Origin of the sequence: Dickeya oryzae, from assembly GCF_020406815.2 — a bacterium.
GTDB classification, from domain to species: Bacteria; Pseudomonadota; Gammaproteobacteria; order Enterobacterales; family Enterobacteriaceae; genus Dickeya; species Dickeya oryzae.
Map to the genome: position 1 here is coordinate 1,499,458 of NZ_CP162670.1, position 230,686 is coordinate 1,730,143.

The 230,686-nt window shown below is 53.9% G+C and carries 192 protein-coding genes, 2 tRNA genes and 2 pseudogenes (2 of these 196 running past the window's edge); 112 read left to right on the top strand and 84 right to left on the bottom strand.

The features are described 5' to 3' along the window. Positions 1-616 carry the 5' portion of a tyrosine-type recombinase/integrase gene (locus LF929_RS06510; RefSeq protein ID WP_226093332.1) on the bottom strand. Its footprint begins 566 nt before the window's first position, so only the first 616 of its 1,182 coding nucleotides appear in the window; the start codon lies at positions 614-616; the stop codon falls past the left edge of the window. A 162-nt stretch (positions 617-778) separates the two neighbouring features. Then, positions 779-853, bottom strand: a tRNA-Arg gene (locus tag LF929_RS06515). 503 nt (positions 854-1,356) lie between these two features. On the opposite strand from LF929_RS06515, the gene mlaA reads away from it, so the two are divergent. Then, complete coding sequence (mlaA, locus tag LF929_RS06520) at positions 1,357-2,118, top strand: phospholipid-binding lipoprotein MlaA (RefSeq protein ID WP_038908571.1); 762 nt, start codon at positions 1,357-1,359, stop codon at positions 2,116-2,118. Between the two features lie 413 nt (positions 2,119-2,531). Further along, positions 2,532-4,103 carry a malate dehydrogenase (quinone) gene (gene mqo / locus LF929_RS06525; RefSeq protein WP_210174173.1) on the top strand — a complete coding sequence of 524 codons (1,572 nt, stop codon included), beginning with the start codon at positions 2,532-2,534 and terminating at the stop codon, positions 4,101-4,103. 79 nt (positions 4,104-4,182) lie between these two features. Here mqo and fadL read toward each other — a convergent pair whose 3' ends face one another. Continuing rightward, positions 4,183-5,448, bottom strand: coding sequence for a long-chain fatty acid transporter FadL (fadL, locus tag LF929_RS06530; RefSeq protein WP_038908570.1), 1,266 nt, complete (start codon positions 5,446-5,448; stop codon positions 4,183-4,185). A gap of 381 nt (positions 5,449-5,829) precedes the next feature. Here fadL and LF929_RS06535 point away from each other — a divergent pair, with 381 nt between their 5' ends. The 4 genes from LF929_RS06535 (at position 5,830) to sixA (ending at position 11,487) form a co-directional block, all read left to right on the top strand. Then, positions 5,830-6,126, top strand: a complete 297-nt coding sequence (locus tag LF929_RS06535) for a YfcZ/YiiS family protein (RefSeq protein ID WP_080646365.1) — start codon at positions 5,830-5,832, stop codon at positions 6,124-6,126. A gap of 405 nt (positions 6,127-6,531) precedes the next feature. Continuing rightward, positions 6,532-7,845: an acetyl-CoA C-acyltransferase FadI gene (gene fadI / locus LF929_RS06540; RefSeq protein WP_210174325.1), complete on the top strand. Its 1,314-nt coding sequence runs from the start codon at positions 6,532-6,534 to the stop codon at positions 7,843-7,845. Then, positions 7,842-10,034 (top strand): fatty acid oxidation complex subunit alpha FadJ, encoded by a 2,193-nt coding sequence (fadJ, locus tag LF929_RS06545; protein WP_210174174.1) that lies wholly within the window; start codon positions 7,842-7,844, stop codon positions 10,032-10,034. The genes fadI and fadJ overlap by 4 nt, the downstream gene beginning before the upstream one ends. A 952-nt stretch (positions 10,035-10,986) precedes the next feature. Further along, on the top strand, positions 10,987-11,487 hold the full coding sequence (gene sixA, locus LF929_RS06550) for a phosphohistidine phosphatase SixA (protein WP_038905053.1): 501 nt from the start codon (positions 10,987-10,989) through the stop codon (positions 11,485-11,487). An 84-nt stretch (positions 11,488-11,571) separates the two neighbouring features. Here the strand turns inward: sixA and smrB are convergent, their stop codons facing one another. Further along, the gene (smrB, locus tag LF929_RS06555) at positions 11,572-12,114 is read right to left on the bottom strand and encodes an endonuclease SmrB (RefSeq protein ID WP_038908566.1); all 543 of its coding nucleotides are present in this window, start codon (positions 12,112-12,114) and stop codon (positions 11,572-11,574) included. Between the two features lie 329 nt (positions 12,115-12,443). On the opposite strand from smrB, the gene prmB reads away from it, so the two are divergent. From prmB to LF929_RS06585, 6 genes are all read left to right on the top strand, one after another. Next, a complete protein-coding gene (prmB, locus tag LF929_RS06560) occupies positions 12,444-13,376 on the top strand; it encodes a 50S ribosomal protein L3 N(5)-glutamine methyltransferase (protein ID WP_016941130.1) in 933 nt (310 codons plus the stop codon). 72 nt (positions 13,377-13,448) lie between these two features. Then, on the top strand, positions 13,449-14,534 hold the full coding sequence (aroC, locus tag LF929_RS06565; protein WP_012885445.1) for a chorismate synthase: 1,086 nt from the start codon (positions 13,449-13,451) through the stop codon (positions 14,532-14,534). Between the two features lie 84 nt (positions 14,535-14,618). Continuing rightward, positions 14,619-15,449: a penicillin-insensitive murein endopeptidase gene (gene mepA, locus LF929_RS06570; protein ID WP_023640260.1), complete on the top strand. Its 831-nt coding sequence runs from the start codon at positions 14,619-14,621 to the stop codon at positions 15,447-15,449. Between the two features lie 3 nt (positions 15,450-15,452). Continuing rightward, positions 15,453-16,253, top strand: a complete 801-nt coding sequence (locus tag LF929_RS06575; RefSeq protein ID WP_016941128.1) for a sulfite exporter TauE/SafE family protein — start codon at positions 15,453-15,455, stop codon at positions 16,251-16,253. Next, complete coding sequence (locus LF929_RS06580; protein WP_012885442.1) at positions 16,253-16,816, top strand: elongation factor P hydroxylase; 564 nt, start codon at positions 16,253-16,255, stop codon at positions 16,814-16,816. Before LF929_RS06575 ends, LF929_RS06580 begins: the two co-directional genes overlap by 1 nt. Before the next feature lie 35 nt (positions 16,817-16,851). After that, entirely contained in the window at positions 16,852-17,130 is a 279-nt protein-coding gene (locus LF929_RS06585; protein ID WP_012885441.1) for a YfcL family protein, read from the top strand. A gap of 63 nt (positions 17,131-17,193) precedes the next feature. On the opposite strand, the gene LF929_RS06590 is transcribed toward LF929_RS06585, so the two are convergent. Next, the gene (locus tag LF929_RS06590; protein ID WP_016941126.1) at positions 17,194-18,087 is read right to left on the bottom strand and encodes a LysR family transcriptional regulator; all 894 of its coding nucleotides are present in this window, start codon (positions 18,085-18,087) and stop codon (positions 17,194-17,196) included. 188 nt (positions 18,088-18,275) lie between these two features. On the opposite strand from LF929_RS06590, the gene LF929_RS06595 reads away from it, so the two are divergent. The 3 genes from LF929_RS06595 to LF929_RS06605 all read left to right on the top strand — a co-directional run bounded on the left by LF929_RS06595 (position 18,276) and on the right by LF929_RS06605 (position 21,119). Next, positions 18,276-19,694 carry a coniferyl aldehyde dehydrogenase gene (locus LF929_RS06595; protein ID WP_226093331.1) on the top strand — a complete coding sequence of 473 codons (1,419 nt, stop codon included), beginning with the start codon at positions 18,276-18,278 and terminating at the stop codon, positions 19,692-19,694. A 93-nt stretch (positions 19,695-19,787) separates the two neighbouring features. Then, on the top strand, positions 19,788-20,465 hold the full coding sequence (locus tag LF929_RS06600; RefSeq protein ID WP_038908564.1) for a type 1 glutamine amidotransferase domain-containing protein: 678 nt from the start codon (positions 19,788-19,790) through the stop codon (positions 20,463-20,465). Positions 20,466-20,489: 24 nt separating this feature from the next. Beyond that, the gene (locus LF929_RS06605; RefSeq protein ID WP_210176491.1) at positions 20,490-21,119 is read left to right on the top strand and encodes a glutathione S-transferase family protein; all 630 of its coding nucleotides are present in this window, start codon (positions 20,490-20,492) and stop codon (positions 21,117-21,119) included. 164 nt (positions 21,120-21,283) lie between these two features. Here the strand turns inward: LF929_RS06605 and LF929_RS06610 are convergent, their stop codons facing one another. From LF929_RS06610 to mnmC, 3 genes are all read right to left on the bottom strand, one after another. Continuing rightward, positions 21,284-21,628 (bottom strand): hypothetical protein, encoded by a 345-nt coding sequence (locus LF929_RS06610; protein WP_226093330.1) that lies wholly within the window; start codon positions 21,626-21,628, stop codon positions 21,284-21,286. A gap of 273 nt (positions 21,629-21,901) precedes the next feature. Further along, positions 21,902-23,560 carry a methyl-accepting chemotaxis protein gene (locus LF929_RS06615; RefSeq protein ID WP_210176490.1) on the bottom strand — a complete coding sequence of 553 codons (1,659 nt, stop codon included), beginning with the start codon at positions 23,558-23,560 and terminating at the stop codon, positions 21,902-21,904. A gap of 784 nt (positions 23,561-24,344) precedes the next feature. Continuing rightward, on the bottom strand, positions 24,345-26,381 hold the full coding sequence (gene mnmC, locus LF929_RS06620; RefSeq protein ID WP_226093329.1) for a bifunctional tRNA (5-methylaminomethyl-2-thiouridine)(34)-methyltransferase MnmD/FAD-dependent 5-carboxymethylaminomethyl-2-thiouridine(34) oxidoreductase MnmC: 2,037 nt from the start codon (positions 26,379-26,381) through the stop codon (positions 24,345-24,347). Between the two features lie 158 nt (positions 26,382-26,539). Between mnmC and fabB the strand changes: the two genes are divergently transcribed. Beyond that, the gene (gene fabB / locus LF929_RS06625; RefSeq protein ID WP_038908559.1) at positions 26,540-27,757 is read left to right on the top strand and encodes a beta-ketoacyl-ACP synthase I; all 1,218 of its coding nucleotides are present in this window, start codon (positions 26,540-26,542) and stop codon (positions 27,755-27,757) included. A gap of 129 nt (positions 27,758-27,886) precedes the next feature. Here fabB and flk read toward each other — a convergent pair whose 3' ends face one another. From flk to LF929_RS06645, 4 genes are all read right to left on the bottom strand, one after another. Then, positions 27,887-29,098, bottom strand: coding sequence for a flagella biosynthesis regulator Flk (gene flk, locus LF929_RS06630; RefSeq protein WP_226093328.1), 1,212 nt, complete (start codon positions 29,096-29,098; stop codon positions 27,887-27,889). A gap of 296 nt (positions 29,099-29,394) precedes the next feature. After that, positions 29,395-30,912 carry a tripartite tricarboxylate transporter permease gene (locus tag LF929_RS06635; protein ID WP_016941117.1) on the bottom strand — a complete coding sequence of 506 codons (1,518 nt, stop codon included), beginning with the start codon at positions 30,910-30,912 and terminating at the stop codon, positions 29,395-29,397. A 15-nt stretch (positions 30,913-30,927) separates the two neighbouring features. Further along, positions 30,928-31,356: a tripartite tricarboxylate transporter TctB family protein gene (locus LF929_RS06640; protein ID WP_038906413.1), complete on the bottom strand. Its 429-nt coding sequence runs from the start codon at positions 31,354-31,356 to the stop codon at positions 30,928-30,930. A gap of 42 nt (positions 31,357-31,398) precedes the next feature. After that, the gene (locus LF929_RS06645; RefSeq protein WP_016941115.1) at positions 31,399-32,382 is read right to left on the bottom strand and encodes a tripartite tricarboxylate transporter substrate binding protein; all 984 of its coding nucleotides are present in this window, start codon (positions 32,380-32,382) and stop codon (positions 31,399-31,401) included. Positions 32,383-32,578: 196 nt separating this feature from the next. On the opposite strand from LF929_RS06645, the gene tctD reads away from it, so the two are divergent. From tctD to hisP, 16 genes are all read left to right on the top strand, one after another. Continuing rightward, complete coding sequence (gene tctD / locus LF929_RS06650; protein ID WP_168366063.1) at positions 32,579-33,253, top strand: transcriptional regulator TctD; 675 nt, start codon at positions 32,579-32,581, stop codon at positions 33,251-33,253. Continuing rightward, the gene (locus LF929_RS06655; RefSeq protein WP_226093327.1) at positions 33,240-34,631 is read left to right on the top strand and encodes a sensor histidine kinase; all 1,392 of its coding nucleotides are present in this window, start codon (positions 33,240-33,242) and stop codon (positions 34,629-34,631) included. The genes tctD and LF929_RS06655 overlap by 14 nt, the downstream gene beginning before the upstream one ends. 134 nt (positions 34,632-34,765) lie before the next feature. Continuing rightward, positions 34,766-35,899 (top strand): 4-phosphoerythronate dehydrogenase PdxB, encoded by a 1,134-nt coding sequence (pdxB, locus tag LF929_RS06660; protein ID WP_226093326.1) that lies wholly within the window; start codon positions 34,766-34,768, stop codon positions 35,897-35,899. Positions 35,900-35,984: 85 nt separating this feature from the next. Next, positions 35,985-36,995 (top strand): aspartate-semialdehyde dehydrogenase, encoded by a 1,011-nt coding sequence (locus tag LF929_RS06665; RefSeq protein WP_226093325.1) that lies wholly within the window; start codon positions 35,985-35,987, stop codon positions 36,993-36,995. Continuing rightward, positions 36,995-37,873, top strand: a complete 879-nt coding sequence (truA, locus tag LF929_RS06670; RefSeq protein ID WP_226093324.1) for a tRNA pseudouridine(38-40) synthase TruA — start codon at positions 36,995-36,997, stop codon at positions 37,871-37,873. The genes LF929_RS06665 and truA overlap by 1 nt, the downstream gene beginning before the upstream one ends. 30 nt (positions 37,874-37,903) lie before the next feature. Then, the gene (locus LF929_RS06675) at positions 37,904-38,569 is read left to right on the top strand and encodes a DedA family protein (RefSeq protein WP_038905030.1); all 666 of its coding nucleotides are present in this window, start codon (positions 37,904-37,906) and stop codon (positions 38,567-38,569) included. 229 nt (positions 38,570-38,798) lie between these two features. After that, the gene (gene accD / locus LF929_RS06680; protein ID WP_038908551.1) at positions 38,799-39,710 is read left to right on the top strand and encodes an acetyl-CoA carboxylase, carboxyltransferase subunit beta; all 912 of its coding nucleotides are present in this window, start codon (positions 38,799-38,801) and stop codon (positions 39,708-39,710) included. 79 nt (positions 39,711-39,789) lie between these two features. Beyond that, positions 39,790-41,058 (top strand): bifunctional tetrahydrofolate synthase/dihydrofolate synthase, encoded by a 1,269-nt coding sequence (gene folC, locus LF929_RS06685; protein WP_226093323.1) that lies wholly within the window; start codon positions 39,790-39,792, stop codon positions 41,056-41,058. Continuing rightward, positions 41,048-41,917: a cell division protein DedD gene (gene dedD / locus LF929_RS06690; protein WP_168366057.1), complete on the top strand. Its 870-nt coding sequence runs from the start codon at positions 41,048-41,050 to the stop codon at positions 41,915-41,917. The genes folC and dedD overlap by 11 nt, the downstream gene beginning before the upstream one ends. A gap of 261 nt (positions 41,918-42,178) precedes the next feature. Beyond that, positions 42,179-42,670, top strand: a complete 492-nt coding sequence (cvpA, locus tag LF929_RS06695) for a colicin V production protein (protein ID WP_012885419.1) — start codon at positions 42,179-42,181, stop codon at positions 42,668-42,670. 30 nt (positions 42,671-42,700) lie between these two features. Next, positions 42,701-44,218: an amidophosphoribosyltransferase gene (gene purF, locus LF929_RS06700; protein WP_038905025.1), complete on the top strand. Its 1,518-nt coding sequence runs from the start codon at positions 42,701-42,703 to the stop codon at positions 44,216-44,218. Positions 44,219-44,359: 141 nt separating this feature from the next. Next, positions 44,360-44,929, top strand: coding sequence for a UbiX family flavin prenyltransferase (locus LF929_RS06705; RefSeq protein WP_038925836.1), 570 nt, complete (start codon positions 44,360-44,362; stop codon positions 44,927-44,929). A 385-nt stretch (positions 44,930-45,314) separates the two neighbouring features. Beyond that, complete coding sequence (argT, locus tag LF929_RS06710; RefSeq protein ID WP_210174189.1) at positions 45,315-46,094, top strand: lysine/arginine/ornithine ABC transporter substrate-binding protein ArgT; 780 nt, start codon at positions 45,315-45,317, stop codon at positions 46,092-46,094. Positions 46,095-46,162: 68 nt separating this feature from the next. Continuing rightward, positions 46,163-46,852, top strand: coding sequence for a histidine ABC transporter permease HisQ (locus tag LF929_RS06715; protein ID WP_038905020.1), 690 nt, complete (start codon positions 46,163-46,165; stop codon positions 46,850-46,852). Continuing rightward, a complete protein-coding gene (locus tag LF929_RS06720; RefSeq protein ID WP_019844005.1) occupies positions 46,845-47,561 on the top strand; it encodes an ABC transporter permease in 717 nt (238 codons plus the stop codon). The genes LF929_RS06715 and LF929_RS06720 overlap by 8 nt, the downstream gene beginning before the upstream one ends. Positions 47,562-47,599: 38 nt before the next feature. Continuing rightward, positions 47,600-48,373 (top strand): histidine ABC transporter ATP-binding protein HisP, encoded by a 774-nt coding sequence (hisP, locus tag LF929_RS06725; protein WP_016941095.1) that lies wholly within the window; start codon positions 47,600-47,602, stop codon positions 48,371-48,373. 41 nt (positions 48,374-48,414) lie between these two features. Here the strand turns inward: hisP and LF929_RS06730 are convergent, their stop codons facing one another. Together LF929_RS06730 and yfcG are read right to left on the bottom strand one after the other, a co-directional pair. After that, positions 48,415-49,323: a TIGR01777 family oxidoreductase gene (locus LF929_RS06730; protein WP_210174190.1), complete on the bottom strand. Its 909-nt coding sequence runs from the start codon at positions 49,321-49,323 to the stop codon at positions 48,415-48,417. Positions 49,324-49,642: 319 nt separating this feature from the next. Then, positions 49,643-50,272, bottom strand: a complete 630-nt coding sequence (yfcG, locus tag LF929_RS06735) for a GSH-dependent disulfide bond oxidoreductase (RefSeq protein ID WP_226093322.1) — start codon at positions 50,270-50,272, stop codon at positions 49,643-49,645. A gap of 252 nt (positions 50,273-50,524) precedes the next feature. Here yfcG and yfcE point away from each other — a divergent pair, with 252 nt between their 5' ends. Together yfcE and yfcD are read left to right on the top strand one after the other, a co-directional pair. Continuing rightward, positions 50,525-51,076, top strand: a complete 552-nt coding sequence (gene yfcE, locus LF929_RS06740; RefSeq protein ID WP_012885410.1) for a phosphodiesterase — start codon at positions 50,525-50,527, stop codon at positions 51,074-51,076. Between the two features lie 93 nt (positions 51,077-51,169). After that, positions 51,170-51,784, top strand: a complete 615-nt coding sequence (gene yfcD / locus LF929_RS06745; protein ID WP_016941091.1) for an NUDIX hydrolase YfcD — start codon at positions 51,170-51,172, stop codon at positions 51,782-51,784. 103 nt (positions 51,785-51,887) lie between these two features. Here the strand turns inward: yfcD and pta are convergent, their stop codons facing one another. Together pta and ackA are read right to left on the bottom strand one after the other, a co-directional pair. After that, positions 51,888-54,029 (bottom strand): phosphate acetyltransferase, encoded by a 2,142-nt coding sequence (pta, locus tag LF929_RS06750; protein ID WP_038908543.1) that lies wholly within the window; start codon positions 54,027-54,029, stop codon positions 51,888-51,890. 89 nt (positions 54,030-54,118) lie between these two features. Beyond that, positions 54,119-55,321: an acetate kinase gene (gene ackA / locus LF929_RS06755; RefSeq protein ID WP_038905015.1), complete on the bottom strand. Its 1,203-nt coding sequence runs from the start codon at positions 55,319-55,321 to the stop codon at positions 54,119-54,121. 467 nt (positions 55,322-55,788) lie between these two features. Between ackA and yfbV the strand changes: the two genes are divergently transcribed. The 4 genes from yfbV (at position 55,789) to LF929_RS06775 (ending at position 59,552) form a co-directional block, all read left to right on the top strand. Next, complete coding sequence (gene yfbV / locus LF929_RS06760) at positions 55,789-56,244, top strand: terminus macrodomain insulation protein YfbV (protein WP_038905014.1); 456 nt, start codon at positions 55,789-55,791, stop codon at positions 56,242-56,244. A 136-nt stretch (positions 56,245-56,380) separates the two neighbouring features. After that, positions 56,381-56,875 (top strand): YfbU family protein, encoded by a 495-nt coding sequence (locus tag LF929_RS06765; RefSeq protein WP_012885405.1) that lies wholly within the window; start codon positions 56,381-56,383, stop codon positions 56,873-56,875. A 38-nt stretch (positions 56,876-56,913) separates the two neighbouring features. Continuing rightward, positions 56,914-57,570, top strand: a complete 657-nt coding sequence (locus LF929_RS06770; protein ID WP_038908542.1) for a sugar phosphatase — start codon at positions 56,914-56,916, stop codon at positions 57,568-57,570. Between the two features lie 146 nt (positions 57,571-57,716). Then, on the top strand, positions 57,717-59,552 hold the full coding sequence (locus LF929_RS06775; RefSeq protein ID WP_152494868.1) for an SLC13 family permease: 1,836 nt from the start codon (positions 57,717-57,719) through the stop codon (positions 59,550-59,552). Positions 59,553-59,615: 63 nt separating this feature from the next. Here the strand turns inward: LF929_RS06775 and yfbR are convergent, their stop codons facing one another. Next, entirely contained in the window at positions 59,616-60,215 is a 600-nt protein-coding gene (gene yfbR / locus LF929_RS06780; RefSeq protein ID WP_038908541.1) for a 5'-deoxynucleotidase, read from the bottom strand. Between the two features lie 204 nt (positions 60,216-60,419). Next, positions 60,420-61,634 carry a pyridoxal phosphate-dependent aminotransferase gene (locus LF929_RS06785; RefSeq protein WP_012885401.1) on the bottom strand — a complete coding sequence of 405 codons (1,215 nt, stop codon included), beginning with the start codon at positions 61,632-61,634 and terminating at the stop codon, positions 60,420-60,422. Positions 61,635-62,008: 374 nt separating this feature from the next. Between LF929_RS06785 and LF929_RS06790 the strand changes: the two genes are divergently transcribed. The 15 genes from LF929_RS06790 to nuoN all read left to right on the top strand — a co-directional run bounded on the left by LF929_RS06790 (position 62,009) and on the right by nuoN (position 79,680). Then, positions 62,009-62,176 (top strand): hypothetical protein, encoded by a 168-nt coding sequence (locus LF929_RS06790; RefSeq protein WP_210176478.1) that lies wholly within the window; start codon positions 62,009-62,011, stop codon positions 62,174-62,176. A gap of 795 nt (positions 62,177-62,971) precedes the next feature. Next, a complete protein-coding gene (gene lrhA, locus LF929_RS06795; RefSeq protein WP_038905011.1) occupies positions 62,972-63,901 on the top strand; it encodes a transcriptional regulator LrhA in 930 nt (309 codons plus the stop codon). Positions 63,902-64,572: 671 nt separating this feature from the next. After that, positions 64,573-65,016 (top strand): NADH-quinone oxidoreductase subunit A, encoded by a 444-nt coding sequence (locus LF929_RS06800; protein WP_012885399.1) that lies wholly within the window; start codon positions 64,573-64,575, stop codon positions 65,014-65,016. Between the two features lie 18 nt (positions 65,017-65,034). Then, positions 65,035-65,709, top strand: a complete 675-nt coding sequence (locus LF929_RS06805) for an NADH-quinone oxidoreductase subunit B family protein (RefSeq protein WP_012885398.1) — start codon at positions 65,035-65,037, stop codon at positions 65,707-65,709. 117 nt (positions 65,710-65,826) lie between these two features. Next, positions 65,827-67,626, top strand: a complete 1,800-nt coding sequence (gene nuoC, locus LF929_RS06810; RefSeq protein WP_038905010.1) for an NADH-quinone oxidoreductase subunit C/D — start codon at positions 65,827-65,829, stop codon at positions 67,624-67,626. Positions 67,627-67,628: 2 nt separating this feature from the next. Beyond that, complete coding sequence (gene nuoE / locus LF929_RS06815; RefSeq protein ID WP_016941080.1) at positions 67,629-68,159, top strand: NADH-quinone oxidoreductase subunit NuoE; 531 nt, start codon at positions 67,629-67,631, stop codon at positions 68,157-68,159. Next, entirely contained in the window at positions 68,156-69,505 is a 1,350-nt protein-coding gene (nuoF, locus tag LF929_RS06820) for an NADH-quinone oxidoreductase subunit NuoF (protein WP_226093321.1), read from the top strand. The genes nuoE and nuoF overlap by 4 nt, the downstream gene beginning before the upstream one ends. Before the next feature lie 114 nt (positions 69,506-69,619). Next, positions 69,620-72,346: an NADH-quinone oxidoreductase subunit NuoG gene (gene nuoG / locus LF929_RS06825; protein ID WP_226093320.1), complete on the top strand. Its 2,727-nt coding sequence runs from the start codon at positions 69,620-69,622 to the stop codon at positions 72,344-72,346. Beyond that, entirely contained in the window at positions 72,343-73,317 is a 975-nt protein-coding gene (gene nuoH / locus LF929_RS06830) for an NADH-quinone oxidoreductase subunit NuoH (RefSeq protein ID WP_019843993.1), read from the top strand. Before nuoG ends, nuoH begins: the two co-directional genes overlap by 4 nt. A 16-nt stretch (positions 73,318-73,333) precedes the next feature. Beyond that, positions 73,334-73,876 (top strand): NADH-quinone oxidoreductase subunit NuoI, encoded by a 543-nt coding sequence (gene nuoI, locus LF929_RS06835; protein WP_012769140.1) that lies wholly within the window; start codon positions 73,334-73,336, stop codon positions 73,874-73,876. 10 nt (positions 73,877-73,886) lie between these two features. Further along, entirely contained in the window at positions 73,887-74,438 is a 552-nt protein-coding gene (nuoJ, locus tag LF929_RS06840; protein WP_038905009.1) for an NADH-quinone oxidoreductase subunit J, read from the top strand. Then, complete coding sequence (nuoK, locus tag LF929_RS06845) at positions 74,435-74,737, top strand: NADH-quinone oxidoreductase subunit NuoK (protein ID WP_012885391.1); 303 nt, start codon at positions 74,435-74,437, stop codon at positions 74,735-74,737. Before nuoJ ends, nuoK begins: the two co-directional genes overlap by 4 nt. After that, complete coding sequence (gene nuoL, locus LF929_RS06850; protein WP_226093319.1) at positions 74,734-76,584, top strand: NADH-quinone oxidoreductase subunit L; 1,851 nt, start codon at positions 74,734-74,736, stop codon at positions 76,582-76,584. Before nuoK ends, nuoL begins: the two co-directional genes overlap by 4 nt. Before the next feature lie 96 nt (positions 76,585-76,680). Further along, complete coding sequence (gene nuoM, locus LF929_RS06855; protein ID WP_038905006.1) at positions 76,681-78,216, top strand: NADH-quinone oxidoreductase subunit M; 1,536 nt, start codon at positions 76,681-76,683, stop codon at positions 78,214-78,216. Between the two features lie 6 nt (positions 78,217-78,222). Then, positions 78,223-79,680, top strand: coding sequence for an NADH-quinone oxidoreductase subunit NuoN (nuoN, locus tag LF929_RS06860; protein ID WP_012885388.1), 1,458 nt, complete (start codon positions 78,223-78,225; stop codon positions 79,678-79,680). 564 nt (positions 79,681-80,244) lie between these two features. Here the strand turns inward: nuoN and LF929_RS06865 are convergent. Next, a complete protein-coding gene (locus tag LF929_RS06865; protein ID WP_226093318.1) occupies positions 80,245-81,126 on the bottom strand; it encodes a PhzF family phenazine biosynthesis protein in 882 nt (293 codons plus the stop codon). 213 nt (positions 81,127-81,339) lie between these two features. Between LF929_RS06865 and LF929_RS06870 the strand changes: the two genes are divergently transcribed. The 19 genes from LF929_RS06870 (at position 81,340) to fdoI (ending at position 104,362) form a co-directional block, all read left to right on the top strand. After that, positions 81,340-82,932, top strand: a complete 1,593-nt coding sequence (locus LF929_RS06870; RefSeq protein WP_038905004.1) for an ABC-F family ATPase — start codon at positions 81,340-81,342, stop codon at positions 82,930-82,932. A 588-nt stretch (positions 82,933-83,520) separates the two neighbouring features. Next, entirely contained in the window at positions 83,521-84,648 is a 1,128-nt protein-coding gene (gene hybO / locus LF929_RS06875; RefSeq protein ID WP_071603293.1) for a hydrogenase 2 small subunit, read from the top strand. Positions 84,649-84,651: 3 nt separating this feature from the next. Beyond that, the gene (gene hybA / locus LF929_RS06880) at positions 84,652-85,671 is read left to right on the top strand and encodes a hydrogenase 2 operon protein HybA (protein ID WP_012885384.1); all 1,020 of its coding nucleotides are present in this window, start codon (positions 84,652-84,654) and stop codon (positions 85,669-85,671) included. Further along, on the top strand, positions 85,658-86,857 hold the full coding sequence (gene hybB, locus LF929_RS06885) for a Ni/Fe-hydrogenase cytochrome b subunit (RefSeq protein WP_038908533.1): 1,200 nt from the start codon (positions 85,658-85,660) through the stop codon (positions 86,855-86,857). The genes hybA and hybB overlap by 14 nt, the downstream gene beginning before the upstream one ends. Then, the gene (hybC, locus tag LF929_RS06890) at positions 86,835-88,541 is read left to right on the top strand and encodes a hydrogenase 2 large subunit (RefSeq protein WP_226093317.1); all 1,707 of its coding nucleotides are present in this window, start codon (positions 86,835-86,837) and stop codon (positions 88,539-88,541) included. The genes hybB and hybC overlap by 23 nt, the downstream gene beginning before the upstream one ends. Then, the gene (locus LF929_RS06895) at positions 88,541-89,041 is read left to right on the top strand and encodes a HyaD/HybD family hydrogenase maturation endopeptidase (RefSeq protein WP_016941063.1); all 501 of its coding nucleotides are present in this window, start codon (positions 88,541-88,543) and stop codon (positions 89,039-89,041) included. Before hybC ends, LF929_RS06895 begins: the two co-directional genes overlap by 1 nt. A 46-nt stretch (positions 89,042-89,087) precedes the next feature. After that, positions 89,088-89,597, top strand: coding sequence for a hydrogenase-2 assembly chaperone (gene hybE, locus LF929_RS06900; protein ID WP_226093336.1), 510 nt, complete (start codon positions 89,088-89,090; stop codon positions 89,595-89,597). Further along, complete coding sequence (hypA, locus tag LF929_RS06905; RefSeq protein WP_012885379.1) at positions 89,590-89,934, top strand: hydrogenase maturation nickel metallochaperone HypA; 345 nt, start codon at positions 89,590-89,592, stop codon at positions 89,932-89,934. Before hybE ends, hypA begins: the two co-directional genes overlap by 8 nt. Before the next feature lie 70 nt (positions 89,935-90,004). Further along, positions 90,005-91,189: a hydrogenase nickel incorporation protein HypB gene (gene hypB, locus LF929_RS06910; RefSeq protein WP_226093316.1), complete on the top strand. Its 1,185-nt coding sequence runs from the start codon at positions 90,005-90,007 to the stop codon at positions 91,187-91,189. Between the two features lie 2 nt (positions 91,190-91,191). Next, a complete protein-coding gene (hybG, locus tag LF929_RS06915) occupies positions 91,192-91,479 on the top strand; it encodes a hydrogenase maturation factor HybG (RefSeq protein WP_013318684.1) in 288 nt (95 codons plus the stop codon). Further along, positions 91,466-92,581, top strand: coding sequence for a hydrogenase formation protein HypD (gene hypD / locus LF929_RS06920; protein ID WP_210176470.1), 1,116 nt, complete (start codon positions 91,466-91,468; stop codon positions 92,579-92,581). Before hybG ends, hypD begins: the two co-directional genes overlap by 14 nt. Then, a complete protein-coding gene (gene hypE, locus LF929_RS06925) occupies positions 92,581-93,609 on the top strand; it encodes a hydrogenase expression/formation protein HypE (protein WP_038908530.1) in 1,029 nt (342 codons plus the stop codon). Before hypD ends, hypE begins: the two co-directional genes overlap by 1 nt. 368 nt (positions 93,610-93,977) lie before the next feature. Continuing rightward, entirely contained in the window at positions 93,978-96,287 is a 2,310-nt protein-coding gene (gene hypF, locus LF929_RS06930; RefSeq protein WP_226093315.1) for a carbamoyltransferase HypF, read from the top strand. 84 nt (positions 96,288-96,371) lie between these two features. Further along, positions 96,372-96,848 carry a YlaC family protein gene (locus LF929_RS06935; protein ID WP_038904999.1) on the top strand — a complete coding sequence of 159 codons (477 nt, stop codon included), beginning with the start codon at positions 96,372-96,374 and terminating at the stop codon, positions 96,846-96,848. A gap of 135 nt (positions 96,849-96,983) precedes the next feature. Continuing rightward, entirely contained in the window at positions 96,984-97,709 is a 726-nt protein-coding gene (locus tag LF929_RS06940) for a glutamine amidotransferase (protein ID WP_318841901.1), read from the top strand. Between the two features lie 11 nt (positions 97,710-97,720). Next, the gene (locus LF929_RS06945) at positions 97,721-99,142 is read left to right on the top strand and encodes a PLP-dependent aminotransferase family protein (protein ID WP_226093334.1); all 1,422 of its coding nucleotides are present in this window, start codon (positions 97,721-97,723) and stop codon (positions 99,140-99,142) included. 632 nt (positions 99,143-99,774) lie between these two features. Further along, entirely contained in the window at positions 99,775-102,825 is a 3,051-nt protein-coding gene (gene fdnG, locus LF929_RS06950; protein WP_226093314.1) for a formate dehydrogenase-N subunit alpha, read from the top strand. Positions 102,826-102,840: 15 nt separating this feature from the next. Further along, complete coding sequence (gene fdxH / locus LF929_RS06955; RefSeq protein ID WP_038908525.1) at positions 102,841-103,743, top strand: formate dehydrogenase subunit beta; 903 nt, start codon at positions 102,841-102,843, stop codon at positions 103,741-103,743. Continuing rightward, positions 103,730-104,362: a formate dehydrogenase cytochrome b556 subunit gene (fdoI, locus tag LF929_RS06960; RefSeq protein WP_012885368.1), complete on the top strand. Its 633-nt coding sequence runs from the start codon at positions 103,730-103,732 to the stop codon at positions 104,360-104,362. Before fdxH ends, fdoI begins: the two co-directional genes overlap by 14 nt. Before the next feature lie 166 nt (positions 104,363-104,528). Here fdoI and LF929_RS06965 read toward each other — a convergent pair whose 3' ends face one another. Then, the gene (locus tag LF929_RS06965) at positions 104,529-105,830 is read right to left on the bottom strand and encodes an MFS transporter (protein ID WP_038908524.1); all 1,302 of its coding nucleotides are present in this window, start codon (positions 105,828-105,830) and stop codon (positions 104,529-104,531) included. 307 nt (positions 105,831-106,137) lie between these two features. On the opposite strand from LF929_RS06965, the gene fdhE reads away from it, so the two are divergent. Both fdhE and LF929_RS06975 read left to right on the top strand, forming a co-directional pair. After that, positions 106,138-107,094: a formate dehydrogenase accessory protein FdhE gene (fdhE, locus tag LF929_RS06970; RefSeq protein WP_226093313.1), complete on the top strand. Its 957-nt coding sequence runs from the start codon at positions 106,138-106,140 to the stop codon at positions 107,092-107,094. Between the two features lie 661 nt (positions 107,095-107,755). Further along, positions 107,756-108,736, top strand: coding sequence for an alpha/beta hydrolase (locus tag LF929_RS06975; protein ID WP_038908522.1), 981 nt, complete (start codon positions 107,756-107,758; stop codon positions 108,734-108,736). Positions 108,737-108,855: 119 nt separating this feature from the next. Here the strand turns inward: LF929_RS06975 and LF929_RS06980 are convergent, their stop codons facing one another. Both LF929_RS06980 and LF929_RS06985 read right to left on the bottom strand, forming a co-directional pair. After that, a complete protein-coding gene (locus tag LF929_RS06980; RefSeq protein ID WP_038908520.1) occupies positions 108,856-110,058 on the bottom strand; it encodes a multidrug effflux MFS transporter in 1,203 nt (400 codons plus the stop codon). Next, complete coding sequence (locus LF929_RS06985) at positions 110,055-110,663, bottom strand: TetR/AcrR family transcriptional regulator (RefSeq protein WP_210174202.1); 609 nt, start codon at positions 110,661-110,663, stop codon at positions 110,055-110,057. The genes LF929_RS06980 and LF929_RS06985 overlap by 4 nt, the downstream gene beginning before the upstream one ends. A 122-nt stretch (positions 110,664-110,785) precedes the next feature. Here LF929_RS06985 and LF929_RS06990 point away from each other — a divergent pair, with 122 nt between their 5' ends. The 10 genes from LF929_RS06990 (at position 110,786) to cobA (ending at position 129,337) form a co-directional block, all read left to right on the top strand. Then, entirely contained in the window at positions 110,786-111,931 is a 1,146-nt protein-coding gene (locus tag LF929_RS06990; RefSeq protein WP_226093312.1) for an efflux RND transporter periplasmic adaptor subunit, read from the top strand. 2 nt (positions 111,932-111,933) lie between these two features. Further along, positions 111,934-115,101, top strand: a complete 3,168-nt coding sequence (locus LF929_RS06995; RefSeq protein ID WP_226093311.1) for an efflux RND transporter permease subunit — start codon at positions 111,934-111,936, stop codon at positions 115,099-115,101. After that, positions 115,101-116,498, top strand: coding sequence for an efflux transporter outer membrane subunit (locus tag LF929_RS07000; protein WP_226093310.1), 1,398 nt, complete (start codon positions 115,101-115,103; stop codon positions 116,496-116,498). The genes LF929_RS06995 and LF929_RS07000 overlap by 1 nt, the downstream gene beginning before the upstream one ends. Positions 116,499-116,867: 369 nt before the next feature. After that, positions 116,868-118,157: a nitrate regulatory protein gene (locus LF929_RS07005; protein WP_226093309.1), complete on the top strand. Its 1,290-nt coding sequence runs from the start codon at positions 116,868-116,870 to the stop codon at positions 118,155-118,157. A 455-nt stretch (positions 118,158-118,612) separates the two neighbouring features. Further along, complete coding sequence (locus tag LF929_RS07010) at positions 118,613-119,911, top strand: ABC transporter substrate-binding protein (RefSeq protein WP_226093308.1); 1,299 nt, start codon at positions 118,613-118,615, stop codon at positions 119,909-119,911. A gap of 12 nt (positions 119,912-119,923) precedes the next feature. Further along, complete coding sequence (gene ntrB / locus LF929_RS07015) at positions 119,924-120,853, top strand: nitrate ABC transporter permease (protein ID WP_038908515.1); 930 nt, start codon at positions 119,924-119,926, stop codon at positions 120,851-120,853. A gap of 10 nt (positions 120,854-120,863) precedes the next feature. Then, positions 120,864-121,658 (top strand): ABC transporter ATP-binding protein, encoded by a 795-nt coding sequence (locus LF929_RS07020; protein ID WP_226093307.1) that lies wholly within the window; start codon positions 120,864-120,866, stop codon positions 121,656-121,658. 12 nt (positions 121,659-121,670) lie between these two features. Beyond that, positions 121,671-125,834 (top strand): nitrite reductase large subunit NirB, encoded by a 4,164-nt coding sequence (gene nirB, locus LF929_RS07025; RefSeq protein WP_226093306.1) that lies wholly within the window; start codon positions 121,671-121,673, stop codon positions 125,832-125,834. After that, positions 125,831-128,479 carry a nitrate reductase gene (locus LF929_RS07030; RefSeq protein ID WP_226093305.1) on the top strand — a complete coding sequence of 883 codons (2,649 nt, stop codon included), beginning with the start codon at positions 125,831-125,833 and terminating at the stop codon, positions 128,477-128,479. Before nirB ends, LF929_RS07030 begins: the two co-directional genes overlap by 4 nt. Positions 128,480-128,506: 27 nt before the next feature. Beyond that, positions 128,507-129,337: a uroporphyrinogen-III C-methyltransferase gene (cobA, locus tag LF929_RS07035; protein ID WP_226093304.1), complete on the top strand. Its 831-nt coding sequence runs from the start codon at positions 128,507-128,509 to the stop codon at positions 129,335-129,337. A gap of 45 nt (positions 129,338-129,382) precedes the next feature. Here cobA and LF929_RS07040 read toward each other — a convergent pair whose 3' ends face one another. From LF929_RS07040 to LF929_RS07050, 3 genes are all read right to left on the bottom strand, one after another. Beyond that, positions 129,383-129,928, bottom strand: coding sequence for an NADPH-dependent FMN reductase (locus LF929_RS07040; RefSeq protein ID WP_016941038.1), 546 nt, complete (start codon positions 129,926-129,928; stop codon positions 129,383-129,385). A 168-nt stretch (positions 129,929-130,096) separates the two neighbouring features. Further along, entirely contained in the window at positions 130,097-130,717 is a 621-nt protein-coding gene (locus LF929_RS07045; protein WP_226093303.1) for a DUF3885 domain-containing protein, read from the bottom strand. After that, positions 130,714-131,067: a hypothetical protein gene (locus tag LF929_RS07050; RefSeq protein WP_226093302.1), complete on the bottom strand. Its 354-nt coding sequence runs from the start codon at positions 131,065-131,067 to the stop codon at positions 130,714-130,716. Before LF929_RS07050 ends, LF929_RS07045 begins: the two co-directional genes overlap by 4 nt. A gap of 186 nt (positions 131,068-131,253) precedes the next feature. Here LF929_RS07050 and LF929_RS07055 point away from each other — a divergent pair, with 186 nt between their 5' ends. The 6 genes from LF929_RS07055 to LF929_RS07080 all read left to right on the top strand — a co-directional run bounded on the left by LF929_RS07055 (position 131,254) and on the right by LF929_RS07080 (position 139,771). Further along, positions 131,254-132,399: a hypothetical protein gene (locus LF929_RS07055; protein ID WP_226093301.1), complete on the top strand. Its 1,146-nt coding sequence runs from the start codon at positions 131,254-131,256 to the stop codon at positions 132,397-132,399. Between the two features lie 222 nt (positions 132,400-132,621). Continuing rightward, positions 132,622-133,761: a hypothetical protein gene (locus LF929_RS07060; protein WP_226093300.1), complete on the top strand. Its 1,140-nt coding sequence runs from the start codon at positions 132,622-132,624 to the stop codon at positions 133,759-133,761. 255 nt (positions 133,762-134,016) lie between these two features. Further along, positions 134,017-135,171, top strand: a complete 1,155-nt coding sequence (locus LF929_RS07065; RefSeq protein ID WP_226093299.1) for a hypothetical protein — start codon at positions 134,017-134,019, stop codon at positions 135,169-135,171. A 180-nt stretch (positions 135,172-135,351) separates the two neighbouring features. After that, entirely contained in the window at positions 135,352-136,212 is an 861-nt protein-coding gene (locus LF929_RS07070; RefSeq protein WP_226093298.1) for a hypothetical protein, read from the top strand. Between the two features lie 36 nt (positions 136,213-136,248). Further along, positions 136,249-137,460, top strand: coding sequence for a hypothetical protein (locus LF929_RS07075; protein WP_226093297.1), 1,212 nt, complete (start codon positions 136,249-136,251; stop codon positions 137,458-137,460). A 58-nt stretch (positions 137,461-137,518) separates the two neighbouring features. Further along, positions 137,519-139,771, top strand: a complete 2,253-nt coding sequence (locus tag LF929_RS07080; RefSeq protein WP_226093296.1) for a hypothetical protein — start codon at positions 137,519-137,521, stop codon at positions 139,769-139,771. A 111-nt stretch (positions 139,772-139,882) separates the two neighbouring features. Here the strand turns inward: LF929_RS07080 and LF929_RS07085 are convergent, their stop codons facing one another. Together LF929_RS07085 and LF929_RS07090 are read right to left on the bottom strand one after the other, a co-directional pair. Next, a complete protein-coding gene (locus LF929_RS07085; protein WP_038904979.1) occupies positions 139,883-140,659 on the bottom strand; it encodes a transporter substrate-binding domain-containing protein in 777 nt (258 codons plus the stop codon). A 188-nt stretch (positions 140,660-140,847) separates the two neighbouring features. Beyond that, positions 140,848-142,023: a pyridoxal phosphate-dependent aminotransferase gene (locus tag LF929_RS07090; RefSeq protein WP_226093295.1), complete on the bottom strand. Its 1,176-nt coding sequence runs from the start codon at positions 142,021-142,023 to the stop codon at positions 140,848-140,850. Positions 142,024-142,383: 360 nt separating this feature from the next. Between LF929_RS07090 and LF929_RS07095 the strand changes: the two genes are divergently transcribed. Then, positions 142,384-143,268 (top strand): LysR family transcriptional regulator, encoded by an 885-nt coding sequence (locus tag LF929_RS07095; protein WP_226093294.1) that lies wholly within the window; start codon positions 142,384-142,386, stop codon positions 143,266-143,268. On the opposite strand, the gene LF929_RS07100 is transcribed toward LF929_RS07095, so the two are convergent. Then, positions 143,259-144,275, bottom strand: coding sequence for a S66 peptidase family protein (locus LF929_RS07100; RefSeq protein WP_210174214.1), 1,017 nt, complete (start codon positions 144,273-144,275; stop codon positions 143,259-143,261). The genes LF929_RS07095 and LF929_RS07100 overlap by 10 nt on opposite strands. Positions 144,276-144,654: 379 nt before the next feature. On the opposite strand from LF929_RS07100, the gene LF929_RS07105 reads away from it, so the two are divergent. Then, positions 144,655-146,265, top strand: coding sequence for a methyl-accepting chemotaxis protein (locus LF929_RS07105; protein ID WP_210176449.1), 1,611 nt, complete (start codon positions 144,655-144,657; stop codon positions 146,263-146,265). On the opposite strand, the gene ggt is transcribed toward LF929_RS07105, so the two are convergent. The 5 genes from ggt to LF929_RS07130 form a co-directional block, all read right to left on the bottom strand. Then, on the bottom strand, positions 146,259-148,022 hold the full coding sequence (ggt, locus tag LF929_RS07110) for a gamma-glutamyltransferase (protein WP_038908508.1): 1,764 nt from the start codon (positions 148,020-148,022) through the stop codon (positions 146,259-146,261). The two genes, LF929_RS07105 and ggt, sit on opposite strands and share 7 nt — an antisense overlap. Positions 148,023-148,252: 230 nt before the next feature. Then, on the bottom strand, positions 148,253-149,515 hold the full coding sequence (locus LF929_RS07115; protein WP_038908507.1) for a glycosyltransferase: 1,263 nt from the start codon (positions 149,513-149,515) through the stop codon (positions 148,253-148,255). A gap of 991 nt (positions 149,516-150,506) precedes the next feature. Then, positions 150,507-154,526, bottom strand: a complete 4,020-nt coding sequence (locus tag LF929_RS07120) for a hypothetical protein (protein WP_226093293.1) — start codon at positions 154,524-154,526, stop codon at positions 150,507-150,509. A gap of 11 nt (positions 154,527-154,537) precedes the next feature. Beyond that, positions 154,538-154,951, bottom strand: coding sequence for a DUF6375 family protein (locus tag LF929_RS07125; protein WP_226093292.1), 414 nt, complete (start codon positions 154,949-154,951; stop codon positions 154,538-154,540). Further along, positions 154,948-155,862 carry a radical SAM protein gene (locus tag LF929_RS07130; protein WP_226093291.1) on the bottom strand — a complete coding sequence of 305 codons (915 nt, stop codon included), beginning with the start codon at positions 155,860-155,862 and terminating at the stop codon, positions 154,948-154,950. Before LF929_RS07130 ends, LF929_RS07125 begins: the two co-directional genes overlap by 4 nt. Before the next feature lie 430 nt (positions 155,863-156,292). Between LF929_RS07130 and LF929_RS07135 the strand changes: the two genes are divergently transcribed. Further along, the gene (locus LF929_RS07135; protein ID WP_226093290.1) at positions 156,293-157,441 is read left to right on the top strand and encodes a PIN domain-containing protein; all 1,149 of its coding nucleotides are present in this window, start codon (positions 156,293-156,295) and stop codon (positions 157,439-157,441) included. A gap of 377 nt (positions 157,442-157,818) precedes the next feature. Here the strand turns inward: LF929_RS07135 and LF929_RS07140 are convergent, their stop codons facing one another. The 4 genes from LF929_RS07140 to LF929_RS07155 are packed head-to-tail and all read right to left on the bottom strand — an operon-like array spanning position 157,819 to position 162,131. Then, on the bottom strand, positions 157,819-158,886 hold the full coding sequence (locus tag LF929_RS07140; protein WP_226093333.1) for an SAVED domain-containing protein: 1,068 nt from the start codon (positions 158,884-158,886) through the stop codon (positions 157,819-157,821). 8 nt (positions 158,887-158,894) lie between these two features. After that, complete coding sequence (locus tag LF929_RS07145) at positions 158,895-159,365, bottom strand: Mov34/MPN/PAD-1 family protein (RefSeq protein WP_226093289.1); 471 nt, start codon at positions 159,363-159,365, stop codon at positions 158,895-158,897. Beyond that, positions 159,358-161,091, bottom strand: a complete 1,734-nt coding sequence (locus LF929_RS07150) for a ThiF family adenylyltransferase (protein WP_226093288.1) — start codon at positions 161,089-161,091, stop codon at positions 159,358-159,360. The genes LF929_RS07145 and LF929_RS07150 overlap by 8 nt, the downstream gene beginning before the upstream one ends. After that, positions 161,088-162,131: a nucleotidyltransferase gene (locus LF929_RS07155; RefSeq protein ID WP_226093287.1), complete on the bottom strand. Its 1,044-nt coding sequence runs from the start codon at positions 162,129-162,131 to the stop codon at positions 161,088-161,090. Before LF929_RS07155 ends, LF929_RS07150 begins: the two co-directional genes overlap by 4 nt. Positions 162,132-162,613: 482 nt before the next feature. On the opposite strand from LF929_RS07155, the gene LF929_RS07160 reads away from it, so the two are divergent. The 3 genes from LF929_RS07160 to LF929_RS07170 all read left to right on the top strand — a co-directional run bounded on the left by LF929_RS07160 (position 162,614) and on the right by LF929_RS07170 (position 164,435). After that, positions 162,614-163,561 (top strand): ArdC family protein, encoded by a 948-nt coding sequence (locus LF929_RS07160; protein ID WP_226093286.1) that lies wholly within the window; start codon positions 162,614-162,616, stop codon positions 163,559-163,561. A gap of 320 nt (positions 163,562-163,881) precedes the next feature. After that, on the top strand, positions 163,882-164,118 hold the full coding sequence (locus LF929_RS07165; RefSeq protein WP_226093285.1) for a type II toxin-antitoxin system CcdA family antitoxin: 237 nt from the start codon (positions 163,882-163,884) through the stop codon (positions 164,116-164,118). 2 nt (positions 164,119-164,120) lie between these two features. Continuing rightward, complete coding sequence (locus LF929_RS07170; RefSeq protein ID WP_226093284.1) at positions 164,121-164,435, top strand: CcdB family protein; 315 nt, start codon at positions 164,121-164,123, stop codon at positions 164,433-164,435. Here LF929_RS07170 and LF929_RS07175 read toward each other — a convergent pair. Continuing rightward, positions 164,432-164,566: pseudogene (locus LF929_RS07175) on the bottom strand (mobilization protein mobC); the annotation flags it as partial. The gene LF929_RS07170 and the pseudogene LF929_RS07175 overlap by 4 nt on opposite strands. Further along, a pseudogene (locus tag LF929_RS07180) lies at positions 164,549-164,635 on the bottom strand (mobilization protein mobC); the annotation flags it as partial. The pseudogenes LF929_RS07180 and LF929_RS07175, both read right to left, overlap by 18 nt. Before the next feature lie 126 nt (positions 164,636-164,761). Here LF929_RS07180 and LF929_RS07185 point away from each other — a divergent pair. Next, positions 164,762-166,630 carry a DUF4209 domain-containing protein gene (locus LF929_RS07185; RefSeq protein ID WP_226093283.1) on the top strand — a complete coding sequence of 623 codons (1,869 nt, stop codon included), beginning with the start codon at positions 164,762-164,764 and terminating at the stop codon, positions 166,628-166,630. Between the two features lie 99 nt (positions 166,631-166,729). On the opposite strand, the gene LF929_RS07190 is transcribed toward LF929_RS07185, so the two are convergent. The 3 genes from LF929_RS07190 to LF929_RS07200 all read right to left on the bottom strand — a co-directional run bounded on the left by LF929_RS07190 (position 166,730) and on the right by LF929_RS07200 (position 170,472). Further along, the gene (locus LF929_RS07190; RefSeq protein WP_226093282.1) at positions 166,730-167,683 is read right to left on the bottom strand and encodes a transposase; all 954 of its coding nucleotides are present in this window, start codon (positions 167,681-167,683) and stop codon (positions 166,730-166,732) included. A gap of 270 nt (positions 167,684-167,953) precedes the next feature. Then, entirely contained in the window at positions 167,954-168,700 is a 747-nt protein-coding gene (gene mobC, locus LF929_RS07195; protein WP_226093281.1) for a MobC family replication-relaxation protein, read from the bottom strand. Between the two features lie 8 nt (positions 168,701-168,708). Continuing rightward, on the bottom strand, positions 168,709-170,472 hold the full coding sequence (locus LF929_RS07200) for a type IV secretory system conjugative DNA transfer family protein (protein WP_226093280.1): 1,764 nt from the start codon (positions 170,470-170,472) through the stop codon (positions 168,709-168,711). A 71-nt stretch (positions 170,473-170,543) separates the two neighbouring features. Here LF929_RS07200 and LF929_RS07205 point away from each other — a divergent pair, with 71 nt between their 5' ends. Beyond that, on the top strand, positions 170,544-171,020 hold the full coding sequence (locus LF929_RS07205; protein ID WP_368678959.1) for a hypothetical protein: 477 nt from the start codon (positions 170,544-170,546) through the stop codon (positions 171,018-171,020). 146 nt (positions 171,021-171,166) lie between these two features. On the opposite strand, the gene LF929_RS07210 is transcribed toward LF929_RS07205, so the two are convergent. The 12 genes from LF929_RS07210 to LF929_RS07265 all read right to left on the bottom strand — a co-directional run bounded on the left by LF929_RS07210 (position 171,167) and on the right by LF929_RS07265 (position 181,645). Continuing rightward, positions 171,167-171,469 carry a TrbM/KikA/MpfK family conjugal transfer protein gene (locus tag LF929_RS07210; RefSeq protein WP_016941013.1) on the bottom strand — a complete coding sequence of 101 codons (303 nt, stop codon included), beginning with the start codon at positions 171,467-171,469 and terminating at the stop codon, positions 171,167-171,169. Positions 171,470-171,509: 40 nt separating this feature from the next. Next, positions 171,510-172,526, bottom strand: a complete 1,017-nt coding sequence (gene virB11 / locus LF929_RS07215) for a P-type DNA transfer ATPase VirB11 (RefSeq protein ID WP_226093278.1) — start codon at positions 172,524-172,526, stop codon at positions 171,510-171,512. Beyond that, positions 172,516-173,718 (bottom strand): VirB10/TraB/TrbI family type IV secretion system protein, encoded by a 1,203-nt coding sequence (virB10, locus tag LF929_RS07220; RefSeq protein ID WP_226093277.1) that lies wholly within the window; start codon positions 173,716-173,718, stop codon positions 172,516-172,518. The genes virB11 and virB10 overlap by 11 nt, the downstream gene beginning before the upstream one ends. Further along, the gene (gene virB9 / locus LF929_RS07225; protein ID WP_226093276.1) at positions 173,715-174,605 is read right to left on the bottom strand and encodes a P-type conjugative transfer protein VirB9; all 891 of its coding nucleotides are present in this window, start codon (positions 174,603-174,605) and stop codon (positions 173,715-173,717) included. The genes virB10 and virB9 overlap by 4 nt, the downstream gene beginning before the upstream one ends. Then, positions 174,605-175,288, bottom strand: a complete 684-nt coding sequence (locus LF929_RS07230) for a virB8 family protein (protein ID WP_038925981.1) — start codon at positions 175,286-175,288, stop codon at positions 174,605-174,607. Before LF929_RS07230 ends, virB9 begins: the two co-directional genes overlap by 1 nt. Positions 175,289-175,508: 220 nt before the next feature. After that, on the bottom strand, positions 175,509-176,537 hold the full coding sequence (locus LF929_RS07235; RefSeq protein WP_226093275.1) for a type IV secretion system protein: 1,029 nt from the start codon (positions 176,535-176,537) through the stop codon (positions 175,509-175,511). A 75-nt stretch (positions 176,538-176,612) separates the two neighbouring features. After that, positions 176,613-176,888, bottom strand: coding sequence for an EexN family lipoprotein (locus tag LF929_RS07240; RefSeq protein WP_019844810.1), 276 nt, complete (start codon positions 176,886-176,888; stop codon positions 176,613-176,615). A gap of 10 nt (positions 176,889-176,898) precedes the next feature. After that, positions 176,899-177,618, bottom strand: coding sequence for a type IV secretion system protein (locus LF929_RS07245; RefSeq protein WP_226093274.1), 720 nt, complete (start codon positions 177,616-177,618; stop codon positions 176,899-176,901). Between the two features lie 24 nt (positions 177,619-177,642). Then, positions 177,643-180,390, bottom strand: coding sequence for a VirB3 family type IV secretion system protein (locus LF929_RS07250; protein WP_226093273.1), 2,748 nt, complete (start codon positions 180,388-180,390; stop codon positions 177,643-177,645). A gap of 9 nt (positions 180,391-180,399) precedes the next feature. After that, positions 180,400-180,675 (bottom strand): TrbC/VirB2 family protein, encoded by a 276-nt coding sequence (locus tag LF929_RS07255; RefSeq protein WP_033581363.1) that lies wholly within the window; start codon positions 180,673-180,675, stop codon positions 180,400-180,402. 19 nt (positions 180,676-180,694) lie between these two features. Further along, positions 180,695-181,342 (bottom strand): lytic transglycosylase domain-containing protein, encoded by a 648-nt coding sequence (locus LF929_RS07260; RefSeq protein ID WP_226093272.1) that lies wholly within the window; start codon positions 181,340-181,342, stop codon positions 180,695-180,697. A 69-nt stretch (positions 181,343-181,411) separates the two neighbouring features. Next, complete coding sequence (locus tag LF929_RS07265) at positions 181,412-181,645, bottom strand: hypothetical protein (protein ID WP_226093271.1); 234 nt, start codon at positions 181,643-181,645, stop codon at positions 181,412-181,414. Positions 181,646-182,327: 682 nt separating this feature from the next. On the opposite strand from LF929_RS07265, the gene LF929_RS07270 reads away from it, so the two are divergent. Further along, complete coding sequence (locus LF929_RS07270; RefSeq protein ID WP_226093270.1) at positions 182,328-183,398, top strand: hypothetical protein; 1,071 nt, start codon at positions 182,328-182,330, stop codon at positions 183,396-183,398. Between the two features lie 41 nt (positions 183,399-183,439). Here the strand turns inward: LF929_RS07270 and LF929_RS07275 are convergent, their stop codons facing one another. Genes LF929_RS07275 through LF929_RS07285 form a run of 3 tightly spaced genes read right to left on the bottom strand, consistent with a single transcriptional unit; the run spans position 183,440 to position 184,443 of the window. Next, positions 183,440-183,658 carry a TraR/DksA family transcriptional regulator gene (locus tag LF929_RS07275; RefSeq protein ID WP_226093269.1) on the bottom strand — a complete coding sequence of 73 codons (219 nt, stop codon included), beginning with the start codon at positions 183,656-183,658 and terminating at the stop codon, positions 183,440-183,442. Then, positions 183,648-184,232 carry a DUF2857 domain-containing protein gene (locus LF929_RS07280; RefSeq protein ID WP_226093268.1) on the bottom strand — a complete coding sequence of 195 codons (585 nt, stop codon included), beginning with the start codon at positions 184,230-184,232 and terminating at the stop codon, positions 183,648-183,650. Before LF929_RS07280 ends, LF929_RS07275 begins: the two co-directional genes overlap by 11 nt. A gap of 16 nt (positions 184,233-184,248) precedes the next feature. Then, on the bottom strand, positions 184,249-184,443 hold the full coding sequence (locus LF929_RS07285; RefSeq protein ID WP_012769228.1) for an AlpA family transcriptional regulator: 195 nt from the start codon (positions 184,441-184,443) through the stop codon (positions 184,249-184,251). 308 nt (positions 184,444-184,751) lie between these two features. On the opposite strand from LF929_RS07285, the gene LF929_RS07290 reads away from it, so the two are divergent. Beyond that, a complete protein-coding gene (locus LF929_RS07290) occupies positions 184,752-184,922 on the top strand; it encodes a hypothetical protein (protein WP_226093267.1) in 171 nt (56 codons plus the stop codon). Positions 184,923-184,938: 16 nt separating this feature from the next. Here LF929_RS07290 and LF929_RS07295 read toward each other — a convergent pair whose 3' ends face one another. Both LF929_RS07295 and LF929_RS07300 read right to left on the bottom strand, forming a co-directional pair. Next, entirely contained in the window at positions 184,939-185,196 is a 258-nt protein-coding gene (locus tag LF929_RS07295; RefSeq protein WP_226093266.1) for a helix-turn-helix transcriptional regulator, read from the bottom strand. A gap of 113 nt (positions 185,197-185,309) precedes the next feature. After that, on the bottom strand, positions 185,310-185,588 hold the full coding sequence (locus tag LF929_RS07300; RefSeq protein ID WP_038904895.1) for a helix-turn-helix domain-containing protein: 279 nt from the start codon (positions 185,586-185,588) through the stop codon (positions 185,310-185,312). A 135-nt stretch (positions 185,589-185,723) separates the two neighbouring features. Here LF929_RS07300 and LF929_RS07305 point away from each other — a divergent pair, with 135 nt between their 5' ends. After that, positions 185,724-185,993, top strand: coding sequence for a helix-turn-helix transcriptional regulator (locus tag LF929_RS07305; RefSeq protein WP_038904893.1), 270 nt, complete (start codon positions 185,724-185,726; stop codon positions 185,991-185,993). A 349-nt stretch (positions 185,994-186,342) separates the two neighbouring features. Here the strand turns inward: LF929_RS07305 and LF929_RS07310 are convergent, their stop codons facing one another. Beyond that, positions 186,343-186,588, bottom strand: coding sequence for a helix-turn-helix domain-containing protein (locus tag LF929_RS07310; protein WP_012769232.1), 246 nt, complete (start codon positions 186,586-186,588; stop codon positions 186,343-186,345). Positions 186,589-187,545: 957 nt separating this feature from the next. On the opposite strand from LF929_RS07310, the gene LF929_RS07315 reads away from it, so the two are divergent. The 5 genes from LF929_RS07315 to LF929_RS07335 all read left to right on the top strand — a co-directional run bounded on the left by LF929_RS07315 (position 187,546) and on the right by LF929_RS07335 (position 195,156). Then, positions 187,546-188,064: an Hcp family type VI secretion system effector gene (locus tag LF929_RS07315; protein WP_038904890.1), complete on the top strand. Its 519-nt coding sequence runs from the start codon at positions 187,546-187,548 to the stop codon at positions 188,062-188,064. A 112-nt stretch (positions 188,065-188,176) separates the two neighbouring features. After that, on the top strand, positions 188,177-190,030 hold the full coding sequence (gene tssI, locus LF929_RS07320) for a type VI secretion system tip protein TssI/VgrG (protein ID WP_368678960.1): 1,854 nt from the start codon (positions 188,177-188,179) through the stop codon (positions 190,028-190,030). Between the two features lie 13 nt (positions 190,031-190,043). Next, a complete protein-coding gene (locus LF929_RS07325) occupies positions 190,044-190,451 on the top strand; it encodes a DUF1795 domain-containing protein (RefSeq protein ID WP_038908354.1) in 408 nt (135 codons plus the stop codon). A gap of 11 nt (positions 190,452-190,462) precedes the next feature. Further along, complete coding sequence (locus tag LF929_RS07330; protein WP_368678961.1) at positions 190,463-194,788, top strand: RHS repeat-associated core domain-containing protein; 4,326 nt, start codon at positions 190,463-190,465, stop codon at positions 194,786-194,788. After that, complete coding sequence (locus LF929_RS07335; RefSeq protein ID WP_226093231.1) at positions 194,788-195,156, top strand: hypothetical protein; 369 nt, start codon at positions 194,788-194,790, stop codon at positions 195,154-195,156. The genes LF929_RS07330 and LF929_RS07335 overlap by 1 nt, the downstream gene beginning before the upstream one ends. A gap of 249 nt (positions 195,157-195,405) precedes the next feature. Here the strand turns inward: LF929_RS07335 and LF929_RS07340 are convergent, their stop codons facing one another. Then, the gene (locus tag LF929_RS07340; protein ID WP_226093232.1) at positions 195,406-196,332 is read right to left on the bottom strand and encodes a hypothetical protein; all 927 of its coding nucleotides are present in this window, start codon (positions 196,330-196,332) and stop codon (positions 195,406-195,408) included. A gap of 1,023 nt (positions 196,333-197,355) precedes the next feature. Between LF929_RS07340 and LF929_RS07345 the strand changes: the two genes are divergently transcribed. Continuing rightward, entirely contained in the window at positions 197,356-197,667 is a 312-nt protein-coding gene (locus tag LF929_RS07345; protein ID WP_027712536.1) for a DUF736 domain-containing protein, read from the top strand. A 69-nt stretch (positions 197,668-197,736) separates the two neighbouring features. Here the strand turns inward: LF929_RS07345 and LF929_RS07350 are convergent, their stop codons facing one another. The 5 genes from LF929_RS07350 to LF929_RS07370 all read right to left on the bottom strand — a co-directional run bounded on the left by LF929_RS07350 (position 197,737) and on the right by LF929_RS07370 (position 204,651). Further along, positions 197,737-199,020, bottom strand: a complete 1,284-nt coding sequence (locus tag LF929_RS07350; protein ID WP_368678962.1) for a tyrosine-type recombinase/integrase — start codon at positions 199,018-199,020, stop codon at positions 197,737-197,739. Positions 199,021-199,181: 161 nt separating this feature from the next. Next, positions 199,182-199,257 (bottom strand) — tRNA-Asn (locus LF929_RS07355). 216 nt (positions 199,258-199,473) lie between these two features. Then, a complete protein-coding gene (locus tag LF929_RS07360; protein ID WP_226093422.1) occupies positions 199,474-202,584 on the bottom strand; it encodes a beta-galactosidase in 3,111 nt (1,036 codons plus the stop codon). 189 nt (positions 202,585-202,773) lie between these two features. Beyond that, a complete protein-coding gene (locus tag LF929_RS07365) occupies positions 202,774-203,847 on the bottom strand; it encodes a LacI family DNA-binding transcriptional regulator (protein ID WP_038904877.1) in 1,074 nt (357 codons plus the stop codon). Between the two features lie 87 nt (positions 203,848-203,934). Then, entirely contained in the window at positions 203,935-204,651 is a 717-nt protein-coding gene (locus LF929_RS07370) for an aspartate/glutamate racemase family protein (protein WP_226093421.1), read from the bottom strand. Between the two features lie 150 nt (positions 204,652-204,801). Here LF929_RS07370 and hypT point away from each other — a divergent pair, with 150 nt between their 5' ends. Then, positions 204,802-205,695 (top strand): hypochlorite stress DNA-binding transcriptional regulator HypT, encoded by an 894-nt coding sequence (gene hypT / locus LF929_RS07375; RefSeq protein WP_038904876.1) that lies wholly within the window; start codon positions 204,802-204,804, stop codon positions 205,693-205,695. A gap of 56 nt (positions 205,696-205,751) precedes the next feature. Here hypT and LF929_RS07380 read toward each other — a convergent pair whose 3' ends face one another. Continuing rightward, positions 205,752-207,041, bottom strand: a complete 1,290-nt coding sequence (locus LF929_RS07380; RefSeq protein WP_016943621.1) for a dicarboxylate/amino acid:cation symporter — start codon at positions 207,039-207,041, stop codon at positions 205,752-205,754. Between the two features lie 913 nt (positions 207,042-207,954). Between LF929_RS07380 and flhA the strand changes: the two genes are divergently transcribed. Then, entirely contained in the window at positions 207,955-210,123 is a 2,169-nt protein-coding gene (gene flhA / locus LF929_RS07385; RefSeq protein WP_226093420.1) for a formate hydrogenlyase transcriptional activator FlhA, read from the top strand. Between the two features lie 82 nt (positions 210,124-210,205). Here flhA and fdhF read toward each other — a convergent pair whose 3' ends face one another. Further along, positions 210,206-212,356 carry a formate dehydrogenase subunit alpha gene (gene fdhF, locus LF929_RS07390; protein ID WP_038904874.1) on the bottom strand — a complete coding sequence of 717 codons (2,151 nt, stop codon included), beginning with the start codon at positions 212,354-212,356 and terminating at the stop codon, positions 210,206-210,208. 34 nt (positions 212,357-212,390) lie between these two features. After that, the gene (locus LF929_RS07395) at positions 212,391-212,933 is read right to left on the bottom strand and encodes a 4Fe-4S dicluster domain-containing protein (protein ID WP_016943624.1); all 543 of its coding nucleotides are present in this window, start codon (positions 212,931-212,933) and stop codon (positions 212,391-212,393) included. Between the two features lie 272 nt (positions 212,934-213,205). Between LF929_RS07395 and LF929_RS07400 the strand changes: the two genes are divergently transcribed. Beyond that, positions 213,206-213,898 (top strand): GntR family transcriptional regulator, encoded by a 693-nt coding sequence (locus tag LF929_RS07400; protein ID WP_226093419.1) that lies wholly within the window; start codon positions 213,206-213,208, stop codon positions 213,896-213,898. Here the strand turns inward: LF929_RS07400 and LF929_RS07405 are convergent. The 4 genes from LF929_RS07405 to LF929_RS07420 all read right to left on the bottom strand — a co-directional run bounded on the left by LF929_RS07405 (position 213,895) and on the right by LF929_RS07420 (position 218,162). Further along, positions 213,895-215,205, bottom strand: a complete 1,311-nt coding sequence (locus LF929_RS07405; RefSeq protein WP_226093418.1) for an aspartate aminotransferase family protein — start codon at positions 215,203-215,205, stop codon at positions 213,895-213,897. The two genes, LF929_RS07400 and LF929_RS07405, sit on opposite strands and share 4 nt — an antisense overlap. 37 nt (positions 215,206-215,242) lie before the next feature. Continuing rightward, positions 215,243-216,280 (bottom strand): phosphotransferase, encoded by a 1,038-nt coding sequence (locus LF929_RS07410; RefSeq protein ID WP_226093417.1) that lies wholly within the window; start codon positions 216,278-216,280, stop codon positions 215,243-215,245. Further along, positions 216,273-217,007 carry an SDR family NAD(P)-dependent oxidoreductase gene (locus LF929_RS07415; RefSeq protein WP_226093416.1) on the bottom strand — a complete coding sequence of 245 codons (735 nt, stop codon included), beginning with the start codon at positions 217,005-217,007 and terminating at the stop codon, positions 216,273-216,275. The genes LF929_RS07410 and LF929_RS07415 overlap by 8 nt, the downstream gene beginning before the upstream one ends. Before the next feature lie 126 nt (positions 217,008-217,133). After that, entirely contained in the window at positions 217,134-218,162 is a 1,029-nt protein-coding gene (locus LF929_RS07420) for an ABC transporter substrate-binding protein (RefSeq protein ID WP_226093415.1), read from the bottom strand. Positions 218,163-218,706: 544 nt separating this feature from the next. Between LF929_RS07420 and LF929_RS07425 the strand changes: the two genes are divergently transcribed. After that, positions 218,707-218,964, top strand: a complete 258-nt coding sequence (locus tag LF929_RS07425) for a DUF4160 domain-containing protein (RefSeq protein WP_016943626.1) — start codon at positions 218,707-218,709, stop codon at positions 218,962-218,964. A 7-nt stretch (positions 218,965-218,971) separates the two neighbouring features. Then, positions 218,972-219,457 carry an addiction module antitoxin gene (locus LF929_RS07430; protein WP_226093414.1) on the top strand — a complete coding sequence of 162 codons (486 nt, stop codon included), beginning with the start codon at positions 218,972-218,974 and terminating at the stop codon, positions 219,455-219,457. Positions 219,458-219,546: 89 nt separating this feature from the next. Here LF929_RS07430 and hycI read toward each other — a convergent pair whose 3' ends face one another. The 11 genes in view from hycI to LF929_RS07485 are tightly spaced (at most 16 nt apart) and all read right to left on the bottom strand, a layout consistent with a single transcriptional unit that may run on beyond the window. Then, positions 219,547-220,056, bottom strand: coding sequence for a hydrogenase maturation peptidase HycI (hycI, locus tag LF929_RS07435; protein ID WP_219952938.1), 510 nt, complete (start codon positions 220,054-220,056; stop codon positions 219,547-219,549). After that, positions 220,049-220,447 carry a formate hydrogenlyase maturation HycH family protein gene (locus LF929_RS07440; RefSeq protein WP_016943629.1) on the bottom strand — a complete coding sequence of 133 codons (399 nt, stop codon included), beginning with the start codon at positions 220,445-220,447 and terminating at the stop codon, positions 220,049-220,051. Before LF929_RS07440 ends, hycI begins: the two co-directional genes overlap by 8 nt. Beyond that, the gene (locus LF929_RS07445) at positions 220,447-221,235 is read right to left on the bottom strand and encodes an NADH-quinone oxidoreductase subunit B family protein (protein ID WP_038908496.1); all 789 of its coding nucleotides are present in this window, start codon (positions 221,233-221,235) and stop codon (positions 220,447-220,449) included. Before LF929_RS07445 ends, LF929_RS07440 begins: the two co-directional genes overlap by 1 nt. Next, positions 221,232-221,801, bottom strand: a complete 570-nt coding sequence (gene hyfH, locus LF929_RS07450; protein ID WP_210175309.1) for a hydrogenase 4 subunit H — start codon at positions 221,799-221,801, stop codon at positions 221,232-221,234. Before hyfH ends, LF929_RS07445 begins: the two co-directional genes overlap by 4 nt. A gap of 10 nt (positions 221,802-221,811) precedes the next feature. Next, positions 221,812-223,539 carry an NADH-quinone oxidoreductase subunit C gene (locus tag LF929_RS07455; RefSeq protein WP_012885277.1) on the bottom strand — a complete coding sequence of 576 codons (1,728 nt, stop codon included), beginning with the start codon at positions 223,537-223,539 and terminating at the stop codon, positions 221,812-221,814. Further along, positions 223,532-225,178: a hydrogenase 4 subunit F gene (locus LF929_RS07460; protein ID WP_038908494.1), complete on the bottom strand. Its 1,647-nt coding sequence runs from the start codon at positions 225,176-225,178 to the stop codon at positions 223,532-223,534. Before LF929_RS07460 ends, LF929_RS07455 begins: the two co-directional genes overlap by 8 nt. Positions 225,179-225,182: 4 nt before the next feature. Continuing rightward, a complete protein-coding gene (hyfE, locus tag LF929_RS07465; RefSeq protein WP_012885275.1) occupies positions 225,183-225,833 on the bottom strand; it encodes a hydrogenase 4 membrane subunit in 651 nt (216 codons plus the stop codon). Between the two features lie 9 nt (positions 225,834-225,842). Continuing rightward, positions 225,843-227,282 carry a hydrogenase 4 subunit D gene (locus LF929_RS07470; protein ID WP_210175308.1) on the bottom strand — a complete coding sequence of 480 codons (1,440 nt, stop codon included), beginning with the start codon at positions 227,280-227,282 and terminating at the stop codon, positions 225,843-225,845. 16 nt (positions 227,283-227,298) lie between these two features. Beyond that, positions 227,299-228,246 (bottom strand): respiratory chain complex I subunit 1 family protein, encoded by a 948-nt coding sequence (locus LF929_RS07475; RefSeq protein ID WP_038908492.1) that lies wholly within the window; start codon positions 228,244-228,246, stop codon positions 227,299-227,301. A gap of 11 nt (positions 228,247-228,257) precedes the next feature. Beyond that, positions 228,258-230,297 carry a hydrogenase 4 subunit B gene (gene hyfB / locus LF929_RS07480; protein ID WP_210175307.1) on the bottom strand — a complete coding sequence of 680 codons (2,040 nt, stop codon included), beginning with the start codon at positions 230,295-230,297 and terminating at the stop codon, positions 228,258-228,260. Further along, on the bottom strand, positions 230,294-230,686 hold the 3' portion of the coding sequence (locus LF929_RS07485; RefSeq protein ID WP_016943637.1) for a 4Fe-4S dicluster domain-containing protein. The gene runs 234 nt beyond the window's last position; the window shows 393 of its 627 coding nt (coding positions 235-627); the start codon falls outside the window, past its right edge — the gene reads right to left on this strand; it ends in the stop codon at positions 230,294-230,296. The genes hyfB and LF929_RS07485 overlap by 4 nt, the downstream gene beginning before the upstream one ends.

Sequence of the window (230,686 nt, forward strand, 5' to 3'; positions counted from 1 at the left end):
ACGGGAAATGCTGGCTCTGGGGCTTATTCATGGCGCTGGCCAGGTCAGGGGCCGGGTTGTACCTGGCACGTCCGGTCACCACCGCATAGCGGAAGACTTCACCACACCGGCGGCGGATCTTGCTGGCTTGTTCCAATGCCCCGCGTTTTTCGATCTTTTGCAGAACGGCCAAGAGTTCAAGTGGCGTGATTTGGTCTATCGGGCGTTTACCCAGGAACGGAAAAATTTCCTTTTCCAAATAGCGTATCACTTCTTTGGCATACCCTTCTGACCAGGTTGATAGTTTCGAAGCGTGCCATTCTCTTGCTACGGCCTCGAAGGTGTTTTCTGTAGAGAACTGAAGCGACAATTTTTCCGCCCTGCGGGCATCGCTGGGGTTGATGCCGTTGGCTAACATCGCTTTAGCTTCATCTCGCTTCTTCCGCGCTTCAGCAAGGGATACGTTGTCATAGGTGCCAAAGGAAATGAGCTTTGGCTTTCCGGCAAACCGATAGCGGAAACGCCAGCCTTTCGTACCGGTGCTGTCGATCAGCAAAGACAGCCCATTGCCGTCATTGAGGGTATAGGGTTTATCCTGGGCTTTGGCCTTTTTGATTTTGATGTCGGTCAGCAGCATAGGTGTATAGAAAAAAGATCGAACCTGTCATATACACAATTTTATACACATAGTTGCCGGGCTTCTATAGGCTTTCGTTGGATGGGGTAAGACTGGTCTTTCTTCTTTTTATTTGTTTTTAAAGGTTTTTTAGACTTGCTGAGAAGGTGTGAGACGAGGTGATGGCGTCCCCAGCAGGAATCGAACCTGCAACTAGCCCTTAGGAGGGGCTCGTTATATCCATTTAACTATGGGGACCGCGTTGGCGATGCATTATACCCGATTTGGCTGTCTTCATAAGCACTTGCCGGTGCGTTTGCTCAATCCGCCACCAGTTTTGAGCGGTATACCGGCCTTAATCATGCTATCTTCCGTTATCCGAATCGCCCTGATAGGGGGATGACTGCATAGCAAGTCACTGAATTCGGTTGCGATCGCACAATGGGTGCTGGAATTTTGCGAGAGGCTAACGCAGGATCTGCACTCTGCCACGGTTGAGCATCATGTTGGCGACGGTGGTGAACCGGTGGACGTCTTTGTTCATCGAACCGGGTAAGAACCGGACAATTCCGAAGCATTGATGAGAGCTGCGTCACGTCTGGTGTTGCGATCAGGCGATTGCCATTTTCCGATATGCCGCGACAGGGCGGCACGGGCAAACCAAAGCCCGGTGTATTAAAATGATAACATGTGGCCTTGTGCGCTGACGGCCCAGTGGCAGGTCGTGCGGACCGCATGAAAGTTCAGCAGGGAGATACGTTATGAATTTTCGTCTGGGTGGTGTGGTACTGGCGAGTGTGGTGCTTGTCGGCTGTGCCAGCTCTAAAACCTCAGCGCCGGAGCAACGTTCGGATCCGCTGGAAGGATTCAACCGTACCATGTTCGGGTTCAACTACAATGTGTTGGATCCCTATGTCGTTCGTCCGGCAGCCGTAGTCTGGCGTGACTACATGCCACAGCCTGCACGTAACGGGCTAACCAATTTCTTCGTCAACCTGTCTGAACCTGCCGCGATGGTGAACTATTTCGCTGAGGGGAAACCCTATCAGGCAATGATTCACCTTAACCGTTTCTTCCTCAATACATTATTAGGTATGGGTGGCCTGATTGACGTGGCCTCGATGGCGAATCCTAAACTGGCGAAAGAAGAACCACACCGTTTCGGCAGTACCCTGGGTTATTACCATGTGGGCTACGGGCCTTATCTGGTGTTACCGGGGTATGGCAGCGCGACATTACGTGAAGACGGTGGTGGTGTCGTGGATACGCTCTATCCACCATTGAGTTACCTCACGTTCTGGATGTCGGCGGGTAAATGGGTGGTGCAAGGGCTGGAAACCCGTGCCAGCCTGCTGGATTCCGACGGGTTGCTGCGTAATTCGTCTGATCCATACCTGATGGTGCGTGATGCTTACTTCCAGCGCCATGATTTCCTGGCGAACGGCGGTAAATCCGTTCCGGTGGTCAACCCGAATGCTAAGGCGATTGAAGGCAGTCTGGACGAAATTGATTCAAATAAATAAGTCTGGTTGTCGTGTTATACAGGCACCTGCGGGTGCCTTTTGTAACTAATTTTCCCGTCAAACCCCTTCTGTTACAGCCAATTGATTGTTTGTGAAGCGTTATTTTATTGTTAACCGTTTATTTAATTACATAAATTCATTTTTATCGTTTATGTAACAATAATAACAGACGGTTAGGAAAGGTAACGATTCAGCTGCCCTGGGCAGGCAATCCGCATGTTGCGTAACCTGTTTTTATCTCCGCCTGTCGTCATCCGGCTCTATGTCGTATCGACATCATAAAGGCAGGTTTGACTACCACGGTTTGTCACTGTTTCCCGCATGGTTTATCGCTTTTGTATCGTTATCTCGCTAATCGGGAATCACCCTTGTTCACCTGCAGGGATGACACACTGACATAATGGGACATAAATATGAAAAAGTTACTGGTTACCACCTTGTGTCTGGGCACAATAGGGCTGGCACAGCCTGCCATGGCAGAGGAACAGCACGCTGTGGATGTGGTGCTGATTGGCGGCGGAGTCATGAGTGCCACACTGGGGACATATCTACAGGCGCTGGAGCCGAACTGGACCATTAGTATGGTTGAGCGGCTGGACAACGTCGCGCAAGAGAGTTCCAACGGCTGGAATAATGCTGGCACCGGCCACTCGGCATTTATGGAGCTGAACTATACGCCGGAAAAAGCCGATGGCTCGATTGATATCAGCAAAGCAGTTGAAATCAGCGAAGCGTTCGAGGTTTCCCGCCAGTTCTGGTCTTATCAAATTTCCCATGATGTGATGAAAGACCCGTCGTCGTTCATCAACAGCGTACCGCACATGAGCTTCGTGTGGGGGGACGAGAACGTCAATTATCTGCACAAACGCTATCAGGCGTTGCAGCACAGCACCTTATTCCGCGGCATGGCGTTCTCGGATAATCCGGAACAGATAAAACAGTGGATTCCACTGGTGATGGAAGGGCGAGACTCACAGCAGAAAGTTGCCGCTACCCGCATGCCGATTGGTACCGATGTCAACTACGGCGAAGTAACCCGCCAGTTGGTGAATGGATTGCAACAGCATTCGACTTTCAACCTGAAACTGAACAATGAAGTGCGTGATATCAAACGTAACCCGGATAAAACCTGGCGCGTTGTGGTCGCTGACCTGAAAAACGGTGGTAAAGAAAGCGCGATTAACGCGAAGTTTGTGTTTATCGGCGCGGGCGGTGCAGCACTGCAATTGTTGCAGAAATCCGGTATTCCGGAAGCGAATAACTACGGCGGCTTTCCGGTCGGTGGTGAGTTTCTGGTGACGGATAATCCGGATATCGTAAAACGCCATCTTGCCAAGGTGTATGGCAAGGCGTCGGTTGGCGCGCCACCAATGTCAGTCCCGCATCTGGATACCCGTATCTTTGATGGTAAACCGGTGCTGCTGTTTGGCCCGTTTGCGACTTTTTCCAGTAAATTCCTGAAAAACGGCTCATTGTGGGATCTTATCTCGTCAATGAACACCTCCAATGTAATACCGATGATGGATGTGGGGATCGACAATTTCGACCTGGTGAAATACCTGATCGGGCAGCTGATGATGAATGATGATGACCGTTTTGCCGCGCTGAAAGAGTACTTTCCGCAAGCCAAACCATCTGACTGGCGTTTGGCGGTAGCGGGGCAGCGTGTCCAGGTCATCAAAAAAGACAAAGAGCTGGGCGGCGTACTAAAACTGGGTACCGAGATTGTCAGCGACAAAGATGGAACCATTGCCGCACTGCTGGGGGCTTCGCCGGGGGCATCCACCGCCGCGCCTATCATGCTTAGCCTGTTGCAAACGGTGTTTAAAGATAAAGTCGCCACGCCACAATGGCAGGCGAAGCTAAAAGAAATCATCCCGTCTTACGGCCAGAAACTGGAAGGCAACATCGAGCTGACGAATAAGATTCGCAGTTACACCAGCAGTACGCTGAAACTGGATTACATGGAAGTGAAACCGGAGTAATCACCGCATCAGCCATCGCTATGCAGGAAAGCAAAAGGCCGCAATCGCGGCCTTTTTCTCGTAGACAGAAGGTGTTGTGTCAGAAGCTGTAGTTAAAGTTCACACCGTACAACCACGCCTGCCCTTTAGAGGTAAAGGTGTAGGAAGGCACGCTCTGGGAAATGCCCGGCTCGTGGATAGTCACTTTCTGTCCGTGCATGTAAGACACACCCACATCGACCGACGCGTCTTTATTGAAGGCGTAAGTGGTACCGGCGCTCAGCCACAGACGATCCTGATCCGGAATGGAGATAGTGCGTTTGTCTGCCGGAACCGGGCTATCGTCAAACGCGATACCCGCACGGAAAGTCCAGTTGTTGTCGTAGTAGTAGGTGGTTCCTAACGCGATACGGTAGGCGTCGTGGAAGCTCTCGTCTTTTTGGAACAACTGCTGGCCGCTGCTGCCAGTAGCGCGCAGTTCCTGGAATGCGCTCCAACTGGTGTAGGCCAGGCTGTAGTGGACGGCCCATTGCGGTGCAACACGATGGTACGCGGAGAACTCCCACATTTCCGGCAGGTTGAGCGTCAGCTTACCGGGGATGGTGGTACCACTGGTGCCGCGTGGTGCTGCCAGGTCACTTCGGAAAGAACCGTTAAAGTCGATATCGACTTTAGAACGGTAGCTCAGGCCAAAACGGTTATTTTTATCCAGCTCGTACAAGAGACCGGCGTTCCAGCCATAACCCCATTCTTTACCGTCCAGATGCGTTATCTCAGCGGTTGGGTTCACGCGCAGCGCCGGGCCGATTTCACCGGCATTACGCACAATTTTGGCATCGGCGTATACGGCGTTAACACCCAGACCAAAGCTGAAATGCTGGTTGAGGCGATAGGCGGCGCTCAGGTTCAGGTTGGTCGTTTTCAGGTCGGTTTTGCCCGCAATGGAACCGGCACTGAAATTATCACTGAATTCGGTCGCCAGACCGAAGTTGGTGGTGGCAAAAGCACCTACCGCCCACTGATCGTTCAGCGGCATGATGAAATGCAGGTTAGGCACCCAGGCGTTTGGCGCGATGTTATTGGCGCTGGCGTCACGGCCGCTGCTGCTACTGCCGTGCAGATTGATGTCCGGGTCAATATAGGTGACACCGCCGGAAAACGATGGGCGATCAAACATCGTCATCGTGGCTGGGTTACGGCTGCCGGAACTGGCGTTATCTGCAATGGCACTTTCACCGGAGAAGGCACGCCCGAGGCCCGATGAAGAGAATTCATTCAACTGGAAACCCGCTGCAGTTGCATTGGATGCCATGAGCGCCAGCGCCACAGCAAGTGATGTTTTCTTTAACAGGACTTTCTGGCTCATGACCGAAACCTCACTGATATTGGCTATTTTTGTTAGCGTGTAACAAGGGACGCGCATTGTAGGGGGGCTTACTGGGCTGACAAATCAGACCAGTTACGAAAAATATAGAATTAACACTATGAAATGTTTTCTTAAAGTTCCATGTATGTTGCAAAAATGATTCAAGAATTTGGATCTAGTTAACAAATGTTATGGTTGTGTTTAGGGTTTTTAGCTTATTTCATTGAAAAATAACGCCAATGCGTGATCTGTGTCACGCAATGCCCCTTTAGTTGGTAAGTGCTAGTGATAGGCCATCCGTGTGAGTAAAATGAGAGCCAGATTACATTGATGGCCCGCTTCCGCTTGAGGAAGCGCCTGTCACCGCAGAGGAGTTTTGTCATGACAAACGCGATTAACAAATGTAGCGCAGAAGAAACCGCCGCCTGTTGCTGTGTGGATGTGGGAACCGTAATGGATAATACCGACTGCACGGCGTCTTACAGCCACGTATTCACCAGTCGTAGCGATGCGGAGCAGATGCAGAAGCAATTAACGGAAAAAGCCCGTTCAGTTGAATCCGAACCTTGCGTGATTGATGCCCGCCTGTCTGAGGTGGATGCCGGGGTCAAACTGGATATGGATTTCACCTTCAGTTGCCAGGCCGAAACGCTGATTTTCCAGTTGGGTCTGCGTTAATCCTCGGCTGTGCCAGTACAGCCCTGAGCCAATGAACAGCCCTGAGCCAATAAACAGCCTGAAAACTAACTGAGCGAATAAACGGCCCTGAGCGGGCCGGAAAATCGCCCCGGTGTACTCTGCCTCGCTTTGTGTCTGACACTAAACGGGGCGGTATTTGCTCGGGGTCACCTCGTCATTATTCCTGTCATTTCTGCTATTTCCGTTTCTGCGTTTTTACGACCTTGTACCATGGTGTTTTCGTCTGGTTATGCCCTGTCGTATCGCTATATCTACTTGCCCCAGCGTACCGGGAAGCGTGGCCGGGTTCGCTGTTTGGTATCGGCTTGTTTGCATAATGTAATCTTCAGGTTAACAATGAGTTCAAACCTCCTCGACCTCTGAAAAGGGATGAACCTCATGGTTATGCGCGAAGTCACGCCGTTGCTCACCCGACGCGGCGATCGGATTGCGATTGTCAGTGGATTGAGAACCCCGTTTGCCCGGCAGGCGACGGTATATCATGGCGTTCCGGCGCTGGAGCTGGGGAAGCTGGTGGTGAATGAGTTACTGCTGCGTAGCGGTGTTGAACCAGAGCAGGTGGATCAACTGGTCTTCGGTCAAGTGATTCAGATGCCTGAAGCCCCCAATATTGCGCGTGAAATTGTGCTGGGTAGCGGCATGAGTGTTCACACCGATGCTTACAGTGTTTCCCGTGCCTGCGCGACCAGTTTTCAGGCGGTAGCTAACGTCGCCGAAAGTATTTTGGCTGGCTCTATTGATATCGGTATTGCTGGCGGAGCAGACTCGGCGTCGGTGCTGCCGATTGGCGTTAGCAAGGCGCTGGCGCACACGCTGGTTTCTCTGTCGCGGGCCAAAACACTCAGCCAGCGGCTGGCGTTGCTGGCCCGGTTGCGCCCCCGGGATTTACTTCCGGTAGCGCCTGCCGTCGCGGAGTATTCCACCGGGTTGCGGATGGGGGACACCGCGGAGCAGATGGCGAAAGACTACCGTATCAGTCGCGACGCGCAGGACGCATTCGCCCACCGTTCCCATCAACGGGCGGCTCAGGCCTGGGCTGATGGCGTGTTACGCGATGAAGTGATGACGGCCTGGGTGCCGCCGTATAAGCAGGCCATCAGCGAAGACAACACCATTCGTCGTGACAGCGCGCCAGAACAGTATTCCCGCCTTACCCCCGCCTTTGACCGTCGCTACGGTAGTGTGACTGCGGCTAACAGTTCGCCGTTGACTGATGGCGCTGCGGCGGTGTTGCTGATGAGCGAATCCCGGGCCAGCGAACTGCGCTTGACCCCGCTCGGTTACCTGCGCAGTTATGCCTTTAGCGCGATCCCGGTACAGCAAGACATGTTAGCCGGGCCTGCGTATGCCACGCCACTGGCTCTTGGCAGGGCAGGCATCCGGCTTGATGACCTGACGCTGATTGACATGCATGAAGCTTTTGCTGCTCAAACGTTAGCTAACCTTCACCTGTTCGCCAGTGCAGAATTCGCCCGCGACAAACTGGGCCGTAGTGCACCGATAGGTGAGGTGGATGAGGCGCGTTTTAATGTCCGCGGTGGTTCGATTGCTTATGGGCATCCGTTTGCGGCAACCGGCGCGCGGATGATTACCCAAACGTTGCATGAATTGCGTCGACGGGGCGGTGGGTTAGGCTTGGTGACCGCCTGTGCGGCGGGTGGTCTGGGTGCAGCGATGGTGGTGGAGGTGGCGCAATGACGGAGCAGTTAGGGATGGGCCAAACGGATGAGCGCGGCACCCAAGCCGCTTTCCAACTGACATTTCGCCCTGACCACATCGGGGTGATTACCGTGGATGTCCCCGGTGAAAAAGTGAATACCCTGAAAGCGGAATTTGCTGAGCAGATGCAAAGCGTGTTGTCACAAGCCCGGCAGTACAACGGCCTGCAGGGGCTGATTATTCTGTCAGGAAAACCGGCGTCGTTTATTGCGGGGGCGGATATCGGCATGTTGGATGCCTGTGCCAATGTGGCCAGTGCACAGAAGCTGGCCGAAACTGGCCAGCACACGCTGGATGCGATCGCCCATCTGCCGTTCCCGGTGGTGGCGGCTATTCACGGTACCTGTCTGGGTGGTGGTCTGGAACTGGCGCTGGCGTGCGACTATCGGCTCTGTACCGCCGATGACAGCACCCGCCTCGGATTACCGGAGGTGCAACTGGGGCTATTACCGGGAGCGGGGGGGACCCAACGTCTTCCACGTCTGATAGGCGTGGATCGTGCGCTGGAGTTAATACTCACCGGGCGACAACTGCGCGCTGCGCAGGCACGGCGTATCGGGCTGGTTGATGAGGTGGTAGCCTCCGCCGTCTTGCTGGAGGCAGCGCTGGGTTTTATTCGCCGGGGTAAACGGCCGGTGACCTCACCCGGCTGGCGACACCGGTTACTGATGCTGCCGTATGTTCGCCGTTGGCTGTTTGAGCGGGTGCGGCGACAGACGCTGGCAAAAACACAGGGCAACTATCCGGCGGCGACGCGCATCATTGAGGTGGTGCGCCGTGGTCTGGAGCAAGGGAGTCAGGCGGGGTATCAGGCCGAGGCCCGCGCGTTCGGGCAACTGGTGATGTCGCCGGAATCCGTGGCATTGCGGCGGTTGTTTTTTACCACCACGGCATTGAAAAAAGATTTTGGTGCGCCGGTGGCTCCTGGTCCATTACGTCGTGTCGGCGTGCTGGGCGGTGGGTTAATGGGGGGCGGTATCGCCAGTGTGACGGTACTGAACGGCCAGTTACCGGTAAGGATTAAGGATATTCAAGAGCAGGGGATCACCCAGGCATTACACAGTAGCTGGCAACGGCTAAACAAGCAGGTGGCCCGTCGGCGTATAACACCGGCAGAACAGCGGCGACAGATGAGCCTGCTCTCCGGTGGCACCGATTATCGAGGGTTTGAGCATGTTGATGTGGTGGTGGAAGCGGTATTTGAGGATATCGCGCTCAAACAGCAGATGGTGCGGGACATCGAGGCGGTCACGCCACCCCATACCGTGTTTGCTACCAATACGTCATCGTTACCCATCCATCAGATTGCCGCGGGGGCCAGCCGTCCAGAGCAGGTGATCGGCCTGCACTACTTTAGCCCGGTGGATAAGATGCCGCTGGTTGAGGTCATCCCCCATGCAGGAACCGATAACTCGACGCTAGCTACCACGGTGGCATTGGCGAGAAAGCAGGGCAAAACGGCGATTGTTGTGGCGGATAAAGCCGGGTTTTACGTCAATCGCATTCTGGCACCTTACCTGAATGAAGCAGCCCGCTGCCTGCTGGAAGGGGAACCGGTAGAGTCGATTGACCGGGCGCTGGTACGTTTTGGTTTTCCTGTCGGCCCGTTTACCTTGCTGGATGAAGTGGGGATTGATGTGGCGATGAAGATTGTACCCGTGCTGGTCGCCGAACTGGGAGAGCGATTCTGCGCGCCTGCGGCACTGGAGGCGATAGCCAGAGATAACCGCAAAGGGCGTAAGAACGGACGGGGTTTTTATCGCTACGATCTGTCTCGTTATGAGCGGTTGTGCAACTGGTGGCGTCGGCAGCATAAAGTCTCTGATAGCCGTATCTATCGCTTGCTGGATGTTACGCCAACCGCGCATCTGGACCCGGCGTTGATGACGCAGCGCTGCGTCATGATGATGCTCAATGAAGCGGTACGCTGTCTGGATGAAGGCGTGATTCGTCGCCCAGGGGAGGGGGACATCGGCGCAGTAATGGGCATTGGGTTCCCACCGTTCCTGGGGGGACCGTTTCATTATATGAATCAATTGAGTATCACGACAGTGGTCGGTACGCTGCGGTCATTGCAAAAGCAGTACGGCGATCGGTTTGCCCCTGCTGAAGGGCTGCTCCGTCGGCAGTCTGAACAGACCGGTTTTATCGATGACACGATGAGTTAATCACTTAAGAACCTGTTCCGTCAGGGCTAATTTACTTGCCGTTTTGGTATAGGTACCACAGGGTCAAGGCAGGGGCATCCTCACGTTGCGTTATCTTGTTTATTCTTCCCCCGAGAGGGGGAATAAAGACGGCAATGTATTAAAAACAAGTTTTTTGAATGAATCAACCCGATCTTGTTTAAAAAATATCATTATTTTATGACGAGAAGGGCCTTCGCTGAATTTAATTTTTGGTTAAGGCCTTTAATTAATAAATGTATTAAATACAAAGACGAATTTTTTGAAGGTGTCTATTTTATCTTTTTGAAAAATAGTGTTTTTAATTGGGTGGCTTATGGTCTTCCTTTACCCGGAATAACAATTCCCTGAGTGCTGAGCATAATACCGCGCTGAACTATTTAAATATGTTGTATTCGTTGCCAGTGTTGTCTGTGTTTACTATGAGTGAGGCAGCGTCTTTTTTCCAGCATTTCCCATGTTAATAAGATGAAAAAGTGTAAAAGTGTCATAAAAATAAAACCGGTGTCGGTTTGTTCTGTATTCTCAGGATTGATAATTTTTTTATCTGAATAAAAATTATATCGCAGTTTAAAATGTTGCTAACCGAGAGGGAATTGATGGTGAGTAGCATATTATGATGCGCTCATACTGATTTCCCCCTGATAAAAGCAAGGTTAATTGCCTGAAAATACGGGGTGTTGGCGGTGCCGACGCGAACGTAATGGTAGGGTGGGATGACAATGGCGGTGCTCCATACAGGGGGTTGGTTGCGATTCCCTGACAATTGGGGTAAAAAAATGCGCTTTGCGTCGGTCAAAACACCATCAGCAAGACGAGGATGGTCTCCGACACCAGGCTGTGACCTGTCGCAAAACGGCATTGTGCCGATTCAGTTAATCTACAGCTATCCCCAGGGATTTATTGCCCTTTTTCATCAATATAGCGGTGTAATATGCAAGTTTTGATCATGCGTCATGGTGATGCCGTACCTGACGCCGCCAGTGATGCACTCCGGCCGTTAAGCCGCCGGGGAGATGAAGAATCTCGTCAGATGGCAGCCTGGCTTAACGATCAGGCGATTGATATTGAGCGGGTACTGGTGAGTCCCTATGTGCGGGCTCAACAGACGTTACAGGTCGTAGCCGATGTCATGCCACTACCGGAAGAAAGTGAATGTCTGCCGGAGTTGACGCCGGGCGGTAATGCCGAATTAGTGTGTGACTACCTGCTGGCGCAGGCGAAAGAAGGCACCAGCGCCGTGCTGGTGGTCTCTCATCTGCCGCTGGTAGGGTATCTGGTCGCCGGGTTGTGCCCGGCTGAGAATGCGCCCATGTTTGCCACCTCGGCCATTGCCTGCGTCGAACTGGATGATGCATCCGGAACCGGCGTTTATCACTGGCAGGTTTCCCCCTCTCAGTTAGCCGCTAAAGCAGCCAAAGCAGCCAAACTCTGAATCGTCGATGCCCCGGGCGGTGAGCCGCCTCGGGGTGAGGGTGGCGATGGACTGTGGCTGACAAGTTGCGTCGACGATCAGTGGTTATTCATCGTCAGTGCTTTCTTGTGCCACCAGTACCAGCAAGGCGGCATCACCGCCGAATTCTTTCGGTGCCTGATGGAATGCCAGCACATCCGGGTGTTGCGCCAGCCACAGCGGTGTTTGTTGTTTGAGAATGTGTTTACCATGACCGTGCATCACGCAGGCACAGTAAACATGTTCGCGCTGACAGGCGGCCAGCAACGCCCCGAGTTCCTGCTTGGCTTCCAGTTGCGTCAGCCCGTGCAAATCCAGAAACAGCTCCGGTGAGTAATCTCCCCGGCGTAATTTCTTCAACTCATAATGGCTGGCACCGGGACGGATATAACGTGTCGGCCCGTCGTTTTCCAGTTGCGGTTGAAACTCATCCGAAAAATAGAAGCTGGCGTCCACCTGCTCCTGAATCATTCGCCGGGGCGGCATTACGCCGGGTTTATGACGAACCGGACGGTGGACATAGGTATCCTGACGCAACCGGGTGGCACCCGCTACCGACGTGCGGAAAAGCGCCTGTTCCTCGTCATCAAGCATGAATTTTTTTTTCATTAGTGCGTTACTCTGTCTCGTCGCCGTTCTGTTTCAGAATAGAAATACGGTATCGGTATAGAAATAGGTATCGATGTAGTCTACCTGTTCCGTGCCGGTGGCTAAACAAAACCTTATCATGCTGAGTCCATTCCCCCACCGGTTTCCCCGGCCCACGCTGTCTGGCGGTGATATCTGCTGATTTGTCGCCGTCTTCATGGCAAACTATTGCGCTTATAGAAAGCAGTACGTTTATAGAACCAGTAAGGTTATAGAAACCAGTACGGTGACAGACACACGCGATCACAAAAATCAGCGATCGCAGCAACAGTTGTTTGCGGAGAACACACTTGGACAAAATTTTCGTCGATGAGGCGGTCAACGATTTGCATACCATTCAGGATATGCTGCGCTGGGCGGTGAGCCGGTTTAATGCCGCCAACGTCTACTATGGCCACGGTACCGATAATCCCTGGGATGAAGCGTTACAGTTGGTGCTGCCTACGTTGTTTCTACCGGTTGATATTCCAGAAGACATGTACCAGGCCCGGCTGACCTCCAGCGAGCGTCATCGTATCGTTGAGCGCGTGATTCGTCGTGTTAACGAACGTATTCCCGTAGCGTATCTGACGAATAAAGCCTGGTTCTGCGGACTGGAGTTTTACGTTGATGAGCGCGTGTTAGTCCCCCGCTCACCGATTGGCGAGCTGATTAACCAGCGCTTTGCCTCGTTGCTGCCAGCTGCCCCGCGTCATATTCTCGATTTGTGTACCGGTAGCGGGTGTATCGCTATCGCCTGTGCGCAGGCTTTCCCTGAAGCAGAAGTGGATGCGGTGGATATTTCCGCCGATGCACTGGCCGTCACCGAACAGAATATTCAGCAGCACGGTATGGAATATAACGTGACGCCGATTCGCTCTGATCTGTTCCGCGAACTGCCTGCGATTCAGTATGATCTGATTGTGACTAATCCGCCGTATGTCGATGAAGAAGACATGGCCGACCTGCCACAGGAATACCGCTTCGAGCCGGAATTAGGGCTGGCGGCAGGCAGCGACGGCCTGGCATTGGTGCGTCGGATTATGGCGTGCGCGCCGGACTACCTGGCGGAAGACGGGGTGCTGATTTGCGAAGTCGGCAATAGCATGGTGCATTTGATGGATCAGTACCCAGACATTCCGTTCACCTGGCTGGAGTTCGACAATGGCGGCGACGGTGTGTTTATGCTGACCCGCTCTCAATTGCTGGATTGTCAGGCGCATTTCAGCGCTTACCGGGATTAATTATTCTGCAGGATGGCAGGCGGTGTGTTCCCGTCTGCCGTACTGATGTTTTTTCAATGCTAAGGAGCCGTGATGGCAGGAAACAGTATTGGTCAGTTTTTCCGTGTCACCACCTTTGGTGAGTCCCACGGTATTGCGTTGGGATGTGTGGTAGATGGCGTACCGCCGGGTATTCCGTTAACCGAAGCCGATTTGCAGCACGACCTGGATCGTCGTCGTCCGGGGACGTCCCGTTATACCACCCAGCGCCGTGAGCCGGATCAGGTTCGCATTCTGTCTGGGGTATTTGAAGGGGTGACGACGGGCACCAGTATCGGTTTGTTGATTGAAAATACCGACCAGCGTTCACAGGATTATAGCGCCATCAAGGACGTATTCCGTCCGGGCCATGCCGATTACACCTATGAGCAGAAATACGGTATCCGCGATTACCGTGGCGGTGGCCGTTCTTCTGCCCGTGAAACGGCGATGCGTGTGGCTGCTGGTGCCATAGCCAAGAAATACCTGCAACAACAGTATGGTGTGGCGATCCGTGGTTATCTGGCACAGATGGGCGATGTGGTGTGCGAACTGAAAGACTGGGAGCAGGTAGAGCAGAACCCGTTTTTCTGTCCGGACCCGGATAAACTGGAGGCGCTGGATGAACTGATGCGTGCTCTGAAAAAAGACGGTGATTCTATCGGTGCGAAGGTGACGGTGGTGGCAGAGTCCGTCCCGCCGGGACTGGGTGAGCCAGTGTTTGACCGTCTTGACGCCGACCTGGCCCATGCACTGATGAGCATCAATGCGGTTAAAGGCGTAGAGATTGGTGACGGCTTTGCCGTGGTCAACCGTCGCGGCAGTGAAAACCGTGATGAAATCACCCCGGATGGTTTTCAGAGCAACCACGCTGGCGGCATTCTGGGCGGCATCAGTAGCGGCCAAACCATTTCCGCCCATCTGGCGTTGAAACCAACATCCAGCATTACCGTGCCGGGCCGCACGATTACCCGCGACGGTGAAGCTACGGAAATGATCACCCGTGGTCGACACGACCCTTGCGTGGGTATCCGTGCTGTACCGATTGCCGAAGCGATGATGGCGATCGTGTTGATGGATCACCTGTTGCGTCAACGGGCGCAGTGTGCCGATGTGATCTGTCAGGTACCGCGCTGGTAAGGCGGTAATACACCGTTCTCGCAGGCCATAACGAACGACATCAACAAATCGAATTACAACAGTAGATCGAATGACGACAATAGAATGAAAACAAACTGGATTGGGATGGCTGCGCTGCTGTTTTGCAGCGCCGTGCTGGCGAAAACACCGTGGCAGGAAATAACGCATCCGGTGGCAGGCCAGCCTCAGGCCATCGGCGCGTTTGCCAATGGCTGCATCGTCGGGGCACAGCCGCTGGCGTTGCAGTCGCCTGATTATCAGGTGATGCGTGTTGATCAACGGCGCTATTTTGGTCATCCGGACCTGCTGGCGTTCATCCATCGGCTTAGCGCCACGGTCCACCGCACCACCGGTGGTACGGTGTTGATCGGTGATATGGGGATGCCAGCTGGCGGGCGTTTTAGCAGCGGCCATGCCAGTCATCAGTCAGGTCTGGATGTGGATATCTGGTTACAGCTGCCCCGCCAGCGCTGGAGCCAGCAACAACTGTTGCAACCACAACCGCTGGATCTGGTCCTGGCGGATGGTAAAAACGTCAACCCGCGCGTCTGGTCGCCAGATGTACTGAAACTGGTGAAAACAGCGGCGCAGGATAACGACGTGACGCGCATCTTTGTGAACCCTGCCATCAAAAAGCAACTGTGTCTGGAAGCGGGTAGCGATCGCAACTGGTTGCACAAGGTGCGACCGTGGTTTGCCCATCGTGCCCATATGCATGTGCGCCTGCGTTGTCCGCCGGAAAGTCTGGAGTGTCAGGAGCAGGACGCACCGCCAGCGGGCGATGGGTGCGGTGCCGAACTGAACAGTTGGTTCCAGCCGCGTCAACCGGGTACACAAGCGCCGGTGAAAACAACGCCGCCGCCGTTACCGCCATCCTGTCAGGCATTACTTGATCGTCATTTGATTGCGGACTAATTCATGGAATGGTTTGTTGTCGGGCCAGATATTCTGGCCTTGTTGTTTTTGGCTAGCGTGATTGCCGGCTTTGTCGATTCAATCGCTGGTGGCGGCGGGTTGTTGTCTATCCCGGTGTTGCTGGCGGCGGGGCTCTCCCCGGCACAGGTACTGGCGACCAATAAATTGCAGGCGGTGGGGGGATCGTTTTCCGCCAGCCTGTATTTCATGCGCCGCAAAGCGGTAGATATGAAAATACTCAGGCTGACCGTGCCGCTGACGTTTCTGGGCGCGGTATTCGGTGCCTGGCTTATCCAGCAGATTCATGCTGACTTTCTGCGCAAATTGCTGCCGGTGCTGGTGATTGGCATCGGCCTCTATTTTTTGCTGATGCCAAAAGTCGGGGATGAAGATCGGCATGCCCGCCTGTCGTTGCTGCCGTTCTCTTTGTTAGGCGGGGCCTGCGTCGGGTTTTACGACGGCTTTTTCGGGCCGGGAGCCGGGTCGTTTTACGCACTGGCGTATGTCACCCTGCTGGGGTTCAATCTGGCCAAAGCTACCGCACATGCCAAAGTACTCAACTTCACCTCCAATTTTGGCAGCCTGCTGTTTTTCATGCTGGGCGGTCAGGTGGTCTGGGGGGTGGGGCTGGTGATGCTGGTAGGACAAATTATCGGTGCCCGGCTGGGTGCCAGAATGGTGCTCACCAAAGGACAAAAACTGATTCGCCCGATGTTGGTTGTTATGTCTGCCCTGATGAGCATTAAATTGATTCACGACAACCACGGCAGCGAGATTGCTCGCTGGCTGGGACAGCTATTTTGATGACGATGTTGACTGACACTGAAAGTACTCACCATTACGAACAGTTGATCACTATTTTCAACCGGTGTTTTAGTGAGCAATACAATACCCGTCTGGTGAAAGGCGATGACGAGCCTATCTACCTGCCGGCTGACGAACAGGCGCCGTATCACCGCATTGTGTTTGCGCATGGGTTTTATGCCAGCGCGATGCACGAAATTTCGCACTGGTGTATTGCCGGTGAAGAACGGCGCAAATTGGTGGATTTTGGTTACTGGTACTGCCCGGATGGGCGTGATGCCGAGACTCAGAGCCAGTTCGAAGTGGTGGAAATCAAACCACAGGCGCTGGAATGGATGTTTTGCGTCGCGGCCGGGTTCCCGTTTAATGTCAGCTGCGACAACCTCAGTGGCGATGTTGATCCGGACCGTATCGCCTTTCAGCGCCGGGTACACGCACAAGTGATGGTCTATCTGCAACAGGGCGTACCCAGTCGGCCTGCGCGTTTTATCGAGGCGTTGCAGGACTATTACCACACCGCGCCGCAAACGGCGGCGGACTTTCCTTATCCAGCCGATCTGTGATGTTCGGCAACGACTCCAATAACTAAGGACTATGAATGATCGCAGAATTCGAGGCGCGCATCCTGACGCTGATTGACAATCTGGTAGAGCACGGCAGTGATGATGAGCTGTTTGCCAGCGGTTACCTGCGCGGTCACCTGACGCTGGCGGTGGCGCAAGTCGAAGCGCATGACGAGCAGACCGCACAGGCGCTGCATGCTCGGGTTCAGGAAAGTCTGGACCAGGCGATTAAAAACGGTGAGTTGTCGCCGCCTGATCAGGCGCTGGTCGCCCAGGTGTGGGAAGCGCTTTACCAGCAGGCGCAACTGCCTTAATACCGCTCAGGCCGACATGGGCGATGCCTGTTCGGCCTGCTAACGTGTTTTTACGCGGGGTCGTTAGCCGTGCTTTTGCCTTAACCGAAACAGCAACGCCTGCCGGGCATGGGCGACGCGTGGCTGACGCAGCGCACTCGGTTGCCAGAGTAAATAGTAACTTCGGCTGGCCCGTGCCACCGGCGCGGGAATTTCAGCCAGCTCTCCTCGCTCGATATACGGTGTGCAGAGATAAGCCGGGAGCGCGCTCCAGCCAAATCCCTGGCACAATAAACTGCACAGTGCCCGTAAGTCCTGCCCGACCATTGCCGGAAGAATGGCGGGTGCCTGTACCCGATTAGCGGCAAACCAGTTATCGATAAGCGGCAGTGTCAGGCTGTAGGCCAGCAGCGGTTCGGTTTGCATGGCTGCCAGCGTATCCGGTGTATTCAGCAGACGTTTGACCACCTGCGGTGCGGCGACCGCCATGATTTCATCGGTCAGCATCAGTTCGCTTTTTAAACGCGCGTCATTCGCCGGGGCCGCTGAGATCCCCAGGTCGCAATACCCTTCGATAAGACTTTGGGTAATCACGTCATAATCCCCGGTTTGCATGCGAATGCGGACCCCCACCTCCAGCAGTGGCAACAGCTGCTTAGCCACGACTTCGGCCAGAAAATCCGCATGACCAATAATTTGTAGCGCCCCGGCCAGTTCCAGCGAACGTGCCTTTGCCGACGCCAGTGCGTTTTCCGCTTCATCCAGTCGGTCACCAATATCTGCCGCCAGTTCATCGGCAACCGAGGTCGGGACGACCCCACGCGTTTGGCGCGCAAACAATGGATGCCCAAGCGATGCTTCCAGACCGGCGATGTGTTGCGATACCGCAGGCTGCGTCAGGTTCAGCGTGCGGGCGGCACCGCTAATGGAACGCTGTCGATACACCTCAATAAAGGTTCTTAGTCGAACGAGAGACATCGTCTACCCATAAATTTTTTTATACCTATACCTAAATATGCTAGTTGGTCACAGTGTATTAACATCAGTAAAGTGCGCTCTATCAAAGCATAACTGTCTTTTGTCAGAAAATCGCCTTGCAAACAGCAAAGAAAATTTATACCCGCAGGGTGGAAAAGACGGCATCCCCTTTTTAAGGAGCGACTACGGTGTCATTAGTACAAACAAGCAACGATTTAAAAGCGATACTGCAGACCATGAAGAATGCCCACCTTGCCAATGGGCCTGCCGATGCGGCGCTGCGTCGTGACCGGTTGGTACGCAGTGCTCAGCTGATTCGGGAAAATTATGAATCGCTCAGCAAGGCGATGAGTGCGGATTTTGGTCATCGCAGCCGCTATCAGTCGCTGGTGGCGGATATGGCGACAACCGTAAAAACGCTGGAGCATTCCGCAGAGCACGTTGAGAAGTGGATGCAGCCGGAGTGTGTCGACAGCCCGATGCCGGGAATGCAAAGTTGGATACAGCGCCAGCCACTGGGCGTTGTTGGGGTGATAAGCCCATGGAATTTTCCCATCAATCTGGCGTTTGGCCCGCTGGCTGGTGTCTTTGCCGCTGGTAACACCGCCATGCTCAAACCTTCCGAGCTGACACCTGCCACCTCCGAATTGCTGGCTGAACTTATCGCACGCTACTTTGACCCACTGGAGCTGGAAGTGGTGCTGGGGGATGCCACCATCGGCGCGGCGTTCAGTAGCCTGCCGTTTGATCATCTGGTCTTTACTGGCAGTTCTGCTGTCGGGCGTCATGTCATGCGTGCTGCCGCAGAAAATCTGGTGCCGGTGACGCTGGAGCTGGGGGGCAAATCACCGGTGGTTATCGACCATGACGCCGATATCAGTCTGGCCGCGCAGCGTACCCTGACGGTGAAAACCTTCAATGCCGGGCAGATTTGCCTGTCTCCGGATTATGTCCTGTTGCAGGACGCGCAGATTGACGCCTTTGTTCATGCCAGCAAAGCGTTTATGACGCAGGCATTTCCGACGCTTCAACACAACCCGGACTATACTGCCATCATTTCGCCGCGGCACTATGAGCGCCTGATCGCGCTGTTAGCTGATGCGGCAAGCAAAGGGGCGACACTGGTGAGCCTTGCGCCATCGGGTGAACCGGACATGGATGCCGCATCGCGCAAAATCGCGCCACATCTGGTACTGAATGCTACCGATAACATGCACATCATGCAGGAAGAAATTTTCGGGCCGCTGCTGCCGATACGCACCTGTGCGTCACAGGAGGAGGCGATAGCGTATATCAATGCCCATCCTCGTCCGTTAGCGGCGTATTACTTTGGTCAGCAGGCTGAGCGGCAAACCACATTCGCAGAACGTACCACGTCTGGGGCGCTGGTGATTAATGACGTGATGACGCATGCCAGTATCGATGCGCTGCCGTTTGGTGGCGTCGGGGCTTCCGGTATGGGGGCGTACCACGGCATTCACGGTTTTCGCCGTTTTAGCCACGACAAACCGATAGTGATCCAGAATGAAGAGGGGACATCCAGTCTGCGCCTGCGAGCACCCTACAGCGATAAATTGTCTCAGCTTGAAGCGTTTCTGAAAGGCTAATTCTGAACGGTTCATGTATTTGAACGAGCAATGTTTTTTAACGGTTAACGTAAAAGCACCCGCGAAATAAAAGGTGATGTGAGGAGAATGACAATGAAAGTATTGATGGTATTAACATCCCACGATCAACTGGGAAATACGGGTAAAAAAACCGGTTTCTGGCTCGAAGAGTTTGCCGCACCTTACTATGTGTTTAAAGATGCGGGTACCGAGATTGTTCTGGCGTCGCCGGCAGGTGGGCAGCCACCACTGGATCCGAAAAGCGATTTGCCGGACTTTCAAACTGAACTGACCCATCGTTTCAAAGCTGACCCTGCCGCTCAGCAGGCACTGGCATCGACGGTAACACTGGACAGCGTCCGCATGGAGGATTTCGACACGGTATTTTATCCCGGTGGGCATGGCCCGTTGTGGGATCTGGCCGAGTCAGCCACCTCGATTGCGCTTATCGAAGCGTTCGAACGGGCGGGGAAACCTATCGGCTTCGTGTGTCATGCACCTGGCGTATTGCGCCATGTCAAAGCCGCTAATGGTGAGCCGCTGATCAAAGGCCGTCGGGTAACCGGGTTTACCAATTCGGAAGAAGCCGCGGTGGAATTAACCGATGTGGTTCCGTTTTTGATTGAAGACGAGTTTCAAAAACTGGGCGGTGAATATAGCAAAGGCCCTGACTGGCACCCCTATCTGGTGGAAGACGGTAAGCTGGTAACCGGTCAGAACCCGGCCAGCTCGGAAGCGGTCGCCCACGCATTGTTAAAGCAACTGGCTTAATTGGCTAAAAAGGAAATCGGCAGCATGGTCATAAAGCTACATCATCTGAATGAATCGCGCTCTACGCGCATCCTCTGGTTGCTTGAAGAGGCACAGCTTCCTTATGAGCTGATCCGCTATCAGCGCAATCCGCAGACACAACTGGCACCGGAAGAACTGAAGGCTATTCACCCGTTGGGTAAATCACCGGTGGTTGAGATTGATGGCAAGGTGATTGCCGAGTCAGGGGCGATTGTGGAGTACATCATTCGTCGATACGCGCCACATCTGGCACCTGACGAACAGGACGAGAGCTATGTCGAGTATCTGCAATGGATCCATTTTGCAGAAAGCTCTGCCATGTTGCCGGTGTTACTGAAAGTATTTAACCAGTTTGAGAAGAAAAGCGGCCAGACACTGCATTTTCTGGATGACTATGCTGACACGGAATTCACAAAGGTATTTTCTTATCTGGACAATTACCTTGCTTCACGCGAGTTCATTGTCGGGCAGTGCCTGACCGGGGCCGATTTTATGCTGGGGTTCGTGGTGCAATTGGTCACAGAGCGGTTTAATTTGGGGCAGCAGTATCCTCATCTTGCCCGTTATGTGGCGCGCCTTGCTGACACACCAAGCTGGCAGCGGACAAAACATCTGGAGTCCACTCCGGCATAAAGGGCCATCGCAGGGGAGGCTGTCAGGGTCTCCCTTCGATATGCGCCCAGAGAAAAAGATCTCTGCGCTGTAAAACCGTCGGCCTGATAGTACGGATGGCTGACGGTTCTTCGTGGTGAAGGGGCTTATTAATGGCGTCCTGCACTATCTATCTGTCTATCTAGCTAGCAAAAGCGCTCCACATCAGACAGCGTTCGAATATTGATGAGCAGGTTTTCAAACAGCCGTAATGCAATACCAATACTGTTGATGTTGTAATAGAGCGCGGCATCATGCTGCTGCAAATAATGTTCGAATGTCGGTTTAGTAAGCATCTTGCTGATCGCAATCTGCCGTAAGCTCACGTGGCGGCAATTGTTGAGATAACTCTCGAACGATCGGTAATCGCTGTTAAGCAACTGCGCCAGCAAGGCCGTGAGCTGTTCAAATTCATCAACCAGTAACGCATGGTTGTCCCTGTTTTCCCTGTCGTGTTCGTCGCAGTGCATATTGTCTTTGTCGCAGTGCATAATGGTTGTTTTCCTTATTGTGTTATAGAACCTTATCCCAATAAGCAATTTTCTCGCCATCTTGCCTCTGGCTGGTGCATCAATTTGCGCGCACTTAACCGTTATGGATGACGTGTGCATGCGGCATCGATTACACCGGTTGGGAGAGGTTCTTAACCGGTTATCTGCGGTGGATACCGGTCCATCGCACCAGAGCAGGCTCTGATGCGATGGATTTCAGGCGGGTGGAAACCCCACGTTAATCAAAACGTTGATAATGGAAAGCGTCGGTTATCAGAAACTTTCCCAACTTGTTTCCCCGGCGGTGGCGACACGCTTTTTGGTGGGTGACAGAAGGCGTGGCGCGGGGGCTGATGGCGTGCCACTGGCAGCCAGTGCCGCCGCCGCATGATGACCGACGGTAAACTGCCCCACCAGTTGGTTTAAGATCAGCGCTTGTTCCTGCAAGGATTGCGATGCCGCCGAGGCTTCTTCCACCAGCGAGGCGTTTTGTTGCGTGACATCATCCATCTGATTGACGGCCTGATGCACCTGGTCAATTCCTTTGCTTTGCTCTTCGGTGGCGGCAGAGATTTCACTCATCAGGTCGGTGACTTGCTGAATGGCCTCTTTCATGGACGACATTTTTTTGCCCACATCGCCTGCCTGCTCGGCACCGGTCAGGATCAGGGCGTTGGAGGTATCAATCAAGTCCTTGATTTCACGCGCTGCGGTAGAGGAGCGTTGTGCCAGCGTACGCACTTCACCGGCAACAACCGCGAATCCACGCCCTTGTTCCCCGGCACGAGCGGCTTCCACGGCAGCGTTCAATGCCAGAATATTGGTTTGAAACGCGATGCCTTCAATCAGGGCGATAATATCGGTGACTTTACTGCCGCTGGTGCGGATCTTATCCATGGTATCAAGCATGGTCGTGACCGCGTCGGCGCTGCTGACGGATATCTGGCTGGCATTGCCTGCCAGCATGCTGGCCTGTTGCGTGTTTTCCGCATTCTGACGCACGGTTTCACTAATTTCCGTCATGCTGGCGGCGGTTTCTTCAAGCGAGGCGGCCTGCTGTTCCGTGCGGGAAGAGAGGTCTTCGTTACCGGCAGCGATTTGCGTTGCGGCGCTGCCAACCGATTGCGCAGAAACACTGACGGAAGCCAGTGTGCTGGCGACACGCTGCATCAGCGCATTGAACGCCCGTGCGGTGATGCCGATTTCATCTTTACGCTGGTCGTCCGCTTTGAGCGTTAAATCCAGTGTTGTACTGGCTGTTTCCATCACCTGGCTCATGTTGCTGAGGCTGTTGCGAATGCTCAAAATCGTTTTGATCGCCAGGAAGCTGGTCAGCAACAGTGTCAACAGCGCACCACTTAATAGGCTTATCCAGCTCTGGTTATAAATGCGGGTGTTCGTCTGGCGCAGTTCATCGCCGATTTTGACATTCAAATCGACCTGTTTACGGTAGGTGGTGAGGATGTTGCGCAGGGCTTCACCGACTCCCCCCTCGCCTTGCAGCATACCCAAAGAGAGATCTTTCTGATTGGATTTTGCCGCTGTCAAAAAGGGCGGTAACGCCGACTGCAATTTTTTGGCATTGTCCATTGCAGCGAGGGCCAGCGCTTTGTCTTCATCATTGGAGATATCATTCTTCATATAGTAGTCATTGAGTGACTTGATATCCTCAAGGGTTTGATTAATGCTTTGTTCTATACCGGGTAATTTACTGCTGTCTGGCGTGGTTTGATAACGGTAGAGAAAAAGCCCCAGAGCGTTGCTTTTATCCACGGCGTTATTCAGGTCCTTAATACTGGCGACAGCATTATCCTGCATATAGTCGGCGCGAGCTTGAAAGCCGGATAACAATGACAGGGTAATCACAACCAGTGCGATAAGTGCCAGAGATAGCAGCGAAAACGTTAGTAACAGGCGTTGCGTAATATTCATAACCTCTCCGTTTTATTCCTGTGATGCGTCAGATTGCAGGTGTACTGGCTTTATTATTTTGCCCCTTCACGGGCGTCGCCCTGTGGGGTCGTGGTACGCGGTGTTCAATATTGGTGCGATAGACCGCGTCGCTTTTTCTCGTCGCTTGATTGACGTTATTGTCAGAAGGGCTACCGTGCCACTACGTCGTAATGATCATCACGTGTCCCAGGCTGAAAGTGCAGTGGGGGAGTCGTGATGAAAATGCCAGATTGGGTTCTGCAACCCGAACTTTTGGAATACAGCTCATGGTGTAAAGCGTGTGCTGAATCGTGGCGTGCCTGCGCCAGATAGGCCACCGACAACACGTGATTCATTAGCTGTTATCGGCATTGAAACCGGTGTCTTGATAATTTTGATCGAAAAAACCATTCAATGTGAAATAATTGATATGCTTTCCATATCGATATAGCGTTATTGATCGTCAAAATCATTCGTAATCCCTATCAACACCCTGCAGGGAAGAAAACGTTTGCGTAGCTAACTAAATGAAAAGAAAAATAAAACACTCATGAGCATCAGTGCGTCATGCCGTATTAATGGTAGGAGATCTTATGAGTGGTGGTTTGTGGTGGCGGCGTGAGAATTTCAACCGGGTATAGAGGCCCATCGAGCTATATATCAGCGATGCTACACAACATCACTGATGCTACATAGCAATGGGCTTATCATCTTTGCACTGTCGCGCACGATAATCGGGCCGTGTTGTCCTTCGAAGTCACAGCAGCCCGCGTCTTGTGGTCGGCTATTCTGCACTCGCGGGTATCGGGCTTTTGCCTTTGAGCAATTTTCTCACCCAAAAACGATTGGGGTGCAGCGCTGCCAGCGTATCACTTGCCAGCGGTAGCGGTTCGCCAAACAATTGCGAGGCCAGGATCTCAGCCGCCAGTGGCGCAGAGCATAAGCCGCGCGACCCGAGCGCGCCAATCAGATAGAGATTCGGCCAGGATGGCGCCGTTTTCACTGCGGAGCCAGCAGCAAGCTGCTCTTGCAGGTGCTGATATTCCGCCAACGTTTGGTGATAATCCGGTACCTGACCAAGCAGTGGTAGATGATCACGGATGGCGCAGCGCACGCCGCATCGAGCCTGTTGCCCGGAGATGTCTATCGACGTCGGCCAGTCACAGTCGGGCAGGCAGTCAATCAGCCGCTGACGGTTTTGCTGTTGATCGGTCTCACGGTAGTCGGTGTCGGTGTCGCCACGGTGATAACTGGCACCGATACAGTGTGTCTGGTGACGCGGGCTCACCGGCGTCAGGTAACCGTCATAGCACAGTACCTGGCGCAACGCAGACAGCGCCGGGGTGTCAGGAATGTGGCTGACCTGACCACGTACCGCATAAACGGGCAGGTGGCGCGTGTGTTCCCAGTCGTTTATCTGATGGCCGTTTGCCAGTACTACCGTGGCATGCTGCACCTGCCGCCCATCTGCCAGTGTCAATTGCCAGCCGTTGTCGGTGTGCGTGAGTGTCGTTACACCGGTCGATAAATGCACCTGAAGACCCTGCCGACACGCGAGCGCGCAGGCGGAGGCGGTCAGCTCGGATGGGCACAGCCAGCCGCCTTGCGGGTAGGTGATACCGTGGGTGTGCAATGCGACACCTGCCTGCTCGGCCAGAGCGTGGGCATCAACCGGTCGCACCAACGTATCGGGCCAGTTGCCCGCCAGAATCTGTGTTATCTTACGCGTGCTTTTTTCATCGTAGGCCAGTTGGCTGACGCCACACCAGTCATGTTCAAACGCCACGCCTTGTGCAGCGAGGTCGTCATAGCAGCGACGGGCGAAGCCAAACGCAGCGGCGAAGAACCCTGACAAGGCATCCTGCTTGTCGTTCAACAGCGGATAGAGTGCCCCCTGGCGATTGCCGGAGGCGCGTTGCCCCACCTGCTCGTCGGCGCAATACAGCGTGACCTGTGCGCCTCGTCGCAGCAGGGCGAGCGCGGTGAGTACGGCGGCAATGCCACCGCCGACGATGGCCACCTCCTGCGGGCTGGTGGCCGCCGGGCGTGCATACCAGGGCGTAGGGTGTAACGGTTCAGTACTGTGTGACACGGTGCCGCACAGCATTTCCCGCTTCTGCCCGAATCCTTTAATTTTACTGACCTGAAACCCGGCCTGTTGCAGACCCCGGCGAACAAAACCGGCGGCGGTGAAAGTAGCGAAGGTGCCCCCGGTTCGGCACAGACGAGCCATCGCGTTAAACAACGCATCGGTCCACATGTCCGGGTTTTTGGCCGGCGCAAACCCATCCAAAAACCAGGCGTCGACATGGCGTGTCAGGCTGTGGTCCAGCGTTGGCAGCAGGGTGTTGACATCGCCGAACCACAAATCCAGCGTGATGCGCCCCTCTGCCAGAATCAGCCGATGGCAGCCGGGTAGCGCCAGTGGCCAGTGCTGGCGTAATTCCTCGGCGAACGGTGCCAGCTCCGGCCAGCTGGCGTGCGCGGCGGCAAGGTCTGACTGGCGCAGCGGGAATTTCTCAAAACTGATGAAGTGCAGGCGTTGTAATGCGGCATCCGGCTGTTGCTGGCGAAATTGTATGAATGCCTGCCACAAGGTCAGGAAATTTAGCCCCGTGCCAAAACCCGTTTCCGCCACGGTACAGACCGGGCCTGCATGATGAAGGAAACGCTGTGGAAACCCATTGCCCTGTAAAAAGACATAGCGAGTTTCCGCCAGACCATCCTGGTTGGAAAAATAGACGTCATCAAATTGTTGCGATACAGGTGTACCCTGAGCGTTCCAGTTAAGGTCCGCATGCTGGATGGAAGGGCTTGTCACGACAACTAACTCATTATTCAGGCGATGGCGCGATTCTAACGAGTGGTTTATTAAGTCGCAAATTTGAGAAAAGTTAGTCTGATCGGACTTGTTCAGCTTACAACTGTACGCTAAAGTGCGGAGCTAAATCCAAACTCTACAAGCGGAAGAGGTATTGCATGAAACGTGCGGTGATTACGGGTCTGGGGATCCTGTCCAGTATCGGTAATAACAAAGAAGAAGTGCTGGCATCCCTGCGTGAAGGCCGTTCTGGCATAACATTCTCTCAAGAGCTGAAAGATTCCGGCATGCGCAGTCACGTCTGGGGTAATGTCAAGTTAGATACAGCAGGCCTGATTGAGCGTAAGATCGTGCGTTTCATGAGCGATGCTTCCATTTACGCTTATCTGAGCATGGAAGAAGCCATCAAGGATTCTGGCCTGTCGGAAGAGCAATATCAGCACAATCCGCGTGTTGGTTTGATCGCCGGTTCCGGCGGTTCTGCGCGTTCTCAGGTGTTTGGCGCTGATGCTATGCGCAGCCCGCGTGCTCTGAAAGCTGTTGGCCCTTACGTCGTGACCAAGGCGATGGGTTCTGCGGTTTCCGCCTGTCTGGCCACGCCGTTCAAAATTCAGGGCGTGAACTACTCCATCAGTTCTGCTTGTGCGACCTCCGCACATTGTATCGGTAACGCCGTTGAGCAGATTCAGATGGGCAAACAGGACATCGTGTTTGCTGGTGGTGGCGAAGAGTTGTGCTGGGAACTGGCGTGCGAGTTTGACGCCATGGGCGCGTTGTCCACCAAGTATAACGAAACGCCGACGCACGCTTCCCGTACTTATGACGCTGATCGCGATGGTTTCGTGATTGCTGGCGGCGGCGGTATGGTGGTAGTGGAAGAGCTGGAACACGCGCTGGCGCGTGGGGCGCACATCTACGCAGAAGTGATTGGCTACGGCGCTACCTCCGATGGTGCCGACATGGTCGCACCGTCAGGCGAAGGCGCGGTACGCTGCATGAAGCTGGCGCTGCAGGATGTCGATACGCCGGTGGATTACATCAATACGCATGGTACGTCAACGCCGGTGGGTGATGTAAAAGAACTGTGGGCTATCCGCCAGGTGTTCGGCGACAACGTACCGCCTATCTCTTCTACCAAAGCGATGACCGGTCACTCACTGGGTGCGGCTGGTGTTCAGGAAGCCATTTATTCACTACTGATGCTGGAGCACGGTTTCATCGCGCCAAGCATTAACGTTGAAACACTCGACGAGCAGGCTGTGGGCATGAACGTGGTGACTGAGCCGACTGAGCGCGAGCTGACAACAGTGATGTCCAACGGCTTCGGCTTCGGCGGTACCAACGCGGTGCTGGTGATGCGTAAATACGCACAGTAAACGCCAGAACCTTGTCATTGCGTAACAATACCGGGCTTGCCCGGTATTTTTTTGCCTGAAACTGGCTGACCGTCTATCCCCAACGCCTGCCTTTCTTTGGTGTTGTGACGCGTTAGAGCACTACCACAGTTAGAGTACTACCCACATCAGCAACGCCACGACCACAGCGGCGACTAACGCCAGACCGATAGGTTTATTGACCAGCGCCCGCCACTCCTGTGGCAAAGCCATGATCAGTGGGTTGATAAACGGCTGCATCGGTGTGGTGGTGGTGTCTTGTATCTGTTGCAACCGCCGCCGGTACAGAAAGGCCACCACATCGCTAACCTGCGAAGGGGTGAGCGGCATTTGCAGCGTGAGGTTCAGGGTATTACGGGTGAAATCCTGCAACAGTTGCTGCTCTTGTTGGTCGAGCGGTTGCTTTAGCGCCGCCTGTAACGTCTGCAACGTGGTCGGAATGTGCTGCTGTAGCAGTGCGCTTTGTGTGTTAATGAACTGACTTAACACGTGAAAATTCTTCGCCGGTATCGGGTCGCCGATTTTTAACCCCTGCATGTCCATCAGCGTATGCCAGACTTTAGCGGGCGATTCACCACTCAGAGCAACCAGTTTGGCAACCAACTGGTTGAGCTGGTTGTGTTCTGCGGGTAATAAGGCGCGGTCCAGCAAGGCGGCTGTTGAGGTATTAGCACCCAACCCGCCTGGTGCCACGCCCGCTTGTAACATCGCCGCCAGTTGCTGGGAGGTTTGCGGCAAGGGGGAGGGGATTGTGGTCGCGGTAGGCGTTTGTGCCAACGGGAGTGTTTGCCCGTTAGCCGTTTGACCAAGCGACAACGTGGCGTTAGCATCCGTAGACAACAGAGTGGCGGCCTGAGGCAACAGGCCGTTTTGTAGCAGCGTCACCACCAGTTTCAGTTGTGAAGGCGTCAGTGAACTTAACACGGTGTGACCAAACTGCTGGCGGATAAAGTCACTGGCCGCCTGACGGTTATTCCCCTGAGATAGCAGGCTGGTCAATTGTTGCAGCAACTGGCGGGTATCCTGTGAACTTTGTACCGTGCTCAGCCGGTTTTGCAAACTTTGTTCGGCGGCCGGAAACTGGCTGGCGAGCAGTTCCGCATTATTCTTGTTACCCAATTCTGCACGCACGGTTGCCCAGACTTCTGCGGGTTTGGCACCGCTCAGGGTGGAAATCTGCGTCACCAGCTTTTCCAGCGTGGTTCGTTGTGCCAGCGTTAACGGAAGGTCATCCGTCTGGGATGTCGCGGTTTTTGACAGCGTGGGGTCCAGCGTTTTTTCTCCCGGCAGGGAAACATTACCGGGATTACTGATCGGTTGCATGCTGCTCTCCTTACCGTAGACGCGTGACGGATTTCACCAGAGCCTGATGACGTTATCACCATGATCGGTGTTATCTGCAGGTTTATTGTCATCACAGCTGTTGTGATCATAACTATTGTCATCATAACAACGGTGCGGTATTCCCGATAGTCGTGGTGTATGAACCGGTTAATATTTCGTTAAGCAGGGCAAAAAGGCGAGAAAACGCAGGATGGGCGTGACGTCAGCACTGAGTGTGGGCAACGCAGCACGCGGGGTGAAGAACCCACGTGCTGCGTTAGAGATTAGCGGTGGTGTTATGTGCGTGGGACGGACTGAAGCTGAGCACGGCGATGTCGCCAGCGTTTCAATACCGGCGGTACCACCAGAATCAACACTGCCATCCCCAGTAACGTCTGGCTGATGTGCCCTTCCCACAGGATGGATAACCCGCCGTTGCTAATGGACAACGCACGGCGCAGGTTCTGCTCCAGCATTTCACCCAACACAAAGCCGAGGATCAGCGGCGACATCGGGAAGTGCATTTTGCGTAGCAGGTAGCCGAATACCCCCAGCCCGACCATCAGTAACAGGTCAAAGGTAGTGCTGTGTACGGCATAGACACCGACGGCGGAAATCGCGGCAATCGTCGGTACCAAAAACCACATCGGAATCGCCAGCATACGGGTAAACAGGCCAATCATCGGCAGGTTGAGCAGTAACAACATCAGGTTACCGATCAGCATGGCCGCGATGAGTCCCCAGACGATATCCGGTTGTTCGGTAAACATGGCCGGCCCCGGCGTAATGTTGTACAGCGTCAGTGCGCCCATCATCACCGCGGTGGTACCCGAACCGGGAACACCCAGCGTCAGCATCGGGATAAACGAACCACAGGCAGAGGCGTTGTTAGCCGCTTCCGGTGCCGCCACGCCACGAATGTCGCCTTTACCAAAACTGTCGCTGTTGCCGCTGATTTTTTTCTCCGTCATCCAGGCCATGGCACTGGCGATCGTGGCCCCCGCACCGGGCAGGATACCGACAAAGAACCCCAGCAATGAGGAACGTAATGTCGCCCCAACGCACTGCATGCCTTCGCGAACGTTAAACAGCATGCGTCCGGTGGCCCTGGTCAGCTTTTGTCCGCTTCCGGTTTGTTCCAGCATCAACAGGATTTCGCTCACGGAAAACAGGCCAATGACCACCACCACAAACTGAATCCCATCTGACAGATGGACACTGTCGAAGGTGAAGCGGTAGACCCCGGTGTTGGCGTCCACGCCGACTGTCGCCATCGATAAGCCGATCAGCGCGGCCAGAAACGATTTCAGCGGATTGTGACTCATCATGCTGCCAAGGCAAGCGATGGCGAACACCATCAGCGCGAAGTATTCCGCCGGGCCGAATGCCAGTGACCAGTTAGCCAATAGCGGCGCAAACAAAATGATACCGAGGATCGCGATACTGGAACCGACAAACGAACTGACAGCGGAAATCGACAGCGCCACCCCCGCTTTCCCTTGTTGCGCCATCGGGTAGCCGTCAAGGGCGGTCATGATTGCCCCCGCATCGCCCGGGACGTTAAGTAGAATGGAAGAAATACGCCCGCCGTACTCACAGCCGAGGTACACCGTCGCGAGCAGAATCAGCGCCGATTCCGCTGGCAGTTTCAACGCGAAAGCCAGCGGCATCAGAATCGCCACACCGTTAATCGGGCCCAAACCGGGCAACAGCCCGACAACGGTACCGATAAAGCAGCCGATCAGCGCAATCATCAGGTTTTGCGGCGTCATCGCCACCGCAAAACCTTGCATCAGAAAAGACCAGATATCCATGAACCTGTCTCCCGGTTAGAGCCACGCGCCAGCGGGCAGCGTGACGTCGAGCAGTTTATCGAAGGCGTAAAATAGTGAGATGCCCATGACCGCGCCGGATAACGCCGCCATCCACCACACCGCGCCAAACAACATGCCGATACCGCAACCCAGCAATGCGGTGGTCAGCGGAAAGCCCAGCGGTTCAAACAGCCAGGCGTACAGTGCCAGCATGATGACCAGCAGCAACAAGCGCTGACGAACCACAGCGGAAGGCCAGACGAGGGCATCAGGTTTACGCAGCAGCATTAACACGGCACACATCGCCATCAACCCCAGAATCGTGACAGGAAACGGGCGTGGGCCAACCGGCTCGTAGCTGTATTCGCTCTGGATTTCCCAGCCGATAACCAGGCCAATCAGGCACAGCAACAACCAGACCCCGGCAAACAGACGATCGCTCATCATGTGTTTCTCCTCTATTTAGTGTTAGCGACTGACATTCAGCTATTTAGCTAACCCAAACAGCTTCGCCTGCTCGCGGTAATCCGCGACCTGCTTTTTGATGTAGGCATCCAGCGCTTGTCCGGTCAGGTTGAACTCGAACAGTCCACGCAGGTCGCGTTGCTTTTTGAATTCGTCGGTGGTGGCGATATGTTTGAACGCTTGTTCCCACCACTGGTAGCTGGCCTCGCTCACTTTGGGGCCGAGATAAAAGCCGCGAATGATTGGCCAGACTAAATCGTAGCCTTGCTCTTTAGCCGTAGGGATGCTGGCCAGCGGCTCCGGCAGGCGTTGCTCGGAAAATACCGCCAGTACTCGAATCTTGCCGCCTTGCAGGTGGGGCACCATTTCGCTGATATCGCCGGAAACCGCCTGCACATGTCCGCCCAACATCGCGGTCAGCGGTTCACCGCCGCCTTCAAACGCCACATAGCGCATGTCGCGCGGACTGATGCCAGCATGGCGCGCCAGCATCGCAGTTTTCATCCAGTCCTGGCTGCCGATAGAAGCCCCGGCACCGACCACCACCTGACTTGGGTTTTTCTGCATGGCACCGAGCAGGTCTTTCAGCGTTTGATAAGGGGAATCGGCCCGCACGGCGATCATGCCGTAATCGGTGCCGACCGCCGCCAGCCATTTCACATCATCGACGCCATAGCGTCCGAATTTACCTTGTGCCAGGTTCAGCAGCGAACCGCCGGAAAAGGCCACCACGGTGCCGGGTTCATCTGGCCGTTGCGCCACAATCGCGTTATACGCCACCGCGCCGACTCCCCCTGGCATGTAGGTGACGCGCATCGGACTAGTGAGCGTGCCGGTCTCTTGCAGCGATATCTGCAGCAATTTACAGGTCAAATCAAATCCACCGCCTGGCTTGGCGGGGGCGATGCACTCGGTTCGTGTCGGTGCGGTTGCCGGGTTGGTCTCGGCGGTGGCAATCGAACCGCACAGCAGCAGGGAAAGGGCGAGGTATTTTTTCATTGTCATTTCTTCCTGTTTTTATTATTCCCGGAACGGGACTGTTGAGGGATTGTTAATGAGGTAACCTTTCAGTTACCTTTCGGTTAGTGAAAATGTATTCAGGATGTGATTACCGTCGCTTAAAAAAACGGCCGATCTTGAGGGAGAATGGTCACCAGCGGCTGATGAAAGGAGAAATCAATGTGGATAAAGGCTGACGGTGATGCGACTTTTACTGGTTGAGGATCATCCTGAGCTGGCGCACTGGCTGAAAAAAGCCCTGAGCGAGGCGGGATTCGCCGTGGATCTGGTCGGCGATGGTGTGGCGGCGGATCATCTGTTGCAGCAGGAAGCCTATACGCTGATGGTGCTGGATGTGTCATTGCCGCGCATGGATGGACTGGCGTTACTGGCGCGGTTACGTAAACGCGGGCAGAACTTGCCGGTGCTGCTGTTGACGGCCCGTGCCAGTGTGGCGGACAGGGTTAAAGGGCTGAATCTGGGCGCGGATGATTATCTGACCAAGCCGTTTGAACTGGCTGAACTGGAAGCACGGTTGCGGGCATTGTTGCGGCGTAGTCAGGGGCAGATACAGGATGTGCAGCGTCTGGGTTCTCTGAGCTGGCACGATGAAGGCTACTTTCTGCTACAGGACAAACCGCTGGCGCTGACGCCGCGTGAGCAGGCGGTACTGCACACGTTGATGCAGCGCCGGGGGCGACCAGTATCACGCCAGTATCTGTATGAACAGGTATTTACACTCGCCGATGAAGCCAGCACGGATAGCCTCGATCTGTACGTGCACCGTATCCGCAAAAAACTGGCGGGCAGCGATGTCATGATTGTCACGTTGCGTGGGTTGGGATATAGCCTGGAATGCCATCATGCTGAAAGTTAATTCGCTGCGTGGCCAGTTGATGCTCTACCTCGGTGTGCCGATGGCGCTGCTGTGGGCATTGTCGGTGTGGAGCCACTACCACAGTGCCAAAGCGGCGGCGACGCAGGCCTATGATCGCACGCTGTTGGCGTCGGCACGTACCGTGGCTGAACGATTGACGGTACGCAACGGTCAACTGGCGGTGGATGTCCCCTGGGTGGTGCTGGATAGCTTTGAGCGCAACATGAACGACCAACTGTATTATCAGGTCCTGACCCCGCAGGGGAATACGCTCTCTGGTTATGACGACCTGCCACCGTTGCCGCGTGGTATCCCGTTATCCCGGCATTATCCGGCGCTGGCCCATTTCTATGATGCGCATTATCACGGCCGGGCTATCCGGGTGGCGGCGTTATGGCAACCGGTCAATGAGTCTGACGTGGAAGGAATGGTGCTGATTCTGGTGGCGGAAACGCTGCGTTCCCGCGAGGCCTTTGTGCACCAGCAATGGCTGATTGCCTTGATTAGCCAAAGCGCATTGGTGTTGCTGGCGCTGCTACTGGTGCTGCTGCTGTTTCGTAAATTGTTGCGGCCATTGCGCCAGCTGTCTGGGGTGATGGCGCGCCGTGAGCCCGGTGATTTGACGCCGTTGCCCCCGTTATTACCCTGGTCTGAAATGCAGCCGTTACTGGTGGCGTTCAACCGGTATATGGCAAGGCTTAGAGGCGTACTTCAACGGCAGGAGCGTTTTGGCGCTGATGCCGCGCATCAACTCAGAACACCGCTGGCAGTGCTGAAAACGCAAGTGGGGGTGGCGCTCAATAGCCCCCAGCCTGCGCAGTGGCGTGACAGCCTGACCGGCATGAGTGCCACGCTGGACGATACCATCCAACTGACCGATCGTCTGTTGCAGCTATCGCGCCTGAGAGCGCAAGACAGCAAAGAACACATCTGGCAAACCGTGGATTTGGCTGATCTGGTGCGGGATGCCTGCTTTTCCCGCCTGCCACAGGCGCGCAGCCGACAGATCGATCTGGGATATGAAGGCGATGAGCATTGCCTGATTCGTGGTGAACCACTACTGCTGGCGGAATTGTGCGCCAACTTGCTGGATAATGCGCTGAAATACACACCGCAAGGCGGCGTGGTGACGGCTCGGGTACAGGCGCAGCAATTGGAGATCGACGACAGTGGCCCGGGGATCCCGACACTGGAACGCGCGCAGGCGATGAGGCCATTCCACCGGCTGGATAACCATCACGGCTTACCAGGCGCCGGGCTGGGGCTGGCGCTGGTCAGGGATATCGCGCTCTGGCATCACGCCCGGCTTCAACTGCTGGATTGCCCGTCATTGGGTGGACTGCGGGTACGCATCGCCTTTGGGGAGCCAGTTGCCTGATGCTGATATCTGATACCCCGTGATGAACCGATGCCGCTCGTCAGTGTTACCGGCAGTTGGTTTATGGCAGAATAACGCCCTTCGTTTTGTCGCGGCGACGCGGGTGTCGTCAGCGGTCTATCAGGAAAGCCAACGTGAAAATCCTTGTTGATGAAAATATGCCTTACGCTCAGACGCTGTTCAGCCGCCTTGGCGAGGTAACGGCGGTACCGGGCCGACCGATTCCGACAGAGGCCCTGAACGGGGCGGATGCGCTGATGGTGCGCTCGGTCACGAAAGTGAATGCTGACCTGCTGAGCGGCAAAGCGGTAAAGTTTGTCGGCACGGCGACCGCGGGCACCGACCATGTGGATGAAGCGTTTCTGCGCCAGCAGGGAATCGCGTTTTCCGCGGCTCCCGGCTGCAATGCGATTGCGGTGGTCGAGTATGTGTTTTCCGCGCTGTTAATGCTGGCAGAACGTGATGGCTTCGCGTTGACAGACCGTACCGTTGGGATCGTCGGGGTAGGGAACGTGGGGTCTCGCCTCAATGACCGGTTGACGGCGCTGGGGGTGCGGACGCTACTGTGCGACCCGCCGCGGGCGGATCGCGGTGACGAAGGGCCGTTTGTGTCGTTGGATGAGGTGGTGGAGCAGGCTGATGTGCTGACGTTCCACACGCCGCTATTGAAAGCGGGGCCTTATGCCACCTTGCATTGTATGGATGCCGCACTGCTGGCGCGCCTGAAAGCAGGCACCATCCTGATTAATGCCTGTCGCGGCCCGGTGGTGGACAACGCTGCCTTGTTGGCTGCCCTTAAACGCGGCCAACACCTTAGCGTGGTGCTGGATGTGTGGGAACCCGAGCCTGAGCTATCTCTCGAACTGCTGGAGCGGGTCGACATTGGCACGGCCCATATCGCTGGTTATACGCTGGAAGGCAAAGCACGCGGCACCACGCAGGTGTTCGAAGCCTGGAGCCGTTTTATCGGTCAACCGCAGCAGGTCGCCTTGTCGTCGTTGCTGCCGACGCCGGAGCTGGCGGAGGTGACTCTGACGGTGCCACTGGATGAGTATCAACTCAAACGACTGGTGCATCTGGTGTATGATGTGCGCCGCGATGATGCTTTATTGCGTCAGGTCGCTCAGATTCCCGGTGAATTCGACCGGTTGCGTAAGTGCTATCAGGAGCGGCGCGAGTGGTCATCGTTGCATGTCATCTGCGCTGATCGCGAAAGCGCTGAGCAACTGAATCGGTTAGGTTTCACCGCGTCGGTGAACGAGCGCTAATTTCCTGTATCAAAATCAGATTAATCCGGGCGATGTCATCATCGTCCGGTGTGTTTTATTCATTATTCTTGGGGAGTACAACCACATGTCCAATGGCTGGAATATCGCGTTGCTGGGAGCGACCGGCGCTGTCGGCACCGCGTTGCTGGAGCTATTGCAGGAGCGTGAGTTTCCCGTGGGTGAGCTCTATGCGCTGGCGAGTGAAAACAGCGTCGGTGAGAGTTTGCGTTTTAACGGCCGTTCGCTGCGGGTAGAAGACGTGGCCGATTTCGACTGGTCACAGGTGCAACTGGCCTTTTTCGTCGCCGGTATCGATGCCAGTGCCCGCTATGCGCAAGCCGCAGGCGATGCCGGGTGTCTGGTGATTGACAGTAGCGGCCTGTTTGCGCTGGAACCGGATGTCCCGCTGGTGGTGCCGGGGGTGAATCCGCATGTGCTGGGGGATTACCGTAATCGCAATATCGTGGCGGTGGCGGATAGCCTGACCAGTCAGTTACTGACTGCGATCAAACCGTTGACGGAACAGGCTGGGTTGTCGCGTTTGCACGTCAGCAACCTGTTGTCGGTGTCGGCGCATGGTAAAGCAGCGGTGGATGATTTGGCGGGGCAAAGCGCTCGTCTTCTCAACGGTATTCCGGCCGAAGCGGGGCTGTTCCCGAAACAACTGGCGTTCAATATGTTACCGCTACTGGCCGACAGTGAAGGCAGTGTCCGTGAGGAGCGTCGGCTGGTCGATCAGGTGCGCAAGGTATTGCAGGATGACGGCCTGCCGATATCGGTCAGCTGCGTGCAGTCGCCCGTGTTTTACGGTCATGCGCAGGTAGTACATTTGGAAGCGTTGCGCCCGCTGTCTGCCGATGAAGCGCGTGATGTGCTGGTGCGGGCGGGGGATATCGCGTTGAGCGAGGAAGACGACTATCCGACGCAGGTGGAAGATGCCTCTGGCAATGTACAACTGAGTATTGGGTGTCTGCGTAACGATTACGGCATACCTGAGCTGTTGCAGTTCTGGTCGGTGGCCGACAACATCCGTTTCGGCGGTGCGTTGATGGCGATAGAAACCGCTGAACGGCTGATTGAGGAGTACCTGGGGTAATGACGTCGTTGCAGCACGCGGATGATGAGGCACCGCTGAAAATCGCCCTGGGGATTGAATATGACGGCAGTCGCTATTACGGCTGGCAGCGTCAGGCCGAGGTAGACAGCGTTCAGGGGTGTCTGGAAGCCGCATTGTCTCAGGTGGCGAACGAACGTATCGATGTGTTTTGCGCTGGCCGTACCGATGCCGGGGTGCATGCAACCGGACAGGTAGTGCACTTCACGACCCACGCGGTGCGCAAAGACGCCGCCTGGACGATGGGGGTGAATGCCAACCTGCCACCGGATATCGCGGTGCGCTGGGTCAAAACGGTGGATGAGGCGTTTCACGCCCGTTTTAGCGCCACGGCACGCCGTTATCGCTACGTGATTTATAACCGGCGTTTTCGGCCAGCCATCCTGTCGCACGGGGTGACGCATTATTACCTGCCACTGGATGCCGAGCGCATGCATCGAGCCGGGCAGTGCCTGCTGGGCGAGAACGATTTTACCTCGTTTCGGGCGGTGCAATGCCAGTCACGCACACCGTGGCGTAACCTGATGCACCTGCGGGTAACGCGTCTGGGTGATTATGTGGTGGTAGACATCAAAGCCAACGCTTTTGTGCATCACATGGTGCGTAATATTGTCGGCAGCCTGATGGAGATCGGCTGCGGCAACCAGCCGGAAAACTGGATGGCTGAGCTGCTGGCGGCGAAAGATCGCACGCTGGCTGCCGCGACGGCAAAGGCTGATGGACTGTATCTGGTTGCCGTGGACTATCCACCGCATTTCGGGATTCCCTGCGCGTCGATGGGACCGCTTTTTTTACCCGATGAGGTAAGAGACACCGGTGTGACGGCGATAAACGGCGAAGCCGACGTTGATGTGAATTGAGTCGGTATTGAACTGAATAAGGACGCGATTATGCTCGATGTTGTACGGTTTATCATAGATTTTATCTTGCACATTGATGTGCATCTGGCTGAGCTGGTAGCGCAGTATGGCATATGGGTTTACGCCATTTTGTTCCTGATTTTGTTTTGTGAAACCGGGTTAGTGGTGACGCCATTCCTGCCTGGTGACTCGTTGCTGTTTGTTGCCGGTGCGCTGGCCTCGCTGCCGACCAACGATCTGAACGTCCACACCATGGTGGCGCTGATGGTGGTCGCGGCGGTGCTGGGGGATGCGGTGAATTACACTATCGGTCGATTGTTCGGTGAGAAATTGTTCCGCAATCCTCACTCACGTATTTTTCGCCGCAGCTACCTAGATCGTACCCATGCGTTTTACGAACATCACGGTGGCAAGACAATAATTCTGGCGCGATTTGTACCGATTGTGAGAACATTCGCGCCCTTTGTCGCCGGGATGGGGCATATGCGCTATCGTGAGTTCGCGCTGTATAACGTGACCGGGGCCGTGTTGTGGGTGTTGTTATTCACCTATGCCGGTTACCTGTTTGGCGACTTGCCAGTGGTGCAGGAGAACCTGAAGTTATTGATCGTGGCGATCATCTTCATTTCCATTTTGCCGGGGTTGATCGAGTTCTGGCGGCATAAGCGCGCCATGACACGGCAAAATATGAAATAAGTGGAAAATTATTTTAACATCCGGTTTGACCAGTTTTTTATCCACACGCCCGGATCGTTATGGTTTAATGAGCAGCATTTACGGCTGTGTTTGTATTAACAAGCCTTAATACCTATGTCTTGCCCCGGCTTGCCGGGATGGGACATCGCTTTATCGGCGGCGTTGCCAGGGATTGGGCAATGTGTAGCAGCGTACTGGCTGGTGCCAGGTTCAAGCAGAAAGGTTATCAATGAGCTGGATTGAACGAATTCTCAATAAAAGTAATGTCACACCTACCCGTAAGGCGAATATTCCTGAGGGGGTCTGGACCAAATGTGACAGTTGCGGTCAGGTGCTTTATCGCGCTGAGCTGGAACGTAATCTGGAAGTGTGTCCGAAATGTGATCATCACATGCGGTTATCTGCCCGGGCTCGTCTCCATGCGTTTCTGGACAAGGAAGGTATGGTCGAACTGGGCAGCGAACTGGAGCCCAAGGACGTCCTGAAGTTCAGAGACTCGAAGAAGTACAAAGACCGTATTGCTTCAGCGCAGAAACAGTCTGATGAAAAAGACGCGCTGGTGGTGATGAAAGGGACGTTGTACGACATGCCGGTGGTTGCGGCATCGTTCGAGTTTTCTTTCATGGGCGGTTCCATGGCGTCGGTGGTAGGTGCGCGCTTCGTTCGTGCCGTGGAGCAGGCGCTGGAAGATAACTGCCCGCTGGTTTGCTTCTCCGCCAGTGGTGGTGCCCGTATGCAGGAAGCGCTGATGTCGCTGATGCAGATGGCGAAAACCAGTGCGGCGCTGGCGAAAATGCGCGAGCGTGGTTTGCCGTATATTTCGGTACTGACTGACCCGACTATGGGCGGTGTATCCGCCAGTCTGGCGATGTTGGGTGATTTGAATATCGCCGAACCGAAAGCGTTGATCGGTTTTGCCGGTCCGCGTGTTATTGAGCAGACTGTTCGTGAAAAACTGCCGCCGGGCTTCCAGCGTAGTGAATTCCTGCTGGAAAAAGGCGCTATCGACATGATCGTTCGTCGTGCGGATATGCGCTACAAACTGGCCAGCATCCTGTCCCGGTTGACTCATCGCCCGGAACCGCAGGAACCTGCGGTGGTGCGGTTGTCCGCCTCGCACGAAGCACAGAGTGATGCCTAATTAATGATGAACCGGGAGCAGGGCGGCGTTGTTGCCGTGTTCCCGGCAGTAATCAACCGTAAGTCAGTGAACGGGACTCATGGACAATCTTCAGACACCTCAAGCCACGTCGCCTTTGGCCACGTGGCTTCACTATCTTGAACATCTGCACAGTCAGGCCATTGATCTGGGCCTCGATCGCATCCGGCATGTCGCGGAACACCTGCAGCTACAACAACCCGCTCCCCGCGTATTTACCGTGGCGGGAACCAACGGCAAAGGCACGACCTGCTGTACGCTGGAATCCATTTTGAGCGCTGCCGGGTTACGTGTTGGGGTGTACAGTTCGCCACATTTGCTGCGTTACACCGAGCGGGTACGCATTCAGGGGCAGGAGTTAGCAGAATCACGGCATGCTGAAGCCTTTGCGGCGATCGAAGCCGGTCGCGATGGTACGTCGCTGACCTATTTTGAATTCGGTACGCTGGCGGCATTGTGGCTGTTTAAGCAGGCACAACTCGATGTGGTGATACTGGAAGTGGGTCTGGGTGGTCGCCTGGATGCCACCAACATTGTGGATGCCGATGTCGCGGTGGTAACCAGCATCGCGCTCGATCATACCGACTGGCTGGGCAACGACCGTGACAGCATCGGTCGGGAAAAAGCAGGGATCTTCCGTGGCAACCGACCGGCAGTGGTGGGTGAGCCGGACATGCCGGTATCCATCGTCGCTGTCGCGCAGGAAAAAGGTGCCCGGCTGTTTCGCCGTGGTGCGGATTGGCAGTTTTCATTGCAGGATGGCGGCTGGCGCTGGCAGAGCGGTGATGTTTGCTATGATGCGCTGCCTATCCCTTCCGTGCCGTTGGCTAATGCGGCCACCGCGCTGGCAGCGCTGCAGGTTTCTGACATTGCACTGAGTGCCGATGTGATTCGCCAGGGATTGCGTCAGGCACAGCTACCGGGCCGTTTCCAGATTGTGAGCAAAAAACCGTTGTTGATTCTGGATGTCGCGCATAATCCTCATGCAGCCGCTTACCTTGCGGCCCGACTGGCTGATTTGCCGCGTACCGGCCAGGTGCGGGCGGTAGTCGGTATGCTGGCCGATAAAGATATTCCCGGTACGTTGGCGCATCTTAAGCCACAGGTGGATGTCTGGTATTGTGCGCCGCTGGAAGGCCCGCGCGGTGCCAGTGCTGATCAATTGGCTGAGCATCTGGCGCGTTGTACCCGGTATTCGGATGTGGCGACAGCCTGGCGTCAGGCGATGCAGGATGCCGGAGAAAATGATGTGGTGATTGTTTGTGGTTCTTTCCATACTGTCGCGCATGTGATGGAAGCGTTGGACGGGAGCGGAATGCATGGCGAGTAAGTTTCAGAATCGCCTGGTGGGAACCGTTGTGCTGGTGGCGCTGGGTGTTATCGTGCTGCCTGGGCTGTTGGATGGCAAAAAAAAGCATTACGAAGACGAGTTTGCTGCCATCCCACTGGTTCCCAAGCCGGGCGATACACTGGAGGCAGAGTCGATGCCGCCGGTCAATCAGTCGTTGCCTGTCCAGCCGCCTGAAGGCGCTGAAGCCGCGATGCAAAACAAAAATAACGCTGATGCCGACACGGTGCCTGAGCCGACCCCGGCACCCGCTGTACCGGAGCGGCGTGGGGCATCGCCGTCGTCTTCTCATCCGGCGATGTCTGTCCCCCCGGTGGTGACTGAGCCGCGTCAGCCAGTGCAGCAGCTTGCTCCACCGGCGATGAAAGCGCAGCCAGCGAAACCGGAACCGAAAAAGCCGGAAACGAAAGCGGACACCCGGCCTAAGCCTGACGTGAAAACGGCTGAAAGCAAAACGCCTGACAACAAGTCGTCTGACAGCAAGCCGAGCGAAAAACCGGTAGCAGAAGCTAAAACCGACACCCGATCGGCAGAAAATCGATCGACGGAAAACAAGCCAGCGGACGCTAAAGCGACATCGCAGGAGCAGGCTCCGGCTGGTCAGGCTTTTGTGGTGCAGTTAGGGGCGCTGAAGAACGCTGACAAGGTCAATGAAATTGTCGCGAAGTTGCGCTTGTCGGGATATCGTGCCTATACCGTGCCATCGGCACCGGTAGCCGGGCAGATTACCCGTATCTACGTCGGGCCGGATGCATCGAAGCAGAAATTGGAGTCAGCATTGGGAGACTTGCAGCAACTGAGTGGGTTGAGCGGGCAGGTTCGGTCGTACAGCGCGCGCTGAGTCGGCCAACCGTCAGTCAGTACATCGAGGGGTAGGGGAGCATAGCGACCTTGCCCCTTGTGTTTTGTGGGGCAGGGCAATACGGCAGGTAGCGAACAGCAGGCGCTATTTGTCTGGCGGCAGGCGGTTTTTTTAATTTCTTCGCCTATCGAAAAAATCGGCAGGAAATACGCTACGCAAACGTTTTCTTTTTCTGTTAGAATGCGCCGCGAACAGGATGAGCGGCGCTATGATTGTCATCGTTCATTATTAGGATAGTTCATGGTTTGGGTTGATTACGTCATTATCGGTATTGTCGGATTCTCGGCTCTGGTCAGTCTCATCCGGGGGTTTGTACGTGAAGCGCTGTCGCTGGTGACCTGGGGGGCGGCGTTCTTTATCGCCAGCCACTACTATGCCTATCTCGCGGTTTATTTCACGCGGTTTACTGATGAGCTGGTGCGCAACGGTATCGCTATTGCCATTCTGTTTATTGCGACGTTGATTGTGGGTGCTATCGTCAATTATGTGATCGGTTCGTTGGTGGAACGCACCGGATTATCAGGCACTGATCGGGTACTGGGGATTTGCTTTGGTGCCTTACGGGGTGTGTTGATAGTCTCTGCGTTACTGTTTTTTCTTGATACCTTCACCGGTTTTTCACAGAGTGCCGACTGGAAGCAGTCCCATTTAATCCCGCAATTCAGTTATATCATCAGGTGGTTTTTTGACTACCTGCAAAGCACGTCGAGTTTCTTGCCGCGGCACATCTAGCCGCGGTAGCGCTGATGAGGAAAAGACCACATGTGCGGTATTGTCGGTATCGCCGGTTTTACACCGGTCAACCAGTCGATTTATGACGCGTTAACGGTGTTACAGCACCGTGGGCAGGATGCCGCAGGCATCGTCACCATTAATGAGACCAATTGCTTTCGCCTGCGTAAAGCCAATGGTCTGGTGAAAGATGTGTTTGAGGCCCGGCACATGCAACGGTTGCAGGGCAATATGGGGATCGGCCACGTGCGCTATCCCACCGCGGGCAGTTCCAGCGCCTCAGAGGCTCAGCCTTTCTATGTCAACTCCCCGTTCGGGATTACGCTGGCTCACAACGGCAACCTGACCAACGCCCATGAGTTGCGTCAAAAGCTGTTTGAAGAAGGCCGCCGTCACGTCAATACCACATCGGATTCCGAAATTCTGCTGAACGTCTTTGCCAAAGAGCTGGACCGTTTTCAGCACTATCCGCTGGAAGCAGATAACATTTTTGCAGCGGTGGCAGCCGTGCATCAGCAAATTCGTGGCGCTTACGCCTGCATTGGCATGATTATCGGCCATGGCATGGTGGCGTTCCGCGATCCAAACGGTATCCGTCCGCTGGTGATCGGCAAGCGTGAGCTGGAAGATGGGCGTAACGAGTATATTGTGGCCTCGGAGAGCGTCGCGCTGGATACGTTGGGCTTTGAATTTCTGCGTGATGTGGCACCGGGCGAGGCGGTATACATTACCGAAAACGGCCAGCTGTTTACCCGTCAGTGTGCGGAAAACCCGAAAAGTCACCCGTGCCTGTTCGAGTATGTCTATTTCGCGCGCCCTGATTCCTTCATCGACAAAATTTCGGTCTACAGCGCGCGTGTGCGTATGGGGCAGAAGCTGGGTGAGAAAATTGCCCGCCAGTGGGAAGAGCTGGATATCGATGTTGTGATTCCGATTCCAGAGACCTCCTGCGACATCGCGCTGGAAATCGCCCGCATTATCAATAAACCGTACCGTCAGGGGTTTGTGAAAAACCGCTACGTCGGCCGTACTTTTATCATGCCGGGTCAGCAAACCCGCATCAAATCGGTGCGCCGTAAGCTGAACGCTAACCGGGCAGAATTCCGCGGTAAAAACGTCCTGCTGGTGGATGATTCTATCGTGCGTGGCACCACGTCCCAGCAGATTGTGGAGATGGCACGTGAAGCGGGTGCCCGCCGGGTCTATCTGGCGTCTGCCGCACCGGAAATTCGCTTCCCGAACGTGTACGGCATTGATATGCCAAGTGTGAACGAGCTGATTGCTCACGGCCGTGAAGTGGAAGAAATCCGTAAGATTATTGGTGCCGATGCCCTGATTTTCCAGGACCTGAACGATTTGATCGAGGCGGTGCGGGAAGATAATCCGGAAATCGTCCAGTTCGAATGTTCAGTGTTCAATGGTGTTTATGTCACCAAAGATGTGAATCAGGATTATCTCGACTACCTGGAAGCGTTGCGCAATGACGATGCTAAAGCGATGCGTAGTCAGAATGAAGTCGAAGATCTGGAGCTGCACAACGAAGGTTGAGCATCATCAGCTATCGACCGATAACGATACAGGGAGCGCAAGCTCCCTTTTTTGTTGCTGTTATTCTTGCCAATCTGTAGGTGATGCGGCAAAGTCAGCGCACAAGTTGTGAGTACCGCTGCGGCGGCCCGTGAGGTGAAAATGAAACGACTGATTGTCGGTATTTCTGGCGCCAGCGGCGTGATATATGGGGTGCGGTTGTTGCAGGTGCTGCAACCGGTAAATGGGGTTGAAACCCATTTGGTGATGAGCCCGGCAGCCCGACAAACACTGGCGTTGGAAAGCGATCTAACCGTGCGTGATGTGCAGTCGCTGGCTGATGTGGTGCATGATTCGCGTGATATTGCCGCCAGCATTTCATCCGGTTCGTTTAAAACCGCAGGAATGGTGATTCTGCCGTGTTCTATCAAAACGCTATCTGGGATTACCCACAGCTATACCGATAGTTTGCTGACTCGTGCGGCTGACGTGGTGCTGAAAGAACGTCGCCCGCTGGTGTTGTGTGTGCGGGAAACGCCGCTTCACATCGGCCATTTACGCTTGATGAATGCCGCTGCAGAAATGGGGGCGGTCATCATGCCGCCGGTGCCTGCGTTTTACCATCGCCCACAAACTGTGCAAGATATCATCGATCAGACGGTCAATCGGGTGCTTGACCAATTTGATATCGAGTTGCCGCAAGATCTCTTTACACGCTGGCAGGGCGCGTAAGCCTTTCATGTGATATCCCTTCGCGGCGCTATTATCGCGTCAGGTTGCCTGACGATAGCGTCATAAATTGCACTATTTTGATGCATATTATTTTCATGGTGCATGTCGATGCACCATGATTGTGCGCATCATGCAGGGCAGTATTGCGCCATCCCCCCTCGCTATTGCTGATACCAGGATAATTTATTGATTATATTGATGTGATTGTCATGATTACGGAATCTGATTTTATGCAGAGTGGCATATTTTTTATGGCATAAAATTTGCTATATTTTGACAAACAGCACATAAATTAATGCACACAGCAAACGTATTCATCACAGCAGTTTTGCGTTCGCCGTCAACATCACTTAGGCATAGACAATCATAAAATAAGGGTAATGCAATGAAAAAAATGTTGAAACTTTTGCCCCTTGCACTGGTATTCGCTGCAGGCAGTACGTTCGCCGAGGTTCCGAAAAATATCAAGATTGGGACTGACCCGACGTACGCGCCGTTCGAATCCAAGGATGCCAGTGGTCAACTGGTCGGTTTTGATATCGATCTGGCAAAAGACTTGTGCAAACGCATTCAGGCCAATTGCACCTTCGTGGAAAGTGATTTCGACGCGTTGATCCCATCGCTGAAAGCGAAAAAGATCGATGCCATCATCTCCTCCCTGTCTATCACTGAAAAACGTCAGCAGGAAATTGCGTTCACCGACAAGCTGTACGCCGCGAATGCGCGTCTGATCGCGAAAAAAGGCTCACCGATTGTGCCGACATTGGACGCACTGAAGGGTAAACGTGTCGGCGTATTGCAGGCATCCACGCAGGAGGCTTACGCCAACCAGTACTGGCAGCCGAAAGGGGTGGATGTTGTGGCCTACCAGAACCAGGATCTGATCTATGCCGACCTGACTTCCGGGCGCATCGATGCCGCCTTCCAGGATGAAGTGGCGGGCAGCGAAGGCTTCCTCAAGCAGGCCGCAGGTAAAGATTATGCGTTTGCTGGCCCGGCGGTGAAAGACGACAAACTGTTTGGCGTTGGTACCGGTATGGGGCTGCGTAAGGACGAAACCGCTCTGAAAGTGGCGCTGGATAAAGCGTTTGCTGATATGCGTAAAGACGGTACCTACGACAAACTGGCGAAGAAGTACTTTGACTTCAACGTGTACGGTGATTAAGCCTTCCTGATTAACCACTGCCTGCCCGGTGCGGGCAGTGGCATGTCTTTTCTGAGCGGATTGATGTAATGCTTTATGGCTATTCCGAGTTAATCATGGATGGCGCGCGCATGACGCTGCAACTGGCGTTGTGCTCACTGGTGCTGTCACTGCTGATTGGTCTGGTGGGCGCGGCGGCGAAGCTCTCATCCAGTCGATTGCTGTCCGGCTTTTTTTCTGGCTATACCACCCTGATTCGCGGCGTACCAGACCTGGTGCTGATGCTGCTGATTTTTTATGGGTTGCAGATGGTGCTTAACAGCATCACCGAAACGCTGGGCGCGGCTCAAATCGATATCGACCCGATGGGGGCCGGGATTATTACAGTGGGATTCATCTACGGCGCGTACTTCACTGAAACCTTCCGTGGTGCCTATCTGGCAGTGCCGCGCGGCCAGATTGAAGCCGCTGTGGCGTTTGGCTTTACGCCGATGAAGGTGTTTCGCCGCATTATGTTTCCGTCGATGATGCGTTTTGCGCTGCCGGGCATCGGCAACAACTGGCAGGTTATCCTGAAAGCGACGGCGCTGGTGTCGCTGCTGGGGTTGAGCGATGTGATCAAAGCAACGCAATTGGCGGGGAAAGGAACGCACCATCCGTTCTTTTTCGCCATTGTTGCCGGTGTGCTGTATCTGATTTTTACCACCCTTTCCAACGGGGTGCTGTGGTGGCTGGAAAAACGCTACTCGCAGGGAGTCCGGAAAGTAAATTATGAGTGAGATTCTACAACAATATTGGCAGGCACTGCTGTGGAGCGACGGCTATCGCCTTACCGGGCTGGCGATGACACTGTGGCTGCTGATTATCTCGGTAACCATCGGTGGTCTGATGGCGGTTCCGTTGGCAGTGGCCCGCGTTTCGCCGCGTCGTCGTTACTGGTTGCCGGTATGGGTTTTTACCTACGTGTTTCGCGGTACACCGCTCTACGTGCAACTGCTGGTGTTTTATTCTGGCGTATACAGCCTGGAGATTGTGCGCGGTACCGATTTGCTGAACGCCTTTTTTCGTAGTGGTCTGAATTGCGCTATTCTGGCGCTGGCGCTCAACACCTGTGCCTATACCACGGAGATTTTTGCCGGTGCTATTCGCTCGGTGCCACATGGTGAAATCGAAGCGGCACGCGCCTATGGCTTTTCGCGTTTCAAACAGTATCGCTGCATCATTTTGCCGGGCGCATTGCGCATCGCCTTACCGGCTTACAGCAACGAAGTGATCCTGATGCTGCATTCTACTGCGCTGGCGTTTACCGTCACGGTGCCGGACTTGCTGAAAGTAGCGCGCGATATCAATGCCGCCACCTATCAACCGTTTTACGCCTTTGGCATTGCAGGTGTGATGTACCTGGCGATATCGTTTGTACTGATTGCGTTGTTCAGGAAGGCAGAACGCCGTTGGTTACGGCATCTTCACACCCGTTCATCCCATTAACCGTTCATTCCATGAAATAGTGCAGGAACAGATAAAGCATGCAGAATAATAAGCTGATGGTGACGGAATTGCGTAAGCGTTATGGTCAGCATGAGGTGCTGAAAGGCATTTCATTAGAGGCTAAAGCCGGGGACGTTATTTCGATTATTGGATCATCGGGGTCGGGGAAGAGCACCTTATTACGGTGTATCAACTTTCTGGAAAAACCGTGCGAAGGTTCTATCCATGTGAATGGACAGGAAATCCACATGGTGCGGGACAAAGACGGTCAGCTCAAGGTCTTTGACAAAAAGCAGTTACAGTTGCTGCGTACCCGGTTGACGATGGTGTTTCAGCATTTCAACTTGTGGAGCTTCATGACGGCGCTGGAAAACGTCATGGAAGCGCCGGTACAAGTGCTGGGGCTGAGTAAGGCGGAAGCCCGTAAACGTGCGGAGTTCTACCTGAATAAGGTTGGGATCACCGGGGCGTCACAGGAGAAGTACCCTTCTGATTTGTCGGGTGGTCAACAGCAGCGTGTTTCCATTGCCCGCGCACTGGCGATGGAGCCGGATGTGTTACTGTTTGATGAGCCGACTTCCGCGCTGGACCCAGAACTGGTGGGTGAAGTGCTGCGCATCATGCAGCAACTGGCCGAAGAGGGTAAAACCATGGTGGTGGTGACCCACGAAATGGAGTTTGCCCGGCATGTGTCGAGCCATGTGATTTTCCTGCATCAAGGGGTAGTAGAAGAAGAGGGCCCGCCAGAGGCCGTATTCGGCAACCCGCAAAGCCCTCGTTTACAGCAGTTCCTGTCTGGTGCGCTGAAGTAACGCGGCGCACGTCACACGCTCCTCGCGCTGGTTGAGACCACTCAGCTGGCGCGAGGGTGCAACAACTCGTTCAAGGCTTCTTCCAGCTCGAAAAAGCGAAAACCGAACCCGGCTTTTTCCAGTTGTTGGGGAATGGCACGTTGTCCACCCAACAACAGTGTCGCAGCTTCGCCCATCACTATCCTGAGTGCCCAACCGGGTGTGCGCATAAAGCCGGGACGATCCAGCACATTCGCCAACATGGCGGAGAATTTCTCGTTACGCACCGGATAAGGCGACACCATGTTGAAGGGGCCGTTCAGCATGGGGGTATCCAGCAGGTATAAAATAGCGTTGGTCATATCATCAATATGAATCCATGGCAGGTATTGCCTGCCAGAGCCGATCGGGCCACCTAACCCGAGGCGGAAAATCGGCAGCATTTTTGCCAGCGCGCCGCCTTCTGCCGATAACACCACCCCGGTACGCATCAGGCATACACGGGTCTTGTCGCTTTCAGCTTCCAGTGCCAGTGCTTCCCAACGGGCGCAGAGTTCATGGGTAAAGTCATCGTGAGGCGGCTCATCTTCGGTTACCAGCGCTTGCCCCTGATCGCCGTAATAACCAACGGCTGAGCCGGACAAAAACACCGCTGGCGGCGTCTGACTGTGGCGGATCAACTGTGCCAGTTGCCGGGTGATGTCCCAGCGGCTATGGCACAGACGCGCTTTCTGGGCTTTGGTCCAGCGCTTATCGGCGATAGGCTCCCCCGCCAGATTGATAACGCCATCAAAGCCATCCAACGAGGTCTTATCTTCCAGTTCATGCCAATACGTAACCTGATCGCCCAGCAGTCGTCGCGCGCGTTCCGGCGAGCGGGAAACGACGGTGACCTGATGTGACAGGGACAACAAACGCGCAATCAGATGACGCCCAATAAGGCCGGTTCCCCCGGTAATCAGTAGCTTCATAAGCTGGCCTCGCTTCGTGTATCAGGTTATTCCCCTGGGAGTGATGGTAGTGTTTTATACGCTGGCATCGCGTTGATTCACTCTGATTTCAGCATAGATGATTCATCTGCACCTGCCGGTGATATTAGCCACATCTCAGGGAATTTTTATCAGTGGAACAAGCACTTTTCAGGTTAGTCGAAACAGCATAGCGTGATGGGATGACAACACAAAGCGCAGTGACAGCCTTCGTGGCGATAGCGAAGGGAGAGGAAGTGCGAGGAAGGGAGGACGAAACCACGCCCGGTACACCGGACGTGGGACTCGTATGCGATTTTTATCAGGCTTTGGTTGCCAGTTGGTAGGCACGCTCTGTGGCCGGACGTTCGCGGATACGCTCAAACCAGCCTTTTACCGCCGGGAAGTCGTCAAGATCAATACGCTGGCGTTCATGTGACACCACCCAGGGGTAGGTGGCGATATCGGCAATACTGTACGCATTGCCAGCAAGCCAGGTGTGCTCAGACAACTGCTTGTTCAACACTCCGTATAGTCGTTCCGTTTCTTTCTGATAGCGCTCGATAGCATAGGGCACCGGCTGCGGCGCATAGTGATTGAAATGATGGTTTTGTCCCAGCATGGGGCCAAAGCCTGCCATCTGCCAGAATAACCATTGCAGGGTGGTAGCGCGCTCCCGCATGTCAGTACTCAATAGCTTGCCGGTTTTTTCCGCCAGATAGAGCAAGATAGCTCCGGATTCGAACAGGCTGAGCGGAGCTCCCTGATCTGCCGGTTGGTTATCCACAATCGCGGGGATTTTGTTATTCGGGGAAATCGCCAGTAACGCGGGCTTGAACTGGTCGCCTGCGCTGATATCTACCCTGTGCAATTGGTAAGGTAATTGTGCTTCTTCCAGGAACAGGGTGATTTTGTGACCGTTAGGCGTCGGGGCGTAATACACATCAATCATGAATCATCTCTCCAGTGGGGGGAGTCATTGGCCTGAGGCGGAAGACTCCGAAAAGCAATGGGCAGACAAAAGCCTAGCACCTTAGCGGATAAGACATAAATAACCGTTATGGCTATTCTTTTCCTTTCATACAGATAGCGCTACGGTATTGGCTCCTCTCGAAAAGCGTCAGGGCTGATAATTTTGCCTGTGATGACATGGGTTTTTGGTACTATAGCGAGACTGAATGTATTCACACATCGGGATAGAACCATGAAACTGATGTTTGCCTCTGACCTGCATGGCTCACTGTCAGCCACTGAAACCCTGTTGGACCGTTTTGAACAAAGCGGCGCTGACTGGCTGATTCTGCTGGGCGATTTTCTTAATCACGGCCCCCGCAACCCGTTACCGGATCGTTATCAACCTGCGGATGTCGCGAGTTTGTTGAACCGTTATGCGTCGCAGATTATGGCGGTGCGGGGAAACTGTGACAGCGAGGTTGATCAGATGCTGCTGCAATTCCCCATTACTGCCCCCTGGCAGCAGGTGCTGTTACCGGGTAACCGCTTATTTTTAACCCACGGGCACCTTTATCATCCGGAAAAACGACCACCGCTGCACGCCGGTGATGTGCTGGTGTTTGGCCACACGCATATCCCGGTAGCCGAGCGACGTGATGATATTTTTTGCTTCAACCCCGGTTCTGTCAGCCTGCCGAAGGGCGGTTACCCTGCCAGTTACGGCTTACTGGAAAACGGCGTGTTGCAGGTTGTGCCATTACAAGGCGGGGAGACTATTGCACAGGTTGCGATTAGCCACTAATTTAGACGCTACTACTCTCAGGTTACATCGATAATTCCAATATTTCTAAAAACAGATGCGCATCAGCGCGTGATGACGAAAGGGTTTCAGAGGATGGTGGAACAAACACAGACGGCAGGTACAGAGTGGGTCGACATCGTTGATGAGAACAACGAGGTGATTGCCCAGTCGAGCCGCCAACAGATGCGTGCTCAGCATCTGCGACACCGCGCTACCTATATTGTCGTACATGATGGCATGGGCAAGATTCTGGTCCAGCGCCGTACCGAAACCAAAGATTTTTACCCCGGCTGGCTGGATGCGACCGCAGGCGGCGTGGTGCAAACGGGTGAGAATCTGCTGGAGTCGGCGCGCCGTGAGGCGGAAGAGGAATTGGGTATCGCGGGTGTTCCGTTTGCCGAACACGGCCTGTTTTATTATGAAAGCGATGATTGCCGGGTGTGGGGCGCGTTGTTCAGCTGTGTCATGCATGGCCCGTTTGCCTTGCAAGCTGAAGAGATTGACGAGGTGAGCTGGCTGACACCGGAGGAGATTACCGCGCGCTGTGATGAGTTCACCCCGGATTCACTCAAAGCATTATCGCTTTGGCTGAGCCGCAACAGTGGCAGTAACAATGATTACATCAAGCCGACACGTGTGACGTCACGCGCTCAAAACGAGGAGCCGAGCGGAACACAAGACCATGATACCGTAGAAGAAGAGCATTAATTGTCGTTACGGTAATAATGGGTTGAATAAAAAACGCCAGCGGATGCTGGCGTTTGTGTTTCTGTCGTAGCGACGTATCAGTTGATGCACCGCCACACCCTCATCAGGCAATCTGGGTAGCTTGAATAGCGGTCAGGGCTACGGTATAGACGATGTCGTCTACCAGTGCGCCACGGGACAGGTCGTTAACCGGTTTACGCATGCCTTGCAGCATTGGCCCGATGGAAATCAGGTCGGCAGAACGCTGTACCGCTTTGTAAGTGGTGTTACCGGTGTTCAGGTCCGGGAACACGAACACGGTGGCTTTACCCGCAACCGGTGAGTTCGGTGCTTTGGACTGTGCAACGTCAGCCATGATAGCCGCGTCGTACTGCAGCGGGCCGTCAATGACCAGATCCGGGCGTTTTTCCTGCGCCAGACGGGTTGCTTCACGAACTTTATCCACATCGCTGCCCGCACCAGAGTTACCGGTGGAGTAGGAGATCATCGCCACACGCGGGTCGATGCCGAAAGCGGCAGCCGAGTCGGCGGACTGGATAGCGATTTCAGCCAGCTGTTCAGCCGTCGGGTCCGGGTTGATGGCGCAGTCGCCATACACCAGTACCTGCTCTGGCAGCAGCATGAAGAACACGGAAGACACCAGTGAGCTGCCCGGTGCGGTTTTGATCAACTGCAACGGCGGACGAATGGTGTTAGCGGTAGTGTGAACGGCACCGGAGACCAGACCGTCAACTTCGCCTTGTTCCAGCATCAGGGTACCCAGAACCACGTTGTCTTCGAGTTGTTCGCGGGCGACCACTTCGGTCATGCCTTTGCTCTTACGCAGTTCAACCAGACGCGGGACATAGCGTTCACGGGCTTCAACCGGGTCGATAATCTCGATACCTTTGCCCAGTTCCACACCCTGTGCAGCGGCGACGCGCTGGATTTCATCCGGGTTGCCCAACAGCACGCACTGTGCGATACCGCGTTCGGCACAGATGGAAGCGGCTTTAACGGTACGCGGTTCGTCGCCTTCCGGCAGTACGATACGTTTGCCAGCCTGACGTGCCAGTTCGGTCAACTGATAGCGGAACGCTGGCGGAGACAGGCGACGTGAACGCTCAGAGGTGGCGGTCAGGGAGTCGATCCACTGGGCATCGATGTGGCGAGCCACGTATTCCTGCACTTTTTCCACACGCTCATGGTCGTCCGGCGGCAGTTCCAGATTGAAGCTCTGCAGGTTCAGTGAGGTCTGCCAGGTATTGGTCTTGACCATGAACACCGGCAGGCCGGTCTGGAAGGCACGGTCGCACAGCTTGCTGATAGCCGGGTCGATTTCGTAACCGCCGGTCAGCAGCAGGGCACCGATTTCAACACCGTTCATGGCAGCCAGACAGGCAGCAACCAGTACATCCGGACGGTCAGCAGAGGTCACCAACAGTGAACCAGGGCGGAAATGCTCCAGCATGTGCGGAATGCTGCGGGCGCAGAATGTTACCGATTTCACGCGACGGGTCTGAATGTCGCCTGTGTTGATAACGCGAGCGTTCAGGTGGTTGGCCATATCGATGGCGCGGGTGGCGATCAGATCGAAACTCCAGGGTACGCAACCCAGAATCGGCAGCGGGCTGTTGGCAAACAGCAGCTTCGGATCGATGTTGGCCACGCTGGCTTTGGTCGAGTCGTCAAAGATCTCAGACAGATCAGGACGGGTGCGACCCTGTTCATCGACCGGTGCATTCAGTTTGTTGATGATAACGCCGGTGATGTTTTTGTTCTTGCTGCCGCCGAAGCTGGAACGGGCGATGTCGATACGCTCTTTCAACTGTGCCGGGGAGTCATTACCCAGCGCCAGTACGAAGACGATTTCCGCATTCAGCGTTTTGGCGATTTCATAGTTCAGCGCGTTGGCGAACTGGTGTTTACGGGTCGGAACCAGACCTTCAACCAACACGACTTCTGCGTCTTTGGTATTTTCGTGGTAGCGAGCGATGATCTCTTCCAGCAGAACGTCCTGCTGGTTGCTGCTCAGCATGGATTCCACGTAGCTCATTGCCAGCGGTTCAGCGGCTGGAATGGCGGATGTGGCACGAACGATAGTGGTGGTCTGATCCAGTGTGCTATCACCGGAACGTGGCTGGGCGATAGGCTTGAATACGCTCAGACGCACGCCTTTTTGTTCCATGGAACGAATGACACCCAGGCTGACGCTGGTCAGGCCCACGCTGGTGCCAGTAGGAATCAACATGATTGTACGGGACACGGCTTAACCTCTGTTTGCGGTTGCTCGTTGTTCAAAAACGATGCTGCTAAAACAACTCCGTCAGCCTGGGCTGACGGAGTGGGGGAGACTTAGGCGGTCAGGCTCAGTGCATCCTGAGCGATGACCAGTTCTTCGTTGGTCGGGATAACCAATGCCGGACGGGTACCGTCTTTAGCGATGTTGCCGCCTTTGCCAAAGCGGGCAGCCAGGTTACGCTCGTGGTCAACTTCGAAGCCCAGCAGACCCAGTTGCTTCAGCGTCAGCTCACGCACCATGGCGGCGTTTTCACCGATACCACCGGTGAAGATAACCGCGTCCAGACGGCCTTCCATCAGCGCGGAGTAAGAACCGATGTACTTCGCCAGACGATGGCAGTACACGTTCATCGCACGCTTGGCGTCTTCTTTGGTCTCGTAGTTATCTTCCACGTAACGGCAGTCGCTGGTCACTTCAGTCAGGCCCAGCAGACCGGATTCTTTGGTCAGCATTTTGTTGATGCTGTCTACGCTCATACCCAGGGAATCGTGCAGGTGGAAAACCACCGCCGGGTCGATATCACCACTGCGGGTACCCATCACCAGACCTTCCAGCGGTGTCAGACCCATAGAGGTATCAACGCATTTGCCGTTGCGAATCGCGCTAACAGAACCGCCGTTGCCCAGATGGCAGGTAATGACGTTCAGTTCGTCTACCGGCTTGTTCAGGACTTTTGCCGCTTCACGGGAAACAAAGTAGTGGCTGGTACCGTGAGCGCCGTAACGACGGATGTGATGTTCTTTGTATAATTTGTACGGCAGGGCGTACAGGTAGGCTTCTTCCGGCATAGTCTGATGGAACGCGGTGTCAAAAACAGCGACGTTCTTGTCTTTCAGGTGCGGGAATTCTTTCAGTGCTTCTTCGATGCCGATCAGGTGAGCCGGGTTATGCAGCGGTGCGAATGGAACCGCATCTTTGATACCCTGCAACACTTCGTCGTTGATCACAGCGGACTGGGTGAACTTTTCGCCGCCATGTACGATACGATGACCAATCGCTACCAGTTGAGCGGAGAGTTCCGGCTTCTGGCTGAGGATGGTGTTAACGATAAAACTCAGTGCTTCACTGTGGGCGGCACCGGCACCCAGTGCGGCTTCCTGTTTGCCGCCATCGATTTTCCATTTGATGCGCGCTTCTGGCAGATTGAAACACTCGGCCAGACCAGACAGGTATTCATCCCCGTTAACGGCATCAATGATGGCGAACTTCAGAGAAGAACTACCGCAGTTAAGAACCAGTACTAACTTACTCGACATGGAAGTACCTACTTGTTATACATGGTTAAAAAAATGTCATACAACGACTAGCGTAGCGCAGAAGACGGTTGACATTTATGATTAACATCATGGCCGGGTCAACTTTCCAGACATGACAACGGAAAACACCGATGTTGATCGACTGGCGGCGTATGGACGCCCTGACGAGGTGACATCGGCGCAGCAAAAAACGGCGACAGCAAATACCCGTGAAGGGGGCTGCGCGCTAAATCAACAGTGGCCCGACTCGCTGAATGACAGGGTAACACGCTGCCTGAAAATACACAGACACGACAGTAACACGACAGCGAATACCAAACGGCGTCAGACGGCTTTTATCGCGGCCAAAAGGCTATTTTAGGATACCGATAGCAATCATTAAACACAAAATATATTTTAAGTTTGTCAATTGCAGTTGGTGATTTGTACGAATTTTTTATTTTTTATACATGAAATTGAGGTTAAGCGTGACAACGAAACCCTCCGATAAAACAGGATGGCTACAACGGTTCCGTCTTGGTCAGCATTATATGAAAACCTGGCCTGCGGATAAGCGTCTGGCGCCGGTGTTTCCTGAAAATCGAGTGGTGCGAGCCACCCGGTTTGCCATTCGCATCATGCCGCCACTGGCTGTATTTACCCTGACCTGGCAAATTGGATTGGGCGGGCAATTAGGTCCGTGCGTGGCAACGGCGCTGTTTGCGCTTAGCCTGCCAATGCAGGGGTTATGGTGGCTGGGGCGTCGTTCGGTGACACCGCTACCGCCTTCTTTATTACACTGGTTTCATGAAATTCGTAATAAGCTGCTGGAATCGGGGATGGCGTTGGCACCGGTGGAGGGGGAGCCCACTTATCAGATGCTGGCGGATGTGCTGAATCGTGCCTTCAAGCAACTTGATAAGACATTCCTGGACTCTCTTTGATGTAAACCCGGTTTTTAGCCAAAGACGCTAAGTTTTTTTCCATTCGATTCTGTTTTAAATCAAGAAACGACTGCCAGTCAGTGTGCGATTCTGCTGTCAATATCCCTTTCGTCGGAATCAGATTCAGGAGTGCACCATGGAAATGACCAATGCTCAAAGACTTATCCTGTCTAACCAGTACAAAATGATGTCGATGCTGGATCCCGATAACGCAGAGCGTTACCGTCGTTTACAAACCATTATTGAGCGAGGATATGGGTTGCAAATGCGGGAGCTGGATCGCGACTTTGGCGATTTGAGCGAAGATGTATGCCGCACCCTCATCAATGTCATGGAAATGCACCATGCGTTGCAGGTGTCCTGGGCCAACCTGAAAGAAAAACCGGATATGGATGAGCGCCGCCTGGCGTTTCTGGGTTTCGATGCGGCAACGGAGGCGCGTTATCTTGGTTACGTGCGCTTCATGGTGCATGTGGAAGGCCGTTATCCTCATTTTGATTCCGGCACACATGGCTTTAACTCACAGACCAAAATGTGGGATAAATACGTCCGCATGCTGGCGATTTGGCAATCCTGCCCGCGTCAGTATCACCTGAGTGCGGTGGAGATCGCACAAATCATCAATGCCTGATTAGGTTCAGGGGCAGATAAGTAAAGAAGGGGCTTTTTGTGGAGTGTAAAGGTTTTCTGTTTGATCTTGACGGCACGCTGGTGGATTCATTGCCCGCGGTGGAGCGGGCCTGGAGTAACTGGGCACGAGATCATGATATTGCGCCGCAAACGGTCCTGGATTTTATTCATGGTAAACAAGCTATTACCTCGTTGCGTCATTTTCTGGCAGGTGCCAGCGAAGAGACTATCCAACGCGAGTTTGTTGAGCTGGAGCAGGTTGAAGCGACGGATACGGCAGGTATTGTCGCCATGCCAGGCGCACAGGCGTTGCTGACTCGTCTGGATGAACTGGATATCCCGTGGGCGATAGTGACGTCAGGAACGGTGCCGATTGCCCATGCCCGCCATCGCGAGGCGGGGTTGTCTGCTCCGCGTGAGTTTATTACCGCAGAGCAGGTAGCACGGGGTAAACCGAACCCGGATGCTTACCTGCTGGGTGCCGAACGCTTGGGGCTGTCACCCGCAGAGTGTGTCGTGGTGGAAGATGCGCCAGCTGGCGTGCTGTCGGGTTTAGCCGCCGGGTGCAAGGTTATCGCGGTGAAGGCACCTGCCGATACGCCACGTCTGGATGAGGTAGATGCCGCATTATCTTCTCTTGAGCAATTGCAGATTTCGCGTGCAGCAGATGGCTGGGTGAATATCACCCTGAAATGATGACGCAAACCCCGCTAAACATGATCAAGACCCTGCTTTGTCAGGGTTTTTTTATGGCATTCTGGGCTTAAGCGGCTCTTTTGGAAGAACCACTTCCGACCGGAGTGCCGCCTGATGAATAAGGACTGTTAACGTCAGGAGGAGGCATGTTGAGCAGTTCGCTAGTCTGGGTCGTCATTCTGTTATCGATTGCCATCGTGTTGTTTGCCACCGGTAAGCTGCGCATGGATGTGATCGCGTTGCTGGTAATCGTCGCGTTTGTCTTGAGTGGTACGCTAACGCTACAGGAGGCACTGATTGGTTTCAGCGATCCAAACGTATTCCTGATCGCGGCGTTGTTTGTGATTGGTGAAGGCCTGGTGAGAACTGGCGTCGCTTATCAGGTCGGCGACTGGCTGATGCGTGTGGCCGGGCAGAGTGAAACCCGCATGCTGATTTTGCTGATGTGTACGGTAGCGCTGCTGGGGGCTTTCATGAGTTCGACCGGGGTGGTGGCTATTTTTATTCCCGTGGTGCTGAATGTTGCCGCACGAATGAAAACGACGCCAGCTCGTCTGATGATGCCGCTGGCTTTCGCCGGGCTTATCAGTGGGATGATGACGTTGGTGGCGACACCACCCAATATGGTCGTCAGCAGTGAGTTGATGCGAACCGGAATGGCCGGGTTCAGCTTTTTTAGCGTCACGCCTATCGGTGTCGTCGTTCTGTTGACCGGGATCGTGTATATGCTGGTTGCGCGTTTCTGGCTGACCGCAACAGATAGCGATGGCCAGAAAGACGGATGGAAGCGTAAAACGTTTCGGGACCTTATCAGGGAGTATCGGCTGACCGGACGGGCGCGTCGGTTGGCGATCCGAACCGGATCACCGCTCATTGGTCAACGTCTGGACGATTCGCAATTGCGCCAGCGCTATGGTGCCAATGTGGTCGGGATTGAACGCTGGCAAAAATTCCGGCGCATTATGGTGAGCGTCAGCGGTAATAGCGAGTTACGGCTCAATGATGTGTTGCTGGTCGACATGTCGGCATCGGAGGTCGACCTGCGTGAGTTTTGCGCCACCCAGCGGCTGGAGCCGATGGTACTGCGCGGTGAGTATTTCTCTGAGCAGGCTCGCGATGTCGGTATGGCAGAGGTCTCGCTTATCCCGGATTCCGGGCTTTTGGGCAAAACGTTGCAAGAGGTCACATTTCGTAGTCGCTATGGGTTAACGGTTGTCGGCATTCGCCGGGACGGTGAGGCGATGGAAGGGACACTGGCTGACGAAGCGTTGAAGCTGGGCGATATCCTGCTGGTTATCGGCGACTGGAAAAACATCCGTTTGCTACATCAACATAAGCGTCATTTTATTGTGCTCAATTTACCGGCGGAAGTCGATGACGTCGCTCCCGCCAGTAATCAGGCCCCGCATGCGTTATTTTGTCTGGCGCTGATGGTGGCGATGATGCTCACCGACGAAATTCCTAACGCGATTGCTGCCTTGATTGCGTGTCTGTTGATGGGGCAGTTCCGCTGTATCGACATGGAAAGCGCCTATCGCGCAGTACACTGGCCGAGCCTGATTCTTATCGTCGGGATGATGCCGTTTGCGCTGGCATTGCAGCAAACCGGTGGGGTCGCGCTGGTAGTGAAAGGGCTGATGGAAATTGGCGGTGATGCCGGGCCGCATGTGATGCTGGTATGCCTGTTTCTACTGTGCGCACTGACGGGGTTGTTTATTTCCAACACGGCGACGGCGGTCTTGATGGCACCGATTGCGATTGCTGCGGCAGAACAGATGCAGGTTTCGCCTTACCCGTTTGCAATGATCATCGCGATTGCCGCTTCGGCTGCATTTATGACGCCGGTTTCCTCGCCGGTTAATACGCTGGTACTGGCTCCGGGGGGATATCGTTTCAGCGATTTTGTTCGGGTCGGCGTACCGTTTACCCTGGTGGTGATGGTCGTGAGCGTGGTGATGGTGCCCTGGTTATACCCATTCTGACCGCAACCGAGGAGAACAGCCTGAGGCCCGACTCAGGCTGTTTGAGTTGGCCTGCAAGAGCGATTACAGCGGCGATTCCTGGCTGATTTCGTCCAGCGACAGGCTAAAACTCGGAATAAACACCGTCATGAAGTAATCCATTTCCGGGCTATGGCGTTGCTGGAGCGTTTTTTCCAGTCGCGCTTTGGCCAGCAGAAACTCATTATTACCTGCCGATAGTTCTTCCAGACACTTCAGGTACGCGCAAAGCGCATCCGCCTGTTTAACAATCGCCTGTTCTTCTTCACTGATGTGAGATTCGTCCAGCAGTGGGCTGAAGTCCTGTTGCAGTTCGTCAGGTAACATGGTGATCAGGTTATGGCGGGCGATTTTTTCGATTTTCTTATATTCGTGGGCAATCTGTGCGTTGTAATACTTAATCGGCGTGGGCATGTCGCCGGTCAACACTTCGCTGGCGTCATGGTACATGGCCAGCAAAGCAATACGGCCAACATTAATATTGCCATTGAATTTACGGTTTTTGATCACGGCAAGCGCGTGCGCGACAAAGGCGACCTGCAGACTGTGTTCGGAGACATTTTCTGTCCGGACATTGCGCATCAGCGGCCAGCGGCTAATGAGTTTCAGGCGGGATAAATGAGCGAAGAAGTGACTCTGGACCATGAACATCTCTCGGCGTAAGGCAATAGAGGGTTTATTGTGGCGGCTCTGACATCAAGAAGCAAATCAGGGCTAGCCTGAAAAAGCAGCTGTGGTGAAAGGGGCAGGAGAAGAGAACGGTTCAGAATAATAGGAAGGTTCGGAATAAAGGTTCGGAATAGATAGAAGGTGCGTCCGGCACCTTACAGAGCCGGACGCAACAACACATTACTGGTGATACCCTTCCAGGAAACGGCCCAGTTTGTTGATTGCCATGTCCAGATCATCAACACGCGGCAGCGTCACGATACGCAGGTGGTCCGGTTCCGGCCAGTTAAATGCGGTACCTTGTACCAGCAGCACTTTTTCTTGCAGCAGCAAGTCCAGTACCAATTTCTGGTCGTCGTGGATATTGAACCGTTTGGCGTCAATGCGGGGGAACATGTACAGCGCGCCATTGGGTTTCACACAGGAAACACCGGGGATCTGGTTAATCAGTTCCCATGCACGATTGCGCTGTTCATACAGACGCCCGCCCGGATGAATGAATTCACTGATACTCTGGTAACCGCCCAGCGCCGTCTGGATCGCATGCTGCATCGGCACATTAGCGCACAAGCGCATGGATGCCAGCATTTCCAAGCCTTCAATATAACCGCGGGCGTGTTTTTTCGGGCCATTGAGCACCATCCACCCCTGCCGGAACCCGGCGACGCGATAGGTCTTGGACAGGCCGTTGAAGGTCACGGTCAGCAAATCCGGTGCCAGTGCGGCAATGGAATGATGCTGGGCGTCGTCATAAAGGATTTTGTCGTAAATCTCGTCGGCAAAAATGATCAGGTTATGCTGACGCGCGATTTCAACCACTTCCAGCAGCAGTTCTTTACTGTATACCGCTCCGGTCGGGTTGTTCGGGTTAATAATGACGATCCCCCGGGTACGAGGGGTGATTTTGCTACGGATATCATCCAGATCCGGGAACCAGTCGGATTCCTCATCACAGCGGTAGTGCACGGCGTTGCCGCTGGAAAGCGAAACCGCGGCGGTCCACAGTGGGTAGTCCGGTGCAGGCACCAGCATTTCGTCACCGGTATTCAGCAACGCCTGCATTGACTGGACAATCAGCTCGGATACGCCGTTACCGATGTAGACGTCTTCCAACGTGACATCACGCATATCGCGCGCCTGATAGTGTTGCACGATAGCTTTACGGGCAGAGTACAACCCTTTTGAATCACAGTAACCTTGCGCGGTTGGCAAATTGCGGATGACATCCACCAGAATTTCATCCGGGGCATCAAACCCAAAAGGCGCCGGGTTGCCAATATTCAGCTTAAGTACCTTGTTGCCTTCTTCTTCCAGTCTTTTTGCTTCTTTTAGTACTGGGCCACGAATATCGTAACAAACGTTTTCCAGTTTTTTCGATTTTTCTATCGGTGACATGTAACAAGCCTTTTACAGGATCCTATTCCTGATGAGTAATCGCCTAACGATACTAATGTACTCTTCTCGTTGTGTGTTTTGAAGAATCATTACTATGGCTGTGATGATGCTTCCAGATTAGTGATTATCGACATGGCGGCGATAAAAAGCATTTGCTGTTAACGGAATGTTCTGAAATTGTGGCAGCGTTTTTATTTTTCGACCACATCCCGATGTCGATGGCCAGAACAAAACCATCTGGCTTCGTTCGATAATTCGATCTGGCTCGCATAACGACGTGTTAATCATCTTATGGTGAGGGCTGGGGAATAATTTCGGTCACGCATTGACGTAATTGAGATACCTGTTTTAAGTGCTGAAACCGGTATCATAAAATGGCCGATGAGTTCTGGTGTCAGAAAAACCATTTTTTAAATAAGGTAATAGCGGAAGCGCAAGCAAATGTTCCGCTGTGGAGCAGCATGAAAATTTCCCTTATTGGTGATGAAATAAAAACTATCCAAGCTTCTGATAATAAAAAACCAGACGATTTAACCGAATAGCGTAAATGACCGTACGGGAATAAAAAGAACAGGCTTATCTTGTCGTAAATACGATAATTATTTTTCCGTTGGAACTCGCCGCGTATAACTTCATGAAAATTTATGTTACATATGACACTTTTGTGTATTTTTTGATTCCTTTACAAAAAAGAAATAATCTTTACATAAAAAATGTGTCATGGAATGATAGTAACTCACTGTATTAGTTGTGGTTGTGCCTACAGATTGCAGGATGATTACGGATGGCAGATTAGCCGCAGGAGTATCGATAGATGCAGACTCATCAGGCCGGTTGATGGGTTTTGCGACAGGATTAAATCGAGATTTCAACCGTAATAGTGTGATTTGACGGTCTGCCGATGTTTTGTGCGTAATGTCTTTTTCAAGCAAACAAACAATCAATGATGCACAAAGTATGCGTCAAAAGTGAAAAATAAGAGATGTCGTATATTTTGATAGCAGTGGCTCGTAAAGTAAGCGCAATCAGAATCTTATATCTGCTGACAGTCAATTTCAGCGCGGTGAGATAGCTGGTGTTTTTTTCATTTTTATTTTACTATCTAAAATAATAAAAGGGTCCTTCTTGATGGTCTGATTCCGTAATAAGATGCTTAAATAGGGAGGGTAGGGGAGAGAGGTGATTCGGGGAAAGGAATATAGTAGAGATAGCCTTTTGCCGTAACCGTTCGTCTGCGATACTGTTCGTCTTTTATTGTGCATCCGGCCTTTGTCGGGGCATCAACATCAACACCAGGTATGTTTGTTAAAAATTAAAATAGATAAGTGAAGAGCCGTATGACAAATACAAGTCGCCCTGTCCTCAACCTTGATCTCGATCTGTTGAGAACGTTCGTCGCTGTTGCAGATTTGAATACGTTTGCGGCAGCCGCTGTCGCTGTGTGTCGAACACAGTCAGCGGTAAGCCAGCAGATGCAGCGTCTGGAGCAGTTAATTGGTAAAGAGCTGTTTGCCCGTCACGGGCGAAACAAGCTGCTGACTGAGCATGGCATCCAGTTTCTCGGGTATGCCAGAAAAATTCTGCAGTTTAATGATGAGGCGTGCGCCTCACTGATGTATAGCGATATCCAGGGTACGCTGACTATCGGTGCTTCGGATGATACGGCGGATACTATTCTGCCTTTCATCCTGCAGCGTGTGACTACCGTATTCCCGAAATTGTCGATTGCGGTCAGTATCAAACGCAGCGCAGAAATGGCGGATATGCTGCAACAGGGGAAAATTGATCTGGTCATTACTACGTCTAATGCCGAGGATTTACCCCATGTGTTGCTGCGTACATCTCCGACATTGTGGTATTGCGCTGCCGACTACCAGTATCAGCCAGGAGAGACCGTTTCCCTGGTGGTATTGGATGAGCCGAGTCCGTTCCGTACGCTGGCGCTTGAGCAACTGACTGCGGCGGGTATTCCGTGGAAAATCTCTTATGTCGCTTCTACGTTGTCTGCCGTGCGTGCGGCGGTGAAAGCGGGCCTGGGGATTACGGTTCGCTCAGTCGAAATGATGAGCCCGGAGTTGCGCGTGTTGGGTGAAGAGGAAGGGCTGCCGAAGCTGCCTGATACTCGCTACTACCTGTGCAAGAATCCGGATCATGACAACGAGCTGACGAACGCTATTTTCAGCGCTATCGAGTCGGGTACGCGGTCTCATCTGCTGCCGGTGAGTGCTGGGGCAGAAAACGATACGCGTGAGCCGCCCAACGACTGATCCGTTACGCGATATTATCAATATCTCAACATGGCGGGGCGATAAGCCTCGCTATGTTGCGGTTTTTGATGGTTTTTTTGATTGTGTCTTTTGTCCCGCCGACTCACTCTCCGCTTTCCCCTGATGAGGGGGTTATCACTACATTTTCCAATCGCTTATCATTATTCTGCACGTCGTTGCGTTCCCATTTTATTAAAACTGCTTTTCTTTTTTTTAAAGCTATGTTGATCGAATGAAAAGGCGAATGGGTGAGCAACTGACGCGATTTTTTTACTAACATAAATGAAAAAAGTGTGTTCTGGATCAAAAAATACCCCTATTAACCCTATGGGGGAACAGGAATTCTTGTCGAAAATGGTATAGTCACCCAGCCTCTTAAGGGGTTTTTGCAGGAGGAATCGTTAACGTGAGGCGATTGACTGACTCGATTTAGTTACCGTGTTACACACAAAATGTTAACGAAACCACGTGCATGTAAAGTAATGTGCTGTTATTTTTAGTGGCGTTGAAAATAAGGTTACATAACAGGGAATCAGACCGCATTAAAGCGCTGCTTAACCTTATACGTTGTGGCGTTTTTGTGGCGAAAAATCCTTCCTTTTAATCGATGTGGCGACAAACTGCCGAGTAAAGAGCAGGTGTCTGATCACTTTTGATGAGTAAGCAAGAGTATGTCAACAACTACTGAAGTCCTCGCCCATCACTGGGCCTTTGCGCTATTCGTTATCATTGCTGTAGGTCTCTGCGGCTTTATGTTACTCGGCGGCTTCCTGCTAGGAGGCAGAGCCCGGGCACGACACAAAAACATCCCTTATGAATCAGGTATCGCTTCTGTTGGCTCAGCGCGGTTGCGCCTGTCTGCCAAGTTTTACCTGGTTGCCATGTTTTTCGTTATTTTCGACGTTGAAGCTCTCTATCTTTACGCCTGGTCAGTTTCTGTCCGGGAAAGTGGGTGGATAGGCTTCGTCGAGGCTACAATTTTCATTTTGGTGCTGTTGGCTGGTTTGGTCTATCTGGTGCGCATCGGCGCGTTGGACTGGACGCCTGTGCGTTCCAAAAGACAAGTCGTGAAATCCAATGTCGTGACCCAGACCACTAACACTCATCAGCAGTAATAGCGAGGCATTTAGAAGATGGATTATACGCTCACCCGCATTGACCCGGACGGTGAGAACGACCGTTACCCCCTCCAGAAGCAAGAGATTGTCAGCGATCCGCTTGAGCAGCATGTCAATCGCAGCGTTTTCATGGGCAACCTGGAACAGTCGCTGCACAGCATGGTCAACTGGGGGCGCAGCAATTCCTTGTGGCCTTATAACTTCGGTCTGTCTTGTTGCTATGTAGAAATGGCGACATCTTTTACCTCAGTGCACGATGTGGCGCGCTTTGGTTCCGAAGTTATTCGTGCTTCACCGCGTCAGGCGGATTTCATGGTCGTGGCCGGTACGCCGTTCTTAAAAATGGCGCCGGTCATTCAGCGTTTATACGACCAGATGTTGGCACCTAAATGGGTTATCTCCATGGGAGCCTGTGCGAATTCCGGCGGTATGTACGATATTTATTCCGTAGTGCAGGGGGTTGATAAGTTCCTGCCGGTCGATGTGTACATCCCTGGATGCCCGCCACGTCCGGAAGCCTACATGCAGGCACTGTTGCTGCTGAAAGAGTCTATTGGTAAGGAACGCCGTCCTCTGTCATGGGTGGTAGGCGATCAGGGGGTTTACCGCGCTAACATGCAATCTGAGCGCGAACGTAAACGAGGTGAGCGCATTGCGGTAACCAACCTGCGTTCTCCTGATGAGATTTGACCCCTGTGAGTGAAGGCTGTAGTGGCTACGTAAGATCACGGTAAATTCATATCACGATAAACGTGTGTAGCCATCATCAGTCACAGAAATAGCACATTTACTGTGGTGACATAATTTATGACAGATTTAACGACGCACGATGTCGCTCTGCCTGCATGGCAAACCCGTGATCACATGGATGATCCGGTCGTTGGCGAGCTGTGTAACCGTTTTGGGCCGGAAGCATTCACCATCCAGGCAACCCGTACCGGTCTGCCGGTAGTTTGGGTGAAACGCGAGCAATTGCTGGATGTAGTGGTTTTCCTGAAAAAACAGCCTAAACCCTATGTGATGCTGCTTGACCTGCATGGTGTGGACGAACGTCTGCGTACCCACCGCCAGGGGTTGCCGGATGCTGATTTTACCGTTTTCTACCACTTTATTTCGATTGAGCGTAACCGCGATATCATGCTGAAAGTGGCGCTGTCTGAAAACGATCTCAACATGCCTACCCTGACCAAACTGTTCCCTAACGCCAACTGGTATGAGCGTGAAGTGTGGGACATGTTTGGTATCACCTTCAAAGGTCACCCTCACCTGACGCGCATCATGATGCCGCAGACCTGGCAGGGTCACCCGCTGCGGAAGGATTTCCCGGCGCGTGCTACCGAATTCGATCCTTTCGTGCTGACCAAACAGCGCGAGGACATGGAGATGGAGTCCCTGACCTTCAAACCAGAAGAGTGGGGGATGAAGCGCGGTACGAATAACGAAGACTTCATGTTCCTGAACCTGGGGCCGAACCACCCGTCTGCGCATGGTGCCTTCCGTATCATCCTGCAGCTCGATGGTGAAGAGATTGTCGATTGTATTCCTGATATCGGCTATCACCACCGTGGTGCGGAAAAAATGGGTGAGCGCCAGTCCTGGCACAGTTATATCCCTTACACCGACCGTATCGAATACCTCGGCGGTTGTGTAAATGAAATGCCTTATGTGCTGGCGGTGGAAAAACTGGCGGGTATCGAGGTGCCGGAACGCGTGAAGGTGATTCGCGTCATGCTGTCCGAACTGTTCCGTATCAACAGCCACCTGCTGTACATCAGTACCTTTATTCAGGACGTCGGTGCCATGACACCGGTGTTCTTCGCGTTTACCGATCGTCAGAAAATCTACGACTTGGTCGAAGCGGTTACCGGCTACCGTATGCACCCGGCCTGGTTCCGTATCGGCGGTGTTGCACATGACCTGCCGCGTGGCTGGGAGCGTCTGCTGCGTGAATTCCTTGACTGGATGCCGGCTCGTCTGGACACCTACATCAAAGCCGCGTTGCAAAACAGTATTCTGAAAGGGCGTTCACAGGGTGTTGCCGCTTACAACGCTAAAGAAGCGTTGGAATGGGGCGTGACTGGCGCAGGCCTGCGTGCTACCGGCATCGCATTCGATGTGCGTAAAGCCCGTCCTTACTCTGGCTATGAAAACTTCGACTTTGAGATACCGGTGGGCGATGGCGTTAGTGATTGCTACAGCCGCGTCATGCTGAAAGTAGAAGAGTTGCGTCAGAGTCTGCGTATTCTGGAACAGTGCCTGAAGAACATGCCGGAAGGTCCGTTCAAGGCTGATCATCCGCTGACTACGCCGCCACCGAAAGAGCGCACGCTGCAACATATTGAGACGCTGATTAACCACTTCCTGCAGGTTTCCTGGGGCCCGGTGATGCCGGCTAACGAATCATTCCAGATGATAGAAGCGACCAAGGGAATCAACAGTTATTACCTGACCAGCGACGGCAGCACCATGAGTTACCGAACCCGTATTCGCACGCCGAGCTTTGCGCACCTGCAACAGATCCCGGCGGTGATTCGTGGCTGTCTGGTATCCGACTTGATCGTATACCTCGGTAGTATTGATTTTGTCATGTCAGATGTGGACCGCTAATTATGCACGACCATAACAACACTCAGGATTCTATCGATGCTCCGGCGCAGGCCGCCAGCGATGTTTTTGTGTTAAGTGACACAGAGCGTGATGCTATCGAGCATGAAAAACACCACTACGAAGATGCGCGTGCGGCGTCTATCGAGGCGCTGAAAATTGTACAGAAACAGCGTGGGTGGGTACCGGATGGCGCGATTAACGCCATTGCTGATGTGCTGGGTATCCCAGCCAGCGATGTGGAAGGCGTAGCGACGTTTTATAGCCAGATTTACCGTCAGCCGGTAGGCCGCCATGTTATCCGCTACTGCGACAGCGTCGTGTGCCACATCACGGGTTATCAAGGCATTCAGGCTGCGCTGGAGAGAAAGCTGAATATCAAGCCGGGCCAGACGACATTTGATGGTCGTTTCACATTATTGCCGACCTGCTGTCTGGGGAACTGCGACAAGGGGCCGACGATGATGATCGACGAGGACACCCATAGTCAGTTGAAGCCTGATGATCTCGATTCGTTACTGGAGCAGTATCAATGAGTAAAAACATTGTTCTGACGGCTGAACAGCATCCTTTGACCTGGCGCTTGCGTGCCGACAAGCAGCCGGTATGGTTGGACGAATACCGCAGCAAAAGTGGTTATGCCGGTGCTAAAAAAGCGCTTACCGGTATGGCGCAGGATGAGGTTGTCACCCTGGTTAAAGATGCCGGGTTGCGTGGTCGCGGTGGCGCAGGTTTCTCCACAGGTCTTAAGTGGAGCCTGATGCCGAAAGATGAAAGCATGAATATCCGCTACCTGCTGTGCAACGCGGATGAGATGGAACCGGGTACTTACAAAGACCGCCTGCTGATGGAGCAAATGCCGCATCTGCTGGTGGAAGGCATGTTAATCGGTGCTTATGCGCTGAAAGCATATCGCGGTTATATCTTCCTGCGCGGCGAATACGTTGAGGCGGCGGCCAATTTGCGCCGTGCTATCGCTGAGGCGACAGAAGCAGGGCTGCTTGGCAAAAACATCATGGGCACCGGCTTTGATTTTGAGCTGTTTGTCCACACCGGTGCGGGTCGTTACATTTGCGGCGAAGAAACAGCGCTTATCAACTCGCTGGAAGGTCGTCGCGCCAATCCTCGCTCTAAACCACCGTTCCCGGCTTCTGCTGGTGCGTGGGGTAAACCCACCTGCGTTAACAACGTAGAAACGCTGTGCAACGTACCTGCCATTATTGAGCATGGTGTTGAGTGGTATCAGGGGCTGTCAGCTGGCAAGAGTAAAGATGCCGGCACCAAACTGATGGGCTTCTCCGGCCGTGTGAAAAATCCAGGTCTGTGGGAACTGCCGTTTGGCACGACTGCCCGTGAAATCCTGGAAGACTATGCTGGTGGGATGCGCGATGGTCTGACCTTAAAAGCGTGGCAGCCTGGCGGAGCCGGTACCGACTTTCTGACCGATGCCCATCTCGACTTACCGATGGACTTCGAAAACATCGGTAAGGCGGGTAGCCGTCTGGGTACGGCGCTGGCGATGGCGGTCGATAATGAGATCAACATGGTATCGCTGACCCGCAATCTGGAAGAGTTTTTCGCCCGTGAGTCTTGCGGCTGGTGTACGCCTTGCCGTGACGGCTTGCCGTGGAGCGTGAAGATTTTGCGTGCGCTGGAGCGTGGTGAAGGGCAACCCGGCGATATTGAAACGCTGGAACAATTGTGCCGCTTCCTGGGGCCGGGCAACACCTTCTGCGCGCATGCGCCGGGTGCGGTCGAACCGTTGCAGAGCGCCATTAAATATTTCCGGGACGAATTCGAGGCAGGCATCGCCAGACAGGTTGTCAGTAACGCCAAACCGATTGGCGGTATTCAGCCCAACCTGCTGAAACAGCGCTGGTAATCACGTTGCCCGGTGTGTTGAGCATCATACCGGGAGTCAACGTCGATTCATCCCGCAGACAGAATTTTTGATTAGTGCCCGCCTGAGGTGGGCTGTTATGGAAGCATGCTGACTATGGCAACGATTCATGTAGACGGCAAAGAATATGAAGTGGACGGAGCGGATAACCTGCTGCAGGCTTGTCTGTCTCTGGGACTTGATATTCCTTACTTTTGCTGGCATCCGGCGCTGGGGAGCGTCGGTGCTTGCCGCCTGTGTGCGGTCAAGCAGTATCAGAACGCGGAAGATACCCGTGGTCGTCTGGTAATGTCCTGTATGACGCCAGCGTCGGATGGCGCTTATATCGCTATTGACGATGACGAAGCAAAGCAGTTCCGCAAAACCATTGTGGAATTTCTGATGACCAACCACCCGCACGACTGTCCGGTCTGTGAAGAGGGGGGGAACTGTCATCTGCAGGATATGACCGTAATGACGGGCCATAACTTCCGTCGTTACCGTTTCACCAAGCGTACGCATCACAACCAGGATCTTGGCCCGTTCATCTCCCATGAGATGAACCGTTGTATCGCTTGTTACCGTTGCGTGCGGTATTACAAGGATTACGCCGACGGTAAAGATTTGGGTGTTTATGGTGCGCATGACAACGTCTATTTCGGTCGTCCGGAAGACGGCGTGTTGGAAAGCGAATTTTCCGGCAACCTGGTGGAAGTGTGCCCGACTGGGGTATTCACCGACAAAACCCATTCTGAACGTTACAACCGTAAATGGGATATGCAGTTCGCGCCGAGCATTTGTCAGCAGTGCAGCGTGGGATGTAACACCAGTCCTGGCGAGCGTTATGGCGAATTGCGCCGTATCGAAAACCGCTATAACGGCAGCGTGAACCATTATTTCCTGTGCGACCGCGGTCGTTTCGGTTATGGCTACGTCAACCTGAAAGACCGTCCTCGTCAGCCGTTGCAACGTCGCGGTGATGACTGGATTGCCCTGAATGCCGAGCAGGCATTGCAAGGTGCCGCCGATGTGTTGCGTCAGGCTAAACGTGTCATCGGTATTGGGTCGCCGCGCGCCAGCGTAGAAAGCAACTTCGCGTTGCGTGAGCTGGTCGGTGCCGACAACTTCTACACCGGTGTATCGCAGGCTGAGCAAAATCGTCTGCAACTGATGCTCAACGTGTTGAAAGAGAGTGGTGTCCGTACGCCTTCGCTGCGTGAAATCGAAAGCTATGACGCTGTGCTGGTGCTGGGTGAAGATTTGACCCAGACCGGGGCGCGTATTGCACTGGCGGTCCGTCAGGCAGTGAAAGGCAAGGCGCGTGAGCTGGCGGCAGCCCAGAAAGTCGCTGACTGGCAGATAGCCGCCATCCTGAATATCGGTCAGCACGCCAAACACCCGCTGTTTGTTACTAACGTTGATAGCACCCGTTTGGATGATATCGCGGCGTGGAATTACCGTGCACCGGTAGCAGAACAGGCTCGCCTGGGCTTCGCGATTGCCCATGCACTCGACAATGCTGCCCCGGCCGTTAGCGATTTACCTGCTGATCTTACCCAGAAAGTGGACGTCATCGTTCAGGCACTGGCTGGCGCTCGTAAACCGTTGATTATCTCTGGCACCAATGCCGGTAGCGACGATGTGATTGCAGCTGCTGCCAACGTTGCCAAGGCGCTCAAAGCCCGCGGTTCTGACGTCGGCATTACGTTTGTCGCCGCCGCTGCCAACAGCATGGGTGTGGCGATGATCGGTGGTGGTTCGCTGGATGATGCACTGTCTCAGTTGGAAACCGGCGAAGCCGACAGCGTGGTGGTGTTGGAAAATGATCTGTATCGCCATGCGCCTGCGGCACGTATCGATGCGGCGCTGGCAAAAGCAACCAATCTGATTGTGTTGGATCACCAGCGTACGGCGATCATGGATAAAGCCAGTCTGGTGCTGTCTTCCGCCAGCTTTGCAGAAAGCGACGGTACGCTCATCAGTCAGGAAGGTCGTGCGCAGCGCTTCTTCCAGGTCTACGAGCCGACCTACTACGACAGCAAGGTGGTTATGCTGGAAAGCTGGCGTTGGCTGCATTCCCTGTATATCACCTATAACAGCCGTCAGGTGGACTGGACACAACTGGACCATGTTATCGACGCCTGTGTCAGCGCGCTGCCGCAACTGGCGGCAATCAAGGACGCTGCACCGGATGCCTCGTTCCGCATCCAGGGCCAGAAACTGGCGCGTGAACCACATCGTTACAGTGGTCGTACCGCTATGCGCGCCAACATCAGCGTGCATGAGCCGCGTCAGCCACAGGACCTCGACACCATGTTCGCCTTCTCAATGGAAGGGAACAACAGCCCGCTGGCCGAGCGTCAGCAGGTGCCATTTGCCTGGGCACCGGGCTGGAACTCGCCGCAAGCGTGGAACAAATTCCAGGATGAAGTGGGTGGACATTTACGCTACGGCGATCCGGGTGTGCGTCTTATCGAAGCGGGTGAGGGTTCGCTGCCATACTTCAGTCAGATCCCTGCGCCGTTTGCTCCTCAACAAGGGCAGTGGCAGGTTGCGCCTTACTACAATCTGTTTGGTAGTGACGAGTTGTCACAGCGCTCTGGTGTGATTCAGCAGCGTATGCCACAGGCTTGTGCGGTCGTGAGTCAGGCGGATGCCGCGTTGTTAGGGGTTAATGCCGGAGCGTTGCTGGACATCACCTGTGGTGGTCAGACGCTGCGCCTGCCGGTGCGGTTAAGTGCTGAACTGCGTCAGGGTCAGATTGGTTTGCCGCTGGGCTTCCCGGGCGTTGCTCCGGTGCTGGCGGGTGCGACCGTTGAAATGCTGCGGGAGGCTGCACAATGAGTTGGTTGACTCCGGATGTACTGGATATTCTGGCTACCGTCGGCAAAGCAGTTGTGATTCTGCTGGTCGTAGTCAGCTGCGGTGCGCTGATGAGTATGGGGGAGCGCCGTTTGCTGGCGCTGTTCCAGGGGCGTTACGGACCTAACCGCGTAGGCTGGGGCGGTTCGCTGCAACTGGTATCGGACATGCTCAAAATGTTCTTCAAAGAGGACTGGACGCCGCCGTTTGCCGACAAGGTGATTTTCACGCTGGCACCGGTAATTGCGTTTACGTCGCTGCTGTTGTCGTTCGCTATCGTACCGGTTAGCCCAACCTGGCAGGTCGCCAACCTGAACATCGGGGTATTGTTCTTCCTGATGATGGCAGGGCTGGCGGTTTACGCCGTGCTGTTTGCCGGATGGTCGAGTAACAACAAATACTCGCTGTTGGGTGCGGTGCGTGCGTCGGCGCAGACACTGAGCTATGAGGTATTCCTCGGGTTGTCGCTGATGGGCGTGGTCGCGCAGGCCGGTTCGTTCAATATGGCGGATATCGTCAACGCGCAGTCCACGGTGTGGAACGTCATCCCGCAGTTCTTCGGCTTTATCACCTTTGCGATTGCGGGTGTGGCGGTGTGTCACCGTCATCCGTTTGACCAACCGGAAGCGGAACAGGAACTGGCAGACGGCTACCATATCGAGTACGCCGGGATGAAATTCGGTTTGTTCTTCGTCGGTGAATACATCGGTATCGTGACGGTCTCTGCGCTTATCGTCACGTTGTTCTTCGGTGGCTGGCATGGTCCTTTCCTGCCGCCGTTCGTCTGGTTTGCGTTGAAAACGGCATTTTTCATGATGATGTTCATCCTGATTCGTGCGTCGTTGCCACGTCCGCGTTATGACCAGGTGATGGCATTCGGCTGGCGCGTATGTTTGCCGCTGACGCTGCTGAACCTGCTGGTGACCGCTGCGGTCATTCTGTACAACGCTTGATAGGGGTGAATAAACCATGACACTGAAAGAACTTTTGATTGGTTTCGGCACCCAGGTACGCAGTATCTGCATGGTGGGTTCCAACGCGTTTAAAAAGCGTGAAACCAAAATGTATCCGGAAGAGCCGGTGAATCCACCGCCGCGCTTCCGTGGTCGTATTGTACTGACCCGTGATCCAGACGGACAGGAACGTTGCGTCGCCTGTAACCTGTGCGCCGTAGCCTGTCCGGTAGGCTGTATCTCCCTGCAGAAGGCGGAAATGAAGGATGGCCGTTGGTATCCGGAGTTTTTCCGCATCAACTTCTCTCGCTGCATTTTCTGCGGCATGTGTGAAGAGGCCTGCCCGACGACGGCAATTCAGCTGACCCCTGATTTTGAAATGGGTGAGTTCAAGCGCCAGGATCTGGTGTACGAAAAAGAAGATCTGCTGATCTCGGGGCCGGGTAAATATCCGGAATACAACTTCTACCGGATGGCCGGTATGGCTGTTGATGGGAAAGAGAAGGGCGAAGCCGAAAACGAAGCCAAACCCATTGACGTCAAAGGCCTGCTGCCCTAAGGAGCCAAGCATGGAATTCGCTTTTTATGCGACTGCGATTATTGCGGTACTGGCAACACTACGTGTCATTACCCATACCAATCCAGTACATGCATTACTTTATCTGATTGTGTCGTTACTGGCGGTTGCCGGTGTGTTCTTCTCGCTAGGCGCGTATTTCGCCGGGGCGCTGGAGATAATTGTATACGCTGGCGCCATCATGGTGCTGTTCGTCTTCGTGGTTATGATGCTGAACCTTGGCAGCTCGGTGGATGAACAGGAAAAGCTGTGGCTGAAGCCCTCTGTGTGGGTGGGGCCGGGTGTGCTTTCTCTGGTGCTGCTGGCGGTGATCATCAAAGGGATCGTCAGCATTACCGATCAGAATATCGCCGGTAATATGGTTGATGCGAAAGCAGTTGGCATCAGTTTGTTCGGACCGTATGTACTGGCGGTCGAGCTGGCGTCGATGCTGTTGCTGGCCGGTTTAGTGGTGGCTTTCCACATTGGCCGTGAAGATAAGCGCGGAGAGCTGATTGCCAAAGATCAGGATGCCGATAAGAAAATAACGGAGGAACGCGCATGATTCCGCTACAACATGGTTTGCTGCTGGCGGCCATCCTCTTTGTGCTGGGGCTGACCGGGCTGGTGATTCGTCGCAATCTGCTGTTTATGCTGATTTGTCTGGAAATCATGATTAATGCTGCGGCGCTGGCTTTTGTGGTTGCAGGAAGCTACTGGGGGCAATCGGATGGTCAGGTGATGTATATCCTGGCTATTACGCTGGCCGCAGCGGAGGCCAGTATTGGTTTGGCGTTGCTGCTTCAGCTGTATCGTCGCCGTCAGACCCTGAATATTGATACTGTCAGTGAGATGCGCGGATGAACTTACTCTACTTAACTATTCTGTTTCCGCTGATCGGATTCCTGTTACTGGCTTTCTCTCGTGGACGCTGGTCGGAAAATGTTTCCGCGACTATCGGTGTGGGGTCGATTGGCCTGGCTGCGCTGGTTACCGGCGGAGTGGTGATGGATTTTCTCAGCCAGCAACAGCCTGGCGGGGTGACCTTCTTCAGTCAGCACCTGTGGAGTTGGATGACGGTAGGCAAGTTCGACATCGGCGTTACGCTGGCGTTGGACGGTCTGTCGTTGACCATGCTGTCGGTGGTGACTGGCGTGGGCTTCTTCATCCATCTGTTTGCTTCCTGGTACATGCGCGGTGAAGAGGGGTATTCCCGCTTCTTTGCCTACACCAACCTGTTCATCGCCAGCATGGTTGTGCTGGTGCTGTCAGATAACCTGTTGCTGATGTACCTCGGCTGGGAAGGGGTAGGGCTGTGCAGTTACCTGCTGATTGGCTTCTACTACACTAACCCGAATAACGGCGCGGCGGCGATGAAAGCCTTCATCGTTACCCGTGTGGGCGACGTGTTCCTGGCGATTGCGCTGTTCATCCTGTATCGCGAATTGGGTACGTTGAACTTCCGTGACCTGATGGTGTTGGCACCGCAGCATTTTGCTGAAGGCTCATCGGCTATCACCTGGGCAACGCTGATGCTGTTGGGTGGCGCGGTAGGTAAATCGGCTCAGTTGCCGTTGCAAACCTGGCTGGCGGATGCGATGGCTGGTCCGACACCGGTTTCCGCGTTGATTCACGCGGCAACCATGGTGACCGCTGGCGTGTATCTGATCGCCCGTACCCACGGCCTGTTCCTGCTGGCACCGGATATATTGCATCTGGTGGCCAATGTGGGTGCTATTACCTTGCTGCTGGCGGGTTTCGCCGCACTGGTACAGACCGACATCAAGCGTGTGTTGGCCTACTCCACCATGAGCCAGATTGGTTATATGTTCCTGGCTCTGGGTGTTCAGGCGTGGGACGCGGCCATCTTCCATCTGATGACGCATGCGTTCTTCAAAGCACTGCTGTTCCTGTCGTCCGGCTCGGTCATTCTGGCCTGCCATCATGAACAAAACATCTTCAAGATGGGTGGCCTGCGTAAGACCATTCCGCTGGTATACGCCTGTTTCCTGGTGGGTGGCGCTGCGCTGTCGGCATTGCCGATGGTAACGGCCGGTTTCTTCAGTAAGGACGAAATCCTGGCTGGTGCCTGGGCCAACGGTCATATCAATCTGGTAGTTGCCGGTCTGGTGGGCGCGTTCATGACGTCGTTGTATACCTTCCGGATGATTTTTATCGTGTTCCATGGTGAAGCAAAAACCAAAGCCCACGCAGGTAAGGGAATCTCCCATCACTTGCCGTTGCTGGTGCTGCTGGTGCTGTCCACCTTCGTTGGCGCTCAGATTGCGCTGCCGCTGCATGGCGTACTGCCCGCTACGACCGAACTTGAACATGGTCAGGTCATGACGCTGGAAATCGCCTCTGGTGTGGTAGCTATCGCCGGTATTTTGCTGGCAGCCGCACTGTGGCTGGGCAAACGCCAGTTGGTGACCAGTGTCGCCAACAGTGCACCGGGTCGCTTCTTTTCTACATGGTGGTTCCATGCCTGGGGATTCGACTGGCTGTACGACAAGGTGTTCGTCAAACCGTATCTGGCCATTGCGACATTGCTGCAGCGTGACCCGCTGAATGCGTTGATGAATATTCCAGCCATTATTACCCGTTGGGGTAACCGTGCGCTGGTCGTCAGCGAAAACGGGCAGGTGCGCTGGTATGCCGCTTCAATGGGCATCGGCGCTGTGGTGGTACTGGCGCTGCTGTTGCTGGTTTAAGCGATGCGGTAATGCAGAGGGGCGGGGCACATAACATTGCGTGGCCCCGCAGGCAGCAAGTTTTTCGTTTTCTTTAATTTAGGGACACAAAACGCCATGCTACTACCTTGGCTGATTCTTATCCCCTTTATCGGCGGCCTGCTGTGCTGGCAGCTCGAGCGTTTCGGCACGCGTGTGCCGCGCTGGATCGCGCTGATCTCAATGGGGTTAACACTGGCGCTGTCATTGCAGTTGTGGCTGCAAGGCGGCTTTTCGCTGGCGACACCGACGGGCATTCCGCAGTGGCAGTCGGAGTTCATCCTGAACTGGATACCGCGTTTCGGTATCTCTATTCACCTGGCGCTTGATGGTCTGTCATTGTTGATGGTCGTGCTGACCGGCCTGCTGGGTGTGCTGGCGATCCTCTGTTCCTGGCGTGAGATTCAACGCTATCAGGGCTTTTTCCACCTGAACTTGCTGTGGATCCTCGGCGGTGTGATTGGTGTCTTCCTGGCCATCGACATGTTCCTGTTCTTCTTCTTCTGGGAAATGATGTTGGTGCCGATGTACTTCCTGATCGCGCTGTGGGGGCACAAAGGGTCTGACGGTAAAACGCGTATCGCCGCTGCGACTAAATTCTTTATTTATACGCAGGCGAGTGGTCTGGTGATGCTGATAGCCATTCTGGCGTTGGTGTTCGTTCATCATAACGCCACTGGCGAATGGACCTTTGACTATTCCCGTCTGCTGAAGACCCCGATGTCTTATGGGCTGGAATACGCACTGATGCTGGGTTTCTTCATCGCTTTCGCGGTGAAAATGCCGGTAGTACCGTTGCATGGTTGGCTGCCCGATGCGCACAGCCAGGCACCGACCGCAGGTTCCGTTGACCTGGCAGGTATTCTGCTGAAAACGGCGGCTTACGGTTTATTGCGATTCAGCCTGCCGCTGTTCCCGAATGCTTCCCATGATTTTGCGCCTATCGCGATGTGGTTGGGGATTATCGGTATTTTCTACGGCGCCTGGATGGCTTTCAAACAAACCGATATCAAACGCCTTATTGCCTATACCTCGGTATCGCACATGGGCTTTGTGATGATTGCCATCTACTCCGGCAGTCAACTGGCTTATCAGGGTGCGGTGGTGCAGATGATTGCACACGGCCTGTCAGCAGCGGGTCTGTTCATTATCTGTGGTCAGATGTATGAACGTCTGCACACGCGCGATCTGCGTCAGATGGGCGGATTGTGGGGCCGTATTCGTTACTTGCCTGCACTGTCGCTGTTCTTTGCAGTGGCTACCCTTGGGATGCCGGGTACCGGTAACTTTGTTGGCGAATTCATGATCCTGTTCGGCAGCTACCCTGTCGTGCCGGTGATTACGGTGATTTCAACGTTTGGTCTGGTGTTTGCTTCTGTGTATTCGCTGGTGATGATGCAACGTGCATTCTACGGTGCCCCTAAATCGGATGAGCCGCTGCAGGGTATGACCGCACGTGAACTGTCACTCATTCTGCTGCTGGTGGTACTGCTGGTGCTGTTGGGTGTTTATCCGCAGCCGATTCTGGACACGTCCAGTGCGGCGATGGCGAATATCCAGCACTGGTTTACGTCATCGGTTCAGAGTTCAACAATTTCAACGACAGGGCTGTAATTCGCCATGACAATAACTCCTCAACAACTGATCGCGATGTCGCCACTGTTAATCGTCGGATTGACAGTTGTGGTTGTGATGCTGTGCATTGCGTGGCGACGCAACCATTTTATCAACGCAACGCTGACGGTCATCGGCCTGAACATTGCGCTGTTGTCGCTGTATCTGGTCGGCCAGGTTGGGCCGACTGACGTGACTCCGCTTATCCGGGTCGATGGTTTCTCGATGTTCTATACCGGTCTGGTGTTGGCAGCGAGCCTGGCGACCAGTACCTTTGCGTACCCGTGGCTGGAAGGTTTCCCGGATAATAAAGACGAGTTCTACCTGATGGTGCTGATTGCGGCGCTGGGCGGTATTCTGCTGGCGAGCGCAAACCATCTGGCCGCGTTCTTCATCGGTATCGAGCTTATCTCCCTGCCGTTGTTCGGTATGGTGGGGTATGCCTTCCGTCAGAAGCGTTCGCTGGAAGCGGCTATCAAGTACATGCTGCTGTCTGCCGCTGCATCTTCATTCCTGCTGTTTGGTATGGCGCTGGTGTATGCCGATTCCGGCAGCCTGAGCTTCGCCAGTCTTGGCAAGAGCCTCGGTGATCACCAACTGCACGCACCGTTGCTGCTGGCTGGTCTGGGTATGATGCTGGTCGGTCTGGGCTTCAAGCTGTCGCTGGTACCGTTCCATCTGTGGACTCCCGATGTTTATCAGGGTGCTCCGGCACCGGTGTCGACCTTCCTGGCGACCGCCAGTAAAATCGCTATCTTTGGTGCGGTAATGCGTTTGTTCTTGTACGCACCGCTGGTTGATAGCGAGTCGGTACGCACTACGCTGGGTATCATTGCTTTCGCATCGATCCTGTTTGGTAACCTGATGGCGGTGGCGCAGAGCAACATCAAGCGTCTGCTGGGGTACTCCTCCATTGCGCACCTGGGGTATCTGCTGGTGGCGTTGATTGCTGTGCAGACGCATCAACTGGCACTGGAAACTATCGGTGTGTATCTGGCGGGTTACCTGTTCAGTAGTCTGGGCGCGTTTGGTGTGGTCAGCCTGATGTCCAGCCCGTACCGTGGTCCGGATGCGGATTCACTGTTCTCTTACCGTGGGTTGTTCTGGCACAAGCCGATTCTGTCTGCGGTGATGACGGTGATGATGCTGTCACTGGCCGGTATTCCGATGACGCTGGGCTTCTTCGGTAAATTCTATGTTCTGGCGGTAGGCGTTAACGCGCACCTGTGGTGGTTGAGTGCCGCTGTCGTAGTAGGCAGTGCCATCGGTCTGTATTACTATCTGCGCGTACTGATCAGTTTGTATCTGAGCGCACCACAGACCCTGAACCGCGACACGCCAAACAACTGGGCGTTGACCGCAGGCGGTGTTGTCGTGCTGATTTCATCGGTGCTGGTGTTGCTGCTGGGTCTTTACCCGCAGCCGCTGATTTCGCTGGTGCAACTGGCGCAGCCACTGATGTAATCCTACTTTCTGTAATACTGAAAGCCGCGCATGTCGCGGCTTTTTTTTACGCTGAGCATCAGGCAAAGGCAGAAGAACGTGGATGACAGATAGAGCGAATGCGCTGGCGTAAGATAAGAACGTAAAACCGGATGACTATGCTGGAGACTAAAATCAGAAAGGGTTTGAGGAAAACTAAAACCAGAAAGGAAATCGAGAATACGGCAAGGGAAACACCAGGAAGGGATAAAAACTAAAGCCGCCTGATCGAAGTGGGCGGCTTTTAGTCTGCGGCGTTCATCTTAAAACGGGCTGATGATGGAACCGATACGTTCGCAGTAGCTAACGTAGATGTCGCCGAGTTTTTTGAAGAAGCTGATGAATGCGTTCATGTGGTATCTCCATTGTTGTCGTTGGTGTTTTGTGTGATGTTCATCACGGTTTTGATAATAATGGATAAGAAACGGCATTTCAACTTTTTCGTGATAAAAGTCACATTATTTTTACGAGTGTCGTGTGTGACCGTGAATGACGAGCCGCCAGCGGCAGGCTCGTCGTCAGATGGGTAACATCAGAAAGCGCGCATCAGAGGGTGAGGTGCCCGTCAATCAAGGTGGTGCTGTAACCGCCAATCCACGGTTGACCATCAATGTAGGAAACGGTAACCCGGCCATCGCGGTACAGCATGGTGCCCTGACGTACACGATAACCAAGCCGATGGTCTGCCTGTTCCGGTAACGGGCTGTGCTGAATTACGCGGGCAATACAGGCGTTGGCGCTACCGGTTACCGGGTCTTCCACCACGGCATCATTCAGCATAAAGAAGGCGCGCACTTCATAGTCCGTGGGCGTGCTATCGTCATGTGGTCCATAGATTGCCACGCCATTGGTCTGGGCGAGTTGCTGCAAGCGTTGCAGATGGGCCGCGTCCGGACGGGCATTCAGGCAGGCTCGTGCACTTTCCATTCGTACCGTCAGCCAGCGTATCCCCATATGGACATTGATCGGGCGATGATCCGGATGGCGTAAATGGCTACCGATGGCGGCGTCGAGTAACGCGTTATGGTGAGGGTCGAGTTCGGTCATGGTGACCTCTGGCGCACGAAACGCCAGCTGACCGTCATTGCCTATCGCAACCGGTACCAGACCAACGCCACACTGCTGGATAAGCTGATGCGGGACATGTGGCGTCAGGCCCGACTCCAATAGCGCGTGCGCGGTGCCAAGCGTAGGGTGGCCCGCGAAGGGCAGCTCGTCTTGTGGGGTGAATATTCGTACCCGATAATCAGCCACCGGGTTATCCGGTGCCAGCACAAACGTGGTTTCCGATAAGTTAGTCCAGCGGGCAATCGCTTGCATTTGCTCGTCGCTAAGCCCATCGGCATCCAGAATGACGGCGAGCGGATTGCCTGTAGTGGGGTGCTGACTGAATACATCGACCTGTTTGAAACGGCGTGATGACGGCATCTGATTTTTCCTTTTGCAAGCTGGCTCAGCGTTCATTATGTATGCCCGGTTACGCGCTGTCGTGCCTCTTTTCGATGAGTACCCGCTCAGCCTGGCACAGATGACGACCTGTCACCCTCCATCTGATTAAAAAATGTGCTTCAATCGCCGGGATTCTGGGTCTTGCTTGTGGCATAATGCGCGCCAAATCACATTCCGAATCGAGTAAGTGCTGTGCTGGTAACCAATAATATTACGATGCAATTCGGCAGTAAGCCGTTGTTTGAAAACATTTCTGTCAAATTTGGCGGCGGTAATCGCTATGGTCTGATCGGCGCCAATGGGTGTGGCAAATCGACATTTATGAAGATCCTCGGCGGCGATCTGGCACCGAGTGCGGGTAACATCGCGATTGATCCGAATGAGCGGATCGGTAAATTGCGTCAGGATCAGTTCGCGTTTGAACAATATACCGTGCTGGATACGGTAATCATGGGTCACGTCGAGCTGTGGGAAGTGAAGGAAGAGCGTGACCGTATCTATGCGCTGAGCGAAATGAGCGAGGAAGACGGTTACCGGGTGGCCGATCTGGAAGTCAAATACGGCGAAATGGATGGCTACAGTGCCGAGTCACGTGCTGGTGAACTGCTGTTGGGCGTGGGTATTCCGCTGGAGCAGCACTATGGGCCGATGAGCGAAGTCGCACCGGGCTGGAAACTGCGTGTGTTGCTGGCGCAAGCACTGTTTTCCAACCCAGATATTCTGTTACTGGACGAACCGACCAACAACCTGGATATTGACACCATCCGCTGGCTGGAGCAGGTGCTGAACGAACGTGATAGCACCATGATCATCATTTCCCATGACCGTCACTTCCTGAATATGGTGTGCACCCACATGGCGGACCTGGATTATGGCGAACTGCGCATTTATCCGGGCAATTACGATGAGTATATGACCGCGGCAACGCAGGCGCGTGAACGTCTGCTTTCGGATAACGCTAAGAAGAAAGCGCAGATTGCCGAGTTGCAGTCGTTTGTCAGCCGTTTTAGCGCTAACGCGTCCAAGTCACGTCAGGCAACATCCCGTGCGCGCCAGATAGAAAAAATCCAGTTGGAAGAGGTGAAAGCCTCCAGCCGTCAAAACCCCTTTATTCGTTTCGAGCAGGATAAGAAACTGTTCCGTAACGCGCTGGAAATCGACAGCCTGACCAAGGGGTTTGATAATGGGCCGCTGTTCAGCCAGCTAAAAATGTTGGTGGAAGTCGGGGAAAAAGTAGCGATTCTGGGTACCAACGGGATCGGTAAATCTACCTTGCTGAAAACACTGGTGGGTGAACTGGAGCCGGAATCCGGCCTGGTGAAGTGGTCGGAAAACGCGCGTATTGGCTATTATGCACAGGATCATGAGTACGAGTTTGACGATGAACTGACGGTATTTGACTGGATGAGTCAGTGGAAGCAAGAAAACGATGACGAGCAGGCGGTACGCAGCGTGCTGGGTCGTCTGTTGTTTTCTCAGGACGATATCCGTAAAAAAGTCAAAGTGCTGTCCGGAGGGGAAAAAGGGCGGATGCTGTTCGGCAAGCTGATGATGCAAAAACCGAACATTTTGGTGATGGACGAACCGACCAACCACCTGGATATGGAATCCATCGAGTCGCTAAATATGGCGCTGGAGCTCTATCAGGGAACGTTGCTGTTCGTGTCGCATGACCGTGAATTCGTCAGCTCACTGGCTACCCGCATTATTGAGATCATGCCAGGTAAAGTGGTTGATTTCAGTGGCAACTACGAAGACTACCTACGCAGTCGCGGAATAGAATAACATTCAGCGTATTGAAGAAAAGCAGCCATTACCGGCTGCTTTTTTTATTGCGCGAAATGTTAAAACACCGCATCGTAGAATCACGATGGCGGTGAGATAATCAAAATCCTGAATAAAAAACCACCACAGGGCACACTTTTATCTTTGCGACTGGCAGCAATATTATCCTGCAATTACACTTTTAAAAGTAAAATAGCTAAAGTAACCGATTGAAGCGAAAGTGAGTGATAAAGATAAATCAATAATTAAAGAATAAAATCAAATAAAGGTATGATTTAATAAAACCGTTTAAAATCAATATCATGACAATTTTATTATAACTGATATAAGGCGTAGTTAAATCGATTAAGCAATTCTGGATCACAAAAAAATATGTGTTTGTCACGCATTGAGATATTTTCTCATTTAATCTCAGTCCGATGCTTTTAAAAAAGGAATGTCGCGAAGAACTTCACAGAAGACGCATAAATAGAATGGTTATTCCCCAGCCGATTGATAGAGATCAAGTCGGTGACGTTATTCTCCTCATTATTCTATGCCGACACGGAAATGTGTTACTCCGACTTGGCTACAGGAGAATAATAAAGAATGAATGGGGAAAATATGATGCTTTCCCATCACGGTATCAATCGCCGTGATTTTATGAAGCTATGTGCAGCACTTGCCGCCACCATGGGGTTAAAAGAGGCCGCTGCCGCAGAGATGGCACAGTCACTGACGTCTCCCCAGCGTCCGCCGGTGATCTGGATTGGCGCTCAGGAATGTACCGGGTGTACCGAATCCCTGTTACGTGCTACCCACCCGACCATTGAAAATCTGCTACTAAATACCATTTCGCTGGAATACCACGAAGTCCTCTCTGCCGCGTTTGGCGAACAGGCTGAGGAGAACAAGCACCGGGCTATCGAACAGTACAAAGGTAAATATGTTCTGGTGGTAGACGGTTCCATCCCGCTGAAAGATGGCGGCATCTATTGCATGGTGGCCGGGAAGCCGATTGTCGAGCATATTCGCGCCGCCGCTGAGCATGCTGCTGCTATCGTCGCTATTGGGTCTTGTTCTGCCTGGGGCGGGGTACCTGCCAGCGGCTCCAACCCAACGGGAGCCGCCAGCTTGCAAGCGGTGCTGCCGGGTAAAACCGTCATCAACATTCCCGGTTGTCCACCCAACCCGCACAACTTCCTGGCGACCGTGGCACACATCATTACCTATCAGCGTGCGCCCGCACTCGACAGCCAGAATCGTCCGACCTTCGCTTATGCCCGCCTGATTCACGAGAACTGCGAACGTCGTCCGCATTTCGACGCGGGTCGCTTTGCCAAAGAGTTTGGCGATGAAGGGCATCGGCAGGGATGGTGCCTCTATCATCTTGGTTGCAAGGGGCCGGAAACGTACGGCAACTGCCCGACGCTGGAGTTTTGTGACGTGGGCGGCGGCATTTGGCCGGTGGGGATCGGGCATCCATGCTACGGCTGCAACGAGCAGGGCATCGGTTTTACCAAGGGTATTTTCCAACTGGCGAATGTGGAAAATCCGACGCCACGTGTTGAAAAACCGTCGGTGACCAGCCCGGAAGGCGGCAACAGCTCCGCTACCGCGACAGGGCTTATCGGCGGCGTGCTGGGGGCGGTAGCCGGTGTGAGCCTGATGGCAGTACGCGAATTGGGTCGGCAGCAGAAACAGCAGGACGCCGGCAACGCATCCCGGGAGGGTTAAGCCGTGAACAGACGCAATTTTTTCAAGCTGGCGTCCGCGGGAGCATTGCTGGCGGGGACGCCGCTTGCCAGTCAGGCGCAGGCCACCAACCGGCCGCCAATTCCTGGCGCGCTTGGCATGCTGTACGACTCGACGCTGTGTGTGGGCTGTCAGGCATGTGTAAGCAAGTGCCAACAGGTCAACAAGCTGGAGTATAAACCGGATAGCACGGTCTATTCCGGTGGTGCGGCGACCTGGTCCAACAATGACAAGCTCAGCCCTTATACCAACAACATCATTCAGGTGTGGCGTAGCGGCGACGGCAAGAACAAAGATCAGGAAAAAGACGGTTACGCCTACATCAAGAAGCAGTGCATGCACTGCGTCGATCCCAACTGTGTGTCGGTGTGTCCGGTATCGGCGTTGAAAAAAGACCCGAAAACCGGCGTGGTGCATTACGACGCCAGCATCTGTACCGGGTGTCGTTATTGCATGGTGGCGTGCCCGTTCGATGTGCCGAAGTACGACTATGAAAATCCGCTTGGCAAAATCCACAAATGCGAGCTGTGCAACCAGCCTGAGCTGGCCAGACTCGACAAAGGCGGCATGCCGGGGTGTGTGGAAGTCTGCCCGACGGGTGCGGTGATTTATGGTACCCGTGAGCAACTGCTGGAGGAAGCAAAACGTCGACTGGCGCTGAAACCGGGTGATGAATACGCCTATCCACGCCAGACGTTGGACAGGAAAGACACCTACCAGCACACCGTGCCACGCTACGAACGCTATGTCTATGGCGAGAAGGAAGCGGGCGGGACGCAGGTGCTGGTGTTGTCTGGGGTGCCGTACTCAAATCTGGAAATGCCCGCGTTGGATTCGCTGTCTACCGGTGCACGCTCAGAGCACATCCAGCACACGCTGTACAAAGGTATGGTGTTACCGCTGGCGGTACTGGCTGGGTTATCCGTACTGGTGCATCGCAATACCCGTGCTGAGCGCGAGGAGACGCACGACGACTCACAGGAGAAACCTCATGACGGCGCATAAAGCAAGTCCGTTGGGTGGTCGGCTGGTGAGCTGGCCGGTGATGCTGCTGGCCCCGCTGGTGGCGATTTGCGCGATCCTCATCGTGAAACGTCTGTTTCTGGGGATAGGCTCCGTTGCCGATCTTAACGGCGGCTACCCGTGGGGGATCTGGATCGCGTTTGACCTGTTGGTCGGTACCGGTTTTGCCTGCGGCGGTTGGGCGTTGGCCTGGGCGGTGTATGTATTCAACCGTGGCGAATACCACCCGTTAGTACGTCCGGCGCTACTCGCCAGCCTGTTTGGTTATTCGCTGGGTGGATTGTCAATCACCATCGACGTCGGCCGTTACTGGAACCTGCCGTACTTTTATATCCCCGGTTATTTCAATACCAACTCGGTACTGTTTGAAACCGCCGTGTGTATGACTATCTACATCGGGGTGATGGCGCTGGAGTTCGCGCCAGTCGTACTGGAACGCTTCGGCTGGAAGGTGTCGCTGAAACGACTCAACAAGGTGATGTTCTTCATCATTGCGTTGGGGGCGTTACTGCCGACGATGCACCAGTCATCGATGGGATCGCTGATGATTTCCGCCGGTTATAAAGTGCATCCGCTATGGCAAAGCTATGAACTGTTGCCGCTGCTGTCGCTGCTGACCGCGTTCATCATGGGCTTTTCGATCGTGATTTTCGAAGGCTCGATGGTACAAGCTGGGCTGAAAGGGCGTGGCCCGGACGAACAGGCGTTGTTCCGCAAACTGACCGGGCTTGCCCATGTGCTGGTGCTGCTGTTTGTGGTGCTGCGCTTCGGTGAAATCATCTGGCACCAGAAAACCGCATTGTTGTTCGCTGGTGACCGGTTTGCTGTCATGTTCTGGTGTGAAGCCGCGTTGATGGTCTTGCCGCTGGTACTGCTGCGCTTGAAACGCTGCCGTCAGGATGCCCGCTGGCTGTTCGTCAGTGCGCTTAGCATGCTGTTTGGCGCGGCCCTGTGGCGACTGAGCTATTCGCTGCTGGCGTTCAACCCCGGCAACGGCTACCACTACTTTCCTAAAGCGCAGGAGATCCTGATTTCCATTGGCTTCGTCGCCATTGAGGTCTGCGCCTACATCTTGTTAATCCGCCTGCTGCCGGTACTGCCCGCGCTGAAAGGCGAACATACGCATCATCAGGCTGAGGTAAAGCATGAGCCAACGCATCACCATTGATCCCATTACCCGTATCGAAGGGCATCTGCGCATTGATTGCGAAATTGAAAACGGCAAGGTCACCAAAGCCTGGTCATCCGGCACGATGTGGCGTGGCATGGAAGAGATTGTCAAAGGGCGTGACCCGCGTGATGCCTGGATGATCGTGCAGCGTATCTGCGGCGTGTGCACCACCGTGCATGCTATCGCCTCCGTGCGTGCGGTAGAGAACGGGCTTGGCCTGAATGTGCCGGTCAACGCCCAGTACATCCGCAACCTGATTCTGGCCGCGCACAGTATCCATGACCATATTGTACATTTCTACCAGTTGTCGGCACTTGACTGGGTGGATGTGACCTCCGCGTTGAAAGCCGATCCGCAGAAAGCGGCGACGCTGCTCAACGGGTTATCCACGTGGCCGCTGAATACCGCGGCCGAGTTCACCAAAGTGCAGCAGAAGCTCAAAGATCTGGTTGCCAGCGGTCAGTTGGGTATTTTCGCCAACGGCTACTGGGGCCACCCGGCGATGTCGTTGCCGCCGGAAGTGAACCTGATTGCCGTCGCTCACTATCTGCAGGCGCTGGAGTGCCAGCGTGATGCTAACCGTATCGTGGCGATCCTGGGCGGTAAATCGCCACATATTCAAAACCTGGCGGTTGGTGGTGTGGCTAACCCAATCAACCTGGATGCCCCGAGCGTACTCAATCTGGAACGGTTGATGTATGTGAAGAGCTTCATCGACCGGTTGGGTGATTTTATCGAGCAGGTCTACAAAGTGGACTGCGCGGTGATTGCTGCCCATTACCCGCAGTGGCTGACGCTGGGGCGCGGTGCCGATCATTACCTGAGCGTGCCGGAACTGCCGACTGACAACAAGAATGGCAGCTTCCTGCTGGCGGGTGGGTATATCGAAAACAGCGATTTGTCGACGTACCGACCGATCACCAGCCACAGCGATAAGTTCCTGATAGACGGTATCCGTGAGAGCGGTAAACACGCCTGGTATCAGGACGATCAGCCGTTGGCACCGTGGGAAGGGCTGACCCGACCGAAGTACACCGGCTGGCATGAAGACGGCAAATACTCCTGGGTGAAATCGCCGACTTTCTACGGCAAAACCGTGGAAGTGGGGCCGCTGGCCTGGTTGCTGTGCGGCCTGGCTGCGAAGCATAAAGACACGTTGACCCATTTCTCTCAGGTTAAAGCCGCTTATCAGACGCTCAGTGGACACCAACTGGAAGAGAAACATCTGCACTCGACGTTGGGTCGGGTGATTGGTCGCACAGTACATTGCTGCGTACTGAAAGATACGCTGGCGCAGCAATGGCAGGCGCTGGTGGACAACATCGGTAAAGGCGATCATCAGACCTTCATCAAACCGGACTTTTCACCCGATACCGAGTTTCACGGTGTGGGCTTCGGGGAAATGCCGCGCGGCATGCTGTCGCACTGGGTGGTGTTTAAAAATGGCAAAATCACTAATTATCAGGCGGTAGTGCCGTCAACCTGGACATCCTGCCCACGTAACAGTGAAGACAAGCCCGGCCCGTACGAACAATCGCTGGTCGGTACACCGGTGGCGGACCCGCATAAGCCGTTGGAAGTGGTACGTACCATCCACTCCTTCGACCCTTGTATGTCTTGTGCGGTGCACGTAGTGGATACCGTGAATGGCAATGAAGTGACGCGGGTGAAGGTGCTGTGATGAATATACTGGTGTTGGGGATCGGCAATATTTTGCTGAGTGATGAAGGGGTTGGGGTGCGTCTGGTGGAACAACTGGAGCAGTGCTTTGACTGCACACCCGCCATTGATGTGGTGGACGGTGGCACCTGCGGCATGGAGCTGATGGAATACATGGCCGGGCGTGATCACCTGATCGTTGCCGATGCGGTATTGACCGGCAAGGCACCGGGCAGTGTGACGGTGCTGCGTGACCGTGAAGTCCCGGCGTTGTTTACCCGCAAGATCTCCCCGCACCAGTTAGGTCTGGCTGATGTGCTGATGGCGTTGCAATTGACCGGTGAATTTCCCCGCCAACTGACACTGGTTGGCGTGGAGCCGGAAGCGCTCGATTCCGGTATCGGCTTGTCCGATACCGTGACCCGGGCGCTGGAGCCTGCGTTACAGCACATTATCGTCGCGCTGCGTCAAAGTGGCGTGACGGTGACGGAGAAAACCGCGCAGGAGGTGTGTGGTGACTGATATTTTTTCTGCTTCGCCACACGACGGCGGTAATAATCCGTCAGTAATACCCGATGAGCGCAAAGAATTGGTGTGGATTGCGGGGCATGATCAGAGTCCGGTGGCCTGGCTGGAAGCCGAGTTCAACCGTATTGCGCAAGAATGCATGCGGTTGTTACCGTTTTATCGTGACGGTATTCCGGTGCGGGCCTGTGGATTTACCCTGTTTGAACAGCAGTGGTTCGGTTGCCTGTTGACGCCGTGGATGTTGAGTCTGCTGGTGCTGCCGGGGCCGGGGCAACAGTGGCCCCGACGTGATCTGTCCACCCGACTGGCATTAGCGCTGCCGTGCGGCAGCATGAAGTTTGTGGTCAGTGAAAGTGATGACGGACAGCAGTATCTGTCTTGTTCACTGATGTCGCCGCTGGACTCGGCACTCGGTGCGGAACAGGCTTTACAGTTGGCACAGCAAAGCGCACGTATGGCGCTGTCATTGCCGGTGCAGGATGCCGATGCACCAGAGAACCTGAGTCGCCGCGCGCTGTTCAGCCGTTATCGGAGTCAGCGGCATGCATGAAGTGTCCTTGTGCTACAACGCACTGGAGTTGATTGAACAGCAGGCGCGTCAACATGGCGCTCGCCGGGTTACCGGCGTCTGGTTGGAAATCGGCGCGCTGTCTTGCATTGAAGAAAGTGCGTTGCAGTTCTGCTTTGAGTCGGTCTGCCGTGAAACCATGGCGGAAGGCTGCCAGTTGCATGTGTCGGTGCGTCCGGCACAGGCCTGGTGCTGGGAGTGTAGCCAGCCAGTGGAAGTGACCCACCACGACAGCGGCTGTCCGCATTGCGGCAGCCATAGTCTGCGAGTTGAAAGCGGAGGCGATAGCCTGCAACTCAAGCAACTGGCGGTTGAATAAAACACGCTACGTTTTCAACGCGACCTGTCATCAGTAGAAAACGGTCTGGTTGACCGGAGGAGTCGTATCAATGTGTACCACATGCGGTTGTGGCGAAGGAGAACGCCGGATAGAGGGCGATGAACCTGCGCATTCACACCACCATCCCCATACGCACGATCACCACCACGAACATAGCCACAGTCATGATCATGCGCATTCGCATCCTCACCATCATGACCACGATCACGGGCATGATCATCATCATGATGACGTAGCGCCCGCGCCCAGTGTGATTATTCATCATCACCATTACTATTATCACCACGGCGACGTACACCATCATTATCATGGCGCATCACGTCCGCTGGCCGTGCGTCACGCGCATGAGCATCATGCCCATACGCACGATTCGCATGACCACCATGATCACGACCACCATGAGCATGCTCATCATGGCCATGACCATCACGCACATTCACACGAACACCATCAGCAGGAAGAACGGTTCCAGCCGGTAGAGCAGGAAAATCATCTGCACTATGGGCAGGGCGCGGCAGGTACCCATGCGCCGGGTGTCGGTCAGCAACGACTGCTACAGATAGAAATGGATGTGCTGAGTAAAAACAACCAACTGGCGGCGCATAACCGCGAGCATTTCGACGCCGACCAGATTCTGGCGTTGAATCTGGTGTCCAGCCCCGGTTCCGGGAAAACCACGCTGCTGACCAATACCTTGCACTTGCTGCGTGAGCGCGTGCCGTGCGCGGTGATCGAAGGCGACCAGCAAACCACGAACGATGCCGAACGTATTCGGGCCACCGGCGTACCCGCGATTCAGGTTAATACCGGCAAAGGCTGTCATCTGGATGCGCAGATGGTGCATGACGCCATGCACCGACTGCAACTGCCAAATCAGAGCCTGCTGTTTATCGAAAACGTTGGCAACCTGGTGTGTCCGGCTGGTTTCGATTTGGGGGAACGGCACAAAATCGCGGTCTTGTCAGTCACCGAAGGCGAAGACAAACCGCTTAAGTATCCGCATATGTTTGCCGCTGCATCGCTGATGATCATCAACAAGATCGATCTGTTGCCGTATCTGGATTTCGATCTCGACGCTTGTGTTGCTAACGCACGTCGCGTTAATCCGCAGATCGAGGTAATTGCGTTGTCTGCGCGTACTGGTGAAGGGATGGAAGCCTGGCTGGCCTGGCTGGACGCCCAGCTTTTGGGGGCGCAAACGCCGTCACAACCGTCACTGCTGTCAGGAGTCTAACCATGTGTTTGGGCGTTCCCGGTAAAGTGGTCGCTGTCGGGCCGGACCTGCATTATCCGGCACGGGTGGATGTGTGTGGTGTACAGCGCGAGGTAAATATTGCGCTGGTATGTGAAGGCGACCCGGCAGAGTTGGTCGGCCAGTGGGTACTGGTGCATGTCGGTTTCGCCATGAGTTTGCTCGATGAGCAGGAAGCACAGGAAACGCTGGCGGCGCTGCAATCCATGCAGGCGGTTGGACTGGAGCTGGATGAAGTCAGGCAAACCGGAGCCATTTATGCAGTACGTTGATGAATTTCGTGATCCCGAACTGGCGAAATCGTTGTTACAGCGCATTCAGGCGTTGGTTGACGACATGCCGCATTTAAAGGCGCGCCCATTGCAACTGATGGAGGTGTGCGGCGGGCATACCCATGCCATTTTTAAGTTCGGTATCGACCGGCTATTGCCGCCGGAAATTGAGTTTGTGCATGGGCCGGGTTGCCCGGTGTGCGTACTGCCGATGGGGCGGATCGATGCCTGTCTGGAGATAGCCGCTCGCCCGGAGGTGATCTTTTGTACTTTCGGCGACGCCATGCGGGTGCCGGGTCGGAACGGATCGTTGCAGGACGCCCGACGCCACGGCGCGGATGTCCGGGTGGTTTATTCCCCGCTGGATGCGCTGGCGCTGGCGGAGCAACATCCTGATCGACAAGTGGTGTTCTTCGGACTGGGATTTGAAACCACCATGCCGAGCACCGCACTGACCCTGCAACAAGCCAAACGTCGCGGTATCGATAACTTTTCGCTGTTTTGCCAGCACATCACTATCATTCCGACACTCAAAAGCCTGCTAGAGCAACCCGATTTGCGTATCGACGGTTTTCTGGCTCCGGGGCATGTCAGTATGGTGATTGGCGCCTATCCTTATCAGCCGCTGTGCGAGCAATTCCATAAACCGTTCGTGGTTACGGGTTTTGAGCCGTTGGATATCCTGCAAGCACTGTTGATGCTGGTGCAACAACTGCATGATGAACGCTGCGAAGTGGAAAACCAGTATCGTCGTATCGTGCCGGACAGTGGTAATACGCTGGCGCAGCAGGCGATGGCCGAGGTATTTGAAACCAAGGCCAGCAGTGAATGGCGTGGGTTGGGCGAAATTGCCAATTCCGGTATGCAGTTGCGGGCAGAGTATGCGGCATTTGATGCTGAACGCCGTTTCAAACCGCAGCAGCAACAGGTGGCGGATGAACCGCTGTCACGTTGCGGTGATGTGCTCACCGGGCGTTGCAAACCGGGTGATTGCCCGTTGTTTGGTCAGCGTTGTACACCGCAAAATGCTATCGGCGCGTTGATGGTGTCCTCGGAAGGCGCTTGTGCCGCTTATTACCAGTATCGACGGGAGTGCGCCTGATGAAGAACACCTTATTGCCAAAAGAAATTACCCTGGCGCATGGCAGCGGCGGGCAGGCGATGCAACAACTGATTGAAGGCCTGTTCCTGCAGGCGTTCGATAACCCATTATTGGCGGAACGTGAAGATCAGGCGCGTTTGTCGCTGGCGGAGCTGAATGCCGAGGGTGACCGGCTGGCGTTTACCACCGACAGCTATGTTATCGACCCGATCGAATTTCCCGGCGGTAATATTGGCAAGCTGGCGGTATGCGGTACGGCTAACGATCTGGCGGTCAGTGGTGCTGTGCCGCGTTACCTCTCCTGTGGTTTTATTCTGGAGGAAGGGCTGGCGGGAGAAACGCTGCTGCGCATCGTCAATTCGATGGCGCAAACTGCCCGCGAGGCGGGTATCCAAATCGTCACCGGTGATACCAAAGTGGTGCCGCGCGGTGCGGCGGACAAAATTTTCATCAATACTGCGGGTATTGGCGTGATTCCACCACATGTGCAGTGGGGCACCGGTGAAATTCGCCCCGGTGACCGTTTGATCGTCAGTGGTACGCTGGGGGATCACGGTGCCACCATTCTGAATTTGCGTGAAAAGCTGGGACTGGAAGCTGAATTGACCAGCGATTGCGCGGTACTGGCACCGTTGATTGCGCCACTGCGCGAGATTGATGGCGTACGTGCTCTGCGCGATGCCACCCGTGGTGGGGTGACGGCAATCCTGCACGAATTCGCGCAAGCCAGTGGTTGCGGCATGGAAATACAGGAAAGCGCGTTACCGGTCAAAACGGCGGTGCGTGGTATCTGTGAACTGCTGGGGCTGGAAGCGCTCAATTTCGCCAATGAAGGTAAACTGGTGCTGGCGGTGTCGCCAGAAGCGGAACGCCGGGTCCTGGACGTTTTACAGTCTCACCCATTGGGACGCGATGCTGCGGTAATCGGCAGCGTCACCGATAAAAAACAGGTACGCCTGTGCGGCGTATTCGGCACCTCCCGCCTGCTGGATTTACCCCACAGCGAGCCTATGCCGAGGATTTGCTGACAAGCAGCTGTTGATAAACAGCCGAACTGTTTTTATCGACAAGATAGTGAGGGATTTCGTGCGCGATAAGCCATATGGTTTCTCTGTTATTTCGTCGCACGCACGACAAGGAGAGGCTCAAACGCCGCCTCTCCTTGACCACTGGCTGGTAGCTAAACTGTGCCGCTGCGCGGTGCCTTCGGCGTTCGCCTTCGCTGTTCGGGCCGCCCATGACGCGTTCCCGACGCGGCACGGGCTTTCGCCGCATCCATGCGGCTCACCCGGCGAAGCCGCCCACCTCAGCACAGTTTTTGACGCAGAAAAAACGAACATTCGCGTCTTTGCTGTAGAAACTTCATCCTATAGATCCCAAGTATAGGTTCTTACCTATGTCAGCAATTAATGTACAGACGACATCAGGCGTTGAAATTCGCGTTAAGGGCAAAGTGCAGGGGGTGGGGTTTCGGCCTTATGTCTGGCAAATTGCTCACCGGCTTGGTGCCAAAGGCAGCGTGCTGAATGATGGCGCGGGGGTGTTAGTCCGGCTGTGGCCGGTGAGCGCCGAGGCGGATTTCATTGCTGCGCTATACGCTGAGTGCCCGCCGCTGGCGCAGATTGACCAGGTCACCTGTCAGCCTTATCGCTGGGAAACACCACCGGACGATTTCATCATTGAACACAGCGGTGCCGGGCAGATGGATACCCACATTGTGCCGGATGCGGCGACCTGTGATGCCTGCCGTCAGGAGCTGTTTGATCCGCGCGATCGTCGCTACCGTTATCCGTTTATCAACTGCACCCATTGTGGCCCGCGTTTTACTATCATCCGCCAGATGCCGTACGACCGCCCGAATACGGCGATGGCGAGGTTCCCGTTTTGCCCCACCTGTCAGCAGGAATACCAACATCCGGCGGATCGGCGCTTTCATGCTCAACCCAACGCCTGCCCAACCTGCGGGCCGCAGGTGTGGCTGAGTGATGCCTCGGGTGTCGTGGTGCGTGGTGATGACGCTATTATGCAAGCGGCCGCCGCATTATGTGCCGGGCAGATTGTGGCAGTAAAAGGACTGGGTGGTTTTCATCTGGCTTGTGACGCTACCCATGCGCAGGCAGTGGCACGACTGCGTGAGCGCAAGCACCGTCCGGCCAAGCCGCTGGCGGTGATGTTGCCGGGCGCTGACTGGCTCACTCAATGCAGCGGTGTGGAAAACCCTGCGCCCGCGCTGCGTCTGATGCAAAGCCCGGCGGCACCGATCGTACTGCTACCGCTGCGCCACGATGGTGTCCTGGCAGCAGGTATTGCCCCCGGTTTGGATGAAGTGGGATTAATGCTGCCTGCCAACCCATTACAGCACTTACTGTTGGCAGCGGTGGGCCGACCGCTGGTGATGACTTCTGGCAATGCCAGTGGTAAACCGCCTGCGCTGGATAACACGCAGGCGCTGGCTGAACTGGCGGCTATCGCTGACCTGTGGTTGCTGCATGATCGCGATATTGTGCAGCGGGCCGATGACTCGGTGGTGAGGATGCAGGATGAACGGGCGGAGATGCTGCGGCGCGCGCGCGGTTATGTGCCGGATGCCCTGCCGTTGCCGCCGGGATTTAGCCAACAGCCCGCGTTATTAGCTATGGGGGCCGACCTCAAAAATACCTTCTGCCTGCTGCGTGATGGTTCTGCGATTGTCAGCCAGCACTTGGGTGATCTGGCTGATGACGAGGTGGAACAGCAGTACCAGCAGGCGCAGAGGCTGTTTGCTGATATCTACCGGTTTACGCCGCAGGCCATCGCGGTGGATGCTCACCCGGGGTATGTCAGCCGTCGTTTGGGGCAGCAACAGGCGCAACAGTGGGGCATCCCCTGCATCGAGGTATTGCACCATCACGCGCATATCGTTGCCTGTCTGGCGGAACACCGCTGGCCGCGTGACGCCGGACCGGTCATCGGGCTGGCGTTGGATGGCATTGGCTATGGCGGTGATAACCGCTGGTGGGGCGGTGAGTGCCTGCGGGTGGATTACAGCCAGTGCCAGCATCTGGGCGGGTTGCCTGTGGTGGCGTTGCCGGGCGGCGATCTGGCAGCACGCCAGCCGTGGCGTAATCTACTGGCACAGTTTCTGGCGTTTGTACCGGATTGGGCGTCATTGCCGCAAGCGGGGGTGATTCCTGTCGCTGCGCGGCCGTTGCTAACGCGTGCTATTGAGCGCGGTCTGAATTCTCCGCTGGCTTCATCCGCTGGCCGGTTGTTTGATGCCGTTGCCGCCGCTTGTGGATTTGACGGCGAACAAAGCTGGGAAGGGGAGGCGGCTTGCTGGCTGGAAGCGCTGGCCCGGCAACATCAACAGACCCGATCGCCGGTGACGCTACCGTTATCCGGTTACCAGTTGGATCTGGCTACGTTCTGGCGGCAGTTTCTGGCCTGGCACGCGACACCGGCTGACCGTGCGTTTGCGTTTCATGTGGCGTTGGCTGACGGGCTGGCGGCGCTGGTGCGTCAGGCATCACGGGAGTACGGGCTGAATACGGTGGTGTGCTCAGGCGGGGTGATGCATAACCGTTTGCTGGTTGCACTGCTGCGTGAACGGCTGGCGGATGTGACATTGCTGATGCCGTCACGGTTACCGGCCGGCGACGGTGGGCTGGCGTTGGGGCAGGCGTTGATTGCCGCCAGCCGTCTGTCAACACAAGGGGAACTGTTATAGCTTCTTTTCACCGGACTGTATCTGTTCTGATAAGGTGCGCCGTGCTACCGTTGCGCACCACTACGCAGCGGCAGAGGATTCGGTATGGACGAAGTGAAACGTATTCTGAATGAAGAAATCGAACGTCTGAATCGTGAGGAGCGGCGCGATAACCGCATTCGTTTCAGTCGCCGCTTTATGGTCACCCACCCTTATTTATTCGGCGGCATGCTGGCGAGTTATGTGCCGGTGGCGTTGATTTTGTGGTACGCACCCTATTTCGGCCTGCCTTATGTGGTGGGGTTTACGTTGTTTCTGGCGCTGATGTCGCTGGCGATGTCGATGGATATCAACCCGCGCTATCGCTTTGAAGATATCGACACGCTGGATCTGCGGGTGTGCTACAACGGCGAGTGGTATAACAGTCGGCATGTGTCGGCACAGACGCTGGAGGCCTTGCTGCATAATCCACAAGTCGCCGCCGCGGTAAAAGAGGGAATCGCCCGTTTGTTGCAAACCAAGGGGTACCTCTATTTCTACGATGTTTTTTCTCTGGCCTACCGTTCAACCGCTGCCCGTTGAAGGAGCGGTGTGCCTTTCTGCGCGCCTTTATCGCGGTGAATAAAAATCAACAGCATGAAGCGATGACAGGGCGCGTCCTGCGTGATACGTTCAAAACTCATCTTGTTTACCGTTCTTCGAGGCCAGCGACGCGCTATGACGATGCGAAACGCAGATTGTCCTTCCTCATCACGTTCTCCTTCTTTACTCATCGTCCAGATGGGGGAACCCCCTGAGCCTATCGCGCAGGCTGTCGGTCAACAGGCGGACTGGTTTTGCAGCGCACTGGCGGCGCAAGGCGTGCAACTGCATGTGGTGCGGCCAGACGCCGGTGACGCCTTGCCGCACCCCGGTGAGCATGATGCTGCCATTATCAGTGGCTCCTGGTCGATGGTGACTGACCGGCTGGACTGGAGCGAGCGTACCGCTGAGTGGCTACGCCAGAGCGTGCAGGTCGGGTTGCCGGTGCTGGGCGTGTGCTACGGCCATCAGTTGTTGGCGCATGCGTTGGGCGGCACGGTGGCGGATAACCCGAATGGACGTGAGATGGGGCTTAAGACGGTAACGCTGCATGATCATGCCGCGAATGACGCGTTGCTGACGGCGGTACCGACACAGTTTAGCGCTTACCTCAGCCATCTTCAGTCTGTGGTGACGCCCCCACCGGGTGCACAGGTGCTGGCGGCGTCAGAACAGGATGGATGCCAGATTATTCGTTACACGCCGCATACCTTGTCATTCCAGTTCCACCCCGAGATGGATGCCGCGGTGATGAACGCCTGCCTGCGCCACTGCGCCTTGCCGGAAATAACCCATAGCGCTGAGCCGGTGTGGGCGCGGCGGTTGCTGCTGGATTTTGTCCAGCAGGCGTTGTCCCGCTAAGGAGCATGGCACTGGCTAAGTTCGAACAACTGGCTGACCAGATGCGCGAGCAGTTACAGTCGCGTATCTGGCAACCGGGGGAAAAACTGCCGTCGTTGCGCGAAAAGGCGGTGCATTCGGGTCTGAGTCTGATGACGGTGCTGCATGCCTATCAGCTACTGGAAAGTCAGGGCTGGATTGTGTCGCGCCCGCAATCGGGCTATTACGCCGCCCCGCGCATTGAACGCCCGTCTGCGCCAGTGAGCGAGGGTGAAGCGGTGCATTTGACGGAAAACGTGGATGTTAACCGCTTCATTTTTGATGTGCTGCACGCCAGCCGTTCGCCCGGCGTGGTGCCGTTTGGGTCGGCCTTTCCCGATCCCCGGTTGTTTCCTCAGCGCCAGTTAACCCGCTCACTGGCGACGGTAGCACGCCGTATGCAACCGGAGAGTGCGCTGGATAACCTGCCGCCCGGCAATGAACGTTTACGCAAACAGATAGCCCAGCGCTATGCGCTGCAAGGTATCGCGGTATCGCCGGAGGAAATAGTCATTACCAGCGGTGCCATGGAGTCACTGAACCTCAGCCTGCAAATGTTGACCCGCCCCGGCGATTATGTGGTGGTGGAGTCGCCGTCGTTTTACGGCGCATTGCAGGCTATCGAACGTTTGCAGTTGAAGGCGATTGCTATCGCCACACATCCGCATACCGGTATTGATCTGGCGGCATTGCGACAGGCATTGCAGGACTATCCGATCCGCGCTTGCTGGCTGATGACCAATTTTCATAACCCGCTCGGTTGTACGCTGGCATGGGAGAAAAAGCAGCAACTGGCCACGCTGTTGAGCGAGCATCAGGTACCGTTGATTGAAGATGATGTCTACAGTGAGCTGTACGCCGGTCCTCATCGGCCGCTGCCGGTCAAAGCGTTGGATACGCAAGGCCAGGTACTGCACTGCTCTTCGTTTTCAAAAAATCTGGTCGCCGGATTTCGTGTTGGTTGGGTGGCGGCAGGTCGCTTTGCGCAAGGCGTCCAGCGGCTGCAACTGATGAGTACACTGTCTGCCAGTGCACCGATGCAATTGGCGGTGGCCGATTATCTGGCGACCAGTAGTTACGATAGTCATCTGCGGCGTCTGCGGCGAACGCTTGAGCAACGCAAACACCGCTTGTACCAGGCAATGAAAGCGCACTTCCCGTCCGGTGTGGATATTTACTACGCCGATGGTGGCTATTTTCTGTGGCTGGGGTTGCCAGAGGGCATCAACAGTATTGACCTGTATCAGCAGGCACTGGCGCTGAATATCAGTATCGCGCCGGGCCGCATGTTCACGACCAGCGATAAGTTTGATCGCTATTTCCGTATTAATACTTCCTTCGAATGGCAGGAGAAAATAGAAAATGCCATTATCGCGTTGGCGACATTGTTGAAAAACGCACTCTCCTCGTCCTGAACGGTAACTCGCGTTATTTATCGTTTCCCATCAAAAATAATCGATTCGCGGTCATATCATGTCGGGCGTTATTTATTTTACACCGCCTGCGGTATTTATTTTTTTATCATCAGACGTGGTATTCCTCTTTTTCCGAAGGAACAGATACTCTGTTTTGTTTATAAAGAAAATCTTAATTATTTCTCGTTGGTATAACGTGGGGGAGAGCCTTCGGTAGCAATCGATATGTAAATAAATATACAGCGATACAAAGGTTTGGCTCTCCTGATAATGAGAATGATTATTCTTAACTGCGTAATAACGTTAAAAAACAGCCGTGCTACGACGAATTGTGACTTATTTGTTGTTATTGAGATAATTAATTGGCGCTTTTTATTCGTCGGTACATAATACATATGTTTGATAGGGGTTTATGCACTCACCCTGTCAGCATTCATTCATATTAATAAAGCATTAATACATAAAATACGATATTACCCCCAATAATCAGAGTTGCGGGACAACGTGTTGAACAACGCCGCGCGTTGCCTTTTCAGGGTAGGGCTCAGGTGAGCCTGATAGCACAGCCGATGGACCTGCAATTCGACGTATGACGGGTATAGCTCTGAGTGATGTCGTGCGAGGAATCTCCCATGCAGGTCAGCAGAAGGCAGTTCTTTAAAATATGCGCAGGCGGTATGGCCGGAACGACGGTCACCGCTCTGGGGTTCTCGCCCAGTGCGGCGTTAGCCGAAACGCGGCAATACAAGCTATTGCGAGCCAAAGAAACCCGGAATAATTGCACTTACTGTTCAGTCGGGTGCGGTATTCTGATGTACAGCCTGGGCGATGGCGCTAAAAACGCCCACGCCTCCATTTACCACATTGAAGGGGATCCGGATCATCCGGTGAGCCGTGGTTCGTTGTGCCCGAAAGGGGCTGGTCTGGTTGATTTTATTCATAGCGATCAGCGACTGAAGTACCCGGAATACCGTGCGCCGGGATCGGACAAATGGCAGCGCATCAGTTGGGAAGAGGCGTTCGATCGCATCGCCGCATTGATGAAAAAAGATCGCGACGCCAATTTCGTTGAGAAAAACGTCGCCGGTGTGACGGTTAACCGATGGTTGACCACCGGGATGCTGTGCTCCTCCGCTGCCAGTAATGAAACCGGGATACTGGATCAAAAATTTGCCCGTGCACTGGGTATGATCGGCATCGATACGCAAGCGCGTTTGTGTCATGGCCCAACGGTGGCGGCGTTGGCACCGACCTTCGGTCGCGGTGCGATGACCAATAACTGGGTCGATATCAAGAACGCCAATGTGATTCTGGTGATGGGGGGTAACCCGGCAGAAGCGCACCCGGTCGGATTCAAATGGGCGGTCGAAGCCAAGATTCACAACGGTGCCAAACTGATTGTCGTCGACCCGCGTTTTAACCGCTCGGCTGCTGTTGCCGACATGTACTCACCGATTCGCGCCGGGTCCGATATCACTTTCCTGCTCGGTGTTGTCAATTATCTGCTTACCCACAACAAAGTGCAGATGCCGTATGTGAAGGCGTATACCAACGCCAGCCTGATCGTTCGTGACGATTACCACTTTGATGAAGGCTTGTTTAGCGGTTACGACGAAAAAGAGCACAAATACGACCGCACCAGTTGGCAGTATGCGCTGGATGAAAACGGCTTTGCCAAACGTGATGACACACTCAGCGATCCGCGCTGCGTCTGGAACCTGCTCAAAGAGCACGTCAGCCGTTATACGCCGGATCTGGTGACCAATGTCTGTGGTACGCCGAAACAGGATTTTCTAACCATCTGTGAGCAACTGGCCTCGACCTGCGTACCGGATCGCACCGCGACCATTATGTACGCCCTTGGCTGGACACAGCACACCGCAGGCGCACAGATCATCCGTACCGCAGCCATGATGCAGATGTTGCTGGGTAACGTCGGTATGGCGGGTGGCGGTGTGAATGCACTGCGCGGTCACTCGAATATTCAGGGCTACACCGATTTGGGGTTGTTGTCGCTGAACCTGCCGGGCTATATGCCGCTGCCATCGGAAAAACAAACCTCGCTGGCGATGTATCTCGATCAGATAACACCGAAAGCGTTGCTGCCGGATCAGGTTAACTATTGGAAGAATACGCCGAAGTTCTTTATCAGCATGCTGAAGAGTTTCTGGGGCGATAAAGCGAACAAAGAGAATGACTGGGGTTACGACTGGCTGCCGAAGTGGGACAAGAGCTACGACGCGCTGGCGTATTCCCGCATGATGCTGGATGGCAAGGTCAACGGTTATATCGTGCAGGGGTTCAACCCGATGGCGGCCTTCGCGGACTCCAACCGGGCTCGTGATGCCCTGAAGAAACTGAAATATCTGGTGATCATTGACCCACTGGCGACCGAAACCTCCAACTTCTGGCAGAACCACGGTGAGCTGAACGATGTCGACCCCAGTAAGATTCAGACTGAGGTGTTCCGCCTGCCGTCGAGCTGTTTTGCCGAGGAAAACGGCTCCATCGTTAACTCCGGCCGCTGGTTGCAATGGCACTATCAGGGCGCAGAGCCGCCAGGTGAAGCGCGCCACGACGGGGTGATTATCGCCGGCCTGTTCCTGCGTCTGCGTGAGCTGTATGCCAAAGAAGGTGGCGCTAATCCTGAGCCCGTGTTGAACATGAGCTGGAATTACCTGCAACCGGAAGACCCGTCCGCCGAGGAAATTACCAAAGAAGCCAACGGCCGCGCGCTGGCGGATCTGTACGACGATAAAGGCAACCTGTTGTTGAAGAAAGGGCAACTGCTGCCTGATTTCTCGGTGCTGCGCGATGACGGCAGCACGGCCAGCTTCTGCTGGATTTACGCCGGTTCGTGGACAGAGGCGGGTAACCAGATGGCGCGTCGCGACAACGCCGACCCGTCAGGCCTGGGCTGTACGCCGGGCTGGGCCTGGTGCTGGCCGCAAAACCGCCGCATCCTTTACAACCGTGCGTCGGCTGACGAACAAGGCCGCCCGTGGGATCCAAAACGTGAGCTGATTCGCTGGAACGGCCAGAAGTGGACGGGGATAGACGTGCCTGATTTCGCCGCCACCGTGCCGCCGGGTAGCGCGGCTGGCCCGTTTATTATGAACGCCGAAGGGCTGGGGCGTCTGTTCGCTATCGACAAGATGGCCGAAGGGCCGTTCCCGGCGCACTATGAGCCGCTGGAATCGCCACTGAAAACCAACCCGGTTTACAGCAAGGTTCAGGTTAACCCGGCTGCCCGTATTCTGCCTGCCGACCGTCCGTATATGGGAACGGTGGAAGAATTCCCGTTTGTTGCCACGACCTACTCGATTACCGAGTTGTTCCGCCACTGGACGAAACACGCGCGTCTTAACGCTATCGTTCAGCCAGAGCAGTTTGTGGAAATCGGTGAAGGGCTGGCGAAGCAGAAGGGTATTCAAGCGGGCGATGTCGTGAAAGTCAGCAGTAAACGAGGATATATCAAGGCGAAGGCAGTCGTTACCAAGCGTATCCGTACCCTGATGATTCAGGGCAAACCGGTGGAAACCATCGGCGTGCCTTGTCACTGGGGCTTTGAAGGCACCACCCAGAAAGGCTTTATGGCGAATATCCTGACGCCGCATGTCGGTGACGCCAACAGTCAGACGCCGGAATACAAGGCGTTTCTGGTTAATGTGGAAAAAGCGTAGTCGCGGAGAAACATTATGGCAATGCAATCACAAGATATTATCCGTCGCTCCGCGACTAACTCACTGACGCCACCGCCGCAGGCCCGCAACCACAAAGAGCAGGTTGCCAAACTGATCGATGTGACCACCTGTATCGGCTGTAAAGCGTGTCAGGTGGCCTGTTCCGAGTGGAACGACATCCGTGACGAAGTGGGGCATAACGTAGGGGTGTACGACAACCCGACCGATTTGAGCGCCAAGTCCTGGACGGTCATGAAGTTTGCCGAGTTCGAGGAAAACGGCAAGCTGGAGTGGCTTATCCGTAAGGATGGCTGCATGCACTGTGCCGACCCGGGCTGCCTGAAGGCGTGCCCGTCGGAAGGCGCGATTATCCAGTACGCTAACGGCATCGTCGATTTTCAGTCCGAGCACTGCATCGGTTGTGGCTACTGTATCGCTGGCTGCCCGTTCAATGTGCCGCGCATGAATAAGGACGATAACAAGGTGTACAAGTGCACCTTGTGTGTCGATCGTGTGGAAGTCGGCCAGGAGCCGTCGTGCGTGAAAACCTGCCCGACCGGTGCGATTCATTTCGGTACCAAAGACGAGATGAAAGTGCTGGCGGCCGAACGGGTGAAAGACCTGAGCAGCCGCGGTTATCAGAATGCCGGTCTGTACGACCCGGCTGGGGTGGGGGGCACACATGTGATGTACGTGCTGCATCATGCAGACCGGCCAGAGCTGTATAACGGTCTGCCCGCTAACCCGACCATCAGCCCGGCGGTTACCTTCTGGAAAGGCATTTGGAAGCCGCTGGCGGCCATCGGTTTTGCCGCCACCTTCGCGGCCAGCGTATTCCACTACGTGGGTATCGGCCCGAACCGGGTAGAAGATGATGACGACGCGCACCACGAGGGCAAGCAGCATGAAAAAGAGTAATCGAATTCAGCGTTACAGCGCCCCCGAGCGCATTAATCACTGGATTGTGGCGTTCTGCTTTGTGTTTGCCGCACTCAGCGGATTAGGGTTTTTCTTCCCGTCGCTCAACTGGCTGATGAGTGTGCTGGGCACGCCACAACTGGCGCGTATCCTGCACCCGTTTGTCGGCGTGGTGATGTTTGTCGCCTTCCTGCTGATGTTTTTACGTTACTGGAAACACAACCTGATTGAGCGCAGCGATTTGGAGTGGGCGAAAAATATCCACAAAATCGCTCGCAACGAAGAGGTTGGCGATACCGGTCGGTACAACTTCGGTCAGAAGTGCGTGTTTTGGCTGGCGATTCTCTGTCTGCTGCTGTTGCTGGCAAGCGGGATTGTGATTTGGCGGCCTTACTTTGCGCCATCGTTCTCCATCCCGGTGATCCGTGCCGCGTTGGTGGTGCACTCGGTATCCGCCGTCGGTTTGATCCTGACTATCATGGTGCATGTGTACGCCGCGCTGTGGGTGAAGGGCACCATCACCGCGATGGTGGAAGGCTGGGTATCCAGCGGTTGGGCGAAGAAACACCACCCGCGTTGGTATCGTGAGCTGCAATCCAAAGGGCAGGATAAGCACTGATCCTCATTGCAAACCAGGTCAAGGAGAGGCGGCGTTGAGCCTCTCCTTGTCGTGCGTGCGATGAGGTAACAAAGAAACGACACCGTTTATCTCGCACGAAACTTTTCCCTGATCAGACAAACTGACTCGTTCACAAAGCAACATGGCTGTTTGCCTACAGCCTAACTCACCTATTTACCAGTTTTGCCGGTAGCGCTACTACCAACAGCGAACTGAGCAACAGGCAGAAAGCAAAGAACCACAGCGCGCCATTACCGCTACCGGTTAACTCCATCGCAAAACCCATGATGGAGTTACTCACCAGACCGGCGATGTTAGCCAGCGAACAGGCCAGTGCAAAGCCGGTGGCCGCGGCGGTACCGGTGAGAAAGGTCGCTGGCAGGCTGAAGAATACCGGCACGGTGCCAATGATGGCGGCCTGTGCCACCGAGAACAGCAACACCGTCATCACGATATTGTGGGTGAAGAGGGTACTGGCTGCCATGGCTGCCGCACCGAGCCAAAATGGCACAATGATATGCCAGCGTCGTTCGCGTAAGCGGTCAGAACTGGCTCCCAGCAGCACCATACCTGCCAATGCCGCGATACTGGGGACGGCGGTCAGTACGCCAATCTGTCCGATGTCAGCCACACCGGCCTGTTTAATGAAGGTCGGTAGCCAAAACCCCATCGCATAAGCACACAGCAAAATCGAAAAGTCGATACCACCCAGCATCCAAACCTTCAGGTTCAGAAAACCGTCGCGAAAGCGGTGCTTCAGGTACGGCGCTTCACGGGTGTCAATGGCCAGATCGGCACGCACCTGCATTCTTTCTGCTTCATTCAACCAGTGCGCCTGCTCAATGTTTTCCGGCAGGAGCCAGAAAGTCAGCACACCCAGTAGTACACTTGGCAGCCCTTCCAGCAGGAACATCCACTGCCAGCCGTGTAGCCCATAAGCAGAATCAAAATGCGACATGATAAAGCCAGACAGCGGCGCACCCACCACACTGGAAAGCGGCAGGCCAATCATGAACAGGGAAATAATGCGACCGCGTCGCCAGGAGGGGAACCAGCGCGTCAGGTAAAACAGCACACCGGGGAGAAAACCGGCTTCGGCAGCACCCAGCAGAAAACGCAGAACATAGAACTGACCCGGTGTGGTGACAAACAGGGTTGCGGCGGATAGCAGCCCCCAGCTTATCATGATGCGTGCAATCCATAGTCGTGCGCCGACACGTTGCAAAATCAGATTGCTGGGCACCTCAAACAAAATATAGCCGACGAAGAATAGCCCGGCACCCAGACCGAAGGCGATGTCGCTGAGCGCCAGTTGGTTTGCCATCTGGAGTTTCGCCAGCCCGATATTGATGCGATCAAGGTAGGCGGCGAGATAGCACAGACACAAAAAGGGAATCAATCGCCAGGCGATTTTGCGGTAAACCCGAGTGGTGCCCGATGGAGGCGTGTGAGAAGCAACGGCAGTCATAGATGTCGTTTCCAGCATGTAGACAGAGTTATCGTGATAGGTATTGACAGTGCTGCTTCGACATCATGCTTATCGCAATACCCTATGAACGAAAGCAGACTGGCGATGGTCAGCACGCGCAGTCGTCCCATTGTGCGGTTGATGACCCGCTGTGTCCATCCTGTTTCGTTGATGTATCCACTACGAGGTAGGCGGCGGAAAATCCTGCTGATTGTGGGGAATAACCTGCTAACATGAAGGCATCAGAACGGGCCTTCGCCGCGAGCGCCGTGTCTCTTCAACATAGATAAACAGGAAGCATCACCTGATGAGTATTCGTATTGTGCCGCAGGAGCAACTGGCTGACAGTGAGAAAACCTCAACCATCGGCGTCATTCCTCCTTTGCTGTTCGCCAACCTAAAGAGCCTGTACCGTGGCCGTGCCGAGCGCTTGCGTCAACTGGCGCAGGACCATCCGCTGGCGGATTACCTGCTGTTTGCCGCGGGTGTGGTGGAGGCGCAGGAAAAAGTGCGTCATGACCTTCCGCTTGAGGTAGATCTCACAGGGTTGTTACAGGGTAGCTCACACCGCGGTGATTTCGGTGATAACGGCGCTGTGCGCCCACCGCTGGATATCGCTACGTTGAGCCGCGATCCGCACTGGCATAAGTTGTTGCAGGCGCTGATCGAAGAACTCAAGCCTGCGGCCAGCGGTCAGGTGCTTGCCACACTGGAAAACCTGGAAAAAATGTCAGCCCAGCAGTGGGATTCGCTGGCGGATGCACTGCTCAGCCAGCAGTTCACGGCGGAGAACAACGATAAAGCCCCGTTTGTCTGGGCGGCGTTGTCGCTGTACTGGGCACAGATGGCCACGCAGTTACCGGGCCGGGCGCAGGCTGAGCAGGGTGAACATCGTCAATTCTGCCCGGTATGCGGCAGCATGCCGGTCTCCGGGGTGGTACAGATTGGCACCACCAGCGGCCTGCGTTATTTACACTGCAACCTGTGTGAGACCGAGTGGCACATGGTGCGAGTCAAATGCAGCAATTGCGAGCAGGCAGGCAAATTGCACTACTGGTCGCTCGATGATGAGAACGCGGCTATCAAAGTGGAAAGCTGTGATGACTGTGGCACGTACCTGAAGCTGCTGTATCAGGAAAAAGATCATCGGGTAGAAGCGGTGGCGGATGACCTGGCCTCGCTGGTGCTGGATGTGAAAATGGAAGAGGAAGGCTTTTCCCGTAGCAGTATCAACCCGTTCCTGTTCCCGGACAGTAACCAATAGGTGAGATAACTCAGCCTGTTGGCATGCACGGTACTGGTATTTTGGCGTCAGCGTCTGTGTCAGGCGTTGGCGTTGTATCGGTGACCCTGCTTCGACGCGTTACAATAATCATGAGCCAACGCGCTGTGTTGTCCAAAACGCAGCGCGTTTTATTCTGCAACTTAAGTTATTTAGGATATATTCTTTTTAATTCCACTCTTATGAATTAATTGTATTTGTAATTAATCCATTTTAAAAAATAAGACCATAAATAAAGAGATGTGGTGTTATTTTTTTTGTTATCTCTTTTTTATAATAAAGTATTTTCTTTCTAATATGTTGGCGTTCTTCCTCCTACCAACGAACAAGCCTGATTTTTTTATATTTTGAATGGCAAGTATAGTGGCGTTGTTCAAAGGTATTATCTGAATATGTCGTCATATTTAACTTTTCGCTACATCAGTATAATGGCTCGGTTTATTTTACGTCTTTTTATTTTCGCTGTTATTTTGTATTGATAAATTAATTTTTATTTGCCTTGCTGTGAAAAGTCGATGTATTGCGTTATTCGACGCGCAATTCGGTTGTTCTTCGGAAAATAGTGAGATATGACCATCAGGAATTATCACCTTACAGGTGATTGTGAAATATTTTCTCTAAGATATTTAAGGACTCATATAATATGGCTAATTCAACGAATGTTAATAATCTGATGGGATATACTAAAGGCGCACAGGTTATTCGTGTTAAACCCGTACGCCAACAAATTGATGCGCTTAATGACATCGTTTATTCCCAGATTAAAAGTACACAAAGAGTACAGCAGTTGGAAATGTCGTTGCTTGTCCCACGTACGACGACACTTAAACCGGCGATTGTCTACTTCCCCGGTGGTGGTTTCGCCTCCGCTGCGTATGCCAAATACATTGATGTGCGTATGGCGCTTGCGGAAGCTGGTTTTGTCGTCGCGGCGGCGGAATATCGTGTGGTGGCCGACAAATACCCGGCACTGATTGAGGATGCCAAATCGGCAGTGCGTTACTTGCGTGAACACGCAGCGGAATACGGCATTGACCCGAACCGAATTGGTGTGTTGGGTGATTCCGCCGGTGGTTATGTTGCGCAAATGATTGGTGCGACGAATGGGCTGCGTAGCTTTGATAAAGGGCGCTTTCTGGATAAATCGTCGGATGTTCAGTCGGTGGTTTCGGCGTACGGTATTTCCAATTTGTTGAGCATTGGCGAAGGCCTTCCAGAAAACCTGCTCGTAGTGCATGATTCGCCGGCGGTAACGGAAGCGTTGTTGGTCAATGGCACGGCGTTTGGGGATTTCCCCGGTGCCACCATTACCAGCGACCCGGTCAAAGCGCTTAATGCCAGCCCGATGGGGCATATCAACGGGAAAAAACCGCCGTATCTCATCATGCACGGCAGTGCGGATACTGTCGTTTCACCGTTGCAGAGCAAGCAACTGTATGAAGCGCTGGTAGCAGGCGGCAACAAAGCGGAGTACGTGCTGCTGGAGGGGGCTGGTCATGGCGATATTAACTGGTTCCAGCCGGTGATCATCAATAAGATCGTGAATTGGTTCAAACAAACGCTGGGTGAACCTATCACGCAAACGGCTCCGACCGGGGGTAACGGTACCGACGGTCAGCTGTAATAATCAGCCCGGGCTGCAGGTTATGCGGCCCGGGCTCCGGTAAAGAGACATCAACCTTCATGGAGCCTACCCGTGAAGGTTGATGTCTTTCACGTATTCTTCTTTTGCCTCTTTTCCGCTCACGCTTTTCGGGCGAGCGGTTGCGGTGATAACAGCAGATAGGCGGTAACCGCCAGCAGATAGCACCCCAAAATCACCAGTGCCATTGATAACGCGCTGGTGCTCCCGCCCAGCCCGGTAAACGGCACGCTCAGTGCACCAAAAACAAACATGTTCAGACCAATCAGTGCCGAAGCGCTGCCTGCCTTGTCGCCTTGACTCTGCATCGCCAGTGATGACGCACAGGGGCCGACAATGCCTATCATGGCGATGGCAAAAAACAATGGGATGAGAATGGCGATGAGCGGCGCATGTAACAAACCGGCCACCGTCAGTGTCAGTGCGGCAATCACCGCGATAGCCAGCCCGACGCGCAGGACGCGCTGCTCGCCAAAACGCAGACTAAAGTGGGCGGCGAGTTGTCCGGCGGCGATAAGCCCGATGCCGTTGGCTGCAAAACACAAGCTGAATGCCTGCGGGCTCAAGCCGTAGACCTCTTGCAGCACAAATGGCGAGGCACCGATGTAGGCGAACATCCCGGCACCGCACAACCCCTGAGCCAGACACAACCCCATGAACGTCCGCTCCCGCAGCAGACTACCCAATGATGACAGCATCGACCCGACACCGCCGGTGATACGCCGTTCGGCTGGCAGCGTCTCATTGAGCCGCAGCGCACTCATCGTCAGCAGCAAGCAGGCAATCACTGCCAGCAATGCAAAAATACCGCGCCAACTGGTGACGCCGAGTAGCAGCCCACCGAATACCGGCGAGAGGATGGGCGCCAGACCGTTGATCAACATCAGCAGTGAGAAAAAACGCGTCAGTGCATGACCGATGTACAGATCCCGTGCGATAGCTCTGGATAATACGGCACCACCGGCACCGGCGATGCCTTGCAACAAGCGGGCGACGAGCAACTGACCAATATCCTGTGCCAGCGCGCACCAGATGGAGGTCAGCAGCAGCATGACCAGCGAGAGCAGCAGCGGCAGGCGTCTGCCCAGTTTGTCGCTCAACGGCCCGAAGACCAACTGACCCGCGCCCAGTCCGAGTAAACCGGCGGTCAGGCTGAGTTGAGTGACGGATGTCGAGGTGGCAAACGCGGTAGCCATCTGCGGCAGCGCAGGCAGATAGAGGTCGATACACAGCGGGCCGAGAGCGGCCAGTGACCCCAGAATCAGGGCATATTCAAGCTGCGAACGGGATGATTTTTCAGTCATGGTGTTTTCTCTGGGAATAACGAATCAATCAGGGTCTGATACAACTGTTCCAGTACCGCAACCGGGGCGTGTTGCGGAATTAAGCTGCGAAACGTCGTGCCTTCACACAACGCGGCGATCAGTTCGGTTCGTGCGGCGATGTCCTCATCCGGGAAATGCGGAAAGCGTTTTTTTATCAAGGTACTGGTGTGGGTGAACATTTTCTGCTCGGCATCCCGCATGATGTCGGCTACGCGTGGGTTACGGGTCGCTTCAGAGGCCACTTCCAGCATCAGCAGGTTGTCATTGTCATCGCCATCGTCATCGCCGCCGAGGTCGGCCGGCAACTGGCGGCGGGCCAACAGCGGGATAAAACGCTGGGGGTCGCCGTTTTCAGGCGTCATGCGCTGGAGGCGAATATCGACGATACGACGCACGATCTCTTCGATGATGTCGTCTTTATTGACGAAGTAACGGTAAATCTGCCCGACGCTAAGCTGTGCCTGTCCGGCTATCTCCGCCATGCTGGCTCCGTGGAAGCCTGAGCGACGGAAGCACAGGCGGGCAGCAGCGACTATCTGGTCACGCCGGGCCTGGGTTTTCTCTTCATGATGGGGTGATGACATAACCTTGCTCCAATGCCTGGACAACCTTGTTAACGTTATCCTTGCAAATTTTATAAGAAGTCTGACGTCAAATTTTTTATATTGAGAATGAACGTTCATTCTCAATATTAGGACAGGGACTGATGAGAGGTAAGAGCTTTATTGTAACAGCCGGTATGCTCACCGTGCTGCTGACCGGTTGTGAGCGCAACACCGCTTCATCAGAGGCGGTACAACCGGTATCGGTGACCGTGCAGACGCTGCATGGCGCCCCCGTGACCTTGCACAGCGAACTGACCGGCCGCGTGACGGCGGCGATGGTGTCTGAGGTTCGCCCACAGGTCGATGGCATTATCCAGCAACGGTTGTTTACCGAAGGGAGCGAAGTCAAAGCCGGGCAGGTGTTGTATCAGATAGACCCAGCCAGTTATCAGGCGGCGGTCGATCAGGCTGCGGCGACGTTGAAAAACGCCCAGTCCACAGTGCGATCGGCCAAACTGAAAGCCGAACGTTACGCCCGCTTGTTGAAAGACGAGGGGGTAGCGCAGCAGGACGCGGATGACGCTCAGGCCACGTATGAACAGGACGTCGCCAGCGTGGCGGAGCAAGCCGCCGCGCTGAAAACCGCGCAAATCAACCTGGCGTACACACGGATTACCGCACCGATATCCGGCCGTATCGGCATTTCATCGGTAACGCCGGGTGCGCTGGTCACCGCCAGTCAGAGTACCGCGCTGGCGACCATTCGCCAGTTGGATCCGATCTATGTCGACCTTACCCAGTCAAGTAGCCAGCGGCTGGCGATGCTGGCACATCAGAAGCAGCAACAGGCGGCGGTGACGCTGACGCTGGAAAACGGCCAGCCTTACGGCCAGACCGGCAAGCTGAAACTGGCAGAAGTGGCGGTTGACCAGTCCACCGGCTCGGTAACGCTGCGCGCCGAGTTCCCCAACGCGGGTCATATGCTGTTGCCCGGCATGTTTGTGCGTGCGGCGGTGGAGACCACCAACCTACCCGATGCCATTCTGGCACCACAGCAAGGCATCCTGCGGGATACCAAAGGCAATGCCTACGCGCTGGTGGTTAATAACCAGCAGGTGGTGGAGCGGCGTGAGGTGGAAACCGGCGAGGCGATCGGTAACCGTTGGTTGATCACCCGGGGGTTAACGGCCGGAGATCGTTTGGTGACGGAGGGGACCGACAAGGTGCGTGAAGGCGATAAGGTCACCGCTGTTGAGGCGACGAGCCAGCCAGCGCCGGGCGCGTCAGGCACGACGGAGGCCCGTTAATCATGTTCTCCCGTTTCTTTATTCATCGACCCGTATTTGCCTGGGTACTCGCTATCGTGATTATGCTGGCGGGGGCGTTGTCGATAGAGTCGCTGCCGGTTGCGCAATACCCGGATGTGGCTCCGCCTTCTATCGCTATCAAAGCCAGTTATCCCGGCGCTTCCGCTGATGTGCTGGAAAACAGTGTAACCCAGGTGATTGAACAGCAGCTCACCGGGCTTGACGGGCTACTCTATTTTTCTTCATCCAGCGATTCGAGTGGTGATGTCCGCATCACCGCCACCTTTGCGCAGGGCACCAACCCGGATACCGCGCAGGTTCAGGTACAAAATAAAGTACAGCAAGCCACCACGCGTCTGCCTACGGAAGTGCAGCAACAAGGCATCACGGTGACCAAATCCCAGCAGGATTTCCTGCTGATTATGGCGCTGTACGACACAACCGATAAAAGCACGGCTGCGGATATCGCGGACTATATGGTCAGCAACCTACAGGATCCGCTCTCCCGGGTGGAAGGGGTGGGCAGCATACAAGTGTTTGGTTCCCAGTATGCGATGCGGATCTGGATGGACCCGACCAAGCTGGCGGCGTACAGCCTGATTCCATCGGATATTTCCTCCGCGATTGAAGCGCAGAATACCCAGGTTTCCGCCGGGAAAATCGGCGCGCAGCCCGCCAACCGCGATCAGCAACTGACCGCTACGGTCACGGCGCAATCACGGTTGAAAACCCCGGAACAGTTTCGCGACATCATCGTGAAAAGTGAATCCAGCGGTGCGTTGGTACATCTTGGCGATGTGGCACGGGTTGAACTGGGTAATGAGGACTACACTACCACCACGCGATTGAACGGTCACCCGGCTGCCGGTATCGCCGTGATGCTGTCATCCGGTGCCAACGCGCTGGCAACGGCGGAGCGGGTGAAAGCCAAAGTGGCGGAATTCACCGCGCAGATGCCGCGAGGCTATGCGGTGTCTTACCCGAAAGACAGCACCGACTTTATCAAGGTATCGGTAGAAGAAGTGGTGCATACCTTGTTTGAAGCCATCCTGCTGGTGGTGTTGGTGATGTTTCTGTTCCTGCAGAACCTGCGTGCCACGCTGATCCCGGCGGTGGCGGTGCCGGTGGTGTTGCTGGGTACCTTTGGCGTACTGGCGGTATTCGGGTATTCCATCAATACCCTGACGCTGTTCGGTATGGTGCTGGCGATAGGTCTGCTGGTGGATGATGCCATCGTGGTGGTGGAGAACGTCGAGCGGTTAATGCGCGACAAGGGCTTGTCGCCGGTGGCGGCCACGGAACAGTCGATGCGTGAGATTTCCAGCGCGCTGGTGGGGGTGGCGCTGGTACTGAGCGCGGTGTTCCTGCCGATGGCGTTCTTTGGGGGCTCGACCGGGGTTATCTACCGGCAATTCTCCATCACCATTGTCTCCTCGATGTTACTGTCGGTGGTTGTGGCGCTGACGCTGACCCCGGCACTCTGTGCCGCGTTGCTCAAACCGGTGGCGCATGCGCCGTCGAACGGTAACGGCTTTTTCGCCCGTTTCAACCGGGGCTATGAAAATGTACAGCAGCGCTATACCGGACGGGTGACGCATGTGATAACCGGCCCGTGGCGTTATCTGGCGCTGTACGGCGTCGTGATTGTCGTCATGGGTGTACTGTTCGTGCGGCTGCCGGGCGGCTTTCTGCCCAATGAAGATCAGGGCGACGTGATGGTGATGTTCACGCTACCGGCAGGTGCCACCGAAGCCCGTACCAGCAAAGTCGGGGAGAGCATTGAGCACTATTTTCTCAATGAAGAGAAAAACAATGTTGAGGCTATTTTCGTGATTTCCGGCTTCAACTTCAGCGGCAGTGGGCAGAATGCCGGGATGGCGTTTGTGGCACTCAAGAACTGGAGCCAACGCCCCGGTCAGGCGAACAGTTCCGTCGCGATTGCCCAACGGGCCATGCAGTCGTTGTCCGTTATTCGCGACGCTCAGGTCTTCACCATGTCACCTCCGGCGGTACAGGGGCTGGGGCAGTCCGATGGTTTTACCTTTGAATTGCAGGCGACCGGCAATACGGATCGCAGCCGCTTGCTGGCGTTACGCAATCAACTGTTGGTTGCAGCGGCGAAAGACCCACGGCTGGCGGCGGTACGTCCTAACGATCTGGAGCAGATGCCGCAACTGCAGGTAGACCTCGACTACGCCAGAATTCGTGCGCTGGGGCTGTCGATCAGTGATGTCACCAGCACGTTGAGCAGCGCCTGGGGGAGTACGTATGTGAATGATTTCATCGATCGCGGTCGGGTAAAAAAGGTTTACATTCAGGGCGATGCTGAGTCTCGCGGTCAGCCATCGGATCTCGATAAGTGGTTTGTCCGCGGAACCGATAGCAGTGGCAACACGGTGATGACGCCATTTTCCTCGTTTGCGTCTACTCGCTGGAGTTACGGCCCGGAAAGCCTGTCGCGTTATAACGGCCTGGCCTCCTACGAGATTCAGGGTACTGGCGCGCCCGGTGTCAGCTCCGGTAAGGCGATGGATGAAATGGAAGCGTTGGCGCGTGCGCTGCCCGCCGGTACAACCTTTGCCTGGAGTGAACTCTCCTATCAGGAGCGGCTGGCCAGCGGGCAGGCAATGTCGCTTTATGTCATGTCGATTCTGGTGGTGTTTTTGTGTCTGGCGGCGCTGTATGAAAGCTGGAGTATTCCTTTCTCGGTGATGCTGGTGATCCCGCTGGGTGTGGTCGGTGCGGTACTGGCAGCGACAATGCGTGGGCTGGAAAACGATGTGTACTTCCAGGTGGCGCTACTCACCACTATTGGGTTGTCGGCCAAAAACGCCATCTTGATTGTGGAGTTCGCCGAAGCGGCTTATCAGCGTGGGGCCACCCTGTATGAAGCGGCTCTGGAAGGGGCCAGCACCCGTCTGCGGCCGGTACTGATGACGTCGCTGGCGTTTATCGCCGGGGTGTTCCCATTAGCGATAGCGACCGGTGCCGGTGCCAACAGCCGCATCTCCATTGGGAGCGGTATTGTCGGCGGTACGCTGACGGCCACCGTACTGGCGATTTTTCTGGTACCGATGTTCTTTGTGATGGTCAGACGGGCCTTCCCCGGTCGCCGCACGCCAGCAGCATCGTCAACGGTAGAGTCTACCTCTACACAGGGAGAAAACTGATGCGCGTTATCATGATGGTATTGGGCGGCAGCCTGCTGTTATCCGGTTGTTCACTGGATCCGCACTATCAACGGCCATCCGCACCGGTGCCTGCCGCCTGGCCGCACGGCGCATCCTATCCAGCGACAGCGCAGGCTCACTCACCCGCAGAGGATATTCCCTGGCGAGAGGTGATGGTGGATGACAAATTGCGCCAGGTCGTGGAGATGGCGTTATCGGATAACCGGGATTTGCGTAAAGCGATTGCCGATGTGGAGGCGGCACGAGCGCAGCTTGGCGAACAACGGGCAACATTGTTGCCGACGATTAACGCCGGTATAGATGGTGATCGCAGCCGGTCACTCATCAGCGGCAGTGACAGCACCGTGCTAAGCAGCAGTTATGGTGCCAGCTTGTCTACCAGCGCGTTTACGCTCGATCTGTTTGGGAAAAACCGTAGCCTGACGGGTGCGGCGCGGGAGGCGTATTTGTCCAGTGCCGCCACCGCTACCAGTACCCGCCTGACGCTGATTGCCGATACGGCGACAGCCTGGGTGGCGCTGGCAACGGCCCGCAGCAATCTGACGCTGGCACGCCAGACGATGGAGAGTGCCGGACAATCGCTGGCGGTAACCCGCAGCCGATTGCGTAATGGTGTGGCATCGGCGGTGGATGTGGCGCAAGCGGAAACTGTCTATCAACAGGCTCGTGCCGATGTCGCCAGCGCGCTAACCACCGAAGCGCAGGATAAAAATGCGCTCGATTTGTTAGCCGGACGGCCCGTGCCGGAGGCGCTACTGCCGGGCGATGTGGCATCGTTGTCGCAGGCGGTGAAACCGGTCGCCGCCGGTATTTCGTCTGCCGTGTTGTTGCGCCGTCCGGATGTTCAGGCCGCAGAACATACGCTGAAATCGGCCAATGCCAATATTGGCGCAGCCCGTGCGGCGCTTTTCCCCAGTATTACCCTGACCGCCAGCAACGGTTTGAGTAGTGAGGCGCTGTCATCACTGTTCAGTGGTGGTGCTCACGTGTGGTCGCTGGCACCCTCTGTCAGTCTGCCTATCTTTGACGGTGGTGCCAATCTGTCGGCGTTACGCTATGCCGAAGCAGAAAAGCAGGGGTATGTCGCCAGCTACGAGAAAACGGTACAGACCGCATTTCGCGAAGTGGCTGATGCGCTGGCGAGTAAAGGGACGATTGATGAGCAACAGGCGGCACAGCGAGATTACGTGACAGCGGCCGAACGTAGCTATCAACTGGCCAGCAACCGCTACCAGGCTGGGGTAGATACCTACCTTAACGTACTGGATGCCCAGCGCACGTTGTACAGTGCGCGTCAGTCGTTATTCAGCCTGGAGCAGTCGCGGCTGGATAATCTGATCACGCTGTATAATGTGTTGGGCGGCGGGGGGAAATAATACATTCTCTGACAGAGCCGGTATGATTGACCGGCTCTGCCTTTTACACATCGCTGTCGTGGTGGGGTGAGAGAAAATAGTAAGTCACATTCACCACGCCACATTCACCACGTTACATTCACAACGCCACGCTCACCAATAGTCCAGGAAATCGCTTTTCGTTGTCTATACCCTCTGAGAACTGACCGTACTGACCGTAATAGACCTGCGTCGTAACAGCAGCATGGCGTAGGGTTTGCATGGCGATACCATTGCATGGTTTTATGACGGGATAGTTTATAACAGGGCAGTTTTATAACAGAATGGTTGTATAACAGGACGTTGTATGACAGCGCAGGATGTATCACTGCCGTGTGGAGAGAAGAGAGAATGATAGCGGACCCTTCAACGACAATTCGTTTTCTGATGGCATCGCGCCAGTGTGAGCTGAACAGCCTGCGCGGTTTGCTGCAAAGCGGCGAACTGGTGGGGCGCATCAGTCAACTGGTGCATATGCTACAGCGTGAGCGTGGAACCGCTAACCTGTTCCTGTGCTCGGACGGGCGGTTATGTGCCGATGAGTTGTCGCAACGCGAGCAGGATGTACAACAGGCCGAATTGCAGTTTATGGCGCAACTCGACGATCTGGCGCAGCGTGCCAGCCTGTTGCCGCAGGCCAGCCGACTGTTCAGCCGTGCTGCCAGCGTGGTGTATACCCTGGGATTATTGCCGTCGATGCGCGAGCACATGCGCCAGCGTGCGCTTGCGCAGTCAGCGGTGATGACGCTATTTAACGACTGTATTCGCCACCTGCTGACGCTGGTATTTGAAGTGTCGGATACCGCGGCAGAGCCGGTTATCGCCCGCGCGTTGGTGGCGATGTTTAGCTTTATGCAAGGTAAGGAACTGGCTGGGCAGGAGCGGGCGGTGGGCGCGGCGGCGTTTGCCGCTGGCGAGTTTCCGGTCAACGTTCAGCAAACGTTGATGGATTTAATCGACCGTCAGGAGCGGTGCTTTGATACCTTCGCCACGTTTGCCGATGATGCCAACCGGGAGCGCTGGCAATCGTTGGTGACCGACCGGGAGTTTGAGCGGTTACGCCGCGTCGCCTGTACCCGTGCGCCGGAGAACTTACCGCCGGAAGGCGGTTTGCAATGGTTTGCCCTGGCAACGGCACGTATTGATGCCATGAAGCAGATTGAAGACCGTTTGTCGCAGACGCTGATGCACCTGTGCCGTGAGCGTATTGCCGCGGCGGAGCAAGCCTGCCTCGACCAGCAAGCTGATGTCGCCAGCCTGATGGCGCAGCAGCAAGGTGATGACCACAGTTATTCGGTGTTTATCGCTCACTCAGAGATGGAGCAGAGCAGTGCCGGGCAAGGCGGCTGGCTTGATAGCGACGGTGTGCGGCCGCAGTTGGGGCGTTCGCTGTTGTCACTGGTACAGCAGCAGGCGCGGCGCTTGCAGGCGCTGGACCATGAACTGGCGGCGATGCGGGCAACGCTGGATGAGCGCCGTCAAATCGACCGGGCCAAAGGGTTGCTGATGCAACATCGTGGATTGAGCGAGGAAGAGGCTTACAAAACCCTGCGCCGCATGGCGATGAACCAGAACAAAAAGCTCATCGAGATTGCTAACGCCATGCTGGCGGTGGCGGATGTTTTTCAGGATACGCCCTGATGGTTGCAGCGTTATACGCGGTGAAACAGGGGGGGAGTGCACATAAAATGTGCGCAACGTGCCAGATAACGGTGCAGCCCCGTGCAATATTTATCGCGTAGGCCCCGTGTTTACTGAGTCTGATAACGGTTTTTCAATCTCTCGTATATCCCTGCTGAATTGATCCAGCTCAATATTTGCTGTGCCTCTGGCGAGCAGAATAGTGTCATCGTGACTCGTCGGCTATCCGGCGTGGCATAGAGGGATAACGCAATGTGCCGTCAGGTTATCGGGATATCCGACAGATTGGCACACACCTTGCTTCATCTCCGGTAACAATTCACTGCGACTTTTCCGTGCTAATGGCGGTACGGAAAAGCGCTGGGCAAAGGCGCCCATAAGCGTGCGATTTTCGCATGGCTTATGGGCGCCTTTTTGTTTTTGCCGTCGAAGGACGGGTTGCCGAGGTGTCGTTAATGAGTGATTCCACAACCGATAAGAAAACCAGCAACCAAACACAGGCGTTTTCCCGTCGCCAGTTTTTGGTCGGGAGTGCCGCACTGGGCGGTGCCATGTTACTGCCGGGAATGCCGGGAATAATGAACAGCGCCTGGGCGGCCGGTTCCGACGCCCCAGAGAAGAACGAGGTGCGTGTCGGCTTTATTCCATTGACGGATTGCGCCTCGGTAGTGATGGCGTCGGTCAAAGGGTTTGACAAGAAATACGGCATTACCATTGTGCCGAGTAAGGAAGCGAGCTGGGCCGCGGTACGTGACAAGCTGGTATCGGGCGAGCTGGATGCTGCCCATGTGCTGTATGGGTTGTTGTACGGCTTGCAAGCCGGTGCGTCAGGGCCGCAGCACGATATGGCGGCGCTGATGACTATCAACAATAACGGCCAGGCGATCACCTTATCCAATGCCTTGCGTCAGGCAGGGGTGACGGATGCCGCCAGCCTGAAGACATTCATCTCAGCCAGCCCTGCTGGGACGTATACCTTCGCCCAGACGTTTCCCACCGGCACCCATGCCATGTGGCTGTATTACTGGTTGGGGGCCGCCGGCATCAACCCGTTTGATGACGTGCGCACCGTGGTGGTACCGCCACCGCAGATGGTGGTGAACATGAAGATCGGCAACATGAGCGGTTTTTGTGTCGGTGAGCCCTGGAACCAACGCGCCATTGCCGATGGCCTCGGATTTACCGCCGCCACGTCGCAGGAGATCTGGCCGGATCATCCGGAGAAAGTCCTCGGCACCAGCGCCGCCTGGGTCAACGCCAATCCCAACACCGCGCGTGCGTTGACGGCGGCGGTGCTGGAAGCCTCGCGCTGGATAGACAGCTCGGACGATAACCGGCGCGAAACCGCACGCGTCATCGCCGGGCGGGCCTACGTCAATACCCAGGAGGAGACGATTGTCGGGCGCATGTTGGGGCAATACGACAACGGCGCCGGTAAACGCTGGCAGGATGCGCACGCGATGCGCTTCTACCACGACGGTGAAGTGAACTTCCCGTATCTGTCGGACGGCATGTGGTTTCTCACCCAGCACAAGCGCTGGGGCCTGCTGACAAAGGAGCCGGATTATCAGGCGCTGGCCCGTCAGGTCAGCCGCATCGATATCTACAAGCAGGCGGCCAGCATGGTCGGCAATGTACCGCTGCCGTCCAGTGAGATGCGCAGCAGCGTATTGATTGACGGTAAGCGGTGGGACGGCAGCGATCCGGCCGGTTATGCCAACAGCTTCAGCGTGAACGTCAGCGTGAAAAAGTAACGGAGAGCGACCATGAAAACGCAAGCCCAGATTCTTTCGATCGTCCCTGATGCTGAGCCGGAAAACGCGAGCGCCGCCGATGCGGTGGTTATCATATTGCCTGATGCCGCCACTGTAGTACCACCAGCACAACCGATGGTGGCGACGCCGCGCCCTGTCTGGCGGCAGCGTATGAGTAACGGGCTGTCCCGCTTGCTGCCGGGAGGGCTCGGTATGTTGTTGCTGCTGGCGATATGGCAGATGGCGGCACTGAGCAGCAAAGGGTTCCCGACGCCGTGGCAGACCTGGCAGGCGGCGCAAAGCATTTTTGCCGACCCTTTTTATGTGGCGGGCCCTAACGATCAGGGTATTGGTTGGAACGTGCTGGCATCGCTCAAGCGCGTCGGCATCGGGTTCGGTCTGGCGGCACTGGTGGGTATTCCCGCCGGTTTCCTGATTGGCCGTTTTCGGTTTATTGCCGCGATGTTCAACCCGATTATTTCGCTGTTGCGTCCGGTCAGTCCGCTGGCGTGGCTGCCCATCGGCTTGCTGTTGTTTCAGCGTGCCGAACCGGCATCCAGTTGGACGATTTTCATCTGCTCCATCTGGCCGATGATCCTCAACACCGCGGAAGGGGTACGCCAAATTCCACAGGATTACCTGAATGTGGCGCGGGTGTTGAAGCTGTCCGAGTTCGCCATCATGCGCACTATTTTGCTACCGGCGGTACTGCCGAGTGTGCTGACCGGGGTGCGGTTGTCGATCGGTATCGCCTGGCTGGTGATCGTGGCGGCGGAAATGCTGACCGGCGGTATCGGCATCGGTTTTTGGATCTGGAACGAGTGGAACAACCTCAACGTGCCCAACATCATCACCGCTATTTTGGTGATTGGCGTGGTCGGGTTGTTACTTGAGCAAGGGCTGATGTTGCTGGCCAAACGCTTTAGCTATGAAACCCGTTAAGGAGAAACCGATGCGCCATCAACCGATTATTCGTATTCAGCAGGTCAGCCAGCGTTTCTCCACCGCCAGCGGTTCGTTCGTGGCGCTTGATAACGTGAGTTTCGATATTCATGCCGGCGAAACCCTGAGTCTGATTGGGCACTCCGGCTGCGGCAAATCGACGCTGCTCAACCTGATTGCCGGGTTAACGCTGCCGACCCGCGGCGGCCTGCTGTGCGACAACCGTGAAATCGACGGCCCGGGGCCGGAGCGGGCGGTGGTGTTCCAGAACCATTCGTTGCTGCCGTGGCTCACCACTTACAACAACGTGGCGCTGGCGGTGAAGCAGGTGTTTCGCGGCCAGATGACCAAAGCGGAAATGCACGAGTGGATTGTGCATAACCTCGAACTGGTGCACATGGGGCACGCCCTGAACAAGCGCCCACATGAGATTTCCGGTGGCATGAAGCAGCGGGTGGGCATCGCCCGCGCGTTGGCGATGAAACCCAAGGTGCTGCTGATGGACGAGCCGTTCGGCGCTCTGGATGCGCTGACCCGCGCCCATTTGCAGGATGCCGTCATGGAGATTCAGCAGCGACTGAATACCACCATCGTGCTGATTACCCACGACGTGGATGAAGCGGTGCTGCTTTCCGACCGGGTGCTGATGATGACCAACGGCCCGGCCGCCACGGTGGGAGAAATCATGACGGTGGCGCTGGAGCGACCGCGTTCCCGCGTAGCGCTGGCGGATGACCCGCGTTATCACCAGTACCGCCAGCAGGTGCTGCATTTCCTCTACGAGAAGCAGCCGCACGCGGCCTGACGGGAGGGAGCGATGAGAGCGCATCTGGTTGTCATCGGTAACGGCCTGTCCAGCGCCCGGCTGGTAAAAAAATTGGGGCAGCTTGCAGCGCAACGCTACCGCATCACCCTCATCGATCGCGAACCGCGTGCCGGTTATAACCGCGTGCTGCTCTCGTCGGTACTGGGGGGCGAGAAAACGTTTGAGGAAACACAACTGGAGCCGCTGCCCGAGTCGATGGATGTCACCGTCCTGACCGGTGAATCGGCCCTGCGGATCGACAGGGCCGCGCGGGAGGTGGTCACCGACCGCCGCCGTCTGGCCTATGAGCACCTGGTACTGGCAACAGGGGCACGCCCGTTTATGCCGCCATTGCCGGGCATCAGCCTGTCGGGGGTCACCGGATTTCGCACGCTGGACGATGTCGAGCGGATGTGGGCGGCGCTACGGCAAAAGACGTCGGTGGTGGTGATAGGTGGCGGGGTATTGGGGATTGAGGCCGCCGCCGCGTTGCGCCTGCACGGTGCCGAGGTGACGTTAGTGCATCGCCATACCCGGCTGATGGAGCGCCAGCTCGACGATGTCGCCAGCGATTTACTGGCTACCCGGTTGCGAGAGCGTGGCATTCGTTGCCTGACCGGTGTGCAGATCCAGTCGCTGGAAGGGAGCGGGCAGGTTGAGGCGGTGGCGCTGACGGACGGCACACGCCTTCCTGCCGGACTGGTGGTGGTGGCGACCGGTGTCGAGCCGGTATGTGAGCTGGCTCGCGACAGCGGCCTGCCATGCGGGCGCGGCATTCTGGTGGATGGTCAGTTGCGTACCCGTGACGAGGCTATCAGCGCGTTCGGTGAATGCGCAGAAATCAATGGGGAGACGGTGGGGCTGGTGGCCCCCTGTCTGGCGCAGGCGGATGTGCTGGCGGCCAGACTGGCCGGGCGGCCGGTAGCGGATTATGTACCGACGCCGCTGGCCACACGCCTGAAGGTAACCGGGATTGACGTTGTGAGCGCGGGTGAACTGCATCCGCAGGTGGGCGATAAGACCCACTCACTGTCAGACCCGCTCGGCGGTCACTACCGCCGTCTGATATTCCGCGACGATCGGTTGTGCGGTGCGCTGCTGTTCGGTCATGTCAACGACAGCCCGCAACTGCTGGCGGCCATGGAGACCAGGCTGCCATCGGCACCGTCATCGCTTTTATTTGGTCTTTCTTTTCCTGAAATAGACATACGGCCTGAAGCCGTAAGGATTTCTGTTATGAGTAAACCCGTATTGGTGGTAGTGGGACACGGCATGGTCGGTCACCACTTTCTGGAGCAACTGGTGGAGCGCGGCCTGCACCAGCAGTATCACGTGGTGGTGTTCGGTGAAGAACGCTACCCGGCCTATGACCGGGTACATTTGTCTGAGTATTTCGCCGGGCGCAGCGCCGAATCGCTGTCGATGGTCAGTGAAGGCTTTTTCGAGCAGAGCGGTATTGAACTGCGTACCGGCTGTCAGGTGATGGCCATCGATCGCCAGCGCCGCTGTGTGCGCGACGCGAATGGTCAGGAAACGCCTTACGATCGTCTGGTGCTGGCAACCGGCTCCTATGCGTTTGTACCGCCAATCAAAGGCAACGATCGCCCTGGCTGTCTGGTCTATCGCACGTTGGATAATCTGGATGCGATTGCCGACTACGCACGCGAATCACGCAGCGGCGTCGTCGTGGGGGGCGGCCTGCTGGGGCTGGAAGCGGCGAACGCTCTGCGTCAGCTGGGGCTGGAGACCCATGTGGTGGAGTTCGCACCCCGTCTGATGGCGGTGCAACTGGATGAGGGCGGCGCACAGTTGCTACGGCGCAAAATCGAAGCGTTGGGCTTGCAGGTGCACACCAGCAAAGAAACGCTCGACATTACGGCAGGCGAGCAGGCGCGTCACCGGATGAATTTTGCTGATGGCACATCGCTGGAAACCGACCTGATCCTGTTTTCCGCCGGTATTCGCCCACGCGTTCGGCTGGCGAGTGAAGCCGGGCTGGAGATAGGCACGCGTGGCGGTATCGTGATTGACGATCACTGCCAGACGTCCGATGACGCTATCTTCGCCATCGGTGAGTGTGCGGTATGGCAAGGGCAGATTTTCGGACTGGTGGCCCCGGGCTACCAGATGGCGCGCACGGTCGCGGCCCAATTGGCTAAGTCGGCGCAGCAGGAACAGCAGGAACTGGCTTTCACCGGTGCTGACATGAGTACCAAGCTCAAGTTGCTGGGGGTGGATGTCGCGTCAATCGGTGATGCGCACGGCAACACCGAAGGTAGCCAGAGTTATCAGTGGAACGACGAGCCGAATCAGGTCTACAAAAAAATCATTGTCTCGGCAGACGGCAAGCGGCTACTGGGGGCGGTGCTGGTCGGCGACAGCAGTGATTACAGCACACTGCTGCAAATGAAACTCAACGACATGACGTTGCCCGACCACCCGGAAAGTCTGATCCTGCCCGCACTGGACGGCGCCGCCCCGAAAGGGTTGGGGGTGGCGGCACTGCCGGACAGCGCGCAGATTTGCTCCTGCCACAACGTCAGCAAAGCGGATATTTTCGCGGCGGTAGACAACGGTTGCACCGATCTGGCATCACTGAAAGCCTGCACCAAGGCCGGGACGGGGTGTGGCGGTTGTGTGCCGTTACTCAAGCAGGTGATGGAATACCGCTTGCAGCAGTCAGGCATCGAGGTGAAAAAAGACATCTGCGAACACTTTGCGTACTCGCGTCAGGAACTGTACCACCTGATCCGCGTCAACCGTATCCGCAGTTTTGGCGAGTTGATCGCCCGTCACGGTCACGGACTCGGGTGTGAAATCTGTAAACCGCTGGTGGGGTCGATGCTGGCATCGTGCTGGAACGACTACGTGCTGAAACCCGAACATGTGCCGTTGCAGGATACCAATGACCGTTTTCTGGCCAACATCCAAAAAGACGGTACCTACTCGGTGGTGCCGCGTATCCCCGGTGGGGAGATCACCCCTAAAGGGTTGATCGCCATCGGTCAGGTCGCAGAGCGCTACCACCTGTACACCAAAATTACCGGTGGTCAACGGGTCGATTTGTTCGGTGCGCGGCTGGAACAACTGCCTGCTATCTGGCAGGAATTGATCGACGCTGGCTTTGAAACCGGTCATGCCTACGGCAAGTCGCTGCGTACGGTGAAATCCTGCGTGGGGTCAACCTGGTGCCGCTATGGCGTACAGGATTCCACCGGGCTGGCGATTGCACTGGAGCATCGTTACAAAGGGCTGCGCTCGCCGCACAAGCTCAAGATGGCGGTCTCCGGTTGTACCCGTGAGTGCGCCGAAGCGCAGGGTAAAGACATCGGTGTGATTGCCACCGACAAGGGCTGGAACCTGTACGTGTGCGGTAATGGCGGTATGAAACCACGTCATGCTGATCTGTTCGCCAGCGATCTGGATACCGAGACGCTGTTCCGCTTTATCGACCGCTTGCTGATGTTTTACATCCGTACCGCAGACCGGCTCCAGCGTACCAGTGTGTGGCTGGATAATCTGGAAGGCGGCGTTGACTATCTGCGTCAGGTGGTGATCGACGACAGCCTGGGGATTACCGATGAGCTGGAAAGCGAGATGCGCCATGTTGTCGACAGCTACCAGTGCGAGTGGCAAACCACACTGGCGCATGACGAAAACCGGGCATTGTTCCGCGCCTTCCTCAACAGCGACACCCCGGATGAGGCGGTGGTGATGGTCCCCGAACGTGGTCAGATTCGTCCGGCGCGTCCGGAAGAGAAAAAACCGATCACCGTATCCGAGACCCTCGGAGCCGATGGCTGGCAGTGTGTCGGTTTCCTCAGCGATATCCCGGCGAATGCAGGGATGGCAGCGCGAGTCGGACATCGGCAGGTGGCGTTGTTCCATCTCCCGGCGTCGCAACCGGGGCAGGCGGCACGTGTGTTCGCGCTCGATAACCTGGAACCGGGCAGCGGTGCTAACGTGCTGTCGCGCGGCATTGTTGGTGATGTGGACGGTGAACCGGTGGTGATTTCGCCGTTGTACAAAAAACGTTTGCGCTTGTGTGACGGTGTCAGCCCGGATGATAGCCAACTGCGGGTACGCGTCTGGCCGGTACGTGTCGTTCAGGAGCGTATCTGGGTGGCTGACGAGCCGATGACGGTGGTATCGACCGACATGGCGGAGGCGTTATGACCGGCTGTCGCACCACCTGTCCTTATTGCGGTGTGGGTTGCGGCGTGATTGCTACGGCGCAACCGGACGGGAGGGTGACCATCGAAGGCGACAGCCAGCACCCGGCCAATCAGGGACGGTTGTGCGTCAAAGGGTCGGCGCTCGGTGACACACTGAGTTTACAAGGGCGGTTGTTATGGCCGTTGGTGGACAGGCAGCGCGTCAGCTGGGATCAAGCGCTGGACCGGGTCGCGCAATCGCTCGGCGATATTATTGCGCAGCACGGCCCACAGGCGGTGGCGTTTTACGGTTCGGGGCAATTACTGACCGAAGATTATTACGTCGCCAACAAGCTGATGAAAGGCTTTATCGGCAGCGCCAACATGGATACCAATTCCCGGCTGTGCATGGCCTCAGCGGTCATCGGTTACAAACGGGCGCTGGGGGCCGATGCGGTACCGGGTAACTACGACGATATCGAACAGGCGGATCTGGTGGTGCTGGTCGGTTCCAATACCGCCTGGGCGCATCCGGTGGTGTATCAACGGCTGATGCAGGCGAAACAACAGCGTCCGCATATGAAAGTCGTGGTGGTGGACCCGCGTCATACCGCCACCTGCGATGCGGCGAATTTACACCTGCCGCTGGCACCCGGCAGTGATGCCGGGTTGTTCAACGGATTGCTGCACTGGCTGGCGCAGCAATCCGCGCCGCCGCCTGACGCGCTGAGCGGTGTGGAAGCGGCGCTGGCGGCGGCGCAAACGTGGACGGTAGAACGGGTGGCGGAATTCTGCCGGTTACCGCACGAGGCGGTGGCCTGCTTCTACCAGTGGTTCAGCGAGACCGACAAGGTGGTGACGCTCTACTCGCAAGGCATTAACCAGTCTGCTTCCGGCAGCGATAAATGCAACGCGATTATCAACGCGCATCTGTTCAGCGGCCGTATCGGCCGGGTTGGGTGCGGCCCGTTTTCGATTACCGGTCAGCCGAATGCCATGGGGGGCCGGGAAGTGGGCGGGCTGGCGAATCAACTGGCGGCACACATGGGGTTCAGCCCGCAAGAGGTGGCGCGGGTCGGTCGCTTTTGGGGCAGTGATCGGGTGGCCTCGGCTCCGGGGCTGATGGCGGTGGATCTGTTTCGTGCCATCGAAGCCGGGCAGGTGAAGGCGGTATGGATAATGGGCACCAACCCGGTAGTGTCAATGCCGGAGGCGGATCGGGTGCGGCAGGCGTTGTTGCGCTGCCCGCTGGTGATTGTCTCTGATGTGATGCGCCATACCGATACCACCGAATGCGCCGATATCCTGCTGCCGGCATTGGCGTGGGGAGAAAAAGACGGCACAGTAACCAATTCCGAACGGCGTATTTCCCGCCAACGTGCTTTTTTGCCAGCACCGGGCGAGGCGAAGGCAGACTGGTGGATTTTATCGCAGGTCGCCACGCGTATGGGGTTTGGCGAGGCGTTTGATTACCGCCACCCGGCGCAAATTTTCCGTGAACATGCCGCGTTATCTGGATTTGAGAATCAGGGGCAGCGTGCCTTCAACATCAGCGCGCTGGCGACGCTCAGCGATGAGCAGTGGCAACAACTTGCCCCAGTGCAGTGGCCGGTGACCACACATGCCGATGGCGGTACCGCACGGTTATATACCGATGGCCGTTGCTGGCATCCGGACGGTAAGGCGCGGTTACTGGCAATCACCCCGCAATTGCCGGTCAACCCACCGTCCCCGGCGTATCCACTGGTGCTCAACACCGGGCGGATACGCGACCAGTGGCACACCATGACCCGCACCGGCAAGGCGGCGCGACTGATGCAGCATCTGCCGGAGCCTTACTGCGATCTGCACCCGCAGGATGCGCTTAACGCCGGTGTGCACGATGGTGAACTGGTGCGCATCAGCGCCGGGTCCGGCTGGATGTTGGCGCGGGCGCAGGTTCAGCGGGGTCAGCAGCCCGGCAGCATTTTTGTCCCCATGCACTGGAACCGGCAATTCAGCGCACAGGCGCGTGTCGATAGTCTGGTGGCGGCGGTGACTGACCCTTACTCCGGTCAGCCGGAAAGCAAACAGGCACGGGTACGCATCCAACGCTGGCCCGCCGTCTGGTTCGGCGAGCTGTTTGTCCGCGGTGACGCAGCCGTACCGGACTGTGGCTACTGGAGCCGTGTGACTGCGGACGGGGTGTCGCATTATGTGATCGCCGACGAGCGCACACCGGAACACTGGCTCGACTGGCTGACCCGGCAATATGACCTGAGCGACGTTGAATTTCAGCAGGCTCAGGGGGACGATCGGCTGTTTCATGCCATTGGCTGGCGAGGCGCACAGGTCGCTGTGGCGCTTTATGTGGGGGCGCATCGCCCACAACTGGCGCGTGAAGCGGTGTTGGCGGCATTTGCCGCGCCGCCACAGCAGTCGTTGGATCGACTGGCGTTGTTGGCGGGGTGTGCGCCACAGGGGGAAACACCGCAAGGCGCAACTATTTGTAGCTGTTTCGCGGTTGGCGAGCAGCGCATTATCGACGCTATCCGTCAGGGGGGCCACAGCGTGGCGCAACTGGGTGAACAGCTACAATGCGGGACTAACTGCGGATCCTGCGTACCGGAACTGAAGGCGTTGCTGCAACAGTATGCGACGCCAGACATATTACGCCGGGCGGGCTGAGCCGCACCCGGAAAAAGGAGTGATCCTATGAACCCTACTCTGAATACGCTGATGGCGCAGGGCCATCAACGCCAGCCGTTGCTGGCAGGTGATGTCTGGCTGGTGGGTGCCGGTCCGGGCGATGCTGAATTACTGACTATCAAGGCGCTGCGAGTGATTCAGCAGGCGGATGTGGTCGTGCATGACCGGCTGGTTTCGGCCGATATTATGGCGTTAGTAGCGCGTGACACCTTGCGCATTGATGTCGGTAAACAGCAGGGCAACCACACACTGCCGCAACCGCAAATCAATCAATTGTTGATGGAGTTGGCGCAAGCCGGGCAACGTGTCGTGCGCTTAAAAGGCGGCGATCCGTTTATTTTCGGGCGTGGCGGTGAGGAAATGGATTACCTGCATCAACGGGGTGTGCGTTGCCATGTTGTACCGGGGATTACCGCCGCGACTGGCTGTGCGGCGGCGGTAGGGTTGCCGCTGACGCACCGGGATTGTGCTCAATCGGTACGGTTTATTACCGGTCATGCTCGCGATGGCGAGCCGCAACTGGACTGGGAAACCCTGGGCGCAGGCCAGCAAACACTGGTGTTTTATATGGGGTTGAGTCATGCCAGCCGCCTGTGCCTGAAGTTAATCGCACACGGCCTGCCTGCCAGTACGCCGCTGGCGATTATTGAGCGCGGCACACAGCCGGAGCAACGCGTGATGACCGCGACGCTTGCGACCTTGCCTGCACTGATGGCGCGTTATCAGCCGCAATCGCCCAGCTTGTTAGTGGTCGGTGAAGTGGTACGGTTTTGTCGCCATCCGGCACTGACGGTGGCCAGCGAAACGATGATGAAAGTGGGAACGGTGGCGGCATAAGCGACTGCCGCCCGACAGTGGGCGGTAGCCTGATGAAAGGATGTGTTATCTTCTGAGCCCGATCTCATCGACCAGCGCATTCATTTGCTCGGCAATCAAAACGGTAATGTTTTCATCTTTCAGGTTGCCCTGATCGTCGAAACCACCAGCAAAGGCGTTAGCGAAAACTTCCGGCTTGTTCAGCACATGAACATTCAGATAGACGCAACTCTGGCGCAAATGATACTGCGCCCGCGAGGTACCCATACCGCCACCCGCGCCCATCAATGCTGCCGGTTTACCGCTTAAAATAGTGGTATCCGGCAGGCGGGATAACCAGTCCAGAATATTCTTCAGCGCCGGTGCTATGGAATAGTTGTATTCGGTACAGGCGAACACAAAACCATCCGCCTCACTGGCCTGGCGAGCGATGCGCTGCACGGATTCCGGTACCTCAGTCAAATCAGCGTTATAAAACGGTACATCCAGCAGGTCGGCAATGTCCAGCGTGGCATAAGCGGGCAGTACTGACTGCGCGGCACGCAATAATCCCCGGTTGGCAGAGGCTTTACGCAGGCTGCCGGAAATACCTAACAATTTGATTTGATTCATGGTGTTGTCCTTTTTGTGTGAAAAAAATCACCAGGATAACGTCGGCGCGCATCGCGTCATCGTTTTCCCTGACTCGTCATAGCATAGAGCGTGGGGGGAAAATTGCCATTGAGGCGTGTGGACTATTCCGTGAGGATATTGGCGTTTTTGTACTTTACTCTGAAGATATTAGGCACGGTAATAGCGGGCCATGAGCGGACGATCGTTATCCAGCAGGTAGTGGTTGAAACGCTGGTAGAGATCGCTTAACTGTGACGGATTATCGCCAATCACATCCATCCCCCGATCGTCGTAGGGGAAAAGCGCCATTCGTTGTTCTGCATTGATCAAATAAACCAGAACATGGGGGTTCGGTTGAATGGATGGGAAATCTGTCGCCAGAGCACACCATAATGCGCTCGATAACATGTCCGGTTGCAGGCGAAAAGCGATATGGTGCCATACTCCATTATCCGCTTCTTCATCAGGTGCTTGTTCAACAGGTTCTTGCCAATACTCCGCTTGGTTAGCAGGTAACAATTCCATCTGCTTTAACTGGCGTAATAGAGGTCGTGAAATGATTAACCGTTTGTCCCCATAGAAACGCAGGCAAAGATACGACAGGTTTCCTGATGAAAATACGTATTCGGCGATTTCACTGGCTTTGCGATGAGCGGTGATAAACATCTGTAGTGCATGACTGCTTTCGGAGAGTGAGAAGCGTAATCCACCAGGGTACTGGTAAAAAAGCGGCCGACTAAATAGTTTTCCCTTGAATAGGGAGTGAAGTCGGTGCTTTATTTTTATCATGATTTAGCCTTCAGGCAAGGTAGGTTGTGGAAACTCAGTGTTTGTTGCAGCCAGTAGCGGAAAGCAGGCGTCAGTGTCGAAAATGTGTGTTCCAGAGTGGCTATGCCGCGCTCCGTGTAACGGACTTCATATCCAGAAGCGGTTTGCGCCAGCCAGAACCCCTCTGACCAGGGTCGTTGCATAACAAAACACTCCAACCCACGTCGCTCAGCTTCTTGTACGATCGCCTCAAAAGGGACCGTCCAGCGTGCTTTTAGTGTTCCCCATTCTCCTTCGCAGTAGCGAGCAACCAAATTATAAATACGGTTGGATAGAATGGCGTCAATCTGGATATTTTCAGGAATCATCATTGCTCATTTTCTGCGTAGCGTAATGAATAATGGTATTACAGGTCGGAGGGGCATATCAAAACCAATGGCGGCATGGCCTTCTATTTTTTGATTTCGATGCTTAATCTATTTCAGTTATAGTATCAGCTCTCTTTCTAATTCTTTTTATTTAATATGAATTTATTAACATTAGCCTCAAGGATAGTGGTGCTGGGTTTCGTTTGTCTTGTTGGGGTAACTCAGGCTGACGATGATTTTCCCGTTTATCGCGGCACTATAGGCAATACCACCATTGTGATGGAGCTGTATAACGCCCCCGGTCAGCCAGAGAACCAAAGTATTAATGGGCGTTATTTTTATACTAAATACCGCAAAGACATTGGATTATCTGGTTCACAGGATGTACAGGGTAATCTGGTGCTGTCGGAAGGCGATGATTCGATGGATGAGCAACAAGCACTGGCTGGCAAAGATCCGATACCGGTGATGGTGCTGCGTAGCCGCGATCAGAACACCTTGCAGGGCGAATGGCGCAACGGCAAAGGTAAATCCTATCCGGTGGTGCTGTCTCTGGTTACCGAATTGCCTGCGACAGCGTCACCGTTTATGCAACAGGCGTATCAGCATTCGCGTTATGAATACCTGCGGCATGAAGGGGCCGAACCGGTTATGACAAAACAGGAAACGGTGAATGGGTATGATGTTGAATGGTGGCGGGATCCATTATCTGGCATGACGACGTTTCAGTTACGCAGCGGCTATCCGGCAGAACAATTGTCGGGGTTGAATACGGTGTTGCGCAAGGAACTGTGGCAGGAGGTATTAAATTACTACCGTTGTATGCAAGGGACAGATAAAGGTTCCTATACTGAGCAAGTAAACATCAACCAGTTACTACCTTGGGTAGTGAGTTACTCTATCGCTGGCAGTGAAAGCTGTGGCAATGGTTATAACTCTGGTGTTAGAAGTGAAAGCCTATATGCTAGCGATGCTAGTCATATGGAGTTAAAGGATTTTTTCTGGGTTGGCGAGCAGCCAGCACCAGATAATACGTTGGAACCGAAAGATTACAGTGATGGGATACTCCCCCATTGGCTGGCTGAGCAATTCTCTGTGATGTATCCAGAAAGAATGGCTAATACGGTAAATAGTGGTGGAGGTAATACTCTGTGTGATTATCGGCGGTCTGAGGTCTGGGTGTTTCCAACATGGAGCCTGACTGCTCAGGGCATTCTTTTCCACCCGACCTTCCCGACGAGTGACAGCGTTTGTGATGATGCTCCCTGGGCCATCGTACCGTGGAGCGTCGTGAAGCAACATCCTGGTCGTTTGAAGAATTTGCCGCTACCTTAATATGCATGACGAATGCCCCGGTTTGCGTGTATCCAGACCGGGGTACTCATTGTGATTCCCTGTATATACCCATCTTTCTGCAACTCGAATTATTTGGGATAGGGTCAGAATACTGCGTGGTTTTTGACTACGGTGCTTAATCTATTTCAGTTATAGTATCAGCTCTCTTTCTAATTCTTTTTATTTAATATGAACTTATTAACATTAGCCTCAAGGATAGTGGTGCTGGGTTTCGTGTGTCTAATTGGGGTAGCTCAGGCTAAGCCTGGGGTGTATCACGGCATGTTGGGGACAATGCCGGTGGTGATGGAGCTGAATATCCGCACGGATGGCAAAGTGCAAGGCCGTTATTTTTCTCCCGCAGAGCACGTGACGCATTCGCTTTATGGTTCTCAAGCCGATCAAGGTTTACTGGTGCTGACAGTCGCGGATGACGAAGACGCGACGATGCCAGACGATGAGTCAGAAAATAAACCGTCGGTTGAGCGGCAATTAACGTTACACGCAGTCGGAGAACAAGGCTGGAACGGTGAGTGGCGTGACGGGGAGGCCGCACCAGCAGTCGCGATGTTGAAACTCGCGGCACCTGTAGAGTCTACGGCAGTGGTTAAGTTGTCGCCTTTCATGCAGTCACTGTATGCGCTATCAATGTATGACTTTCTGTTCCAGCAAGGCTATGAGTTGAAAATGGCCAAGGAGGGTGTTGTTAATGGCTATCATGTCGAATGGTGGCAAGATCCATTAACGCATTTTTCCATGTTTCAGGTGATATCGGGTTACCCGGCAGCGCAACGTGAGCAGTTAAACGCCCAGTTACGTGATGATTTTTGGCAGATATTGATGCGGCCGACCTGGTGTGGTGACAATAATATATTTGGAGTGAAAATCGGTTTGCTATCGCCGAATGTCGCCAGCTATATCATCTCCGGGCAACACAGCTGTCCGGGGGCGGCACATCCAACATCTGAGGTATTTACCCGAACGTTTCGTGTGAGTGATACAACATTATTGTCACTGTCTGACCTGCTTTGGGTTGGTAAACGTCCCGTGCCAGATGAAGATGATATTGAGAGTGACTATCTGGAAAATACCTTTCCCGGCTGGTTAAAAAAACAATTCGATAAGCTATACCCAGTACAAATGAGTAAAACGGGGGATACAGAAGGCGAATTCGATGGCTGTGATTATTCATCTGAGAGTATTTGGGTCGATACACCGTGGTATCTCACCCGCAAGGGGATCTATTTTCAAACTATGATGCCGAATATGTTAACGACCTGTAATGAGAGTGGCTGGGAGGTTCTGCCATGGAAATGGGTCAATCAGCATCGCGGTCGTCTGCAAGATTTGTTGCTGCCCTGACTGACTCTGTGTGAACACACCATGCAGGCTCGTTATCTACAGTGAGCTTGCATGGTGATGACTGGTGTGGATATACCGCACTTTTTTATTCTCCTGATAAAATGCGCACCATTTTTTGATTTCGATGCTTAATCTATTTCAGTTATAGTATCGGCTTTCTTTCTTATCTGTTTATTTAATATGAAATTATTAACATTAGCCTCAAGGATAGTGGTGCTGGCGCTGGGTGTTGTCTGTACGAGGAGTATGGCTCTCATGCCGTTAGATCATTATTACTATGAAGGTAAGATTGGCAATACCCCGATAGTTATGGAATTAGTTGTTGGCCCAGACTATGGGATAGAAGAAGGGCGCTATTTTTCCCCTGACGAGCATGTCATGCGCCCACTTTCTGGAACGAATAAAGAATCAGAAGAATCAGAAGAATCAGAAGAAGCGAAAGAAGACGATAACTCATGGAAAATTTCCTTGAAACTTGGCCATCGTGCAGATGATGCTAACGCAACGGCGGAGCAAACATTAAATCTTAAGGGGTCTTTTGGTAATAAGTTGTACGGTGAATTTCGTGAAAATAATGCTGCACCGATCGCGGTGACGTTATTGCCCATGACGGATTTTCCTGGCGAAGGTAAGGTAGCGGGGGCTTCCCCGTTTATGAAGTCGGTCTATAACAACTCATGGTTCTATGCCTTTTTTCAGCAGGGATACGAGCCTAAAATGGTTAAGCAAGGCAAAGTAGGGGAGTACGCTATTGAGTGGTGGCAAGACCCGCTTACCCATTACTCCATGTTCCAGGTGACATCGGGTTATCCAGTCGAGCAGCGTAATCAATTGAATGAAGCGTTGCGTGATATTTTTTGGCGTACCTTGTCCGAGATGAGTATCTGTAGCAATGAAAAGGATTTGAAAGTAAAAATTGGTTTGCTGTCGCCAAACGCCGTCAGTTATACCCTGACGGGAAAATTTCAGTGCCCGGATGATTCACAATCCCAAATCAAAGTATTTACTCATACATTGAGTATCAGAAACTCAAGCGCAGAATTTAGCTTATCTGATCTGCTCTGGCTTGATGACCTCCCAGTACCGGTGGTGAATGATCATTATGATAATGGCGATGATAATGGTGAATGGGATTTACAAAAGCGCCTCCCTGAGTGGTTAAAAGGCCAGTTTACCCAATTGTATCCAGCTAAAATGACCCGAACATCCGGGGCGTCTGGACAAGGCTGTGACTACACCGCAACACAAACCTGGGCAAACACTCGTTGGTCCCTCACCCCGGAAGGTATTTATTTTAAGCCGCTAAGGCCAGATGGTACGGACGTGTGCGATGACGAAGGGTGGGAAGTTGTGCCCTGGCACATTGTGAACCAATATCCTGGTCGGCTCCAGTATGTGATGGTTCCCTGAATACACCGGTGTGATAACGATATCGGTGTCACACCTGCATAACGGTGCGGTCTGTTTCAGGTTGCTGATAGGTGAACGGCATTCATGAAATAACCGCGATTTTCAGGCACGTTTTTATTTTTACGCCGGTATGTGATGAGCGTTAAATAACGTGCCTGCCCCTTAATTTGTTAATGTCATATGATGCTATTAATCAAAAATGCAAGGATGGTGGTGGCTGGCTTGGCGATGGTAATGACCTGCGCGTTTGCCGACGCCCCTGCCCCCTCTTCACAGGCTTCGCCTTTTAAACAATGGCTCTATTGGTCAGAGCCTGACACTTACGAGCGTTATGCCAATACCGACCTGAAAGTGGCAAAACAAGAGAATATCAACGGTTATGATATTGTCTGGTGGAGTGATCCATTGACAGGTATGACGTACCCGCAAATTGCTTCTGGCTATACACCTAATCAGCGTACACGGCTTAATAACGTATTGAATGCTGACATGTTTATGAGCGCAGAAGCTAAAAAAGCGTGCCAGGCGTCGTATCAAAAACTGTCTAAGACGCAAAAGGGACAATCCCCATGGGGGGATCGCACAGAATGGTCGTTCACCTTAATGACACCCTCGGTGATCAGTTATCTGAAAAAAGAAGTGCGCTCCTGTAATGGCGATGTACCAGACACCTTTTTTTCTGCCAGCACGCTGTTAGTGCAGGATGCCAGAAAGCTTTCGATCGACGATGTCCTGATGCTAAATGCGCCCCCTTCAGATATCACACGTAACCAGTCCTTTGATACTTACCACGGGGTCATCCTTACCGACTGGATTATAACGCAGTTAAATACGCTTTATCCCCGCCAGATGAGTGATGAATCTTGCGCATATCGGTTTGAAGAATGGAGTGAGGATTTGTGGTCGTTGACGCCGGAAGGCATCCGTTTTTATCCGAGCGCGGATCGTCCTAAAACCTGTAGTGACGATGGGTGGGCGGTGCTGCCGTGGAGCTTGGTGAAGACAACTCCCGGACGGCTGACGCATCAGGTGATGCCATAAACACAAGTTATAAATATAAACCGCAAGGATTGGATAATGAAACGTATTACGTTTATGGTGCTGGCGCTGGGGTTACTGGCCTTAACCCAACGTGTGTGGGCGGATGTTTATCGTGGGACGATAGGGAATGCCAATGTCGTGCTGGAGTTAACGCTTGGTGATGCACTGGGGACAGGGCGTTTCTTTGATGTACAGGATCATAAAAACCGCGTTCTGACGGCCTGGATTGAGGGAATGGACGATGAATCGCTGATTGTGGTGCCGGATAGTCAGTTGGACAGTTCAATTAGCGATGATGCGCTGAATAAACGGCATCATATGGTGTTGCGTCCGAATAAAGAAAAACAGGGCTGGCAGGGTGAATGGCGTCAACCGAATGGGCAGCGCCTTCCGGTCAATTTGGTACGGCTATCCAACGTGGATGTCACTGTCGATAACACACAGACCGTGAAGCAAGGGTTGTTGGATATTTCGCTCTATGACTACCTGCTATGGCAAAACCAGCCGATGGAGTTCCTTGGTGAAAGGGATATGTGGGGATATCGACTGGCATGGTGGCAGAATCCGCAGACGCGGGTGAGAGTGTTTCAGTTTGTCAGCGGTTATTCACCGGAAACAATGGCGGCACTGAACCGTACCTTACAGCAAGAATGGTGGAAAACCATGCTGAAACAGCAGGCGTGTGTTGATAATGAAGGTTATCTGACACAACGGATTCAGATAACCCTGCTCTCCGCATCGCTGGTTAGTTATATCAATCAGATACATCATCAAGACTGTAAGGTTATTATCCGGTATGAGGAGGGACACGATGATCTGGAACAAGGTAACGATAAAGATCAAATCTTTTGGATAAAAACGCAAACGCTCTCCACCCGTACAGCCAAACCTGTCGCATTGTCTCAATTGTTATCAATAGGGGAGAATAACGCAGCCGGAGAGTATCAGTTGCTGTATGCCGATTTTGATCGTGCGCTACCAAGATGGTTGTATAAGCAACTGGTGACATTGCATCGGGATGAACTGGTAGCCAGATCAGACGTTCTTCTATTCCCTGAGTTTGATAACTGGTCCCAAGTTGACAAGAACTGGTTCGCAACGGCTAAAGGCCTGCGCTTCTATGCCAACATGCCGAACGGCAGCGATATTAGTCATATCGTCTATCACTCATGGGCGTTATTACCCTGGTCATTTGTAAAAAATCACCCGTCAGTAGAGGTTCAGAACGGTGAACTGGTGCTGCCTTAAGTCTGGGTCGCACCAGGGGGCTGCTTTTATCAAATTATAAAAGAGACATGTTTATCATATGAAAAGCATCTGTTTTATTGCAGGGATTCTGGGGATGGGGCTACTGTCGGCAAGCGTGCAAGCGACACCCGTAGTATATAACGGCACGCTGGGGACAACGCCGGTGGTGATGGAGTTGGATGTTAACGTCGATGGGCGTGTGGAGAGTCGCTATTTCACCACCCCAGAGCGAGTGACTCACCATATTAATGGTCAGCGCAGCAAGCAAGGGCAGTTGACGCTGAATGTCGATGTAGATGCGTTGGAGAATGACGACGAGGCTGATGCTGAGGCAAAGCCCACCAACAGCCCGGTCATCACGTTACAACCTGCCGATAATAACGGCTGGCAGGGCGAGTGGCGTCAGGGGCAGGGGGCACCGCTCACTGTGGTACTGTCACCAGTAGCACCGATAGCTACCGCCGGATTGTCGCCCTTTATGCAGTCACTCTACCAAGTCTCGCCTTATGACTATCTGCTGCGTGCAACGGCTGAGCCGGTGATGGTCAAACAAGGTGTCGTCAATGGTTATAACGTGGAGTGGTGGCAGGAACCGAACGCTAAAATATCGATGTTCCAGTTAACCTCGGGTTATCCGGCAGAAAGACTTGTTGCACTGAATACCGCACTACGAGACAGCTTCTGGCGCACAGTCTTGGCTGTTGCTCAGTGTGAACACTCGGACGACAAGGTGAAAATTAGTCTGTTGTCAGAGACGTTGATCAGCTACGTGGTGTCCGATGTCAGAGACTGCGGCGGTGCGCATAGCTATATGGACGTGTCACCCCATATTTTGCAAGTCTCAAATGCAAGCTGGCTGACACTCTCTGATCTGATGTGGGTAGACACGTCGCCAGTACCTGATGCCTCAGCTATCCCTGATGCGTATTTGCAGGACACCTTACCGACATGGCTGGCGGCTGAGTTTGCCCGGCTTTATCCGAAACAGACCGCGGCAACGGATGATGAAAGCGACGATGTCTGTGATTACAGTTCAACGGAAGTGTGGGCGAACGCGCCCTGGAGCCTGACACCCAAAGGCATCTATTTTCAGACCATGACTTCTAATTTTACGTCGCTGTGTAAAGGTTCCGGCTGGGAAATCCTGCCCTGGGATATCGTCAAACAACATCCCGGCCGGTTGAAGGATTTACCAGGCGTTGTAACTACTTCGGACCACGCCGAGCCGCAGCTTTTCAGCGGCACGTTGGGTGATGACAGTATCGTTCTGGAACTGAATATCGATGCTAAAAACTCTGTAGCAGGGCGCTATTTTTCCACGCGTACGCTGCATGATCGGGAATTGTCAGGGGATCGCCATACTGACGGGCAGTTGGCATTAAGCGAAGTGATTAGTCAAAAGTACCGTGATGAAGATGACGATACCGAGCTTCCTGAACTGACATTGCATACTGTGGATAATCAGGGCTGGCAGGGAGAATGGCGTGATGGTAAAGGGAAGACGGCGAAGGTCATGCTGCATCCGTTGTCGGTAACGGCACCATCATCAGTGTTTATGCAAAGCCTTTATGCACGTTCTCACTATGACTATGTACGTAACCAGAAGGCGGAACCTCGACAGGTGAAAAAAGAGGTGATTAATGGGTATGAAGTGGAGTGGTGGCAGGATCCGCTAAGTAATGTACTGACAGCTCAACTGGTTTCTGGTTACACCCCCGAGCAACGTGCCCGTTTAAATGCAAAACTGATCGACAGCCTTTGGGAGCAGGCTGCGCTTTTTCAACGTTGTGAGATGTTCAGCAATGGCAAAGACGTTCTTTCGCCGGAGTTTTCATTACGTCTGCTGTCGCCATCTGTTGTTAGCTATACCATTGATGTGGATACTATGTGCGCAGATGTCGGGCGCGAAGTGTACACAAGGGCGAGTACGCTACGCAGCAGTGATGCAAAGCCACTGACACTGGCCGATATCCTGTGGGTCGCCGAATCACCGATTCCTGATCAAACGACAGGAACCAAAGACAGTCAGTATCTCGATGAGAATTTTACCGACTGGCTGGTTGAACTATTCAGTAAGCGTTATCCCAAGCAAATGAGAGATGACTTTCAGGTGGATGGTGAGACTTGCAGTTATGGCGAATCAGCATCATGGGGAGCGCCGGAATGGTATTTGACCCCGCAAGGCATTCATTTCCTGCCTGAGGCTATGACTGGATTAGCACCAGAGTGTCACAACGCCGACTGGGCTGTCATACCTTGGGATATCGTCAAACAACATCCCGGCCGGTTGAAGGATTTACCGTTGCCGTAACAGGCATCTTTCCGGGTTTGGTTTGTTAAATGCCACAAAGCCCGCATCATCGGATGCGGGCTTTGTCATGTTATAGCTGTCTTTCAGTGCATGAGTCGGTGATAACAACCGTTATTGCACTCGTACGTCGAAACCGGGGAAGTATTGTTTCGCCAGTTTCTCGACGGTGCCGTCGTCTTTCACTTGTTTGATAGCCTTGTCCAGTTCGGCTTTCAAGGCCTCATCACCTTTACGCAGGCCAAAACCGATGCCGCTGCCGAGAATCGAGGTGTCTTCTACCGGCCCGCCGATAAAGGCGAAGCCTTTGCCTTCCGGTTTATCCAGGAAACCAGACTGGCCTGCCGCTGCCATTACCAGCGTACCGTCCAGACGGCCTGCTGCCAGATCGTCGTATGCCAGGTTTTGATCTTTATAGCTTGTCACTGTCACGCCTTTCGGCTCCCAATGCGCTTTGGCATACACTTCCTGAATCGAACCCTGCAACACACCGATATTTTTGCCTTTCAGCGCTTCGGCCGTCGGAGCCAGACCAGTATTGGGTTTGCCGACTAATTGTGTCGGAATACGGTAGATAGGCTGGGTGAAGTCGATCGCTTCTTTACGTTTCTCCGTGATGTTCATCGCGGAGTTAATAGCGTCGAATTTTTTGGCCTGCAGTGCCGGGATCAGGGCGTCAAAGGAGGTTTCTACCCAACTGCATTTGAAGTTACCGGCCTTACAAATGGCGTTGCCCAGATCGATATCGAACCCTTCCAGTTGCCCTTTGGCGTTTTTACTCTCAAACGGCGGGTATTCCGCTTCCAGACCGAAACGCAATTCAGTTTGCGCCAGTGCAACGGAAGAAGACAACAACCCCAGTGACAACATCAGTATGCTTAGTTTTTTCATAGTGGGAACGATCTCCGGTGAATCATCAATCAGTAGTGTTATCAATATGTAATGTTCAAATCGCCATCATCAAACAACAGTAATCTTCAGGTGCCAGTCAGGTACTGCTGTCTCTCTTTTCATCACACCGTTGTTGCATACGGCTGTATTGCACACAGCATGGCGCATGGCTGGTACGTCATGGCCGATTAACGGCGTGAGCCTGTTACCTGACACAAGGCTTTTGCACCCGCCAGTAGCGTAGCGTCATCTTTAGAGAAGGAAAGACGAATTAATTTATTATCCGTACCATCGGTGTAAAACGCCGAGAGTGGAATAGTCGCCACACCGTGCTCGACAATCAGTCGTTTGACGATATCGCTGTCGCTCTCATCGCTGAAATGCGCGAAGCTGGCCAGCATGAAGAAGGAACCGGCGGAAGGCAGCAGCTCAAAGGGACTATCCTGCAACGCTTGCGTGAGCAGATCGCGTTTTTGCTGATAGAACTGCCCCAACGACAGATAGGTAGCGGGGTCTGCCATGTACTCGGCAAAGGCATACTGCATCGGTGTGTCGGCGGAGAACATCATAAACTGGTGGATTTTGAGGATCTCATCCATCAGCGCTGCCGGGGCCAGACAGTAACCGACGCGCCAGCCGGTGACGTGAAACGTCTTGCCAAACGAGGAGACAATCACACTGCGCGCCGCCAGCTCGCTGTGGGTTGCCATGCTGTGGTGCTGTTGTCCGTCAAAGACCACGTGTTCGTAGACTTCATCAGACAGGATCACGATATCGGTGTTGCGCGTCAGGCGTGCCAGTTGCGCCAGATCATCGGCACTCAGCACCTGACCACTCGGGTTATGGGGCGAGTTGATGATAATCATGCGGGTGCGTGACGTGATGGCGGCCTGCACTTCATCCCAATTAATGCTAAAACCCGGTAACGCCAGTTTCAGTGCAACCGGTGTCGCGCCTTGCAGCCGCACTATCGGCGCGTAGCTGTCAAAGGAGGGTTCGAAATAAATGACCTCATCGCCCGGGTGTACCAACGCAGAAATAGCGGAGTAGAGCCCTTCGCTGGCGCTGGCGGTGATGGTTACTTCTTGCCCGGCGTCATAATGTTGGCCGTACAAACGCCGCACTTTTTCTGCCACGACCTCTTTGAGCGATACCAGCCCGGACATCGATGCGTACTGGTTATGGCCTGCGGTCATGGCACGTGTCACCCCGGCGATCAACTCGGGAGAACAGGGAAAACTGGGTGCGCCTTGTGACAGGTTAATGGCGTTATGCTGGCTGGATAACTGACCAATGACGGTGAAGATGGTGGTTCCTACATCCGGCAATTTGGAACTAAAGCGCACCGGGGTGTGAATCGGCATACGTGATCTCCGTGGGTTGCCGTTAATACTCGTACGTTAGTAACACGAGACGTTGATAACACAGTACGTCAAAACGTAATAAATGAATAACTATTCATGCATTAGACGTTGCCGGTAGTAGTACCACAATCGAATTGTTGTCATAATAGCCATGAGAAAAATGCATGGCTTGAGGCTGTTCCTGGTGATTTTATCCTCTTTCAGCGATAAGTTGCTGTGATGACGAGCTGCATGCCTGATGAAATGAGCGGCCATTAGCACCAGCGATGCCGGATGAACAGGTCAGTGGCGGTGCCGTTCTTTTTGCATAGTTATGTAATCGATTTACTTATGGCTACCGGTTAAAGGGCATTGCTGAACATGAATAAACGTATTCCACCGCTCAATGCACTACACGCGTTTGTGGTCACCGCTCGCCATCTCAATTTCACCCGGGCGGCAGAGGAACTGTTTGTGACCCAGGGAGCGGTAAGCCGCCAAATCGCGTCACTGGAAGCGTGGCTGGGGTTTGCCCTGTTTCAGCGGCATGCGCGCGGCTTGCGGCTCACCCCGCAGGGCAACCAGTTACTGCCAGAAGTCCGTGAGGTGTTCGAGCAACTGTTTCGGGTCACCGATCAGGTGCGTGAAGGGCGCTCTATCCGCATGAAAGCGCCGACCTGCGCCATGCGCTGGCTGGTGTCGCACCTGATGCTGCTGGAGCAGTCGCGGCCGGATATCCATGTTGCCTTGACCACCACCACCGAACATGGGGTCGATTTTCGCCATGAGGACTTCGATGTGGCGGTGGTGTTTGCGCCACATACCGCGCCAGTGCAACACGACGGCAAACTGTTCGATGAGGTACTCTCGCCAGTGCTGGCACCGCACTTGTTGTCAGCCGGGCAGACGACACTGATGCCGGAGCAACTGTCACGGTTGACGTTACTGCATCCCACCCAGGATCAGCGCGACTGGAAATTGTGGCTAAAAACGCAGAGCATCAGCGAGCAGATGATACGTCGCCATCAGCAGTTCGATACGATGGATTTAGCGATCAGTGCCGCGATTCAAGGGTTTGGGATTGCAATTGCCGATGTGACGCTGGTAGCGGAAGATCTCCGCCGCCAGCGGTTGGTGATGCCCTTCAGCGGCACGGTGAGGACAGGGGCTGCCTATTATCTGGTGCACCGGCCCGGTACTCAGCCGGAATGGCTGACGGATTTTCTGACCAGCTTCACCGCGTGTTTATCGACGGATCAAGGCTGATGTAGCCAGGGTTCACACAGCCGGACCTGGCCTGCGTCGAAATCGACGCTGACCTGTACCCCGAGTGGCATTGTTAACATCGGGTGGGTATGGCAGCAGTCAAAATCTGCCAGTACCGGCAGCGGTTGTCCATTAAGCACCTCGCGTAATACGGTTAACGAATCACGGCCACTGCCCTTGTCATCGAACAATTCGTGTTTACCCAGGATCACGGCGGCTACCCGGTCAAACACACCGCAAAGTTTCAGGTGCGCAAAGGCGCGCTCTACGGTGGCGATGTCCTTAAGCGAGTCTTCCAGCAGCAGAATGTCGCCCTCATTAATTTTCGGCATAAACGGGCTGCCCCAAATCCCGGCCATGGTGTTGAGATTGCCACCGATAAGCCGCCCCTGATACAAACCGCTCCCCTCAAAACGCCACTGGTTGGGCCGGGTGGTTTTGGCTCGTGACTGCTGGTTCCAGTCCACCCGTTCGTCGGTCCAGCGTGATGGCGGAGCGTATGTTTGGCTGGGCTGCACTGAGCTGGTCAGTGCAACGAAACTGGAAAAGGTCTCGTCTACTAACGGTGGGAATTCGCCAAACGAGGCCACCAGCGCAGGGCCGTAAAACGTCACCAATCCGGTACGGGCATAAATACCCAGTAATAACGCGGTTACGTCGGAGTAACCGATGATGATTTTTGGGTCCCGGCGCAGTGCGTCGTAGTCGAGATAGGGCAGCAGTGCGTTGCTGTTGTTACCCCCGATAGTCGACATGATGCAGCGTACCGCCGGATCGCGAATCAGCGTATTCAGTTCGTCAGCACGAGCGGCAATACTGCCGGAACGGTAGTAATCGCTTTTACCGGTTAGCGAACCGGCACGCAGGCGGTAACTGTGCTGTTGGAGAAAGGCTTTTGCCCGCTCAAAACGGGCCGGAGCGAAGTGCGTTGCCGGTGAAGAAGGCGAGAAAAAACCGATGGTGTCGCCCGGATGCAACGGTGGGGGCAGTAACAGGGTATGCGGCATGAATTCCTTTCTCCGGACAGATGCCATAAGGGTGGCTATCAATCATAAGCGTTTCTTTTTAATTGCCGATCACTATAAAAAATAATTTCCGACGTTTTTTATAAATGGCGGCCTTCAATAACATAAATAACATTTACCGTGCTGAAAAGCGGTAATCGCGATGTAATTCTGCTTGTGAAATGCCATTTCATTCTATTTTATCCGCCGAGTGAGAAAATTGATAACCTTCTGTCATTACAAGGTTTTATATATAGTTCATCTCTTGTTTTCGCGTCATTCTCGCAGAAAAACATTACCTCGACTTGATAGGTACGGGATAGCCGTATGGTCAATGAAGACATAACAACAGACGACATTACACAGCACAGGCTTTGCAACAATGAAAATTTCGACACGATTATGGAGTTTCACCGGGATGCTATCGTTGGGCATCCTGATCATGGGCGCTATCGGCATGTTTACCGCAGAAAAGGCCAATCAATCGCTTAAGACCGTGTATGAAGACCGTACGGTGGTACTGGCCCAACTGGAAAAAATGGAATGGCTGATGCAGCGTAACCGGATATTGATCATGGATATGCTGCTATTACCGAATGCGGCCAATAAACAGCAACGCGTTGACGAGCTCAATCAGAATACGACTCGGATCGATCAGGTGTGGCGTGAGTACCGTGCGACATATTTGACACCGGATGAAACGCGTCTGGCGGATCAATTTGCTGAGAATTTGCAACGCTATAACCGCGAAGGGATACAGCCTACCGACTCGGCAATCCGTGCCGGACAAATGGAACAGGCAATACGCCTTTATGACAACAACGTCAGCCCACTGGAAAAGCAAAGCCATGCCATACTCAGCCAACTGGTGACATTACAGGTTGATGTGGCCAAAGAGGAATACACGGATTCTGTGCAGCGTTATCAGTGGTTAAAAACACTGGCTATTCTGGCAGTGCTGGCCGGTATTAGCGGCGCGGTGGTATTTGGCTGGTTGATGGTGCGTGGTATCGTTCGCAGTCTGCTGCAGGCACAATCGGCTGCCGAAGCGGTTGCGAATGGCGATTTAACCTATCCGATCACCGTTCGTGGGCGTGATGAAATTACCGTCGTACTCAATACATTGTCGCATATGCAGGAAAGTCTGGGGCGTATTGTCACGCAGGTGCGTCATGGTGCTGAATCGGTGAGGATGGCCAGCGGTGAAATTGCGCACGGCAACCATGACTTGTCCGCACGTACGGAATCCCAGGCTAGTGCGCTGGAGCAGACGGCCGCGTCGATGGAGCAGTTATCCGCAACGGTGAAACAGAATGCGGATAACGCCCGTCAGGCAAATCAACTGGCCCAGACGGCCAGTCAGGTGGCGGAGCAGGGCGGAAGCGTGGTTACTCAGGTGGTAGAGACCATGAGGGAGATCAATGATAGCGCCCAACGTATCGCCGACATCATCAGTGTTATCGATAGCATCGCGTTTCAAACCAACATCCTGGCGCTGAACGCGGCGGTGGAAGCGGCCCGTGCCGGTGAACAAGGCCGCGGATTCTCGGTGGTGGCGGGTGAGGTGCGGGCGCTGGCGCAGCGTAGCGCAGAGTCAGCCCGTGAGATCAAAGCGCTGATTTCCAGCAGTGTCGAGCGCATCGAAAACGGCAGTACGCTGGCGGATAAAGCCGGTAGTACCATGCATGATGTGGTCAATAGTATCCGCCGGGTGACCGATATTATGGGTGAGATAAGCTCAGCCAGTCATGAACAAAGTAGTGGCGTATCGCAGATTGGCGATGCTGTCGTGAGCATGGAGCGCACTACCCAACAAAACGCGGCGCTGGTCGAAGAGATGGCGGCGGCAGCGGGAAGTTTGAGTGGTCAGGCGGAAGAACTGGTGCAGGCCGTAGGGGTCTTTCGACTCTCGGAGCGGGTGCCCGGCTCGGTACCGAACACCCGTAGTGTAGTACAAGCTACAGAGCAAGCCTGGTTACCGGGTTATCAGTAACCGATAGCGGCACCGGCGGGTCGGCGTGAATCGTTGGCGCCGTACAGATACCCTTCACGGACCTTGCCAGATACGGCTGAGTCGTTGCCGGAGTTAGCAGGGATGACCCCTTCCACACCGGGCAGACCGACCATGATAAGCTCGGTGGCACCCCAGGGGGTCTGTTCCACCATCTTATAGCCGCGTTCTTTTAGCAGCTTGAGGGTATCGGCAGACAGGCCGCGTTGTTCGTAGTACACCTCATCGGGTAACCACTGGTGGTGGATGCGTGGCGCATCCACCGCTTCTTGCGGCAGCATGCCGAAATCGAGAATATTCAGCGCGCTTTGCAGTGTAATGCTGATAATCCGCGACCCACCCGGCGACCCCAGTACCAGGAAGATTTTGCCGTCTTTAGTCACCAGTGACGGGCTCATTGATGACAGCGGGCGTTTACCCGGTGCAATGGCGTTGCGTTCTCCTTGTACCAGACCATACAGGTTCTTCTCACCGACCTTGACGGTGAAGTCATCCATCTCGTCGTTCAGGAAGAATCCGGTGCCGGGAGCGATAACGACCGCACCGAAGCGACCGTTCACTGTATAAGTGGTAGAGACGGCATTCCCCAGACTATCGACGATCGAGTAATGGGTGGTTTCCGGTTTTTCATGCGGCTCCATGCCGGGTTTGACCTGTTCAGACGGCGTGGCGTTGGTCTCGTCGATTTTTTTGCGGATTTGAGCCGCATAGTCTTTGCTCAACAGCCGCTCCGTGGGGTTTTTAACGAATGCCGGGTCACCCAGATAGGTGTTGCGGTCCATGTAAGCGTGTCGCATGGCTTCGGTCATCACATGAATAGCTTGCGCCGAGTTAAATCCCATACTCTTCAGGTCGTAGCCTTCGAGAATATTGAGCGTTTCACACATCGTGATCCCACCTGAGCTGGGCGGTGGTGATGAGATGAACTGATAACCGCGATAGCTACAGGTGATCGGTTTGGTTTCCGTTACCCGATAGTTGGCGAAATCGGCAGCCGTCAGGATACCCCCCCCTTTTTTGGACGCTTCCTCGATAACCTGAGGAAGGGTACCATGGTAGAATGCATCAGGGCCTTTGTCGGATATCGCCTGTAATGTGTTGGCTAAGTCAGTCTGTATCAGTCGGTCGCCCGGTTGTAAGGCAGAGCCGTCGGGGCGCAGGAAAATGCGTGCGGACTCGGGGTCTTGTTTAAACCGTTTGACGGTCGTGTCGAGGATATCGGTATCACCGCGAGTCAAAATAAAGCCCTCTCGTGCCAGCTTGATAGCCGGTGCCATGACCTGCGCACGAGTCAGCTTGCCGTATTTTTCGCGGGCCGTTTCCAGCCCCAGTACCGTACCGGGAACACCCGCCGCCAGATAGCCATACAGACTGGCATCCTTTTTAACGTTGCCGTTCGCATCCAGATACATATTAGCGGACGCAGCGGCAGGTGCCGTTTCACGGAAATTGATAAACGTATCCTGACCATCCGCCAGATGGATTGTCATAAACCCACCGCCGCCGATGTTGCCGCAGCAAGGATTGACGACGGCCTGTGCGTAGCCGACCGCTACCGCCGCATCAATGGCGTTTCCCCCCATTTTCAGAATATCGACACCGACTTGTGATGCGAGGTGCTGTGAGGTGACCACCATACCGTTTTTCGCTTCCACTGCCGGTATGGAAACCGCGTGGACTGCACCGCTGACCAGTAACGCCGTCAGACTTAACGATAGCAGCCATTTTCCCGATGCCATAAAACCCCCTTGTAACCGGATTGATGTTGTTGTCTTTACGTACCGTTGTGATTGTGTCTCTGTAATGCATGCCGCGTGCCACTTTAGCTCTGACACCATGCCGTTTTCAGTGTAGCGGCGACGGCATGCAATACACGGAAAATCATCAGGAATGTTATCGATTTGTGATGTCTTCGCCTGATGAGGTGTAAGTCCGAAGGTGTGTCAGTAGAGCATGACCCGAAGAGGGATTAACCTGGGGATGAATGGGACTTTGCGGTATGCCTGGCATAGGCATCGCATACCGTTGTGACAATTTGCTCACCGATAACCGGCCCGGGAAGGCACTGCTGGCGAATACGCTGACAAGTTGCGGCGATCTCGGGGTCGTCCAGTAGCTGGCATAACGTATCGTCGAACCTGTCGATATCGTCGTCTTTAAGCCAGGCACCACACTTCATGGCCGTCACCCGACGTGCGTTGTCGAATTGATCGAAGGCACTGGGGATCACCAATTGAGGAATACCAGCGGCGAAGGATTGCGCCATCGTACCGATACCGCCGTGATGGATAACCGCGGCACACTGATGCAAATAGCGGTTCAGATTGATGTGGCGCTCGATACGAATACCGGTATCGTTTGCTAAGTCATCATTGGGCTTGCCAACGATTAAGCATTGATAGCCACGTCGGCGGATTTTTTTTACCAGAGAAACCATCAATACCTGTTTGCTACTGAGCGCCCAACTCGGCATAAACATTATGGTCGGCCCCTGTGCAATAAACCGCGTCAGAGAGTCATCCTCGTGGTTATCCAGCAGGTTAAACAACGGAAACCCTACCTGGCGGATATGTGGCGGCCAGTCTGGCAAGGGTGAGGCAAACCATTCCGGAAACAGACACAGTAACGTTGAGTCCGTACGATGCGCCCAGGAGGTCAGTACCCGTTCGATTCGCGGTAATCGCAGCTGATTTCTGAAGCTATTGATAAAAGGCGCCAGTGTTCTGTCAATCAGGTATTTCTCGGCGAGATGCAAAAACAGACGGCGCAGGCTAATCGGTAACCGACGTCCCCAGGCCAGTTGGCGGTGATAAGGCGGATCGTAACTGGAGATAAATGTTGATGGCGTGACGCGCACCGGGATAACACAGCAGCCGCGGGTTTCGCTGAACATTTTGGCGGAGAACGACCAGAGCGAGGTGAGGATGACTGAGGTGCTATCGACCCACGGTTCCAGCGCGTCATAAGCGGCTTGTTGTTGGGCATTCATATACCTAACCATTTCATTGAATGCGGATTTTTGATTCCATAAGCGCTGTGAGTTAACGGCGCGTAAATATTCCTCACTGCTACCAACCGGGATAAACTGCAATCCTCTTTCTTTTGCCGTTTTTTCAAAATAAGGATTGGTGCAAAGGTAAACTTCCAGTCCGGCATTCTTTAGTGCTTCACCTATTATAATAAATGGATAAACATCTCCAGCAGATCCCAGCGTGGATAAAAATATCCTCATGACTCCCTCCTGTGTGCACCAGAATTCTCTGGTGTAATTTCATCCTTGTGATTTATTACGGTAATTAATTGCAGTGTGGAAAATAACGTATTAACTGGCATTCATTGCCTATTATTCCTTACCTGATGCATGTACGGCACGGAAGGTATGATGTCTTACCGCTCTTTTTGCATAAGATCGTGATAGTCAACATCGGCTGGCTGGTAGCGTGTTATCGCGAGTATAGGGGAGGGGGTATAAGTCTGTACAGGCATTATTCCTGATGCGGTTTATTAATTTTTGTATCGAAGTTTATTCGAATAAGAAAATAAAATGAGCAGCAAGAAAATAACAATGATTGATTGTCACGTTAGTTTTTCTATTATAAATAGATAATTAATGCTGCTTAATTAACATGGGCTGATTATCACGGCTTAGCAGGTTGAACATTAATCATTATCTGACTTCATATCTGATTAATGCCCCCACGGTGATGAACCTGAAACTGGACATGACAGCATGGCGATGGCATACGCGGTACTGGGTCGTACAAAGAGAAACGCCTCGCAGTTCTTTATGAATTGCAAGGCGTTGAATTTGGCTCCTCTGACTGGGATCGCCTTTGCCAGTAACTGGCTAATAAGTAAGCTAAGCCGGAAGTCTCTTCCTGTCAAGACCACCAGAGTGACCACCAATAGGCACGGTTATATAAAGTGATTTTTAGCCCTCTCCTTGCATAGGATGATCGTTACTATGATACTCCATTCAAGGAAAGCTCAATCAGAGCTGGCATTGAAGAATCTCTACCACAGTGGAACTGTTCCAAAGAGATCTTCAGTGAGGCGAATCTCTGCAGATGGATCTTCTGCAGAACAGCCGGTATGTAGTACTGCTGGGCTGCTCTCTGTACCATTTTTACCATCACTGTTCAGGCTCCTCGCTTAGCTTAAACGTTTACTGCATCCAATAATGGCGATATTCCATAACCTGATTCGGTTACCTTCAGAGTGCCCTAAGCAGTCTGATAGACGTGAATACTCTTATGAATATGTTGATGGTTCGTGTAGTACTCGTACAGGCTGTTTGCCTCGTTTGACCGGTGATGGAAGCCACGCTCACCCCACATAAGCCATACCAGTACTTTGCCGGACTGAATCAAGTAGCGGTCAAGAAGATCACGACGTAGATAGCTGATAGAGCCACTGAGCTCCGATCCATACTCGCCAACTTCGCGGTATAGGGATGCAGTGCCTGTAACATCGTACAAATCCCACTTGTTTGCGCGGTACCTGAGATTTAAAGCATTACAAAGCTGCTTTGAGGGTAGGCACACACTGCTGCTGTGATTTTCTGCACTGTGGTAGCTCTCCCAGTTGTACCTCTGCACAGGAATTTCGACTGAGACACCATGGTTTGACCACCTATCTGCAGACACCATGTATTCGGCACAGCCGTCTTCTTGTTCGTCAGCGTGTTGCAGTCCCGGAATCGAGAAAAAAGGCATTTCACCAGCATAGGTGTAGTAGTAACTAGGCCCTTCTGGAATGGCGTCATTGCCAGGGTATTCGAGACCGATGAACAACTCATATAGACGGTCAACTTCTGTTCTGTCCACAAGTATTCCCCGAAGGAAAGTGAAGACCTGTCGGTCGTCCGTGGGAGCATTTTGTTTAAGAAAACCGTCAAGTAGGATCCATGGCCCCGTCAGACCATCAATCTCCGTGATCTCTAGGATGCTGCGGTAGTCAGGTTGCGGACCTCTCACTATCCAATCACCAGCATCCGCAGACTGATCATTAAACAAGACAGGGAGTGACAAATCAATGTTTACAGCCTCTAGCGGAAACGTTGGGTCGATATCCGCATCTGATGGGCGTGCGCTGCGGTCCTCGGAAAGGCAGCCCTGCGAGTATCGTATTCCCCACATCTCGAAGTAAGCTATCCAGCCGTACTTTTTCCCATATCGATCGATTTTGTGCTTTTCATCTCCCATACGAGAGCCGGAGTACATTTGCCGGTCAACGGCTTTGAACTGCTCGGGCTCATAGCCAAGCACCAGCATTCGCGAAACGATTGCCGACAGCACCCGTTGGTATTCTGGGTTGCTGTCATCGTAGTTCCAGCGATCTGGAATCAGTCTACCTATCGTGTAGTTGCCGAAGTCCATTCGAATCGCTTCGTCCTTTGCACGTTTGATCACCGCCGAGTCGTAATGCGGTAAGGCGTCAAACGGACTTGGCAGATGGCTAAACGGTCGAAGCAGGTGCGCTGCCTCGTCCTCAGACAAGCAAGTCGGATCAACCATCCTTGCGATGGCAATAGTTCCCAGACAGTACTGCTGATATAGGGCATGCCAAGTGGGATGCGACCCCCCAGGTGCGAACATCGCTTCATAAATCTCACGAGTAACTTGAGGTAGAGCCTCACGCATCTCCACAGCATTGATATCCGACCAGGTGGTCAGCGCTGCACCGTAGGCTGCGGCGAACATACGCTCGGGCACGTATTGGTCAGAAACGGCAATTGACTCGACTGCCAGCTGGAAAAACTCTCCTGGCCGCTTGACTGCGAATTCGTACAGGGTCTTGGTAGCCAAGTCGCGCAGGCTTCTGATCGTTGACGTCAGCGTCCACATCACCCAGCGTGCCCGCCGAATCTCTCGCTCGTCTAGGTCACTCGATTTCCATCTGGACAACAGGAAATTGAAGTCATCTTCAATTTCCTGTTGTCGCTCTCTAATCCACTCAGACCAGAACAGATCTCGCTGCGTATTGGGCATTGCCAAGAGCACATCATGCGTGAAATTTATGTCAAACGGATGCGCTATTGCTGCTCTGGTGCTCCGAAGTCTCTTGAAGGCTAATTGTGCAAACGGCTTCGATTCCTGCATCGCGCATGCAAATCGTTCAACCGTTTCCCGGCTGATGTGACGTGGGTCTGATTGCGCCGTCAACAAAAGGGCGTTCATGACAAGATTCTCGTCCAGCAAGTCTTGCCAAAGCTGGCGGCGGCCACGATGTTGCGGATACAGGCCAACCAGAGCCCGGAATACGTCATAGGCAAAAGTGTGTGACCCAGACTCACGGAATTGAAACTGCGCGAGTCCCTCATTGCTTTGCAGCCAATGCGCCAAGTCAGGCTTAGCAAGCAGGTGATACGCCATCATATGTCCGGCCATCAGGTCGTATGAAAACGCGATGCCTTGGACGCCTTCTCCAGAAGTCGTTCGAACGAGTACGCCTTCGGACTCCAGCGCGCGAATGATGCTGGCGTCCCAACGGCCTACGTCTCCAACTGCCGCACGTACAGTTTGGAACTCCACGCTTCTCGCGTTGCCATCCCAAAGGAGCCCCGCGATCGTCAGCAGTGCATCTTGCACCTCCTCCTGATAGATACGATGCGCTGCCGGTGAAAGCTCAGCAATTCGTGCTGCGACCTTGTCGAAGTGCGCTTCGAACAGGCTTGTAAGCGAACTGGGTAGGGCCTCCACTCCGACAAGGTGCTGGCGCCGAGGGTTCGCCACCTCGCAGAAGATTTTCAGCGTCAATGGGTGCTGCAAGAACTCGATTGGTAAATCTGCGTCGGTGGCGTCGATCCTGTAGTACGCAAAGTACTTCTCAATGGCCCTCTGCGGTGCTTCTTGGAATCCGTTGTGCTCAACTAGAGGAAAGTCCTCCGGCAGGCACATTGGCGCGAACTCATTGCGTAGAGTGACAACCAGCAGAACATATGGGAAGCCCTCCAGAAACTCCTGCGCTCGGGCGAGTTCATCCCTCCAGTTTCTTGGGTCTTCGGCTTCATTCAGACCATCAATGACTATAGGGATTCGCTTGCCCGCGCGCTGACCAGCTGCATCAACGGCCTCAACCAGCCGGTCGAAGCTCTCCGCTGGTCTGCCAGAAATCTTGAAGGCAGACACAAGATCGTCAAGACTCTGGCCTGCGTGAAGGTTCTTGCCCAGTAGCAAGATACCGCCGGGGAAATCTCCATCTGGCTGCGTCACCTTGATGGCAAGCTCAGATTTTCCTTCTCCTGCAGCTGCAAGAACGGCCACAGCTCGAACGCTTATCGACCGTTCCAGACTGAACAGCACCGAGGAAAGTGCATGGATGTCCGCGACCAGATTTGCGGTTAACGGTGCTCCGCCTGAACGAGCCCCACGCAGCTTTGAAAGTAGCCTATCATAGCGCACCGGTTGAGGCGGATTCGCAGCCAGCATATGTTGTATAGCGTCGAAGTCACCACTGCCGAGCGCTATGTGCAGGTTATCTAGCAGGTCAGCCGATTCGTTGGCCCTAGTCAGGAGTGAGTCAACTTCGGCCTTGAGTTCAGATTTGAGTTGACCTGTTAGTGAAGCAATATCCGTGCAATTCCCCTTGAGGGTACTAGAGAGCGTCTCCAACGATTTCCACACACTTTGGGCACCCAGATGTCTAAGTACCTTCTCCTCAGCTGCAACGCCAACATGAACTTCTGGTTGGTATCGGCTTTTGAACGGAGCCGTAGCGAGCTTATGCTGCTCAGCAAGTAGCACTGGCGTTAGAACAAGTTCACCGAAGTAGGTCTCTCGAAATAGTGCTCCAGGTCCTACGAGAAGGTCTTCGATGTCCGCTGCCGTCAGCAGCTCCAACTTAAATTCAGGGAAACTGTCTTTCTCCAGCGCGAAGAACCACTCTTGATCATCTTTTGTCAGGGTGTGACGTGTCCAAAGCTTCCAATTGGTTACACCTGGGACATGTTTGCGCGTCTTCTCGATGCCCTCGACGATTATCTTGCGGCGTTGGGTACCCAAACCTTGTCCATTTGCCAGTTCATACCATTTGCATTGCCAGCCAATCCAGCACGGCGGTGTTCCGAGAGCACAAGACTCGGTCAACTCAAGGTGGAACTCTACGCCAGGCTGGTTTGCGAGTTGCTTGAAACGACCGAAACGTCCGTAGTGTCGACGCACCAAAGCACGACAAAGTTTCTCGAAATTTTCATCCGCTGCACCGGGTAGGTTGTTGAATACATCCCAATTTGCTTCAGGCATCGGCATTTTCCCTATTCGTTGGCGTTGCCGGGATCGGACGGATAGTCATGTGCGGAGAACACTTCGACTTTTGCCCCAGCCTCGATAAACAGCTTTACGAACGCGGATATCTCTGCCTCATCAGTCGTTATTGTTATTCTATCGCCGTCACGACTTAGATGATGATCCGATAGCAGTTGGCCAAGATCAGTTGGTCCTAAGACATTAAGCTGCAGACTGCGTAGCAAAGAAAGCATGTCATCTGAAAATCGTTGATTCTCTGGCTCATCAAAAGGGATGGTATAACATTCATCTTTCGCAGCCTGAGTACTAATCTTGATAATGTCCTTCTCGACCTTTTCTGCATCTTGCGTTTGCTTGAATCTTCCGATGAGAACTAGGTTCATCGAATGCTCAGATCCGTATCCATTCCATATCTTTATCATTGTGTCTCTCGTTTGATCTCTAGGGTATTCCTAAGGCGTTTAAGCGCATGCAGAACACCTGTTTCTCCAATACACACACCCGAGGTTGAATAGGAGCTCATGCGCAATATCCCAGAAGCGTCTATGTGCGCGTAGGCCTGAAGGCCTACTTCATTAGGAAGAGGGTCGCACGTAGGTAGTCCAGGAGCACCCGCCTCACTTACTGCAAGCCGAACCTCTCCTCGATAGTTAGAGACCCAGTTCTGGAACTCTTTTCCGACCACTTTATCCATACTTGCAACCGAGTTAGTTGCTTGCTGAGGCAGTAAAAGCAATTCACTAGCTCCAAACTGTTGCGCCAGCTCAGCCACTGCGTCAAGTTCAAAAATCGTACGCTCGTTTATCACGACATTGATCCCAAAGGGCGACAATTTCGTAATCGACTCAATTCCTCTGAGTAAACTTGAAAACTGTCTTCCACGCTGCGCTTTGTAGGTATTGCCTATCCCGTCAACGCTAATGCGCGCGAAGTGGATCGAACCTTTGAGGTTTTTAACCAATGGTTTAGTCAGACGATGACCATGAGTCGTAAATGTGACTGCAAGATGAGTCTCCCCCGCAGCCCGTTTGCATATTTCGACGAAATTAGGATGGAGCGTTGGTTCCCCTCCACCAAATCCGATGCCGAGGCATCCTTCAATATCCAGTTCCTTCAACCAGCCAATCACTTGATCAGTATGCAACAATGCCTTGTGCTTGGGCGCAAAACAGTGCGCACAGTGGAGATCACAAAGATTGGTGAGTGCGACGGAGACTTGACGGGGAGATATCGACCAAACCGTCTCCTGAGGGCGCAATTCGTCTAAGAGGACATTCAGACCTGTATTTCGATCGAAGAAATGCACTCCGTTTGGCCCGATTCTTGACTTCATAACGCATTGCTCCCCGTTGATTAATACCACGACGTTGGTGATGTTTTAACATCATAGCGAAAATTCATTTTAAAAGAATATTGTAAGATTCACTTTTGCTTATAGCGACTTTCCCATGCCAATTCTAAGGGCCGGGGGCTTTAGAAGCAGACATTGCGAGCACCACGGTGCTATATTAATCAGGGTGGAGGTCGGATCCAAACATTCTTCTCGATGGCAGTTTCGTACATAAGAAGACGGTCTTAACTCCAGGTTAATGAACTATAGTTTGAAGCGAAGATAGTTATAGGTAATATGTTCAATTGGTTTTTTTATGGTTAAGGTGGTGGTTTTTTATTGATTAAAGTTCGCATAAAAATAATTTCATGGGTAAGCGAAATTTATAATGGGCTCTTAGTTTAATAAAAAATATTTTGGAGTTGGAATTGCTATGGATGAAATAGAGTTGAATTTTGGTGCGATTACTCTCGATAACGCTACACTGAAGAGTGAAGGATATAAATTTTATGATGGCAGGCTTGCACAGATGATGCAATTTAAAGATAGCCCCGTTAGCGTCATTCAAACGGATATAGTACATAATGAAGCTATAAAGCATATCGGGCAAGAGTTATCAAGAGCACGTTCTTCAATTGACCAAGCGCTAAGAGCAGCAAGTAAGCAACTGAAAATAAAAAACGAAAGTATTAATAGGGCTAGAGAATTACTAACAATAGAGGGTACGGAGGAAGAAATCGTAGAGAAGAAATTAGAGAGTTATTATGCGTCCATTGGAGCTGAAAAAATAGACTCAGCGAAATACATTGATTTATCTGTCTTAATGGGAATGTATTTTTCAACTAAAGCACCTTTTGAAACAGGGAAAGACAAAAAAAATGAATTTCCAGATGCAATTGCATTATTATCGATAGAAGGATGGGCTGAACGCAATAATGTAAATGTTATTGCAGTTAGTCAAGATAACGGATGGAAAGAATTTTCTCTCAAATCCAATAGAATCACATTGGTTTCTTCATTAGCTGAAGCATTAGAAAAATTCCAGCCACACAACAAAGTTGCGAGTATTATTAGTCATATCAGAGAGGACTCTTTGTTCGATGATGATAATCACGTACTAAAAGAAATTGAAAATGCTATTATCGACAGTATTAATGGAAGTGACATTTGGATTGATGCCGATTCTTCTATGTATCTTGAATGGGAAGATGTTTCTGCTTCTTATATTTCACATGAGTTAGATAACGATGATGGGGGAGGGGTTAAAATCCAAGTTGTAAGAATAGATGATGAATCGATTGTTTTACAAGTTGGCGCAACGGTTGTAGTAGAGGTCGAGGCTAGTTTCGATTTCTCAATCAAAGATTCGGTGGATAGAGATTATGTTCATATGGGATGGAATGTTTGCAATACAAAAGAGTCTTATCATACAGATATATTATTGACTCTTACCGGTGACTTTAGCCAAGATTTTGATGATATTAAAGTTGCTGAAATTGAAGTACTTGAAACCATTACTGAAGCAAATTTCGGCCAGGTTGAACCTGATTGGCGACGTGATTACGATAACGAAGAATCATAATAACGAACAAAAAAGGAAATCTCACTTAATTTATTATTACGTCTGTCTTATCGCTCATTGATTTACGAGGACCTTCTTGCGGACGGCTTGGTGACAGATGTAGGTTGATCTTTTCCAGCAAGAGTGGACACTCGGCTAAGTGAGTAAACTTTTGGGGGGAATGTCATACTGCCAATCCAAGACTGAGCTAATACAGATTAGGTATCGCTGCGTAGAAAAATTCGATCACTATATGAAAATATAATAAAAGAGTGTAAATTTCAGGGCAACAGACTGATCCACGCGCATATTATATATGTCCGCAACCCTGACCTGTGAGTTTACTCACGTCAGGGTATTATAACTGAGTTCTCAGCCTGTCAGTATTGATCTCATAGTTAACTTACACTTTTACTAGTGATCTTTAGACACCATTCATAATGGTTAGCTATAGAGTTCCAGTGCCAAATACTGATAGCACCATGTAACCCTTCCTGGTAAAGAGTGCCAAGTCGAACGATAAGCGATGCTTGGGCAGAAACAAAAAGATGTACTTCATCGGCCTGTTTTTTTAATTCAGAGATAATATAACTAAGGCTTTTTACAATTTTCTCTTGTTCTTCTTCCTCTGGAAGATTATCAAATCGGAACCCTGTATTCAGCTGAGCATGTAAGGTGTGTCCAATAAACTCAGCAGGAAGATCTTTTTCTAAAATTTCCATCGTAAATGAAATTGCAAGACCGATAACCTTTCCGTTGTTTGATGGCACATATTTACTATCAGAAATTTGCTGACCATTGTAGCGTTTTACTATCTCTGCATTTGTCGGAGGTGCATCAAGAGAATGAAAAACTTTTTTACCCCGATCAAAGTCAAACAGTTTAAGCGCTAAGTGTCCGTCCGTCATAAAGCTACCAATCATATACAGATATGGAACGCTACCGAGTGCTGCAACATAAGCGGTTGTCGCATCAGTGTGATGTATTCTTTCTCTAATTGTTTGTCGGATAAAACTTGCATTGGATAAGTTATTATTTTTATCCCTTGAATCAAATGCTTTAAAGTCCACAGGCAAAATTTTTGCCTTTTCTCTGGAAGAGAGCACTCTCTCCGCAGCTTGTGGATCAGTATTTTCAAACCCATATGCACGAATAAGGGCAATGTCTCGCTTATTCAAATCCCGAAGAGCAAGATATACGCAAATACACCATAAAATAAAACCTATCACAATAAAGGATAAACTAATTATTTGGGCAATATCCGAGTATTTTTGGTAAGTTAAACTTACCCCATCAATAGTATCACTATATCTTTTTAAAAAAACTTCTGAGAAAACAATATTTCCGCCCCAACCACCAACTAATCCTGTCATCCCTAAACTCAACAAACCAAGTGTAAGTTTGGAAAGTTGATCTTTTGGTCTAAAAATAAACTTAATAAGGTAAATTAATGTCGCTTTATCCATCATAATCTTCAGAATTCCTGCCGTAGGATATTTTCATTATCAAAATAGTAAAGAGCGTTTTTTTCTGTACCAATTATTATAAAAAAAAGCCTCTGCCCTGGATTCCGTAACTTACAATTCTTCCAGTCCCGAATATCGGTGTATGAAGCGTGAGGATCTTTTTCAGGATGTGTATGCCATGTGCCAAAATAGATCAACTGACCTTCGGAATTCTTATACAGTCGATCGACTGTACGCTGATGCTCGGGATCCCTGAGAGTAAAACTCATTCTTGAGCATCGATCCCCTTTCTGTGGCACTGTAATTTCAACTAAACCGTAGCGCTCAATCTCAAGGTCTTTGTTGCCAACGAGCACTCCAAATGCTTCCGGATCCATTGGTTTGAGCTGCCGAAGCCCCTGCCAGATTTCATAAACTTTCTCTGCGATGTGGATACTAAAATGATCGGTATCCACAATTAGTTCATCAAAATTATCCATTGCAGATATCACACTCATCATTGAATAAAGGTAGCACTTCTAATGTACGTGTGAATGCATGATACCTTCCGCTTAATTTGAATCCATTTGCTGTTGCATCCTCAGAGCTCCCCTTCCAGCTCACTCTGGATGATTCACGAATCTTACCGAGGAGGCATTTGATCCCGAGGTTAGCAGTAATAAGTGAAGTTTGAGTAGATGCTATGTAGGTGTATGGTAGGAATGCATCTCCACACCCGGCATGATTTTTAGTCAGGTCCTGATTTGGAGCCAGAAAATTCAGGTTAGAAACCAGCCCTCTTGAAAAATCAGCAGGGTCAACATACGCACATCGCAAACAGCCTTTTGTTCCCGGAATTTCCAGAACCGCATGTCCACCGATGCCATACCCTTCAACCCATGTATTAATAACCGGAATCTTAATTTTTTCCTTGATCAAATAATCATGAAACAATCGCTCATGAGTCGGTGCTCCTATCGCTATGATGATAAGATCATACTGCATAAGTTCGTCACGATGTCTTAAATCAAGTAAATTATCACTATAACTCTTAATCTCAAGCCAAGGATATTTACTGATGAGACTATGCCTCAATGCTTGCGATTTATAGTATGAAACATACGTCGGAGGCAGAATATGTCGGTATAGATTGTTCAACGAAAGGATATCTGGGTCATATAATCCCATATAACCAACGCCAGAAGCTGCGAGTTTATCTGCAACGTCTCCTCCCACGGAACCACAGCCAACAAGCATAACTTTTTTGTTAAGAAGGGATTGTTCTGCACCACTCCTTGGCATAATCCTTTCTTTGTTAAACGTTAATACTGTGAAGGGCTCCAGAGCCCAATCGGTTAGATGTGAATGCTTAAAAGGCAAAGTTTTTCGAGCCTTGCCTGAGTTTTTTTGGAAAAAATGAATTCCAAACCATGTGATTCCCGAAGTGGTTTGGGCACTAAAGACTAACCAAAACTCACGTGAACGCTTTTGAGCAAACTGTTGTGTTAATTTGGTTAGCATATCCGTTGGTAGATCTGAGAGCAAATCAAGATACCAGTCAGCAAGTTCATCCTTTTTCCATGGTGCAGGTTTTGCCACGCTTAGCGGGATAACGAATCCGTTACCATTTGCCGCTTGGCGCTCATTGATAACCTGATTTATAGGTGAAAAAATATTCTCCGGAATCGAACCTTCTACATATCCTAAAAAATATCGCCCCAGACCTATATTACCTTTTTGTGGCTGAAGAACGTACAACTCTTCTGCTTCTTCACTTTCAGAGAGACAAAGAAACGGGACCGTATCAGGCTCAACTATACTCAGCCATCCAGCTTCAAACTCCCGAAGTAGCTCCTGTGTATTCCAATCGCTATCAGTCAAAGCCTGACTTAATAACGATATATGCCTTTTAAGAGACTCTTCGAAGGCCAGTTCAGGGCGCTCAAAGTTTACAGAAACTGCGTCAGGCACATTCACACAAATGCTTGCAAAGTGCGCATCAGGAGATAATGCTGTATGTGCAAGTCGAGGCAGTGCTGATGGGTTGGCAAGGAGAAAGGCTGGCATTCTGGATAGCTCAGAAACAGCGATGTGCCAAAGCGTAATTGGCACATCGCTTATCTCCAGTTCTACACTTAAGAACCCGACTTTGGCTGTCTTCGATGGAACTGCGGATACCTTGTATCCGCATTCGTTCAAATGAGTCAGAATGGCTGAATAATTCATGCGCCTTGTGATGTCCCCACAACTCCGGCAGATGCAAAAACCGTTTTTATAGTAGTTGACGAAGCAGATGAGGTTGCTGCGCACACGGGAAAATCTTCGCCAAATACACTACGTAGCAACTCACACTGTTTGGGCTCCTGCTCTTCCTCAGCGACCTTGTCCAGTGTTTTTAGAAGTGCATTCAGCTTGTTGCGGAACTGAGAACCTGTTGCAACGCTGCTGCAATGGAAAATGTCCCTGTAAGGGCTTACTGGAAGCGTAACTTCAATCCTGTATTTATCCACATCAACCAGCGAGAAATAGCTGCGGTAGTTGAGAATGTGGTTGATTGTCGATCTCAGAGCAGTAAGGTCATCAGGAAAGCCTTCATCATTAATTGAAGGGTTGAAAGATTCCTTAACTATAACTGTAATACCAATGGAGTAAATTTTGCGGCGAACATCATCGCTAAAAGTAAAATTTCTCCAGCGCTTAAGGTATCTGACAATACGTCGGTACTGATCATGCTTATTCGAGCCATGAGCTTCATCTGCGTCGTACTTATTTACCCAGTCGATAAGTTCACGTGGAGCTGCTCTGGCCCACTCACGGTTTTCATCATCTGAGTATCTCTTGCCGACGGCCAGTTCGTACTGACCGTTATCGTACTTACGGTAAATTGGTATATCAATATGCAGATCATCAGCCTTGTAATCAGCAGTCACACAAGGTTTTTTAATTTTAGCATTTTTAAAACCTCGCCTTTCCAGTATTTCCAGAACTGCAAGCTTGGGTATTATCGGGTTTTCTGGAGCCTGTCCCGCTTCAATAACAATTGCACGATCAATATCGAAATCCTGCCCTTTTTCCCGAATAGCTGTAAAGGTCGCCAAAGACCCCTGGATGAAATCTTCAATAACAGGATATCCATCCTCCTTGAACCGCTCAATGATATCGGAAGTAATGCTATCGTCTTTGAGACGGGCTGTCGTGTATTCCAGGTCTTTCCTCCCTAACTTGATAGCATCGTGAAAATTCTTAAATTTATTTTGAAGACTCATACTGACCCCGCATTTGTTGTGAACAAAATCTGAATTGGGGTCGCTTCGCTTGATTTCAAGTAACAGGATAAAAATTTAATCTGATTCTGATTTACATTGAAAATTATTCATATTTATAACGATTAACTTGCTTTCAAATGTGACCTTATCCGCCAGTAGTGTATACGTGACTAAGTGAGAAAACTTTTTTTGAGAAGGTCATACCACCAACTCAGGCTGAGATAATAACAGCAATTCAAACCCCAAACCCACTTCACTGCTGCTAAGTAAGGGGCGCTACGCCCGACTATGCAGGGTCAGTTTTTTCTCCCGTGTTCTTTTTCGTTCCCCGTATCAGCTTCCGGTTAATCGTTTCCCAACACAATCCGTCCCGCAAGGGTAAATGGCACGCATTCTGCGCCCTTGCGTGCCGGAACTATGCCGGGAAAGCGAACCGTCAGGCGATACGAAGACGAAAATCACACCACTGACGGAGAAAAACCATGACCATTTCCCTGCATACCACCCAGACTAGCGCCCCTAACACCGCAGCGGCGACCAGCGTATCCCCGCTGGAGCAGTCAGGCTCCTCAAAAACGAAATTTTCCAAAACCCAAACCGATATTTACCAGACTGTCACCGACAGCATCATCGCCGCGCTGGAAGCCGGTGTGAAGCCCTGGACGTGTCCGTGGCAGCGAGTGCCGGGCATGTCCGGTTTACCTTCCAACTTCGCAACCGGTATCGCGTATAGCGGAATGAATATCATGCTGCTGTGGTGCAGCGCGTCAGAACAGGGCTTTGGTGATTCACGCTGGATGACCTACAAACAAGCACAGGCAGTCGGTGGGCAGGTTCGTAAAGGCGAGCACGGCACGACAGCCATTTTCTATACAACCTTAGAGAAGGAAAACGAAGATGGAGAAATCGACCAGATCCCGATGCTGAAAACCTTCACCGTGTTTAACGTTGAACAAATTGACGGCCTTCCGCTGACAACTGAGGCGGTTAGCCTCGCTGAGACGTTCGAGCCGTTACCACAGGCTGAAAACCTGTTTCGTCGCAGTGGTGCCCGTATCATAGAGAAAGGTCAAAATGCCTTTTTCAAACCGTCCACGGATGAAGTCTGGTTGCCGGAGCGCCACCTTTTTTCCGATGCCGCTAATTTCTACGCTACCGGTCTGCATGAGCTGGTTCACTGGAGCGGAGCAAAAATACGTCTTAACCGTGAAATGAAAGGGACGTTTGGTAGTGAAGGTTACGCCTTTGAAGAGTTGATCGCCGAGTTGGGAAGCGCGTTCCTGATGGCGGATCTGGGGATTGTCGGAGAGGTTCAGCATGAAAGCTATATCGCTTCCTGGCTGAAAGCGTTGAAGAACGACAAGCGCTATATTTTCAAAGCCGCCAGTGCAGCATCAAAAGCGCATCGCTATCTGATGGATAAGGTTTGAGTTGAAGCCCAAGACGCCGCAAAGGAAGGCGGCGTTAACCTGATATCTGGGCAGCCAGCGTGACGGCGTTTTTAATTTCCCTGAGAATATTCTGGGCATTGAATGCCCGGAATATTCTCAGGCTGCGGGTGCGGGCGGCAAAGAGCCCGCGCATCCCGCAAACGGCGTTTTTACACCGCTGATTGCTATAAACGACGGCTCAGGTATGACGGCTGACGATGACGTTTGCAGGACAGCAACGGTAGCTGGGCCTGTTTTTGGTGTTATGATAAGTGTATTGTGCCGTGTAATGCACACGTATCTCATATAGGAAGGAAATCATGACCGCGAAACAACGCAACACGCAGAGCGTGACCATGACGGTAGAGCGAGCCTTACTGGTCCGGGCGCGTGAAGCGGGTATTAACCTGAGTGCCACCCTGACCGCCGCCCTGGATGCAGAGCTTCGCCAGCATGAAGCGAAAAAATGGCAGGAAGAGAACAGCGAGGCGCTCGCAGCATTAAATCGCTTTCATGATGAGAATGGCTGTTTCAGCGATGAATACAGGACGTTTTAACCATGCAATTCACCGTATACGGTAATACCGGGAAAAGCACCATTTACCCGCTGTTGCTTGATGTCACGAGCGATATTATTGGGCAGTTGAATCGTCGGATAGTGATCCCGTTGCTCCCAGTTGAAAAGTACCCGGCAGGTCGCCGACCGGATCGCCTTGTCCCCGTCGTCAGGCTGACGGACGGCAAAGAATACGCCGTAATGACGCACGAGTTGGCAAGTATTCCTGTGCAGGCCCTGGGGGCGGTGTTTTGTGATGCGTCGCAGTACCGTAATCAGGTAAAGGCCGCCATCGATTTCCTTATTGACGGCATTTAGTCGTGACCGACGGGAGCCTGTTCCAGTTCGGCTATCGTGCGGAACAGAAACATCTCCCGGTTTTTGGCGTCAAACGGAACTGGAATACCGTTCCTTGCCACCGTCCTGATACTGTCAAACGGCCTAACCAGACCGTTGCTGTTAGCATCCAGAAAATTAGCCCACCATTGCAGCATCAGGCGACGCTGTTCAAGGTGCTTTGTGGCCTTACTCTCTGCCCGCTCCGTGCCAGGAGCGGAAATATGGTGGTTCTAGAGAAACTCTCATGCCGCGGCCAAATTTTGTCGATCACTACAGTTCAACCAAACCGTATTAAGGGAATCATCATGGTAATTCAAGACGACTGCCACCAACCAAAAAGTGATATGGCCACCATGCCTGTAGTTCTGGCAACAGCAGAAGATTTCGCCACTTTTAACTTTGAATCATTGTTACCAGAACCGGTCTCTTGTGATTATAATGAACTAAATCATCAGATCGAAGCATCGGCACAATCCTCCGACGAGGCTCATAAACGTGTTTATGAGTTGCTAAAGGCGATTTGTTCATTTCATTTTAGAGCGGGTGACCCTGTCCAACCATGGGGACCAGTATGGAGTGGTCCAAATGGTCGTTCTTACATACCTAGCGACTTCCGCGGTCAACAAAATGATATTCTTTCAAACGTAGTCATTCAAATTGAAAACAGACTACTTCGAGCCCGGGTAGCAGACATAATATGGACTAATGATAAAAGTAAAAAAGACGCGGCAACAGTAGCAATAAATACCTACTGTGAACTTATAGACACATATAGTGACCGTATTTTCGACGTGGACTCTTATAGAGTCCTTAATCATATAGGGAAGCTTGAACAATTCTTAAGACGTGCGTTTGATATAGTTTCGTTGACACAAAAGAAAAACACGCTTCCAAAAAATGTACAATCTGCATTTGATATTGTGTATGCAAAGGCATTAGAGCTAAAGTTGTATGTAATATTTGAACGAGTTGCGCGGCATGGAGCAAATAAGAAAATCATTGATTGGAGTGTTGTTGCCAAGGACGCCAAGAAACTAGCAAGTGAGATAGATACTCATTCATATCCAGAGGTTGTCAAAAAAGTATTTTATTTGGCGGCAACTGCATTTGAAAAAACTGGGGACAATAATTCCAAGCGGGAGTGCCAGGAGAACGCAGTAGAGCAAACACTTAGGATGAGAGAGCATGTCAGTCAGGCTTCAGCAAAGGCATACTGGACAAGCATTGCGATAGGGGAACTGCGTTCTATAGGTGGGAACAAAGAGCGAGTAGCAGCCCTGATTGCCGAGTTACGTGACTTACAGATATCATCACGCGATGAATTTGCAACATTCACAACTCCCATAGATGCCGATGAAGCGAGAGAAGAAACATCTAAAATCTACTCAACTCTCCCCCTTTCAGCTTGTTTGTATGAGTTTACCATAGCCCCATATCTTATCTCTAAGAGTGAACTATGTCAGCATGCTGATTCTGTTCGAAAGAATAGTTTTTTTAGTAATTTCATAGGTGCTGTTCATACTGATATAGAAGGTAAGGTCTACGCCAAAACTCCTGCAGCCTCCATTGATGGGAATCCCCCAGAGGAATGGTACAAGTCTCAACATATACAAACTCTTGATTTATTATATCATTACTTCGTTTCAGGTTATGTAGATCCTGTTCGTTATTGTTTATCAACCAGATTTTCAATAGAAGAGCGTCATTTTGAATATATTGTCGCATTAAGTCCATTCGTTCCGCGTGGTCATGAACATATATTTTCGTTAGGCTTCTCTCGTTTTTTTCAGGGTGATTATGCTTCTGCTATTTATCTTCTTGTTCCTCAACTTGAAAACTCAATACGATTTTATATGCATACGCTAAACCGTGAGACTTCTAAATTAGATAATGAACTTCTTCAGGAAGACCGTTCTCTATCTGGAATGCTAGAAAACCTTCGCCCTGATCTGGAGCAGGTATTTGGTGAGGATTTAATAAATATTATTGATTTACTCTTCAATTACAAACCTGGTCCATCTTTGCGCCATGAAATAGCGCACGGGAAATTGTCTGCGGGAGGATGTTTTAGCGCTTCAGCTATTTATGCCTGCTGGTTGATTTATCGTCTTGTATGTTGGCCTCTGTTAGCTTGCTGGGATGAACATATAGCACCGTCTGTAGAGGAAAACTAAAATTTGTGGGCTTTATGACATATAACTACTGATTACTTGCAGCAGGGCCAGCGTGAAGGAGAACTTCTGCTTCACGCCCTGAGACATTCAACAAGCTTTTTATGGCTTCAGTAAGGGCGATTTTCGCTCTTCCAGCGCCAGTAAGTATTTTGCTTCGTCGTAACAGGTTCTGTTCTTCCAGCAGCTATAAATTATCCGGATCCATTTGAACGCCAGTGCCCGGATAGCAGACTGGTGAGATTTACCCTTCTTTCTGAGGCTCTGATAATACAGTCTGGACCAATATGATGAGTTAACCGTCTTCGCAGCCCATTCCACGAATGTCTGACGGACGAACTTGGCGCATTGCCATCGCCAGTGTACCCAGGATTTTTGACCGCTTCGCTCGGTTACTGGCGCGATACCTGCGTAGTTTTGAATTTCTTCTGCACTATTAAAACGGTCACGGTTATCTCCAAGTGCAGCAAGCATACGTGGGCCCATACACGGCCCCATGCCCGGAAGTGATTTAAATAGCTCTGCATCTGGCAATGTATCAAACAACGTTTCGATTCGTTCGTCATAGGTTTTGATGATTTCACTCACGACTTTAATTTGTGCCGCCAGTGCTGTTGCCATCAAAGTATTAGCCTCTATAACACTCGGGTCTGTCGTCAACGGGATCGCATTGTCGGGTTCAATGGCTTTGATCTTTTTGGGATAACGTAACATCAGTTCCAGCGCCAGTTCTGCATCCTGCGGGTCGTCTTTTGCCCCGCTGGGCCAGAAGGTCTGCCTGTAGCGAGCAAGCGATAACGCATGAACAGGAAAAACAGTAATAAACGGGTATTTTTGTAGCGCGAAAACCACCGGGCCTTTTTTAAGTTCAATGGCGACTGCGATCCTGCCTTTCACTTTTTTGTGCAATGCTTTCAGCCAGGTATCAAGTGCTTCTGGCGTATGTTCAATGACATGGAAGACTCGCTCGCCATTATTAAACTGAACACATACATCGTGCTTTTTATCCGCCCAGTCGAGGCCAATATGAGCAGTAAACTGATTTATCGCAGTCATCACCAACTCCTTTTTATCGAGGATTGGTATGCATTCCACGTTCTTCGAAAGAAATATAGTCAGCAGTTTGTCTGCATGCCCTGAGTATTCGTTAACGAACGTGGAGCACTTGCTGGCTCGAAAGAAAAGCGGTGATCATCGCATGATTCTCGCTCAATATTCGTAACCAGCAAGTGCATACCCTGGATCACCTAATAGCGTAACGTTCAGGGTATGAAAGTCTATATTTCGCTCTTAGCCGACCATTGATTTGGCAACGCCAGATCCAGCTTATGAATATTGCCCCAGCTCCAACTGTCGCAGTTCGGCAAGCGTATAAATACGAAAAACATTCCGATGTCGCACTTCCAGCGGGATAGGTTGATGATTAACGATGACGTGTTTGATGCTGGCGAACAGCAGTTCAAGAGCCCGTTTTTTCTGCGGGTCCGGCACGATATAGAAAACGTACATCCAGTGCTTGTGGGTACGGGCCAGTAGGTGGCTGGCGATAATCGACTGGTAACGGGCTTTGGTTTTCAAGCGGCGCTCGGTTTCTACCGCAATGACCTGTCCGTCAGGGAGGGTGATGAGTCCATCCGGGCGGTGTTTGACCTGATACCGGCTGAGGAAGGTTGAGCGATCACCGTTTATCCAGTCGGTAGCGCCTTTTTTCTCCAGAATAAGCCGGGCTGCCTGATTATCCAGATGGTGCTCTAACGTCCAGCCGGTGAGTCTGGACGGTTCAAACCGTGCCGGGAAAATATCGTCATTGGGTTTTACTACCACTGCTAACCCGTCGCTGGTGATCCCCCACAAAGAGATTTTTCCCGTGCGGGTATCAAATTCATGTTTTTGTACCCATCCCATTTTGATGGCTTTGGCAAGCAACAGATAAAGTGGTTTGTGATTTTTAAAATCAAAAAGCAGCATCAGTGTTTTAAAGTCACTGTAGGTTTCTTCTTTCAGGAAATTCAGCAGTATCTTTATTTTCTCGTTATTACGCCTGTGGCGATCTCGATATGTTGATATCAACATGGTGTCTCCTAAAAATCGATCTGAGGCACGCTTTCTTCTTCGCTGAAATCCAGCGCTCGTTTTACCGGTGCCGCTGATGCAGCGATATCAGGCGAAACGGTGAACGTTTCCAGCTCACGTTTTTGCACCTGGATGGGGGAAATCAGCGAGGCGGAGGGAAGTGTTTTCGTGGTGAAGATAAAACTGACGAAATCAGGCAGATTGAGGATCATATTGCCGTCAATAAAGAAACGCTCGGCCTGTCTAATAGTACGTTCATCGCCGATGGTTTCCGTCAGTACGGCATCGGTTTTCGCTTTGCGGATTTCATCATCCACTAAGATGGTGCCGGACATTCTCGCCACCCATTCCGCCGTATCCGGGTCCATAACGCGGTAAACTAGCTTGAATTTAGCGTTTTCAACGACTGCACCGACAACCGCATCGCCGTTTAAATCCGCCGGGCAGTCTTTCAAATCGGCGACGGACTGATGGGCCATGATGATATGTACGCCTTTATCCCGTGCCGCGCCTAACCCCTCCAGCGCTGGTTTTGATAGGTGGTATTTCAGTTCATCAAGAAAAATAGCCACAGGGCGCGGCGCGATGTGTACCCGGTCGCGCCGCTCCGCTAACTGATAAAGGCGAACCAGCAACATGCGTTGTGCGGTAATTATCTTGCTGTTGCGCATTGAGCCGATGACATAGCAGCAGCCACCTTCATCAAAAACCGATTGGAGTGAAAATCCTGTCGGCGCGTTGATGGCATTGAGCAACGCCAGCTCTTCAAGCTTGCCGAAAAACGCGTTGATCTTCTCAGCAATACTCTGAACATACTCGCTGTTATAAATATCACGCAGAGTCGAAGAAGGGCGGTTGCTGACAAATTGCGCCGCTATACGTGCCGCTTTTCTGTCGCTGATACGGTAAAAGTCAGATTCCTGGCCTTTTTCCGCCAGACTAAATCCGGCGACAAAAAGCGCTTCCAGTTCATCGGCGGTAATTGCTTCAATCAGGTTTAGCTGGTAATGCGGTTTTCTCAGGTCAATTAAGGCAAACGGTTTGCCTGCATCCTCACAGGCTTTTCGGTAAAGGTGTGGGGCCCATTCATCGTCTTTCGGGTCCATAATAAATACCCCTTCACCCGCCAGGATACTTTGATAAAGCAATATCCCGGCAGCTACCCCTTTTCCAGCCCCGGTGGTGCCGATAATATCCGCGTGCTGTTTTTGCCAGTTGTTTAACGGGAGATACATCGGCTGAATATAGCGGTCCATCCCGATAAATAACCCTTTGCTCAGGTCGATATAATCCAGCGGATCATAATGCAGCGTTTCAGGCAGCAATGATCTCACGGTGCGCACATCGGTGCGTAATTCCCGCTCAAGGGTGGTTTTTTTAACCAGGCGTTTCTTTATTTTATCCAGTTCAGGATTTAATGCCCGACGCAGAATAATATGGAAGATAATCCCTGTTGCCGTGAGGATAATCAGTATCGGCCAGGTTGCCAGCGAATACCGGGTGGCTATTCTGGTCTGATAGACCCACTGAAAGAACCTGATGATCACCGGGGCCATGGTGCCAAACAGAAAACACAGCAGGGAAAAAGCGATAATTCCCTTTTTCCAGAACGAGGCTGTTTGTCGTTCACCGCTTTTCATTGATGCGAAAAACGGTAACGTCAGCCCCGATAATAACGCCAGCATCAGTTGATGCTGTTGCGTAAAAACTAGCAGTGCCAGCATTCCGTTCACTATCGGCGACAGTGAAACGGCAAGCTTATTTAACAGCATAGTGCCTCCGGTGTCGGCTCTCGCCTCATGAGATCGCCTCATCCTTTCGCCTCAGCGTATGAGTCGATGTCATGAGGCGAACGGGTGAGGCGAATGCGGTGGCTTCTTCGCAGCCATGCGCCGGAAAGTTCACTTCCCGGCACGGAACGGCGTGCGCCAGTTCATGCGGGCTGGACGCCCTTATTGCCTGGCTCATGGGGGTAATGTCGTGGCTGGACGCCGCGCCAAAACCCCCAACGTCAACGGCGGCACACCGTCGCCCGCTACGCGCGACCACCCCCTTTGAGACGCCGTTTTTCGCCTATTTTTTCTGTTGTCCGTTCCGGCCAGCGAAAAAATGGGAAAACGCCTTCAAAGTGGGTGGTCGCGCCACGCTACCGGCTTTGGGCCGGAGACTTAGCCGCGACGGTGTGCGGGGCATGCCCCCCACAAAAACCGGCGCGTGGGCGCGCCTATTTGCTCGCTGGGGCGGCAAATTTTTTGCGGCTCCCCCCGGCCTGCAAAAGCCGCGTGGGCGCGGCTGTTTGCCGGTGAGGCGCGGTGCCTGAAATATTTTCGCGCCTTAATCCGCGAAAATATTTCTGTCCGCTGCCTCATTTTTACGGCCCGGTATTTTTCGTGCCTTAACTCGCGAAAAATGGGCGGGCCGTAAAAACCTGAAAACCGTCACGCCTTTGCGCCCGGTTCGTCAGTATTAGCCACGAACGCGGCCATATTGACCGATAATCTGGCTAATAGCTGCCGGGTCAGCCGAATCACATTCGTTTAAAAAGGATTGCCTGGCATCGGCAGTCTGGCCGGGGAGAAAACCGTGCCGGTTCTTTTTCACAATAGAAAAGAAGGCGCGTTCAGCCGACTGACAGGTATGTCCACCGCTGTTTCCGGTGGTTTTACCGTACAGACATAAAACAGCTTCACAGGCATCAGCGGCTATCACTGAGGCCGGAAATAATACATTCATGCCGAGAAGAAAGGCGGTGAGTATGACGGTTTTCATATCGAATACCTTTACTGGGTGGCAGGGGGGGATGGTTCGTCTATCTGAATATTTCCTTCATGTGATGCAGGTGTACCGGTTTAAAATAAATATCGCTCATCCGGCGGACGTCGCCATGGATATCAATACTGATGATCACATCAATGCTTTTTAGCACCTTGCGTAACAGCACATCGAACGGGATATTGTTGCAGTCCGGGTTTTCATAGCAGCGGTCGATGAGTCCCTCAATACATTCTTCCGGGCTGCCCGCGTGCAGGGAGGTAATAAGCCCTTCATGGCCGGAGCCGATAATTTTCAGTGCGTCCCATGCTTCCCGCCCGCGAATTTCCGCCAGCAGAATTCTGTCCGGGTTCATTCGATAATTCGCCCGTATCAGCCTGCCGGGGGTGACAATCGCCTCGTCGGTGGCCTCTGCCGGGTAAAACAGATGCACATAATTGGTGTGGTGGTAAAACCGGATTTCAGGGTTGTCTTCAATTGTCGTCAGCCTGAGATGCGACGGAATATAGTGCAGCAACGTCTTCATGTAGGTGGTTTTACCCGAGCCGGTTTCCCCCACAATAAAGAGCGTTTTGCCGTACTCGACGGCTTTTTCAATAAAGTGGGAGATATCTCCGCTGCTGTAATAGCGGGTCAGCTCCTCGTCTTTGCTTTCAGCCTGCTCCTGACCGGTTACGCGGTGATAAAAGCCCGCCTCAATCCACGATTGATGCGTTTTCTGCGCATATGACGGCTTGCGCAGCGTGATGGACACGGTATTCCGCTCACAAGCCGGGGGAATAATGGCCTGAATGCGTTCGCCGGACTCCAGCGTGGCGGACAGAATCGGCGACGTGTCATCAATATTATCGTCATGCCATGAGGCCAGCGCGTTGGCAAAGGCATGACATTGGCGCAAGGTGACTGGCGATTCATGCCTCTGCCATCGACCGTTTATTTTGGTGTGGATCTCGCCGGGGCGATTAATGGCGATTTCCGTCAGGCCTGCCAGTGGCAGAAATTCACCAAATAGCTGATGTTTCATAAAATCCAGCGACAGGTTTTCAGCGTTCATACCACCTCTTTTTCAGACGCAGTTGATAAACGGAAGAGAAATCGATATCCGTGCCGGTCATGATGCCGATCACCTCCCCCTGATTGAGGTACATCGTGGGCGGGATATTGATGCTGTTTTCCAGTGCCGTTTTTGCCATCTCCGAGGCGGCAGCACGCGTATTCTCGGTGTAGTCGGTATTACGGTCTTTCCCCGGCGCTGTATTCGCCGCCGCAGCGGCGACGTCCTGTACCGTACTCAGCATTAACGCGTTGCCGAACCGCTCCCAGAAATGGGTATCGATCCTGCCGCTAATCCCAGCCTCTCCAAGCGGGCCGGTGGCCTCGGTATCGGTCAGCGGAATGTGCAGGCTGCCGGGCTCCGGTGTGCGTAACGCCGTCCAGATGACAAACATCCGGCTCCGGCCCTGTTGCAGTGCGCCGGTACGATAGACGCCACGGGCGACTGTGCCTGCCGGGAGCAGCTTCACATGATGACTGGCGCTGTAGACATCCTCGCTGATGAGGCAGGAAATCCGCCCGCCGACATCGGAAACAAAGCGCTGCATCATCGAGCAGGGAATGTAGCTATCAACCGGCAGGTAGAGATCGGGATCGAGACCGAGCCGCCGGACGTGGGTGACTGTTACCACGCCGGGAGCGGCGTCGTTTATCTCCGGGTCAGGCGCGGTAGTGGGCTTTTGCTTGTCAGTACCGGAGGCGGTGACGTGGGAAGCCGATGCGGTATCTGACGCCTGACTTAACCCGTCGGCCAGGGCGGCGGCCTTGTTTAACGCGGGCGGTGCTGGCGGTGGCGGGGCAGCCTGCGTCTGGCGATGATCCGTTGTGGTTTCCGGTCTGCTCTGCTCGAACAGACCGAACGGATGACGGTCCATACCGAGGTTTTTACGCGCAGGCGGTATTGCGCCGGTCGGCGGCTGGGTCTCCGTCGCCTTGTCATCGCTGTGTTTGACTGCGCCAAAAAAGCGATCCCCACTCCATGCCAGCAGCATCAGCACCGCCAGACTGAGCAGGCTGACCAGCAGCGTTCGGCGACTGGCGGTTTTTTTAAAGCGGGTGACTTCCGGCTGACCGGGCGGTGTGTTGTGCGCCGGTGTCTGGCTTTCTCTCGCGGCTCTGGCGCGTTCGCGGGCTTCGGCTTCCCGTTCAGCCACGGTTTTTTCCGCTGTATCCGGGATGGGATGGTCTGTCATTTGGCCTCCAGCGTGACGGCGGGCGAAACGGTGTCACCAGCGCTGACGGCGACGTTGCCGAATGCGGTATTCTCAATGCCGACCACGGCGTGGCCATAACGCAACACCAGATGCGGCGACATGGCCCGCACGACCATCACGGTGTAGTTCCCGTGTTTGGTGATTCGGGGCGTGACGGTTTGTTCCTGCTGGTTAACGACCCGAAACAGTGACGGCAGGATTTTGGTGGCTGAAAAGCCGAGGGTGATAAAGCGGCCATCATCGTAGGCAAAATCCGGTGCAATCGCCGCCGAGTCCGCCGCGACCCGCTTGGTATAGCGCCAGTTTCGTGGTGTAGTGGCCTGCTCGAAAGCGGCCGCAATCTGTTGCTTTTCCTGTGCCTCACGCAGGCGTTGCAGGTGGGCGGCATCGGCGGCCGCTGATTGCCTGCGTACCTCATCGGGATAGTGAAAACGAATAATGAAGGCCTGCGAGGGCGAGTCGTTATCCAGCACGTTAAGCTCCAGACTGTACTCGCGTTTGGATGTCACCACCAACAGGTTGGTTTTCCACTCTTTGGCGGTCGGCAGAAACACCTTGTTGACGTTATTGCCGTTGTCCTCCGTTACCGGCTGGATGACAGGGTTGGGGCTGACGTCCACCCGGTTATCGCTTTTGGTCACTCGCCAGCCTTTGGGAAAACCGGTCTGGGCGTCGAGCACCGCTTCATCGTCATCGAACAGGAGCGTGGTGAGGTAGCCGGGGCGGGTGTTGACGACGGTGGCATTCTGGCTGTCATAGGTGACATGCTGGATGCGGCTGTCATACGCGCTGCCGCGTGGTATCGCGGCCCCCCAGACGGCGCACGACGCCAGCATCAGCCCTATCAATACGGTGTTTTTCAGCATCACTCCCCCCTCAGTTCTTTATCGCGCTGGTAGCTGGTGACGATGAACCCCAGCGGGTTCACTTCTCGCTGGCTGTCCGTCAATTGTTTGCGGGGGAGGTAGCGGTAGGTCAGGCGGATGTTCCAGATATCCGTTTTGACCGTGTTATCCGCAATGCGGCGGATTATGCGTTTAACCCGCAAGGTTGCCAGGTAGTCAGGGGCGGTGGCGGGGGCGTGAATGTTGGAAATAATTTCGACAGACACGACGTATTCCGCTTTATTGAAAATGACGTCAGGGGCCTGATTGCCGTTAAACTCGTCGAGGTAATCCCGGTTCACGCTGTCGCTGTTGAAGAGCTGCACGTCGTCATAATCGCGCTGAAGCGAAAAATAGTTATAGCCTTCGCGCAGCCGGACGTACTGGGCGGATAGCGCATGCGCCAGCGCGGCTTCGGTAGCGATATCCTTCTCCTTGAGACGGGTCATATATTCATAGCGCCCGGTCTGTTTATCCACCGACCATAATTCGATGTCGGTGGTTTTCAGCGGTAGCAGAATAATCAGCGCGGTTATCGTCAGCGCCGCCAGCGCAAACCCGGTTGCCGCCATGCGCCACGCGCGCTTTTTTTCCCGCTCATCCTTTTCCAGCAGAACCGCTTCAAAGGTGCGGGATGACGCAATGAGGTTTTCTGTTTCAGACATGTGTTGTCAGCTCCTGAATAATCGCGGGGGAATTGACCGGTTGAGGATCGCCGGATACCGGCGGAAGGTCGTGTTGATGCCATGCGCAGCCCGTGAGGATGCACAGCATCAGAAAGACAATGCTGGATTTCATGGAAAGCCCTTGTTAACGGATACAGATATACCGTATCGACGGCGGTTGCCTCGGCACTCTGTGACGAGTTGGGGAGTGAGAAAGAAATTAGCGAGGATGCTGTTGGTTAAGGCGCTTCATACTCTCAATGGCGGCGGCACGCTTTTGCCATGCGGAGATGGCGTTGCCGGTGCCTGTGGCGATGAGTGTCCCGGCGGCATGGCTGCCTTTGGCGGCCAGCCGGGCCGCCGCCGCGCCGGTCTTCATCGCCGGTTTTGCTGCTTCAGATGACGTGCTCGCCAGACCGCGTAAGCCGCTCATGGTGGCCCCCTGCAAGGTGGCCTGAACGGCGACACCGCTCAGTGCGTTGGCTATCTTTGCGGAAAACCAGACGACGGCACCTGATGCAATTCCGGCCAGTAAACATTGTGCTGCTAATGTCACCATGTTGCTTTCAGCGGATGTTGTTGTTGCGGCATCCAGTATTTTATTCAGGTAGTTGATGACTATTCGGATAGATAAGGCGGAAAACATTATCGTCAATATCGCCGTAAAAATAGTTTTCAACCAGTTATCAAACATCGGTTTGAGAAAACCGTAGAGCAGGCAGAAAATAAATATTGGGGAGGTTGTTGTCATTAGCAGTATGGTGATTTCGGCCAGCAGGTTTACAAACGTCGCGGCCAGTAAAAGAACGATGACACCGCCCCAGACCAAGACTTCAGCCAATCCGCCATTCAGTTTGACGTAGGTAGACGTATCCAGGTTAAACAACATTTGTCCCAGCGTCTGTGCCTTTTCCCACACGGTATCAAGTAGCGCCCAGATATTATCATTACCGCTAATACCATCTTTAAGTCCTTCAATAGCCGCAATACTGGTATCCAGCCAGCCATCGAGGTTTAACACGAAGGTAGTAATCAGCAACATGCGACCCACATCCCAGACAACATCTTCAACGGGCGTCTGGAGTTTGCCGCCAAGCGTCTGATAACCGCGATACAGAATAAATAACGTAAAGGAATTGACAATAATAACGCTGATCATGGTGCCGAATGTAGACGACTGACCAGCTAACACGGCGTTGAGCCCATCCATGATGTTTTTGTCCATACCAACGAAAATACCACCAGACATGGTGCCTCTCTTGAAACAGGAACAGACAGAAAATAAGAAAACAGGGAATCATCCCTGTTTTCGTGGGTGGGGATATTACTCTGTGACGGCTTTTCTCTTTTGGGCTTCCTGCTGGAACAATGTCTCGAATTTTTCCTTGATACCTGGTTTTCCTGTCTGGGCAAACATCAATGCTGCCCGGTGGGCGAACTCGCAATTATCACTTGCCTCACCATCCTTGAGGCATTGCGTATAGACTTGATATGTTTCATCAGGATGCTCTTTGTACCAGGCTTCGGATCTTGTCTCTTTACAGCCGGATAGCGTAATAATGGCTGACACGACACATAAGATTGATACGGGTTTTAACATGCGAACCTCCCTATATATTGTTCAGATCGGCAACGGGGGCAGTTAATTGCTGTTGCTCAAAGGCTTTCTGCTTTTGCTGCTCCAGCAGTGTTGCCCGCTGCTCCGTCTGCCGGACAGACATCTCCCACTGGCTGGTCAGGGCGTTCAGTTGCACGCTTTTGGCCGCAACGGCATTCGCCAGGTCCTGTGACTCTTTCGAATCTTTGGCATTGGCGATGCGGTCAGACAGGTCTGCGATGTCGTTCAACGTGCTGGTCATCCTGTCCTGAACCTCACGGGTATTCTCAATCGCCAGTGCCTGATTGAGTAACAGCTGTTTGCAACTGTCCTGATAACGCAGGGATGAACGGGACGGGTTACAGCTATCAAACGATTGGTATTTTTTATATAACCCCTGAAGCGCGGAAGAATAGGAACCGTCTGGATTGGTCAGCAGGTCATCCAGTGAAATACCGTTCTTGCGAAGCGCGTCGATATCGTCTTTCAGGCTTTTTGCCTCGCGGAGAAACCCCTGAATATCCCGTATCCCTGTTGCCGTCGCCAATTGCTGTTTATAGGCATCCAGCTCGTCTTTATAGTGGGTAACGGTTTCCTGCCATTGTTTGAGTTTTTGCATCCATTGATTAATCGACTCGGCATTGTTGATGGCATCAAACACCGGGATACCGGCGCTTATCGCCGGTGCGGACAGCCATAGCAAGAGCGCCAGAAAGAGATAGCGGGTTTGCATGGTGATTTACCTCCGAAGTGAATCTCAGATGGCCTGTTCAAGGAAGGCTGCTTTCCAGTCGTGAGGGGACATACCTTCCTGATAAAGCGCATCAAACCGTTTCAGGTTGTCTTCGCTTCCGCTCAGGATTGTGGTGAGGTTGCCGATGCCCGATAAATCCATTCTTGCCAGGGCGACAAAGGGCCGGGTTTCACCGGCGCGCAGCGGTGTTTTCACGATGACCATATAATGCTCGCCTGGGTCCAGATGACGGACGGTGTCATACACGCTGTCGGGGACGTTCATTTTCTCTACGTAATCCGCCCGGCTGGCTTTGGGATTGGCGAGAAAGATCTGCGTGCTGCACTGTTCAATAATCGCGGGCGCGATGGGGTGCCTGACAATTTCATCGGGGGACTGGGTGGCGGGGATAAAAATGCCGTTCAGTTTACGGATCACCTTGAGCATATTGAGGGAGAATCTGGAAAACTCGACATCCGCCAGCCATTTCCAGAATTCATCCATGAACATCACCAACCGGCGACCGTCCAGCAGGCTGGTGACGCGGAACAGCAGGTAAAAGGTGATCGGGCCGCGAATGTCGTCGTCATCCAGAAATTCTGTTCCATCGATGCCGATGTTATCGCTCTCGCCGATGTTAAAGCTGTCTTCCGCATTATCGAAAATCCAGCCGAACTCGCCGCCCTGTGCCCACTGTTTCAGACGGATGCGCAGCCCGTTGGTTCTGGCCTCGCGGGTCGGCGGTTCGGGCAACACTTCCAGCAGCCGGGTAATGCCATAACGGCGCAATTCCGGCGGGTAGTCCAGCATCAGGGTATCCACGGCGGCGCTGATGCGCGCTTCATCGCGAGGGTCGAGTGGTTTGCTGTTGCGACGGCACAACATGCGGACCAATTGCTTGATAAAGCTGATGTTGCGTCGGGTTGGCGCAAGTGAAAACGGGTTAAACCCGGCAGGCATACCGGTGCGGATGCGAAAGTAACGCCCGCCCATCTGGCGGATCGACATCTCGGCGGCCCGGTCTTTATCAAAGTAAACGGTGGTCAGCCGTTTACCGGGGGCCGCAGCGGAAAATGTCGCCGGATGGCGGTACTTCTGCATCAGGTGTTGCATCATCGTCATCAGCAGGGTCTTCCCTGAGCCGGTTTTGCCGATGATGGCGGTATTCCCCGGCGTTTTCTCGTTGAAGTCATCCCGCCCGACCTGGCTGTCGTGCAGGTTCAGGTAATAACCTCCGCCGCCGGGCGATGTCAGAATGGCGATGGCCTCTCCCCACGGGTTACCGCTACGTTTGTGAGGGTGAAAGTTATGCAGGCTGCCCAGATCCGCGTAATTCTGGCTGCTGACCACCACCAGTCGGGGGCGAAAGGTATACATGCCGGGCAGTTGAGCCAGATAGGCGGCAGGTAACGACAGCGTGGAGAGCGAGGTCATGATACCGAGGTCGGTAAACGGCTGGGCCAGCGCGTGGGTCTCCCTGACCACCTGATCGGCACTGGCCGAGGACACCAGCAGGGAAAAATGGTATTTGCCGCAGGACACATGCCCGGACTGGAGCAGGTCGCGCAAGACAACCAGCTCTTCACGCTGTGACAGAGCATCATCGTCGGTTGCATTCAACCGTTTTTCCGCCAGCCGGATATGGTGTTGCGCTTCATCCCGCGCCATGCAGGTGAAAGACTGCGTCAGTACGTACTCGCTTTCGGCATACAACAGCGCATCCAGCAGGCCGGTCGCGGTCTCCGGCGAATAGTCCTTCATTTCCAGACTGCGGAAGAACCGGGAGCCGCCGACGGTCTGGCATTCGGCGGTATCGGTGGTAAAAAACACATCCGGTGTACTGAGCGTGAGGTAAAACGGTGAGCGTGTCACCGCCACCGGCTGCCATTGGCCGGTGATCAGGCGATGGTAGAACGCCAGTTGCGCGGAGTAGACCCGTCCTTTCTCCTCATAGGTTCCCAAAGGGGTCGCCATATAGCGTGACAGCGCGCTGCCGAGTGCGGCATGGTGCTCCAGCATGACCTTCAGCGCCTGATCCAGCGCCGCCTGCCTTTTTCCGGCGGGCTGTGTCTTCATGGCCTTTTTCTCCAGCGCGGAGAAGGGCGCATAACAGACGGTGAAAAACAGCCGATGCCGCCAGAGCGGCTTCGCGTTGAGTGCCCGGTAATAGCGCGTTGTGACCTCGTCGGAAAACGGAATACCCGAGGTTGCCTCGAACGCATCCTGATAGGTCTCCCGTATTCGGTGAATATAGAACGTGACCGGCAGCCCTTCATACGAGCGGATCAGGTTGTTGAGATGGCTTGTCATCAGCGTCAGGTGATGTTCATCCTCACATTCAAACAGGGTACCGCCCAGCTCCCAGGTGGCGACGAAATCACCGTGGCGGTTTCTGATGACGTGCGGGTGAAGATGGGAAGAGTAGGGGATGTATTTATCCAGCGTGATGCGCGCGTTTAATTTCATCTTGTCGGTAAACTCCGAAATATCGATGGCGTCATACTGGTTTGCCAGCATCGCCGTCGCGCCAAAATGCCGGTTCGTGGCAAACCGGCCACGGGTTTTAAACGCCAGCCATAACAACCCGAAATAATGGATATCGGCTCGGGCCTTCGCCCGCATTTCCAGCCAGGCCGGGATCAGTAATAGCGCCAGGTAATGGCTGACATAGACCGACAGCAGGACGATGGCCCCGCTGACGAGAACGAACGGGACGAGAGGGATGCCCATAATGGCGGCGGGCCGGGTGAGCGCTTTATTCAGGGTGGTCATCGGTTCCCCCTAGGATGCCCAATAGGCACCAAAACCCGATGCACCGACAATCAGGATCGCCCCAATAATGACGTTGCGCATGTCATGCAGGCTTTTACCGTCAAACAGCACCTTGTAACCCACCCACATGGTGGCCAGTGTGATGGTGACGGCGGCCAGCCCCAGCAGGCCGGTTGACGTGTTGCTCAGCGTGTCGTTGGCTTTGGTAAATCCGCTGCCTGCCGCCAGCGCCTGGCCGGAAATGAAGGCGGGGAAAAAGGCCGGTAAGTCGTTACGTTTTTGCATCGTCATCTCTCCTCATGGTTCACAGGGGGGATACATCGCCGCGAAGGACGGCGTTGGGGTAGCGCAGGGTGGTCGAAACCGGGGTAGAGGGGGCGGCAAGCTCACCGCGCAGCACGGTGGCTGGATAATGAATCGCTGACGTGGCCTGGCTGGCGCGACTACGTGTGCGGTCTTCCTGCGTTGACGGGACGGCATAGCCAATACGCTGGAGATAGCTGGTCTGGTTGAAGGCGGATTCCGGTTGTTGACCGGCAGTGAAATTACCGGCGTAGTAGCAACTGAGTGCGCGTTGCAGCGTGCCGCCGCGCTGATAGCAGTCGGTAAGGATGCGCTCAAAAACAGACAGATTGGTACACGGGTCTAATAACGCCCGTGCCGTCACGCCGTAATGCTGAAAATGGGTACTGGTGATTTGCATCAGCCCGATTGAATAGCGGCGACCCCTGGCCTCTATCCGGTTGATGATGTTGACGGCTGTTTCATAGCGGGTGGGCTGATGAGAAATGACACCGGCGCTGCCGGTCATTCTCTCGTCGTTTGGCACGATTTCAGCGATGGCGTAAGGATTAAAGCCGGATTCCACCTTCGCTACATCAAACGCGGTGGACGGGTGAATACTGGCGGCACACTGCATCGCCGCCGCCAGAAACGCTGTTGGGGAAAGCATGATTGCCTCGGTGACGTAATTCGGGTTACAGATTGCCATCAGGCAGACCGATGGCGGGGGAAAGGTGCGTTACGGCTGGGCGTCCATTGTGCCGGGCTCGGGTGGTGTGTCGCTGTCGTCCCGAGGTTCGAGAAGCACCAGCTTACCGGAGACGGCAAGGCCGGGTGTCAGGACGATATTCAATCCGGGTTTACCGTGATGGGCGAAGGCAACGCCGACCTTGGTCCAGAATGTGTTTTTTTCTCCGCGTGAGTCGGGCGGGCTTTCCTGCGTGACAAATACGTGATAGGTGGGTTTTCGCATGGTATTTCCTTTAATCAACAAGAGTGATGAATTAAACAGATAGGCCACATCCCGATTCTGCATTCCGGTTTCAACGGGTCAGCGAGAACATTCAGCGGCACCCTGAATTGTGGTTACGTGACAGCCCGACCCAACTTGTTAAAGAGCGATACCGGCCCCGGACGACAACACGTCCATCACGCTCGCCAGGGGAAGGTGGCGGGGTTAGCGTGCAATAGTTCATTCGGGTGGAAAATGGGAAAATCAAAAAGGGAATAAGAGAGAAAATGTATAGTGTGGTAATTATTTTGGTGTGGGGTGTATGACTTGGATTTGAGATGGTACTTTTGGCGACAGGGACATAACTGTATGAGTAAAAAACTTGCTCCAGAATTGGAGGTAGTTAAGCAATTCTAAATTGACTACTTTTACTGATCGAAGATGAACAAAAACTTTTAAATCACTGGTTGGATTTACAGGTGTGTCAGCACGATATTGCCTATACGCATTGGTCACATAAACTCAGCTTGCATCGATTTTAACGATTTCACTTGATCTGTTGAAATAGATGGTTATTAATGTAATGAATGAGGTTTCATGAAGGAAAGATCTTCGTAACCTACAACTCTGGTTATTTCTAATATCTAATTTTGTGGTTTTTAAAGTAAAATTCGTATTTTGGTATTTAAGTGTAAGGGAAATTATGAGCAATATTGAAGATCGAATGAATCAGGAATGGATCACACTTAATGCAATCAGAGGAACAGTAAAAATTGCATCTAAAGGTGATATGAGTAAATCCACATATGACAATGCGTTTGGTTTAGGTGCGGTTCTTTATCCTGAATTACTTGGCCCAGAGAATAGTATTCTAAGACGTGAGCGTGAAAGTGATACGACAAGAGAGTATCGACAGAAGGCAGATCTGATGTCGTTAAAAAATGGAACTCATATTACTGCATTAGAACTTGTGATAAAGGATATGGAAGAGATTGATTCACTTATTTTAATAGCTAAAAAGAATAATGATGATCAAAAAAGAACAGACCAACTTAAGAAAAAAATAGCCCTGCTCCAAAAGGCAAGGTTAGAGTTGGAAATAAAGTCTCACTCTGAGAATCAACTTATTTTCAGAGATGCGTATAATGTTGAAAGGAATATTCCAGAATTATCGAAAGGTCATGGTTATAGAGATTTTGAATTACCTGATGGGAATAATCTACGACTTAGGGTATTACACCCAGACAGGCCTGAGCATATTACTGGAGCAGATATTATCTATGAAAGACATGATAAAAAATCAGGGAAAATAAGTATTGTCGTTGTGCAGTACAAAATATGGGAGGATAAAAAATTATATGTTTCTGATGAAAGAATGCAAGCACAAATCCAGAAAATGAAAAAATTTACATGTGAGAATAATATTTGTAGACACAAGGGAATAAATGATTTTTATAGGTTCCCATGCTGCGCCGGATTCTTAAGACCGACAGACAAGTTACAAAAAGCAGATCAAAAATTCATTTCGACAGGTGAGCATATACCTATATGCAAGATAAATGATTTTAAATCAAAGGGGGTGAAAGGGGGCGAGATTCTTGAATATGAAAAGATAAAAGAAGTATCTCTGTCAGCAGAACTTTTTGAGGAGCTTTTCAATAGAGGGAAAATTGGCTCTAGGGAGCTTAGCAGGAGTGAGTTGGAGAAATTATATAAAGATTCATATGTTATCGATAAAAGCGATACGGTCGTTATCTATGCACAAGAGTTTTAAGCATGAGTGGAGGCCGAATCGGATTAGTTTTGATGGATATTTCAGGTGTGTGATTCATGACGGCGTTCAATAATAGACTGGCATTCCGTACAGGTTGTCACACCCGGCAGAGTCTGCCGCCGCTGCTCGGGAATCGGCTCACCGCACAGACGACAGTAATGTAATGAAGGTGTGGTTGCTGGTTTAAAACGATTCTGTTCAATCATTTCTTCCAGCCGTTGCTCATTAAATTCCTGATCGCGATCGATTTCATCTGGCATGTGATGTCCTCCTGTTCAGTGCTTCCTTTTCGCAAAGGGTGATACGGTTCCAGACAACGGTGAGCGAAGGCCCTTCCTTCCGTGAGGACAACGTTTCGGTGATCTGCATCATTGCTTCCAGTGCGTCAGGCGCTTCCAGGTTTTCAGGTCGGCTTTTCTGCCATAACCGCCAGATTTCGGCATCAATGGTTTCATCGGGGATAGGCGTTCGGCCATAAGGGATGGTGACACCCAGCAACCGGCGACGAGTGCAGACTTCGTTTGAGGTGAGGCCAAAAAAGTGGTGCAGAAGGGCGATTGATCCTCCTAACCGGATGGCACGGTTAATCTGTTGTTGGCGCAGCGCTTCCTTGCGGGATAACGTCAGAATCTGCTGTAGGACGTCATGGCGGACAGTCACTGCCATGAATTGCGCTGATGCCCGGCTGACGATAAACAGTTCGTCGAGGGAGAGCTGATTGAGGGCATTTAATTCGTCAAATGTGAACCCTAACGTCTCACAATAACGAAAATTACCGTCCTTGAGCGCAGCAAGAGCGTGTGTTAATACCGCGTAATTCAGAGAGGGGATCATAAGGCGATATCCTCCATCAGCGCGTTAAGCGGTTGGCTAATTTGAGGTTAATCCACTCGTCAATTTCAGATTCGAGCCAGGCCACACTGGCGGGACCAATCTTTATTGAGGCCGGAAAGGTTCCGTACTTCATATACAGATAGATTTGCGAGCGCTTCAGGCCAGTTTTTTCTTCCACTTGTCTCAAACGCAGTAACTGATGCGATGTCATAGGTTCCTCCAGTGCAGAATGGCGTATGCCCGGAGAAGATAAAAAAACACAGCGAGTGACGGAGTGAAAGTTGATGAACCCGTATTACGGATATCACCATCCTTAATACGGGTTTTTAGACAATATCGCGGAATTGTTTTTCTATAACTCAGCGTTTATTTAACCAGAAGAAGTCTTTCACGTGGTTCGGTGCAGTTTTTCCGATGACGGCTGTGTGCCGATGACCTTTCTGCTACCACGATGTTTATGGCAAACTCTTTATAGGCGGTTGTATTGTTGCCACCCTGGTCATATTGATCTGACAAGGAATGTTTATTGACTGGTCGGCCATTATCGCCAGCCTGGCAGGTGCGGAAGTCGGGGTGAATGCACGCTGGGGGAGGCCTGGCGCTGAATTCGTTACTGGTGACCAGCATGTTCTATTGACTGATGAAAGCCTGTACCTGCTATACGCTGAGAAGTGCTGGTTGCCAAATTAAAAGACAGAACCTAATCCTAACCACGCCTCTTGCTGCGAAATAACTCAAGCACGTCTTGCGCAAACTGATCATCCACTATATAGAAATAGCACTCTGGTACGTCCAGTACGCGAGCAAACTCGCACACCAGCTCGAAGGTCGGCTTGTGCGTACCGTTTTCATAGTGAGACAAGCGTGAGTAAGCCGTAGCTTCTTCAAGCCCAGCCAGTACACCCAGTTTTTCCTGAGTGAGTTTAGCGTGCAAGCGTGCTTCTTTGAGTCTTTTGGGGATCATGCCGTGTTCCCAATGAGGATTTCACGGAGATCTTTAGCATTGCTCAATAGAATTTATCTTTAGAGTTCATAAAGATGATGATTCGTATTTATAGGGATCGCTAATTTTTTCAATTAATTAGATTTGTTTTTTCTCCACTGAACCAACTCGCCAGCATGCAACTTCAGCATGGCTTCAGCAAAACTGTCATCCAGCGTGTAGAAGTATCCTTCCGGTACATCCAGTATTTTGGCAAACGTGCATATCAGCTCAAATTTTGGTTTGTGCCTGCCATTCTCATAATGTGACATTCTTGAGTAGCCCGTATCCTCAGAAATCCCGGCGGCTATCGCCAGTTCTTCCTGTGAAATCTTTGCACGTTCTCTTGCGGCTCTTAGACGCTGCGGAACCATAACGTTTCCTGTTATTGGTTATATTGACATCATCTTTAGCATTCCTTAAGATGAATGTCATCTTTAGACTTACTAAAGATGACATTCATCCACTTATCCTTATTGGACTTCAAGTCTTTGAATGAGGTAAATAAAATGGCTAATATCGACTGGCATTCCGCCGACATTATTGCCGGGCTTCACAAACGGGGAACTACGATGGCCGCTGTGTCGCGGGCGGCGGGGTTGAATTCCTCCACGCTGGGAAATGCGCTTAATCGCCCGTGGCCTAAAGGGGAACAACTGATTGCTGATGCATTGGGCGTACCGGCCTATGAGATTTGGCCGAGCCGCTATTTTGACGAACAGGGGCAGTTAATCCCACGCACCCCACGTTCTCGCCCCCGACGTACTCAGGATAAATGACAGTTAGCTGTGCCTGCGGCAAAGCGGGCTGAGAAGGGCAGCCATAGGAATATCCCTTTCATGGCTAAATCACACTCATTAGCGTGATTTTCATTCACTTTTATCCTGTTTACCTCTGTTCTTTATGGCCCGATGCTATCGGGCCAGTCTTCATGCATGAGACGCAGGTATACCCGTTGGTTTTCGTCGGACTCAATAAGTTGAGGGGGAAATGCCGCAGAAAATATAGGATAGGGGGAGTGACTTTTTAACTCAGCGACCTGTAATATTCCGGCCTACTACGTTGACCTTGCAGGGATTATTGATAGTACAGGTTAAGGTTGTACTTGTGCCATCAACTGTAATTGCATCAGAGTTTAGCAGCAGCAAAAAGCTGTTCCAGACTCCACTCAAGCGCATCCGCAATGCGTAACAAATTCAGCAGGGTAACATTGCGTTCACCTCGCTCGATTCTGCCCATGTGGCTGCGATCAATACCTGTAGCACTTGCCAGATTTTCCTGCGACAAACCCAGAAGTTCTCTCCGCTGACGGATAGTTTGTCCCAAAAGTGGCAAGGCGTGAGCAGGATCGTTTTTTCCGGAAACTCTTTGCATTTAGTTATCATCTCGCTTCCTTTAACTTGTCTCCACGGCATTTACGACCCATAATGATTTGAGTCAGTCAGACTTTGCAGGAGAGCAACGATCCATTCATTAGGAGATATCGGACAGTCTGGTTGTTCCTACCAGCTAAAGAGGGGTGTAACTGCGATGTATAACGATCCACTTCCGCCGCCATGTGCGCTTGAGTTGATTTACCGTTGCCGGGTGTTGATATGGTTGCTGATTGATTCTGACCATCAAGGAATTCGGGATAATCTCTCTTTTATCCTTTCAGAACAACTTGATCTGTTATTGGAGGCTCTCAATGAGCGAAGGATTGAAGGATAGCGGGGCTTTGTTGAATAAGTCGAGCTTTTGCCAGATGACAGGATCAGATCACGCTTCATCCTGACAGTAAAGCAGAAGTTTAGAAGCACCAACTGGAATACTCACAACAAAACGCCCATCAAGCGCTGCTCCATCACTTTCTGGTTGTGATCTTGCCATCTTTTTTCTCTGATGGACCCCGCTTCACTGCCTGGATTGTATAAACATGAGAGAACATGCGGAGTTAGTTAGCTAAAGTGCGATACCGTTACCTGATACCCGTGAACAGAGTGGAATGCACTGTCCCCTGCTTCTTATTTATATCTCTCCCTCCAACGATCGCATAGAAACAAGGTGTGACATAAATCACAAAAAACCAGACTCGTATAGCTCACAAAACACTCTCCTACAGAATGATCGCAAAATCTGCGCAACTTCTTGCTCACTTTCCAGCATAAATCCCTGTTTGCGCAATGGATGCCGTTTTTTCGGGAAGTCTGCGCAACTTTTTGCTCAAGTTTGACTTAGGGAAAATGGCGATATTATTTTTCTCTTTAAAAACAATGAAATAAAAGTTGGCGTAGTCATTGCTTTATGAACGGTGAAGTCACATCTAACCGTTCAACAACAAGGAGCAAGACTATGCCAACTCCATGCTATATCAGCATCGAAGGTAAAACTCAGGGCAATATCACTGCCGGTGCCTTCACCTCCGACTCCGTCGGTAACATCTACGTGCAGGGCCACGAAGACGAGATGCTGGTGCAGGAATTCAAACACATCGTCACCGTACCGACCGACCCGCAGTCCGGTCAGCCAGCCGGTCAGCGCGTGCACAAGCCGTTCAAGTTTACCGTCGCCCTGAACAAGGCCGTGCCGCTGCTGTATAACGCGCTGGCCTCCGGCGAAATGCTGCCGACCGTGACCCTGAAGTGGTTCCGCACCTCTGTCGAAGGCAAGCAGGAGCATTTTTTCACCACCACCCTCACCGACGCCACCATCGTCGACATCAACAACCAGATGCCGCACTGTCAGGACCCGTCCAAGCAGGATTACACCCAGCTGATTGAAGTGTCGCTGGCCTACCGCAAGGTGGACTGGGAGCACACCGTGGCCGGGACTTCCGGCTCTGACGACTGGCGCGCGCCGATCGAAGCGTAATCACGCCGTCACCCGGACTCCGGTCCGGGTGTTGTCATTTTCAGCCTGCCCTGAGCGATGAAAGGGGTCATCGCTGAGTGCGGACGCAGACAGGGAATAAGGAGAAAGTCAGGTGGCCAACAGTACCGGATTGCAGTTTACCGTGAAGGTCGGCGCGTTGCCGGACACCACCTTCACGGTGGTGGATTTTGAACTGAGCGAGGCGCTGAACCAGCCGTTTGCGCTGTCGCTCAATCTGGCCAGCAGCCAGCCCGGCATCGACTTTGGCGCGGTGCTGGACCAGCCGTGCGAGCTGCTGGTGTGGTACGACGGCGAACTGCAGCGCCGGGTCAGCGGTATCGTCAGCCGCTTTGCCCAGGGCGATACCGGTTTTCGCCGCACCCGCTACCAGGCCGAGGTGCGCCCGGCGCTGTGGCGGCTCGGTCTGCGCACCAACGCCCGCATCTTCCAGACCCAGAAGCCGGACGCGATTATCAGTACCCTGCTGGACGAAGCCGGGATCACCGATTACGCCTTTGCCCTGCGCCACGACCACGCGGTGCGTGAATACTGTGTGCAGTACCGCGAAAGCGACCTGGCGTTCATCAACCGGCTGGCGGCAGAAGAAGGGCTGTTCTACTTCCACGAATTTGAGGCCGGTAAGCACCGGGTGGTGTTCGCCGATGACGCCGGTGCGCTGACCAAAGGCCCGGAGCTGTTCTTCAATCTCGCCACGCAGGGGCTGAGCGAAGGGGCGTATGTGCGCCGTTTCCGCTACGCCGAAGCGGTCAGTACCGCCGAAGTGGCGCTGAAGGACTACAGCTTCAAGACCCCAGCCTACGGGCTGCTGCATAACAGGATGAGCAGCGAGCTGGACCATCAGCGTGAATCCTACCAGCACTTTGATTACCCCGGCCGCTTCAAGCAGGACCCGAGTGGCAAGGCGTTTACCGGCTACCGGCTGGACGCGCTGCGTGCCGGGGCGATGACCGGGGCGGGCGAATCCAACGCCGCCGAACTGATGCCGGGTGGCACCTTTACCCTCACCGAGCACCCGAACCCGGCGTTTAACCTGGCCTGGCAGGTGGTGGCGGTGACCCACAGTGGCCAGCAGCCGCAGGCGCTGGAAGAAGAGAGCGGCGGCGAGCCGACCACCATTAGCAACAGCTTCGAGGTGGTGAAAGCCACCACCACCTGGCGGGCGGCCATGCCGTACAAGCCGATGGTGGACGGCCCGCAGATTGCCACCGTGGTCGGCCCGGCGGGCGAAGAAATTTACTGCGACGAGTTTGGCCGGGTGAAGCTGCAGTTCCCGTGGGACCGCTACGGTGCCAGCGACGACCAGAGCTCCTGCTGGGTGCGGGTCAGTCAGGGCTGGGCCGGTGGCCAGTACGGCCTGATTGCCATTCCGCGCATCGGTCATGAAGTGGTGGTGAGCTTTCTGGAAGGTGACCCGGACCAGCCCATCGTCACCGGGCGCACCTTTCACGCCACCAACCCCTCGCCGTATCCGCTACCGGCCAACAAAACCCGCACCTCGCTGCGCACCAGTACCCATAAAGGGGCCGGGTTCAACGAACTGCGCTTTGAAGACCAGGCCGGGCAGGAAGAGGTGTTTATCCACGCCCAGAAGGACATGAACACCGTGGTGCTGAATAACCGCAGCACGGCGGTGAATGCCAGTCATACCGAGAATGTCGGCGGCGACCAGACCGTGGTGGTGCAGCACAATCAGACGGTGTCGGTGAAGGAAAATCAGGTCACCGAAATTCAGGGTGAGCAGACCGTCGCCGTCACCAAAAACCGCAACACCACCGTCAACGACAACGAGTCGCTGCAGGTGAAAAACAATATCGCCATCCAGTCCCAGAGCGGCGACATCCTGATTGCCACCGCGGGTGGCTTCATCGCCATTGACAGCGAAGGCAACATTTCCATTACCGGCAAAGGACTGGTGCTGAACGGCACCCGTATCGATTTGAACTGAGGGAGCAGCACGCATGTATCAGATGAACGAAGGCACTCTGGCTATTCCGGCGGGCTGGCGCGACGAGTCGCTGCACGTGTTTGTGCTGCCGGGCGATACCGCCAATCTGGTGGTCAACCGCACGCCGATTGAATTCGGCCTGTCGCCGGACACCGTCTATGAACAGACGCTGTCACAGTTTTCCGCCCACCTGAAGGGCTATCAGGAGCGCGCCGCCTGGGAACTGACGCTGGATGGTCAACCCGCACGTGGGCTGGAATATACCTGGCGCTCGCCGGAAGGCCCGATGCACCAGGTGGTGGTGATGCAGGTACGCGGCGAGCTGCTGCTGACCTTTACCCTTACCGCCGCCGGTGAACTGCAGGATGAACAGAAAGCCGCCCTGCTGGCGGTCATCGAGACGTTTAAAGCCGCGTCCTGAAGGGAGTCACGATGCTCAACGATATTCTGAGCCGGGTGGCCCGGGTAGGGGCCATGCATGCCGGAAACCGTCCCAACCCGCCCGCCGACCGGCCGCAACCCTGTCAGGGTAAACCGCCAACGTCGCCGGGCAAGACCATCAAGCACAAGAGCTTCCTGGGTGCACTGGCGGGTGCCGTGGCCGGGGCGCTGGTGGCGGCCGCCGTATTTACCGCCGCCGCGGCCGTGGCAGGTGCTATCGCTGTTGCGGCGATTGGTACGGGTGGAATGGGTGCGGCGCTGGTGGTGGGGGTGGTAAAACTGGCCGCCGGATTTGGTGCGGTCAGCCTGCTGGGCGGGCTGATAGACGCGGTGTCCAGCAAGGTGTCGGCGATGGTGGACAGCGGCTCGCCATCGTTCGGACCGGTGATGGCGGGCTCGGGTAACGTGTTTGTCGAAAAGCAGCCGGTGGCCCGCGCCACGAAAGATACCGTCGCCTGCACCCGGCACAACAGCCCGCAACTGATTGCCCAGGGCAGCGAATCCGTGTTCGTGAACGACGCGCCAGCGGCCCGTATCGACGATAAAACCGTGTGCGGTGCCACCCTCAAGGAAGGCGCCTCAACGGTATTTTTCGGCTCCGGGCAGGGCACCTATCTGGAGATTGCCGAAGAGTTTACCGCGCTGCAACGAGCGCTGCTGATTGCGGTGGAGTTTCTGGTGCCGCCCAGCCGCGGCATGTTCAAGGGGCTGGGGAAACTGTTCACCCGTGGGCCGATGTGGGTTCTAAAAGGGATGCGTGTCGGGGCGCTGAAAACGCTAAAAGGACTGAAAAGCGCCGTTAAATGTGCCAGTGAGGGGTTTCGCAACAACAAGGGATTGTCGCGTGTCACGGAAGCGGTGCGCGGTTTCCTCAAAGACCCGGTTTATATCGCCAGCGGCGAGGTGATTGAATCCCGTACCGATATCGCGCTGGGCCAGACGCTGCCGCTGGTGTTCGAGCGCACCTACCGCTCCGCCTCCGGGCATGTCGGGCTGCTGGGCCGTGGCTGGCACGACAGCTGGAGCGAGGTGGCGACGGTAACGCGCGACGGCCTCAACACCCACGTGGTCATCACGCTGGCTCAGGGCTACGACATCGATTTTACCTTCCATCAGGACGTACAGGCGGTGTACTGCCCGCACTACCCTGAATTTACCCTGCACCGCCGGGGCGAGGGTTTCAGCCTGTGGCACCGCGACCAGCAGACCTGGCGCGACTTTAGCGTGATACAGGGCGAGCGCCGGCTGCTGTCGGCCATTCACGATAGCCACGACAACCGCATCGAACTGGTGCGTGACCCGAAAGGCTACCTGCGCCAGGTGCGCCACAGCGACGGCGTCACCCTGCTGCTGGTGTGGCGGGGCGAATTCCTGCACCAGATTCAACGCATCGATGGCGGCCAGAAAACGCTGCTGGCCGTGTACCGCCAGGACGAACAGGGCCGACTGGTGGAAGCGGACGCCACCCACGCCTATCACCTCTACTACGAGTACGACGCGGCCCATCGGCTGACCCGCTGGCACGATAACGACCAGACCTGGGCGCGCTACGAATACGACGCACAGGGGCGCTGCGTCTACACCACCTGCGCCGACGGTTTTCTGACCGCCCGCTTCGACTACCTGCCCGATCGGGTGGTGATGACCGATGGCCTCGGCCAGCGCAGCGAATTCGGCTTTAACGACCTGCACCTGATGAGCTGGGAAACATCCCCGCTCGGTCACGTCACCCGCTACGACTACGACGAGGTTGGCAACCTGCTGCGGGAAATCTCGCCCGCCGGGCGGGTGGTCGAATTCGGCTATCTGGACGATACCGGGCGGGTCAGCACCTTTACCGACGCCAGCAGCCACCAGTGGCAGTACGACTACGACGACGCGCTGCGGCTGTGCGGCGTCACCGACCCGCTGGGACGCGAGTGGGGCTGGGCGTATGACGCCGAGGGTAACCCGGAGCGACTCACCGGTCCGGACGCCAGCGAGGTCCGATTCACCTGGAACCGCTACGGCCTGCTGACCCAGGTCAGCGACGCCGCCGGTGAGGTGCAGGCCCGGTTACAGTACGACCACCGCCAGCGGCTGCTGAGCACCACCGACGCCGAGAGCCGTACCCAGCAGTTCCGTTACGACGGGCAGGACCGGGTGGTGCAGTGGCAACGGGCGGACGGTGCCCGTTTCCGGCTCGGTTACCGCCGGGCCAGCTGGACGCTGCCGGAGCAGCTGATACGCCCGGATGACAAGGAAGAGCAGCGCCAGTACGACCGCCACAACAACCTGCTGAGCTACGTGGACGGCAACGGCGCGCTGTGGCGTCAGACCTTCGGCCCGTTCGACCTGCTGACCGCACGCACCGACGCCGAAGGCCGCACCTGGCACTACGCGTACGATAAAGAGAGCCAGCAACTGACAACGGTTATTGCCCCGGACGGCAGCCGCTGGCAGTGGTGGCTGGATGCCGACGGGCGGGTCATCCGCGAGCGCGACATGACCGGCACCGAGACGCATTACGGCTACGACGAGGACGGCCTGTGCATCAGCGTGCGCAACGGCGAAGGCGACATCCGCCACTTCCTCTACGACGCCCGCGGCCTGCTGTTGCGTGAAACCGCGCCGGACGACACCCTGCACTACCGGTACGATGCGGTGGGCCGCCTGACCGAGGTCTCGTCAGCCACCGCCCATGTGCAGCTCGACTACGACCTGCGCGACCGGGTGGTGCGTGAATGGCACAACGGCACGCTGCTCACCCGCCAGTACGACGATGCGGCCCGCACCGTCACCCGCACCCTGACCTGGGACGGCGACGCCGATGACACCACCGGCACCCTCGCGCCACTCACCAGCCTGTTCCATTACACCCGCACCGGCGAGCTGCGGCAGGTGCAGTTGCCGGACGGTGCCGACCTGACCCTGACCCATGACGCGGCGGGCCGCGAGTCACACCGTCGCGGCGGCAGCGGCTTTGTCCAGCAGCGGGAATACGACGTGATGGGCTGGCTGACGCGGGAGATGAGCGGCGCACAGCACGACGGCCACCTGCTGGCAGCACAGACGCGGGAATACCGCTACGACGGTGCCGGTAACCTGACCGGGGTGCGTCACAACCGCGACGCCGAAGGTTATCGTCTGGACGCCACCGGCCGGGTGCAGGCAGTGCTGAGCGGCGGTGTGGGCAAACCGGTGGACACCCTCGCCCGCTTCCACTACACCCGCACCGGTCTGCCGCAGGAGGCAGGCCGCCTCACCGAGTGGCAGTCTGGCCGACTGGTTCAGCACGATGACACCCATTACCAGTACGACAGGGCCGGACGGCTTATCCGTAAACAGGTGGTGCAGCCGGGCTACCGTCCGCAGGTGTGGCAGTACCGCTGGGACAGCCGCAACCAGCTGCGGGTGGTGGATACCCCGGACGGCGAACGCTGGCTGTACCGCTACGACCCGTTTGGCCGCCGGGTGGGCAAACGCTGTGACCAGAAAGCCGAAGAAATTCGCTACCAGTGGGACGGCGACCAGATAGCGGAAATCCGCCACTACCGCCACGGCCAACTGATACAACGCCGACACTGGGTGTACAACGGCTGGGAGCTGGTGGTACAGCAGCGCCAGCACCCCGGCGGCGACTGGGAAACGGATTTTGTGACCAGCAGCCAGAACGGTACCCCACAGGCGCTGTTCACACCGGACGGCACCCTGCGCTGGCAGGCACCGAAAGCCACCCTGTGGGGCCAGCGGCAGACAGAAAAATCGGAAAGCCCGGACCCCGGTCTGGCCTTCGCCGGGCAGCTCCGTGACAGCGAGAGCGGGCTGTGCTATAACCGCTTTCGGTACTACGACCCGGCCGGTGGGTGTTATGTCTCGCCAGACCCGATAGGGGTGCTGGGGGGGGAGAGTAATTACGGGTATGTATACAACCCTATAAGCGGTATTGACCCTTTAGGTCTAAACGGTAAGAAATGTATGGGTGTTAGTGAATCAGGTCATCACGTTCCATCCGTAAGAAAATCACAGGGAAGGCCTTTTGAGGTTGCACGCTCCGATAAAACCCGCCCGACTTTATTTCCTAGGGGTAAAGAGCCAGAACATGACCATTGGCGAATGCATGATGCAGAAAGAAAATATGTAGGCCCAAGGCAAGGTGATTTTGCTGGTTCTGACAAGGAGTTGTTTGATGCTTATAAGAAAGCGTATTCGAGTTTGGACGATATCAAAGTGGATGTTCGCTCTCCAAATGGTACACATATATTGGGTTCAAATGTAACTCCGAGCCAAGCCGTAGACCTAATTGAAAACTGGCTTACCAAACAAGGGTTGATGTAATGATTAATAGCAATCTTATAGACATGGAAAATGTGTTATCTTCGCCATCATTTTTTGATTTCTTAAAAAATCTGGATGTAGATAATGCATTGGATTCTCGCGATTCAAAAACATTTGATTCGGAGTGGATGAATAATTTCAATAGATTGGAAAAAGAGGTTTTTAGTAAGGATGATTTAGATTTCATCGATATCCTTCGTGAAAAATCCTTTAAACTTTCATTTAAGATTATCAAAGAGCCTGAAATTTCATCAAGAATATCAGATGATATTGAAATAATAGCGAAAGACATATTGAAGGGAAATACTAGTGGCTGGCCTATAAACTATCTTTGGCAGTCATATAAAAATGGGAAATTCCCTGATTGATATTGACAAGGCCGGAAGCGATCCCAACGATCCTTCCGGCTGCTTTTTATGCTGTTTAGTTCAACGATCATATATCAGGCTGTGTCCCTTAATTCAGACTCACTGGTGATGGTGAAGAAATTTATTAAATTCATTCGTTTATGAATCAATTTCGTACATTTCCACTGCCGTTACTTGCCATCGCTGTATGATTTTCCACCACGCAGGTGATTAAGAGACACAGCCTGGATTGAATGAGGACGGACTCTATTAACCAGATCCTGAAATGGATGTGGGGGATCCTCGCTCCAGTGCCGTTTTTAGTGTGTCACCACTCAGATGGTCGGTGATACCATCAGTTGATGCCCATTGTTCAAAAATGGACAACAGTTTATAGGGCTGCCTGATTAATGGGCTAATGGCCTCATTATGTTTGCAGGCGAGCCAGAATAATCGTGATAACGGCGTGGATATCCGTGTGGACGATGACGAGGATGTGTGGTTTTTGGTCGGCATGTTGATTAACTTTTCCAGTTCAGTATGCCGGATGACAAAGCAGGCATCTTGCGGTAGGTCGTGAACCGGAAAGTAATCCTTTCGGAGGTTTGGATTCATGCCTTGTTGTTGAATCTCTTGATAAATATCAGTCCACATTTTCTCAGGGAGTCGCATGATTTTCTGGTTTATTCTTTCCTGCCATGTGATCTTTTCGAATACCTGAAATATATCTCCTGAAAGAGTTACCGATATACCGTAATTGATCTCATTCTCACCGATGTGTGGTAATGGAATGTGCAGGGAGCGGGCAAGCAAGCGTTGTACTATAACGTACTCATGTCCCGCTAATAGTGTGTCGATAATTGGCTGGGTGGGAGTAATGTATCGTCCCTCGGTACTGAGAATAAGATTTCGTTTGCCAAGGAAACTGTTTCTATCGAGCAAACAAAGTCGGTCGATGAATGAGTGTCCGACCGGGCGTAGCTTCAATTTATTATCCAATGTTCGTATTTTTCGTAAAACAACCGGTGACTGGAAGTAGATGGAAAGGCTGATATTGCCATATAAAGCATGGCGATAAATATCACTGTCCGTCAGTTCTGTTTTTGTTGTTTTCTTCGTTATTCTGATAGCCTCCTGTATCGTCATCCATTCAGGCATACTGCTCTTTGTGTTTAAAAGGAAGGTCTGTTTTTGCATGATGTAATCTCCTTCAGCATGACAACCTTTCCTGTGCGTAGGGAATAACTGGGGGGTTAATAAAATTACCGTGTATGACGTTAAACTTTTATATATAAATTTCCATGGCGTGGAAGAGGTTTAGTTAGAATGACCAGAGTATGTCATTTTTATTTTTTTATCTCTTAAGAAAAAAAATAAAAATCCACAAGGAATGAGATAACCTTGTATCACAAGTGGGCTACCGCCTGCAGTGGTAGCACCACCACAGCATCTGAGATACGTATTGTTTAGTTTTATGAATGGATGTCATCACAGTGTTTCACTGGCATGGACAGCCCAGAACTGTTCTGCCAGATTGAATTTATAGAATGAAATTTTTACTTAAGGTGATGCAGTTTGTCATAAAAATAGATGTACTGCTGTCATTATTGGTTATTACGTGTTAGCTCCGGTATTTTTGCGTGTATAGAAAGGGTAATTGGCATCTTTTCAGTCTTAAAAGGTTACCCATCGTAATTGGCGGGGCGTTTTCGTTTGCCATAGCTTGCTGCGTCAGGTCGCATGGATGCTTGCCGTTTTTGACACTGGCGATGATGGTGTTGCGGTCATGAAGGATGGGTCACCAATATGCCGTCCGGCCTGATGACCGGGTTGACGCCACAGTCAGTCTGTACCGAGGGACTGGCAGCAGGGCATGTCGCCTGTCGCGGGGATGAGGGCCTTGACCGAGTCAGGAGAGGCACTGGTAAAGCCATTTGTGCGAGCGAGGCCGGGTCAGCCAATGCGCCTTTCAGCCTGGTCAGCCTGTGCGTCCTTGAGCTCGTTGTGAATCCTGGCAGGAGCCGGGCTTTATGGACGCAACCGGAAGAGGCAAACAATTTCCCCGGCGCAAGCGCCTTCCTCGCGCAGCAAATTCTTTGCCTCTTCCGGTCCTTCACGGTGTTACGGTCGCAAGCGATGCGGCCAGCCCGGCTCCTGCCATTCGGATCACCACAAAGGACGCGACAGGCGCGACCTTGAAAATCCGAAAGGAGCAACATCATGGCTAACATCGGCACCTTCACCGCACAAAACAACGGCTTCACTGGCACCGTCCGCACCCTGACCCTGAATGTCAAGGTTAGGTTTATCCCCTGCGACAAAAGCAGCGAGCACGCCCCTGACTTCCGCATTCAGACCCTCGGTGGTTATGACATCGGCGCAGCCTGGCGGAAAATCAGCCAGGCCGAACGGCCTTATCTGTCGGTGACACTCGACGACCCTTCCTTCCCGGCAACCCTCTATGCTCGCCTTATCGAAGAAGAGAATGGCAAGCACCAGTTGATCTGGTCGCGCAGCAAACCGTCGGCCTGACAGCCAGACACCTCGCCCCGCCAGTCACGGCGGGGCGCACACTGTTTACTCCGGCAATGAGCCTGTGGCTCATTGCGTTTTTACTGCTCTTGAGGGGAGCAGCGTCACTTGCGCATAAACATAGGGCGCAACGTAATTTTCCCGGTTCATATCCAGATAATCCGACCACCATTGCATCATCGCTTTTCGGGCATCAAGGTATTCCGCTTTATGGATGTAAGCCGCTCGCACGCTGTTGCGCTCCTGATGGCTCATCTGGCGCTCAACCGCATCCTGTAACCACAGGCTGGATTCCATCAGTGCGCTACAGGCCATTGCCCGGAATCCGTGACCGCAGATATCATTTTGGGTGTCATAGCCCATCAGGCGCAACGCCTTGTTGACCGTGTTTTCGCACATCGGTTTATACGGATTATGGTCACCGGGGAATATCAGTTCCTGATGCCCGGATATATCCCGTATCTGTTTCAGAATAGCGATGGCCTGCCGGGAGAGGGGAACGATATGTGGGGTACGCATCTTTGCGCCACGCCCGGAATAACGTACGTCGGGGATGGCTTTGCGGGTAGCGGGAATAGTCCAGATGTGGTTTCTGAAATCAATTTCCGACCATCGCGCGAAGCGCAATTCGCTGGAGCGGATGAACAGATGCAGGGTGAGCGATACGGCCAGCCGGGTTAATTCCCGTCCTTGCCGGTAGTCCTCAATGCGTGTCAACAGTTCAGGTAGTTGCTCCAGCGGCAGGGCAGGGTAGTGACGTTTAACGGGCGGGGCGATAATACCGTCCAGATTGGCCGCCGGATTGTGTTCTATCAGTTCCTGATGCACAGCATGACGCATGATGTTGCATAGGTGCTGCCGGGTACGGGCTGCCACTTCCAGTAAACCTTTTTTCTCAATCCCTTTCAGCAGACCGATGAAGTGACGGGGTTTCAGCTCCGTAACAGGCAGGTGCCCAATAACAGGAAAGAGATGGTTATTCATGCTTGCAAGCAGGCGAGTGGCATGGCTCTCTGACCATGTCCGGTTGCTTTTGTGCCAGTCCAGGGCTACATCTCTGAATGATTTTTCTGGTGAGCGGGACGCTTTTTTTGCCGCCCGCTGGTGTGCGGGGTTGATATTCTGCGCCAGCAGTTTACGGATGCTGTCACGTTGTTGACGCGCATCAGCCAGCGATACATCGGGGTAGGTACCTAAACCAAGGCGGGATTCTTTTTTATTGATACGATATTTGAGATACCAGAGACGTGAACCGCCGGGATTAATCAACAGGTACAGACCGTGAGAATCGGAAACTTTGTAGGGCTTTGCAGATGGTTTTAAGTTGCGGATTTTTGAGTCATTAAGAGACATGTGGGGGTCACTCCGTCATCGAACTAACCTGACCCCAAATCTGACCACCAAATTCTCCCGATGCAGAGGGAAAACTGAAAATGCATCGGGAAGATATTTCACGCCAACCTGTTGAACCCAAATCATATAAGGATTCGCGAAGCGGCATGAAAACAAGAATTTGGCTCCTCTGACTGGACTCGAACCAGTGACATACGGATTAACAGTCCGCCGTTCTACCGACTGAACTACAGAGGAATCGTTTGAACGGGGCGCATAATAACGGGGTCCGTCGCCCATGTCAAAGGTGTAAACCACATTTTTGATGCGTTTGGCGAGGGAATGCGCAATATGCCGTTTTTTTCACATGATTGCGGCGATAAAGCCGCATTTTCGTTGCGTGGTGATGGAAAAACAGCGGGCTGACAGCAACAGAATGCTGCCAGCCCGCTGGGGCGGCGAGGGATAAAAAAACTACCGTAACCGCAGTTGCAACTGGTAGCGGTAGCGAGGAGCCGTCAGCAGGAAGTCTGGTGCAACGCTGGGGCTCCAGGAGTCGTCACCGCCAACGCCCATGTGGAAGCCATCCAGATTAAGCCTGGTTCCGGCTTCTGGTTGCAGCAGATGGTGATGGGTGCATGACATCAGTTGTTGCTGGCTGTAGCGGCCGATGCCGAAGTGGAAGTCACCTTCGATAAGCCAGTCGCCGTAGCACAATTCCTGGGTGTGACAGCGCAGGCCGTTTTCCGATGGGAAAATATAGGGTGTGTGCATCGACTCCAGCGGTTGTTGCCAACGGCCGTGTAGCGCGGCAAGGCGTCGGTCGGGGTAGTTTTCATGCGGGCCGAGCCCCAGCCAGCTGACCTGTGGGTTGACTGCCGCCAGTTGCACGGAAAGGCCGATGCGAGCTGGCGAAGGCAAGTGACGGGCAATCTCGACATCGACATTTACCGTCAGGACGCCGCGCGCATCGATTCGCCACTGTTTACGGCTGATGAACAACACCTGTTGCTGATAGTGGCTGATGTGCTCGGTGGTGATCAGTACGCTGTCGCTGAGGGTGTCGGCGTGGATGTACTGGCAGTCGGTGTCGTACTGGTACAATCCGGCCAGTTTCCAGCGTTCTACCCAGGCGTTCGGGTCAATACGATCGACTTCGCTGATACCGATGTCGTTATCCAGTGCTGCGCGGGTCACATTATCCTGCAACGGGCTGAGTAACTGGGGTTGCCCATCACGCCACCACTGTGTCAGCAAGCCGCTGTGGCGGCTAAACACCCAGCGCTGTTGGCCGAGTGTGACCTCGAATTGCTCATCGGTTTGGCTCAATGATGGAGACTCGCCATCATGAACAGGCGGCAGCGGACGTGCCAGCGGTATCGGTAACTGCCATTGATCCCAGGCGCAGCGATGACCCGCTGGTGACCAGTCGGTCGCCTTCGGCTGAATTACCTCTACGGTCAGCCACATATCGGCGTGGTGCTGCGGGGCAGGCACCTGCTTCAGCAAGGTAAGTGTCTGACTCCCTTGCGGTGCGATATCGAGCGGTACCTGGCCTGATGCCAGTAGCACGTCATCCTGCATAATGCGCCAGTGCAGCTCTTCATTATCACTGTGGCGGAACAGGTATTCACTGGTGACAGTCAGCGTCAGCGGGGCATCGTCATGGCGGCTGAACTGGAAAAATTGCTGGGCGCGCTGGGCTTCGTACAGCGCCGGGTGCGGTGTGCGATCAGGGAATACCAGACCATTGAGGCAGAACTGACGGTCATTAGGTTTATCACCAAAGTCACCGCCGTAGGCCCAGTGTGTTTTGCCGTCTTGTTCACGCAGCAGCGCCTGATCCACCCAGTCCCAGACAAAGCCGCCTTGCAGGCGTGGGTACTGGCGGAATGCCTGCCAGTAGCGGTCAAAGCCGCCAAAACTGTTGCCCATCGCGTGCGCGTATTCGCACAGAATCAGCGGACGGTGTTCACCCGGCAGGCCAATCCATTTTTTGATGGACCATTTCGGGACGGCGGGGAAGGGCTGGTCTTGATCGACGCGAGCATACATCGGGCACAAAATATCGGTCGCTGGTGTATTGGCACCGCCGCCTTCGTATTGCACCGGTCGGGTGGGGTCTTGTTGTTTCACCCACTGGTAAAGCGCGCTATGGGTATGGCCGTAGCCAGATTCATTGCCTAACGACCAGATAATAATGCAGGGATGATTACGGTCGCGTTGTACCATGCGTGTGACGCGTTCGGCATAAGCGGGTAACCAGCGCGGGTTGTCGGACAGGCGGCTCATTGGTTGCATGCCGTGGGTTTCGATATTGGCTTCATCGACCACGTACAAGCCATAGCGGTCGCACAGCCGATACCACAACGGATGATTAGGGTAGTGGGAGCAGCGTACCGCGTTGAAGTTATGCTGTTTCATCAACAGGATATCCTGCCGCATGGTCGCTTCATCGATCGCCTGACCGTGCTGCGGGTGGTGCTCATGGCGATTAGTACCGCGGATCAGCAGCGGTTGACCGTTGAGCAACAACAAGCCGTTACGGATGGCGACCTCACGAAAGCCGACGTCGTAGGCTTCTGCTTCCACCAGCGTGCCGTCGCACTCCAGCGCCACCACCGCCCGGTACAGATTGGGTTCTTCCGCGCTCCACAAGGCGGGCTGCGCCACCTCCAGTTGCAGACTCACCCTGTCGTGATAGGCACCGCGCTCATCTATCGCCGGGGTGCCGAACGGTTTGCGTTGTTCCCCCACCAGGCGTTCGCCTCGCCATAACTGTACCGCCAGTTGCCAGTGTTCAGCCTGGTCTTCCGGCAGGTTGGCCAGCGCGGTGACGCACAACGTACCTTGGGTGTGGCTGTGTCGCAGTGGGGTTGTGAGTTGCACATCGCGCAGGTGTACCGTCGGTTTATGCAGCAGGTAGACATCGCGATAAATGCCGCTCATGCGCCACATGTCCTGATCTTCCAGATAGGTGCCGTCAGACCAGCGCAGCACCATCACTGCCAGCCGGTTTTCTCCCACCTGCAGACAAGGTGTCAGGTCGAACTCCGCTGGCAGGCGGCTATCCTGAGAGTAACCGACCCATTGGCCGTTGCACCACAGATGAAAAGCAGAGTTAACGCCGTCGAATACGATGCGGGTCTGCCCTTGCGCCAGCCAGTCGGGATCGACTGAAAATGTGAGCGAGTAACACCCGGTAGGGTTGTCTTCTGGTACGAATGGTGGGTTGACGGGAATGGGGTACTTAACATTGGTGTAAATCGGCGCGTCGTATCCTGCTAACTGCCAGTTAGAGGGGACGGTAATCTGATCGGCATCGTTTAAATCCTGTGTCAGCCACTGTTCTGGTACGGCTTGCGGGCGAGCAAAATAGCTGAAGGTCCATTCGCCATTCAGTAACTGACGCCGGTCGGAAGGGGCATCGTCGCGTGCTGCATTCAGGTCGCGCCAACTGGAAAAGGGCGGATGGGCGTCCAGGCGGCGAATGTGTGGGCAGGTCGGGTTTTCCCAGTCGCGTCTGGCCAGAATATCCGTCAGCGAGATGCCGGATAGCGGAACATAAGCGGAAACAGTGGACATAAAACAGGCTTTCCTTTTATTGGCTGAGTTGGCTGCAAGTGAATGACTGAAAACAACTGATGAGCGGATAAATGAAATTGTGATCCGCTCACAATTTTACTGTCAGGATCGCGGCTTGCCGAATATGAGTAAAGTGCAGCGATGCCGGAAAGTGGTATCGATCACAAAACCGGCATCCGAAGGGGACGGCTAACGCTGTAACTGCCGTGCCAGACTAATCAACTGCTGGGCGACATCCTGCGGTGACAGGGTGGAAGGGCGCCAGGCCGCGGTAGTTTGACGTGGTATCAGGGTCGTTTTTAACCGCAGTGGGGCTGGTGTGTGCGGGTGTTGCAGGCAGTCCAGCAGCCGGTTGACGCTTTCCCGGCCCAGTTGCCTAAAATCCTGACGGATGGTGGTTAACGGCGGCTGGAAATAGGCGCTGTCACGTGTATCGTCAAAACCAATGACCGAGATCTGTTCCGGTACGCGCAAGCCGTATTCATGAATCGCCCGCAGAACGCCCAACGCCATTTGGTCGTTGGCGACGGCGATAGCAGTGGGGCGGATTGCGTTTGCCAGCAGTAAATGCGCCTGCTGATACCCTGAGCTGGCGCTCCAGTCGCCTTCGGCGATGGCACAAGGGGTTAACAGGTTGGCGGCTAGCGCTTTCTGCCAGCCCTCGTAACGCAAACGCGCCGACACCGAGCTTTGCGGACCGGTCAGCAAGGCGATGCGACGGTGCCCCATTTCTACCAGATGGTCGATAGCCAGCTTCGCACCCTGCTGCGGGTCGAACATCACGCTGGGCAGGTTGGCGGTAGGTGCCGTGTCGAGAAACAACGCCGGTGTGGCCGCGCACAACTGATGGATGTGCTCCGCCTCTTCTTGCTCCAGTGGGACGTTGATGATGACGCCATCTACCCGCTGTGACAGTAATTCGTTAACGGCGCGCTGGACGTCATTACCATCGGCCGCACGTAACATGGAGATCACCACCGTGAACCCCAGTTCGCTGGCGGTCGTTTTGATGGCGGCAGCGATTTGGGATGGCGCATGCAGCGATAGGTCGATTGTCGCCAACCCAATGGTCGTGCTACTGCGGCGCGCCAGTTGCTGTGCTACCCGATTGGGGATGTAGTGGAGCGCGGCCATCGCCTGCTCCACCTTTTCCCGTGTGCGTATCGAGACGTGAGGTGCCTGATTCAGTACCCGGGAAACGGTTTGGTATGACACACCGGCGTAAGCTGCCACGTCATTGAGCGTTACTGGTTTTGCTTTCATGATGCTCTGTCAGTCGGTCTCTGCATTGTCACCTCACGTTATCATAACAAATGCCGGTGAATGCATACCGTGGTCAACAGAGAAAAATTACGCTGCGACGAGGGGATGTGTCACTTGCCGGTAATACCAGGCGATAGTTTGTTTGATCAGTGCATCGGTGGCATCCAGGTAGGCATCGGGTGTGGCGTTGACTTCTGGCTCCAGAATCAGCGGCAGCTCGGTGCAACCCAGAATGATTTTTTCTACCCCTTGCTGGCGCAGCGAATCGACGACCGGCAGCAGTAGTGCGCGAGACTGGTTGAAATCACCCGCCTTGTAAGCATAGATACTGTTCATGACCGCCAGCTGCTGTGCTTCATCAGGCAGCGTGCAGCGCACCTGCTGACCACTGAGTGCATGCTGGTAGATATTACCGCGCACGGTGGCGGTCGTCGCCAGAATGCCGACGTGATGGACGCGTTGTTCGGCGACTTGCTGGCAGGCGGCATCAATGATGCTGATCATGTCTACCTGAGTATGCCGCTTCAAATCCTCGAACCAGTAGTGTGCGGTATTGCAAGGAATGATGATGCAAGTGGCTCCCGCGTTTTCCAGAATTCTCATGTATTCAATCATCTTTTGCAGCGGCGACGGGCTGTGATGGAGAATGCACTGGGTACGGTCCGGAATATCTGGGATAGACACGGCGATCATCGGAATGTGTTCCTGATCCTTACGTGCCGGGGTTTGCCGGATAAGTTTTTGCATGGCGTCTACGGTGGCACCCGGCCCCATGCCGCCAAGAATTCCGATTACAGGGTTCACGTTTTCCGCCTCACTGCGAGTAGTCTGGAGTGGAAAAATCATCGCACAGCGCCTGGAAATGTGAATTGCGAAATTCCCATCATTTATGTATGTTTTGCATAACGCTATGCGCATTATGCGTAGAATGCGTTTTCAAAACGGCGCTTGATGATGCTAAATAATATTGAAACCAAATGGTTATATGATTTCATTGCACTGGAAGAACACCGCAGTTTCACGCTGGCGGCGGAGACACGTAACATCTCACAGTCGTCGTTCAGCCGACGTGTTCGGGCGCTGGAAGAGGCCGTAGGGTTTGACCTGTTTGATCGCCGGGCGCAGCCGTTGCAACTGACCGAGCAGGGTAAGATTTTTCATGCCCACATCCGCAATACCCTCGATGATCTGGAATATCAGATTCATAAATTGCACGGCGGTAGCCACTATAAAAATAAGATAACGATTGCCGCAGCGCATTCGCTATCGGTTTTTGTGATGCCGGAATTGCTGAAAAGCGTGCCGGATGTGCAAGAGAAAATCTTCTATGTCGAATCCATCGATGTCGATGATGCGGTTCTCAACCTTAAAGAGGGGCGCAGTGACTTCATTTTCTCTTTTTATAACGAGGAGTTGATGTCAGAACCGTTTCGTCATACCCGCATCATGGATTCTACCTTGTATCCGGTGTGCGCCTGCGATGCGCTCGGCAAACCGCAGTTTGATGTGCGTGCCGCCACGTTGCCGTTACTCAATTATACCGATACCAGTTACATGGGCCGTCAGGTCAATCGTTATCTCTCCACACTGGCATCGGAGCGTTTTACCGTGAGTTTTGTCTCCTCAATGAGTGATTTACTCAAACGTATGGTTAAGCAGGGGCATGGTATCGCATGGCTGCCGGATTACTCGATCCGTGATGAGCTGGCGAACAAAGAGCTGACGGTGTTGAAGCTGGATAACGCAGTGATGAAGATGCAGGTGTATCTGTATCGGTTGGATGCGCGGCTGAATGTGGCGTCGGAATCATTCTGGCGGGCAATGACGGCGTTGCGAACGGCACAATAAAAAACAGCGGCCGGGTGGCCGCTGTCTGCGTTCAAATGCTGGAGGTATGGACTGGATCAGGCGTCTTGTCTGGCCTGTTGCAACACCACTTCCGGCTCGGTTTCTTCTTCGTCGTCGGTGATGTCTTTTTCCAGACTGGCCACCACGGCGGTAGAGATACTGTTGCCGATAACGTTGGTCGCGGTGCGGCCCATATCCAGGAACTGGTCGATACCCAGAATCAGCAGGATACCGGCTTCCGGCAGGTTGAACATCGGCAGCGTGGCGGCAACCACCACCACAGAAGCACGTGCAACGCCCGCCATCCCCTTACTGGTGATCATCAGCGTCAGCAGGATCAGGATTTGCTGGGTCATGCTCAGATCAATATTGTAGGCTTGAGCGATGAACAGGATGGCAAACGACTGGTACATCATAGAGCCATCGAGGTTGAAGGAGTAACCCAGCGGCAGCACGAAGCTGGTGATTTTCTTCGGTACACCGAAACGGGTCAGCGCATCCATGGTTTTCGGATAGGCGGACTCGCTGCTGGCGGTCGCGAAGGCCAGCATGGTGGGTTCACGAATCAGACGCGCCAGCACGGCAATAGAGCGGCCGAGGAAGGCGTAACCCACCAGGAACAACACCGCCCACAGCAGTGCCAGGCCCAGATAAAACTCACCAATCAGCTTACCGAAGTCATAGATCAGCCCCAGACCCTGAGTCGTGATGGCAGAACCGATAGCGGCAAAGACGGCGATAGGTGCCAGCGCCATCACGTAATCGGTGACGCGGAACATCACTTTAGCCAGCTCTTCGATGGTAGAGAGAATGAAGTTGGCCTGTTTGTTGTGGTGCTTGACGTAAGCCAGCGCCGAGCCGAAGAACAGCGAGAACACCAGAATTTGCAGGATCTCGTTGTTAGCCATCGCTTCTATGATACTTTTCGGGAAGATATGGCTGATGAAGTTCTTCAGTGTGAAACCATCGGTATTCAGGCCGGTAGTGACGTGGCTGGCCGAAGCCACCAGGTTCATGCCGGTGCCCGGCTGGAAGAAGTTCGCCAGCATCATACCTATCAGCAATGACAGGAAAGATGCGGTCACAAACCAGGTCATAGCTTTGAGACCGACGCGACCTACGGCAGAAGAGTTACCCATACTGGCCAGGCCGGAAACCAGGGTTGCGAATACCAGCGGTGCAATGATCATCTTGATCAGACGCAGGAAAATATCGGTAACCATATTAAAGTACGACGCCACTTCTTTGGCGCGGGCGCCATCCAGATAAGTGTGGCATGCCCAGCCAATCAGAATACCGAGCACGATCGCCAGCATTATCTGTATTAATAACTTCTGCCTTTGCATATAAACCTCATGTTGATGAATGTACCCAGACAACACCAGTGTTATTGCAGCGTAGCGGTCAGATATGCCGTAAGACATGCGTGGACCGATACCCTGATTTGTTTGTGGGGTGCTGTGTCTGCCGCGCCGAATATTACAACGAATTGCGCGCTTTTCCCTTTTTTTCTGCGAAGAAAATGAAATGCATCACTTAATCGGGCTCAAAATACGCTATTTTCCGGTTATTCATCACGAAAACCCTAACTGGCTGTCGTTGGTGTGATTCAAATAAGTTCATAATTTTCAATCGATTAGTATTTATTTTTTTGTGGCGAAAGGTGGTTTTTGCACTAATCATAACTTTTTCTTATATCTTGGATGAAGTCAGCAATATCACCAATAATGACCGGGGGATTTATCGCTAAGGGAGGATGACGGTATTATTGATTGATAACGTGTTGGATTAATAAACAGGAATTACCCTTCGTATTTATAAAAATATAATGGGCCTTGGAACGAAGAGTGATGTTGACCATGAAATAAAAATGACAGTCATTTTAATCACCTGCCTGTATTGCGTAAAAATGAAACGCAAATGTTGTTTTCATTCTCTGCATGTAATTGGAATGTTGCGGTGGGGTGTTGTTGTGGTGGAATTTTACACACTCGGCGCGAAAAGGAAAAACACGAAACCGTACTTGCCGCCGGGTGAGAAGGTGATGATAATCACACCGTTTGCAGCCTTAATTATAAATAATTCTTATTATTATCCATCTGACCACGGATCACCGCTCATCGGATAACCGGTTGTGGTTCGCTAACCCCGGTTTAGCACGATTCAGATCAAGCTATTGGTGAGGTGACGTGTCATTTCACCAGTGAAGCACTTACACTATTTCCCCACACTATCTATGGAGATTGGATTACGGTGGTTATGGCGACACGACTGACAGACTCCCCGTCCCGGCTGTCTATTCTCTGGCAGGATGCCTTGTTGAAAATTTCTCAGTCGCTGTTGCAACAGCGCACCCTACCTGATCTGCTGCAGTGCCTGGACGGTGTGTCGTTCTCGGTGGTGCGGTTTGGTCGCGTCAACGTCATCCTGCTTGACCCCTTGCGTAACCAGATGCATTTCTACCGCCACGATCGTGACTCCGGGCGGACGCTGTGCAGCGAAGAGGCGATTCTGCTGGCCAATGGCCCCGGTGGTGTCGTGTGGAGCACCCAAACCGTGCTGCACTGTGACCGGACACACTTTCAGCGTGATTTCCCCCATCTGACCGATCTGCCCGCCTACGCCGGATTAAGCGACTATTGCCAGTTGCCGCTGCCAGGCACCCAGCGAGTACTGGGCGGGGTCGAATTTCTCAAGACCGACGGCAGCCGCTTTACTGACAGCGAACTGGATTTCTTTCAGGCGCTGGCTGGTGTGGTTGCATTGGTGGTGGAAAATATTTGTGAGCGTGAGCAAGTGTTGCAGGAAGAAGAGCGGTTGCGCCACGAGCGGGATCACCTGCGTATTCTGGTGGATGTCACCAATACCGTGATTTCCAAACTGGAGCTGAAAGCGCTGGCGCTGGAGGTGTCGCGCGAGATCCACCGCTTCTTTGGTATTGATTTTATCGCACTGGTGCTGAAAGACGGCGAAGAGCAAGACAACCCACTGAAGTATCTTGCCACGGTGTATCCGGCATCCGGCGCACCCAAAACGGTGCAAGGCGAAGTGGAGCGGGCGCAAACACTGGCTGACAGCGTGATGGCGCAACATCAGCCACAACTGATCGAGGTACCGACACGACTGGCGGCTAAAGACCCACGTCCACTTTGTCAGTGGTTTGACCGTGAGTTGTCTCATGTGTGTTTGCTGCCGCTGGTATTCGGGAACCGCACACTCGGCGTGCTGGAGCTGGCGCATCGCACCGCGCTTGCCGTGAACGAGGCGGACCTGCGGCTGCTGCGGCAAATTGCTGCCCGCATCGCCATCGCGTTGGATAACGCACTGGCCTATGAGCAGATTACCCGGCTGAAGGATTCGTTAATCCATGAAAACTTCTACCTGACCGAGCAACTGACTGAACACATTCATCAGCGTAGCGGTGATGAATTTGGCGAGATTATCGGCCGTAGCGCGGCGATTCGGCAGGTACTGGAACAGGTGGCGATGGTCGCCGCCAGTGACAGTACGGTGTTGATTCTGGGAGAAACGGGCACCGGTAAAGAGTTGATTGCCCGCGCTATTCATAGCCTGAGCCAACGTAAATCACAACGCATGGTGAAAATGAATTGCGCCGCGATTCCTTCTGGCCTGTTGGAAAGCGACCTGTTCGGACATGAAAAAGGGGCGTTTACCGGTGCGACCAGCCAGCGTCAGGGGCGCTTTGAGCTGGCGGATAACAGCACGTTATTTTTAGATGAGGTTGGGGATATTCCGCTGGAGTTGCAGCCCAAGCTACTGCGGGTACTACAGGAGCGGGAGATAGAGCGGCTGGGCGGCAGTAAGATCATCCCGGTGAATGTGCGGTTAATTGCCGCGACTAACCGTGACCTGAAACAAATGGTGGCGGACCGTGAGTACCGTAGCGATCTTTACTATCGCCTCAATGTGTTCCCGATTGTTATTCCGCCGTTACGTGAGCGACCGGAAGACATTCCGCTGCTGGTGAAGTTTTTTACCCGCAAGATAGCCCGTCGTATGAACCGTACTATCGACAGTATCCCCTCCGATATGTTGCGTCAGTTGAGTCGTTTGCCGTGGCCTGGCAACGTGCGGGAACTGGAAAATGTGGTGGAGCGGGCGGTGATCCTGACACGCGGCACCACGCTCAACTTGCATATGGATGAACTCCAGCACCATTTGTCGCCGCTGGATGTGCCCAAACCCGCGCACCATGAAATTATGCCGACAGTAGAGCCCACTCCTGTGCCGCAGGAGGCCGACGACGAGTCAGAACGCGAGCGCATCATCCGGGTTTTACGAGAAACCAATGGGATTGTCGCTGGCCCGAAAGGCGCGGCGGCACGCCTTGGCCTTAAACGCACCACGTTATTGTCGCGTATGCAGCGTATGGGGATTTCCGCCCGGGAAATTGAAGGGATTTCGTAACGAAGACGGTGGCAGCGGAAAGAGAAGGGGACGTAAAGGGGGAGTAATACAGCCCCCTCCTGGCGGAGAGGGCTGAGAGGGATTAACCCGCGACTTCGGCTTCTTTACGCAGACGGGCTTTCAAGGCGCTGTATTCCTGTCTGACATAGTTTTCCGCCCAGTTCTGGTCGGCGATCGGTTCCAGTTTCACCGCGCAGTGCTTGTACTCTGGGGTTTTGGCGATCGGGTCAACTTCATCCAGTGTCAGCTCGTTACAGGCACCAATCCACCACTGATAAGTCATGTAAACCGCACCTTTATTGATGCGTTCACTGACCATCGCCCGGCTGATGACTTTGCCGCGGCGTGATGCTACCCAGGTGAGTTGCTGGTCACGGATGCCCAGTTTGGCAGCGTCTTCCGGGTTCATCTGCACGTAACCCGGTTCGTCTGCCAGTGTTTGCAGCGCGGTACAGTTACCGGTCATGGAGCGGCAAGAGTAGTGGCCCACTTCACGCACGGTGGAGAGCACCAGCGGGTAATCGGCGTCGGTTTGCTCCATCGGCGGGTGCCATTCTGTTGCAAACAATAACCCTTTACCGTTCGGGCGGTCGAACTTGTTACCGGCATACAACCACGGTGTGCCGGGGCTGTCTTCGGTCAGGCACGGCCACGGGATATAACCCAGCCCGGCCATTTTCTCGTAGGTGGCACCGTAGTAAAGCGGGCACAGGTTACGCAACTCATCCCAGATTTCCTGGGTGTTGTTGTAATGCATCGGATAGCCCATGGCGGTAGCCATCAGGCTGATGATTTCCCAGTCTGGCTTCACATTGCCTTTGGGTTCAACTGCTTTGTAGAAGCGCTGGAAGCCACGGTCGGCCGCAGAATACACCCCTTCATGCTCGCCCCAGGAGGTTGCCGGGAAGATGACATCCGCCACGGCGGCGGTTTTGGTCATGAAGATATCCTGAACGATCAGCAATTCCAGTTGATTGAAGGTTTCGCGCACCACCGACAAGTCCGGCTCGGTTTGCAGCGGGTCTTCCCCCATCAGGTAATTGGCTTTGATCTTGCCTTCTTTGATCATGTGCGGGACATCGGTCAGCGAGTAGCCGATGCGGTCAGACAGCGACGGCACGCCCCAGGCTTTGGCAAACTTCTCACGCACGTCCGCTTCGGTGACTTTTTGGTAGCCGGGGAACTGGTTCGGCAGCGCACCCATATCGCAGGCACCCTGAACGTTGTTTTGTCCACGTACCGGGCCAACGCCGACATTCGGGCGACCGAGGTTGCCGGTCAGCAGTGCCAGGCCAGACAGGCCTTTCACCACGTCCACCCCTTGTGTCCACTGGGTGACACCCATGCCCCACAGGATGGTGGCTGACGGTGCCGCGGCATACATCCGAATCGCATCACGGATCAACTGCGGGTCAAGGCCAGTGATATCTGCCACGTATTCCGGGGTGTATTTCGCCACGATGGCGCGATACTCATCGAACCCTTCGGTGTGCTGCGCCACGAAAGTCGAGTTATACAACCCTTCGTTGATCAGTACGTTGGCAAACGCGTTGACCAGTGCCATGTTGGAGCCGTTTTTCAGCGGCAGCCACAGGTCGGCGATACGGGCAGTTTCGATATGGCGTGGGTCACAAACGATAACTTTGGCACCGCGTTCTTTCGCTTTGATGATGCGACGTGCCACGATCGGGTGAGAGTCGGCAGCGTTGTAACCGAAGACTAAAATGCAGTCGGTTTTTTCGATTTCGCAAATCGAGTTACTCATGGCCCCGTTACCCAGTGTCACCTGCAACCCTGAAACAGACGGGCCGTGGCAGACGCGGGCGCAACAGTCGATGTTGTTGGTGCCGGTCACCGCGCGGGCGAATTTCTGCATCACATAGTTGGTTTCGTTACCCGGACCACGGGATGAACCGGTGTGCATGATGGCGTCCGGGCCGTATTTCTCTTTGATGGCTTTCAGGCGAGAACTGGCGAAGTCGATGGCTTCTTCCCAGGATACGACCTCAAATGGCGCGCCTTTCTGGCGGCGGATCATCGGTTGTTTGAGTCGTGGGGTTAACAGTTTGGTGTCGTTGAGAAAATCCCAACCATAGTAGCCTTTTAAGCACAGCTCGCCTTCGTTGGTCAGGCCGTTGGCACCTTCTGCACCGACGACTTTGCCATTTTCTACCAACAGGTTAATTTTGCAGCCTGACCCACAATATGGGCAGACGGTAATCACTTTCTGCATGACATTGCTCTCCTTCATCGTACCGACGGCACGCTCAGAATTTCATTTCCGCGGCTTCATCAAGTGCTGCGCGCCGCTGTTTACGTTGGATCATCTCCTGAATGTCGTCTCTGCTTATCAGGTGCAGGGCTTTGGTAGGGCAGACTTCGACACAAGCCGGACCGTTGGCACGTCCTTCACACAGGTCACACTTGTGCGCTTCCGCCTTGATGCAGTTGCCCAGCGTCTGATAATGGCTGATACGCGCTACCGGTTTACTGATCACCGTCATGGCACCGTAGGGGCATGCCACTACGCAGGTTTTGCAACCAATGCATTTCTCTTGCTGCACCCGGATATGATCGCCGGCATGGACGATCGCCCCGTTAGGGCAAACATTTGCACAGGGTGCGTCTTCACAGTGACGGCACTGAATTGTGGTGCTGACATTCAGCCCCTTCACCACTTTTAGTCGCGGTGCGAAATGCTCTGCAGACAGCGATGACGGGTTACCATCACTGTGGGCCAGCACGCAGGCGATTTCGCAGGTGCGGCAGCCAATACATTTCTTGGGGTCTGCTAAAACGAACCGGTTCATGACAGGGTCTCCTTCCGCGGCTCTGGTTGACTAAAGGTTATGTCGACGGCATGGCACCGACACATCGCCATACACAAAGCAGGGTTTATGCCAGAATGAATGCTTATGATTTAGTGGTTTGATTTATAAAAGATTAAAGGCGAATGGATGATGAGTGTCGGCGTGATAAATGGGCGGATGTCGAGTGTCGACGACCGCCTTCGGCAGATTTGACGACAGTAGTGCGTTATGATGGGTGGGAATGACCCGCATTATAAAAACAGGAGTAAGGCGTGAATTATCCGATTGCATCCATCAATCGTACCGGGCTGAGTTCCGGGGTGTATGCCACGTTACGTGATGCTTTGATTACCGGGCAGTTCAAACCGAACGATCGCTTGCGCATTCGCGAGTTGGCAGCGCAACTGGGCACCAGTGTCACCCCGGTGCGTGATGCTATTTTGCAGTTGTCGAAAGAGCAGGCGCTGGAGTTGCGTACACCGCGTGACATCCGGGTACCGGCATTAACGCTGGATCAGTATCTGGAAATTCGCACCTTGCGATTGGCCATTGAAGGCATGGGGGCAGAAAATGCCGCTCGCTGTGTGACACCGCGCGCGCTAGCGCAGGTTGAAGAGAACATCGAATATAACAAAGCGGCGATTAAACGCGGCGACTTTACCGAAGCGTTGCGGCTGAACAGCGAATTTCATCTGTTGCTGGCGCATACGGCACAGATGCCATTACTGTGCAGTTTTATCGACAGTTTGTGGATGCGTACCGGGCCATTGATAGCACAGGCATACAGCCATTTTTCAGAGCGTATGGCCGTCGGCCACCACCAGGAGGTGCTGGTGGCCTTGAAAAACACTGACCCGGTAGCCGCGCGGTTGGCGATTCAGGCAGACATTCAGGACGGGCATCAGAAAATGGTCGAATTCATTGCTAATGTTCACGGAGAAGCCGACCAACAGATAAGTTCTTAATCGCCGATGGATGAACGTCTGCTCAGGGCGTTATCCAATCCGTGCAACAACATATCGGCGTGTTCCGGCTGGAAAATCAACGGCGGCCGGATTTTCAAAATATTGCCGTCAGGCCCGGTGGCGCTCAGCAAAATTTGGTGTTGCCGCAGGTCATTGACTACGTGTACCGCACCTGTCGTATCCGGCTGGCGTGTTAACCGGCTGGTCACCAGCTCGACGCCGATGAACAAGCCATAAACCCGAATGTCGCCAATGCAGTCGTGTCGCTCGGCCAGTTTGCGTAACCCTGTCTCCAGATAACTCCCCATTCGCAGGGCATTATCTTGCAACTGCTCACGGCGCAAGGTGTGCAACACGGCATGGGCTGCTCGACAGGACACGGGATTGCCGCCAAAGGTATTAAAATAACGCTGATTACGCCCGAATGCTTCAAACCACGCTGGGTTGCCGACCACTGCCGCGACCGGATGGCCGTTGCCCATCGGTTTGCCCAGCGTCACCAGATCCGGCACCACGCCATACGCGCCAAATCCCCAGCGGTGGCTACCGGTTCGGCCAAAACCAGCTTGTACCTCATCGGCAATAAACAACCCGCCCGCTGAACGTACCAGACGCACCGCTTCTTGTACGTCCTGCGCTGGGGCGCTGAATACGCCGTCGCTGGAAAATAGGGTATCAAACAGTAGCGCCGCCGGGCGTACGCCAGCTTGTTCCATTTGCGCCAGTGCCTGTTTCACACTGGTGAGCAGGCAGCCTGGCTGGCGGCGGTAACCGTCCGGTGGGTCGATAAGCCAGACCTGTTCTCCCCGTGGTGCACCGCTACCCAGTGATGGCGATAACCCGGCAAGTTGGGCGGTGACACCATGGTATGCCCAACGGGTCACCATGACACCGCTACCGCCGGTGACGTAACGGGCGATACGCAGAGCCAGATCGTTCGACTCGCTGCCGCTACAGGTCAGGGTAATGTTTTGCAGCGGGGCGGGAAACTCCTGTAGAAAGTCTTCAGCGAAATCCAAAATAGCGTCAGTGAGGTAGCGGGTGTGAGTATTGAGTGTGGCGGCTTGTGTGGCGATAGCCTCCACCACTGCGGGGTGACAATGCCCGAGTGAGGCGACGTTGTTGTATACATCCAGATAGCGGTTGCCGTCGGCGTCATACAGCCAGACACCATCCCCACGAACCACATGCAGCGGCTGCTGATAAAACAGGCGGTAACCTGCACCCAATAGCCGCTGACGGCGGGCCAGCAACGTTTCAGAGACTGATGCGGTTTCGGGGGATGGTGAAGTGGAACGGGTATTCATGGATGATTCCTTATCTGGCTGGCTTCTCAGTATGGCGTTAACGACAGGCGTGCAGTAATTGCTCAGCTAGCCGCTGCTCGGGCTGGCGGCTGAGGTGCTGCAGGCTGCGCCAGGCGGTATCCAGGTTGCGCTGGATATAGTCGCGGTTTTCTGGGTACAACTCGCTGCGCCATTGGGTGATGGAAAGGGTTAGCGTCAGTCGGGCGGCGATGAGGCAGGGCAACAGACTGATTTCCTGCTCAGTGAGCGGCAACCGGGCGTGATAGGCCGAGACAAACGGCAGGATCCACGCCAGTGGCTCGGACTCATCGCCAACCTGATAAGCCAGCGCGGTCGCCAGCTCATTGACCAATGGTGCGTACAACGCATCACCAAAATCGATGATGCCGTCAATGTGCGGCACTGCGGCGTGGGTATCCACCAACACGTTGTAAGGATTGAGGTCGTTATGAATCAATTGGTGGCGCAGGCTGGATTGAATCGGTGCCACGGCGGTTTCCCAGCGGGTCAACCACTGAAGAATTAACTGCCGTTGCTGCGCGTTTGCGACATAACGCAGCCAGTCATGAATCCGCTCCAGATGGGCGATATCCCACAACAGGTCTCGCGATGCCGCCGGGTGGCTAAAGTCTTGCAAGGCGAGATCCAACTGTGCCAGCGTATCGCCGAGTCGAGCTGACAGCGTTGACGAGCGAGGCACCCGGTGCAACGGCTGTCCGAAGGACCAGGTGATCAGCCGGATATGGTGCATCTGTCCATCAATCATCAGCGCAGGGGAGGGATTGCCCCACCGATTACTGATGATGCGAGGGACTGGCAAGGTGGTGTCGACGCGAGCCAGATGAAGCAATATCTCGGTCTGAACATCTCGTATCGGTGCGGATTCAGCGGGGTTGATCACTTTCAGCATATACTGACCGTGTGCCGCAGTGACGAGGTGGAAGTTGGCGTCACGCTCGCCGGGCAGTGGCGTCATGCTGCCATCCAGCCCGTATTGCTGGCGAGCTATCTGCTGCGCCTGTACCGCCGAGAGTGACGGTACATCCGTAGTGAACAGGACGAGCGGATCAGACATGCTGGCCTCCGTTGACATGGATTTCCGCCCCGTTGATGTAAGACGCACCCTGGGTACAAAGGAAATAGACCAGCGACGCGACCTCTTCTGGCTTGCCCAGGCGTTTCATCGGAACAGTCTGTTCGACAATATCCTGCGTGCCGGGCGACAGGATCGCCGTATCGATCTCACCGGGTGCAATGGCATTAACCCGAATACCGTATTTCCCGAAGTCGTGCGCCATTTCACGCGTCAATGCGGCTAATCCCGCTTTGGAGGTGGCGTAAGCCGCTCCTGCGAAAGGATGGACACGAGAACCGGCAATCGAGGTAACATTAATGATGCTGCCTTGTGCCGCATGCAGTTCATCGAATAGTCCATTAGCGAGAATGGCGGTGGAAAACAGGTTGACGTTAAATACCCGTATCCAGGTGGCGTACTCGGTATCACGTACGCCGAGTCGGGTTCCACCTTCACCTTTCGGGGATATGCCCGCGTTATTAACCAGCGCGTGCAACTGACCGCCGAGTCGCTCTTTGATCATCGGCAGGCTTGCCTCCAGCGCGGTAATATCCTCCAGATCCAGATGAATGTGATTCAGTAATCCTTCGGCCCACGGGCAATCTTCTACCCAGTTTTGGCGCGATGCGGTGAAAATCTTCCAGCCAGCGGCGTGGAAGTGTTTAACCGTAGCGTGACCAATACCCCGGCTGGCGCCGGTCAATAGTAGTGTTTTCGTGTCAGACATGATGATCGCCTTAATGATATATGATGCATCATAAATTATAGTAAACCTGGATAAGGGCAAGAGGTAAAAGACCTGCACCGTATTTTTTTGTCTTAATAAATTGAAAAATAGTTATTTTTTTAACGGTTACTTATCCGCCCAGGCGTTGAAGCGCTGTTCCAGCTCTTCGCCGTGTTCGATCCAGAAGGCGGTATCAATACCCACGGCTTGTGCCAGGTTTTGCCGGTTAGTGGGGATATCGGCGGCGATGGTTGGTGACAGCGTGTCCATTGTCTGTTTATTGGTCGGGCCGTAAGGGATGGTTTCGGCAAAGACCTTTTGATGATCTGGCTGACTGGCAAAGGCGATGAATTGCTCGGCGATGGCGCGATGTTTACTGCCTTTGACGATGGCCCAGCTATCGAGGTCATACAGGCTGTCTTGCCATACGATACGGAAATCATGGCCTTCTTTGCGTGCGGCGGTCACCCGCCCGTTATACGCCGATGTCATAACGACATCGCCAGCCACCAACCACTGCAAGGGTTGAGCACCGGATTCCCACCATTGGATCGATGATTTTATCTGGTCCAGTTTTTTAAACGCGCGGTCCACGCCAGTTGGTGTCGCCAGCACCTGATAGATCTCGTCCCGTTTTACGCCGTCTGCCAGCAGGGCAATTTCCAGTGTGAACTTGGCGCTTTTACGCAGCGCTCGTTTACCGGGGTAGGTGTGGATATCCCAGAAATCGGCCCAGTTTTTTGGCCCGTTTTTCAGCTTGTCTCCGTTATAGGTCATCACCGTTGACCACAGGAAAATCCCGGCACCGCATTCGGATACCGAGCCTTTGACAAAGTCGTCTGCATTACCGAGTTTTTTCCAGTCCAGCGTCTCAAACAACCCTTCACTGCACCCGCGCACCAACTCCGGGCTTTCCACTTCCACCACATCCCAACCGACCTGGCCGGTCTGTACCATCGCGCGGATTTTCGCCATTTCTCCGTTGTATTCTCCCGCCTCTACCGTTCCTAGCCCTGCCTGCTGGAATGGTGTGTAAAAGGCTTTTTGCTGGGCCTCTTTATTCAGACCTCCGAATGAGATGACGGTGAGCGTTTCTGCCTGAGCGGACAAGGTGGTGCCTATCAGGCCGGTGATGAACATCAGTTTTTTCAGCATGGCATTTTCCTCATGGTGTGTAATGATGCAGCGCGGTTGTTTTTATGATGTATGATGCATCATGTATGCCAAGGCAAAAGTAAATACAGAGAAATGCAACTCAACGATTTGTTTTTATTTGCTTATTTTTAAAACTCACTGTCAGTGACGACACTAGCGGTATATCTCCATGATGCGTGGACAGCCAGTGTATGCACTCATTTGGGGAAATAGGCGGAAGTGGGTGCCACGGCTAAACGGGGGATAGAAAAATGGGGGAATGGAAGAGATCGCAAAGCGCATTCCAGATCTGAACATTCTCTATCGAGGTAAGGTCATCCGGCATTTATTGTGGCAGCGGCACGACAGCGGCTGAAATGGATGCGTTTTGTGGTGATCAACAGCACGTTCGTTTCACGTGACAGTTTCCGGAGAAAGTTAATCCGAAGAAAGTTAAAAGGGCCTCCGCAGGGGGAGAACTGAAAGAATATTAAGCAGAGTATTGAAAAAGGAGATTGTATCCCATGGGATACAGGAGTACTCTGTTGATGGACAAGGAGTGTTAATGCCTGAGATTGACAGACTGGCAGGGTTAATCTTCCATCTGTACTTTTACGATGATGAGCGGCACCACTTGCCGCATGTGCATGTCTGCTACGGCAATCATGAACTTATCATCAGTATTCGTACCGGAACCGAGATAGAGGGATATCTGCCAAATACCAAACGTAAGCTGGCGATTGCACATATCATGGCGCATCGTGAGCAATTGCTGAGTATGTGGGCACAGGCGGTCATCGGGAAGAATCCGGGAAAATTGTGAGGTGGTTATGCATAAGATTGTGGATGTTGACGTGATTGGCGATTTTTCGTTGCGTCTGACCTATGACGACGGCCTGATATACGACGTTAACCTGTATCGCTATGCCTCATATCCTGTGTTTTTACATGCCAGCCAGTTTATCCGATTTGGGTTATTACCTGATGGTTCGCTGGAATGGCCGGATATCACGATCTCTTCGTCCGAATTACGGGAAAAGGGGACGTATGTTGGCCACACCCTGGCGGTGAGGGAGCGGAATTTTGCCGATATTATCTCCCGAGCCTTCTATGATGCTGTGATTGAGAACCGGCCTGAAATTCTGCAGGCGGCACTGAAAATCGCAGTAGACAAACATGGCAACAGTACGGTGGCCAAAGAAGCGGGAGCCAAAAGCCGTACCAGCTTGTATAAATCGCTGAATAAAAACACTAATGTCAGCCTGGCGACGGTAGTTAGCCTGGCCCACACCGTGTTGCAACTGGAAGAGAAATAGGCGTGCGGTTTCGGGGCAGAGACAGAATCCGATCTGCCTGCTGCCCCCCTTGGGCGGTCAGCGGTATAGCTTGTTAATGTGCGGGCATGTCACGCCATCACCTCAAACCCGCCATTCCCTTCCCAGCCTTCAAGGCGTTGGTGTAGTTGTTCCACCGCACGGGTGACTTCCGGACTAATCGGGAAATAAAACGCCACCAGAGCTGGTTGAATACCGACGAAAATCACTTCGGGAATATCTTCCTTCAGGCTGTCGATCAGATAGTTCAACGGCAGGCTGTGGGTATTCATCAGCATGTCTTCGGCGATGCGCTCCGGGTCGACGATACGGATTTCACCTGGCGCCAGCCCCATATCGGTGGCATCCACCACCAGCAGGCGACGAGGTTTCAATTCCCGCAGTGTGTGTGCCGCATTTTCCGGAATGGCTCCGCCGTCGATGGCTGACCAGCCCGCCACCGGATGCTGGTTCATGCGCTCTGCCAACAGCGGGCCTGCGCCATCATCCCCCATCAGGGTATTGCCGACCGCCAGCACAATATTTTCGATATACAGTGGCGCTTCATTGTGCAGATGTTCGGTGTGCAGATGTTCAGTCATCGATACGTTTCACCATCAGATAAAGAGCCGGTTCCCGTTGCATCGCGGCGAGATACTCCATCAATGTCGCGGTCCATTCCGGGTGACTGTCGTGTTGAGCCAACGCGCTGAAAGCACCGCCCAGCAGGGCAGTGTGGGTATGATCGATGGTGATCTCGCCAAAGCGTAACAGGCCGAGCATTTTGCGGCGGGCTTCGTCATCGCTCAACTGGCCGACCCAACCTTCGAAGTCCGCCAGTGGGCACTGCAATACCTGCTTCAGGCAGTCGATGACGCCAACGTGATGACCAATCGCCAGCGAGTAGTACATCACCTGTTGCGCCTGCTCCGGTATTTTGTCGCGGCTGTCGAGAAATTTGCGGTTCAGGGCATAGAAACGCACACTGCTCATCACAGGATCTCCCCATTCAACATGGCATGGTAAATGCGCAGCAACCGGCCAGCGATTTCGTTCAGCCGTGGGTCGTTGTGTTGATCAAGCCAGCCGGTAACGCGCTGTTCGAACCCCTCCAGCGGCTGGTTTTCCAGCAGCCCAAGGAAACGATCGCTGATTTCACGCCCCTGACGGTACCCCGCCATCAGGCGAGCTTCCCGTTCTACCTGCACGCGTAAATCCAGCGGCAGTGCCGGATGAATCAGTGCGGCTTTCTCATTGTCGCCCTGCTGGTGGTCGCTGCCGTGCAGTTTTTGTTCCAGCAGCCCCAGTGCGACCGCAAAGCCGTAAATCGTCGCGGCGGGTGTCGGTGGGCAGCCGGGGATATAAACATCGATCGGCACAATTTTGTCGCTACCGCCCCATACACAGTACAGGTCGTGGAAGATGCCGCCGCCGCAACCGCAGGCACCGTATGAAATACAGATTTTCGGATCTGGTGCGGACTCATAGGCACGTAACGCCGGTGTCCGCATAGCACGGGTGACCGCACCGGTGAACAGCAGAATATCGGCATGGCGTGGTGACGCCACCACCTTGATACCGAAGCGTTCGGCGTCGAACAGCGGCGTAATGGCGGAGAAAATTTCTATCTCGCAACCGTTGCAACCGCCGCAGTCCACACGGTAAACATAGGCGGAACGCTTGATATCTTTCAGCAGCGTTTTTTTCAACTGCTGAGTGTGTTCGTCCAGCGTAATCGGGGTGGTCTGGTAATGGTCGACCCCATTGGGCAGCATACTCATTGTGCATTCCCCTTGTGAGTGGACGGGGCGGACAGGTGCTGACTCAACTGCACATTGCCCTGATGGTTCATGTTCTGTTTGCGTTTGCAGTCCGGACAGGTTTCAAACTGGTGGCGGCGTGCTTCCACCTCATTTTCCGGTACCCCAGCGTGTGCCAGCAGCGCCATGGCGTACTCCACTTCTTTTTGCGGGGCGAACGGCTGTTGGCAGACATGGCAGTTCAGTAGCCGGAAGGTGGCACGTTGATACAGGTCGGCCTTGTTGGCGACAGCCATTTCAAACTCTTGTGACAACACGATGGCACGGGTTGGGCACACTTCTTCACAACGGCCGCAGAATATGCAGCGGCCGAGGAACAGTTGCCAGGTACGGGTGCCGTTGTCCAGATCGTTGGCCATCGTCAGGGCATTCGCCGGGCAGGCCATGGTACAGGCGGCACAACCGATACACTGCTCCGGGTCATACTCCGGTTTGCCGCGAAATCCGGTGGGTACTGCCAGCGGCGCGAACGGGTATTTCACCGTACAGTTGCCTGCCTTGAGGATGGTTTTAAACAATTTAATCATGGGGCCTCCCTCATTTCAGCGGCGAGCGGGTACGTTCCAGCCCGTAGCGTTCGATCTCTTTATACGGCACGGTGGTGATTTTCTTTTTACGGACATCCACCAGTGTGACGCGGTCGGTACAGGAGTAGCAGGGATCAAGGCTGCCGATGATCAACGGCGCATCCGAGATGGTGTTGCCGCGTAACATAAAGCGCAGCACCGGCCAGTTGGCGTAGGTGGCGGCACGGCAGCGCCAGCGGAACAGCTTCTGGTTATCGCCGGTCATACTCCAGTGGATATCTTCGCCGCGTGGCGCTTCGGTAAAGCCCAGCGCAAATTTATGCGGTTGATAGTTGATGTGCTCGTTGAGGATTGGCCCTTCCGGCATGTTGTCCAGCCCGAATTCAATCATTGCCAGCGAGGTGAATACTTCGCGTACCCGCACCAGTACACGGGAGTAGACGTCGCCGCCATCCAGATGATGCAGTTCCATCGGCAGGTCCAGATAACCGGAGAACGGATGGTCGACACGCACATCGCGCTGGAAGCCGCTGGCGCGAATCATCGGGCCTACCGGGCTGTAGTCACGCGCGATCTGACGGTCCAGCACGCCGATACCCTGGGTACGTTGCGTCATGTTGGCGGTGCCGAGCAGCATGTCCGTCAGTTGTGTAACCTCTTCGCGCATTTCACGAATCAGTTTGATGGTTTTCAGCCGGTCTTCTTTCAGGATATCGCGGCGAATACCGCCAATCAGATTCAGGCCGTAGGTTTTACGCGCACCGGTCAGCATTTCGGCGATTTGCATCGATTTCTCACGCACCCGGAAGAACTGCATGAAGCCGGTGTCGAAACCCACAAAGTGGCTGGACAGCCCGATGTTCAGCAGGTGACTGTGCAGACGTTCCACCTCCAGCAGAATGCTGCGGATTGTGTGGGCGCGGGCGGGTACTATCACACCTAACGCATTCTCGATAGACGAGGTATAGGCCACGCTGTGGGTGAAACCACAGATACCGCACACCCGGTCGGACAGGAACGTGACTTCGTTGTAACCCATACGGGTTTCCGCCAGCTTTTCCATACCGCGATGCACGTAGAACAGGCGGTAATCTGCATCAATGATTTGCTCACCGTCGACGAACAACCGGAAATGCCCCGGTTCATCGGAAGTGATATGCATCGGGCCGATAGGCACGACACGGGTGTCGCCGGTGGCTTCATTAATAAAGGTGTAGGATTCGTCATCGCGGGTAGGAGCCGGGCGCTGGCGGTAATCCATGGCGTCTTTACGCAGCGGGTAGAGTTCGTCTGGCCAGTCATCCGGCAGCACCAGTCGGCGCTCATCCGGCAGGCCGACCGGAATCAGCCCGTACATATCACGCACTTCACGCTCACCCCACACGGCGGCAGGCACTCGCGGTGTCACCGAGGGGAATTCCGGCACTGTCGGGTTAACCAGCGCTTTCACTACCACCCAGCACTTCTCACCCTGTTCCATCGACAGTACATAGTAGATGGCGAAATGGCCGTTGAGGGTGCGTTCGTCGTTACCAAACAAGACGGACAACCAACCGCCGTGCTGGTAGTAAAGGTATTCGACGACTTCCGGCAACTGATGCAGTTTGACGGTGATCGTCAATTGGTTGGCGGTTTGCCGTTCTTCTTCCAGAATCGCCGTCGGGAATTGCTGTCTGACATGAGCGACATAATTCGCGCCCAGATTTTCAGCGTTGGTCGCGTTGGATGAATTAATCACGGTACATCTCCTGGCGGGAAGGGGTTAACGATGAAGCAGGTGCCGTATCCGGTGTGGTAGTACTCGGCGTAGTAGTGCGTGCGCTCAGCGCGGGCCAGCCCATGCTGGGTTGTCCCTGTTCACCGGCTTGATTGCCGTTCAACACATTACCGTTCAACACAATGGCCGTAGCGCGCTCAAGTAAATGGGTGACTGGCTGCGGAATGCGGGTACCCATTACCAGCATTAATACCAGCAGGATCAGCATTGGCGCGGTGGTGAGCCATCCCAGCTCGCCTTTACTGACCGCTTCCGGCTTGCTACCCAGCACACTGGTAGCGATCATGCGTACCAGCCCGGCGAGCACGACGGTCAACAGCACCAGTAACACCAGTACCAACGGTAAATGGCCTGCATGGATACCGGCGGTTACCGTCATAAATTCGCTCAGGAATACGTTGAATGGTGGCATGCCGCCAAGCGCCAGTGCGCCACCGGCCAGCAGTGCGCCGGTAATCGGCGCAACACGCAGGATGCCTTTCACCGCATCCATATCACGGGTGCCGTATTTCAGCAGTACGTTACCGGAACCACAGAACAGCAGGGTCTTCGCCAGGCTGTGATTTAAGGTATGCAGCAGTGCCGCCAGAATGCCGAGCGGGCCACCGATGCCGAGGGCGACGGCGATCAATCCCATGTTTTCCACACTGGAATAGGCCAGCAGGCGTTTCATGTCGCGCTGCACCAGAATCAGGAATGCGGCGACAGCTACCGACAGCAGACCGAAGACCAGCAACAGCCGTTGCGGGAATTCTGGGCCGATGGCGGCACTTATCAGGATGGTGTAGCGCACGATAACCAACAGTGCGCAGTTGAGCAGTACCGCAGAGAGCAGTGCACTGGTCGGGCTTGGTGCTTCACTGTGGGCATCCGGTAACCAGGCATGCATCGGGAACAGGCCGGTCTTGGTACCGAACCCGATCAGAATAAAGATAAATGCCAGGTGCATCAGCGTGCTGTCCAGCTCACCGGCATGCTTGAGCACTTCCGTCCAGAAAATGGCATTGCCCGGTTCCGCCATCACGTTGGCGGCGTTGGCATACACCAGCACCGTACCGTAAAGACCGAACGCGACGCCGACGGTACAAATGATGATGTATTTCCATGCTGCTTCCAGCGAGGAACGCTGACCATACAACCCCACCAGAAACGCTGAGCTCAAGGTAGTGGCTTCAATCGCCGCCCACATCAGGATCAGGTTATTACTGGTGATCACCAGTAACATGGTGAACAGGAACAGATGGAAGAAGCCGTAGTAGTGACACAGCGTGGTAACGCTGACTTCGCCGCTGTCGACTTCGTGGCGCATGTACCCCATTGAGTAGAGGCCGGTAAGAAAGCCGATGACGCCAAGAATCGCCAGGAATAGCGCACTCAGGCTGTCGAGGTGCAGCCAGCGATGCGCTGCCAGCAATTCACCTTGCTGGTAGACAGTCCAGACTACCAGTAATGCCACCAGCAGCAGGGCGCTGATGCCTGCCAGATGAATCAGGCTCACCAGCGAGCGTGCCGCCGCGCCAGTAAAGCGGCAGGCGAACGCCAGCAGGGCGACGACAAACGGCACACCCAGCAGCAGGGAAAAAAGATCCAAAGTCGTCATGGTTTCATCCTTTCAACGCAGTCAGTTGCTGAACATCCAGCGTGTGCAGCGTGCGGTGGATTTTGCGTGCCATCAGCGCCATCACAATGACGGCGAAGATAGCGTCGGTCGCGATGCCGATTTCCACCAGTTCAGGCGCGCGGTACGCCAGCAGCGCCAGCGTCAGGTGAGCGCCGTTCTCCATTAAGCAGTAACCAAACACCTGTTTGAGGATGTTGCGCTGGCTGACGATGCACAGCAGGCCAATCAGGAAGTGGCCGAGTGAGACCGCCAGCACCGGCTTGAGGTCATTGACCATCGGCAGTTTCACCGGTGAAACGGCAAAGTAGCTCAGTAGCACAATCAAGGTGGCGATCAGTATCAATGTGGCAGTGCCAATCACACCGCCATCGGCTTTCGGGTCGGCCAGTCGGCAGAACGCAAAGCTCATAATGGCGGGGACCATCACCACCTTGGTGATAAAGGCGGTCAGCGACCACAGATACAGCTCATGCGAGCCGAGTAGTCCACCCAGCGAGATAAAGATAAGCACCAGCACCAGCGACTGTAATGCATACAGCGCGGCGGACACCGTGGGTTTTCTGGCAGCGATCACCAGCAACGAGGTGATGATCAGCAAACCTGCCAGATTATTGACGAGAAGTGATCCAGTCATGGGAGTTCCTTATTTCAGCCAGAGTGCGGCGATAACGCTGGAGCACAGCGACATCACTATCAGCACCAGCAGCACCAGGTTCATCGACATCGGCACTGGCGTCGCGGATGCCACTTCCTCGGAGGGCTCGCCCGGCACCGTGCGACCAAACCAGTAGAGGAACCAGGCAAAGCTGGCGACCGATTCCACCAGTACGACTATCATCAACGGCAGTAACCACCAGATGTCGTTGGAAAGCGCAAACCCGGCGGCAAACAGCGGAAACTTGCTGAAAAAGCCGTTGAACGGGGGAACGCCGGTGATCGCCAGCGCCGCGACACAAAAGCCGATACCCAGCAGCGGCAGGCGGGCCATCATGCCGCGTAACTGCGGCAGCATGCGGGTACCACAGCTGTAGCTGAGCGCACCAGCTACCAGGAAGAACAGGCTCTTGGCGTAAGCATGGTTGAAGATGTAGGCCATACCGGCGTCAAAGGCCATGCGCGAACCGAAGATGGACAGCGACAGCGCCAGGAAAATGTAAGCCAACTGGGTGATGGTGGAGTACGCCAGCAGTCGCTTCATGTCTTTTTGCGGCAGATACATCAGGAAGCCGTACACCAGCGTGATCGTCGCCATGATGACGCCGACCACACCGATAACATGTGGCACCTCAATGGCGGACAAAATCGCGCGGGCGAAGATATACACGCCAACTTTCACCATCGACGCGGCGTGCAGATACGCACTCACCGGTGTCGGCGCTTCCATCGCATCCGGCAGCCAGACATGCAGCGGCAACTGGGCTGACTTGCCCCAGGCCGCGAACAGAATGCCGCTGAAGACGATGATTTTGCTGCTGTCGTCCAGTTGTGCGATGGCACTGAGCGCGAAGGTACCGGTGGTGGCGAACAGCCAGGCCGCCGCCAGATACAAGCCAACGGACGCGACATGGGTCACCAGCAGCGCTTTGAGCGCGGAACGCAGTGACTTCGGTTTCTGGTAGTAGCCGATCAACGCCCAGGAACAGCCGCCGGTAATTTCAAAGAACAGCAGTTGACCAAGGATGGTGGATGACAGTGTTAACCCGGCCATCGCGCCGATGAACACCAGCAAAAACGCGTAGTAGCGATTGCTGCCATCGTGCGGGTGCTCGCGGTTGCCCAGCGTCAGGTAGCCGCAGGAATAGAGGCTCACCAGGAAACCGAGCGAGACCACCGCAAAGCCTATCAACAGGCTGATGCGGTCGAACACGAAACCGAATAAATCTGCCTGACCGTAACGATAAAGCGGCACGACCAAATCGGTTTTTCCGCCATCGAAATAGCGCCAGGCCAGCAGCGCCATGCCGAGCGTCGCCAGCAGGGCGAACAGCGTACATAACCCTTTGGCCAGGCGCTGCGGTGCAAACGCTATCAGCAGCGCGCCGAGAAACGGCAGCAGTAGGGTGGCAAGAGCAATATTCTCCATGATGGATGTCGACTCCTTATAATCCAGTCAGGTAGAAAACGAACGCCAGCGCCGCGACACCGAATCCGAGCCAGGTGACCCGGCCGGTCAGCAGGAAGCGCCCGCGCGCCAGGCTGTTTTCGATAGCCGCGGCGATGACAAATACCACTACCAGCTTGATGAACAGCGCCAGCGCACCCCACAGCAGGCAGGCGACAGACAACGTCTCTGCTTTGCCGAACGGCACGAAAATCGACAGAAACAGCGTGGCGACCACCACTTGTTTGAGGCTGATGCCCCATTTCACCAGCGCCAGCCCGGCACCGGCGTATTCGGTCAGCGGCCCTTCCTGCAGTTCCTGTTCGGCTTCTGCGACATCGAACGGGATTTTGCCCATTTCAATGAAGGTGGCGAACGCGCAGGCCAGTAAGGCCAGCACGGTGGCGGTAGGGGAGACCCAGTGACCGCTCGCCAGCTTGACGCTGATGTTGCCAATATTGGTGGAACCGGCCACCAGTGCTACCACCAGCAGCGCGAGCATCAGGATAGGCTCTACCAGAATACCGAGCGTCAGCTCGCGGCTGGCACCGATACCGGCGAAGGTGCTGCCGGAATCGAGACCAGACAGTGAAAAGAAAAAGCGAAATACCGCAAACAGGTACAGCAGGGTGATGACATCTCCCGCTGCACCGAGCGGCGACGCGTCAGTCATGGCCGGCAACGTCATTGCCACCAGCAGCATGGTGCCGAGCAGGATGAAGGGCATCAGGCGAAAGACGCCGCCGCTGTGCTGGGGTGCCACTTCCTGGCGTCGCAGCAGTTTGACGATGTCACGATAATCCTGCAGCAGCCCTGGTCCCTGTCGTGAGTGCATTTTGGCGCGCAGCACGCGCGACAGACCGGACAGCAGCGGTGCTACCGCCATCAGCAGTACGGCTTGCAACAGCGCGCACAGCAGCGGAAATATGAGTGAACCGTGAGTCATGTTCCGTCTCCTTAAACCAGAGTGACCAGCAGCAGGGCCACCAGCGCCGCCACGACATACAGGCAGTACACCCGGAAATCACCGTGCTGAATCCATTGCACCGCCCGACTGATGCGTTGCACGATGCTGACGACCGGCATGACCACATGGTCGTCCCAGACGGGTTCGGCACGCGCTGCCGCTTGCGTGGTTTTCTCCAGCGCCTGTTGCATGGCTGGGGCTGGGTTGAGGGTTTTACGCACGCGATAGAGTGGGGCGAACATCACCCGTAACGGCTGGGTAAAGCTACCGGCAGACGCTGACATGGCTTGTTCGTAGCCGTAGCCGCAAGCCCAGGGCGTACCTTTCTGACGAAAGTCGAGGCGCGGGCCACGCAGCAGGCTGTAAATCATCAGCGGCAGTAACGGCAGTGCCAGCAGCAGGATGAAGATCAACGGGGTGTTGAGGCTGGTTTGCTGGCTGTCGCCGGGGAATACGCCCAGTCCTTGCGCCATGGCGACCGTCGGGGTGTGTGCCAGGTCGGCGGCGATACGGGTAATGACCGGTGCCACCACACTGGCACCGATGCCCAGCAGGATGCACAGCAGTGCCAGCAGCAGCATGGCGAGTGTCATCGGCCAGGGGACTTCACGGGCGTGCGAAGCTTTTTCACTGCGCGGTGCGCCACAGAAGCTGATGCCATACACTTTGACAAAGCACATCGCCGCCAGCGCACCGGTGATGGCCAGCATCACGATGGCAATCGGGGCGACCAGTCGCAGACCAATGCCGCCGTTATGGCTGAGAGTGAACAGTGACTGGTAGGTAAACCACTCGCTGACGAAGCCGTTGAGTGGCGGCAGGGCGGAGATCGCCATACAACCGACCAAAAACGCCAGCGCGGTTTTTGGCATCAACCGTGCCAGTCCGCCCATTTTTTCCATGTCTTTGGTGTGGACGCGGTAGATAACCGCACCGGCACCGAGGAACAGCAATCCCTTGAACACCGCATGGTTGAGCAGGTGATACAACCCGCCCAACAGGCCAAGCAACGCCAGCAGTGGATGATGGGTGGCGATACCGATCATGCCGACGCCGACACCCATCAGAATGATGCCGATGTTTTCTACCGTGTGGTACGCCAGCAGACGCTTGATGTCATGTTCGGCCAGCGCGTACAGCACACCCAACACCGACGAGACTGCGCCGAATGCCAGCACGACGACGCCCCACCAGGTTTCTGTCGCCCCGAGTAAATCAATACCGACTTTAATGATACCGAACACCCCTATCTTCACCATCACACCAGACATGAGCGCGGAGGCGTGCGATGGGGCGGCCGGGTGCGCACGGGGCAGCCAGCCGTGTAACGGCAGCATCCCGGCTTTGGCACCAAAACCGAAAAACGCCAGCAGGAATACCGCAGAAGCCTGAGGAGCCGACAACGACGCGTGGCGGAAATCCGCGAAGTCGAGGCTGGCGCTGTGACGGTAGAGCAGGAAGAATGCCGCCATAATCAGCACGGAACCGGCGTGGGCAATCAGGAAGTAGAGCAACCCGGCGCTGACGGCCTCGTCATCCTGATCGGCAATGACCAGGAAGTAGGAGCTGAGCGACATCACCTCGAACAGCACAATGAAGTAGAACGCGTTATCCACGATCACCAGCGCGACCATCGAGGCGACAAACAGGTTCATGAAGAACCCCATCGCCCAGGCACCGCGCCCGCGATACTCTTCCAGATAGGCCAGTGAGTAGAGCGCAGATACCGCTACCAGTAGCGAAATCACTAACGTCATAAATGCCGCGAGTGTGTCAAAGCGCAGCGTCAGGTGAGCGAAGGCGTCAAACGGCCCGGCGAATACGGCAGTCAGCACATTGCCGCCAAGCAGTACCGGGGCGGCAGCCAGGACGCCGGCACAACCCCCTGCCAGCGCACACAGCCCGCTTAAGCGGATAGCCAGCGACTCCTGACGGCAGCACAGCAGTGAAAGCACTGCACCTGCCAGATACAGCGCCAACGACAGTCCCAACCATTGCAGTGGCGTGAATAATTGCAATGAGGTCATCATAGGTTTTGCTCCCTGTCAGCCCCTGTGGGAGGGAAAGGGACGTTGCCCTGCGGCCATTGTGCGGCCTGACGGCGTTTAGCGGCGATAGCATCGTCCAGCGTGGTGTCATCTACCAGATACAACGCGTGGGTCGGGCAGACGCGTACGCATTCCGGCCCTTGCTCACGAAAATCACACAGGTCGCATTTCACCGCGATGCTGCGAACCCCGGCGTTCCACGACAGCATCGGATGCACTGACGGCAGGCTGACGGGGACATCGGATAGCAATGTCAGCGGGATGTGTTGGTCAAACGCCGTCGGTGTCGCCAGCGGGGTACTGCCAGATGGCGTGATAGCGCCAAACGGGCAGGCGATGGCGCAGAGTTTGCAGCCGATACAGGTGTTTTC

Excerpts from the sequence above, each read along its gene's own strand:
- mlaA (WP_038908571.1), top strand. The coding sequence starts at position 1,357 with ATGAATTTTCGTCTGGGTGGTGTGGTACTGGCGAGTGTGGTGCTTGTC.
- mqo (WP_210174173.1), top strand. The coding sequence starts at position 2,532 with ATGAAAAAGTTACTGGTTACCACCTTGTGTCTGGGCACAATAGGGCTG.
- fadL (WP_038908570.1), bottom strand. The coding sequence starts at position 5,448 with ATGAGCCAGAAAGTCCTGTTAAAGAAAACATCACTTGCTGTGGCGCTG.
- LF929_RS06535 (WP_080646365.1), top strand. The coding sequence starts at position 5,830 with ATGACAAACGCGATTAACAAATGTAGCGCAGAAGAAACCGCCGCCTGT.
- fadI (WP_210174325.1), top strand. The coding sequence starts at position 6,532 with ATGCGCGAAGTCACGCCGTTGCTCACCCGACGCGGCGATCGGATTGCG.
- fadJ (WP_210174174.1), top strand. The coding sequence starts at position 7,842 with ATGACGGAGCAGTTAGGGATGGGCCAAACGGATGAGCGCGGCACCCAA.
- sixA (WP_038905053.1), top strand. The coding sequence starts at position 10,987 with ATGCAAGTTTTGATCATGCGTCATGGTGATGCCGTACCTGACGCCGCC.
- smrB (WP_038908566.1), bottom strand. The coding sequence starts at position 12,114 with ATGAAAAAAAAATTCATGCTTGATGACGAGGAACAGGCGCTTTTCCGC.
- aroC (WP_012885445.1), top strand. The coding sequence starts at position 13,449 with ATGGCAGGAAACAGTATTGGTCAGTTTTTCCGTGTCACCACCTTTGGT.
- mepA (WP_023640260.1), top strand. The coding sequence starts at position 14,619 with ATGAAAACAAACTGGATTGGGATGGCTGCGCTGCTGTTTTGCAGCGCC.
- LF929_RS06575 (WP_016941128.1), top strand. The coding sequence starts at position 15,453 with ATGGAATGGTTTGTTGTCGGGCCAGATATTCTGGCCTTGTTGTTTTTG.
- LF929_RS06580 (WP_012885442.1), top strand. The coding sequence starts at position 16,253 with ATGACGATGTTGACTGACACTGAAAGTACTCACCATTACGAACAGTTG.
- LF929_RS06585 (WP_012885441.1), top strand. The coding sequence starts at position 16,852 with ATGATCGCAGAATTCGAGGCGCGCATCCTGACGCTGATTGACAATCTG.
- LF929_RS06590 (WP_016941126.1), bottom strand. The coding sequence starts at position 18,087 with ATGTCTCTCGTTCGACTAAGAACCTTTATTGAGGTGTATCGACAGCGT.
- LF929_RS06600 (WP_038908564.1), top strand. The coding sequence starts at position 19,788 with ATGAAAGTATTGATGGTATTAACATCCCACGATCAACTGGGAAATACG.
- LF929_RS06605 (WP_210176491.1), top strand. The coding sequence starts at position 20,490 with ATGGTCATAAAGCTACATCATCTGAATGAATCGCGCTCTACGCGCATC.
- LF929_RS06610 (WP_226093330.1), bottom strand. The coding sequence starts at position 21,628 with ATGCACTGCGACAAAGACAATATGCACTGCGACGAACACGACAGGGAA.
- LF929_RS06615 (WP_210176490.1), bottom strand. The coding sequence starts at position 23,560 with ATGAATATTACGCAACGCCTGTTACTAACGTTTTCGCTGCTATCTCTG.
- fabB (WP_038908559.1), top strand. The coding sequence starts at position 26,540 with ATGAAACGTGCGGTGATTACGGGTCTGGGGATCCTGTCCAGTATCGGT.
- flk (WP_226093328.1), bottom strand. The coding sequence starts at position 29,098 with ATGCAACCGATCAGTAATCCCGGTAATGTTTCCCTGCCGGGAGAAAAA.
- LF929_RS06635 (WP_016941117.1), bottom strand. The coding sequence starts at position 30,912 with ATGGATATCTGGTCTTTTCTGATGCAAGGTTTTGCGGTGGCGATGACG.
- LF929_RS06640 (WP_038906413.1), bottom strand. The coding sequence starts at position 31,356 with ATGAGCGATCGTCTGTTTGCCGGGGTCTGGTTGTTGCTGTGCCTGATT.
- LF929_RS06645 (WP_016941115.1), bottom strand. The coding sequence starts at position 32,382 with ATGACAATGAAAAAATACCTCGCCCTTTCCCTGCTGCTGTGCGGTTCG.
- tctD (WP_168366063.1), top strand. The coding sequence starts at position 32,579 with ATGCGACTTTTACTGGTTGAGGATCATCCTGAGCTGGCGCACTGGCTG.
- LF929_RS06655 (WP_226093327.1), top strand. The coding sequence starts at position 33,240 with ATGCTGAAAGTTAATTCGCTGCGTGGCCAGTTGATGCTCTACCTCGGT.
- LF929_RS06665 (WP_226093325.1), top strand. The coding sequence starts at position 35,985 with ATGTCCAATGGCTGGAATATCGCGTTGCTGGGAGCGACCGGCGCTGTC.
- truA (WP_226093324.1), top strand. The coding sequence starts at position 36,995 with ATGACGTCGTTGCAGCACGCGGATGATGAGGCACCGCTGAAAATCGCC.
- LF929_RS06675 (WP_038905030.1), top strand. The coding sequence starts at position 37,904 with ATGCTCGATGTTGTACGGTTTATCATAGATTTTATCTTGCACATTGAT.
- accD (WP_038908551.1), top strand. The coding sequence starts at position 38,799 with ATGAGCTGGATTGAACGAATTCTCAATAAAAGTAATGTCACACCTACC.
- folC (WP_226093323.1), top strand. The coding sequence starts at position 39,790 with ATGGACAATCTTCAGACACCTCAAGCCACGTCGCCTTTGGCCACGTGG.
- dedD (WP_168366057.1), top strand. The coding sequence starts at position 41,048 with ATGGCGAGTAAGTTTCAGAATCGCCTGGTGGGAACCGTTGTGCTGGTG.
- cvpA (WP_012885419.1), top strand. The coding sequence starts at position 42,179 with ATGGTTTGGGTTGATTACGTCATTATCGGTATTGTCGGATTCTCGGCT.
- purF (WP_038905025.1), top strand. The coding sequence starts at position 42,701 with ATGTGCGGTATTGTCGGTATCGCCGGTTTTACACCGGTCAACCAGTCG.
- LF929_RS06705 (WP_038925836.1), top strand. The coding sequence starts at position 44,360 with ATGAAACGACTGATTGTCGGTATTTCTGGCGCCAGCGGCGTGATATAT.
- argT (WP_210174189.1), top strand. The coding sequence starts at position 45,315 with ATGAAAAAAATGTTGAAACTTTTGCCCCTTGCACTGGTATTCGCTGCA.
- LF929_RS06715 (WP_038905020.1), top strand. The coding sequence starts at position 46,163 with ATGCTTTATGGCTATTCCGAGTTAATCATGGATGGCGCGCGCATGACG.
- LF929_RS06720 (WP_019844005.1), top strand. The coding sequence starts at position 46,845 with ATGAGTGAGATTCTACAACAATATTGGCAGGCACTGCTGTGGAGCGAC.
- hisP (WP_016941095.1), top strand. The coding sequence starts at position 47,600 with ATGCAGAATAATAAGCTGATGGTGACGGAATTGCGTAAGCGTTATGGT.
- LF929_RS06730 (WP_210174190.1), bottom strand. The coding sequence starts at position 49,323 with ATGAAGCTACTGATTACCGGGGGAACCGGCCTTATTGGGCGTCATCTG.
- yfcG (WP_226093322.1), bottom strand. The coding sequence starts at position 50,272 with ATGATTGATGTGTATTACGCCCCGACGCCTAACGGTCACAAAATCACC.
- yfcE (WP_012885410.1), top strand. The coding sequence starts at position 50,525 with ATGAAACTGATGTTTGCCTCTGACCTGCATGGCTCACTGTCAGCCACT.
- yfcD (WP_016941091.1), top strand. The coding sequence starts at position 51,170 with ATGGTGGAACAAACACAGACGGCAGGTACAGAGTGGGTCGACATCGTT.
- ackA (WP_038905015.1), bottom strand. The coding sequence starts at position 55,321 with ATGTCGAGTAAGTTAGTACTGGTTCTTAACTGCGGTAGTTCTTCTCTG.
- LF929_RS06765 (WP_012885405.1), top strand. The coding sequence starts at position 56,381 with ATGGAAATGACCAATGCTCAAAGACTTATCCTGTCTAACCAGTACAAA.
- LF929_RS06775 (WP_152494868.1), top strand. The coding sequence starts at position 57,717 with ATGTTGAGCAGTTCGCTAGTCTGGGTCGTCATTCTGTTATCGATTGCC.
- yfbR (WP_038908541.1), bottom strand. The coding sequence starts at position 60,215 with ATGGTCCAGAGTCACTTCTTCGCTCATTTATCCCGCCTGAAACTCATT.
- LF929_RS06785 (WP_012885401.1), bottom strand. The coding sequence starts at position 61,634 with ATGTCACCGATAGAAAAATCGAAAAAACTGGAAAACGTTTGTTACGAT.
- LF929_RS06790 (WP_210176478.1), top strand. The coding sequence starts at position 62,009 with ATGGCCGATGAGTTCTGGTGTCAGAAAAACCATTTTTTAAATAAGGTA.
- lrhA (WP_038905011.1), top strand. The coding sequence starts at position 62,972 with ATGACAAATACAAGTCGCCCTGTCCTCAACCTTGATCTCGATCTGTTG.
- LF929_RS06800 (WP_012885399.1), top strand. The coding sequence starts at position 64,573 with ATGTCAACAACTACTGAAGTCCTCGCCCATCACTGGGCCTTTGCGCTA.
- LF929_RS06805 (WP_012885398.1), top strand. The coding sequence starts at position 65,035 with ATGGATTATACGCTCACCCGCATTGACCCGGACGGTGAGAACGACCGT.
- nuoC (WP_038905010.1), top strand. The coding sequence starts at position 65,827 with ATGACAGATTTAACGACGCACGATGTCGCTCTGCCTGCATGGCAAACC.
- nuoE (WP_016941080.1), top strand. The coding sequence starts at position 67,629 with ATGCACGACCATAACAACACTCAGGATTCTATCGATGCTCCGGCGCAG.
- nuoF (WP_226093321.1), top strand. The coding sequence starts at position 68,156 with ATGAGTAAAAACATTGTTCTGACGGCTGAACAGCATCCTTTGACCTGG.
- nuoG (WP_226093320.1), top strand. The coding sequence starts at position 69,620 with ATGGCAACGATTCATGTAGACGGCAAAGAATATGAAGTGGACGGAGCG.
- nuoH (WP_019843993.1), top strand. The coding sequence starts at position 72,343 with ATGAGTTGGTTGACTCCGGATGTACTGGATATTCTGGCTACCGTCGGC.
- nuoI (WP_012769140.1), top strand. The coding sequence starts at position 73,334 with ATGACACTGAAAGAACTTTTGATTGGTTTCGGCACCCAGGTACGCAGT.
- nuoJ (WP_038905009.1), top strand. The coding sequence starts at position 73,887 with ATGGAATTCGCTTTTTATGCGACTGCGATTATTGCGGTACTGGCAACA.
- nuoK (WP_012885391.1), top strand. The coding sequence starts at position 74,435 with ATGATTCCGCTACAACATGGTTTGCTGCTGGCGGCCATCCTCTTTGTG.
- nuoL (WP_226093319.1), top strand. The coding sequence starts at position 74,734 with ATGAACTTACTCTACTTAACTATTCTGTTTCCGCTGATCGGATTCCTG.
- nuoM (WP_038905006.1), top strand. The coding sequence starts at position 76,681 with ATGCTACTACCTTGGCTGATTCTTATCCCCTTTATCGGCGGCCTGCTG.
- nuoN (WP_012885388.1), top strand. The coding sequence starts at position 78,223 with ATGACAATAACTCCTCAACAACTGATCGCGATGTCGCCACTGTTAATC.
- LF929_RS06865 (WP_226093318.1), bottom strand. The coding sequence starts at position 81,126 with ATGCCGTCATCACGCCGTTTCAAACAGGTCGATGTATTCAGTCAGCAC.
- hybO (WP_071603293.1), top strand. The coding sequence starts at position 83,521 with ATGAATGGGGAAAATATGATGCTTTCCCATCACGGTATCAATCGCCGT.
- hybB (WP_038908533.1), top strand. The coding sequence starts at position 85,658 with ATGACGGCGCATAAAGCAAGTCCGTTGGGTGGTCGGCTGGTGAGCTGG.
- hybC (WP_226093317.1), top strand. The coding sequence starts at position 86,835 with ATGAGCCAACGCATCACCATTGATCCCATTACCCGTATCGAAGGGCAT.
- LF929_RS06895 (WP_016941063.1), top strand. The coding sequence starts at position 88,541 with ATGAATATACTGGTGTTGGGGATCGGCAATATTTTGCTGAGTGATGAA.
- hypA (WP_012885379.1), top strand. The coding sequence starts at position 89,590 with ATGCATGAAGTGTCCTTGTGCTACAACGCACTGGAGTTGATTGAACAG.
- hypB (WP_226093316.1), top strand. The coding sequence starts at position 90,005 with ATGTGTACCACATGCGGTTGTGGCGAAGGAGAACGCCGGATAGAGGGC.
- hybG (WP_013318684.1), top strand. The coding sequence starts at position 91,192 with ATGTGTTTGGGCGTTCCCGGTAAAGTGGTCGCTGTCGGGCCGGACCTG.
- hypD (WP_210176470.1), top strand. The coding sequence starts at position 91,466 with ATGCAGTACGTTGATGAATTTCGTGATCCCGAACTGGCGAAATCGTTG.
- hypE (WP_038908530.1), top strand. The coding sequence starts at position 92,581 with ATGAAGAACACCTTATTGCCAAAAGAAATTACCCTGGCGCATGGCAGC.
- hypF (WP_226093315.1), top strand. The coding sequence starts at position 93,978 with ATGTCAGCAATTAATGTACAGACGACATCAGGCGTTGAAATTCGCGTT.
- LF929_RS06935 (WP_038904999.1), top strand. The coding sequence starts at position 96,372 with ATGGACGAAGTGAAACGTATTCTGAATGAAGAAATCGAACGTCTGAAT.
- LF929_RS06940 (WP_318841901.1), top strand. The coding sequence starts at position 96,984 with ATGACGATGCGAAACGCAGATTGTCCTTCCTCATCACGTTCTCCTTCT.
- fdnG (WP_226093314.1), top strand. The coding sequence starts at position 99,775 with ATGCAGGTCAGCAGAAGGCAGTTCTTTAAAATATGCGCAGGCGGTATG.
- fdxH (WP_038908525.1), top strand. The coding sequence starts at position 102,841 with ATGGCAATGCAATCACAAGATATTATCCGTCGCTCCGCGACTAACTCA.
- fdoI (WP_012885368.1), top strand. The coding sequence starts at position 103,730 with ATGAAAAAGAGTAATCGAATTCAGCGTTACAGCGCCCCCGAGCGCATT.
- LF929_RS06965 (WP_038908524.1), bottom strand. The coding sequence starts at position 105,830 with ATGACTGCCGTTGCTTCTCACACGCCTCCATCGGGCACCACTCGGGTT.
- fdhE (WP_226093313.1), top strand. The coding sequence starts at position 106,138 with ATGAGTATTCGTATTGTGCCGCAGGAGCAACTGGCTGACAGTGAGAAA.
- LF929_RS06975 (WP_038908522.1), top strand. The coding sequence starts at position 107,756 with ATGGCTAATTCAACGAATGTTAATAATCTGATGGGATATACTAAAGGC.
- LF929_RS06980 (WP_038908520.1), bottom strand. The coding sequence starts at position 110,058 with ATGACTGAAAAATCATCCCGTTCGCAGCTTGAATATGCCCTGATTCTG.
- LF929_RS06985 (WP_210174202.1), bottom strand. The coding sequence starts at position 110,663 with ATGTCATCACCCCATCATGAAGAGAAAACCCAGGCCCGGCGTGACCAG.
- LF929_RS06990 (WP_226093312.1), top strand. The coding sequence starts at position 110,786 with ATGAGAGGTAAGAGCTTTATTGTAACAGCCGGTATGCTCACCGTGCTG.
- LF929_RS06995 (WP_226093311.1), top strand. The coding sequence starts at position 111,934 with ATGTTCTCCCGTTTCTTTATTCATCGACCCGTATTTGCCTGGGTACTC.
- LF929_RS07000 (WP_226093310.1), top strand. The coding sequence starts at position 115,101 with ATGCGCGTTATCATGATGGTATTGGGCGGCAGCCTGCTGTTATCCGGT.
- LF929_RS07005 (WP_226093309.1), top strand. The coding sequence starts at position 116,868 with ATGATAGCGGACCCTTCAACGACAATTCGTTTTCTGATGGCATCGCGC.
- LF929_RS07010 (WP_226093308.1), top strand. The coding sequence starts at position 118,613 with ATGAGTGATTCCACAACCGATAAGAAAACCAGCAACCAAACACAGGCG.
- ntrB (WP_038908515.1), top strand. The coding sequence starts at position 119,924 with ATGAAAACGCAAGCCCAGATTCTTTCGATCGTCCCTGATGCTGAGCCG.
- LF929_RS07020 (WP_226093307.1), top strand. The coding sequence starts at position 120,864 with ATGCGCCATCAACCGATTATTCGTATTCAGCAGGTCAGCCAGCGTTTC.
- nirB (WP_226093306.1), top strand. The coding sequence starts at position 121,671 with ATGAGAGCGCATCTGGTTGTCATCGGTAACGGCCTGTCCAGCGCCCGG.
- LF929_RS07030 (WP_226093305.1), top strand. The coding sequence starts at position 125,831 with ATGACCGGCTGTCGCACCACCTGTCCTTATTGCGGTGTGGGTTGCGGC.
- cobA (WP_226093304.1), top strand. The coding sequence starts at position 128,507 with ATGAACCCTACTCTGAATACGCTGATGGCGCAGGGCCATCAACGCCAG.
- LF929_RS07040 (WP_016941038.1), bottom strand. The coding sequence starts at position 129,928 with ATGAATCAAATCAAATTGTTAGGTATTTCCGGCAGCCTGCGTAAAGCC.
- LF929_RS07045 (WP_226093303.1), bottom strand. The coding sequence starts at position 130,717 with ATGATAAAAATAAAGCACCGACTTCACTCCCTATTCAAGGGAAAACTA.
- LF929_RS07050 (WP_226093302.1), bottom strand. The coding sequence starts at position 131,067 with ATGATGATTCCTGAAAATATCCAGATTGACGCCATTCTATCCAACCGT.
- LF929_RS07065 (WP_226093299.1), top strand. The coding sequence starts at position 134,017 with ATGCCGTTAGATCATTATTACTATGAAGGTAAGATTGGCAATACCCCG.
- LF929_RS07070 (WP_226093298.1), top strand. The coding sequence starts at position 135,352 with ATGATGCTATTAATCAAAAATGCAAGGATGGTGGTGGCTGGCTTGGCG.
- LF929_RS07075 (WP_226093297.1), top strand. The coding sequence starts at position 136,249 with ATGAAACGTATTACGTTTATGGTGCTGGCGCTGGGGTTACTGGCCTTA.
- LF929_RS07080 (WP_226093296.1), top strand. The coding sequence starts at position 137,519 with ATGAAAAGCATCTGTTTTATTGCAGGGATTCTGGGGATGGGGCTACTG.
- LF929_RS07085 (WP_038904979.1), bottom strand. The coding sequence starts at position 140,659 with ATGAAAAAACTAAGCATACTGATGTTGTCACTGGGGTTGTTGTCTTCT.
- LF929_RS07090 (WP_226093295.1), bottom strand. The coding sequence starts at position 142,023 with ATGCCGATTCACACCCCGGTGCGCTTTAGTTCCAAATTGCCGGATGTA.
- LF929_RS07095 (WP_226093294.1), top strand. The coding sequence starts at position 142,384 with ATGAATAAACGTATTCCACCGCTCAATGCACTACACGCGTTTGTGGTC.
- LF929_RS07100 (WP_210174214.1), bottom strand. The coding sequence starts at position 144,275 with ATGCCGCATACCCTGTTACTGCCCCCACCGTTGCATCCGGGCGACACC.
- LF929_RS07105 (WP_210176449.1), top strand. The coding sequence starts at position 144,655 with ATGAAAATTTCGACACGATTATGGAGTTTCACCGGGATGCTATCGTTG.
- ggt (WP_038908508.1), bottom strand. The coding sequence starts at position 148,022 with ATGGCATCGGGAAAATGGCTGCTATCGTTAAGTCTGACGGCGTTACTG.
- LF929_RS07115 (WP_038908507.1), bottom strand. The coding sequence starts at position 149,515 with ATGAGGATATTTTTATCCACGCTGGGATCTGCTGGAGATGTTTATCCA.
- LF929_RS07120 (WP_226093293.1), bottom strand. The coding sequence starts at position 154,526 with ATGCCTGAAGCAAATTGGGATGTATTCAACAACCTACCCGGTGCAGCG.
- LF929_RS07125 (WP_226093292.1), bottom strand. The coding sequence starts at position 154,951 with ATGATAAAGATATGGAATGGATACGGATCTGAGCATTCGATGAACCTA.
- LF929_RS07130 (WP_226093291.1), bottom strand. The coding sequence starts at position 155,862 with ATGAAGTCAAGAATCGGGCCAAACGGAGTGCATTTCTTCGATCGAAAT.
- LF929_RS07135 (WP_226093290.1), top strand. The coding sequence starts at position 156,293 with ATGGATGAAATAGAGTTGAATTTTGGTGCGATTACTCTCGATAACGCT.
- LF929_RS07140 (WP_226093333.1), bottom strand. The coding sequence starts at position 158,886 with ATGGATAAAGCGACATTAATTTACCTTATTAAGTTTATTTTTAGACCA.
- LF929_RS07145 (WP_226093289.1), bottom strand. The coding sequence starts at position 159,365 with ATGGATAATTTTGATGAACTAATTGTGGATACCGATCATTTTAGTATC.
- LF929_RS07150 (WP_226093288.1), bottom strand. The coding sequence starts at position 161,091 with ATGAATTATTCAGCCATTCTGACTCATTTGAACGAATGCGGATACAAG.
- LF929_RS07155 (WP_226093287.1), bottom strand. The coding sequence starts at position 162,131 with ATGAGTCTTCAAAATAAATTTAAGAATTTTCACGATGCTATCAAGTTA.
- LF929_RS07160 (WP_226093286.1), top strand. The coding sequence starts at position 162,614 with ATGACCATTTCCCTGCATACCACCCAGACTAGCGCCCCTAACACCGCA.
- LF929_RS07165 (WP_226093285.1), top strand. The coding sequence starts at position 163,882 with ATGACCGCGAAACAACGCAACACGCAGAGCGTGACCATGACGGTAGAG.
- LF929_RS07170 (WP_226093284.1), top strand. The coding sequence starts at position 164,121 with ATGCAATTCACCGTATACGGTAATACCGGGAAAAGCACCATTTACCCG.
- LF929_RS07185 (WP_226093283.1), top strand. The coding sequence starts at position 164,762 with ATGGTAATTCAAGACGACTGCCACCAACCAAAAAGTGATATGGCCACC.
- LF929_RS07190 (WP_226093282.1), bottom strand. The coding sequence starts at position 167,683 with ATGACTGCGATAAATCAGTTTACTGCTCATATTGGCCTCGACTGGGCG.
- mobC (WP_226093281.1), bottom strand. The coding sequence starts at position 168,700 with ATGTTGATATCAACATATCGAGATCGCCACAGGCGTAATAACGAGAAA.
- LF929_RS07200 (WP_226093280.1), bottom strand. The coding sequence starts at position 170,472 with ATGCTGTTAAATAAGCTTGCCGTTTCACTGTCGCCGATAGTGAACGGA.
- LF929_RS07205 (WP_368678959.1), top strand. The coding sequence starts at position 170,544 with ATGAGGCGAACGGGTGAGGCGAATGCGGTGGCTTCTTCGCAGCCATGC.
- LF929_RS07210 (WP_016941013.1), bottom strand. The coding sequence starts at position 171,469 with ATGAAAACCGTCATACTCACCGCCTTTCTTCTCGGCATGAATGTATTA.
- virB11 (WP_226093278.1), bottom strand. The coding sequence starts at position 172,526 with ATGAACGCTGAAAACCTGTCGCTGGATTTTATGAAACATCAGCTATTT.
- virB10 (WP_226093277.1), bottom strand. The coding sequence starts at position 173,718 with ATGACAGACCATCCCATCCCGGATACAGCGGAAAAAACCGTGGCTGAA.
- virB9 (WP_226093276.1), bottom strand. The coding sequence starts at position 174,605 with ATGCTGAAAAACACCGTATTGATAGGGCTGATGCTGGCGTCGTGCGCC.
- LF929_RS07230 (WP_038925981.1), bottom strand. The coding sequence starts at position 175,288 with ATGTCTGAAACAGAAAACCTCATTGCGTCATCCCGCACCTTTGAAGCG.
- LF929_RS07235 (WP_226093275.1), bottom strand. The coding sequence starts at position 176,537 with ATGTCTGGTGGTATTTTCGTTGGTATGGACAAAAACATCATGGATGGG.
- LF929_RS07240 (WP_019844810.1), bottom strand. The coding sequence starts at position 176,888 with ATGTTAAAACCCGTATCAATCTTATGTGTCGTGTCAGCCATTATTACG.
- LF929_RS07245 (WP_226093274.1), bottom strand. The coding sequence starts at position 177,618 with ATGCAAACCCGCTATCTCTTTCTGGCGCTCTTGCTATGGCTGTCCGCA.
- LF929_RS07250 (WP_226093273.1), bottom strand. The coding sequence starts at position 180,390 with ATGACCACCCTGAATAAAGCGCTCACCCGGCCCGCCGCCATTATGGGC.
- LF929_RS07255 (WP_033581363.1), bottom strand. The coding sequence starts at position 180,675 with ATGCAAAAACGTAACGACTTACCGGCCTTTTTCCCCGCCTTCATTTCC.
- LF929_RS07260 (WP_226093272.1), bottom strand. The coding sequence starts at position 181,342 with ATGCTTTCCCCAACAGCGTTTCTGGCGGCGGCGATGCAGTGTGCCGCC.
- LF929_RS07265 (WP_226093271.1), bottom strand. The coding sequence starts at position 181,645 with ATGCGAAAACCCACCTATCACGTATTTGTCACGCAGGAAAGCCCGCCC.
- LF929_RS07270 (WP_226093270.1), top strand. The coding sequence starts at position 182,328 with ATGAGCAATATTGAAGATCGAATGAATCAGGAATGGATCACACTTAAT.
- LF929_RS07275 (WP_226093269.1), bottom strand. The coding sequence starts at position 183,658 with ATGCCAGATGAAATCGATCGCGATCAGGAATTTAATGAGCAACGGCTG.
- LF929_RS07280 (WP_226093268.1), bottom strand. The coding sequence starts at position 184,232 with ATGATCCCCTCTCTGAATTACGCGGTATTAACACACGCTCTTGCTGCG.
- LF929_RS07285 (WP_012769228.1), bottom strand. The coding sequence starts at position 184,443 with ATGACATCGCATCAGTTACTGCGTTTGAGACAAGTGGAAGAAAAAACT.
- LF929_RS07290 (WP_226093267.1), top strand. The coding sequence starts at position 184,752 with ATGTTTATTGACTGGTCGGCCATTATCGCCAGCCTGGCAGGTGCGGAA.
- LF929_RS07295 (WP_226093266.1), bottom strand. The coding sequence starts at position 185,196 with ATGATCCCCAAAAGACTCAAAGAAGCACGCTTGCACGCTAAACTCACT.
- LF929_RS07300 (WP_038904895.1), bottom strand. The coding sequence starts at position 185,588 with ATGGTTCCGCAGCGTCTAAGAGCCGCAAGAGAACGTGCAAAGATTTCA.
- LF929_RS07305 (WP_038904893.1), top strand. The coding sequence starts at position 185,724 with ATGGCTAATATCGACTGGCATTCCGCCGACATTATTGCCGGGCTTCAC.
- LF929_RS07310 (WP_012769232.1), bottom strand. The coding sequence starts at position 186,588 with ATGCAAAGAGTTTCCGGAAAAAACGATCCTGCTCACGCCTTGCCACTT.
- LF929_RS07315 (WP_038904890.1), top strand. The coding sequence starts at position 187,546 with ATGCCAACTCCATGCTATATCAGCATCGAAGGTAAAACTCAGGGCAAT.
- LF929_RS07325 (WP_038908354.1), top strand. The coding sequence starts at position 190,044 with ATGTATCAGATGAACGAAGGCACTCTGGCTATTCCGGCGGGCTGGCGC.
- LF929_RS07330 (WP_368678961.1), top strand. The coding sequence starts at position 190,463 with ATGCTCAACGATATTCTGAGCCGGGTGGCCCGGGTAGGGGCCATGCAT.
- LF929_RS07335 (WP_226093231.1), top strand. The coding sequence starts at position 194,788 with ATGATTAATAGCAATCTTATAGACATGGAAAATGTGTTATCTTCGCCA.
- LF929_RS07340 (WP_226093232.1), bottom strand. The coding sequence starts at position 196,332 with ATGCAAAAACAGACCTTCCTTTTAAACACAAAGAGCAGTATGCCTGAA.
- LF929_RS07345 (WP_027712536.1), top strand. The coding sequence starts at position 197,356 with ATGGCTAACATCGGCACCTTCACCGCACAAAACAACGGCTTCACTGGC.
- LF929_RS07350 (WP_368678962.1), bottom strand. The coding sequence starts at position 199,020 with ATGTCTCTTAATGACTCAAAAATCCGCAACTTAAAACCATCTGCAAAG.
- LF929_RS07360 (WP_226093422.1), bottom strand. The coding sequence starts at position 202,584 with ATGTCCACTGTTTCCGCTTATGTTCCGCTATCCGGCATCTCGCTGACG.
- LF929_RS07365 (WP_038904877.1), bottom strand. The coding sequence starts at position 203,847 with ATGAAAGCAAAACCAGTAACGCTCAATGACGTGGCAGCTTACGCCGGT.
- hypT (WP_038904876.1), top strand. The coding sequence starts at position 204,802 with ATGCTAAATAATATTGAAACCAAATGGTTATATGATTTCATTGCACTG.
- LF929_RS07380 (WP_016943621.1), bottom strand. The coding sequence starts at position 207,041 with ATGCAAAGGCAGAAGTTATTAATACAGATAATGCTGGCGATCGTGCTC.
- flhA (WP_226093420.1), top strand. The coding sequence starts at position 207,955 with ATGGCGACACGACTGACAGACTCCCCGTCCCGGCTGTCTATTCTCTGG.
- fdhF (WP_038904874.1), bottom strand. The coding sequence starts at position 212,356 with ATGCAGAAAGTGATTACCGTCTGCCCATATTGTGGGTCAGGCTGCAAA.
- LF929_RS07395 (WP_016943624.1), bottom strand. The coding sequence starts at position 212,933 with ATGAACCGGTTCGTTTTAGCAGACCCCAAGAAATGTATTGGCTGCCGC.
- LF929_RS07405 (WP_226093418.1), bottom strand. The coding sequence starts at position 215,205 with ATGAATACCCGTTCCACTTCACCATCCCCCGAAACCGCATCAGTCTCT.
- LF929_RS07410 (WP_226093417.1), bottom strand. The coding sequence starts at position 216,280 with ATGTCTGATCCGCTCGTCCTGTTCACTACGGATGTACCGTCACTCTCG.
- LF929_RS07415 (WP_226093416.1), bottom strand. The coding sequence starts at position 217,007 with ATGTCTGACACGAAAACACTACTATTGACCGGCGCCAGCCGGGGTATT.
- LF929_RS07420 (WP_226093415.1), bottom strand. The coding sequence starts at position 218,162 with ATGCTGAAAAAACTGATGTTCATCACCGGCCTGATAGGCACCACCTTG.
- LF929_RS07425 (WP_016943626.1), top strand. The coding sequence starts at position 218,707 with ATGCCTGAGATTGACAGACTGGCAGGGTTAATCTTCCATCTGTACTTT.
- LF929_RS07430 (WP_226093414.1), top strand. The coding sequence starts at position 218,972 with ATGCATAAGATTGTGGATGTTGACGTGATTGGCGATTTTTCGTTGCGT.
- hycI (WP_219952938.1), bottom strand. The coding sequence starts at position 220,056 with ATGACTGAACATCTGCACACCGAACATCTGCACAATGAAGCGCCACTG.
- LF929_RS07440 (WP_016943629.1), bottom strand. The coding sequence starts at position 220,447 with ATGAGCAGTGTGCGTTTCTATGCCCTGAACCGCAAATTTCTCGACAGC.
- LF929_RS07445 (WP_038908496.1), bottom strand. The coding sequence starts at position 221,235 with ATGAGTATGCTGCCCAATGGGGTCGACCATTACCAGACCACCCCGATT.
- hyfH (WP_210175309.1), bottom strand. The coding sequence starts at position 221,801 with ATGATTAAATTGTTTAAAACCATCCTCAAGGCAGGCAACTGTACGGTG.
- LF929_RS07460 (WP_038908494.1), bottom strand. The coding sequence starts at position 225,178 with ATGACGACTTTGGATCTTTTTTCCCTGCTGCTGGGTGTGCCGTTTGTC.
- hyfE (WP_012885275.1), bottom strand. The coding sequence starts at position 225,833 with ATGACTGGATCACTTCTCGTCAATAATCTGGCAGGTTTGCTGATCATC.
- LF929_RS07470 (WP_210175308.1), bottom strand. The coding sequence starts at position 227,282 with ATGGAGAATATTGCTCTTGCCACCCTACTGCTGCCGTTTCTCGGCGCG.
- LF929_RS07475 (WP_038908492.1), bottom strand. The coding sequence starts at position 228,246 with ATGACTCACGGTTCACTCATATTTCCGCTGCTGTGCGCGCTGTTGCAA.
- hyfB (WP_210175307.1), bottom strand. The coding sequence starts at position 230,297 with ATGATGACCTCATTGCAATTATTCACGCCACTGCAATGGTTGGGACTG.